The organism is Paenibacillus sp. RRE4, from assembly GCF_031844205.1.
GTDB lineage: Bacteria > Bacillota > Bacilli > Paenibacillales > Paenibacillaceae > Paenibacillus > Paenibacillus xylanexedens_B.
In genome coordinates this window covers 230,687-461,372 of record NZ_JAUZUT010000001.1, presented here as the reverse complement: position 1 = coordinate 461,372, position 230,686 = coordinate 230,687, and the positions used below count along the sequence as shown (strand labels likewise).

At 46.8% G+C, this 230,686-nt stretch carries 205 protein-coding genes, 1 tRNA gene and 1 other annotated feature (2 of these 207 cut by a window edge); of the genes, 60 read left to right on the top strand and 146 right to left on the bottom strand.

What is annotated here, in order from left to right; genetic code table 11:
• From Q9R46_RS02015 to Q9R46_RS01985, 8 genes are all read right to left on the bottom strand, one after another.
• Positions 1-364, bottom strand: the 5' portion of a protein-coding gene (locus tag Q9R46_RS02015; RefSeq protein WP_145333288.1) for a 2-isopropylmalate synthase. 1,196 nt of this gene lie to the left of the window's left edge; only the first 364 of its 1,560 coding nucleotides appear in the window; its start codon is at positions 362-364; its stop codon lies off the left edge, out of view.
• Positions 365-581: 217 nt separating this feature from the next.
• Positions 582-928, bottom strand: a binding site (T-box leader).
• Positions 903-1,091, bottom strand: coding sequence for a hypothetical protein (locus Q9R46_RS28650; protein ID WP_483874818.1), 189 nt, complete (start codon positions 1,089-1,091; stop codon positions 903-905). (Overlaps the previous feature by 26 nt.)
• 333 nt (positions 1,092-1,424) lie before the next feature.
• Positions 1,425-2,492, bottom strand: a complete 1,068-nt coding sequence (gene tsaD / locus Q9R46_RS02010) for a tRNA (adenosine(37)-N6)-threonylcarbamoyltransferase complex transferase subunit TsaD (RefSeq protein WP_311278765.1) — start codon at positions 2,490-2,492, stop codon at positions 1,425-1,427.
• Positions 2,489-3,010, bottom strand: coding sequence for a ribosomal protein S18-alanine N-acetyltransferase (gene rimI, locus Q9R46_RS02005; RefSeq protein ID WP_145333284.1), 522 nt, complete (start codon positions 3,008-3,010; stop codon positions 2,489-2,491). Before rimI ends, tsaD begins: the two co-directional genes overlap by 4 nt.
• Positions 3,011-3,027: 17 nt before the next feature.
• Positions 3,028-3,906 carry a tRNA (adenosine(37)-N6)-threonylcarbamoyltransferase complex dimerization subunit type 1 TsaB gene (gene tsaB / locus Q9R46_RS02000; protein ID WP_397386318.1) on the bottom strand — a complete coding sequence of 293 codons (879 nt, stop codon included), beginning with the start codon at positions 3,904-3,906 and terminating at the stop codon, positions 3,028-3,030.
• Positions 3,903-4,388: a tRNA (adenosine(37)-N6)-threonylcarbamoyltransferase complex ATPase subunit type 1 TsaE gene (gene tsaE, locus Q9R46_RS01995; protein WP_311278764.1), complete on the bottom strand. Its 486-nt coding sequence runs from the start codon at positions 4,386-4,388 to the stop codon at positions 3,903-3,905. Before tsaE ends, tsaB begins: the two co-directional genes overlap by 4 nt.
• A 251-nt stretch (positions 4,389-4,639) precedes the next feature.
• Positions 4,640-4,816: an H-type small acid-soluble spore protein gene (locus tag Q9R46_RS01990; RefSeq protein ID WP_145333503.1), complete on the bottom strand. Its 177-nt coding sequence runs from the start codon at positions 4,814-4,816 to the stop codon at positions 4,640-4,642.
• 4 nt (positions 4,817-4,820) lie between these two features.
• Complete coding sequence (locus tag Q9R46_RS01985) at positions 4,821-5,120, bottom strand: hypothetical protein (RefSeq protein ID WP_090918228.1); 300 nt, start codon at positions 5,118-5,120, stop codon at positions 4,821-4,823.
• 175 nt (positions 5,121-5,295) lie between these two features.
• On the opposite strand from Q9R46_RS01985, the gene ku reads away from it, so the two are divergent.
• The 5 genes from ku to ligD all read left to right on the top strand — a co-directional run bounded on the left by ku (position 5,296) and on the right by ligD (position 10,884).
• Positions 5,296-6,210 (top strand): non-homologous end joining protein Ku, encoded by a 915-nt coding sequence (gene ku, locus Q9R46_RS01980; protein ID WP_311278763.1) that lies wholly within the window; start codon positions 5,296-5,298, stop codon positions 6,208-6,210.
• 530 nt (positions 6,211-6,740) lie between these two features.
• Positions 6,741-7,607 carry a VOC family protein gene (locus Q9R46_RS01975; RefSeq protein ID WP_311278762.1) on the top strand — a complete coding sequence of 289 codons (867 nt, stop codon included), beginning with the start codon at positions 6,741-6,743 and terminating at the stop codon, positions 7,605-7,607.
• Between the two features lie 245 nt (positions 7,608-7,852).
• The gene (locus tag Q9R46_RS01970) at positions 7,853-8,950 is read left to right on the top strand and encodes a GerAB/ArcD/ProY family transporter (protein WP_311278761.1); all 1,098 of its coding nucleotides are present in this window, start codon (positions 7,853-7,855) and stop codon (positions 8,948-8,950) included.
• Between the two features lie 70 nt (positions 8,951-9,020).
• The gene (locus Q9R46_RS01965) at positions 9,021-9,980 is read left to right on the top strand and encodes an ATP-dependent DNA ligase (RefSeq protein WP_311278760.1); all 960 of its coding nucleotides are present in this window, start codon (positions 9,021-9,023) and stop codon (positions 9,978-9,980) included.
• Positions 9,981-9,993: 13 nt separating this feature from the next.
• Positions 9,994-10,884, top strand: coding sequence for a non-homologous end-joining DNA ligase (gene ligD, locus Q9R46_RS01960; protein WP_311278759.1), 891 nt, complete (start codon positions 9,994-9,996; stop codon positions 10,882-10,884).
• A 103-nt stretch (positions 10,885-10,987) separates the two neighbouring features.
• On the opposite strand, the gene Q9R46_RS01955 is transcribed toward ligD, so the two are convergent.
• Positions 10,988-11,899, bottom strand: a complete 912-nt coding sequence (locus tag Q9R46_RS01955) for a YitT family protein (RefSeq protein ID WP_145333276.1) — start codon at positions 11,897-11,899, stop codon at positions 10,988-10,990.
• 352 nt (positions 11,900-12,251) lie between these two features.
• On the bottom strand, positions 12,252-13,691 hold the full coding sequence (gene cls, locus Q9R46_RS01950) for a cardiolipin synthase (protein WP_145333275.1): 1,440 nt from the start codon (positions 13,689-13,691) through the stop codon (positions 12,252-12,254).
• Positions 13,692-14,010: 319 nt separating this feature from the next.
• Between cls and Q9R46_RS01945 the strand changes: the two genes are divergently transcribed.
• Positions 14,011-15,363, top strand: coding sequence for a hemolysin family protein (locus Q9R46_RS01945; RefSeq protein ID WP_311278758.1), 1,353 nt, complete (start codon positions 14,011-14,013; stop codon positions 15,361-15,363).
• A 78-nt stretch (positions 15,364-15,441) separates the two neighbouring features.
• On the opposite strand, the gene Q9R46_RS01940 is transcribed toward Q9R46_RS01945, so the two are convergent.
• From Q9R46_RS01940 to Q9R46_RS01825, 24 genes are all read right to left on the bottom strand, one after another.
• Positions 15,442-16,515, bottom strand: coding sequence for an AI-2E family transporter (locus Q9R46_RS01940; protein WP_311278757.1), 1,074 nt, complete (start codon positions 16,513-16,515; stop codon positions 15,442-15,444).
• A gap of 130 nt (positions 16,516-16,645) precedes the next feature.
• Positions 16,646-17,437, bottom strand: a complete 792-nt coding sequence (locus Q9R46_RS01935; RefSeq protein ID WP_311278756.1) for an ABC transporter permease — start codon at positions 17,435-17,437, stop codon at positions 16,646-16,648.
• Positions 17,430-18,341: an ABC transporter ATP-binding protein gene (locus Q9R46_RS01930; protein WP_311278755.1), complete on the bottom strand. Its 912-nt coding sequence runs from the start codon at positions 18,339-18,341 to the stop codon at positions 17,430-17,432. Before Q9R46_RS01930 ends, Q9R46_RS01935 begins: the two co-directional genes overlap by 8 nt.
• 574 nt (positions 18,342-18,915) lie before the next feature.
• Positions 18,916-19,428, bottom strand: a complete 513-nt coding sequence (locus Q9R46_RS01925; RefSeq protein WP_154982729.1) for a hypothetical protein — start codon at positions 19,426-19,428, stop codon at positions 18,916-18,918.
• A 96-nt stretch (positions 19,429-19,524) separates the two neighbouring features.
• On the bottom strand, positions 19,525-20,079 hold the full coding sequence (locus Q9R46_RS01920; protein WP_154890829.1) for a VanZ family protein: 555 nt from the start codon (positions 20,077-20,079) through the stop codon (positions 19,525-19,527).
• A gap of 31 nt (positions 20,080-20,110) precedes the next feature.
• The gene (locus Q9R46_RS01915; protein ID WP_154958543.1) at positions 20,111-21,028 is read right to left on the bottom strand and encodes an LCP family glycopolymer transferase; all 918 of its coding nucleotides are present in this window, start codon (positions 21,026-21,028) and stop codon (positions 20,111-20,113) included.
• A gap of 41 nt (positions 21,029-21,069) precedes the next feature.
• Positions 21,070-22,401 (bottom strand): UDP-glucose dehydrogenase family protein, encoded by a 1,332-nt coding sequence (locus tag Q9R46_RS01910; protein ID WP_311278754.1) that lies wholly within the window; start codon positions 22,399-22,401, stop codon positions 21,070-21,072.
• The gene (locus tag Q9R46_RS01905; protein WP_311278753.1) at positions 22,398-23,786 is read right to left on the bottom strand and encodes a sugar phosphate nucleotidyltransferase; all 1,389 of its coding nucleotides are present in this window, start codon (positions 23,784-23,786) and stop codon (positions 22,398-22,400) included. Before Q9R46_RS01905 ends, Q9R46_RS01910 begins: the two co-directional genes overlap by 4 nt.
• A gap of 54 nt (positions 23,787-23,840) precedes the next feature.
• On the bottom strand, positions 23,841-24,842 hold the full coding sequence (locus tag Q9R46_RS01900) for a polysaccharide pyruvyl transferase family protein (RefSeq protein ID WP_311278752.1): 1,002 nt from the start codon (positions 24,840-24,842) through the stop codon (positions 23,841-23,843).
• Positions 24,808-26,193, bottom strand: a complete 1,386-nt coding sequence (locus Q9R46_RS01895) for a lipopolysaccharide biosynthesis protein (protein ID WP_311278751.1) — start codon at positions 26,191-26,193, stop codon at positions 24,808-24,810. The genes Q9R46_RS01900 and Q9R46_RS01895 overlap by 35 nt, the downstream gene beginning before the upstream one ends.
• Positions 26,193-27,089 carry a glycosyltransferase gene (locus Q9R46_RS01890; RefSeq protein ID WP_311278750.1) on the bottom strand — a complete coding sequence of 299 codons (897 nt, stop codon included), beginning with the start codon at positions 27,087-27,089 and terminating at the stop codon, positions 26,193-26,195. The genes Q9R46_RS01895 and Q9R46_RS01890 overlap by 1 nt, the downstream gene beginning before the upstream one ends.
• Positions 27,086-28,288, bottom strand: a complete 1,203-nt coding sequence (locus Q9R46_RS01885) for a glycosyltransferase family 4 protein (protein ID WP_311278749.1) — start codon at positions 28,286-28,288, stop codon at positions 27,086-27,088. The genes Q9R46_RS01890 and Q9R46_RS01885 overlap by 4 nt, the downstream gene beginning before the upstream one ends.
• A 45-nt stretch (positions 28,289-28,333) precedes the next feature.
• Positions 28,334-29,479 carry a glycosyltransferase family 4 protein gene (locus tag Q9R46_RS01880; RefSeq protein ID WP_311278748.1) on the bottom strand — a complete coding sequence of 382 codons (1,146 nt, stop codon included), beginning with the start codon at positions 29,477-29,479 and terminating at the stop codon, positions 28,334-28,336.
• Positions 29,480-29,515: 36 nt separating this feature from the next.
• Positions 29,516-30,598 (bottom strand): glycosyltransferase family 4 protein, encoded by a 1,083-nt coding sequence (locus Q9R46_RS01875; protein ID WP_167375686.1) that lies wholly within the window; start codon positions 30,596-30,598, stop codon positions 29,516-29,518.
• Position 30,599: 1 nt separating this feature from the next.
• Entirely contained in the window at positions 30,600-31,778 is a 1,179-nt protein-coding gene (locus Q9R46_RS01870; protein WP_311278747.1) for a glycosyltransferase, read from the bottom strand.
• The gene (locus Q9R46_RS01865; RefSeq protein WP_311278746.1) at positions 31,775-33,088 is read right to left on the bottom strand and encodes an O-antigen ligase family protein; all 1,314 of its coding nucleotides are present in this window, start codon (positions 33,086-33,088) and stop codon (positions 31,775-31,777) included. The genes Q9R46_RS01870 and Q9R46_RS01865 overlap by 4 nt, the downstream gene beginning before the upstream one ends.
• Before the next feature lies 1 nt (position 33,089).
• Positions 33,090-34,283 carry a glycosyltransferase family 4 protein gene (locus Q9R46_RS01860; RefSeq protein WP_311278745.1) on the bottom strand — a complete coding sequence of 398 codons (1,194 nt, stop codon included), beginning with the start codon at positions 34,281-34,283 and terminating at the stop codon, positions 33,090-33,092.
• 49 nt (positions 34,284-34,332) lie between these two features.
• Positions 34,333-35,298 (bottom strand): UDP-glucuronic acid decarboxylase family protein, encoded by a 966-nt coding sequence (locus Q9R46_RS01855; RefSeq protein WP_311278744.1) that lies wholly within the window; start codon positions 35,296-35,298, stop codon positions 34,333-34,335.
• Between the two features lie 32 nt (positions 35,299-35,330).
• Positions 35,331-35,999 carry a sugar transferase gene (locus tag Q9R46_RS01850; RefSeq protein WP_311278743.1) on the bottom strand — a complete coding sequence of 223 codons (669 nt, stop codon included), beginning with the start codon at positions 35,997-35,999 and terminating at the stop codon, positions 35,331-35,333.
• Positions 35,996-36,904 carry a UTP--glucose-1-phosphate uridylyltransferase GalU gene (gene galU, locus Q9R46_RS01845; protein ID WP_145333256.1) on the bottom strand — a complete coding sequence of 303 codons (909 nt, stop codon included), beginning with the start codon at positions 36,902-36,904 and terminating at the stop codon, positions 35,996-35,998. The genes Q9R46_RS01850 and galU overlap by 4 nt, the downstream gene beginning before the upstream one ends.
• 225 nt (positions 36,905-37,129) lie before the next feature.
• Positions 37,130-37,810 carry a CpsD/CapB family tyrosine-protein kinase gene (locus Q9R46_RS01840; protein ID WP_145333255.1) on the bottom strand — a complete coding sequence of 227 codons (681 nt, stop codon included), beginning with the start codon at positions 37,808-37,810 and terminating at the stop codon, positions 37,130-37,132.
• The gene (locus Q9R46_RS01835; RefSeq protein WP_311278742.1) at positions 37,791-38,543 is read right to left on the bottom strand and encodes a YveK family protein; all 753 of its coding nucleotides are present in this window, start codon (positions 38,541-38,543) and stop codon (positions 37,791-37,793) included. The genes Q9R46_RS01840 and Q9R46_RS01835 overlap by 20 nt, the downstream gene beginning before the upstream one ends.
• Before the next feature lie 65 nt (positions 38,544-38,608).
• Positions 38,609-39,367: a tyrosine-protein phosphatase gene (locus Q9R46_RS01830; protein WP_311278741.1), complete on the bottom strand. Its 759-nt coding sequence runs from the start codon at positions 39,365-39,367 to the stop codon at positions 38,609-38,611.
• Between the two features lie 154 nt (positions 39,368-39,521).
• Positions 39,522-39,959 carry a hypothetical protein gene (locus Q9R46_RS01825; RefSeq protein ID WP_311278740.1) on the bottom strand — a complete coding sequence of 146 codons (438 nt, stop codon included), beginning with the start codon at positions 39,957-39,959 and terminating at the stop codon, positions 39,522-39,524.
• Positions 39,960-40,298: 339 nt separating this feature from the next.
• Between Q9R46_RS01825 and Q9R46_RS01820 the strand changes: the two genes are divergently transcribed.
• The gene (locus Q9R46_RS01820) at positions 40,299-40,667 is read left to right on the top strand and encodes a helix-turn-helix domain-containing protein (RefSeq protein ID WP_090918292.1); all 369 of its coding nucleotides are present in this window, start codon (positions 40,299-40,301) and stop codon (positions 40,665-40,667) included.
• Between the two features lie 106 nt (positions 40,668-40,773).
• Here the strand turns inward: Q9R46_RS01820 and Q9R46_RS01815 are convergent, their stop codons facing one another.
• The gene (locus Q9R46_RS01815) at positions 40,774-40,926 is read right to left on the bottom strand and encodes a hypothetical protein (protein ID WP_222591802.1); all 153 of its coding nucleotides are present in this window, start codon (positions 40,924-40,926) and stop codon (positions 40,774-40,776) included.
• Positions 40,927-41,147: 221 nt separating this feature from the next.
• Entirely contained in the window at positions 41,148-45,746 is a 4,599-nt protein-coding gene (gene gltB / locus Q9R46_RS01810; RefSeq protein ID WP_311278739.1) for a glutamate synthase large subunit, read from the bottom strand.
• Between gltB and Q9R46_RS01805 the strand changes: the two genes are divergently transcribed.
• Entirely contained in the window at positions 45,738-45,869 is a 132-nt protein-coding gene (locus tag Q9R46_RS01805) for a hypothetical protein (RefSeq protein ID WP_260989895.1), read from the top strand. The two genes, gltB and Q9R46_RS01805, sit on opposite strands and share 9 nt — an antisense overlap.
• Positions 45,870-46,411: 542 nt before the next feature.
• On the opposite strand, the gene Q9R46_RS01800 is transcribed toward Q9R46_RS01805, so the two are convergent.
• Both Q9R46_RS01800 and Q9R46_RS01795 read right to left on the bottom strand, forming a co-directional pair.
• The gene (locus tag Q9R46_RS01800) at positions 46,412-48,694 is read right to left on the bottom strand and encodes a YhgE/Pip domain-containing protein (protein WP_311278738.1); all 2,283 of its coding nucleotides are present in this window, start codon (positions 48,692-48,694) and stop codon (positions 46,412-46,414) included.
• 158 nt (positions 48,695-48,852) lie between these two features.
• Entirely contained in the window at positions 48,853-49,443 is a 591-nt protein-coding gene (locus Q9R46_RS01795) for a TetR/AcrR family transcriptional regulator (RefSeq protein ID WP_311278737.1), read from the bottom strand.
• Positions 49,444-49,855: 412 nt separating this feature from the next.
• On the opposite strand from Q9R46_RS01795, the gene Q9R46_RS01790 reads away from it, so the two are divergent.
• Entirely contained in the window at positions 49,856-51,073 is a 1,218-nt protein-coding gene (locus Q9R46_RS01790) for an MGDG synthase family glycosyltransferase (protein WP_311278736.1), read from the top strand.
• Positions 51,074-51,361: 288 nt separating this feature from the next.
• On the opposite strand, the gene Q9R46_RS01785 is transcribed toward Q9R46_RS01790, so the two are convergent.
• Both Q9R46_RS01785 and thpR read right to left on the bottom strand, forming a co-directional pair.
• The gene (locus Q9R46_RS01785; RefSeq protein WP_145333249.1) at positions 51,362-52,219 is read right to left on the bottom strand and encodes a cell wall hydrolase; all 858 of its coding nucleotides are present in this window, start codon (positions 52,217-52,219) and stop codon (positions 51,362-51,364) included.
• Positions 52,220-52,349: 130 nt separating this feature from the next.
• Positions 52,350-52,952: an RNA 2',3'-cyclic phosphodiesterase gene (gene thpR, locus Q9R46_RS01780; RefSeq protein WP_311278735.1), complete on the bottom strand. Its 603-nt coding sequence runs from the start codon at positions 52,950-52,952 to the stop codon at positions 52,350-52,352.
• Between the two features lie 199 nt (positions 52,953-53,151).
• On the opposite strand from thpR, the gene Q9R46_RS01775 reads away from it, so the two are divergent.
• The gene (locus Q9R46_RS01775; RefSeq protein WP_311278734.1) at positions 53,152-54,108 is read left to right on the top strand and encodes a D-2-hydroxyacid dehydrogenase; all 957 of its coding nucleotides are present in this window, start codon (positions 53,152-53,154) and stop codon (positions 54,106-54,108) included.
• A gap of 157 nt (positions 54,109-54,265) precedes the next feature.
• Here Q9R46_RS01775 and Q9R46_RS01770 read toward each other — a convergent pair whose 3' ends face one another.
• The 39 genes from Q9R46_RS01770 to Q9R46_RS01580 all read right to left on the bottom strand — a co-directional run bounded on the left by Q9R46_RS01770 (position 54,266) and on the right by Q9R46_RS01580 (position 93,609).
• A complete protein-coding gene (locus tag Q9R46_RS01770; protein WP_311278733.1) occupies positions 54,266-55,216 on the bottom strand; it encodes a TRM11 family SAM-dependent methyltransferase in 951 nt (316 codons plus the stop codon).
• Positions 55,217-55,394: 178 nt separating this feature from the next.
• Positions 55,395-57,107 (bottom strand): HAMP domain-containing methyl-accepting chemotaxis protein, encoded by a 1,713-nt coding sequence (locus Q9R46_RS01765; RefSeq protein ID WP_311278732.1) that lies wholly within the window; start codon positions 57,105-57,107, stop codon positions 55,395-55,397.
• A 259-nt stretch (positions 57,108-57,366) separates the two neighbouring features.
• The gene (locus Q9R46_RS01760) at positions 57,367-58,275 is read right to left on the bottom strand and encodes an MsnO8 family LLM class oxidoreductase (protein WP_311280924.1); all 909 of its coding nucleotides are present in this window, start codon (positions 58,273-58,275) and stop codon (positions 57,367-57,369) included.
• A gap of 121 nt (positions 58,276-58,396) precedes the next feature.
• Positions 58,397-59,812, bottom strand: coding sequence for a deoxyguanosinetriphosphate triphosphohydrolase family protein (locus Q9R46_RS01755; protein WP_311278731.1), 1,416 nt, complete (start codon positions 59,810-59,812; stop codon positions 58,397-58,399).
• A 285-nt stretch (positions 59,813-60,097) separates the two neighbouring features.
• Positions 60,098-61,981, bottom strand: coding sequence for a molecular chaperone HtpG (htpG, locus tag Q9R46_RS01750; protein WP_145333243.1), 1,884 nt, complete (start codon positions 61,979-61,981; stop codon positions 60,098-60,100).
• 813 nt (positions 61,982-62,794) lie between these two features.
• Positions 62,795-63,694 (bottom strand): nickel transporter permease, encoded by a 900-nt coding sequence (gene nikC, locus Q9R46_RS01745; RefSeq protein WP_311278730.1) that lies wholly within the window; start codon positions 63,692-63,694, stop codon positions 62,795-62,797.
• Positions 63,695-63,759: 65 nt separating this feature from the next.
• A complete protein-coding gene (locus Q9R46_RS01740; protein WP_311278729.1) occupies positions 63,760-64,764 on the bottom strand; it encodes an ABC transporter permease in 1,005 nt (334 codons plus the stop codon).
• Positions 64,761-64,889, bottom strand: coding sequence for a hypothetical protein (locus tag Q9R46_RS01735; RefSeq protein WP_311278728.1), 129 nt, complete (start codon positions 64,887-64,889; stop codon positions 64,761-64,763). Before Q9R46_RS01735 ends, Q9R46_RS01740 begins: the two co-directional genes overlap by 4 nt.
• 64 nt (positions 64,890-64,953) lie before the next feature.
• Positions 64,954-66,603, bottom strand: coding sequence for an ABC transporter substrate-binding protein (locus Q9R46_RS01730; RefSeq protein ID WP_311280923.1), 1,650 nt, complete (start codon positions 66,601-66,603; stop codon positions 64,954-64,956).
• Between the two features lie 774 nt (positions 66,604-67,377).
• Positions 67,378-68,367, bottom strand: a complete 990-nt coding sequence (locus Q9R46_RS01725; RefSeq protein ID WP_311278727.1) for a glycoside hydrolase family 25 protein — start codon at positions 68,365-68,367, stop codon at positions 67,378-67,380.
• Positions 68,368-68,685: 318 nt separating this feature from the next.
• Positions 68,686-69,228: a phage holin family protein gene (locus Q9R46_RS01720; RefSeq protein WP_311278726.1), complete on the bottom strand. Its 543-nt coding sequence runs from the start codon at positions 69,226-69,228 to the stop codon at positions 68,686-68,688.
• 220 nt (positions 69,229-69,448) lie between these two features.
• Positions 69,449-69,958, bottom strand: coding sequence for a hypothetical protein (locus Q9R46_RS01715; protein ID WP_311278725.1), 510 nt, complete (start codon positions 69,956-69,958; stop codon positions 69,449-69,451).
• Between the two features lie 12 nt (positions 69,959-69,970).
• Positions 69,971-72,619: a hypothetical protein gene (locus Q9R46_RS01710; protein ID WP_311278724.1), complete on the bottom strand. Its 2,649-nt coding sequence runs from the start codon at positions 72,617-72,619 to the stop codon at positions 69,971-69,973.
• Positions 72,619-73,164 (bottom strand): putative phage tail protein, encoded by a 546-nt coding sequence (locus Q9R46_RS01705; protein ID WP_311278723.1) that lies wholly within the window; start codon positions 73,162-73,164, stop codon positions 72,619-72,621. Before Q9R46_RS01705 ends, Q9R46_RS01710 begins: the two co-directional genes overlap by 1 nt.
• Positions 73,161-74,219, bottom strand: coding sequence for a baseplate J/gp47 family protein (locus Q9R46_RS01700; protein ID WP_311278722.1), 1,059 nt, complete (start codon positions 74,217-74,219; stop codon positions 73,161-73,163). Before Q9R46_RS01700 ends, Q9R46_RS01705 begins: the two co-directional genes overlap by 4 nt.
• Positions 74,212-74,574 (bottom strand): DUF2634 domain-containing protein, encoded by a 363-nt coding sequence (locus Q9R46_RS01695; protein WP_311278721.1) that lies wholly within the window; start codon positions 74,572-74,574, stop codon positions 74,212-74,214. The genes Q9R46_RS01700 and Q9R46_RS01695 overlap by 8 nt, the downstream gene beginning before the upstream one ends.
• Before the next feature lie 47 nt (positions 74,575-74,621).
• Positions 74,622-74,879 (bottom strand): DUF2577 family protein, encoded by a 258-nt coding sequence (locus Q9R46_RS01690; RefSeq protein WP_311278720.1) that lies wholly within the window; start codon positions 74,877-74,879, stop codon positions 74,622-74,624.
• 6 nt (positions 74,880-74,885) lie between these two features.
• Positions 74,886-75,896: an XkdQ/YqbQ family protein gene (locus tag Q9R46_RS01685; RefSeq protein WP_311278719.1), complete on the bottom strand. Its 1,011-nt coding sequence runs from the start codon at positions 75,894-75,896 to the stop codon at positions 74,886-74,888.
• A gap of 13 nt (positions 75,897-75,909) precedes the next feature.
• A complete protein-coding gene (locus tag Q9R46_RS01680; protein WP_311278718.1) occupies positions 75,910-76,608 on the bottom strand; it encodes a LysM peptidoglycan-binding domain-containing protein in 699 nt (232 codons plus the stop codon).
• Positions 76,609-78,687, bottom strand: a complete 2,079-nt coding sequence (locus Q9R46_RS01675; RefSeq protein WP_311278717.1) for a phage tail tape measure protein — start codon at positions 78,685-78,687, stop codon at positions 76,609-76,611. It abuts the gene before it with no gap.
• Positions 78,688-78,886: 199 nt separating this feature from the next.
• On the bottom strand, positions 78,887-79,309 hold the full coding sequence (locus Q9R46_RS01670) for a phage tail assembly chaperone (protein ID WP_145333229.1): 423 nt from the start codon (positions 79,307-79,309) through the stop codon (positions 78,887-78,889).
• Between the two features lie 297 nt (positions 79,310-79,606).
• Entirely contained in the window at positions 79,607-80,065 is a 459-nt protein-coding gene (locus Q9R46_RS01665) for a phage tail tube protein (RefSeq protein ID WP_311278716.1), read from the bottom strand.
• Position 80,066: 1 nt separating this feature from the next.
• Positions 80,067-81,383: a phage tail sheath family protein gene (locus tag Q9R46_RS01660; protein WP_311278715.1), complete on the bottom strand. Its 1,317-nt coding sequence runs from the start codon at positions 81,381-81,383 to the stop codon at positions 80,067-80,069.
• Positions 81,383-81,628: a YqzN/YkzM domain-containing protein gene (locus Q9R46_RS01655; protein ID WP_311278714.1), complete on the bottom strand. Its 246-nt coding sequence runs from the start codon at positions 81,626-81,628 to the stop codon at positions 81,383-81,385. The genes Q9R46_RS01660 and Q9R46_RS01655 overlap by 1 nt, the downstream gene beginning before the upstream one ends.
• 30 nt (positions 81,629-81,658) lie before the next feature.
• Positions 81,659-82,078: a phage tail terminator family protein gene (locus Q9R46_RS01650; protein WP_311278713.1), complete on the bottom strand. Its 420-nt coding sequence runs from the start codon at positions 82,076-82,078 to the stop codon at positions 81,659-81,661.
• Positions 82,079-82,103: 25 nt separating this feature from the next.
• Positions 82,104-83,342 carry a tail fiber protein gene (locus Q9R46_RS01645; protein ID WP_311278712.1) on the bottom strand — a complete coding sequence of 413 codons (1,239 nt, stop codon included), beginning with the start codon at positions 83,340-83,342 and terminating at the stop codon, positions 82,104-82,106.
• Positions 83,342-83,932, bottom strand: coding sequence for a YmfQ family protein (locus Q9R46_RS01640; RefSeq protein WP_311278711.1), 591 nt, complete (start codon positions 83,930-83,932; stop codon positions 83,342-83,344). Before Q9R46_RS01640 ends, Q9R46_RS01645 begins: the two co-directional genes overlap by 1 nt.
• A 101-nt stretch (positions 83,933-84,033) precedes the next feature.
• The gene (locus tag Q9R46_RS01635; RefSeq protein WP_311278710.1) at positions 84,034-85,173 is read right to left on the bottom strand and encodes a baseplate J/gp47 family protein; all 1,140 of its coding nucleotides are present in this window, start codon (positions 85,171-85,173) and stop codon (positions 84,034-84,036) included.
• Between the two features lie 4 nt (positions 85,174-85,177).
• Positions 85,178-85,633 (bottom strand): DUF2634 domain-containing protein, encoded by a 456-nt coding sequence (locus Q9R46_RS01630; protein WP_311278709.1) that lies wholly within the window; start codon positions 85,631-85,633, stop codon positions 85,178-85,180.
• Positions 85,626-86,036, bottom strand: a complete 411-nt coding sequence (locus Q9R46_RS01625) for a hypothetical protein (RefSeq protein WP_311278708.1) — start codon at positions 86,034-86,036, stop codon at positions 85,626-85,628. The genes Q9R46_RS01630 and Q9R46_RS01625 overlap by 8 nt, the downstream gene beginning before the upstream one ends.
• Positions 86,029-87,018, bottom strand: coding sequence for an XkdQ/YqbQ family protein (locus Q9R46_RS01620; RefSeq protein WP_311278707.1), 990 nt, complete (start codon positions 87,016-87,018; stop codon positions 86,029-86,031). The genes Q9R46_RS01625 and Q9R46_RS01620 overlap by 8 nt, the downstream gene beginning before the upstream one ends.
• The gene (locus Q9R46_RS01615; protein WP_311280922.1) at positions 87,015-87,647 is read right to left on the bottom strand and encodes a LysM peptidoglycan-binding domain-containing protein; all 633 of its coding nucleotides are present in this window, start codon (positions 87,645-87,647) and stop codon (positions 87,015-87,017) included. Before Q9R46_RS01615 ends, Q9R46_RS01620 begins: the two co-directional genes overlap by 4 nt.
• A 56-nt stretch (positions 87,648-87,703) precedes the next feature.
• Entirely contained in the window at positions 87,704-89,455 is a 1,752-nt protein-coding gene (locus Q9R46_RS01610) for a hypothetical protein (protein ID WP_311278706.1), read from the bottom strand.
• 25 nt (positions 89,456-89,480) lie between these two features.
• Positions 89,481-89,624, bottom strand: coding sequence for a hypothetical protein (locus tag Q9R46_RS01605; RefSeq protein WP_167433730.1), 144 nt, complete (start codon positions 89,622-89,624; stop codon positions 89,481-89,483).
• A gap of 14 nt (positions 89,625-89,638) precedes the next feature.
• Positions 89,639-90,073 (bottom strand): phage tail assembly chaperone, encoded by a 435-nt coding sequence (locus tag Q9R46_RS01600; protein ID WP_095288941.1) that lies wholly within the window; start codon positions 90,071-90,073, stop codon positions 89,639-89,641.
• Positions 90,074-90,229: 156 nt separating this feature from the next.
• Positions 90,230-90,637: a phage tail tube protein gene (locus Q9R46_RS01595; RefSeq protein WP_145333219.1), complete on the bottom strand. Its 408-nt coding sequence runs from the start codon at positions 90,635-90,637 to the stop codon at positions 90,230-90,232.
• 200 nt (positions 90,638-90,837) lie between these two features.
• Positions 90,838-92,301, bottom strand: coding sequence for a phage tail sheath subtilisin-like domain-containing protein (locus Q9R46_RS01590; RefSeq protein ID WP_311278705.1), 1,464 nt, complete (start codon positions 92,299-92,301; stop codon positions 90,838-90,840).
• Positions 92,301-92,501 (bottom strand): YqzN/YkzM domain-containing protein, encoded by a 201-nt coding sequence (locus Q9R46_RS01585; protein ID WP_090918345.1) that lies wholly within the window; start codon positions 92,499-92,501, stop codon positions 92,301-92,303. The genes Q9R46_RS01590 and Q9R46_RS01585 overlap by 1 nt, the downstream gene beginning before the upstream one ends.
• A 199-nt stretch (positions 92,502-92,700) precedes the next feature.
• Entirely contained in the window at positions 92,701-93,609 is a 909-nt protein-coding gene (locus Q9R46_RS01580) for a hypothetical protein (RefSeq protein ID WP_311278704.1), read from the bottom strand.
• Between the two features lie 405 nt (positions 93,610-94,014).
• Between Q9R46_RS01580 and Q9R46_RS01575 the strand changes: the two genes are divergently transcribed.
• A complete protein-coding gene (locus Q9R46_RS01575; RefSeq protein WP_311278703.1) occupies positions 94,015-94,491 on the top strand; it encodes a hypothetical protein in 477 nt (158 codons plus the stop codon).
• Between the two features lie 95 nt (positions 94,492-94,586).
• Here the strand turns inward: Q9R46_RS01575 and Q9R46_RS01570 are convergent, their stop codons facing one another.
• The 8 genes from Q9R46_RS01570 to Q9R46_RS01535 all read right to left on the bottom strand — a co-directional run bounded on the left by Q9R46_RS01570 (position 94,587) and on the right by Q9R46_RS01535 (position 102,816).
• A complete protein-coding gene (locus tag Q9R46_RS01570) occupies positions 94,587-96,290 on the bottom strand; it encodes a DUF4127 family protein (RefSeq protein WP_311278702.1) in 1,704 nt (567 codons plus the stop codon).
• 305 nt (positions 96,291-96,595) lie between these two features.
• Positions 96,596-97,555: a hypothetical protein gene (locus Q9R46_RS01565; RefSeq protein WP_397386316.1), complete on the bottom strand. Its 960-nt coding sequence runs from the start codon at positions 97,553-97,555 to the stop codon at positions 96,596-96,598.
• Positions 97,556-97,689: 134 nt separating this feature from the next.
• The gene (locus tag Q9R46_RS01560; RefSeq protein WP_311278700.1) at positions 97,690-98,400 is read right to left on the bottom strand and encodes a VOC family protein; all 711 of its coding nucleotides are present in this window, start codon (positions 98,398-98,400) and stop codon (positions 97,690-97,692) included.
• Positions 98,397-98,855: a VOC family protein gene (locus tag Q9R46_RS01555; protein ID WP_145333210.1), complete on the bottom strand. Its 459-nt coding sequence runs from the start codon at positions 98,853-98,855 to the stop codon at positions 98,397-98,399. Before Q9R46_RS01555 ends, Q9R46_RS01560 begins: the two co-directional genes overlap by 4 nt.
• Before the next feature lie 81 nt (positions 98,856-98,936).
• Positions 98,937-99,506 (bottom strand): NADPH-dependent FMN reductase, encoded by a 570-nt coding sequence (locus tag Q9R46_RS01550; protein WP_145411960.1) that lies wholly within the window; start codon positions 99,504-99,506, stop codon positions 98,937-98,939.
• 211 nt (positions 99,507-99,717) lie between these two features.
• Positions 99,718-100,545, bottom strand: a complete 828-nt coding sequence (locus Q9R46_RS01545) for a response regulator (RefSeq protein ID WP_311278699.1) — start codon at positions 100,543-100,545, stop codon at positions 99,718-99,720.
• A 19-nt stretch (positions 100,546-100,564) separates the two neighbouring features.
• The gene (locus tag Q9R46_RS01540; protein ID WP_311278698.1) at positions 100,565-102,238 is read right to left on the bottom strand and encodes a GAF domain-containing sensor histidine kinase; all 1,674 of its coding nucleotides are present in this window, start codon (positions 102,236-102,238) and stop codon (positions 100,565-100,567) included.
• A 95-nt stretch (positions 102,239-102,333) separates the two neighbouring features.
• Entirely contained in the window at positions 102,334-102,816 is a 483-nt protein-coding gene (locus tag Q9R46_RS01535; protein WP_145333495.1) for an ArpU family phage packaging/lysis transcriptional regulator, read from the bottom strand.
• 710 nt (positions 102,817-103,526) lie between these two features.
• On the opposite strand from Q9R46_RS01535, the gene Q9R46_RS01530 reads away from it, so the two are divergent.
• The 3 genes from Q9R46_RS01530 to Q9R46_RS01520 all read left to right on the top strand — a co-directional run bounded on the left by Q9R46_RS01530 (position 103,527) and on the right by Q9R46_RS01520 (position 106,418).
• Positions 103,527-103,943 (top strand): helix-turn-helix domain-containing protein, encoded by a 417-nt coding sequence (locus Q9R46_RS01530; protein WP_145333206.1) that lies wholly within the window; start codon positions 103,527-103,529, stop codon positions 103,941-103,943.
• 46 nt (positions 103,944-103,989) lie between these two features.
• Positions 103,990-104,406 carry an ImmA/IrrE family metallo-endopeptidase gene (locus tag Q9R46_RS01525; RefSeq protein ID WP_311278697.1) on the top strand — a complete coding sequence of 139 codons (417 nt, stop codon included), beginning with the start codon at positions 103,990-103,992 and terminating at the stop codon, positions 104,404-104,406.
• A 188-nt stretch (positions 104,407-104,594) separates the two neighbouring features.
• A complete protein-coding gene (locus Q9R46_RS01520) occupies positions 104,595-106,418 on the top strand; it encodes a 5'-nucleotidase C-terminal domain-containing protein (RefSeq protein WP_311278696.1) in 1,824 nt (607 codons plus the stop codon).
• Positions 106,419-106,919: 501 nt separating this feature from the next.
• On the opposite strand, the gene Q9R46_RS01515 is transcribed toward Q9R46_RS01520, so the two are convergent.
• Positions 106,920-108,656, bottom strand: a complete 1,737-nt coding sequence (locus Q9R46_RS01515; RefSeq protein WP_311278695.1) for a proline--tRNA ligase — start codon at positions 108,654-108,656, stop codon at positions 106,920-106,922.
• A gap of 549 nt (positions 108,657-109,205) precedes the next feature.
• Between Q9R46_RS01515 and Q9R46_RS01510 the strand changes: the two genes are divergently transcribed.
• On the top strand, positions 109,206-109,880 hold the full coding sequence (locus Q9R46_RS01510) for a 3'-5' exonuclease (RefSeq protein ID WP_145333202.1): 675 nt from the start codon (positions 109,206-109,208) through the stop codon (positions 109,878-109,880).
• 2 nt (positions 109,881-109,882) lie between these two features.
• Here Q9R46_RS01510 and Q9R46_RS01505 read toward each other — a convergent pair whose 3' ends face one another.
• From Q9R46_RS01505 to Q9R46_RS01495, 3 genes are all read right to left on the bottom strand, one after another.
• A complete protein-coding gene (locus tag Q9R46_RS01505; protein ID WP_311278694.1) occupies positions 109,883-110,854 on the bottom strand; it encodes a helix-turn-helix transcriptional regulator in 972 nt (323 codons plus the stop codon).
• 164 nt (positions 110,855-111,018) lie between these two features.
• Complete coding sequence (locus tag Q9R46_RS01500) at positions 111,019-111,714, bottom strand: hypothetical protein (RefSeq protein ID WP_145333200.1); 696 nt, start codon at positions 111,712-111,714, stop codon at positions 111,019-111,021.
• Positions 111,715-111,921: 207 nt separating this feature from the next.
• Positions 111,922-112,089 carry a hypothetical protein gene (locus Q9R46_RS01495; protein ID WP_311278693.1) on the bottom strand — a complete coding sequence of 56 codons (168 nt, stop codon included), beginning with the start codon at positions 112,087-112,089 and terminating at the stop codon, positions 111,922-111,924.
• A gap of 333 nt (positions 112,090-112,422) precedes the next feature.
• Between Q9R46_RS01495 and Q9R46_RS01490 the strand changes: the two genes are divergently transcribed.
• From Q9R46_RS01490 to queF, 6 genes are all read left to right on the top strand, one after another.
• Positions 112,423-112,878 (top strand): hypothetical protein, encoded by a 456-nt coding sequence (locus Q9R46_RS01490; RefSeq protein ID WP_145333199.1) that lies wholly within the window; start codon positions 112,423-112,425, stop codon positions 112,876-112,878.
• 18 nt (positions 112,879-112,896) lie between these two features.
• Positions 112,897-113,601, top strand: coding sequence for an AIM24 family protein (locus tag Q9R46_RS01485; RefSeq protein ID WP_311278692.1), 705 nt, complete (start codon positions 112,897-112,899; stop codon positions 113,599-113,601).
• A 337-nt stretch (positions 113,602-113,938) separates the two neighbouring features.
• Positions 113,939-114,628 carry a 7-cyano-7-deazaguanine synthase QueC gene (gene queC, locus Q9R46_RS01480; protein WP_311280921.1) on the top strand — a complete coding sequence of 230 codons (690 nt, stop codon included), beginning with the start codon at positions 113,939-113,941 and terminating at the stop codon, positions 114,626-114,628.
• Positions 114,628-115,119 carry a 6-carboxytetrahydropterin synthase QueD gene (queD, locus tag Q9R46_RS01475; protein WP_090918382.1) on the top strand — a complete coding sequence of 164 codons (492 nt, stop codon included), beginning with the start codon at positions 114,628-114,630 and terminating at the stop codon, positions 115,117-115,119. Before queC ends, queD begins: the two co-directional genes overlap by 1 nt.
• Positions 115,112-115,849 carry a 7-carboxy-7-deazaguanine synthase QueE gene (gene queE / locus Q9R46_RS01470; RefSeq protein ID WP_311278691.1) on the top strand — a complete coding sequence of 246 codons (738 nt, stop codon included), beginning with the start codon at positions 115,112-115,114 and terminating at the stop codon, positions 115,847-115,849. Before queD ends, queE begins: the two co-directional genes overlap by 8 nt.
• A gap of 61 nt (positions 115,850-115,910) precedes the next feature.
• On the top strand, positions 115,911-116,402 hold the full coding sequence (gene queF, locus Q9R46_RS01465; protein WP_397386315.1) for a preQ(1) synthase: 492 nt from the start codon (positions 115,911-115,913) through the stop codon (positions 116,400-116,402).
• Between the two features lie 326 nt (positions 116,403-116,728).
• Here the strand turns inward: queF and Q9R46_RS01460 are convergent, their stop codons facing one another.
• The gene (locus tag Q9R46_RS01460; protein WP_221787759.1) at positions 116,729-116,845 is read right to left on the bottom strand and encodes a putative holin-like toxin; all 117 of its coding nucleotides are present in this window, start codon (positions 116,843-116,845) and stop codon (positions 116,729-116,731) included.
• A gap of 286 nt (positions 116,846-117,131) precedes the next feature.
• On the opposite strand from Q9R46_RS01460, the gene Q9R46_RS01455 reads away from it, so the two are divergent.
• Positions 117,132-118,406, top strand: coding sequence for an MFS transporter (locus Q9R46_RS01455; RefSeq protein WP_311278690.1), 1,275 nt, complete (start codon positions 117,132-117,134; stop codon positions 118,404-118,406).
• Positions 118,407-118,511: 105 nt separating this feature from the next.
• Here Q9R46_RS01455 and Q9R46_RS01450 read toward each other — a convergent pair whose 3' ends face one another.
• The 4 genes from Q9R46_RS01450 to Q9R46_RS01435 form a co-directional block, all read right to left on the bottom strand.
• Positions 118,512-119,912 carry an MFS transporter gene (locus Q9R46_RS01450; protein ID WP_311278689.1) on the bottom strand — a complete coding sequence of 467 codons (1,401 nt, stop codon included), beginning with the start codon at positions 119,910-119,912 and terminating at the stop codon, positions 118,512-118,514.
• Between the two features lie 155 nt (positions 119,913-120,067).
• On the bottom strand, positions 120,068-121,234 hold the full coding sequence (locus tag Q9R46_RS01445; protein WP_311278688.1) for a hypothetical protein: 1,167 nt from the start codon (positions 121,232-121,234) through the stop codon (positions 120,068-120,070).
• Between the two features lie 44 nt (positions 121,235-121,278).
• Complete coding sequence (locus Q9R46_RS01440; protein WP_311278687.1) at positions 121,279-122,499, bottom strand: metal-dependent hydrolase family protein; 1,221 nt, start codon at positions 122,497-122,499, stop codon at positions 121,279-121,281.
• A 15-nt stretch (positions 122,500-122,514) separates the two neighbouring features.
• Positions 122,515-123,573 carry a Glu/Leu/Phe/Val family dehydrogenase gene (locus Q9R46_RS01435; protein ID WP_311278686.1) on the bottom strand — a complete coding sequence of 353 codons (1,059 nt, stop codon included), beginning with the start codon at positions 123,571-123,573 and terminating at the stop codon, positions 122,515-122,517.
• A 196-nt stretch (positions 123,574-123,769) separates the two neighbouring features.
• On the opposite strand from Q9R46_RS01435, the gene Q9R46_RS01430 reads away from it, so the two are divergent.
• Positions 123,770-125,821: a helix-turn-helix domain-containing protein gene (locus Q9R46_RS01430; RefSeq protein WP_311278685.1), complete on the top strand. Its 2,052-nt coding sequence runs from the start codon at positions 123,770-123,772 to the stop codon at positions 125,819-125,821.
• Positions 125,822-126,116: 295 nt separating this feature from the next.
• On the opposite strand, the gene Q9R46_RS01425 is transcribed toward Q9R46_RS01430, so the two are convergent.
• Entirely contained in the window at positions 126,117-126,968 is an 852-nt protein-coding gene (locus Q9R46_RS01425; RefSeq protein WP_311278684.1) for an EcsC family protein, read from the bottom strand.
• Between the two features lie 117 nt (positions 126,969-127,085).
• On the opposite strand from Q9R46_RS01425, the gene Q9R46_RS01420 reads away from it, so the two are divergent.
• On the top strand, positions 127,086-127,217 hold the full coding sequence (locus Q9R46_RS01420) for a hypothetical protein (protein ID WP_311278683.1): 132 nt from the start codon (positions 127,086-127,088) through the stop codon (positions 127,215-127,217).
• 463 nt (positions 127,218-127,680) lie between these two features.
• Here Q9R46_RS01420 and Q9R46_RS01415 read toward each other — a convergent pair whose 3' ends face one another.
• The 7 genes from Q9R46_RS01415 to abnA all read right to left on the bottom strand — a co-directional run bounded on the left by Q9R46_RS01415 (position 127,681) and on the right by abnA (position 135,851).
• Positions 127,681-128,661: a glycoside hydrolase family 43 protein gene (locus Q9R46_RS01415; protein ID WP_311278682.1), complete on the bottom strand. Its 981-nt coding sequence runs from the start codon at positions 128,659-128,661 to the stop codon at positions 127,681-127,683.
• Between the two features lie 229 nt (positions 128,662-128,890).
• The gene (locus Q9R46_RS01410) at positions 128,891-129,031 is read right to left on the bottom strand and encodes a hypothetical protein (protein ID WP_311278681.1); all 141 of its coding nucleotides are present in this window, start codon (positions 129,029-129,031) and stop codon (positions 128,891-128,893) included.
• 657 nt (positions 129,032-129,688) lie between these two features.
• Entirely contained in the window at positions 129,689-131,104 is a 1,416-nt protein-coding gene (locus Q9R46_RS01405; protein WP_311280919.1) for an arabinan endo-1,5-alpha-L-arabinosidase, read from the bottom strand.
• Between the two features lie 182 nt (positions 131,105-131,286).
• Positions 131,287-132,129, bottom strand: coding sequence for a carbohydrate ABC transporter permease (locus tag Q9R46_RS01400; RefSeq protein WP_145333193.1), 843 nt, complete (start codon positions 132,127-132,129; stop codon positions 131,287-131,289).
• Between the two features lie 27 nt (positions 132,130-132,156).
• On the bottom strand, positions 132,157-133,047 hold the full coding sequence (locus tag Q9R46_RS01395; protein WP_090918396.1) for a carbohydrate ABC transporter permease: 891 nt from the start codon (positions 133,045-133,047) through the stop codon (positions 132,157-132,159).
• 406 nt (positions 133,048-133,453) lie between these two features.
• The gene (locus tag Q9R46_RS01390; RefSeq protein ID WP_145411951.1) at positions 133,454-134,800 is read right to left on the bottom strand and encodes an ABC transporter substrate-binding protein; all 1,347 of its coding nucleotides are present in this window, start codon (positions 134,798-134,800) and stop codon (positions 133,454-133,456) included.
• A gap of 139 nt (positions 134,801-134,939) precedes the next feature.
• Positions 134,940-135,851 (bottom strand): arabinan endo-1,5-alpha-L-arabinosidase AbnA, encoded by a 912-nt coding sequence (gene abnA, locus Q9R46_RS01385; protein ID WP_311280918.1) that lies wholly within the window; start codon positions 135,849-135,851, stop codon positions 134,940-134,942.
• A 537-nt stretch (positions 135,852-136,388) separates the two neighbouring features.
• On the opposite strand from abnA, the gene Q9R46_RS01380 reads away from it, so the two are divergent.
• The 4 genes from Q9R46_RS01380 to Q9R46_RS01365 all read left to right on the top strand — a co-directional run bounded on the left by Q9R46_RS01380 (position 136,389) and on the right by Q9R46_RS01365 (position 139,774).
• Complete coding sequence (locus Q9R46_RS01380; RefSeq protein WP_090918400.1) at positions 136,389-137,306, top strand: ArsR/SmtB family transcription factor; 918 nt, start codon at positions 136,389-136,391, stop codon at positions 137,304-137,306.
• A 193-nt stretch (positions 137,307-137,499) separates the two neighbouring features.
• The gene (locus Q9R46_RS01375) at positions 137,500-138,423 is read left to right on the top strand and encodes a helix-turn-helix transcriptional regulator (protein ID WP_311278680.1); all 924 of its coding nucleotides are present in this window, start codon (positions 137,500-137,502) and stop codon (positions 138,421-138,423) included.
• Positions 138,424-138,564: 141 nt separating this feature from the next.
• Positions 138,565-139,077, top strand: coding sequence for a DinB family protein (locus Q9R46_RS01370; RefSeq protein WP_311278679.1), 513 nt, complete (start codon positions 138,565-138,567; stop codon positions 139,075-139,077).
• Between the two features lie 115 nt (positions 139,078-139,192).
• Positions 139,193-139,774, top strand: coding sequence for a YdeI/OmpD-associated family protein (locus tag Q9R46_RS01365; RefSeq protein WP_311278678.1), 582 nt, complete (start codon positions 139,193-139,195; stop codon positions 139,772-139,774).
• An 834-nt stretch (positions 139,775-140,608) separates the two neighbouring features.
• Here the strand turns inward: Q9R46_RS01365 and Q9R46_RS01360 are convergent.
• Positions 140,609-141,532: an S-layer homology domain-containing protein gene (locus tag Q9R46_RS01360; RefSeq protein ID WP_145333190.1), complete on the bottom strand. Its 924-nt coding sequence runs from the start codon at positions 141,530-141,532 to the stop codon at positions 140,609-140,611.
• A 419-nt stretch (positions 141,533-141,951) separates the two neighbouring features.
• Between Q9R46_RS01360 and Q9R46_RS01355 the strand changes: the two genes are divergently transcribed.
• From Q9R46_RS01355 to Q9R46_RS01345, 3 genes are all read left to right on the top strand, one after another.
• Complete coding sequence (locus tag Q9R46_RS01355; protein ID WP_311278677.1) at positions 141,952-143,694, top strand: ABC transporter ATP-binding protein; 1,743 nt, start codon at positions 141,952-141,954, stop codon at positions 143,692-143,694.
• A complete protein-coding gene (locus Q9R46_RS01350; RefSeq protein WP_397386314.1) occupies positions 143,687-145,597 on the top strand; it encodes an ABC transporter ATP-binding protein in 1,911 nt (636 codons plus the stop codon). Before Q9R46_RS01355 ends, Q9R46_RS01350 begins: the two co-directional genes overlap by 8 nt.
• 224 nt (positions 145,598-145,821) lie before the next feature.
• Positions 145,822-146,331: a hypothetical protein gene (locus Q9R46_RS01345; protein WP_311278676.1), complete on the top strand. Its 510-nt coding sequence runs from the start codon at positions 145,822-145,824 to the stop codon at positions 146,329-146,331.
• 70 nt (positions 146,332-146,401) lie between these two features.
• Here the strand turns inward: Q9R46_RS01345 and Q9R46_RS01340 are convergent, their stop codons facing one another.
• Positions 146,402-146,836 (bottom strand): Lrp/AsnC family transcriptional regulator, encoded by a 435-nt coding sequence (locus Q9R46_RS01340; protein ID WP_311278675.1) that lies wholly within the window; start codon positions 146,834-146,836, stop codon positions 146,402-146,404.
• 131 nt (positions 146,837-146,967) lie between these two features.
• Here Q9R46_RS01340 and Q9R46_RS01335 point away from each other — a divergent pair, with 131 nt between their 5' ends.
• Positions 146,968-147,720 carry an MBL fold metallo-hydrolase gene (locus Q9R46_RS01335; RefSeq protein WP_311278674.1) on the top strand — a complete coding sequence of 251 codons (753 nt, stop codon included), beginning with the start codon at positions 146,968-146,970 and terminating at the stop codon, positions 147,718-147,720.
• A 538-nt stretch (positions 147,721-148,258) separates the two neighbouring features.
• Here the strand turns inward: Q9R46_RS01335 and arfA are convergent.
• Positions 148,259-149,764, bottom strand: a complete 1,506-nt coding sequence (gene arfA, locus Q9R46_RS01330; RefSeq protein WP_311278673.1) for an arabinosylfuranosidase ArfA — start codon at positions 149,762-149,764, stop codon at positions 148,259-148,261.
• 181 nt (positions 149,765-149,945) lie between these two features.
• Here arfA and Q9R46_RS01325 point away from each other — a divergent pair, with 181 nt between their 5' ends.
• A complete protein-coding gene (locus Q9R46_RS01325) occupies positions 149,946-150,866 on the top strand; it encodes an ArsR/SmtB family transcription factor (RefSeq protein WP_397386361.1) in 921 nt (306 codons plus the stop codon).
• 218 nt (positions 150,867-151,084) lie between these two features.
• Here Q9R46_RS01325 and Q9R46_RS01320 read toward each other — a convergent pair whose 3' ends face one another.
• From Q9R46_RS01320 to Q9R46_RS01305, 4 genes are all read right to left on the bottom strand, one after another.
• Positions 151,085-151,912 (bottom strand): C40 family peptidase, encoded by an 828-nt coding sequence (locus tag Q9R46_RS01320; RefSeq protein ID WP_311278671.1) that lies wholly within the window; start codon positions 151,910-151,912, stop codon positions 151,085-151,087.
• Between the two features lie 542 nt (positions 151,913-152,454).
• On the bottom strand, positions 152,455-155,730 hold the full coding sequence (locus tag Q9R46_RS01315) for a glycoside hydrolase family 48 protein (protein ID WP_311278670.1): 3,276 nt from the start codon (positions 155,728-155,730) through the stop codon (positions 152,455-152,457).
• A gap of 96 nt (positions 155,731-155,826) precedes the next feature.
• A complete protein-coding gene (locus tag Q9R46_RS01310) occupies positions 155,827-158,748 on the bottom strand; it encodes a glycoside hydrolase family 9 protein (RefSeq protein WP_311278669.1) in 2,922 nt (973 codons plus the stop codon).
• 336 nt (positions 158,749-159,084) lie between these two features.
• Complete coding sequence (locus tag Q9R46_RS01305; protein WP_311278668.1) at positions 159,085-160,821, bottom strand: methyl-accepting chemotaxis protein; 1,737 nt, start codon at positions 160,819-160,821, stop codon at positions 159,085-159,087.
• 367 nt (positions 160,822-161,188) lie between these two features.
• On the opposite strand from Q9R46_RS01305, the gene Q9R46_RS01300 reads away from it, so the two are divergent.
• Together Q9R46_RS01300 and Q9R46_RS01295 are read left to right on the top strand one after the other, a co-directional pair.
• Positions 161,189-162,214 carry an LCP family protein gene (locus tag Q9R46_RS01300; RefSeq protein ID WP_311278667.1) on the top strand — a complete coding sequence of 342 codons (1,026 nt, stop codon included), beginning with the start codon at positions 161,189-161,191 and terminating at the stop codon, positions 162,212-162,214.
• A 116-nt stretch (positions 162,215-162,330) separates the two neighbouring features.
• A complete protein-coding gene (locus tag Q9R46_RS01295) occupies positions 162,331-163,572 on the top strand; it encodes an acyltransferase (protein ID WP_311278666.1) in 1,242 nt (413 codons plus the stop codon).
• 142 nt (positions 163,573-163,714) lie between these two features.
• On the opposite strand, the gene Q9R46_RS01290 is transcribed toward Q9R46_RS01295, so the two are convergent.
• Positions 163,715-164,449 carry a hypothetical protein gene (locus Q9R46_RS01290; protein WP_311278665.1) on the bottom strand — a complete coding sequence of 245 codons (735 nt, stop codon included), beginning with the start codon at positions 164,447-164,449 and terminating at the stop codon, positions 163,715-163,717.
• Between the two features lie 215 nt (positions 164,450-164,664).
• Between Q9R46_RS01290 and Q9R46_RS01285 the strand changes: the two genes are divergently transcribed.
• Together Q9R46_RS01285 and Q9R46_RS01280 are read left to right on the top strand one after the other, a co-directional pair.
• A complete protein-coding gene (locus tag Q9R46_RS01285; protein ID WP_311278664.1) occupies positions 164,665-165,642 on the top strand; it encodes a hypothetical protein in 978 nt (325 codons plus the stop codon).
• A 25-nt stretch (positions 165,643-165,667) separates the two neighbouring features.
• A complete protein-coding gene (locus Q9R46_RS01280) occupies positions 165,668-165,913 on the top strand; it encodes an NHLP leader peptide family RiPP precursor (RefSeq protein ID WP_123063138.1) in 246 nt (81 codons plus the stop codon).
• Positions 165,914-165,973: 60 nt separating this feature from the next.
• Here Q9R46_RS01280 and Q9R46_RS01275 read toward each other — a convergent pair whose 3' ends face one another.
• Together Q9R46_RS01275 and Q9R46_RS01270 are read right to left on the bottom strand one after the other, a co-directional pair.
• Positions 165,974-167,875, bottom strand: coding sequence for an ATP-binding protein (locus Q9R46_RS01275; protein WP_311278663.1), 1,902 nt, complete (start codon positions 167,873-167,875; stop codon positions 165,974-165,976).
• Positions 167,876-168,028: 153 nt separating this feature from the next.
• The gene (locus Q9R46_RS01270; protein WP_311278662.1) at positions 168,029-168,310 is read right to left on the bottom strand and encodes a hypothetical protein; all 282 of its coding nucleotides are present in this window, start codon (positions 168,308-168,310) and stop codon (positions 168,029-168,031) included.
• Positions 168,311-168,454: 144 nt separating this feature from the next.
• Here Q9R46_RS01270 and Q9R46_RS01265 point away from each other — a divergent pair, with 144 nt between their 5' ends.
• The 3 genes from Q9R46_RS01265 to Q9R46_RS01255 all read left to right on the top strand — a co-directional run bounded on the left by Q9R46_RS01265 (position 168,455) and on the right by Q9R46_RS01255 (position 169,347).
• On the top strand, positions 168,455-168,616 hold the full coding sequence (locus Q9R46_RS01265) for a hypothetical protein (RefSeq protein ID WP_017690239.1): 162 nt from the start codon (positions 168,455-168,457) through the stop codon (positions 168,614-168,616).
• Between the two features lie 133 nt (positions 168,617-168,749).
• A complete protein-coding gene (locus Q9R46_RS01260; RefSeq protein ID WP_311278661.1) occupies positions 168,750-169,127 on the top strand; it encodes a hypothetical protein in 378 nt (125 codons plus the stop codon).
• Between the two features lie 43 nt (positions 169,128-169,170).
• On the top strand, positions 169,171-169,347 hold the full coding sequence (locus Q9R46_RS01255; protein WP_311278660.1) for a hypothetical protein: 177 nt from the start codon (positions 169,171-169,173) through the stop codon (positions 169,345-169,347).
• 250 nt (positions 169,348-169,597) lie between these two features.
• On the opposite strand, the gene Q9R46_RS01250 is transcribed toward Q9R46_RS01255, so the two are convergent.
• Complete coding sequence (locus Q9R46_RS01250) at positions 169,598-170,809, bottom strand: MFS transporter (RefSeq protein WP_311278659.1); 1,212 nt, start codon at positions 170,807-170,809, stop codon at positions 169,598-169,600.
• A gap of 257 nt (positions 170,810-171,066) precedes the next feature.
• Between Q9R46_RS01250 and Q9R46_RS01245 the strand changes: the two genes are divergently transcribed.
• The 3 genes from Q9R46_RS01245 (at position 171,067) to Q9R46_RS01235 (ending at position 173,375) form a co-directional block, all read left to right on the top strand.
• Positions 171,067-171,726 carry a peptidylprolyl isomerase gene (locus Q9R46_RS01245; RefSeq protein WP_311278658.1) on the top strand — a complete coding sequence of 220 codons (660 nt, stop codon included), beginning with the start codon at positions 171,067-171,069 and terminating at the stop codon, positions 171,724-171,726.
• A gap of 432 nt (positions 171,727-172,158) precedes the next feature.
• The gene (locus Q9R46_RS01240) at positions 172,159-172,425 is read left to right on the top strand and encodes a YqkE family protein (RefSeq protein WP_311278657.1); all 267 of its coding nucleotides are present in this window, start codon (positions 172,159-172,161) and stop codon (positions 172,423-172,425) included.
• Positions 172,426-172,580: 155 nt separating this feature from the next.
• A complete protein-coding gene (locus Q9R46_RS01235; RefSeq protein ID WP_311278656.1) occupies positions 172,581-173,375 on the top strand; it encodes an SDR family oxidoreductase in 795 nt (264 codons plus the stop codon).
• 112 nt (positions 173,376-173,487) lie between these two features.
• On the opposite strand, the gene Q9R46_RS01230 is transcribed toward Q9R46_RS01235, so the two are convergent.
• A complete protein-coding gene (locus Q9R46_RS01230; protein ID WP_311278655.1) occupies positions 173,488-174,264 on the bottom strand; it encodes a YwaF family protein in 777 nt (258 codons plus the stop codon).
• A gap of 242 nt (positions 174,265-174,506) precedes the next feature.
• Between Q9R46_RS01230 and Q9R46_RS01225 the strand changes: the two genes are divergently transcribed.
• Positions 174,507-175,481 carry a ring-cleaving dioxygenase gene (locus Q9R46_RS01225; RefSeq protein ID WP_311278654.1) on the top strand — a complete coding sequence of 325 codons (975 nt, stop codon included), beginning with the start codon at positions 174,507-174,509 and terminating at the stop codon, positions 175,479-175,481.
• A 175-nt stretch (positions 175,482-175,656) separates the two neighbouring features.
• Here Q9R46_RS01225 and Q9R46_RS01220 read toward each other — a convergent pair whose 3' ends face one another.
• The 3 genes from Q9R46_RS01220 to Q9R46_RS01210 all read right to left on the bottom strand — a co-directional run bounded on the left by Q9R46_RS01220 (position 175,657) and on the right by Q9R46_RS01210 (position 178,995).
• On the bottom strand, positions 175,657-176,364 hold the full coding sequence (locus tag Q9R46_RS01220) for a stalk domain-containing protein (RefSeq protein ID WP_145333167.1): 708 nt from the start codon (positions 176,362-176,364) through the stop codon (positions 175,657-175,659).
• Between the two features lie 244 nt (positions 176,365-176,608).
• A complete protein-coding gene (locus Q9R46_RS01215; protein WP_311278653.1) occupies positions 176,609-177,454 on the bottom strand; it encodes a hypothetical protein in 846 nt (281 codons plus the stop codon).
• Between the two features lie 263 nt (positions 177,455-177,717).
• A complete protein-coding gene (locus tag Q9R46_RS01210) occupies positions 177,718-178,995 on the bottom strand; it encodes a methyl-accepting chemotaxis protein (protein ID WP_311278652.1) in 1,278 nt (425 codons plus the stop codon).
• A gap of 334 nt (positions 178,996-179,329) precedes the next feature.
• Here Q9R46_RS01210 and Q9R46_RS01205 point away from each other — a divergent pair, with 334 nt between their 5' ends.
• Positions 179,330-180,763: an aspartate ammonia-lyase gene (locus tag Q9R46_RS01205; RefSeq protein WP_145333164.1), complete on the top strand. Its 1,434-nt coding sequence runs from the start codon at positions 179,330-179,332 to the stop codon at positions 180,761-180,763.
• Positions 180,764-180,917: 154 nt separating this feature from the next.
• On the opposite strand, the gene rpoN is transcribed toward Q9R46_RS01205, so the two are convergent.
• Both rpoN and pruA read right to left on the bottom strand, forming a co-directional pair.
• Positions 180,918-182,222 (bottom strand): RNA polymerase factor sigma-54, encoded by a 1,305-nt coding sequence (rpoN, locus tag Q9R46_RS01200; protein WP_311278651.1) that lies wholly within the window; start codon positions 182,220-182,222, stop codon positions 180,918-180,920.
• 122 nt (positions 182,223-182,344) lie between these two features.
• On the bottom strand, positions 182,345-183,892 hold the full coding sequence (gene pruA, locus Q9R46_RS01195; RefSeq protein ID WP_311278650.1) for an L-glutamate gamma-semialdehyde dehydrogenase: 1,548 nt from the start codon (positions 183,890-183,892) through the stop codon (positions 182,345-182,347).
• Positions 183,893-184,105: 213 nt separating this feature from the next.
• Here pruA and Q9R46_RS01190 point away from each other — a divergent pair, with 213 nt between their 5' ends.
• On the top strand, positions 184,106-185,029 hold the full coding sequence (locus tag Q9R46_RS01190) for a proline dehydrogenase family protein (protein ID WP_311278649.1): 924 nt from the start codon (positions 184,106-184,108) through the stop codon (positions 185,027-185,029).
• 507 nt (positions 185,030-185,536) lie between these two features.
• Positions 185,537-187,477 carry a sigma-54 interaction domain-containing protein gene (locus Q9R46_RS01185; protein ID WP_311278648.1) on the top strand — a complete coding sequence of 647 codons (1,941 nt, stop codon included), beginning with the start codon at positions 185,537-185,539 and terminating at the stop codon, positions 187,475-187,477.
• A 577-nt stretch (positions 187,478-188,054) separates the two neighbouring features.
• Here Q9R46_RS01185 and Q9R46_RS01180 read toward each other — a convergent pair.
• Positions 188,055-190,127 (bottom strand): nSTAND1 domain-containing NTPase, encoded by a 2,073-nt coding sequence (locus Q9R46_RS01180; protein ID WP_311278647.1) that lies wholly within the window; start codon positions 190,125-190,127, stop codon positions 188,055-188,057.
• Positions 190,128-190,430: 303 nt separating this feature from the next.
• Between Q9R46_RS01180 and Q9R46_RS01175 the strand changes: the two genes are divergently transcribed.
• On the top strand, positions 190,431-190,718 hold the full coding sequence (locus Q9R46_RS01175; protein WP_311278646.1) for a hypothetical protein: 288 nt from the start codon (positions 190,431-190,433) through the stop codon (positions 190,716-190,718).
• 55 nt (positions 190,719-190,773) lie between these two features.
• Here Q9R46_RS01175 and Q9R46_RS01170 read toward each other — a convergent pair whose 3' ends face one another.
• Positions 190,774-192,444, bottom strand: a complete 1,671-nt coding sequence (locus Q9R46_RS01170; RefSeq protein ID WP_311278645.1) for a PucR family transcriptional regulator — start codon at positions 192,442-192,444, stop codon at positions 190,774-190,776.
• A gap of 189 nt (positions 192,445-192,633) precedes the next feature.
• On the opposite strand from Q9R46_RS01170, the gene ald reads away from it, so the two are divergent.
• Complete coding sequence (ald, locus tag Q9R46_RS01165) at positions 192,634-193,767, top strand: alanine dehydrogenase (RefSeq protein ID WP_311278644.1); 1,134 nt, start codon at positions 192,634-192,636, stop codon at positions 193,765-193,767.
• Between the two features lie 163 nt (positions 193,768-193,930).
• On the opposite strand, the gene Q9R46_RS01160 is transcribed toward ald, so the two are convergent.
• On the bottom strand, positions 193,931-194,848 hold the full coding sequence (locus Q9R46_RS01160) for a RecB family exonuclease (RefSeq protein WP_311278643.1): 918 nt from the start codon (positions 194,846-194,848) through the stop codon (positions 193,931-193,933).
• 729 nt (positions 194,849-195,577) lie between these two features.
• On the opposite strand from Q9R46_RS01160, the gene Q9R46_RS01155 reads away from it, so the two are divergent.
• A complete protein-coding gene (locus Q9R46_RS01155) occupies positions 195,578-196,261 on the top strand; it encodes a protein kinase family protein (RefSeq protein ID WP_311278642.1) in 684 nt (227 codons plus the stop codon).
• A gap of 280 nt (positions 196,262-196,541) precedes the next feature.
• On the opposite strand, the gene Q9R46_RS01150 is transcribed toward Q9R46_RS01155, so the two are convergent.
• A complete protein-coding gene (locus Q9R46_RS01150) occupies positions 196,542-197,441 on the bottom strand; it encodes a helix-turn-helix transcriptional regulator (protein WP_311278641.1) in 900 nt (299 codons plus the stop codon).
• A 130-nt stretch (positions 197,442-197,571) separates the two neighbouring features.
• On the opposite strand from Q9R46_RS01150, the gene Q9R46_RS01145 reads away from it, so the two are divergent.
• From Q9R46_RS01145 to Q9R46_RS01135, 3 genes are all read left to right on the top strand, one after another.
• Entirely contained in the window at positions 197,572-198,459 is an 888-nt protein-coding gene (locus Q9R46_RS01145; protein ID WP_311278640.1) for a sugar phosphate isomerase/epimerase family protein, read from the top strand.
• A 168-nt stretch (positions 198,460-198,627) separates the two neighbouring features.
• Positions 198,628-199,695, top strand: coding sequence for a Gfo/Idh/MocA family protein (locus tag Q9R46_RS01140; RefSeq protein WP_311278639.1), 1,068 nt, complete (start codon positions 198,628-198,630; stop codon positions 199,693-199,695).
• A gap of 70 nt (positions 199,696-199,765) precedes the next feature.
• A complete protein-coding gene (locus tag Q9R46_RS01135; protein WP_311278638.1) occupies positions 199,766-200,311 on the top strand; it encodes a GNAT family N-acetyltransferase in 546 nt (181 codons plus the stop codon).
• Between the two features lie 63 nt (positions 200,312-200,374).
• Here Q9R46_RS01135 and Q9R46_RS01130 read toward each other — a convergent pair whose 3' ends face one another.
• On the bottom strand, positions 200,375-201,694 hold the full coding sequence (locus Q9R46_RS01130; RefSeq protein ID WP_311278637.1) for a glycoside hydrolase family 125 protein: 1,320 nt from the start codon (positions 201,692-201,694) through the stop codon (positions 200,375-200,377).
• Between the two features lie 271 nt (positions 201,695-201,965).
• On the opposite strand from Q9R46_RS01130, the gene Q9R46_RS01125 reads away from it, so the two are divergent.
• On the top strand, positions 201,966-203,027 hold the full coding sequence (locus Q9R46_RS01125) for a LacI family DNA-binding transcriptional regulator (RefSeq protein ID WP_311278636.1): 1,062 nt from the start codon (positions 201,966-201,968) through the stop codon (positions 203,025-203,027).
• Between the two features lie 81 nt (positions 203,028-203,108).
• On the opposite strand, the gene Q9R46_RS01120 is transcribed toward Q9R46_RS01125, so the two are convergent.
• From Q9R46_RS01120 to Q9R46_RS01110, 3 genes are all read right to left on the bottom strand, one after another.
• Positions 203,109-204,746: a hypothetical protein gene (locus tag Q9R46_RS01120; protein ID WP_311278635.1), complete on the bottom strand. Its 1,638-nt coding sequence runs from the start codon at positions 204,744-204,746 to the stop codon at positions 203,109-203,111.
• A complete protein-coding gene (locus Q9R46_RS01115) occupies positions 204,727-205,296 on the bottom strand; it encodes an RNA polymerase sigma factor (RefSeq protein WP_145333146.1) in 570 nt (189 codons plus the stop codon). The genes Q9R46_RS01120 and Q9R46_RS01115 overlap by 20 nt, the downstream gene beginning before the upstream one ends.
• Positions 205,297-205,465: 169 nt before the next feature.
• A complete protein-coding gene (locus Q9R46_RS01110; protein WP_311278634.1) occupies positions 205,466-205,981 on the bottom strand; it encodes a mismatch-specific DNA-glycosylase in 516 nt (171 codons plus the stop codon).
• A gap of 120 nt (positions 205,982-206,101) precedes the next feature.
• Here Q9R46_RS01110 and Q9R46_RS01105 point away from each other — a divergent pair, with 120 nt between their 5' ends.
• A complete protein-coding gene (locus Q9R46_RS01105) occupies positions 206,102-207,022 on the top strand; it encodes an AEC family transporter (RefSeq protein ID WP_090917808.1) in 921 nt (306 codons plus the stop codon).
• Positions 207,023-207,204: 182 nt separating this feature from the next.
• Here the strand turns inward: Q9R46_RS01105 and Q9R46_RS01100 are convergent, their stop codons facing one another.
• Positions 207,205-207,456 (bottom strand): RNA-binding protein, encoded by a 252-nt coding sequence (locus Q9R46_RS01100; protein WP_311278633.1) that lies wholly within the window; start codon positions 207,454-207,456, stop codon positions 207,205-207,207.
• A 175-nt stretch (positions 207,457-207,631) separates the two neighbouring features.
• Positions 207,632-207,937 carry a hypothetical protein gene (locus Q9R46_RS01095; RefSeq protein ID WP_311278632.1) on the bottom strand — a complete coding sequence of 102 codons (306 nt, stop codon included), beginning with the start codon at positions 207,935-207,937 and terminating at the stop codon, positions 207,632-207,634.
• A 248-nt stretch (positions 207,938-208,185) separates the two neighbouring features.
• Here Q9R46_RS01095 and Q9R46_RS01090 point away from each other — a divergent pair, with 248 nt between their 5' ends.
• Positions 208,186-208,689, top strand: a complete 504-nt coding sequence (locus Q9R46_RS01090) for an SMI1/KNR4 family protein (RefSeq protein WP_311278631.1) — start codon at positions 208,186-208,188, stop codon at positions 208,687-208,689.
• Between the two features lie 417 nt (positions 208,690-209,106).
• Here Q9R46_RS01090 and Q9R46_RS01085 read toward each other — a convergent pair whose 3' ends face one another.
• The 6 genes from Q9R46_RS01085 to Q9R46_RS01060 all read right to left on the bottom strand — a co-directional run bounded on the left by Q9R46_RS01085 (position 209,107) and on the right by Q9R46_RS01060 (position 216,775).
• A complete protein-coding gene (locus Q9R46_RS01085; RefSeq protein WP_311278630.1) occupies positions 209,107-209,661 on the bottom strand; it encodes a GNAT family N-acetyltransferase in 555 nt (184 codons plus the stop codon).
• Positions 209,662-209,894: 233 nt separating this feature from the next.
• A complete protein-coding gene (locus Q9R46_RS01080; protein WP_311278629.1) occupies positions 209,895-212,591 on the bottom strand; it encodes a polynucleotide kinase-phosphatase in 2,697 nt (898 codons plus the stop codon).
• On the bottom strand, positions 212,588-214,096 hold the full coding sequence (locus Q9R46_RS01075) for a methyltransferase domain-containing protein (RefSeq protein WP_311278628.1): 1,509 nt from the start codon (positions 214,094-214,096) through the stop codon (positions 212,588-212,590). Before Q9R46_RS01075 ends, Q9R46_RS01080 begins: the two co-directional genes overlap by 4 nt.
• Before the next feature lie 77 nt (positions 214,097-214,173).
• Positions 214,174-214,968, bottom strand: coding sequence for a nucleotidyltransferase domain-containing protein (locus Q9R46_RS01070; RefSeq protein WP_311278627.1), 795 nt, complete (start codon positions 214,966-214,968; stop codon positions 214,174-214,176).
• A gap of 28 nt (positions 214,969-214,996) precedes the next feature.
• Entirely contained in the window at positions 214,997-216,490 is a 1,494-nt protein-coding gene (locus tag Q9R46_RS01065) for a TROVE domain-containing protein (protein ID WP_311278626.1), read from the bottom strand.
• A 185-nt stretch (positions 216,491-216,675) separates the two neighbouring features.
• Positions 216,676-216,775 (bottom strand) — tRNA-Asn (locus tag Q9R46_RS01060).
• Positions 216,776-217,001: 226 nt separating this feature from the next.
• Between Q9R46_RS01060 and Q9R46_RS01055 the strand changes: the two genes are divergently transcribed.
• Entirely contained in the window at positions 217,002-218,357 is a 1,356-nt protein-coding gene (locus Q9R46_RS01055; protein WP_311278625.1) for a helix-turn-helix transcriptional regulator, read from the top strand.
• The gene (locus Q9R46_RS01050) at positions 218,305-219,147 is read left to right on the top strand and encodes a WYL domain-containing protein (RefSeq protein ID WP_311278624.1); all 843 of its coding nucleotides are present in this window, start codon (positions 218,305-218,307) and stop codon (positions 219,145-219,147) included. The genes Q9R46_RS01055 and Q9R46_RS01050 overlap by 53 nt, the downstream gene beginning before the upstream one ends.
• 169 nt (positions 219,148-219,316) lie before the next feature.
• Here Q9R46_RS01050 and Q9R46_RS01045 read toward each other — a convergent pair whose 3' ends face one another.
• The 5 genes from Q9R46_RS01045 to Q9R46_RS01025 all read right to left on the bottom strand — a co-directional run bounded on the left by Q9R46_RS01045 (position 219,317) and on the right by Q9R46_RS01025 (position 222,596).
• On the bottom strand, positions 219,317-219,817 hold the full coding sequence (locus tag Q9R46_RS01045; protein WP_311278623.1) for an LURP-one-related/scramblase family protein: 501 nt from the start codon (positions 219,815-219,817) through the stop codon (positions 219,317-219,319).
• Positions 219,818-220,023: 206 nt separating this feature from the next.
• Positions 220,024-220,764 carry a hypothetical protein gene (locus Q9R46_RS01040; protein ID WP_311278622.1) on the bottom strand — a complete coding sequence of 247 codons (741 nt, stop codon included), beginning with the start codon at positions 220,762-220,764 and terminating at the stop codon, positions 220,024-220,026.
• A complete protein-coding gene (locus Q9R46_RS01035) occupies positions 220,761-221,459 on the bottom strand; it encodes an ABC transporter ATP-binding protein (RefSeq protein ID WP_311278621.1) in 699 nt (232 codons plus the stop codon). The genes Q9R46_RS01040 and Q9R46_RS01035 overlap by 4 nt, the downstream gene beginning before the upstream one ends.
• A complete protein-coding gene (locus Q9R46_RS01030) occupies positions 221,452-221,847 on the bottom strand; it encodes a GntR family transcriptional regulator (protein WP_090917783.1) in 396 nt (131 codons plus the stop codon). Before Q9R46_RS01030 ends, Q9R46_RS01035 begins: the two co-directional genes overlap by 8 nt.
• 188 nt (positions 221,848-222,035) lie before the next feature.
• Positions 222,036-222,596, bottom strand: a complete 561-nt coding sequence (locus Q9R46_RS01025) for an STM3941 family protein (RefSeq protein ID WP_311278620.1) — start codon at positions 222,594-222,596, stop codon at positions 222,036-222,038.
• A gap of 232 nt (positions 222,597-222,828) precedes the next feature.
• On the opposite strand from Q9R46_RS01025, the gene Q9R46_RS01020 reads away from it, so the two are divergent.
• Positions 222,829-224,859 (top strand): S9 family peptidase, encoded by a 2,031-nt coding sequence (locus tag Q9R46_RS01020; RefSeq protein WP_311278619.1) that lies wholly within the window; start codon positions 222,829-222,831, stop codon positions 224,857-224,859.
• Positions 224,860-225,087: 228 nt separating this feature from the next.
• Here the strand turns inward: Q9R46_RS01020 and Q9R46_RS01015 are convergent, their stop codons facing one another.
• A complete protein-coding gene (locus Q9R46_RS01015) occupies positions 225,088-225,777 on the bottom strand; it encodes a stalk domain-containing protein (protein WP_186331882.1) in 690 nt (229 codons plus the stop codon).
• Between the two features lie 318 nt (positions 225,778-226,095).
• Here Q9R46_RS01015 and Q9R46_RS01010 point away from each other — a divergent pair, with 318 nt between their 5' ends.
• Positions 226,096-227,274 carry a MalY/PatB family protein gene (locus Q9R46_RS01010; RefSeq protein ID WP_311278618.1) on the top strand — a complete coding sequence of 393 codons (1,179 nt, stop codon included), beginning with the start codon at positions 226,096-226,098 and terminating at the stop codon, positions 227,272-227,274.
• 108 nt (positions 227,275-227,382) lie between these two features.
• Here Q9R46_RS01010 and Q9R46_RS01005 read toward each other — a convergent pair whose 3' ends face one another.
• The 3 genes from Q9R46_RS01005 to Q9R46_RS00995 all read right to left on the bottom strand — a co-directional run.
• On the bottom strand, positions 227,383-228,396 hold the full coding sequence (locus tag Q9R46_RS01005; RefSeq protein ID WP_311278617.1) for an alpha/beta hydrolase: 1,014 nt from the start codon (positions 228,394-228,396) through the stop codon (positions 227,383-227,385).
• A 107-nt stretch (positions 228,397-228,503) separates the two neighbouring features.
• The gene (locus Q9R46_RS01000; RefSeq protein ID WP_311278616.1) at positions 228,504-229,466 is read right to left on the bottom strand and encodes a hypothetical protein; all 963 of its coding nucleotides are present in this window, start codon (positions 229,464-229,466) and stop codon (positions 228,504-228,506) included.
• Between the two features lie 317 nt (positions 229,467-229,783).
• Positions 229,784-230,686, bottom strand: the 3' end of a protein-coding gene (locus Q9R46_RS00995) for a hypothetical protein (protein WP_311278615.1). Its footprint extends 1,137 nt past the window's final position; the window shows 903 of its 2,040 coding nt (coding positions 1,138-2,040); its start codon lies beyond the right edge, outside the window; the stop codon is at positions 229,784-229,786.

Genomic DNA, 230,686 nt, shown 5'->3' with positions numbered 1-230,686 from the left:
CACTGCGTGGACGGCGTAGCTGATGCTCAATATGAATGTCAGACGAGGAAATAAACAAGTGGATTCGTCGCCGGGCCGCATCTGCTGTAGCCTTCACCGCAGCATCGATATCGCCTTTGACCGCACGCGCAAATCCGCAGATTTCCACCTGCTGCAATTGTCTTGAGATCGCCTGAACCGCCTCAAACTCCCCTGGACTGGAGATGGGAAATCCAGGCTCAATGACGTCAATGCCAAGCGCCGCCAGCTGGTGAGCCAGCTCTATTTTTTGCTCAGGATGCAGACTGGCTCCGGGTGCTTGCTCTCCATCTCGCAGCGTTGTATCAAAAATATCAATCATGCGTTTGTTCGGATTGGTTGTCATATTCATTAACCTCCATTAATTTTGGGATATCGGTTCGGTTATGTTTGGTTTGTCAAAAAGTTATGTTCAATGTGATGTGTGATGGTTCAAAGTGTACGTCGACTTACACCCTGAACAACTGTTGTTCCAGATTTCCTGATCAGACCTGCATCCATATGGTTGTTCCCTTTCGCCCACCCTGCTGCCGGCAGCACAAACAAATAACCCGCCATCTCATCAAAGAGACGGCGGGTTATTCTCCCCTCCGCGGTACCACTCTCGCTTGATGGCTCAGCCTGCACTGACACCATCCACCTCGTGTTCTCCAAAAAGTCCATTAGACTTCAACCTAACTACGGCGAAACCGTAACATTTCAGAGAAACACCCTGTAACGGGGGTTAGCCGTTGCTATGTACACATGAGTTGACACCTTCTCGTTTAGCGACGAGTATGCTCAACCTCTGCTCATGTTTCCAAAGCTCTGTTCCCGGGCGAGATTCAAACGATCCCGGCCACTGCGTCGCACCACCCCGCAGCTCTCTGAGCGCCTTTGCCGTTCTACTGCTCCCGTTCATTACGTTTGTTGATATGACATTCATTGTTCATATTAATCAAAAAAAAATCAAAAAAGCCTGCCTTCTCCTGCATAATGCAAGAGACGACAGGCTGCTCACCTTCGCGGTACCACTCTTGTTGACCCCAAGCCTGTTCGAATAACAGCTTGAAAGTCCCCTTAGTATTGTCCATCGATCTCTACACTTCGTATTAGCGTAACGGAAGTTGTCTCCGTTTCGTTCTACTCTGCTTCGACCCGAGCACAATGGCCCTTTCACGGAGGCAACCCGTAACGATATACTGTCTGCTGGCTTCAGCCCTCGGCCTGTTTCGTGGTAGCCGTGTTCCATCGTTCCGCTTCCAGGTGAGTTTCAGGTTTCCTTCGGCTGCGTTGCACCATCCCGCAGCTCTCTAATGACCCGGAGTGACCTTACTGTTCCTGTTCATCGCGTTTTTCAGTTCAGGAGATAATTCCTGTTTAAATTTGTAACTAATATACATTCTTCACAAACCGATGTCAACCATTCATTTCAAAAACGCTTCGGTTTGAACCGACCAGCCTTCCAGAGAAAGTCCCGGGTCCGCCTTCGCGTCAAAATTAGTCCCCTCGCCGCGAATCCATTTCAGATGCGCTGCCGCACCGATCATCGCTGCATTATCCGTACAATATTCCATTGGCGGAATGACCAGCTCCAGCCCTTCTTTCGCACAGCGCTCCTGCAAAGCTGTCCGCAAACCGCGATTCGCTGCAACCCCGCCGCACAGAAGTAACTGACGAGAGCCATATTCACGAACAGCACGTACCGCTTTTTCCACAAGCACTTCAACGACTGCTTCCTGAAAACCGCGTGCCACCGCAGACGGCTCTAATGTTTCGCCGCGCATCTTGGCCTGATTCAGTGCATTGAGGACAGCTGATTTCAATCCGCTGAGACTGAAGTCATATGAGCCTGCTTCAAGCCATACTCGTGGCAATGGAACAACATCCTCCGCTTCGGATGCCATCCGGTCAACATGCGGCCCTCCCGGATAAGGACAACCGAGAGCCCGAGCCACTTTGTCATACGCTTCACCGACGGCATCGTCCCGTGTGCGGCCGATCAGCTTGAATTTCCCCTCGGACTCCAGATGTACAAGCTCGGTATGCCCGCCTGACACCACAAGAGCCATCGCCGGATATTGCAATTCACGCACAAGGCGATTTGCGTAAATATGACCGGCAATATGATGGGTGCCGATCAGCGGTTTGCCCAGAGCCATCGCAAGCGTCTTCGCTGCTACGATACCCACCAGCAGTGCGCCGACCAATCCAGGTCCCTGCGTAACCGCAATCGCACTCAGATCACGCGGGCGAATGCCAGACTGCTCGATCGCTTGCTCCAGCATCAGTGTGATGACTTCAACATGCTTGCGTGAAGCTACCTCGGGTACAACTCCGCCAAACGCTTTATGTGTCTCGATCTGACTAGAGATGAGATTGGATATCACTTCACGTCCATCTTTGACCACAGCTACCGATGTTTCATCACAGCTTGTCTCTACCGCCAGAATATAGGATGGAGTTCCGCCCTGATTATTTATTAGATCATTCATGAATCCACTACGCTTCCTTCCTCTTCGCCGCTCCGGCCTGCAGGCGGAAGCACCGCCCACATGATCATTGCATCCTCTCCGTTATCAGAGTAATACCCTTTGCGCAGACCTGCCGATTCAAACCCTTTTTTCTGATACAAATTCTGAGCCACGACATTCGACACCCGAACCTCCAGTGTCATTCGCTCCATGCCAAGATAGGCCGCTGTCTTCATTAGCTCGTCCAGCAATTTTTCGCCCAGCTTGCGGCCCTGGTATGCTTTTCTCACTGCGATATTAGTTATATGCGCCTCGTCCATAATGGTCCACATGCCCGCATATCCAATGGCAGTCCCGTCTAGCTCCATGACCATATATTTAGCAAAATGATTATGCTTCAATTCGTTGTGAAATGCCTCTTCCGTCCAAGGGAGGGTAAATGCTTCATGCTCAATCTCCATCACGTCAGGGATATCTGCCACCGTCATGAGTCTGAACTGAAACATGGTCTCCTGTCCTTCATTCGCTACGTTGTCCATACGCTCTCCCTCTCCCTTCAGCCTTTGCGCAGCAGGTTGGCTTCGGCTTCGGACAGCTGGGTGTAGTTCGGCACCAGGGCATGTACGTCATCGCGCTGACCTGCAAGCAGCGCTTCGGCGCCGAGGCGCCCAATCCAGCGGCCTTCCAGCTCATACGGTACGAGCTGGAGCGCCGTTCCTGCGGGGCAGCGAAGCTCAGCTGCTGCCGCCGCATGTTGGCCCGTCTCGCCGACGATCCAGACGGCAGCGGGCAGCTCTTCCGGCGCTGCCTCCGCCAGGCGGGCGGCGAGCTCTTCCAGCCATCCGCTCACTTGACGGATGGCATCCGGCGCCAGCCGGCGGGGTGCATCGCCGCCGGCGGAGGCGAACAGCGCGGTATAGGCTTGACCGCGCCGCGCATCCACGAGCGGAACGATCCAGTGGACAGGGGCGGCACCGGTGCCGCCCTGGTCCGCGGATGGCGTTCCGCCAGCCCCGGCTGCGGCATCATCTGCCGCAGCTTGCGCCTTGGCGGCGAGGCCGCTGTGCCAGCCGCCCCAGGCGAGGGCCTGCAGGCTGGACACCCCGGCGACGGGGATGTCCCACGCCCAGGCCAGCGTCTTTGCCGCGGTCACCGCAATGCGGATGCCCGTGTATGAGCCTGGCCCAATGCCGACGGCAATCCCGTCCAGTTGGCCTGGCTTCGTGCCGCTGGCCCCGAGCAATTGCTCCATCACAGGCACGACGTGCACCGAGTGATTACGTTCTGCTCGCTCATTGCGCTCTTCCAGTAGCGAACGCTCCTCCATCACCGCTGCGGCCATCACCGCGGTAGATGTGTCCAACACCAAAAACCGCTGACGCGGCTTTTCCTGCAACTCTTCGTTCATCCCTTCTTTTCCCAAACCCTGTATCATCCTATAACTCCATTCTGTCTGAACTGTCGGCATAGCTCGGCATATCCCTCACCATACCCATCCAGTGTTATCGTTCGATCTTCCATGCCTGTGGTTTCGATCTGCACATGAAGATGCTCTTCGGGTAACAACTCGGGAATAATGCTGGACCATTCCACCAGACTGACTCCCGTACCATAAAAATATTCTTCAAGACCCAGCTCGTCCGCTTCTTCCAACGAAATGCGATACACATCCATATGATATAGCGGCAATCGCCCCTCGTATTCCTTGATCAGCGTGAAGGTTGGACTGCTTACCACATCTCTTACGCCCAAATGCCAGGCAAACTTCTGAGAAAAAGCCGTTTTGCCCGCTCCCAAATCGCCGTCCAGTGCAATGACCATGCCAGCTTGTGCCTGCGCCGCAAGTGCAGCAGCAAGCGTTTCTGTATCTGCAATGCTGTGGGAATGATACACCCACTGTTCATGCGTCTGATTCAATATACGTCCCACCTTTGACGGTCTTCCGTCTGAGTTCACTTTGAACCTTATTATATCGGTCCCTTTCCTTGCCCGCAACATCGAAGGGACATGCTGGAAGGGTTGGGCTTTATAACTATCTTTTTGCGTAATCACATACAGGATTCTAACTAAAAAAACCGATACCTTCCGGTATCGGCCGCACTTTCATTGATTTCAAGAATGTCCTCGCTTCTCTTTTACCATCCGTACTTGTCACAATTTTATAGTTGCTACTCTTCCAGACGATCCACTCGCACCGTTTGGGTGTTTCCTGGTCTGCTTCCCACTTGTACCGTTGCCATACCATTGGCCTCATCCACACTTTCAATCCAGACAGGCTCACCTTCAAGCGTCACCGCGATTGTATCTTTGGAATTATAAATGGCTTTGGCCCGCTTCGTATCCATCATACTATTCGTAGTCTCCTTCCGGGTCATCATTGTGATCCTCTTGCACAATCGTATCTGTCGTACTATCCCCAATATAACCGTTATCCTCTGTAACCTGACCGCCGCCTAAACCTTCATTCACCATACGATCGATATCCAGCATAAAAGATTCCCGATCAAGCGGCAGCTTCTCCGAAGTCACCGCTTCCCAATTCACATCTGCTGCCGGCGTATAAAACTCTTCTGCACTCTCGGCATCCTCCAGAGGATAGGGCGTAAACGTGTGCTTGTGCGCCTCTTCCTCATCTCGCCTGTTCTTCATCTGGCACCTCCCCATCATGTTTCTGTTATCATCCCCGACTCTTGCAGAACCATACAACATGCTGCATCCTCATCCGGAACTCCAATCCACCATAACAATCAAGGGTTTACGACTATCCCTTACAACAGCTGCCCATACTATTAACAAAAAAAGAAATTCGAAAGGAGTCGCTCTTATGCACACGGTCTGGAAAGGCGCGATCAGTTTTGGTCTGGTGCATGTCCCTGTCAAAATGTTCTCGGCTACCGAAGACAAAGATATCTCCATGCGTTACATTCATAACGTTTGCGGAAGCCCGCTCGCTTATGTACGTCAGTGCCCCTCCTGTGAGGTAGAAGTCAAATGGGAAGAGATTACCAAAGGGTATGAATATGAAAAGGGCAAATTTGTTCTCTTCGAAAAAGAAGAACTTGAGGCCTTAAATGAGTCCAGCAGCAAAACCATTACCATTCTGGATTTTGTGGATTTGACTGAAATTGACCCGATCTATTTTCAAAAAACGTATTACCTCTCTCCTGATCAGGCTGGTGGTAATGCCTATCAGCTTCTCATGAACGCCATGCGGGATACGGGGAAAATAGGCATTGCTAAAATCTCCATTCGCTCCAAAAGCAGTCTCGCCGCCATCCGTGTTCTGGAGGACTGTTTGTCGATGGAAACTATTTTTTACCCGGATGAGATCCGTCCCGTGTCACAGGTACCTAACCTCCCTGAAGTTCAAAATGTAAACGAAAAAGAACTCACGATGGCCAAACTGCTAATTGACCAGCTTTCGACTCCGTTTGAACCGGGTAAATATACGGACGATTATCGGGCAAAGCTACTCGACCTCATTCAACACAAGGTTGCTGGGGAGGAGATCAAGATTGCTCCAGCCAAACCGGAAGCTAATGTGATGGATCTTATGGCTGCCCTCCAAGCAAGTATCGAAGCCGTCAAGCCGATTCCTTCAGACCCTGGAACATCCACGGCTAAACCTAAAAAACGCGCTCCGCGCAAAACAACTGCCCAGGCTACTGCCGGAGGAGAAACCGATGCTCTCCCTGCTGCACCGAAACGCAAAAAAGCCCCAGCTAAACCAAAAGCGTAATCGTACTGGTGAAGTAGAATGGGTGTAAGGACTATTCGTTTTTATATCCCTAGCCTTGCATGTCATATGGGCTTGTATGTCCTATCGCGTCGTTTACTCTGTGACATATCTTCCCCCCTCATGGTCGAGGCCCCTGCTTGTGTCTAACGGACCGGACGTAATTGGGTCAACCTGATCCAAAGACTCCCGTATCGGTTCGTTAGCACGTGTTGGAGGCACTATGTATAATCATCCTCTTTATGACCACCATCGGCTTACCACTTTGATCCTTCCAGATCACATAGACCTCTCTGACCATACCGACGAAAGAATTTCGTCTAAGTTATTGACTAAAAACAGTAAACATTTTATATTAACTTATGAAAAGTAACTTATTTATATTTATAAAGTGATTTAATCCATTATCAAGTTAATATTGTTCAAAGCTCTTAGCTCTGCTTCGATATGCACCATGTTCCATTAAATGGTATTCGCACATTATAATTTTTGATTTGTTCACGATGAGAAACCACAATAAGGAGGAAATAACTATGAGTACTACTTATCAAATTCCGGCCACAACCCATCTAGGTGAAGTCAGTCTCAAAATTAGCAATCTGGATCGATCCATCCAGTTTTATACGGACGTTGTTGGCCTCACACTGCTGACACGCCAAGATCATATCGCCACAATGACAGCGGACGGAAAGAACGTCCTTCTTCGTCTTGAAGAAGTGAGCAACAGCATCACTTTGCCTGAGCGTTCCCACGCAGGCTTGTACCACTTTGCCATTCTGCTGCCTGACCGCAAGTCGCTTGGACTTGCCATTCGTAATCTGGTCGCATCCGGGATTGAGATTGGTCAAGGAGATCACCTGGTAAGCGAAGCTTTCTATATTTCAGACCCCGATCTGAACGGAATTGAGATTTACGCGGACCGTCCTCGTGATACTTGGAAACGGGATGCTGACAATAATTATGTCATGGCAAGCGATCCAGTGGATGTACAGAGCTTGTTTGATTTGTCGGCAAATCAGACTTGGGACGGTCTGCCAGCTGGCACTGTTATCGGTCATGTTCACTTCCACGTTCGCAGTCTGGAAGAAGCCCGCAGCTTCTACTCCGGTATTCTCGGATTCGATATTGTAGGCAACTTCGCCAACATGTCAGCACTGTTTGTGTCTGCCGGAGGGTACCATCACCATCTGGGGCTGAATATCTGGGCTGGTGTGAATGCTCCAATTAATCCTGCCAATGCTACGGGAATTGACTATTTCACCATTGTGTATGCCCGTAACCAAGAAGTTGAGCTGGCCGCTGAACGTTTACGCCAGGCAGGCGTTGAAGTACGCCGGGATGGTGATTCATGGTATGCGGCAGACCCTCAGAACATACGCATCCGCCTAATTGCAGAATAATAAAGCTAATTATTGTTTACTTTAGACTTAAGCCGTTGCCCTTCAATTGCTCAGATGTCTTGATTTTCCGCTTCCTTCTTATGACCAAACTTGTAATTGCAAAAAAAAGTCTGTCCCTGGTGCCTCCAAAGCTTCCTTAGGAGAACAAGCGGTCAGGCTTTTTTTAATATGTCACTGATAAAACCGCAAATATTGGTACATCCTAACCAGACTCAAACATTGCCAGACAAAGGAGAATTTATGGAATGATTGAAAAGGGACGTTTAACCGTCAGGCAGCTAGGTTCGCTGATGTTCCTTTGCACAATCGGTGAGCAGATCCTCTTTTTCCCAACGATGATCACCTCCTATGCTCAGCAAGATGCCTGGATTTCTTCCTTACTTGGCTTAGTGGGCGGAATAGTTATACTTCTGATCATGCTTGCTGTACATCGCTTGGATCCGCGTCTAAATTTGATTGAGCATGTGTTGCGTATATTGGGACCTTGGATCGGTGCGGTGATCAGCGTGTTCTATATTTTTTATTTTTTGATCAGTACGTCGACATTCATCCGGGAAATGGGAGATTTTTTGGCAACCGACATTCTAAGAAATTCACCGCTGTGGATACTGCATTTAACATTCATTATTGCGCTTGCTTGGGGACTGCGATCAGGGCTACCTAATATCGGCAGGTCGGCTGAAGTCCTGCTGCCTCTCGTTTTCCTGTTTTTGATTATTCTCACCCTATGCCTACTCCCCAAGGCAGAGCTCGACAATATAAAACCCATTCTTGGTCGGGGATTGCTTGATCCTTTCAAAGGCTTTATCGCTGTACTTACATATCCGTACTGTGAACTATGTATTTTCATGATGTTATTGCCTTACACGGAGCAGCGCTCTCATCTGAAAAGAGATTTTTTGCTCATGGGTATGATTGGCGGATTAATGCTAACGCTAATACTGAGTATGTGTTTGCTTATTATGGGGCCGTTTATGACACAGCATTATTGGTTCACGTCGTTTAATCTGTCCCGTTTGATTAACATCGGCAACTTTTTGCAACGGATTGAAGCGATCATGGCTTCCGTATGGGTTATCGCTGTATTTTTCAAAAGTGTGCTCTTTTTTTACGGCTTTGTGCTTGGGCTTGCTCACCTGTTTCGCTTGTCCAGCTATCGGAATCTAATCTTGCCGGCAGCATTCCTTATTTTATCGTGCTCGATCCTGATCGCTCCAAATGAAACATTTTATCTGAAAGTGGTCATCCCCTACTGGATTGACTGGGATTTAACCTGCGGTATTTTTCTCCCGTTGCTGCTAATTCTGATCCACCATTTAAAGCATAAGCTACAAAAACATTAACGCCTTCCACGCATTCTATATATAATCCTGATATAAGGCTGTGTGGCTGGCTTAAGGAAAGGAGTAACACATGATCAAACCTGTTATTCCGTTTGAACCTGTATCCCGAGATACTTTACCCACAGGCTCCGAGTGGATAGCCCAGATCAAATGGGATGGTGTTCGCATGCTCGCCTATGAGAACGGGCAAGAGTTACGGCTGGTCAATCGCAGGTTACATGACCGGACGACCCAGTATCCAGAACTAGTAGGGCCGCGCAATCTATGCGAGGGCAACTCTTACATTTTGGACGGTGAGATCATCGCGCTCGATCCGGACACAGGACGTCCCTCCTTTTATCATGTCCTTCGCCGGGATCGCATGAGCAAGCCGGATAACATTGCTCAAGCTAAACAGCAGATACCGATAACTTATATGGTTTTTGACATTCTATATTACGATGGAAAGTGGGTCACAGATCTCACACTATCCGCTCGTCAGCAGTTACTTCACCAAGTGTTACATACCAGCAATCATGTTCAGGAAGTAACTAACTCCACGGATGCATCTACTTTGCTAAGCGTTATGAGACAACATCAGATGGAAGGCATCGTCTGCAAGGATCTCACCAGCACCTACGGGATCGGTAGCAAGGACTCACGCTGGCAGAAGGTGAAGATCATGCATGACCTGTACGCCATGATCGGGGGCGTCACGTATCGCGATGGGATCGTCAACGCCGTTGCAATTGGCGTATATGACGGGCCTCATTTTATCTATATTGGTCATGTAGGAACAGGAAAGTTGAACATTAATCGCTGGCGGGAACTCACTTCACAGATGCAACCACTTATCATAAAGGATAGGCCGTTCCATAACATTCCTGAGCGTAGCGCAGAGACAACTTGGGTACAACCAAAGATTGGACTTAAGGTGCAGTATATGGAACTGACGCATCATCGCACACTGAGACATCCTAGCATCCAAACCTTTGCAGAAGTGACACGGGAGGACTGCCCGGCGAGTCAGTTGCGGCATGAATTTCGGTAAAAGGAGGTGCACAATGCCACACAAAATCAAAGGCTCTATCATGATTGAGGGCGTAGAACTTACGGTTACGAATCCAGATAAGCTGTTATGGCCAGAAGCAGGGATAACCAAAGCCATCTATCTGCAAAAGCTGGCTGCCCTGGCCCCATATCTGTTAACCTACACACGTAACCGTTTGTTAACAACCATTCGATACCCTCATGGCGCTGGCGATACGTTCTTTTATCAGAAAAATGCTCCGGAGCCCGTGCCTGATTTCGTTCATACACAGGATCATGAAGGTATACGGTATATTGTCATGAACGGGCTACCTGAACTTCTCTGGTTAGGAAATTTGGCCGCACTTGAATTCCATCCTTCACTTCATGCGATCCACAGTACCCTACCCTGTGAATGGATGATTGATCTCGACCCTTCGATGGAGCACGAGCCGCGGATCATGCAGGCCGCCTTGATTGTTGGTGAAACATTGTCCTCCCTCGGATTGCAATCCGTTCCCAAGACCTCTGGCGCCACAGGTGTTCAAATTATTGTGCCGATTACTCCGGGTGTAACATTCGATGAACTGCGCGATATCGGTCATTTTGTAGGTAAATATGTCACGCAAAAACATCCTGATTTGTTTACACTGGAACGGCTCAAAAAAGATCGGGGCGATCGAATTTACTTTGATTATCTCCAGCATTATGGCGGCAAAACATTGGCTGCTCCCTATACCCCTCGCGCCAAGCCACAGGGAACCGTCTCCACTCCCCTGACTTGGGATGAGGTCCGTCGTGATGTCTCTATTCAGGATTATCACCTCATGAATATTATTGAACGTCTGACAACCGTTGGCGACCTGATTGCAAACGTGCCACCGCAGCCTATGGAGCTGATTCTGAAACATTTGAAGAAAAAATAGCCGATACCCTATAATTCAGGATATCGGCTATTTGCATAGTAGAAAAATATTTCTTCCTCTAGTTGTTTAATAACCCTTGTGTCATATCTAGCAGAAAGTTTCGCTAATGGATGCCTTTTTTCTTGAAGCGTCCGCCCTTCACATCGTGAATGTTACCGATAGCCACAAAAGCTTGCGGATCCCAGTCCTCAACAATGGACTTCAGCTTGGCTTCTTCCAGACGAGTGATGACAACAAAAATGATCTTTTTCTCATCCCCGCTGAATCCGCCTTCTCCGTCCAGATACGTTACACCACGTCCGAGACGATCTGTCAAAGCGGAACCGATATCGCGATACTTCTCACTGATGATCCAGACCGACTTGGACTGATCCAGTCCTTCATTCACGATATCAATCATCTTCATGGCAATATAATAGGCAATCATCGAGTACAAAGCGTTCGGCCAGCCGAATACGAATCCAGCACCCGCGAAAATAAATACGTTAATAATCAATACGATCTGTCCCACAGACAGCGGTGATTTCTCGCTAAACAGAATAGCAACGATCTCTGTACCGTCCAGCGAACCACCTGAACGAATAACGAGACCTACCCCCACACCCAGGATCAATCCGCCGAATACAGCGCCCAGAAGTGGTTCACCGGGTGTTAGTGCCGGAACTTTGTGCAGCAGGGACGTGCCGATAGACATCACGACGATCCCCAGCAAAGTAGATAACGCAAAGGTCTTACCGATCTGCTTGTAACCAAGGATTAGAAAAGGCATATTGAGCAAAGTCAGAAATATCCCCAGCGGCAGATGTGTAAGCTCTGAAACCATAATCGAGATCCCCGTGATACCGCCGTCGATGACGCCGTTTGGCACGAGGAATACTTCAAGCGATACGGCCATGAGCACAGCACCGATCAGGATCATTACAATACGTTGCAGAAATTTCAGCGTAAACACCGAGCTTTTGACGCCGCGGTCGGCTTGCTTGGCCGTTAATTCTTTCACCGTTACATTGGACATGGTATCCCCCCCGTAAAATCAGAATGTGAATCCATTTTATATATCCATTAAATCACTCCACGGGGAAGCTCCATGTAGAAAACGAGCCAAACTGTATTCTTCATGTACTTTAACCCAACATCAAACGGGCATCTAAAGGCGATATAAAATAGATTCAAGATGTACTGCTTGCCGGATCACACTTCCAAAAGAGAGCAAAAGGGAGCCTGTTTCCCCAGACTCCCCTCCTTCGTCACGACATGATTTATATAACTATTATATCATAAAAGATCAAATTGGAGCAAAATACTTAGCAAAAAGAAGATAAATTCAAATAAAGTGAATTTATCTTCAGAAATCTGCCCTAAATCGGCTAAAGAAGCGGAGAAAGCATGCGAGAAAGCATTTCTGCCCCTTTTTGCAGACGTGAGCGGTGTTGGAATTCGAAGGTATCTATCTGGCTGCACTCCTCTAGGTCACGTTCAAAATCATGCATCAGACGATGAATTGCAGAGCTTTCAAACAATACAGCGGTCAATTCAAAATTATAAAAGAAACTGCGCATATCCATGTTGGCCGTCCCTACTGTCGCCAGCAGTTCATCAACAATCATTACTTTGGCATGTACAAAACCTTTGCGGTATTGATAAAATTTCACACCGGCCCGTAGCAACTCTTCAACATAAGAAAGAGATGCCAGATGCACTAACCGTGAATCGGACTGATACGGAATAACAATTCGCACATCTACTCCACTGACCGCAGCAGTCTTGAGAGCCTCGTAAAGAGCTGGATCAGGAATGAAATACGGTGTTGTAATATATATCCGTTCACAGGCTACTGAAATCGCCCCAAAACACATCTCCTGAATGGCGTCCCAATCTTGATCAGGTCCGCTCCCTAGAATCTGAATCCGTTCTCCGCCGCTGCAAATATGAGGTGGAAACAACTCTCCAAGCTGCGGCTCCATAATCCGTTTTCCGGAGGCCAGCTTCCAGTCGTTAAGAAACGTGCTTTGCAGGAAATAGACAGCATCTCCTTCAATCTGCACATGGGTGTCTCGCCAAAATCCGACCTCCGGGTATTGACCCAGATAGTCATCTCCAACGTTAATACCGCCAACAAAACCAACCTTCCCGTCCACAACTACAATTTTACGGTGGTTTCGGTAATTGACTCTGCGATCAATCGTAGCAATAAGCGGTGGCAGAAAAAAGTGAAACTCAACACCCGCATCCTGAAGCTTGCGGATAAAACTCCAGCTCAGGTTATGACTGCCAAGCCCATCGCAGATAAACCTGACTTTAACTCCCTCCTGGGCTTTACGAATCATCATCTGTTGAAAGCGAGTACCGATCACATCATCTCTGAAAATATAGAACTCGACATGCAGATGGTGCTTCGCCTTTTCCATCTCTCTCAGCATAGCCGCAAAAGCCTCTTCCCCATTGGTCAGCACTTTACTCCGGTTACATCCCGTAATCGGGCTCTCGGACAAATGCGATAACAAATTAAATAAACGGTGCTGGTGATTATATCGATCCCCTGGCATTTGGGAAACCTCTTCTATAATGTGCGCCTGTTTCCAGATTGTTTCGCGCATCTCCCTGAAGATGCGCGACCCACCCTTTCGCAGTTTTTTGCGTTTACTATAGTCCTGGGCCACGAAATAATACACAACAAATCCGATTAAGGGCACGCAAAACAAGATGAACAGCCAAGCCACTGCTTTGGCCGGATTGCGAAACTCCAGCACGAGAATCGTAGCCGCTTGAAAGATAAAAACAAGTAAAATAACGACCAGCCAGAACATGCGGCCTCCCCCTTAATACATACGCTCTAATATTTTTATGATCAGTTTTGTAAAATTCCGTTATCTCGCTTACTAGCTTTGCCTTGCTTCATTCTAACCAGCTTTGACGATATTGTTCCCAGTTAATCATAGATACCCAATGTAGACCACATTCGTAACGAATACTTAGATAAAACTTTACATAACCTAACTTCAACACTGTTTTGCATAACTCCCTTTCCAGACTCTTCCTCTTTTCTTCCGGCAAAGGTGGTCTTCTTACGTAAAATTAGATATAATACTCGTTAAAACTTATTACATAAAAGGAGAAGAGTAGTGAATGGACAGTGAGAGGTATGCGTTAAATTTGGTTTTGGTTGCGGTATTGATAGGGTTATCGGCATTTTTTGTGGCAGTGGAATTCGCTCTGGTACGAATTCGTCCGAGCCGAATTGATCAAATGATTGCAGAAGGGAACAAACGTGCACTCGCTGTAAAACAGGCTGTTGCAAATCTGGACGGATACCTGTCTGCTTGTCAGCTCGGGATTACGATTACGTCTCTCGGTCTGGGCTGGCTCGGTGAACCTACAGTAGAGAAAATCCTGCACCCGGTGTTTGAGAGCATGAGCATTCCAGACGCACTCGCTTCATTCTTGTCATTTGTCATTGCCTTTGTCGCGATCACGTATTTACACGTTGTTGTGGGTGAGCTTGCACCCAAAACGATAGCGATCCGTAAAGCCGAGACTGTCGCCCTGCTGACGTCCGGTCCTATCATCTGGTTTAACCGAGTGATGTATCCTTTTATCTGGCTGTTAAACGGCTCTGCGAACCAACTGGTCAAATTGTTTGGCATCAAGCCTGCTTCAGAACATGAGGAAGCGCACTCCGAAGAAGAGCTCCAGATCATTATTAATGAGAGCTTTGAGAGCGGGAAAATCAATCAGGCGGAATTTGGGTATGTTAGCCGAATTTTTGCATTTGATGAGATGTTAGCCAAAGAGATCATGGTTCCCCGGACTGATATGGTCTGCCTTTATCTAAATAAAACGAACGAGGAAAATCTCGAAATTATTCGTGAAGAGCAATACACCCGTTTTCCAGTCGTTAATGAGAGCAAAGACGATATTATCGGTATCATTAATACGAAACAATTTTTCTTGGAACTGTATGGTAATGATGAACCTGTCGACCTGTCTTCCCTCATTCAGCCCGTTTCGGCTGTTCATGAGACAACTCCGGTTAAAGATTTGCTCAAAAAAATGCAGAAGGATGGCGTGCATATTGCTGTTCTCGTCGATGAGTATGGGGGTACTTCGGGTATAGTAACGATCGAAGACGTACTCGAGCAGATTGTTGGTGAGATTCGCGATGAGTTCGATGCAGACGAAGAAGAAGAAATTCAGATTGTGAATGAGCATTATATCATCATGGATGGTAAGGTTTCGCTGTCCAAGGTCAACGATATGTTCACGGCTTCGCTTGATGCGGACGAGTGGGATACGGTTGGTGGATGGCTATACAGCCACCGTCCGGAGATGAACGAACAGGAAGAGTATGAATATGAGAACCTGACCTTTGTCCTGCTGGAAAAAGATAAAAATCGCTTCTACAAGGTCGCGATCGTCCCGAAAGAACCACTGAACATGTCAGACTACACCGATGAAGATGAGAAAGAAACAAACGTTTGATTAAAAGGTCTGTCCTCCGTCACTTCTGACGAGGACAGACCTTTTCTCTATACTGACAGGTGAAGCATCCCAAACTCATCAGGAATCTGCTCGATCTTCAACAATCCGGTTCTGGATTTTCCTAAATATAATCTTAAGTATCATGTATAGCGGAATGATAATAATCATTCCTAGAATGTTACCCAGGTCGGCTCCAACGAGCAGCAGGATCACCGTAGTCAACGGATGGATATCGAGCTGCTTGCCATAGACATACGGGGAGATCAGATTATCCTGAATTTGCTGTGCAACAACGATAATGATCAGAGACCAGAGCGCCATGGAAGGCGAGTCGATAAAAGCAACGATCACAACAGGAATTGCAGCCAGCAATGCTCCCACATAAGGGATGAAGTTAAGAATAATGGATACAACTGTCAACAACAATGCATAAGGCAAGCCAATGATAAGGAAGCCAATAAACATAAGAATACCTAGCGCAACATTAACGATAACCCGGCCCACAATATAATTGCTCAGAGCTTCATCAATTTCATGAACCGTTTCTTCGCCGTCTTTCCGATAATGTCTCGGCAATAACAGCGTCAAGTTGGTTCCAAATTTGTTGCCTTCCTTGAGCATGTAATAGAGCATAATCGGAAATGTTGCCAAAATAATGACCAGGTTGGACACGACGGAAAACAGACCAGAGACATAATCCGTAACCTGCGTAATCCCCTGACTTAAATACTCGGACAATCTGGTAAACAAGTCCGAATTCTCAGGCAGGTAACGGGCAAGAAAACGATTGTTTTCCAGTGCTTTAATCTGCTCTACAAGAGATGAAACAAGCTTAGGTGTATTTTCAATAAAATTCCATAACTGCTCCCGCAGGGAAGGCCACACGAGAACGCTGAATCCTGCAATGAGGAGTCCCACAGCCACATAAATAATCAGGACAGACAGTGCCCTTTTTATTTTGTGCCGTTCCATGAAGTCCACGAGCGGACGCAACAGATAGTAGAAAAAACCTGCGATCAGGAGCGGGATAATAATGATATGAACCAGCGAAGTAAGAGGGCGGAAAATAAAGTTGACTTTATCCCCCAAATACACGATCAGCAACAGTAAAATAATTGCCGTGCATATGCGGTAAAATTTGTTGTTAATCAAGAAACATGATCCCTCCATGCGCTGCCCTGCCAAAGTGACTGCGACGATAATATGATTCTAACATTACAATACCAGTATGTACCCTGAATAGACAGCTATGCCTCACGATAACACAAAAAAGAGGCAGGAATTAACCTGCCACATCTCTTTTGTTGAACACAACCCATGATATCGTCATAAAGATGACGTAGTATACAGCGAGAACGGCCAAGGAGAACCCCAGAGTCATCCCATCACTCGGACCATTGATTAAACCCATATCGGATGAAGCGTTCATATATTTGCTCAGATCCATATTGTTGAACAAAACGTATTTGGCCCATTCATATCGATCCGGATTGAAGATTAGCGAAAAAATGTTTTGTGTGAACATAATGAACAGAGACAGACCAATCGCAAGCGCACCCGAACGAAATACAGACGATACCATAAATGCAATTGCGAGTGTAATAAACAGATCGATATACAGATATCCCCATCTCGTAAACGCATTGGCTGCCATTATACTGCTCTCTACCGGAGCATCATGAGAGAACAGAACATACGAGCTGAGCATCGCCATACCAATGACCAGTAAAGTGCTCAATATACTGAAGCCGACTACAGTCAGATATTTGGAAGCTAGAATCTTGCTGCGTGACCACGGACGGATCAACAGCAGTTTAATGGTTCCCCATGTAAACTCACCCGCGACCGATTCCGCCGCAATGACCACACAAAAAATCGTATTCAGGAAAAATGCGATCTGAACCGTTGTAACCGCTGGCTGCCAATAAAAAGCGTCACTCGACCCCATACCTTCCCTCATTAACACGGGCATTAACAACGAGATTAGGGCAAGAATAGCTAACATAACCCAGGTACGCACACGTCGGAATACCTTCATATTTTCATTCAGCAACAGATTGCCGAAACTACCCAATGCCGCCACCTCCAGTCACTTGCAAGAATTGATCTTCCAGCGTCCGAGTCACGTTGCGAATGCCGTAAACCTGTACGCCTTCACGAACCAGTTTGGCATTAATTTCAGGAATCTGTTCCCTTGAGAGAGACAGCACGATAACATTCCCCTGAATGGCTACCTCGCCCTCCAGCAGCTGAATAGCACGTTCCGCATCATTCACTTCAAATGCAACTTCGATTAAAGCATCTGAACCTTGCTCATCTCGCAAATTGCGAACATCAATCAGTTTACCGTTCTGAATGATAGCCACGGTGTCACACATCAATTCCATCTCGGACAAGAGGTGACTTGATACGAAAACTGTAATTCCCTCTTCACGGGTGAGAAGACGCAGATAGTCTCTAAGCTCCCTTATGCCTTGTGGGTCGAGACCATTCGTTGGCTCATCCAGAACTAACAGCTTAGGTCTATGTAATATAGCCTGCGCGACACCAAGGCGCTGACGCATACCCAAAGAATAGGTTTTAACTTTGTCGTGAATACGAGCTGTCAGGCCTACACGTTCAATGGTCTCCGCAATACGTTCCTTGGTAACACCAGGTGACATGCGGGCAAAATGCACCAGATTCTGATACCCGGTCAGAAACTTGTACATTTCCGGATTTTCTACGATCGCTCCCACCTGGGCTATTGCCTGTTCAAACTCATTCTTCACACTGTGTCCGGAGATCAAGATATCTCCTTTACTAATGGACATCAAACCTACCATCATTCGAATGGTTGTTGTTTTCCCCGCGCCATTCGGTCCTAAAAAACCAAAAACCTGCCCCGGAGAAATATCCAGGGTCAGGTCGCTGACCAATGATCGGGAGGAAATGATTTTACTGACGCCTTGAAGTCGGACGACCGGCTCCTGCTGCATTCAATCCTCTCCTTCATGGACGGACTTATTTCATGCCCGTTTCTCATATGAGCATAGTGTATCATAATCTTTAGTATATTGTCCTGCAAACTGGGACTTACCTTCTCGTTTTGACTCAACTATACACGCCTCACAGCATCCAAGTGGCATTTCACTCCGGTAAAACCCAGTACGAAACACGTGATTGCCTCCATTGCCCTCTGGCTTCTGGGCGGCGTCTCTAGCGACCGACACAATCATCCCACAACTGACACAGTAAAAGCGGCCCGTTTCATTCAATGGAATACCTTCCCCTCACAGGGAGTCTCTAGTCCCTGTTATTTGTCGTTAGACGCTGAAAATTGATACATTTTGTATCCTAATTCGTAATTTACTTGACACCGGGACTATTGTCAAGCTTTTTAAGCATGGATTTAGGTTGAAAATTCAAAAAAACGCTATAAATGCGACAAAAGTCTCGCATTTATAGCGCTTGATCAAGGACTAATGATACAAAACGGTATACTCAACCTCCATTTACATTACATCATATGTAATATTTATTTCTCATCCTGATATTGTATCCTATCATGCATCACGATGAAGTTTCAGTGTTGTGTTTCCTATCATCCGGATAGTACCATAACAGCGTCCACTGCTTACCATCCTGTACAAGGTAACAGATCTGCACAAGATCAAACTTCCCAAAGGTTCCGGAATACGTTTGTATAACTTTGATTTTGTATGCTTCGGGAAAGGGCTTCACGCCCTGAATGATCTCCACATCAAACTCCCGCTCTGGCGGCTCCATCTCCAGTTCAAACGTCTGCACACCAAAATGCTGCATAAAAATGTGAGCTCTATTCTGCACATAGGCACTCTTCGGAAATCGCTCTTTCATTAAAGGATGAAAAAGCTCCCAGGAGCTTCCGAAGTCACCCGTTTGCTCGTATTTGTAAAACTCTTCTGCCACAGCAGCAGCCTCTGTAGGCGCATCTGCACGAAACAGTGCAGGTACACTCCTAATAATCAGCCACAGCAAAAGCACTACAAATAAAATAAGCCCACTTTTTTTGAACAGTGCATTACGGTTTCTTCTTCTTAGCATCATTCAGCCCCCTTGTCCTGCCTACCCCACATATGTATGATGGTTTGCAAACAAGTAGAAGCTATGCCTGGACTACACACTGCATTTCCTGGGAAATCAATGATGTCTCCTACCCAGCAAAGCTCGAATTCCTGTATAAACCGCGATGCCACAACTTCCGCCAATCAAGTCTACACCGACATCCCAGATTGAACTCGTACGATTGGGGCTGAACTGTTGGATATACTCGTCAATGGACGCAATTACTGCCACGAACATCAGTGCCACCGTAATACAAGTTATGACTCTCACCCGTTTGTAACGCAGACTGCCATAGATTAATACTGCGAGTACAGCGTAGATTAATAGATGTGCAGTCTTGCGAAAGAGGAATTCTACAAAAGCATAAGGTCTTTCTCTTAGTGAATACTCGTGCCCATTATAAAACAGGTGCACATCGGGCAGTGTAACCCCGATGTGCACCTGTTTGGTCAAACGTTGAAGCCATGGCTGAATATTTTGCTGTTGATAGGATTGGGAAGACATCAGCCAGATTATCGCAATCCAGACCCCTGCCAGCATTAGCCAAAACAACATTTTATACGAACGATTCTTGCGTTGATATTTCTGTTTTCTTGTTTCTCTTCCCTCCGCATTCAGCAATGTTTTCACCACTTTCCTTGCTGTTTCACGGACGTTGCCCTTACTGTTCTAGGTGCTGCGTCAGTAATCCGTGAATGCGCTCCTTTTCCTCTTGACCTACAATAAAATAATAAATACCGTTGATCTTCTCGCCTTTTCCCTTGATCTCAACTGTATCGATTTCTTCCAGGTCGCTACGATAATCCAGAAGCAGTTCTTTCATCTCATCAAATGTCAGATCTGTTCTGACATGTGTACCCAGCTCATCTAACATATTCTGAAGGTGTAGCACACTGGAGAATTGCATCGTATTTTTGAGCATCTGCTTCAGGACCTCTCGCTGACGATCATTCCTTCCCAAGTCGCCCTTCGGATCATCATAACGCATTCTGGAGAATCCGAGAGCAGCAACACCATCCAGATGAATATTGCCCTGCTCATAACGTTTACCCTCATAGTCAAAGGCAAACGGGTTGTTTACATCCACACCACCAACAAGATCAATGATTTTGGAGAACCCCTCCATATCTACTTTCATATAATAGTGAATGGGAATTCCTAAAAATTGTTCAACTGTTGCAAGAGACATATCCACGCCCCCAAAAGCATAAGCGTGATTGATTTTGTCTTCGGTGTTGCGTCCTACAATTTCCGTTCGTGTATCTCGCGGAATATTAAACATCAGCACTTTCTTTTTCCCTGGATTCACACTTAGAACAATCATCGTATCTGAACGTCCTCGATCATTCTGGCGTTCATCCACCCCCAGGATCAAGGCATTAAAGGGCTCTTTGCGATTGAGTTCAACCTGGAGTCCGCCCTTCGCATCGGTTACCGAAACAGGCTTTACGGGGTTACGAGGCTCATAAATCTGATCAGCGGTTGATTTAACCGATTGATAGAGATAGATCGCATAACCAAATACAACGATGATCAAAAGGGAAACGATCCAAGCCGTCCATTTCATCCACTTTTTCATGGGGATCTTCCTCACTCATATTGTTGATATTCACTGGCAGATTAGATAATTGCTGTTGCTTTCCCTTCCACCTTCACGAGACCTGGACGTCCGACAGAATAATAGTGGAAGGTAGATGCTTGAATCTGCTCCGCACTATACACATTACGACCATCGATCATCACAGGCTCCTTCATCGTTTGGGCTAAGGTGGTCAGATCAACCTGGGCAAATTCTTTCCATTCTGTCAGCACACATAGCGCATCCGCGTCTTGAGCAGCATGAAGCGGGCTATCCTCCCACGAAATCGAGGCAATGTCGATCTCTTTACGGAAGTTAGCCGTTGCAATCGGATCGTAGGCTCTGACCGATGCTCCAGCATCAATAAGATGTTGAACAATATCAATGGCTGGTGCGTCTCGCACATCATCGGTATCCGGTTTAAACGCCAGTCCCCAGATAGCAATTGTTTTGCCCGCGAGTGACCCCAGCGCTTCCTCCAGCTTGTAGATCACTTGCATGCGTTGGTCCTGATTGACCTGCACTACAGATTTCAACAGTCTGAAATCATAATCTACCATACCTGCAATCTGGATCAGCGCCTGTGTATCTTTAGGAAAACAAGAGCCGCCATAACCGATCCCTGCCTTCAAAAAAGCAGACCCGATGCGTTTATCGTACCCCATGCCTTCTGCAACACGTGTAACATCCGCCCCAACTTTCTCACAAATATTCGAAATTTCATTAATAAATGATATTTTGGTTGCCAGAAATGCATTGGATGCGTATTTAATCATCTCCGCTGAGCGGATATCTGTAATAATCAGATTACTTGTTAAGGGCCGATGAAGTTTCTTTAACGTCTGGATGGCCCGATCACTGCTCGTGCCGATGACAATCCGGTCGGGGTTAAGCGTATCCTTGATAGCGGAGCCTTCTCGCAAAAACTCGGGAACAGAGGCCACGTCAAATGGCTGGGAGGATATGCTGCGAATCAGATCGCGGATGCGGTCATTGGTGCCTACAGGAACCGTGCTTTTGGTCACGATGATTTTGTAGCTCTCGAGATGGGTGCCGATCTCCATAGCCACTTGCTCTACATAACTTAAATTCGCCTCACCGTTTGGTAGAGAAGGTGTGCCTACGGCTATAAAGACAATATCTGACTGGTGTATCGCTTCACCGATATTTGAAGTAAAAGAAAGTTTGCCTGCTTGCATATTGGAAATCATCAACTCTTTAAGACCAGGTTCGTAGATCGGAACGATGCCCTCATTCAGCATTTGTACCTTTTCCTCATTGTTGTCTACACAGATCACCTGGTTGCCAATCTCCGAAAAACAAACCCCTGATACCAGTCCCACATAACCTGTTCCAATCACCGCAATATTCATCTTGTTTTCCCCCAATTCACGCAATTTTGGATTATATCTTCCCATTCCATCTCAACGCGAACGATGTCCTCTTCCACCAGTTCACTGCCCATCTGCACCTCAATAATTTCAAGTTCGGTCAACGCTTTGACACTGTGCTTCCCCCCTGCCGGAATCACAATGACATCTCCTTGCTGAAGCGGTCTGAGCTCGCCGTCCATAATGAACTCACCTTGTCCTGAGACAACGGTCCATACCTCATTTCGTTTGAGATGGTACTGGTACGAAAAGTTTTTATGGGGCTCGATGATAATGCGTTTGGTTAATACTTCTTCGCCTTTTTTATTGCGTGTGTAGTCAAGAACTCGGTAACAGCCCCAACGACGTTCTTCATACATAGGGCGCTCTGCGCTGTCTTTCAACACTTCTTTGATCTGAGGACTCGCCTCTTTTTCACTGACCAGAATGCCATCAGGACTTGTTGCCACGATCAGGTTGGATACGCCCAGCACACAGACCGGAATGTTTAATTCATTAATCAGATGTGTGTTCACCGTGCTGTTCGTCATGACACCTTTGCCGACAATATTGGTACTCATCTCGTCTGTCAGCGTGTTCCATGTGCCCAGGTCTTTCCAATACCCCTCGTAAGGTGTAACCACAATATGCCGAGCCTTCTCCACCACCTGATAATCAAAGCTGATTTTCTGCAATCTTCCGTATTGTTTCAGCATTTCTTCATACTGGATAGGCAGTTCAAGCGAGATGAGCAGATTGATCAAATAATTGAGTTTGAATGCAAAAACCCCGCAATTCCAAAGGGCAGATTGTTCGATCATCTCTGCCGCTTCAGCTTCACGGGGTTTCTCTTGAAAACGGGATACTTTGGCGTAACGTTGTTCTTCTTTAGTTTCGGACCGTTCTGGAATGATGTAACCATACTTTTCCGAAGGATACGTGGGTTTCACGCCAATTAACGCAAGCTCTGCACCGGAGTCATCCAGCACGTCCTCCAGCTCTGTTACTTTATAAAAGAAGGACTCCTCCACATAGGGATCAACCGGAAGCATGGCTACCGTTTCATTTAAGCTGGCTCCCTGCACCGAGTACAAATATACGGCTGCCAAGGCGATTGCGGGAAAGGTGTCTCTTCGTTCAGGCTCCACCACCAGATCGACTTCATACCCCAACTGACTTCGCAAAATCTCCACCTGCGGTTTACTTGTTGCAATCGTGGCTTGCCCGCTCAGCCCCGTATGCTGCAATTGCCTCCATACGCGCTGTACCATCGATTCCGTCTGTCCGTCCTCACCTTCAAGCACCTTCAGGAATTGCTTGGATCTCGTGTCGTTGGACAAAGGCCATAACCGCTTACCTGATCCACCGGAGAGAAGTACGATTCTCAATGCAACCACTCCACTCTATATATTTTAAGATGATGCGGGACGACTTTTCGTCCGTTACACCGTTGCCGTTGATTCCATATACTTGGGCACGGGTGGAGCACTCGCCTTGGAAGAGGAGTCCATATTGGCAGTGTTCACTTCATGTGTCCATATCCGGTAATATCCCGAATTCTTCCCATAAGAGTTATCAATCAATAGGTTAGGCTTCGCCATCAGACAAGACAGGATGTGACCATGTAATCTGGATGTGTGAATCATGCGATAATCCGAAAAGCAGCGTACCGCCTTATTTACAAGGTAGTCACTATATTTCATCCATATGAATTGGGAGATCGTTCGTGAAGCGGGTTTCTTCAACCCTTTACTGATATAGTAGATTAGCTTTCGCTCGTATTTGTTATACAAGGTGGGCCAATCCAGGTAATCTCCGTGCTGCTCTATGGAATTCAAAGATTGTTGAGTTGCTGTCTGTTCGATATCTGTTCTAAAAAAATTCAATCTCTCTTTACGAGGGTTACGCTGGACCTCCATCGGCCATAATTGGTGCGCCATATCAGGAACTAAGTTCACCTTACAGTTGGTGAAATGATCCGAGGCAATTTGAAACGATATCTCATCGCGAACATAGATATGCAGATCTGTATGCTGAGCAAAAACAGATGCAGTTCTTTGAAGAATAGCTTGATCCTTATAAAATATCGTCTGAGGAAGAATCACGATTCGATGATGCGGGTAATGCTGAACGATACGTTCCCTTAAAGATTGATGGGCTTCGTATAAATCACCGAAATTCCCGCCGCCATGAAGAACAATAATATGATCGCGCGGAATTTCGACTTGGCCATGAAAGTCATGGACACTGTATCGTTGAGACACATGAATCTGATGGTCTTTGAAAAAAGCCTCTGTTCCTTTCATAATAAGGAGATCACCACAATTGCTGTGAACGGGATAATCAATGTAATAGATCTTGGAACGCGGGGGCACAACTTCAAGGATCGATTCAAGTCGTTTTTTCAACTCATCCATCGGATGAATCTTTTGCACGTTTGACATCTCTTCCGGCTCCTTTAAATACATTTTTTTCTCTCCATTTTTGCTTGAGGAAGGCCATATCTTCCTTGTTATATAACATCTTGTGCATCGGCATTTTGAATATAATCGAAACGGATATTAAGGACATCAGCATACGGACGAAGGAACCAAGCAACAACGCCAGCCCTAAACCGTATAATCCGAACATCGGCGTAAGCACAAAAAACAACGTAATCGTCACAGCAAGTGCAATGACCTGCCGAAGCACGATAACGCCTGGTCTCCCGAGCGCATTAAAAGCCGAAGCCAGAATCCATGATCCACCGCCAACAATACACTCCAGAGATAACAGATAGAACACACCGCTGGCCTCAAGAAATTCCGGGCCAAACAACAAGCCAATAAAAAAACGACCAATCAGCATACTCGGTATGATGATGATCGTCATAAGTACCATACTAATGCGAAAAGCTCTGCCAACAAGAGACAACACCTGTTGCTGCTCCATGCCGGCGACCTTCGGAAAAATCACATTGGTGATTGCCGTCTGCACAACATTAAACATGCGTGACAGGGCAAACACAACGGAATATAACCCGAAATCTTTGGGCGTCAGTAGAGCCAAAATAATAATTTTATCAAACTGGCTATACAACGTGCCCAGCAACTCTACCCCATATACACGAAGGCCATAGCTGAATAGATGAATCCCTGTTCGAATCTGAGCCACCAGCTTGCTGACGGAGCTGAATATTTGCTGACGCATCGCAATCATGTAACAGGTCAACACTAGTACAGTGCTGGCAAAACTGATAATAATGGCTCTTTCCACGGTTAATACCTGCGCTACCCACAGTAGTACCAACCCTGCAAGATTTAATAAAGGAGCCAGCAAGCGCGACAGATTGTAAATATGGAACTTGTCGGTTCCTTGTGCTGCTGCTGCAAGCACACCCATGAACAGCATCACTGGAACCATGGATACGGTATACCACCGTGCAATGGTAATGACGGATTCGGAATATCCGGATAGCCAGACAGGGATACCAAACCAACTGATCACCCCGGCGATGATACTGATCGGAATCTGAACGGCAAAACTCATGCTGATATAGACAGCGAGTTGCTGACTGCTTTTTTTGACGTTGTAAATTAACGAGGTCGGCAGACCAAATGCGGCCAGACCCGAAATAAATGCAGGCCAGAATAAAACGGCAGCGAGCTCCCCCTTCCCCGTCGCTCCGAACATACGGGCTGTAATAATCGAGGTTAGCGTGGTCACAGCCATAATGAGAATATTCGCCATGCTTGTCATGACGATGGTCTGAATAATGCTTCGCTGCCTTGGTTTTCGGGCAATCGCCATGTTCATCAGGTGTTCAGCCCTCTGCCATTTCGGAAAGATCCCACAATCGTGCCGTTCCGATAAGATATTTTGACTAATTGGCTCATGACCTTCTGTACATTATTCATACATAACAACATCATCAGACCTGCTTGTGCAATTCGAACAATATGTTTGAACACACCCCAGCCGCTCTTGTTGTAACGTGTTGCATCACTGATTCCCTGCCAATACATTCGTCGCAAGAGCCAGCGTTTATTTAACCTGCTTTTGGAGATTTTATGCTGCACTGATCCATATGGCGTATAAAATATGTCGTATTTCTCTCGAATTCTGCTAATGAGTTCGCTCTCTTCGCTCGAAAGCAGATTATTTCCTACGCGTCCCAAGTCTTCGCGAAACGGCTCAATGGAATCAAACACGCTTTTTCGAAAAGACACATTTGCGCCAAAGGGGAAATAAGGCGGTTTCATCTCGGTAACCTGGTCTGAAAAGTCCATCAACGTATACAGGCCAATAATCTCATCCGGAATCCATTCCGGCTTGCCACCTTCCCAGATCGGATCAATCCTCCCGCCCACACAGCCAATACGCTCATCCCGTTCGAACACATGAATGACTTCACGAATCCATGAAGAAGAGGCTAACGCATCATCGTCCAGAAACATGATAAATTCTCCTTGCGCTTCTCGTATGCCACGGTTCCTGGCATAAGATAGACCAAGCTTACTCTCAAAGATGTAGCGGACGTGATTAGGCCAATCGGCATTCTGAAATAATTCCCTGGTGTTATCTTTGGAGTTATTATCGATAACCAGTACTTCAAATTCAATATCTTGATCCTCTTGAGCCAGAACACTATGGACAGCTTCAACGGTGTCCTCGGCTCTGTTATGTGTACAAATGACTACCGATGCTCTCATAATTCCACCTCAATGCTTTGTTTTCGTTTCATTCTTCCGGCATGGATTCCACTGTGTTTCAAGTAGTCTTCATAGCTTTCCAAATAAGTAAGAGACATCTTCTTCCAATCATTTCGAAGAGCAACCTCTCTGGATGCCTTGCCCATCTCGTTCAGATGGGATTTATCCTGCATTAACGTGTTAAGAATGACTGCCAGCCCATCTACATTATTAGCATCTTGCAAAATAACACCGGGAGGGATGCTTTCATGATCGTTCTTGATCATTTCAGTTACGCCTGACTCCTCCGTGATCACAACAGGAAGTCCTGAGGCAAGGGCCTCCAACACGACCAAACTGCAAGCTTCATAACGCGAGGGGAAAATAAATAGATCCACATTGCGCATGAGATACCCCATATCTTTCCGATAGCCCAGAAAATGGACCCGATCTTCTATGTTTAAGTCTTTAGCCATTTGAGGATAAATACTTCGATCTGTAGCTCCCGCTACAACAAGTTCTAATCCGGGTACAGACACCATCGACTTCAATACCGTATCCAGATTTTTTCTCGGGCTGCTAATATCACCTGCAAATAAACCTACGACTCGGCCGGAGTTAATATCCATTCTGCTCTTCTCTCCAACATTACTGGGGTAAAATTCATGCACATCCACTCCATTATGAATGACCTGAACCTTATCCGGATTCGTCCCTAATTGAATCAATTCACGCTTTACTTTCTCGGAAACCGCAATGATTCTACCACTTTTGCGAAAGGCGAATCGTTCCAGATACGCATTCACCAGCGTGTACAGACCGAAATACCATCGTTTCCAGGAACGGTGTACACGGAAGCTATGTACGGGGGATTTTATCCATGTACTGTGCACAAAGTGAACCGCATTGATGTCCCCTCTAGCCCAGGTGATAAAACCATTGACCATGACAAGATCAACTTGCTTTGTTTTTCTTAATTTGCGAATATGAGTGGCACTGTTCCAGGCAAACATCTGGTATCGTAACAACTGGGGTAACCTCAGCGAAGGAAAAACTTTAATCCATGTAGCTCCCTCATATTCAAGAAGTTCCGGCTCCACCTCATTGGAAATCATAACAACTTCATGACCTTGTCTTAGGGTTTCAATTGCAATCTCATAATTAACTCTGCCCTGACCCTCTCCTTTGACTACCCTGTGAGTAACGATACATATTTTCATCCTTAATCCTCCCCGTTAGGACATGAAGATTGTGGAACCCGTCCATTAGGCCAATTGCTTCAACAACTGTCCGCGATGCGACCACAGACAATAGTTGACCACCCAGTCGTATCCGTTATCCCCCATCGCTCTGGCTAGCCTATCGTCGGTCATTAATTGTTCGATACGTGTAGCAATCTCCTGATCATTAACCGGATCTACGAGATAACCGGTGATATTGTCCTTCACGGCATCGGGAATACCGCCGCTGTTGCCTGCAATGACAGGCAATCGATAATAGTTGGCTTCCAGGAATACAATCCCGAACCCTTCCACATCACCCTTCTCTTTAATATCCCGACTTGGCATAATGAAGAGATCCGCACATTCATATAATTGCTGAAGCTCATAGTCTGTAGTACGCCCTGTAAATACAACAACAGATTCGAGTCCGTATTGAGTTACCAGTCGTTCGAGTTCTCCCTTATACGGCCCATCTCCGCAGATAACATACTTCAGATCAGGAATATGCCTAATAACCTGACTCATGGCTTTCAGTGTGACATCATGACCTTTGCGTTCCACAAGTCGCGAGACGGTAATCATCACTTTTTTTCCATGCAGACCATACTTATTCCGTAACTCTTCCTGGCTCCCTGTATCCGCGTTTAGCTTGCTCACGTTAAGTCCCGGTGGAATAATGACAATCTGAGACTCCGAAATCCCCAGTTCAACCAGCTTCGACTTCGTATACTGGCTATTGGCAATCACCTTGTCCGCACGCTTCAGAATGAACAACAGCAGTGGGAATAATCGGCTATTAACCATCCCCATCACATCCAGGCCGTGAACATAAGGAAAGTATTTTACTCGAAAAAGGAATTTCATGAATGGACCGGCTAAGCCAACCGGGAATATGTTCACAAAATGAATCTCATCTGTTTTTTTGCGCCATTTCAACAGAATCAGCTGCATGACCAGAACAAGTTGCGAGAGAATCATCAGCCATTTATTAGAATCCGAAAAAATACGTTTCCGAATGATCTCAAAATCACTCTTCCGGTCAAACTGCTCGGACTCTGTGGTATTATTTATTTTATTGGTCAGCACCGTTGTCTCTTCTGCTGGAATCTGTGAGATCAGCCCGTAGGCATAATCATGAATCCCTCCCTTTTCAGGCGGGAAATCAATCGCAACAAACACTTTGTTCATGGCTTTATCTCCCTCACAACAATACATTTGGCATGCTTACACCGTGCTCATAATAATGTTGACTGTATCCTTGGCACATTTATTCCAGGAGAAGAAGGCTGAGTGCTCCTTGCCCTGAATGGACATTCGCTGCCCAAGCTCCGGATCAGACATCATCTCTACTAGACGTGAAGCTGCTTCCTGTGGATGATGAGGATCAAAGTACAGTCCTGCTTCTCCGCATACTTCCGGGATCGAACCGCGGGAAGACACGATAACCGGACAACCAAGCGCCATCGCCTCCAGTGGCGGCAAGCCAAACCCTTCGTACAAGGAGGGGAAAATAAAACCGGTGGCATGTTCGTAGAGCGCTTTTAACTCCTCATCCGTCACATACCCTACCCAATTCACACCCTCCGAATCGTTGACGGCATGATTGCTGAACACTTTACTATTCTTGGAACCCACGATGACAACACTCAAATTCTGTGCTTTCACCTGAGGTAAAATCTCCAAGATCAGCTTGAAGTTTTTGTAAGGGTTCATCGTGCTGACGGCCAGTACATAGGGGGAGTTAATCCCATATTTCTCAAGCGTGCCTTGAGCCGCCTGTCTATGATGGATATGATCGATGCCCAGATGTGTGACGGATACTTTCTGCGCGGCAATTTTGCAATGTTGAATCAGCTCGCCTTTGGAGAAGTTAGACACGGTAATGACCTTTTTCGATATCTTGCCTAAGCGAACCGTTAAAAACTGATACCATGACCGAAACGCGAAGGAAAATGCCTTCGGATAACTGAATACAGAAGCGTCATGAATCGTCACGACCTGATTGCGTTTGAATGCCGGGCCTGTGTTACACAGGTTAATCAGCAATCCTTTTTTCGCGTAAAATGGTAACTCAAGCTGCTCCCACACATGTCCCTTCAGTCTGCCAACAATCCGGTGACGGATATGTTTCAGTTCAAGATGAGTAACCACATTCGCGGGTGAGAGCAGGCAAAACTCTACTTTCGTACCGTCCACTTCTCCAGCGTCAATCAAATTATCGATTTCCTTCACGAGTTCAATGGCATATCGCTGAACCCCGGTAACGGTCTGTGTCAGGAAACGGGCATTGATATAGATTGTATTCATGCTAATCTCCATTTCTCTTAGAAATTTCCAAACGGGAAGCTGGCTGAGCGGTTTGGAAGCTAACTTCTACATTTCTCGCTTCGTAATAGAGACTCACGAACTCCTCATTCATTCGATCCGAGCTGAACTTCTCTTTATACACCTGATGTCCCGCTTCGCCCATGGTTGCCAGCGTTTCTTTATCGAGCTGCATTAGAATCTCTCTCAACCCTTCGAGTCGTTCGAGTTCAAAGATGTAGCCATTAACGCCATGCGTCACCAGCTCTGGCAATGAGGCCCGATTGCTAGCAATGACGGGTTTGTGGTTTTTCATCGCTTCCAGCGCGACCAAGGGTAACCCTTCCCACCTGGAAGGCATAATAATCGCATCACATTGCTCGTAATAGTGATCAATCTCTGCATTGTTGACCCATCCTAACCGGATCATATTGTCGGTAAAGGTCCATTCATTTTTTTCCAATACGCTGTCTCCGATGATGTATAACTGAATGCGCTGCTGCAGCTCGGGATACTGCCTGAATGCATCCAGCAACAGATCCAATCCTTTCTGCCGATCATATCTGCCCACAAACAAGAGCCGGATCATGCTGTCGTCCTCTTGCTCCTGATCTTTTTGCACAATTACTTGCGGCTGCTCTTCATGATTTTGAGGCTTGTGAGACTTGCGATCACGCAGGCCACTGTAAACGAATCGGGATTTGGCTGGGGACATACCCATGCGAATCGATTGCTGCATCTCATATTTTGAAATGTTCACGATATAGTCTGTTTTGAATTCCAGTATTTTCTCGATCATGAAATAAGCCTTTTTATGCAGGGGTTTGGTATCCATCAAAAAAGACCAGCCATGTGAGCAGTAAAAGATACTCGCTTTGCGCGGTGTGAAAAAAAACAAGCCCCTTGCGAGCATACCCGCAAATGAGCTGTGTACATGAATAATATCCGGTTCGATCCGCCGAATAGCTTGGTGAATCTGTCTCATCGCTGAGAAAAAGTGTTTTGGGTGGCGTTTGTAACTGTAACGAAAGATATGTTCTGGCTCCAGATCAAAATCCTTTGCCGAGTTATAATCACTCATCAATACATAAACCTCAAACCGGTTACGCTGGTAGGACACCAGCTCGTTTAAATACGTGGCGACACCGCCCACCACATATTCTCCGATGTGCAAAACCTTCATTTTCGCTCACCCGCTTTATATGGTATATCACCTGCATTACGATGCTGATACAGAGCTATGCCTATGAACATCCAGAAAAAAACGTTCGCAGGAAACAACTCAAGAACGTTGGTCGTCATACATGCCGCAGCCACTCCTGCGCCGAGGGCTATAGCCACCTGAGGAAGTCTGGAACCTGCCGAGTAAGGTGAGGCATTCATTCGTCTAACCAGTGTGATGAGCAGCCACATGAATAACACCAAAAAATAGGCGAGCCCGATCCAACCTGTCTGTTCGTACAAGGAAAAGTATTGGTTATCCACTGCAAAATTACTGGAGTTCAGACCCATCATATGTGTGCGCCGGCTGGCTGCACCAACCGAACCAATTCCGTTGCCGATCATGCCATTCATGGTGAATGGCGAGGTCAGGCTGCTTCCCCATATCTGTAATCGATCAAGCAGGGATGAACTGGAGAGCAGGTTTTTGGATTGTAGGAACCTGCCTCCGAAAAACACAACCGCGGGCAGTGTCAGAAAAACAACCGCCAGAACTAACATATTCTTTTTGCTGTACTTGCGAATCCGAAGTAAAAAAAGAACCACTTGATATACAAACCAGAGCAATAAAGCCGATCGAATCGTGGATAAAAGCAAAAAGCCGATCGTCAGCAACTGGATCATCAGGCGAAAGCTACGGTGTTTCACTGCCATCCTGGTTTGTTCTGCAATGATGCCTGTCATTAACAGTGCATACGCATAACCATCCGGGGAGTACGTAATGGAGGATAGGCGCGGCACACCCTCAAGATAGTTTTTGATGTTTACGCCGTATACGAATCCCATAGTGATTAACTTTTCTATACCCAGCGCATATTGGGCGCACCATCCTGCAATGAGCATAATAAAAATAACCAGATTGGTTCTGGCAAATGCGTACATTCCACCCTGCTCGGCCATAAACATGCCTGCAAACAACATCACCAGCGGTAAAAGCGTAATTTTGATTCCATAGACTAACGTGACCACGCTGGAACCGACAAGTACATTTAACGATCCGAGCACGATGAGGGAGGCCAGTATAAACAGGAATAGATTCAGAAAATGAATCTGCTGGCGATACACCCGGGCAAGCGTGTATACCGCAAGCAGCAACATGCCCGCATCCTTTAATGAACGAATCACAATGTTATCAACGTAGATCGAGATCAGACCATAAATGGACAGATAGAGCAGTAAGAAATGAATCAACATCATGATGACAGAGGAGGGCGCATCAGACTTCGCTTGAATTAATGATGGCGATTTGACGTTCAGAGAAGTCATGTACATCTTAACCTTCACCCCCAATTAACTTCTCGTAGATGATCTCATGTCTGGCGAGAAGATAATCTTCATTAAAGGATAAGCTGTGTTCGCAGCATTGTAGCATTAAATCATTTTTTTCAGCTTCGGATAATGCAAAGTAATGGAGGATTGCGTCACGGATCGCATCGGCACGATGAGCGGTAAAAGAGAAGGTGTCCGCATCCAGCAAAATCTCGGGCATGCCCCCAACCTTCGAAGCGTAAACAGGCGTACCTGCTTGATACGATTCGATGACCACTCTGCCAAAAGGTTCATCCCAGGTGGACGGTACAATCGTGAGATCCATCTTTTTCATCTGGGAAGTGATCTCCTTTTTATCGATTTTGCCCACGAACACGATCCGGGGATCATCCCCTGCAAGTTCTTGTAACGTCTGGAACAGAGGGCCATCCCCATGGATGAACAGCTTTCCTACGATCTGCTGATCGAGCTTTTGCACCGCTTCAATCAGATACTGAACTCCTTTGACCTCGGTTAGTTGTCCAAAATATCCAACGTGCAGGGGTTGCTGGTGACGAACCGTTTTGCCCGCATTAACATGCTGAACCTGATCATCACGCTCAACAATGTTATGAATGACATGTTTGGACGCGTGCGCGAAAAAACCCAGTTCGGTATGCTTGTTAAGCACATGCTCGGATATGCCAATAACAGAAGAAACCCTGCGGCTATAGTGTTTGGAGATCTGTCTGTAAAATCTGGAATATGCCGAGATCGCAATGGGTTCAATTAACGAAAAATCGCGCAGGGTATGCACAACCGGGATGTTCAGTTCAAACGCCGCTTTCCAGATCGCAAGGCTTAGTCCCGGAATATTCTGAGTATGGATCAGGGCAGGACGTTTCATCATCAAATATTGTTTAATATGCTGGTACTGCTTCACATTAAAAATATCCCGGATACGCCATAACACTTTGTCAGAAGTGCTGGCCTGCCTTGCCGTATCACCGATCCAGTACCGATTATGAAATGGTAGCCGCGAGATTTCAATCCCGTTCACTGTATCCGTCTGCACCCCACCCTCCTTATGTCCACCAACCGTAATGACTTTAACGTCATAACTGGACTCCAGCGTCTGGGCCAAAATTTGTGTGGATATCTCGGCTCCCCCAATAATATGGGGTGGATATAAACTGTGAGCAATCAATATAGTTTGCACGGTTCTCAACTCGCTTTTATTCAGCTTCATTGTTATCAGTTCAGTGTTATCAAGTTTCCTGTACCTGCAACATGGATCGATAATGTTCTATCGTACGTTTCAATCCCTCTTCCAGACCGATCTCCGGTTCCCAGTTTAACAGTTCGCGAGCCTTATCAATTACTGGACGTCTAACCTTGGGATCATCTTCAGGTAAAGGCAAGAATACAACCTTACTGTCCGATTGTGTGAGCTGTTTCACCAGATGGGCAACCTCAAGGATTGTGTATTCCATAGGATTGCCGATATTGATAATCTCCCCATCAGCACGATCTTCCGCCATGAAAGCTTGTAATCCCCGGATGTTATCATCCACATAACAGAAGGATCGGGTCTGTGAACCATCTCCATACACCGTAATATCCTGACCCGTCAGCGCCTGTGTTACAAAATTAGATATCACCCTGCCGTCATCATTGCGAAGCCCTGAAGAATACGTGTTGAAAATACGCGCAACCTTCACGGAAATCCGTTGTTTTGTGTAGTATTCATAACAAAAAACTTCGCCTAACCGTTTGGCTTCATCATAGCAGGCTCGTGGCCCCCACGTATTTACATTGCCTCGATAACTCTCCGGCTGCGGATGAATCTCGGGATCGCCATAGGCTTCACTTGTACTGGAATACAGAAACTTGGCTCCTTTGACCCGGGCCAGTTCCAGCATATGATAGGTTCCTCGCGTGTTCACCCAGATCGTGCCGATCGCATCCGCTTGATAGAACTTCGGTGAAGCAGGCGAAGCCAGATGATAGATTTCGTGTACCTGCTGATCAAAGAAAATATCCAGCGCATCGGGATGTGTAACATCTGCTTCATGGAATACAAAATGAGGATTCTCCATGACCTCCGCCAGATTACGGATCACACCTGTTGAAAGATTATCAATCCCTGTAACCTGATGACCCTGGCCAATTAAGGATTGCACGAGATGAGAGCCCAGAAATCCGGCAGCACCTGTCACTACAATATGTTTCATTACATCACACTCCAAATTATGATCCAAAATGGTCAAAAGGTGTTGCTTTTAATCATTACGCCGATCGTTTTAAAAATGATCGTAATGTCCATTTTCATGGATACATTCGAGATATAGTGGAAGTCATACTGGAGATTATGGTGAATAGGCTCCTTCCGAGCCTCGCTCACCTGCCACAATCCCGTAATTCCCGGTTTCACCAGAAAACGCCTGCGTTCCAGATCGGTATAACATTCCTCCACAATACGTTTCATCTCAGGTCTTGGGCCGATAAAACTCATATCGCCTTTGATAATATTGAGCAGCTGCGGTAGTTCATCGAGACTCGTTTTGCGCAGAATTCTGCCCAGTCGCGTAATCCTCGGATCATGGCTAGTCGTTGGCGATAGGCCATATTTCGGTGCGTCTGTACGCATCGTTCTGAATTTATAAATGTTAAATTTGACTCCGTTTTTCCCGTACCGCTCCTGCTTGAAAATCACGGGCCCTTTGGAATCCAGTTTAATCAAAATAGCTGAAAGTAGCATGACCGGTAATGTGATCAGCAGTAACAGAATAGCGGTAACAAAATCGGCCAATGGCTTCATCACATCCGCATACCCGCCAACACGTTGTGAGTATGGCTGCTCAAGTACAGCGGCATTCCCCTCTTTAACCAAGGTTTCCCCGCTCCCAAAGTATTCCGGTCCTGATAGCTTCACAGACTATCCCCTCCAGCGACAAGGATTTGATTCATTTGTTCCTTCATTAGAATCTCTTCAATCGCCATCAGCACCGGTGCACGCAATTCTTTATTTTTGAGTGCAAAATCTAAAGTTGTAAGGATATACCCTAGCTTCTCCCCTACATCAAAGCGGGAACCTTCAAAGTCATAGGCACTGATTCCTTGATCATTATTCAACTTTTGCAACGCATCTGTAAGCTGAATCTCGCCTCCTGCGCCTACATTTTGCTCTTCCAAATATTCAAAAATTTTCGGAGTCAAAATGTATCGTCCCATAATCGCCAGGTTGGACGGTGCCGAACCTAGTGGCGGCTTTTCAACCATACTCTTCACAGAAGACAAGCGACCTTCTGTATGCAGTGGATCAATAATCCCGTAGCGATATGTTTCACTTGGACTTACCGTTTTCACACCAAGTACTGACTGCTCTACCTTTTCATACTGCTGGATAAGCTGTTTCAGGCACGGCACTTCTGAAACGACGATATCATCACCAAGCAGTACAGCAAAAGGTTCATTGCCTATGAAATTCCGGGCACACCAGACAGCATGCCCGAGTCCAAGGGCTTCCTTCTGTCTTATGTAATGAATATCCACGTTGGAGGACTTCCGAACTTCTTCCAGTAAACTGAGTTTTCCTTTCTCAAGGAGGTTATGCTCCAGTTCAAACGCACTGTCAAAATGATCTTCAATCGCACGTTTTCCCTTACCCGTCACGATGATAATATCTTCGATCCCGGAAGCAACCGCCTCTTCAACGATGTACTGGATAGTCGGTTTATCCACAATAGGCAGCATTTCTTTAGGCATTGCCTTTGTAGCAGGTAAAAAACGGGTTCCCAATCCAGCAGCAGGGATAATTGCTTTTCTCACCTTTGTCATAGATATCACCCTATCCATTTAGTTTTTTTTATTTAAACTCAAAACCATGAAAACATGAAAAAAATCATTCATAATAGGGCATTGAACCCCTCCTCACATCACACCCCTGACGATAAACGTCTAAGGTACACTACCCACAGTGTGACCGAGTGCCTACCTTGATAGAGGTATAGTAGACATGACCTTTTAAGATGATTTGAAAATAAAACTCAAATGTCTTGCCTGTTATTTTTCCCCGTAACTGTTATTGCGGCTTTTCGGTATCTGCACATTGTTCAGCACAGCGCCCAGAATACGTGCGTTCACATGTTCAAGATGAGCCTTCGCCTTTTTGACCAGATCCTTTTTTACCTTGCCTGCATTCACCACAAGAATGACACCATCACACAATGAACTGATAATCAATGCATCTGTCACGGTTAGAACCGGCGGTGTATCGAACAGAATAACGTCATACTCTTCCTTCAGGCCCTCAAGGAGTGCTGTCATCTTACGTGAACCGATCATCTCCGAAGGATTAGGAGGAATCGGCCCGGAAGACAAGACATGCAGACCTTCCACCCCGGTTTCCCGAAGCACTTCCGTCACTTTGTATTGACTCGATAACACACTGGTTAGGCCTACATGGTTGGGCACATTAAACATCAGATGTACTGCTGGCTTACGCAAATCCGTATCCATCACTAGAACCTTTTTCCCTTCTTGGGCATAGGTGACTGCCAGATTGCCAATCGTCGTTGTTTTCCCTTCACCTGAGGATGCCGAGGCAATCATGATCGTTTGAATCTGACTGTCTATGGATGAAAACTGAATATTGGTTCGTAGCTTTCGATAGGCTTCTGATGAAGTGGATCTGGGATTAGCCATCGTGACCAGGCCTACTCGTTCATTGGTTAATCGTGACATACTGTCCATCACCTACCTGTTTTTGAGATATGGATGATTGTTTTGACATGCGGCTCTCTTCTTTTCTTATCTTGGAGATGACAGCAAGTGCAGGGAGATTTAATTCTTTCTCCAATTCATCTTCCGTTTTCAAGGTGTCATCCAAATATTCCAGCAGGAATATAAAGCCTACTGCCAGCAATAGTCCAACAATAAAGCTGATCATAATATTGATGATGGGGTTGACGTTAATAGGATTGGAGGAATCCGTAGGTTTCGCTTCACTTAGGATCGTGACATTGTCTACTTTCATAATTACGGGGATTTGAGATTTAAACACTTTCGCAACTGCGTTTACGGTTTTTGCGGCTTTTTCGGATGATAGTCCCGTGGCCGTTAGACTCATAACCTGGGACTCATTGGCGGTGGAAACTCGGATGTTCTGCCCGATTTGATTACCAGTCATACCAAGATCGGGGTATGTAGATGCCACTTTATCGAGGATTGCAGAAGATTTGATAATCTCCATATAAGAGTTGATCACTTTGATGTTTGTCTGAATAGTGCCAATATCCAAACTTGGAACACCTTGGGCATTGTACGCCTGGTTGACAATTAATTTGGCGCCTGCTTCATAGATCGGTACAGTAAAAAAGTAGTTTTTGACACCTGCACCAATACAAGCCACAGCTACGAAGGCAACAATAATCCAGATGCGTTTACGTAAAATGTGTAAATACTCTTTGAGTTCCATTCGATTTTCCTCCCATATAAGTCAACCATGATAAGTGACTATGTATTTGGTACATTAGTAGCTGCTCACCAGAATAAAAAGCTGCGCTTTTTATTGGCTGGTAATACAGCTGAAATACGTTGATTATTCCATAGGGATTGTGCATTATCTTGAAAATGTTGAATGTAGCAACGTCCCAAACGTCTTTCGAGCAACGGATATACGACATCCAGTTTGAACGTCCGATGTTTCGTATCATGTGCATCTGATGAAATGAAATGAAACCCGTTTTCTTTGCAAAAATGAAAACACCACTTCTGAACTTTTCGCCCGAAAAGTCCAGTGAATGATTCCGCCGTTAGCTGGCATAGTCCACCTTGAAGCAAGTAGTCGGACAACAGCAATGGCTTTTTCAAAATGACAAGGTTACGTTCCGGATGAGCGATAATAGGGGTAATTCCCGCGATTCGCAGTTCGTGCAGTATTCCGGGGAACTGTGAGGGAATATGACCAAAGGGCAACTCCAGCAACATATAACGGCTACCGGCGAGTGTGCAGCACTTTCCTGCATACAAGTCTCCAATCAGCCCATCGTGCACTCTGATCTCCTGACCGGGACCAATCTGCAAACGGATATTTCGTTTGGCTAGCTCGGCACGAAACATATGAACAGCCTGATTGACTACCTTTGGTTCATTGTTGTACTGTCCGTTCAGGTGATGCGGAGTTGCAATAATGGAGGTAATTCCTGAAGCTACTGCCTTCTCAGCCATCGCAACGGACTGCTCCATTTGAACAGGACCATCATCCAGACCGAATAGAATGTGGCAGTGCATTTCAACCATATCCAAACTTCCTGAAATAGTATGCTCCCCCTCGCCCCTTTATTCATTGCGCAAATGCTTTTGGTGTTAAAGAACTAATGCATAACGCTACGAAATATAGTAAAATGGCGTTAAGTACATGCTTGTTCAGAAAATGTTCAGAGTCCACCTCATCCTATATGATAAAATCAATGTAACGATAAGGCTTTAGCTGAGGAGATGGATCTGTTGCATTCCCATATCTTGAACGGGAAACCGCCTCAAATTCAACTTCAGTAAGCATTCTGTTTAACTGTCCAGTTATATATAGTGTTTGGTCTTTCTGAATATGCAAGTTTGAATGATACAATATCAGTTCTCCAAAAGGCTGTTTCCATTGCAGCTTGGCATGAAGCCTGACGCATATACGGCTGTCTTCTACATCTAAACCTAGTACCATTTCTGATATTACGGGTAAGTTCAGGTCGCTCAGGAAAGTGATCGCTTGTGTATTCATACCAAGTAACAGGACGGGTCGTCTTTTGCGGTCTACCATTTTCCCATGAAACTCCTGAATGTACATATGGACATTTGGTTTCAGATCGGCCCATTCCTGAAGAATTTTTAAATTCATGATTTCATTCCTTTAGAATGGATTGACCAACATGGACGAGAACGTTTGCTTTTGACAGGTATAACGCTCTAACCATGAGGAAATACTTAAAATACTAACAATGATACATTTTGTAACTCCATACGTTCAATTTACGATACAATACGTATCATGTCAAGCGGTATTTGGACATGGTTCTTTTGATTTACGACAATATGAGATGTCCTTAGACAGACCTATTTATTAAGTGGTATATGAGACGAATGAGGCGTAGTACATTTGCAGGTACGTTTACCCTGATCAAAAACTTGGCTCAGGATTGTTTCAATATATATGATGGTGTTCAGGGGGAAATAGCTTATGAGCTACGGAAATCGCATTGCCGAATTACGAGAACAGCGGGGACTTACTCAAGAAGAACTTGCGAACTCCATTCATATTACCAGAGCAGCTCTTTCCCACTACGAGAAAAACCGGCGCAAACCGGATTTCGAGGTGTTAACGCGGCTGGCTGACATTTTCGATGTGTCCATTGATTATTTGATTGGACGTACGAAGCAAAGTGATGTGGTTATGGATGAAGACGTGCGTGAATTCGTGGATGCGCTTGAATTGTCAGATAAGGAAGTGTTAGAGCGCTTTGATCTGATGATTGATGGTAAACCTTTAACAGAGGAAGAAGCTCGTCGTTTTATCGCTTTTGTACGAATGGAACGCAGTATGGATTAATCATGCTACACCCGAAAAGAAAACCCAGTTTCCGAGTACTTCCTGCTTCGGTTTCTGGGCCTTTTTGTGCATCATGATTTCCCTCCATTCCTTGGTGTGCAACGGCTCATGTACGCTTGCTGTCGGAGGATACGAAATGTTTCAAACGCTCCGGGTCGATTCCACATTGCAGTAAAACTTTCATGATGTCCACTCGGGTTGCTTCGACTTTGTTACTTGTCGGCTTAGAATCGCCCATGTTTGGATGCTTCATCTTCATTCCGCTAACCTCTCTTATCTTTATACTTTCTCTGCACGCCAAAAACTAAACCTAATTATACGTTAGAACGTTCCTTGATGTTGTCGTCTCATGGCGATAACGTTTTTTAAGCGGGTTCTAATTTTGTCGAAAGCAAAAAGGAGCCTTATAACGCCGTTCTGGCGGCTATAAGACTCCTTTTGTTTTAAATCTTTTCTTTTATTAGGAAAATAAACGAAACATTACCCTCCGGTGCGCGCAAGCTCACGCATATTTGCTTCAAACGCGGCCAGCAAAGCGGCTTCACCTGTCAGACCTGTTGCCTGTACACGCTCGATCTGTTCCGTCATACGTTTGAAGTCCTTCGGAATGACACGAACAAATTGATTCAGGGAATCCTGCCATGTATCCAGGATACGCTGACCTGCATCACTTCCAGTGAGTGCTACGTGCCGTTGAATCATGCCACGTAGATCTGCACTTTCGGCAGTATCTTCTACACGCTCCAAAAGAACCATTTCCAGATTGCAGCGTTGCAGGAAGGTGCCTTTTGGATCATACACGTAAGCAATACCTCCGGACATCCCTGCTGCAAAGTTACGACCTGTATCGCCGAGTACGACGACACGCCCACCTGTCATGTATTCACAGCCATGATCGCCTACACCTTCAACAACAACTTTAGCTCCGGAGTTACGTACAGCGAAACGTTCACCAGCAATACCGCGGATATACGCTTCCCCACTAGTCGCCCCATATAGAGCCGTGTTTCCGATAATAATGTTATTCTCGGCTTCAAATGTCGCTTTTGGTGAAGGCATAACAATCAGCTTGCCTCCTGACAATCCTTTACCCACGTAGTCGTTGGAGTCTCCTTCAACCGTGAGCGTCATACCTTTTGGTACAAAAGCACCAAAGCTTTGTCCAGCGGAGCCGACAAATTTAAATTTAACCGTATCCTCAGGCAAACCAGCAAGACCATACTTACGTGTAATCTCACTACCCAGGATGGTACCCACTGCACGGTTCACGTTGGTGATTGGCAGAACCGCTTCAACAGGTTGACCGGATTCAATAGCTGGCTGTGCGAGTGGCACGAGTTGTTGCATATCCAGCGTTTCTTCCAGTTGGTGATTCTGATGCTGTGTACGGTAACGTGCAGCGCCTTCTGGCAGTTCAGGCACATGTAGCAATACCGACAGATCCACACCTTTTTTCTTCCAGTGATCCACAGCTTCTACCGTTTCGAGACAATCTGTACGTCCAACCATCTCCTGAATGGTACGGAATCCAAGATCAGCCATAATCTCACGCATGTCTTCAGCAACGAAACGCATAAAGTTCACGACATGTTCAGGGTCTCCCATGTAGTTTTTACGCAGTTCCGGATTTTGTGTTGCCACACCAACTGGACAAGTATCCATTTGGCAGACACGCATCATGATACAGCCCAGTGCAACGAGTGGTGCAGTAGAGAAACCATATTCTTCCGCTCCAAGCAACGCTGCAATTGCCAGGTCACGCCCGTTCAGCATTTTACCATCCGTTTCAAGAACAACACGATCACGCAGATTGTTCAGCATCAACGTTTGATGTGTCTCTGCAAGTCCAAGTTCCCACGGCATACCGGCATGACGGATGGAACCTTGAGGAGATGCCCCTGTACCGCCGTCGTAACCGCTGACCAGGATAATGTCCGCACGACCTTTAGCTACACCTGCAGCAATCGTTCCGACACCCACTTCAGATACCAGCTTCACGTTAATTTCGGCACGCGGATTAGCATTTTTCAAGTCATAGATCAACTCAGCCAAGTCCTCAATCGAATAGATATCGTGATGCGGAGGCGGTGAGATCAGACCTACACCTGGTGTAGAACCACGAACTTCTGCTACCCAAGGATATACCTTACGACCTGGCAACTGTCCGCCTTCACCTGGTTTAGCCCCTTGTGCCATTTTGATCTGAATCTCGTCAGCGTTGACCAGATAGTTGGAAGTTACACCAAAACGTCCGGATGCCACTTGTTTGATCGCACTGCGACGGGAATCCCCATTGCTGTCTTTCACGAAACGAGCTGGATCTTCTCCGCCTTCACCTGTGTTGGATTTACCGCCTACACGGTTCATGGCGATTGCCAAATCTTCGTGAGCTTCTTTACTGATCGAACCGAAGGACATTGCACCCGTTTTGAAACGACGCATGATGTTTTCCACCGATTCCACTTCTTCGAGCGGAATGGATGCTCCGACCGGTTTCAGCTTCAGCATGGAGCGAATCGTAAGCAATTGATCATTCTCACCCTGTACGAGTTTGGAATACTTTTTGTACAGTTTGTAATCGCCCGTACGTACAGCGTGTTGCAACGTATGGATCGTTTGCGGGTTGAACAAATGCTCTTCCCCGTCATTACGCCATTGGTATTCACCGCCGGAATCCAGCACTTTATCATTGCCGTCCTTATCCGTGAAGGCACGGTTGTGATGTGTCAGCGCCTCTGCTGCTACTTCCTCCAGACCGATGCCACCGATTCGCGAAGGTGTCCAAGTGAAGTAACGGTCAACGAAATCTGATTTCAGACCAACGGCTTCGAAAATTTGAGCACCGCGATACGATTGGATCGTGGAGATTCCCATTTTGGACAATATTTTAATAACGCCTTTGGTTGCGGCTTTAATGTAGTTTTTAACGGCTTTCTCATGGGAAATGCCGCGCAGCAAACCTTGCTGAATCATATCATCCAGCGTTTCAAATGCCAGATAAGGGTTAACCGCACTTACGCCATAGCCCAGAAGCAATGCGTAGTGGTGAATATCACGCGGTTCTCCCGATTCGAGCAAAATGCTGACTTTCGTTCTTGTACCCTGACGAATCAGATGGTGATGCAGACCTGCAACAGCCAGCAACGCCGGGATTGCTGCATTCTCGGCATCCACACCGCGGTCAGACAAGATCAGAATATTATGTCCTTTGTCGATGACACGGTCTGCTGCTTCAAAGAGCAAATCCATCGCTTTACGCAACCCTTCTGCTCCTTCTGCAGCGGTGAAGAAGATCGGGATCGTCATGGAACGGAAGCCTGGACGACGAACGTGGCGGATCTTCGCAAAATCTTCATTAGACAATACCGGTGTATCCAGACGAATCTGGCGACAGCTCTCCGGTTCAGGGTTAAGCAGGTTACGCTCCGGACCAATCGTTGTCGCTGTAGAGGTAACGATCTCTTCACGAATCGCGTCAATCGGCGGATTGGTTACCTGTGCAAACATCTGTTTAAAGTAGTTATACAGGCGTTGCGGACGATCTGACAGAACAGCCAGCGGTGCATCATAACCCATGGAACCTGTAGCTTCCATTCCTGTGGATGCCATTGGCTCCAGCACTTTGCGCAGTTCTTCAAATGTATATCCGTAAGCCAGTTGAAGTTGCGTAACATTGTCATGTTTAGGGTCTGGAAGCTCCGGTGCTTCCGGCAACTCGTTCAGATCCATCAAGTGCTCTTCAAGCCATTCCTCGTAAGGATTCTCTGCAGCGATGAGCGCTTTGACTTCTTCATCAGAGATAATACGGCCCTCTTGAGTATCGACAAGCAACATCCGTCCCGGACGCAGACGATCTTTGTACAGAATGTCTTCCGGTGCGATATCCAGAACACCGACTTCGGAAGAAAGAATGATTCGGTCATCCTTCGTTACATAATAACGGGCAGGACGCAAACCGTTACGGTCAAGCGTAGCACCGATCTGCAAACCGTCTGTAAATGCCATAGCCGCAGGGCCATCCCATGGCTCCATCATCGTGCTGTGGTATTCATAGAATGCCTTTTTCGCAGGATCCATCCCTTCATCGGTGCTCCACGGTTCAGGAACCATCATCATTGCCACGTGCGGTAGGGAGCGTCCGCTTAGGTACAGGAATTCCAGCGTGTTGTCAAACATCGCTGTATCTGAACCGTCCGGATTAATGACCGGTTTTACTTTCGCAATGTCATCGCCGAACAGTTCACTTTCGAACAAGGACTGACGCGCATGCATCCAGTTCACGTTACCACGCATCGTGTTGATCTCACCGTTGTGGATCATGAAACGGTACGGGTGGGCACGTTCCCAGCTCGGGAAGGTGTTCGTACTGAAACGGGAGTGTACGAGTGCAATCGCTGATTCAACCAGTTCTTCCTGTAAATCCAGATAGAACTTGCCCACCTGCTCGGTTGTCAGCATGCCTTTGTAGACCACTTTACGGCAAGACAAACTCGGCAAGTAGAATGATTCTCCTTCCGCCTCGTCTGCGGAATAACGGATAGCCAGTTCAGCACGTCTGCGAATGACATACAATTTGCGCTCAAATGCAAGCTCATCCTTCACTTCATCCGATCTTCCGATAAACACCTGGCGCACATAAGGCTTCGCTGCCAGTGCAGAACGACCCAGCATCTCATCATACGTAGGTACATCCCGGAAGCCCAGGAAGGTCTGCCCTTCTTCTTCAATAATCTTCTTCAGGCTCTCTTCATGAGCAGTACGAACAACCGGATCATGAGACAGGAACAGCATACCTACGCCATAGAATCCCTGTTCAGGCAAAGCAAAACCGAGTCGTTCTGCTTCCTTTGCGAAATAACGATGTGGAATCTGAATCAGGATGCCTGCTCCGTCACCGGAATTCGGTTCACTTCCCTGACCCCCACGGTGCTCCATGTTACTGAGCATGGTCAGTGCTTGACTAACGATATCGTGTGAAGGTACTCCTTTGATGTTGGCAACAAAACCCATACCACATGCATCTTTTTCAAATTGTGGGTCATACAGACCTTGTTTTGGAGGTAATCCGATGTGTCTCATGGAACGCAACCTTTCTATAATGAAGTATTTCGGAAAGATCAAGACATAACAACAGGCAACAATGAAACGGGAGGAGCTGGCATTTCGCTTGCGATAAGCCTGCCTGCTGAGATGGAGGGGTGATAGCTTGGGCTATCTGTTGTAAGCCTGGTATTGCGGTAAAGACCGCCATTATTGCGAAGGACTGACGCCGGTAATCCGGTAACAGCATATATACAACAATACGTAGCCGCTAGCACGACTACTCAAGATGAAGCGACGTTTTTTGATATAGTTCTATTATTTTAACACCGACCTAACATCAGCGCAATTTAAACTTTTTAATACCTCTGATAAGAATTGTTTTGCAGTACAGCTTTAGTGTGCTGACGTTTAAAAACATCTCTTTTTCGAATAATTATACACATTTTATAGCAGAGCACAACTGATTTTAATTGCTGATAAAAGAAAATCGTTCCATATCCAGCCTGCGTTTGACCATATTTTCGCAATTTTCATGCTTCAGATTCCAATATAACTTTCTATTTTCATACTATTGAATACAAAATGGCCTGCGGCTTATTTTCACGCCGCAGGCCATTTGTACTATTTGACTACTATATTGCATAATTTCGATACATATGCTTTGACTTTTTTTTGCAATTATCGTCTTGCTTCATTCATTATTATACAGTCAAAGGCTGACCGCTTTCGGCTACTTCGGCTTCTCTCTTCGTACGTCGGCCGTTCAGGAGGAAGTACGTTAGCGTAAGCAACACAGATATAGCTGCATAGACGCTCAATATTTCAGCCTGATGCCACATCACATTGAAATTACCGCTGGAGACAACAGCTCTGAGACCCATAATGCTGTGTGTCATTGGTAGCCACTGACTGATGGACTGCAGCCATGAAGGAATCAGTTCTACCGGGAATGTACCCGCACTTCCTGCAAGCTGGAAGACCAATAGCAAGATGATCACATAACGTCCAGGCAGATCGAGCCAAGTAACCAGCGCCTGAACGATCAGCATGAAGGTTAGACCCGTTATAATCGTAAACAGATAAAACAGTCCTGTACTATGTGTCTCTAGTCCGAGACCGTAAAGCATAAAGCTTGCTACAATAACCGACTGGAAGATGCTCACCGAACCAAATATCAATGTGCGGCTTACGAAACGATTCCAGCCTGTTGCTCCAGGTACAGACGTTTCACGCATTTTCAGAACGATCGTAGAGATCAGTGATCCTACAAACAGACCGATGGACAGGAAAAATGGTGTCATACCTGTTCCATAATTACTTACGTTCTCTGCCTTGTTCTCGGAAGAGCTAACCGGTTCTGCAAACATATTCACAACTTCATCTGTTTTCTTCACTTCGGACGTTTTCTGAGCAGCATCTTTTAGCTTCGTTGCCAGTTCACCTGAACCGTCTTTCAGTTCTGTAAGGCCATTAGCCAGTTTACCGGCTCCGTCACCCAGCTGTTTGGAACCGTCAGCGAGAGATGAAACACCGCCGCTAAGTTTCCCAACACCTGACTGCAATGCAGCCGTACCTGTACCTAGCTGTTTCGCACCAGCTGCCAGTTGTGTACCGCCAGTGGCTGCTTCACCCAATTTACTACTGAATTGTTGCAAGCCGCCCGATAGTTTTGCTCCACCCTGACTGAGCTGTCCAGCACCTGCGAGCAGTTGCTTCTGTCCATCTACCAATTGAGTGGCACCTGCAAGCAGTTGCTGTTGACCTCCATGCAGTTCAGTTGCACCCGTAGCCAGTTGCTGATTACCTTGGTGGAGTTGATCCGCGCCTTGAGCCAGCTTCTGCTCGCTTTCACGCAACTGTGCACTGCCGTCAGCAACAGCCTGACTCGCTGCAATCAGCTTTTGAACATCAGCGCTTGCCGCCAGTTCCGGGTTGCTTGCTGCCAGTTGCTTCAATCCGGCTGCCACTCCCTGTGCGCCATCGGCAACTTTACTGCTACCATCCACAGCGGATTGCAGGCCGGTTGCCAATGTTCCACTGCCCTGAACTGCTGATTGCAGACCGTCAGACAGCTTCGCACTGCCTTGTTCGGATGATTGCAGTCCTGCTTGCAGCTTGTTTGCGCCATCCAATGAAGATTGCAAGCCGGAGGCCAGCTTGTCGCTTCCTTCTTTCAACTGGTCAGCCCCACTTTGAAGCTGCCCCGTAGCTGCTTCATGAAGTTGCTTTAACCCTGAAACTAGACTTGTCGTTCCATTTTCAAGCTTCGAAGCTCCATTATGCAGTGCAGTAACTCCGTTACTTAACGGAGCTAATCCATCCTGAAGTTTCAATGTGCCGGATGCAAGCTTAGCCAGATTATCCTTCAGTTTCACGGCCCCGTCGTCGAGCTTTCCAGCACCAGTCTTCAAATCTCCGGCACCGTTGCCTGCTTCAGCCAAGCCATCCGACACTTCGGAGAATTTATCTAACAACGTTTCTGCATAAGACTCAGTAACTTTGGCTGAAACTTTAGCCTTCAAATCTTTAATTGCCGTTTTACCGATTTGCGCACCTACGAAGTTATAATTGCCGTTCGGCTCATAGATCAGTTCTGCTGGTGCTGGCTTATCATTAAGCAATGTTGTGGCTTGGGACGAAAAGTTCTCAGGAATGGTGATCTGCATGTAATACTTGTCGTTTTGCATGCCATCCTTGGCCTGAGTGGCACTGACAAAGTCCCATTTGAAATCTTCATTTTTCTTCAGTTCATCGATAAGGTCCTTACCGACATGAAGTGATTTTCCTTCCAGTTCGGCGCCTTTATCCAGATTAACTACGGCTACCGGCAGTTTATCCACATTACCATAAGGATCCCAGTAAGCCGCCAAATAAATGCCGCTGTACAGGATCGGTATAAATAATATCGCAATTACAGGGATCAACACCTTCGGGTTTCTCACGGCTGATCCCAAATCCTTGAAAAACACGTTTAATGATTTCATGTCATTTTCTCCCCTTAATCTCTCTGCTAGACAGCAGGAATAACCAATATGAAAACAGAATGAAAAACTCTGGTATTTTTACCGAAATACGTGATGACCAATTCTCTCAAACGGTCAGTCCAGAGCAAAAAACAAACTTGTCTTTCGACAAGCGAGTTTCAATCAACCGGACTGATCGCAGCTATGCCTTCCATTAAGAAAAGACGAAAGTAGTTCTTGATTTCCTCTTTGCTAAGCGGATCATGATGTTTACTCCAATCCGAGGTTAATGCGATATACAATCGAATCATCATAAAAGCGACAACTTGCGGATCGCAATCACGTATTTCTCCACTAATTCTTGCTTTCTCCAGTTCGCGGGCTAGAAAATCGGAAATAACCTTCTCCACTTTTTCCAGACCTTCTTTGGCCTGCAACGTTCCGAAATCCTTCAATTCCTGTGACAGTTTCACGAGCAGCTCGTGATCACGGCGGAATTCCAACAGCGCATCCAGCACGCGAAACAAGTTATCAAAAAAAGTACTTTCCTGATGCACTTCACGCTGCGCAATATTTTTCATTTCCTGTATGACTTCCACGAGGATCTGATCAAACAGCTGTTCTTTATTCGTGAAAAAGGTGTAGATCGTGCCTTTGCCTACATTGGCGATCTTGGCCACTTGATCCATCGTAGTCGCTTTGTATCCAAACATGGCAAACGACTGGGCGGCTGCATGAATCACCTGCTGTCTCCTGTCGATCGGAGCCATCTTATCCCCTCCTTGCTTCATATATATTGTGACGAGTGATTTCATCGCTCTCTATAAAATGACCAAAAATACAAAATGGTCATTCGGTCAAAAACTACAATATCACCTTGAAAATAAGATTGCAAGCCTAACAATAAAAAAATGTGTTAATATTTTTTAACCGAAATGCAGTGGAAACTGTCAGCGCCGTCGTCTATAGTGTAAGATGACTCAAACAATCCGCATATAACTGAAGTTTGCTGTCTCAAATCAGGTTATACGGTGTAAATATTTTTGGATGAAACATGATTCCTTGTTTTGCTGTATATTCATTAAGTAACAAACCTAGCATAACTGTCCTTACTTAAAACGTACGAAACTGTTCTCATTCAAATATTAATTTTAACTCAAACTTATGAATAAAGGTGAACTCATGCGAAAACCAAGAGTGCTCTTATTATCAGAAGGATTCGGTACTGGTCATACACAGGCGGCTCATGCTCTGGCACATGGCATCAAAAAAGTAAGTCCTCATGTTCACAGTCGCGTTATCGAACTAGGGAAATTTTTGAATCCGACCGTCGCTCCACTGATCTTTTCTGCATATCGAAAGACACTATCGGTTCAACCCAAACTTGTCAGCCTGTTGTACCGAACACAGTACAACAAATCTTTAAACGGCTTAACCAAACTGGCGTTGCACCGTATCTTCTATACCCAGACGGCGCAGGTCGTATCCCAGTTGAAGCCGGATATTGTAATCTGTACCCATCCATTTCCTAATGCGGTTATTTCCAGACTTAAACGTCAAGGACTGAATATTCCGCTTTATACGTTGATCACGGATTATGACGTGCATGGAACATGGATCAACCCGGAGGTAAACAAATATCTGGTTTCTACTCCTCAAGTTAAAGCCTTGCTAGAGATTCGAGGGGTCCCTTCCTCACAGATCCAGATTACAGGCATTCCTGTACACCCTGATTTTTGGGAGTCTGGGGATAAGGTCAAGCTCAGAGAAGAGATGGGACTGCAGAATATGCCAACAGCGCTGCTTATGGGGGGCGGTTGGGGGCTTTCTTTTGACGAGGAACATATGAAAACTCTCGCATCCTGGGCAGACCGGGTTCAATTAATCTTCTGCCTGGGAAGCAACCAGAAGATGATTGATAAAATAAAAGAAATCCCTTGCTTCCAGCATCCCAACATCCGTATTCTGGGATACACGAAGGAAGTCAGCAGACTCATGGATGTTTCGGACGTCCTGATCACCAAGCCAGGAGGCATGACATGTACGGAAGCGATGGCTAAAGGCCTTCCGATGCTCTTTATCCCTCCACTGCCAGGACAGGAAGAGGAGAACTGCGAATATTTTGTACAAGCTGGATATGGAGAGGTCATTCACTCAAAGGATGTCATAACAAATCGATTCCGGGAGTTGTCTGAAAATCAGCATAAGCAAGGTAATCTGCCTAAGAAGAACAAAAGGTATATAACAGGACATTCACCAGCTTATGATCCAACCTGTTGTGCTCAAGCTGTTCACGATTTACTCTTCCCTGCAACAACAGAGGTTACAACTACGTCTCTAGAGCGTTTCTCAGCAGGCATTACAAACAGACCTTTGTCTGGTACCAGACTCCCTTTATAATCTCTCTAAGGGGCCTTAGCATCGGCCTGAGGACGCAATATTCAATACACAATCAATCAAGTGCTTAAACGAATACGAAAAAGCAAAAAGGTTCCCCTTCAGAGAATGAAGGGGAACCTTTTTTATTTCTATTGCATTTCATCGTATGATCTACCAAAAAAATGGGTAAATTACAATCAAAGATACTTACAAAAATGACGAAATAAAACTGCATTTTTACAAGATTCAGGGCTGATGTGACACTCACATTGTTAACTACCCTGCCTGTTTGCAGAATTTTTAGGTACTTTACTTGTAAAAAGTATGATGCCCAATCGTTTTTACTTCTTTCTTCGTACGAGCCACTGTCAGATCATCAGCAAGCGTCAAAGATAAAAAATAATACGTATCATCTGACACTTCCTTCTGGCCGTTAAGTGCAGCATTTACAGCTTTGATGCTATCTTCATTCGGGGTTACCCGTTTTAATCGTCCATTTGCCACAGGGCTGAACTGTGATTTTTGATGGATGACCTTGTAAATGGTATCGGGAAAATTGGCTGACCGCAGCCGGTTTAAGACAACGTTGGCAACTGCCACTTTGCCTTTGTACGGTTCGCCTTCCGCTTCTGCCATGACAATTTTTTGTAGCAGATGCAGCTCTTTATCGGACACACTGTAAGACCAGGTTGCGAGTTTCGCATCATCCTGATTCAAAAGTTTGGTCCGCGTAAAGTAAAGTTGTTGGGGGGGAGTTGACATCGCAGCCGCCGCTTTGGCATGTTCCATTTTAGCCAATTTCAGAGCAGCTTCTTTTTTGGCTTTGGCCGTAGCGATAGCTTGGGCTTTTTGTTTAGCCGCAGCTTCCTGTTGCTCGCGCTCTTCCTGAGCAGTCAAAAGCCAGTTTTTTGCTGGCAAAGCATTCGTCCATGTTACGGATTGTCCAGACGTGTCAGAAGATAGACTTGTCCCATCTTCCATCATTCGCCTCTGTTCTTGCGGAAATGATGGGTTGTTATGCGCCGAAGACGCAAGCTCCGTCATCTGTTTACTATCACTCGCTTCATTCCATTTCCCCGTCGCCTGAACGACATTTACCCCCACTATACATACAAGCAGCACTGATAACATCGGTGCTACCCAACGATTCTTGCTTATAATTTCCATTCGAAGATTCCTCCTATCGAAACAATTCCCTAATCTTAGTAACCCAAAAAAAAGAATTTGAATAACGATGGCTAATATTACATAGGGATAAACACAATGTCAATGTGAGTTTATGGCATTAAAAAGTTTTTCAGGAAAATGAAAACGTATCCACTGTCTCATACATTGGCGTTTGTCCAAGCCTTGTCACATAAAGTACAAAACCGTCTACTGACCATGAATTTCCATGAGAAGCATGTTCTGTAACGATTTCGAAAACTCCATCATGATCTATACCAGGAAGCGATCCAAGATATTTTCTGGCTACAGTAACATGTGGACGATAAGGTCTTAACTCGGCTTCAAAACCCAACCTTTTTGTGGACTTTACAATTTCTTGCTGTAACTGATGTAATCGCTCTACTTCTCCGTTAACACCTCTCCAGAGAACATTCGGTGTTTTCTCCAGACCAAACGTTCCCCATTCCGATAGCTGCAGGTCAAATGTATGAAAATCAGCGGCTACGTTGTGCAAAGCTGCCCGAATATGACCGACATCACTCATCAACGTATCCCCTAGGAATTGCAAGGTAATATGATAATCTCTTTGGTCTGTCCACTTACGAAAATCAAGCTTGTTCCGTATTAACTTGGCCTGCATATGAAGAAACTGCTGAACAGATTCAGGCAGACGCACAGCAATAAACAGACGTTCCCGTCTGGATGCATGTTCTTGAAGTTTTGGGGCATTCATTGCATACACCTCTCTAAAGTTCGCTCTATTATTCCATAACTATGCATATCATTTCAAGCTGGGTAAATATAGAGTGGCACACAATATAGATTTTGCATATCAGACTTCGTTCCTGAATTTTCCATTTTCATGCACAGGATACACTGAATCTGATACACTTGACAAGACTAATTCATCGATCTCAGGAGGCACACACATTATGGGTAAAATCGTATGTTTTCCATCTCTGTCCGAAGAACAACAGCAACAGATCCAGCAGGCTGCGCCAGGATACACGATCAAAGTGGGTAAAGCCAAGGATCTGGATCCGAGCGAATTAAAAGAAGCCGAAATTATACTGGGCTGGTCTCCTCTTGTAACTGAACACGCTCTGCATCAGGACAGCCCTTTGAAATGGATTCAGGTCTGGTCAGCCGGTGTAGATAATCTCCCATTCGCCGAGCTACAACAAAATAATATTCAGGTGACCAGCGCCAACGGCGTTCATGCCATTCCTATTACAGAAATCATTTTGGGTATGATGTTATCCCACAGTCGCTGGTTAAGACAAGCTATGCTGTATCAGCAACAGGCTGAATGGAAGAATCCTGGCAAAGCACTGCCTGAGTTACATGGTAAGACAGCTGTTATTGTCGGAGTCGGCGAGATTGGTACCGAAACAGCCCGTGTATTACAAGCTCTGGGGATGCGCACAATTGGAGTACGACGCTCAGGAAAAGACGTGCCCCATGTTGACCGTATGTATGATATGTCCGGACTGCATGAAGCTCTCAGCCAAGGTGACTATGTGATTAACATTCTGCCATTGACCGATGAAACCCGGCATATTTACGATCAGAATACCTTTAACCATTTCAAGAATGATGCGTGTTTTGTCAATGTAGGTCGAGGCCCCAGTGTAAACACAGAAGCGTTGCTGGCTGCCCTGCAAAGCGGCAAAATTGCCTTCGCTGCTCTGGACGTGTTCGAAGAGGAACCCCTTCCATCAAGCCACCCGTTATGGGGGATGGAGAATGTGTTAATTACACCTCACATTGCAGGAAGTACAGAACAATATACGCATCGCGCTCTCGATATTTTCATCAAAAATCTGGAAGCCTACGTTGCTGGTAAAACTCTTCCGCTCAACCTTGTCGATTATAGTCATAAATATTAACACAAACACCCGTTCCCATGCAACTTGTTTAACGTGATGCTTATTCACTATGGATCAATTTGGAACGACAAAACACTCCACGAAGGATTCTTTCTCTCTTCCTTCGTGGAGTGTTTATTATGCACTCTAACGTATAATTACATGCACAACCAGATCATCACATACACACCCAGACATGACGTACAAACGTGCCTTTACGCACCGTTATGTACTTTTCTATCGTCCATCCTGATTCCAGCAAGTGAGCCTGTACCCACTCTGTGGAAACGACGACAGCTCGTTTGCATAACTTGCGCAATTTCTGGATCATCTCTTGCTGTTCTTGATCGGGAAGAACCGAACAAAGATTATAAGGCATGTCGAAAATTGCCGAATCATACTCACCTTCCAGATCCCTCATGTCTCCCAAAGTAATTCGATTGGCATCATACCCGAAATGAGGTAGATTAACTTTTGCTCCGCGCACAGCAAGTGCATTAAGATCATTGCCTACGGTATCAATTCCCATGGATAAAGCTTCAATGACAACCGTTCCCATTCCACAGCATGGATCCAGCAAACGATGATTTTCTGCCTCTGGAACAGCAACGTTTACCAGCGCCCTTGCTAAGGTGACACCGAAGCCTGTCGAGTAGTTTTGCGGCTTCTGCTGATGGATATGCCACGATTTCTCCGCTTCTGTCCACTGACCCAAGATCCATTTTAGACCTATTTTGATTAGTCCGAAAGTCACTTTAGGTTGCTTCATCTGAGCCTTTCCATGGATGCTCATCCCGATTTCTTTTTCAATCTTCCGTGCCTGAGCATAGTCAGGTGGAGCATCTCCTGCCTTCAGACAAACGACCTTAAATGTCTCATCCTGCCGTAAACGAATGTTTCCAGCTATAGGGAGTAGCTCCGTAATGGAGTTTCCTTCACCCAATACATTCAGCCGTCCATGAATAAATGGACTTCTTCCCGGCGGGATACATCGCTCAGACCTAATATAAGAACTATTGGCAATGCGCATTTCTGAATCCGGCCTAAGCAATGTACTCAATTCAAGATGGCATAACTCACGTTCATTTTCATGACATGCAAAGATGTATATATATGTAGCTGCCATCATAATCACCCTCGTTTCTTGGTTATACTTTTCAAGTTTAATTCAAAAAAATAAGGGATCCCATTGCTGGATATCCCTTTCAACTTCAATTTTAGGACCTGATCTTAAACTTAAAATTCAACCACAAACCCACCTGTTCAAACAATCGTTTTATCCTGTTTCTTCTATTATAAAGAACGACTTATACTTTTAATTTTTCAATGGATGTGAGCAGATCGTCAGACAGTTCCTTCAACGTTTGGATATTACTGCTGATGGTCTCCATAGAACCGACTTGCTCTTCAGCCGATGCAGAGACTTCCTCCACACTGGCCGCAGATTGTTGAGACACTGCGGAAATCTGCTGACTGAAGTCATTCATCAGGCCACTGCTCTGTTCCATACCTGAAAGTCCTTCCGACATCGTGCCAATTACCTCTACCATGCCTTCTACGGATGTGTTGATGGTTCTGAACAACTTACCTGACGTAAGCATACGCTCCTGCCCTAATTCCGTTTCTTGAACGCCAACACGTAGCTCGTTCACTACACCCTGTGAATCTTGCTGGATATCCTGAGTGATGGTCGTAATTTCTTCAACGGAAGCTTGGACTGCTTCTGACAATTTCCGGACCTCCGATGCTACAACAGCAAAACCGCGTCCACTCTCTCCAGCCCGTGCAGCTTCAATCGATGCATTCAACGCGAGTAAGTTGGTTTGGCGAGCAATGTCGTGAATCACCAAAACCAGCTTGGAAATGTCTTCATTTTTACGGTTTAGCTGCTCCATCTTGCTCATCGAGGACGATACCGAGCTGGCAATCTGTTGCATCTGTTGTACGGATTCTTCCATGGATTTGCGGCCGCTCTGTCCCTGCTCCAACACTTGATTGGACATCATACGAAGCTGATTCCCCTGTTCCGCATGTTGCTGAATATGATTATTCAAATCTTCCACCGTGCGAGCCGACTCCACAGCGGTCTGAGCCTGACTCTCCGCCGCCTTAGCCGATTCCTCCATTGTGATCGCAATTTGCTGACTGCCGATCTTCACTTCTTCCGAAGCAATGGCCAATTCGCTACTCTGACGATTTACCGATTCAGCTACACGCCTTACATTAAGCACCATCGAGGTCAGGTTACCTTTCATCTCATTGACTGCTTTCGCCAGGGCACCCACTTCATCTTCATGTTTAGTATGGATGTCCTGCACGTTCAACTGACCTTCCGCGATCAATTTAACAGCACTGATGACACGAAGTAGCGGTTTGACGACCTGAGTACGGATGATCGGAACAAAAATGGCAGTTATGATAATCATTGCAAGCACGCCTATAATAACGGACAATCTGCCGTCTTGCACAGATCGAATGGTTTGGGATGCCGATAGATCTGATTGCTGCTGATTGTAATTGACGAGATAATCCAGATCAACCTGCATCAAATCAAAGGAATCAGATCCTTTGTCAGCGACTTCTTTGGCAAGCTGAGCCTGTCCTTCGTCACTAACCCGAATGGCTTGTGCATTGATTTTAAGATAGTCTTCCCATTTGCTCTTAAACGATGCCCAGTGCTCCTCCACTTCCGCTGACTTTGCCTGTTTATCGTAGATAGCAATCGTCTGCGCCGTTTCACGAATAAATTTAGTGCGCTCTTCATTAATTTTAGACTTGTCCGCTGCCTCAGCGTCAAAGTAACGATAGCTCAGAGACAACACATGTTCTGTTGAATAATTTAATTGGTTAATCTTCTGGATCGCAGGCATCCAATTCCCTGTAATATCGTTTGTGTTGGTCTCAATTGAATTCATCCGGCCAATGATGGTAACACTCAGAATAATTAAACAGAGGATTAACAGGTAAAATGCGATGCTGATACGCAGACCGATGCTCTTGATTTTAAATCGGCTAAACATATAATTTCCCCCTCATGACAACTTTCGCCACATTTCAATTTAGTGCTTTTCTCGCAAATAAACCCATCTATTGGCCCCTTGCAAATTACACTCTTCTATATTATATCTGCATGATAGCGATAAAGTATTATAGCATTCTTTTGTCGGTAAACGCTGTAATCCATGAAATTTTGTTGAACTTTTTCGAATTAAAAATGAGCTGCAACATCTGTATGATTCAGATCTGCAGCTCATCGCCATTCTTAACATCACCTAATAATTAGTTAGGAATGTTAGATTCACTTTGTAACCGAAGCCCAGCTAACAAACGATAGGATTCCAACCTGCGTTCATAATCAGGACCAGCCGTTACCATGAGGATCTGGTTGGTATCCAGCCTCTGCCCTGCTTGCCGAATATACTGCCATATTTGTTCCGGTGTGCCGGCAACATGCCGCTTCACTCCCTTATCTTCTTTGTTGAAAGAGCTCCAATCTAAAGCGTCATTCTCATTTGCCGCACACATTGCACTGACGGCCACCATGACTTCCGGTTCCTTCAGCCCGGCACTAGGCACGAATTCCTCACGATAGCGACGAACAGCCTCCACCCCATCCGAGTCACTCATGAATTGTCCAAAAACATAGCCCATACCAAACTGTGCAGCATATGTTGCGCTTTTGACATTGGTCCCTAGCATCCATATCGATAATGGAATTTCTGGAATTGGACGCGCTGTAACCGGAACATCTTCATACTCAAAACGTCCTTCGAGCAATTCGGTAAGCGAAGCCAGTTTGGCGGGAAGATTCGAGACATGTTGCAAATAATTGCCACTAAGCGCCATCGTTGCATGAGGCCCTCCGCCAGGAGCACGTCCCAAGCCGAGCTCGATTCGTCCGGGATAGAGTGAAGCCAGCAGATGGAACGACTCCGCTACCTTGAGCGGACTGTAATGGGGAAGCAAAACAGCTCCCGACCCAAGCAGAATGGTATCTGTCTTTGCACCAATATGAGAGAGCAACACCTCAGGAGAAGCAGAAGCAAGGTCGGCCATATCATGATGCTCAGACGTCCAGTATCGTTTATATCCCCACGCTTCTGCTTGTTGAGCCAACAGTACTGCTTGTTGAAGAGCATGCTCAGCGGATGCACCATTCAGTCTAGGAACGAGATCCAGCACGCCCAGACTGAACTTTTCTCCAGAGCGATCTTGGGTGTCGTCACCTGAGCTTTCGCTAAAGGTTTCACTTAAATTTGCAACCAAACCGTACAACTCCTTTGATCTCTAGCCCCTCTTGAATTCGCGCCTAGTCCAGATCGTAGATCGAACCAACCTTCAGGCCATAAAGTTCATTATAGATTTTCTCGGCAAATGCATCGGTCATCCCCGCAATGTAATCAATCACCATATGCTCCCAAGTCCAGATCGGTTGCGCTTTGGCTTGATCCTTCTCATATCGTTGCAACCAATCGGAAGGAATGATGGATTTTGACGTTTCCGGATCGAGAAATGCGTCCCAGAGCCGTTTAATCATCCACTCACTGCGCTTCTGCAAACGCTGAACACGCAGATCCCGAATCATCGTCACCCAGGCGAAGCTCTTGAGTACACTCACCGTGCGTAGCATGTCGAGGTCTTCTACGCCTTGGCGGACAAAGGTTACCTTTTTCCAATCCCCATCATCAATGACTCCTAGACTGCCCACGAAAAGACTGACCCAATAGGCCTTGACCTCACGACGAGTACGCGAGTAATCATGCTCGCAGAAAGGCATCTTCTCATTCCAGATGCGCAGGAACGACGCGAGGACTTCTTCCACTTTTTCCGCGATGGCCTCTCTTGTCCAGCCCTTCCAGAACAGATCTTCAAGTGTAGTGACTTTGTCTACGATGAGCCGGTTAATATGCTGGTCTTGCAGAAAATGCTCATGCACCTCGATTTTGCCTGCCTTGATGCCATCCTCCAGATCATGTGCGGAGTACGCAATATCATCGCATAGATCCATCAGTTGTGCTTCAAGCGTTTTCTTGCCTGCCGGAATGTTCCAGCGCTCCCGAATCTCACGAATGTACTGCCACTCGTGGTGATACATGCCTTTTTTGCTCTCTGTTCCAGGATACGGATACTTGTTAATCCCAAGTAGCACAGCATCCGACAAGTTCAATCCGTCGATGTCTTCTCGTTTCTCCAAATACATGATCAGGCGGAAGTTATGTGCGTTACCTTCAAAATGCTCATATTTCCGTTTGAGCTCCGCTCGCACGTCAGACTCAGCCTTAGGGGCTTTCGCAGCCCGACTTTTTTTCATAATCTTCTTCGTCTCACTGTTAATCAGATCATCCAAAATGCCATCAAGCACTTCTTCCCCTTTATGTCCAAAAGGTGGATGACCAAAGTCATGTGCAATCGCCGCACATTCTACGACTTCCGAATCAATAATCAGACCGGGGTTCTCCGCCCGGCCCCAATCTACCTCCGGGTAATGCCGCAGCAGGCTTCTCGCCGCTTCTCGTGCAATCTGTGCCACCTCAAGGGAATGGGTCAGACGTGTCCGGTAATAATCGCCTGTACCTGCACCAAACACTTGCGATTTGCCCTGCAACCTCCGGAACGTTGGGGAATGAATCAATCGGGAATAGTCTCGCTCATACGCTGCACGAGAACCCTCCAGTTTCGTAAGTTCAGGGTATTGTCTATGTTCTCTCAGATCATGCCATTGCATGTAGATCACTCCTAGCCGACTGTCTCTATTTTGAGTGATTATACACAACATCTGCGGTTTCGAAAAGTAAAATCCGTCTGTCATGTCACTTCTTCTTACATCAATTAATGATGTACCACACTCTCTCTATATATTATACCCTGCAAGACTATTGTCTGTGCATAGAATTAGAACTGTACATCGATAGTTGAGCCAGTAAGTGGTACCTCGATATAAAAGAAAACCCGACAAACGAATAACGTCTTGTCGGGTTAAATTCCAAATGAAATTTTAAATCTAGAAGGCTTACACCATCACCTTGCAGATATCGTTCGTAAACTCTACCGGGTCTTGAATCGGCAATCCTTCAATCAGTAACGCTTGGTGATACAAAAGGCTGGTATACAGGCTGAGCTTCTCTTTATCCTGTGCAAAAGCGTCTTTCAACGATTTGAACACATCATGGTTCACGTTGATCTCCAGCACTTTGTCCGCTTGAACATCGCCGCTGTTTGGCATAGCTTTCAATACTTTCTCCATCTCAATCGTCAAATCGCCCTCGGTGGACAAGCAAACCGGATGGCTACGAAGGCGTTTAGACGCTTTCACCGCTTTAACTTTACCTTCCAGCTGTGCCTGCATCGCTTCGAACAATTCCTTGTTGTCATTGTCCTGCGCTTCAGTCTCTTCTTTCTCCGCACTGTCTTCAATACCGAGATCGCCACTGGAGATCGATTTGAACTCTTTTTCCTTGTAATTCGTGATCATCTTGATCGCGAATTCATCGATATCGTCGGTGAAGTAGAGCACTTCGTACCCTTTTTCCAATACACCCTCGATCTGAGGCAGTTTCTCGATTCGGCTAATAGACTCACCAGCAGCATAGTAGATGTACTTCTGATCTTCCGGCATTCTGGAGACGTATTCGTCCAGGCTCACCAGCTTGCTCTCTTTAGAAGACGTGAACAGCAACAGATCCTGCAATGTGTCTTTGTTTGCGCCATAATCGCTGTATACGCCGTACTTCAGCTGACGACCAAACGCTTGATAGAACTTCTCGTAGTTCTCGCGCTCGTCTTTGAGCAGGCTTTGCAATTGGCCTTTGATTTTGTTCTTGATGTTCTTCGCAATCAGGCTCAGCTGACGGTCGTGCTGAAGCATCTCACGTGAGATGTTCAGAGACAGATCCTCGGAATCCACCATCCCTTTGACAAAACCAAAGTAATCTGGCAACAGGTCGCCGCACTTATCCATGATCAATACGCCGTTGGAGTAAAGTTCGAGCCCTTTTTCATACTCTTTTGTATAGTAGTCAAACGGTGTATTCTCCGGAATAAACAGGATCGCATTGTACACTACCGCGCCGTCTGCGCTAATGTGCAGATGTTTCAGCGGTTTGTCAAAACCGTACCGTTTCTCCATATAGAAGTTGGTGTAGTCTTCTTCGGTTAGTTCGCTTTTATTTTTACGCCAGATCGGCACCATGCTGTTGACCGTTTGTTCTTCCTTGTAATCCTCGAACTCGTTCTCAGTGCCTTCCTTCGGACGATGATTGGTCACATCCATTTTGATCGGATAACGAATGAAGTCAGAGTATTTCTTGATGATGGATCTCAAACGGTATTCTTCCAAAAACTCGTCATACGAGTCTTCTTCGGTGTTTTGTTTAATCGTCAAAACGATCTCTGTACCTACGCTGTCTTTCTCAGCAGGCGTAATCGTGTACCCGTCGGCACCTTCGGATTCCCATTTCCAAGCTTCGTTGCTACCCAGCGTTTTACTCGTTACCGTCAGCTTGTCCGCCACCATGAACGCCGAGTAGAAACCGACCCCGAATTGACCGATAATGTTATGGCCGTCTTTGGCTTCGTTCTCTTTTTTGAAGGCCAGGGAACCACTCTTCGCAATGACACCCAGGTTGTTCTCCAGCTCTTCCTGTGTCATACCAATTCCGGTATCGGTAAGGGTAAGTGTGCGGTTTTCCTTGTCAATGGTAAGCTTGATATAGTAGTCCTCTTTGTTGAAAACGAGCGTGTCGTCCGTCAATGCTCTGTAATATATTTTGTCGATGGCATCACTGGAGTTGGAGATCAGTTCTCTGAGGAAAATTTCTTTCTGTGTGTAAATGGAGTTGATCATCATATCCAGCAAACGTTTGGATTCTGCCTGAAATTCTTTTTTAATCGCCATGAATGAAGTGCTCCTTTCGAATTTGGGTATTGAATGATTCGATAGAAAATAAAGGCAAGCGGCTCTGCAAGATAAACGTTCCGTTTACAAATGGTGCACAGCATAGCCATATTCTCGATAAAACCATTCCATATGTAGTGGTTTGTATTCTTCACTCTATTAGCACTCATACATAAAGAGTGCTAAGCCCTCCTTTTTATATAACATATGGGAAAATTGGGTGTCAATACGAAGACGGTTATTTTAACAAAATCATGGATTTCAACTTAAAAAATGATGCTCCAGCTGCGTCCGGACTTCCCTTTGTCCACGCCGAGTTCCCGGTGCGCTGTGCTACAATGTTTGATGGCAGTCAGTCAAGATACATGCTCTATATCAGTTTAACGTACTTACTTCAGCAATACAAAAACCGCCACGAATTCAACTTCGGGACGGCAGGGGTAAAACGAGACGTATGGATGTTAAGCCAGACCGCTGATGCCGCAAGGAGTAAATGTACCAGTGTGATGTCAACAAAATCGCGAGCACCACTCTCCATTTTCGTATGTCGACTTCAACCACCCGGCGCTAACGATCATGAGAGACGTTAATGAAGCCTTTTTGAGGTATTTCCCATTCTAACGATCCTCAGGAACGTTATTTAACTACATTCGGCAATATTTTGGGTAAATCCTTAAAGTTTTCGGTAAATAAGCTCTGTGGTGATCGTTAGCCTGGGAAATATCCGGGAAATCATAAAATAAGGTTCCTCAGGATCGTTAGGTTTCCCAACGAACACCTAGAGAGGTGACTAATAAATCGTGGCGCCCTGCTTTATTTCTTCGCCATCTTTGGATCAAGAGTGTCACGCAGACCATCGCCCATTAGATTGAAACCAAGTACCGTCAGCATAATGGAAAGACCGGGAAAGATTAGCGTCCACGGAGCCTTTTGGATGTACTGACGTGAATCCGAAAGCATCTTGCCCCACTCCGGGTCCGGTGGCTGCGCCCCCATACCTAGAAATCCGAGTGCTGCTGCCTCGATAATCGCCGTACCGATCCCAAGTGTTCCTTGCACAATTAGGGGCGTAAGACTGTTTGGTAAAATGTGCCGAAACAAGATTCGTCCGTTCCCCGCTCCCAATGTCCTTGCCGATGTAATAAACTCTTCCTGCCGCAAGCTAAGTACACGCGACCTCACCAACCGTCCATATGTTGGAATATTCACAATGGCAATGGCGAGCAACGCATTCTGCAAAGAGGGTCCCAGAATCGCGACAATTGCTATTGCCAGCAAAATGCCCGGAAATGCCAGCAAAATATCAAACAGACGCGAGATCAGCATATCCGCCCATTTTCCATAGAACCCCGCAACCAGTCCGAGCAGTGCTCCAGCAATAATGGACCCAATGACAGAGAAAAATCCAACCCACAACGATATTCTTGCACCATGAATTACACGGGAGAACACATCTCGTCCCAGATCATCCGTTCCGAACCAGTGCTCAGCCGAAGGGGCTTGAAGCCTGTCCTGCAGCACCTGCTCTTTGTAATCATAGGGCGCTATATAGGGGGCAAGGAAGGCTAATACGATGAAAAAAACAATAATGATCAAGCCTGCCAGCGCAAGCTGATTTCGCCGAAACGTCCTCCATGCCTCACGCCAGGGACCCGATCTACTTGCGCTGACTGTGTCAACGGTTTGTCCGGTATTGGTCGACAATTTGGCCATACAGGTTCTCCTTTGCTGAACTTAGATATGTTGAACGGGAATTCGGTGATTCTCGTAAATCTCCCCTACTTGTAACTGATCCTCGGATCAAACACCGCATAGAGTAAATCTACAATCAAATTGATCAACACAAAAAAGAAAGCCACGATCAGGATTCCACTCTGAATCACAGGATAATCCCGTGAACTAATCGCTTCATATATATAACGCCCTACACCCGGCCAAGCAAAAATCGTTTCCGTCAGCACCGCGCCACCCAGCAGAGACCCGGTCTGGATACCAATGACGGTCAGCACAGGGATAAATGCATTTTTCAGCGCATGTCCGTATACGACAAAAAACGGCCCCAATCCTTTCGCCTTGGCGGTACGAATATAATCGGAACTCATCACTTCCAGCATGCTGGAACGTGTCATACGTGCAATCACAGCCATCGGGATGGTGCCCAGCGCCACACTTGGCAGAATCAGATGTTTGGTCACTATCCACAGCTGATCCCAGCGTCCGGCAAGCATTGTGTCCAGCACATACAAACCTGTAATCGCCTCTACCGGATCACGTGCATTTATTCGTCCAATGGACGGTAGCCATTGCAGTTTGTTGGCAAACAGCCATTGCTCCATCAATCCGAGCCAAAAAATCGGCATCGATACACCTACAAGCGCAATCACCATGCAGCAATAATCAAACCAGGAGTTGTGCTTCCATGCACTAACAATCCCTGCATTCACACCAATAATGACAGCAAACAACATACTTGCCATCGTAAGTTCAAGTGTCGCTGTCAGATAAGGCACGATTTCCTGGGCAATAGGCACCTTGGTGCGAATCGACGTGCCCAGATCTCCTTTCAGCAAGTCGCCCAGATAGGCGAAATATTGCTGGAACCAAGGTTTGTCCAGTCCGAGCTGATCCCGGAGAGCCTGCTTGGATTGTTCCGTTGCTTTTTGCCCCAGAATCGTCTCGGCCGGATCACCGGGTATTGCATGAATGATGGAAAAAACGATCAACGTCATGCCCAGCAAAACGGGCAGCAGTACCAGCACACGTTTGACAATATAGCTGTTCACTTCCAGATCACCTGCCCTAAAGGGTTCATCTGCATGATTTCAACTTTGGCAAAATTAAAGAAATAGCGCTGGCGAACACGTATGCTTTGGCTCGTCACGACCCGGATGTAGAATCTAATAAGCATTGCATGTCCGCCAGCGCATAACTTGGTTTAACACTTGCGTTTCATTTATTTTTACTCGAAAGTTTTATTCAAAATAAGCCCCCACGTACGATTCCGTTCCCAGCGGAGAGGTTACAAAACCTTTCAGGCTGGCTTTCCCGGCAAGAATCGGTGTGGTATGCACAAGTGGAATCCACGGTGCGTCTTCCTTGATGATGACCTGAGCCTGTTTGTAAAGCTCGGCACGTTTATCCTGATCCGTCTCCGTTTGTGCTTTGGTGAGTAAGGCATGCAACTCTTCATTTACATAGTAGCTACGGTTGTTGCCTGGAATGGCGTCTTTATCCAAAAGGGTATACAAGAAGTTGTCCGGGTCCCCGTTGTCCCCTGTCCAGCCGAGCATGTATATGTCGTCCTTCTCCCCGGCTTTGGAATCTTCCAGATAGGTTGCCCACTCCGGAGATTCGATCGTTGTTTTGACACCGATTTTCTCAAAATCAGCCTGAATCGCTTCTGCTACCTTCTTACCATCAGGCATGTACGGACGGGATACCGGCATGGCATAAAATGTTACCGGATCAGGCAATCCGTCAGGGAAGCCGGCTTCGGCCAGTAACGCTTTTGCTTTTTCCAGATCATACGCGTAATCTTCGATCTCATCGTTATACCCCCACAGCGTAGGTGGCATTGGGTTCACGGCAGGCTTCGCCTGTCCAGCAAAGAACGCGTCAATAATGGCCTGTTTGTTCACGGCATGGTTCAGGGCTTGTCTGACTTTGACGTTATCAAACGGTTTTTTCTTAAAATTAAAGCCGATATATGCCACATTAAATGGCGGACGTTCAATCTTCTGCAGCTCGCTATTGCCTTCCAGAATGCTCAGATCATCCGGATTCAGGTCTTCCATAATATCGATCTCGCCATTTTGCAATGCATTGAAACGAGCCGTGTTATCCGGAATGGAGCGCACGATCACCTTGTTTAGCTTCGGGAAACCTTCCCTCCAGTAATCTGCGTTTTTCTCCAGTGTAATCGAGTCGTTCCGCTTCCACTCTTTGAATACAAACGGGCCGGTACCGACAGGCTCACTCTTGAAGTTTTCTTTCTTCTCCTGGATGGCGGCCGGACTGCCAATGCCAAACGGAGTCATCGCAATATTTTGCAGGAAAGGAGCTTGTGGCTGGTTTAGGGTAAACTCCACTGTCGATTCATCGAGTGCCTTCACTTCCTTGATCACACGCGCGCCATCTGGACCAAACATGGAATCATAATAGTCGAAGGAATCACCTTCGAATTTATATTCACTTGCCGGATCGCTCCAGCGATTAAAATTAAACACTACGGCATCTGCGTTAAAGTCAGTTCCATCATGGAACTTCACCCCGGATTTCAGCTTAAATACATACTTCAGCCCGTCCGCGGAAATTTCCCAGCTCTCAGCCAGCGCCGGAACCACTTCGGTTCCACCCTCTTTGTAATCGAGGAGCGAATCAAACACCTGATGCCCGATCTTGAGGGATTCTCCATCCGTCACAATCGAAGGATCGAGCGCAACCGAGTCCCCGCCCCGTCCCATAATCATCGTATCCTGGGCAGCCGCTTCTGTAGGAGGATCATTACCTTCCGCAGGTGCAGGCGTACCTTCCCCACCTTCCTTGCTGCTGGAGCAGCCAGATAACACTAGTACGGTACTCAGTGCCAAAGTCAGAAAACCGGACATCCATTTTTTTCTCATTCGCATACGTACAACACCCTTCCCTGTCTCATAATGTGTGTGATGATTGCGCTCGAAAAACGGTACCTCTGGCCGTGCGTGCGATGATGTGGTGGCGATGCTAGCCAGTCATCAGATAATCCCTAGTTGTAACTCTTTAAATTCTTGTATCAATCATTAAAGGCTTTATATGCCTGTGATACCTGTGTTAGAGTGCTGAGAATTTGGACACAAGTTAATTAGACTAATGAGATAGTAAGACAAATGTAGAACCGTTGAAAAACACAGATCAACGGGTCAGCAGCGTTAGAGTATAAAACTTCTAGCATTCTGAGATATGGCGATGCATCTATTTGAACCAAGGTCAATTCGAAACAGTAAATCTGCCCTTGAATGGGTACAAAAATAGAGCACAAATGTTGGCCTTCGGACTTTGTACCGTGAGTTTGTCTTCATGAGGTGTGAATTGGATTTAATTCGATTTATGGGTAGAAAAGAGAACAGAACAGATCGACACTACAATAACTTTTCATGTTATGGTTTTGTCATGATGAGGAGGTTTGTGTATTAAATCGTGGTGAAAAACATTTTCGTGTAACTTACTTTACATCACATTTACCAAATAGACAAGAGATTTACAGACATACGTTTTCAACTTTGTTACACGCGTCAGAATTAGTGACATTATGTACAAAAAAGGAACATAGCTCGACAAAATAGCTCATGTTCCCTGCTTTTCCTCCACAGTCAAATCTGTTCTATTCTAGTAAAACTATAGAGGCTTACATCGAGCATTTACTTTTTAAACAAACCTCTACGGTGCATCACGGTAATAAAACGATAAAAATCGTAGCTTGCGCCGTTATCAATGCTAAACAACGGATTTTTGGCATCATAGGCCAGCGCTGCATCTACAGCAGCCTTCGCCCAGACAGGGACTTCCATCTGCTGACGTGCTTGCAAACGATCAACCTGCGCTTTCAGTGCATCAAACGCGGCTTTTTCTTCGGCTGTCATCGGTTCGCCCCCCTTCGGTGGTACAGTTGGTGGATTCGGATTCGATGGTGTGGTCGGGTTCGACGGGTTGCCGGGATTAGTCGGATTGGTGGGCTCTGTTGGATTCGTAGGATTTGGGTTTGGATTAGCCATTGCATATCTCGCTCTAAGCTGTGCCGCCGTTCCTTCGAATTCATTCATATCCACGTTGCCGCTAATGCCATTTACCTTGCCCGAATCCGTATACTGCCAGAACGTCCAGCGCTTCCATGCCGGCTGATCATCAGGCACACGTGTCGTGCTGTAGCGCGCAATCCACAGATCGTAAGAGCCCAACGAAGTATCGAAATTGCCGGCAAATGAATTGCCTGTATATATGATCGGTTTAACACCTGTGAGACGTTGCAATTCTGTTAAAAAGGCTTTGGCTACCGTATTCATCTGGGCTTTGCTCAGATTGCCAGGATTGTTCTCGTAATCCATAACCGGTGGTAACTGTAGGGCTTTGGCTCCTCCAATTTGGCTCAATGTATTGGCATAGTGTGCCGCTTCCGCCTTCGCAATCTCCACAGTCGTTCCGCGGAAGAAATGATAGGTTCCCACCATCATGCCCACCGCCAGCGCACCCGCTACATTTTTCTGAAAATTCGGATCGATATACGTTCGCCCTTCGGTTGCCTTGATAAACACAAACGTCATGCCGCTTGCCTTCACCTTGGCCCAGTCAATATTCCCCTGGTACCTGGAGACATCAATGCCCTGCGTGTTGCCCGGGGTTCTATTTTGCAAATTTCTCACACCCTTTATTCGGCTAGTTGCCGTTTGTATATAGTTAATGCGGACGGGTTAAGGATTGCTTGTGTGCGTGTCCATTGTTGTACGATGTATGACCCAGAATACCGAGCTAGCCTTATGAAAGAGATTCCTATTTGGGACAGCTCAAATACTACTACGATCTTATTATTAAGCTGAATCAATAATCTATAGGCAAGTATGTAGCCTTAATGGTATGAGATCACTACGTATCAAGAATTAACAAGATAATTACAGAGTGACGATTGAAAGTAAAGAAAGCGAAAGCACCCGTATTGGGTGCTTCTCTTATTGTTACGCTGTGCTTTTCTTATGATCTGAATTCTCTTGATCCGCGGCTTTTTCTTTGGGTTGCTCATTTTCTGGAGGATGATTATTTTCGCCTTCGGAATGATCCAACGACGGAGGGATATGTGGCAATGAAGAAGATAACATATCTTCCCCCGCCTTTCCTTTGAGCACTTGAATCGCCTGCCGAATGACAGGCGGGATCGGAGCGCCCAGCTTACCCCCGTTCTCAATAATGGACAACAATTCATTCGCGATATAAAAAAAGGCCACCGCATCCCTGAACAAATGTCCGTCTCCCAGAACACCGTCCACCAGATGAGCCACCGATACCATTGCAAATATAAATACCTTTCGTGCGATGCCAAACAGTCCAATATTACTCTCAAGCTTGCCTGTCATTCCCGCCGCCGCGATACCTGTCAGGTAATCGAAGATGACAAAGACAAGCAATACGCCGAGCACTCCTGACCAGCCTCCAAAGAAGTAGGATGCCGAGCTGCTCATCAGCGCAATCCCCCATTTCCATAGGGTGTCCCATCGTTCCATAGCTTCACCTCCTTTCGTTGTGTATTCATTAAAACAACTTATCTTATCCTTAATCGTCTATATTTGCTGATTCCAGTAGTACAGCCACCTGACTTCGACTACTCTCTGGAACTTGTTGTAGCTCAATCAATTTTTTATTAATCATCATTACGTATACAGCTAGCATAGTCTCACCTCTCCTTATAAACATCACAGGCTAGTGGATCGCAAACCTTTAAATTTATCCCTGATTTGGCGGTACCACACTGAGCACAAGCTTGTGTAATTCCATTAAGGCCAGTTGATTGGCGTTACTTTCCTCAGCTAAACGTTTGTTCTCCGCTTCTGATTCTGCAAGACGCTGTTTTAAAAGGTCTAGTTCGGACGGTTCTTCTGGTTGCCGCTTAGTCAATTCTTCAATTACTTCCTGACTCAGCCCTTCAATCCAAAGGTCAGGAAAAGTTTCCTGTGCTCCGTCCTGTACTGTATCCTGGTATGCTTCCCATGCTTCTAGATCGAAACGGGGGTGAAACAGACCAGCAGGAACAGGCACTCCGACTAGATACCCGGCAATCTCTTGTTCCGCGTCTTCCTTATCCTCATCTGGCATTGTCACCTGTTCGGCCTGATCGGGATCAAACATCACAGGCTCAGGCTCGGCATAAAAAGGGACGACACCACTAAAGGCATCGTCCACTAATTCGTCCTCCAGATAGAGGCCTTCTGTATTTACTTTAGGTACGGCTTTCATGGTAAACCTCCTTTATTGTTCGGCTAGAAACGAGATATTCTCTAAATTAAGCCACGTGTTTCCTCCAGCGAATCCCAAGTACACAACTCCATCAGGTGCGATTTCTACTGAGGCTGACACAAGCGCAGTACTATTTGATGTAAAAACATTAAATATCATCGCCTTTTTAGGTCGATATGCCACAGGCAGCCTTGTTATACTAGTCCCACTTGTGTTTACTCCGCCGCGAATCACACCACTTAAATGGACTTCTCCTATGCTATCCTTGTAATACCTAATAGGCTGATACAGATCAGAGTAATTCGCCCACCCATTTACTAACGTTGGCGTTATCCATGCAGGGTTATCCTTCTCGGCTTTCTTACTTTCGAGCACTGAAATCCGAGTCGTGTTGTCTTCCAACGTTTTGACGGTATCCAGTAGCAGAGCCTTTTCATTCTTTGCGTATGTGCCAGTAATATCAGTAGCCGGATACTTGTCCAACATCAGGTATGTGACGCTGTAGGCTGCTGACGGATCAAAGTTGGGCCAGTCAAGACGCGCTTTCTCCAAACCATAAGGGCCGAGGTTACTGGCGTACCACATAGGATCATATAGTCCATTTTTGTATCCTCTAATAAACTTTTTAACCTTGAATTTTGATGGCAGTGCTGCATCAGCCATTGCCACGGCTACTGGCGGATTTTTGATTACGGGCGCATTCTCACGCAGTACAATCCCAGTACCTACCTCAACCTGATTATCTCCGTCAATAAACGTCAATTGCCCCTCAGACGTGATCGGCTCAACGATTGGTTTAGCTAGTTGGTATAGAAGTTGATATGAGGTCCAGTTTGGCGCTGGAACTGTTGGCACTGTCGTAAAAAAAATTTGTGAATTCTTGGACAGTAATGGTGTCCATACCTTAGTTCCAGACCCATTATACCCGGCTCCATTGTTATTCGGGTCTTGTCCAGCTGTATACATAAAATATCCCATGAAATAAGCCTTAATTTCATCAGAGGTCAGGTTAGTATAGCTGTCTCCCCACCCACTATCCGCGCTTGAAATAGAAATCTGAAAATTATCGAATACCCCGTTAGCACCAGATGAACCGATATTTAAATTATCCGTTGCGCTGTTTACAGTAACGTAATCTGTCTCTTTAATCACTTTACCTTGATACTTCGTCAGCGTACCTGATCCGTCAACGGCTGGGGGTCCCGGAAGCATTGCATTAACAACCTTAAAACCATTCTGCCCCCCCCACAATGAAAAATTGATGTCAGCACCCAACCTAACCTTACGCCACTTCGCCAATTTATAATACTGACCATCACGCTCAAAAACGCTATCAGGGTTTTCTCCCGTATCTGGATTGGCGTATAGTTCAGTTTGTAGTGCGAGAAAAGAGTCTTCACGTGGTTTAAAGGTCATTGCTGACGTACCTAAGTTTAAACACGGATTTTTAAAAATTGCAGTTCCTGTTGTCTCGCTATCAAAACCGATAACAATACGTACACTCTTCGCGTTATCAGGGGTTTTAAAGCTATTCCCTAATGTGAACTTCCCGTTTGCCTTTGCATAGGGAGGCTTATTAAATGACGTTATGGCATTATTATCTTCATCGTAGTACCATCCATTCCAATAAACTCCAGCTACTCCATTGCCACCAAAGTTAGTCACGTCTACAGTAGTTGAAAACGTATATTCCGTAGCGGGAGCCACGTTTACAGTACAAATGAAATTACTAAAACCTACCGTACCGCTTGCCTTTGTCATTTTCAGTTGGTAGGGTGCCTCGATCTCACTTGGACCTGCTATTGCTGTCTCACTCCACTCATAAAATGGCGGTAATAAGTTTTGTCCAGATCGAATGGCATACGGATTCAAAACTGGTTGAACACTATCAACGTAAGGGTATTTACGTTCAATCTGCTCCTCCGTCATATTTTCGAGTGCAACATACTCCGAGGCACTAATCTCATAAAGTCGAATCGCATCAATGTACCCGGAACTTCCAGAAGCTCCAACAACTTGACTAACAAAAAAAGTGCTAATATCGGTCGAAATGCTATATGCTCCCCATAAAGTGCTGAATCTTTTACTATTACTTGATGTAACCATCCCTTTGTTCGGGTTAAGCTCATTTAAGTACATACCTATCAATTCTCCAGATATCAGCTTTGCTGAGGAAAGAACAATATAGTACTTCCCTGATTTTAAATTAATAGGAGATATCGATAATGCTCCTGCTGGCGTTGCCGTTGTCGTAATTTTCAAAGATTGATTTCCTTGTACTTTGTTAGATGTATCAGCTGTTATTGTAGATTGATAGGAGTTTACTAAGCTTGCTTGTTCACAACCTCCAGCACGCCCCAGCAAATTAACCAATGTTCTCCCCTTAATGCTCGAGAGATTAAACGCTGCCTCCTGATTAGCACTTACTACATTTACGCCTGTCTGTAATGTAATAGTTTCTCGTTTATCTGTATCCAACCTCTCTTGCAAACTACTTACCTTCGTTGCTGTTTCTTCAGTCTTTTCCCCCACCTGATCGGCAAAATCATCAATCTTCTCCCAGTTCTGATCCAGATATTTGTCCAGATCAAAGTAGGTTGTTGACGGTGAGGAACGATCGATTTTATTCAACCCTAGATTGGGTGTCTTTGGTTCACTCATTACGCTCCACCTCCTGCTAATTTATCCTGCCGGGTTTGTTCCATCTCACTAAGGGTCATGCTCTCGACCTCGGCAATGGTCAGATACCGCAGACGGTACTCGACGGTCATGTGAGCCGGTTTGATATCTTCAATTGCTGCTTTCAGATCGTCCAGGTTGGGCGGCAGTCCCAATGTATCGATAAATCGAATCAAGATGCGATACTCGCCTGGATTAACGGATACATCAATGCCCCCGTTTTCGTACGCTTGAGCTACATTTTTGAGCATGGACCCTGAAACTTTACCGCTGCCACGCATTTTGGAGATGATGACAGACCTTCGTTGATCGTCCGGTTTGGCACGATTGGTCGGAATCTGCAGATCCTGTTCATATCTCTCCAACGCCCACGTTGCGGATTCCGGGTAAAACTGTTGCAATACATCCTCCACACCAGCTACGATCTGATCTAGCTCAGCCCCTTCTGTCTGTGTCAGCAACTGCATCTCCAGCACAGTTTCGTAGAGCGGGGGCAAAAGATTCATCAGTATATCTGCTTTACTCACGTCACCTTCACCGTCCCAAGCACAGCGACAGCTCCCGGTGTAATCTCCAGATTGGACATGCCGCCGTTAACCAGCAGATTGCTATAATCGATCACGGGCGGAATATCCAGTATGACATTGGCAATCCGTGTCCAGCGAACGAGCGGATCAGCAAACGCCAACTCTTTCAGATACGCAGTAACCCCTGTCTCAATCAAGGATTTCACACCCTCGTATGTTGATCCTGATGCGAGCGTAACCTGCACCTCGATATGAATTGGAACTTCTTCCGCCCCTACGACGGTGACAACCGGACCGATGGGTGCTGCCCCTTCCCCCATGCCATCCTGCGAAGGATCGATGTATTGCTGCACGGCCTCGATCACTCCCTCCGCAGGAGAGTGCATCTCATTATTTAACAATGCCACCTTGACGGTACCGGGACCATTCCAGAGCGGAAAGGCCTTCGCTTTGCCAACTCCCGAATTCTCCCGCGCCCACAGCTCATACTGATACTTGTTGGCACTTGTGATCGGACGGGAAACTTTGTCCTGATAACGATCATACAGGGCTTGATCCGTCTCCTCGTCTTCCCCTGGAACAAGCAGTTTGGAGAATTTCGCAATGGTCAGGCCTGCAATGTAATCAATGGGTAACAGTGTCCCGGTATACTCGTTACCTTCCGCACCGGCAATCTCACATTCGAGCACATATTGCCCTGCGGCGATTCGCTCTACCGCTCTATACACCCGTTCTCCTGTCGAAAAACGACTCTCCGCTGGAGCCTCTACAGGTTTGCCCTCTTGATCCTGAAAGCTGGCAGACCAGTGTGCCTTCGTAGGCCGTTTGCGAGTAATACCTGACCATGCTACCGCACGATCCAGATATTCACCTGAAGCGGTATCGGCAAACTTCAGATTGGCGTTAATATCTAACTCAATATACATCTGGGCCATCTCCACGGCTGCTGGAGCGAGAGCATCGTATATAATGCTTCCTTCACGTTTATCCACACCATCCGGAATTTTATCCAACATCCGGCTCAAAATAACCTCAAAAGTCTCCTGTTCATACATTTATGTTCACCTCCGTCTCTTGCCTGAAGTTGCCAAAATCTGTTGCCACCGTAAAAGAAACCTTGACGCCATCCGGCTCATGAACAAACTCAAATTCAGTGACTTCCGAAATCCGGTCGTCCGGAAGCAATGCTTCTTGAATCCAGCGTTCTAATTCAGATTCAACCATGGCTCTCCCGGAAATGCCTCCCCAAGACCATTCCATGCCATAATCTGATGAATAGATCAGATGTTCATAACGACGTGTGGATAACGCTTTGTACACCGCTTGCTTAACCGCTTCTTTTCCGTCCAACTGAAGCCTGCCAATCCGTTGTCCAGAAGCCTGCAACACATAGGTCAGGCTAGGAAGCACCGAAACCTCCTCCTGATTGTCTTCTCCAATTTGAGAACCTTGTGGAATCATGGTTTCACCAGCCGATCCAAGACCACGTAACTGTCCCCGCCCTGCACACGTAGCAATAAGGCCGATTCACCGAACATCCAGTTTTTTTGTGCCACCGATTCCGTGAGCACAAGAAAAGGGTCGCTCAGCGCAAGCCGCTGTTCCACGGTAATCTCCAAAGGGTGCGTGTTCGTCACAGTTCCGTACATAATCTGTACGGGAGATTTGGCATCTACGGCGGCTACTGCCGCCTTTTTAATTAAATCAAGCATCATAAATGGCTACACCACCTTCAAATCCAGGGACATGGTGTGCACACCCCCCTGTATCTTGTGCGTACACTCGTCCACCAGAAAATATTGATTGATCTTCAATTCATCGATCTGAATATTGACAAAACTTCCGGCTTTCACCTTGAAATCGCCCAGGGCATCCACCTTTAACTTCTGTGTTTCCCGGTTACGCAAGGTCATTAGCGTTTTCAACATGTCATCGATCTGGCCTTTATTCAAACCGTCATCTGCCTTTTGGTACAAAAAAAGCAGCCCCCATTGACGGATGCTGCTTGAATCCTGATGCACAAACGTGTCACGTTTGCCCGTATCCTTGTTATCCCGGTATAACTTGATTTTGTTATATGTCTGATCGTCAATCGACCGTGTATAACTATAATCCGTCAGCAGACTATGATCCCCAATAACAAAACCATAGGGCATCTCTTCTACATCACGAAGGGCAAGCTTGCCGAAATCATCGTAGAAAATATAGTTTTTCCCGCCATAAATCAGCGTTCTGTCCAGAGCTTCGCAGATCATATCAATCAGCTTTTTATTATCAAAAACCATTCGCGGAATAGCGTAAATGGGTTGCTTCAAATCTCCTATTTTTAACTGGAAATCCGTTGCAATCCGCTTAATGACATCCGCTACAGTTGCGTTAACAAACTTATACGTCTGATTTGCGGTTAGATATCTTGTCTGGTCATAGGCTTTGATCTTTACTTTTTCGTCCTTGCCACTGTCGACAGAAAAGATATATCCGTAAAATATTCCCTGTTTTCCATGGGTGTACCTCACTACATAACCATTCTCATAGCTAAACTTTCGATGCTGAAACAAGCTACCCTTAATCAACGTGAATTCGAGAGAGGATGGCTTGCCGATACGTGAAGTCTTATACGTAATTTCGCCAGCAATGTCGCTGATGTCCCAGATGTTTCCCTGTTTGTCATCCAGCAATAGCTGTTCCTTCTCAAGGATCTGCCTGTTGTCCAGATGGATTTCCTGTTGCATATCGTCTCTCCTTTCACGGAAGCTTGATGACAAGTCCAACGGGCAGCTTCTTGAGCTGTGCATCCTTGATGCCATTCAGCTTCTGCAACTCTTTCCAGCGTGCTCCATCACCTAGATGAGCTTTGGCAACAGACCATAAAGAGTCTCCGGCTTTCAAGGTGACGGTTTTCGGTTTTACTTTTTCATCCGGCCGGGAGGCTTTGGTTTTCGTTTTTGAAGCATCAGCCTTGTTCTGACTGTTCTTCAGGGGTACTACTTTTTTGGCGGCATAAAAAACGTACTGCTTTAGCTTGATATCATATTGCACGTCGCCCACCGTACCCGCTGTCTCCTTCCAATCGAAGCTCTCAATGGAGACGGCCATGTTGACCGTGTATCTTGCACTGGAAAAGATTAGCCTGACGGGGCGCCCTGTCTGCATCCAGCGGATGATATCTTTCACGTACTCGTAGGGATCACGGTAAAACTCATTCTTTACATTCAGGTCTGTTGCGTCATATTTGTAATGGTATGGACTGTAATCTGCCGGAAAAATGCCGCTGAAGCTGACTTCGCGTAGTTTGGGGGATTTAATCACATTGACCTCCCCTAGACGACTAACGTTAAACGTGCTCCCGTCCCCTGCATCTGAAAACTCAATACTCTCCGGTATAACAGGGAAAAAAATATATTCCGCGCGATTGTTGAAGCTAAGCTGTATCGAATAACTCACTTATCCATACACCCCCTGGGCACCGGAGACGATCTGACTGTTCATTTCTTCGGTAATTTTGCTAATGATACTGTCCACGTCATGTCCGCTATTGATATCCCCTGTCGTCACCTGCACCGTTGGCGTCAGACTGACGAAACGCTGAATAGCCTGCATCTCGGCAAGCTCACGCATCAGTTTCAGATCCTCACTCGTTACGTCCACCGTGCCATCTACATCACCGATTTTGTCCACCTGTCCGATATTGTTAATCTTGTTGAGGTTACTCATATTGTTCATGTTGGTGGGGGTAGGTGCTGTCGGCATCGGTGGCATAGGAGGTGTTTTGGGTTTAAAGTCCTTGCCAAAGCCCCCGGGCAATTCATCAGAAGTTTGGGAAAATGGATTTTTAGTGTTATCCATCAAGTCATGGCCTTTCTTAAACCCTAGGTCAAACGAATTCTTATAATCTGCTGATGCATCCATTCTCCATAATTTAACAACATCTTCTTTATTCTCAGGAACACTATCTTCAAGATCATTCATTAGTCCTTTGATCTTCTCACTCATCGAGTGAATATTGTTATCTGATACAAGTTCAATTCCACCCCAGTCTGTACCAAAAATTTTATTCAGATAAGGTATAACTGTATTAATACCCTCAATTATCCAATTAATTTGATCCTTGAATCCTATTGCGAAATCTTCTACCCCTTTTGTTATGTTGTATAAGATTTGTAAAACAATAAGCCCCATGTCAGCAAACAACTTTTTAAAAGCATAAGTCGGTTCTTTGAAAACATTAATGACGAACTCGGCCCAAGATATAAAATAATTCAGAATGGATGCGAAAATTGATTTCATATGCTCATAGACCATATAAAAGTAACCAATTATCGTTCCAACCATATCTCCAGCGGTGAATCCACACGCTTGCAAAATATAGATAAGTACTGCAATAGCACCAATTATAAGTAAAATAGGCCAATTAGCTACTGCCAACATCAAAAACTGAGCTATAACAACACCAAGTTTAATAATAAGATTACCTAGCAGAACTACAGCGATTGCAGTCAAAATAGGCGCAATAATATCCCAGTTTTCTTGCACAGCTGTAGCGAAATTGATGAATCCATCAACAATAAAGGCGATGACCTGAGCGATGATCGCAAATGCTCCACCAATCCATTCAATAAAACTGCTGAACTGTCCTGAGCTCATCGCTTCATTCAGTCGGTCAAGTACTGGAGAAAGTACCTCCAACGCTTTTGTACCGATCTCAGATAGGATGCCATTGAACTGGTTCACAAGAGCAGTCCATTTCTGCAATGGGGAATCCAGCATCGTATCAAATGCTTCTTGAGTATAACCTTGCATTTCAAGAACCGACTGCAAGCCCTGGATAAAGCCATCCAAATCTTTCGTTTGAATAAATCCCTCCAAACCTGCACCACTCAATGCGCTCTCGGAGATACCAAACTGACTTGTCAAATCACCGTTATCTCCGTTCATAGCGCTTTGGATGGCTCCAGAAGCATCCGACAGACTTTTGCCATCGGGTGACAACATACTTAAACGTGCAGTAAGGTCATTTAGCTGCTCTACTTGTCCTGTATTTTGTGCCATTGGCAAATAACCAAGGGAAGCCTTAAGTGAATCATTCACATCTTGGCCTTTTTTAGAAGCCTGATCTCGGAATTTACGATAAACACCTTCACCAACTACCGGATCTTGAGCAGCCACCATATAACGATATTTAAAGTCTTCTTCTTCAGCGGCCGCTTTTAACACGATGCTTCCAGCCGACTTTATCATCTGTAGCCACTTGGAGAGCTTACTTAAGTTATCTCCGAGTTTATCCGTTGTATCATCAGCTGTATCCTCCAACTTTTCCATCAAGTTAATGGTTACATTCATCTGTTGATTCACTTGATTAAAGTGATTGGCAATATTGGTTTGATTAAACTGATTCAAGTTAATTTGATTCATCTGGTTGAAATTATTGATAATTTCTGTCGTTTTCACCTGGACGAGATTCAAATTATTGATCAGATTATTAATTGTCGGAGGATTGATTACCGTTATGCTTGTGTCCGACATTGATTTCCCTCCTTTCTCCATTATTTCTTCCGAATGCGGCTTCTCGCCCGCTCTTTCTTCTCTTCCTCCACCCGGACCTGAATCATCGCATAGATGGCTGCTCGTTCTCGCATGGAGAAGGCCATAAGCTCATGCGGCAAAATCTTTAATTCATGGAGAGCGTAATAAGCCAGATTGGCTTCGGAATCGCCCTCTTTGATTAGTTTTTTACGTCATCCACCAGTTCGTTCATGTCTTGATTAAAACCGTTCAGCTTCTGTACCTGTTCACCAAGCGAAGCAAATTCCCCAGGCAACAGCATTTTTCGCAAAAGTGACTCTGCCCCCATTACGCCGTAGGAACGCTGCAGTTCGGTATTCTTCAGATCCGGGTATACCACGCTTGCCGTCATCAAACGAGCCATGTAATCATTGGCATCAATGTCGGGTGTGTATACGCCGTTTTTACCTTTGATCTTGCGGGTAGCCGCCTTGCGGCATTCCTGGTTCTCGTCCTCGGTCATGCTGCGCAGTTTCCAGGCAACCGGTGCACCTTTGTCATCTTTGAAACGAGGGGAGACGATAAATTCCTCTGTTGTATCCGCTACCGCATTTTGTGCAAAAAACATACTCAATCCACTCATGTTTAGTTCCTCCTCTTAAGTTAAGGCTCCCCGCCGCAAAGAAGCGGCGAAGAGCAGTTATATTAGGTTATTAAGTTAACTAAAGATTTTTACACGTCCACTCGGAAGACAGAATAACCTTCCAATCGCTGTTATCCCCGGATTTTTTGATCCCTTTTTTGAAGGGGAAAATCCGGTGAAGAATATGAAAATGCCAAATAGCCCGTAACACAGGCAAGTTGAACTGGTTCCTTTTACAAAACCAATGCTCCATTATTTATTATTTATCTTGGTGTACGCGTGAACCGCATATATTGCCTACTTCGGTAGATTAAAGGATGCTGACATTTCTACATCTTCAAACGTAAAGCTCACTTCTTCCTCCAACGCCTCCGCCTCGGTATCCAGAGATGCCATAATCACACTGTCAAGATTGACACCCTTGAGAGTCACCGTCTGCTTGCCAATAGTGGACGAAGGATCTTCATTGGTCACTTGAATGTCGAAGTAGGTGTCCACGCCATTTTGCATGTACTGAAGCATCAGCGCACGGAAACGGGAAGTTGTATAGAAAATCGTCATGGAGCCCGACCCTGACCAGCCTGTTGCTTTGTGCTGCACGCCACGGCGACCCAGAGTTTTAACCTCTGCTTTTTGTTTCTCCACCGTTGCTTCGAGTGTCTTCACATAGAACATTTCTTCCGTCTGTCCGTTAATGGTTGCATATGCACGGCCCTCTTGGCCGGAAATCGTGTCGCTTGCTTTCAAAAATGCCATCTTAAACCACCTTCACTTTCATGTATACTTTTTCAACGGAATCCACAGGTTGTACCTGTACTTCGATCAAAATACTGTCGGTTTCATTGCCCGGAAGCACGGTAATATCGGTTTTGGAGTCAAAATTCTGAATCGCACCAATATCCTGAAGCTGCTTCAGATAGGTGACACATTGGGAGCGGAACAGGCTACGTCCGTCCTCGTTGTTGTTTACTTTGCCGATGTAATAGGATTCAAAAATACGTTTCATATCGTTTGCGATGCCATCCAGAACACGAACTACACGGTTTTTGGCAAAATGACGCGCCTTATCCGGTGTTACGGAACGGAAGGTGTTCACATCCTGCTCAACCAGCGCTCGGTTGCTGCTCGCTGTGAATACAAACTCACCGTTTCGCAGTGCCGCCTCTGTCTCAGTGTGTGTCAACCGTCCGTTTACGTCTACCGCATCGTCATACGCACGGAAGGTTAGAGATTCGTTTAGGTTAGCCCCTGCCGTTGCACCCGCAGTCCAAGCTACCGTTTGTTTCGGTGTAAGCGCGGTACCGTCCGCAAGCACAACGCCGTTTTTCACACTAATGACACCTTCATGATCCGCGGCTGGATAGTTGGAAAGCACAAGTTGTACCTTCTTGCCCTCGATATCGCGCAAACGCTTGATATATGCGGTGTAAACAGACTTCAGTGTTGCATCATCCGAGATCAGGCCAACCGTATTGAAATCAAGTACTTCCAGTTTGCTCAGGAAATCGGCATGCTCCTGGTTGGTAGATGTACCATCATTTCCACCTGTTAGCGGAAGAGCAGCCGTATTCGTGAGCGTGCCTTCGCCAGTGAAGGTGATAAATGCATTAGATTGCAGTTGCCCAATGTTCGACACCGTCTGTTTGTGTACTTCTTTGCCTGCCAGCAAAGTAGATACATCAAAGTGTTCCGGCTCATTCATATTTGCTGAAATGACAATGGCCAGATCATTTCCTCGAACACCGCCATGCTGAGCAGTTACTGTAAGAGTGTCCAATGTGGCTTTGGCTTTCGTTCCTGCATTAAGACGATATAAAAGTAGAGTCTGTGCACGTTTCAACGCTTCACGAATCAGCAAGAGTTGTGGTGCTGTCCAGTCATAACCAAGCTTCGAAGTTACATCATCACCTGCCTGTACCGTCAAGATTGTACCTGCTTGTCCCCAAGACAGCGGAAGTGCCAAAGCCACCGTTCCCCTCTCTCCCACTGTACCGGGCAAAGTACCCTCTGATGCAAAATTCATATATACGCCGGGGCGTACCTTATTTTGAGTTGTCCATGTTCCTCCAGCCATTATTGTGCCTCCCCATTCATAAATTGTTGGATGTGTTGCTGTGCTGCTTGCACGGTGTACGTTTTCTCTTTCGATAGAACAGCTGCCAAAATATCTTTTTCCAACCGGCTAAACTGCCGGGCTTCGGCAAACTGCTCTTTCTTATATTCGGTATCGTTATGCTGCTGTTCTGTTTCTTCCAGGTTCTTCTTTTGATCAGTTTCTTTCTTGGTAAACATCGCGAGCGCGCCTCCTATTCCTTTCATAATAAGTCCCCCTAAAATAAGTTCATCCTGCTATGATGATTTCAAAGCAGTTGGTCGTTGTTCCAGCTGCTTCATTGGGCCGGAGGACTCCGACACTTTGGTGGTTCGCATCGTGTAATACACCCACAGTTTGGGTGTCTCTCCCCAAGCCTTCCATCGCAGCTCCGTTGCTCGATAGGGCGTACCTTCCACTTCAATCGTCTCCAGTGCTTCAAAGAGCTTGTCTGGCAAGTCCTCCGGAATGTTACTCCCATCCAGCCACCGAATCTCGTAGATGTGAGATTGCACGAATCGATCACTGCGCTCACGAGTGAGTTTGGCAGCAAGTAAGCGGTAAGTTAGCCCTTGGGTGTCTGGAGCTATTGCTCCTGTTGCAGGCTGGATTGGGATATTAGGGAGATGATGTGATAGTGTTGCCGCGATGGCGTTGGTAAGTTGGGTTGTGGTCATGGTTCACCTCCTTTTTAATTTAAAACTATAGACCAAAGACAAAACACTCTAAAGAATTTTGGTTAGATCGAGCATAGTATTGAACTCCGAAATTCACACTTCTTTCTCCAAACTCAACATAGGAAAAATCGAAGTTTGATGATTCCGGAGTGCTAATACCAGCAATTGCACTTACGGGGGCACTCCTCTTTAAAGTATTACTTTCGTCTAACCAAGCAAAAATATTACCATTGGATCTAACACTTCCAATCATACCGCCAACTTCACGATATGATGAACTTTGCACTAGTAAGAATAAGGGCTTAAAAGATAAAGGTGAGATGGTTCCTCCTGAAGCAGGAAATGTAGCACTTTTAAATTTTATACTAGTTCTAAGTGAGCTTATATTGTTGGACATCGTGAGGAATGAAGCATCCGCTGCCGTTGGAATACCTTTGCCAGTAATGGCGGCAGCAATGCTCGCTTTCCCACTACTGACAGATGACTTTAAATCCGAAAGAGTTGTAGGACCATTCTTATCTCTAAAAATCAGTTCTCCGCCATATTCATTCGCAATTGACAAATCAATTCCACCGGGAGTGCCAAAGCCAATGTAGCCCTTCCTCCCTGCATTAACACCTGCTGGCAAAAAACTTTGGTAAACATGAGTTGATCCAACAAGATTTAACACTCCCGCATCCCCTACCAATGAGCCTCCTGACTTTGGTAGACTCGCATTTTTCGCATTTGTTTCAGCTGCAACCCTCGCATCCCTAATCGCCTTCTCCGTAGCAGCCAGATCTTCACGGGTACCATCAACTGCATTGGACAGTTGGACGATTCCCTTATTTTTTAAGGATGCATCATCAATAACGATTTCACCGACTTTCTGATCGGTGTACTCTTTTACTTCTTCAATATCGTCCCTTGTAGGTACTTTTTTCCACGGACCCCAGCCCACATAGTAGTTCCTTTGAAAAACTTGCAGGTTACTGGGTTCAAAGGTTGTTAGAGTCTGGACCACACCAGCATGTTTTTCTATCGTCAAATGAAAAGCTACGCCTACTGGGGAATTAGCTAAAGTTCCTGCTGTGGCATTCGTTGGGCAATAATACTCTCCTTCTGTAATATAGCTATTAAGATCAGAGCCCGCAGATATAAGGATGGATTCACGTGTTGCAACGCCTGCATCAATCTTTTCAAAAATCCTGTTAATACTCTCTCTCGTTACTGTCTCGTTCCCCAAGGGAAGAGGTAGCTTCAATCGATCGGTTTCCTGTGGCATTATGCCCACACCTCCAGTTCATTCCACGTCAGGGACGCGGCATCAAGTTCATCCCAAGTTTTCTGCTTCTTGTCCAGATCGTCCCAGACCAGATAACGGTACTTATATTCCACGGCCATGTGGGCCGGTTTCAGTTCATCAATGGCACGTTTCAGATCATCGATATTGGGTGGAATGCCCATCGTATCCACAAAACTCACCGTAAAACTCCATGCTTCCGGCTGGAATGTAACGTCCACCTTGCCCCCGGCATACGCTTCGGCCACATTTGCGACCTGCCTGCCCGAAAACTTACCTGCTCCGCGCAGCTTAGACTCTACCACAGCACGCCGCTGCTCTACAGGTTTGAGACGATCCGTCTCAATACCAAGCTCCTGCTCCCAGAAGTCCAGCCCCCATGTCGCCGTGCGGACAAAAAACTGCTCCAGCGTCTCGTCCAGAGCCTGGTACAGCAAATCCATCTCACTGCCCTTGGCCTGCATATCGGCCTGCATCACACGCGAAGTCTCATAATATCGGGGCAGATACGAAAACATTTCCCGCCCCTTTTCACTCGTCAGTCCAGCATGTACAACAGAAGGAGCACTCATGTCCTGTGTCCTCCTTTCTTTTCACATCTGTGGGAAGCCACTCACTCGGCTGTTCTTCTCCATTCACTTTCTGAATCGCATCCGTTAACTCTCCCCCTACATTACTCATGCACATCCACCGTCCCCAGCACAGCCACTTGGCTGGTGGTCATCTCGATATTCTGGTCACTTACGCCGTTTACGGTCAGCTCCGAATAATCGATAATCGGTGGGATGTCTAGCAGAATCGCAGCAATACGAGTGTAACGTACGAGTGGATCGGCAAATGCAAGTTGCTTCAAATACGCGGTAACCCCGCGCTCGATTAATGCCCGGACATCCGCCAGCGTGGCATCACTTGCCAGCGTCAGCTTCACCTGAATGTTCATCGGCACTTCCTCTGCCGGCATCACCGTCACCACAGGTCCAGCCGGGGCAACGCCCTCACCTTGTCCATCTTGCGTGGGGTCCACGTACTTTTGCACCGCTGCCACCAGATCGGTGCCCGCAGCACGCTTGTCCGTATCGAGCAGATACAGTCCAACTGTGCCCGGCCCCTGCCATAGCGGGATCACCCGTGTTGCCCCGACGCCCGGCACTTCACTGGCCCATTGCACATACTGTGCCTTGTTGCCGCTTGTACCCTGGTTGCGGACTTTGGCATAAAAGCGCTCCAGCAGCGCGGTATCCGCCTCAATGTCCGCACCGCCCTTGATGACGTCCATGTTCACCACAGACGTCACGCCGCTTACCGGTGTAGACAGCACGATTAACGTGCCTGCGGGTACATTGCTCTCTTTTCCAGCAACAAGCGCACGTACACCTACATTCCCCAGACCATCCTCATCCAGCTCCACACGGCCCACCGTTTCATATTCCAGCGACGCTTCACCGGACACCTCATCCGCGAGCGTAGCTACAACCGTCCCTGCTGGCACGACTTTCCCCGGCACACCCGTAAATTTCACGGTGCCTTGTGCCGCAACCGCCGCCCGGCGCGTAATGCCATGTTCCCCCGCCCGCAAATCCAGCTCCTCCGAACGAAAATTCGGATCACTACTCGCCGCCGTACTGGCAAATCCGCGCCGCAGTAACTCCTGCGCCCAAAGCGCCGCCTCGGACAGCATAAAAGCTACCGGAGCCTCCGCATCCCACAAAAACGAACCTTCCGACTTGTCCAGATCCGCGGGCAGACGATCCAGCATGCGCTGCATAATCTGTTCCTCCGTCTGGTCCTCCAAATAACGCGGAATCTCAGCCATCCCGTCAGATCACCTCACTTTCCAGAATAAACATCTCATCCTGCACACTCATCACCCGGCACGTAAATACACACTGCTCCCGGTCCCAATCAAACGTAAACTGGTCCACCGCATCCGTACGTGGATCGGCCAGCAGCGTTTCCGTCACCATCCGGGCAATCTCACTTTCCATCACACCGCGGCTATCCCCCTGACCGACCAGATCCTCCAGCTCCGAACCGTAGTCCCGAGAATAGATCACATGTCTGTACCGCGGAGTTTTCACTGCCTTAATACACCACTGTACCCACGCTTCATGTGCGTCTGCCGCAGCCACCTTGCCACTTGGAGTCAGCACAAAATCACCAGCATCATAGTCATAGCGCCAGCTTCGCCCAAAACGCACTTCTTCCGAGGCCGCACCCGACAGGTCCTCTTCATCTCCCCAGACCATACCCGTTTCCGGAAACAAACTAGGCATTCGCACTCACCACCTTACACAGCACCACAATATCGTTCCCGCCGTTCACCCGCATCGCCAGCACGCGATCCCCGGCTTTCAAACCTCTGCCCAAAGACCAGACTGCTTCTTCCACTTCCTCTTTTTGCAAAAGAAACCGTCCCGTGCCCGTCGTACCGCCGCCCGCCACGTCAGATATCCCGGAAATCGCGCCAGCCTGCTCGCGCTCCGGTAACCCTAGCGTGCCCGGTAGCTCGGCCACGAGATAATCTTGCACTTCGTGCTTGAAATCGTCCAGCTTCACACCGGACGCCGTGATCGTACCCAGCACTGCGCCCATACCACTCACGGCCTGACGGGAATGTGTGCTCATCGCTCCCCGCATCACGTCGGCAAACTGCCCGTACGGATCTTCTTTATTCAAGGTAAAACCTCCTTTTCACCAGCTCCGCCGTGCCCAGTTCAAGCGTCATCGTGCCCGGTCCGGCTGAAAGATCCCGGCTGACAGACATGACGATCAGCTTCAAACCTTTCAACATGACCGCATCTCCTGCGCGAATCGTGTTGATATCTGGAGCCGAGATCGTAAACGTCTCCTGTATGCCTGTCAGCTTGCTTTTCGCCAGTTTTTTTGCGGCGGCGGCTGTTTTTACCTGATCGTCCTCGACCAGTTTTTGCAATTTACCCAGTTGCTCTGTATCACTCTGCTCAATCGCCAGCACTTTGGAAGGCACCTCTTTACCGCTACCGCCGGACTCAGACGCTGCCATCACCTTGACTTTCGTGACTGCGCCTTCGAGTGTGCGCATCTGCGTCAAATCGATTAGCCGATCCAGCGCGTGCACCTTCGTGTTGCTACCTACCTTGAATAACTGTAACCCGCCTGGCGTCATCCGTGGGTGGTACATGTCTCCCCCAGACTTGGCTGTTTCTTTCAGGTCAGCAAATATCATCGAAAAAATCGTCTGCGACCGATACACCGCCTTACCCAGCTTGGTCTTGATCTCTGGCAGAGCAATCAGCGGGATTTTCCATTCCTTGGCGTATGCTTTGAGCCGTTGCACTGCCGTCTGATCCTTGGGAAACAGGAATTCGTCCTCCGATTTCTCAAGATAAATCATTCGGTCGTAGACCGTGAGGGACAATCGCTTGGTGCCACTGTTCGAGCTTTCCGCTTCCCAAATGACCGCTGGATGGAGAAGATAGACCATTGATTTTTCGCCAAAAGGAACCCCGCTGATCCGCACCGCCATGCCCGGTGAAATCGCAGGAAGACCTGAAGAAGCAGACACGGCCAGCCGGATGTTCGCTTGATAGGCGATTTGGTCGAGCGAGTCCTTCAACGTAATCGTCTCCACCAGCTTGGTGATATCATATTTGTCATCGACAATGACCTTGTAGGTCATGGCATCACCAGCTTTTGCCCCGGCTTGATCCGGTTCGGATCACTGCCGATGATTTTCGAGTTGAGCTTGTAAATCTCGTTCCATTTGGAACTATTTCCGAGCTCAAGCTTGGCTATTTTAGACAGAGAATCCCCGGCTTTGACGGTATACGTCTTGCTACTTTTTTTCAGATCGGTACGTGAACCAGACTTGCTACCAGCAGCACCCGAACCCACCTTCTCCACTTTGGAATCTCTCCAGATTCGCAGGGTCAGGTCGAAATATATATCTCCCGTCTCCCCGCCGCGAAAACTCGAATTGAGTGAAATCAGAAACACCGGTACATTCACTCCGGTTCCTGCTATGATAAAACGCATCGGTTTTTTGGAGATGAGAAACGTGTTAAGCACATTCAGCGCTACGCGTGGATCAGGAAAATCCTTTTCGTCCATGCAATAGGACGGGTCATATTGTTTCGGAAAAAAAGAAGAGAAGGTGATTTCCTTCACCTTCTCCCCTTGCGCAAAATCAAACTCGCCATGCTCCAGCATATTAATCGTTTCGTACCCCTTGGATCTGGAAATGTTGACTTCTTCCGGGTTCACCGGGAATAGAAACGAAGTGCTACCATCCTTCAACGTGAACGACATTTTGTTAGGACCCACTTTATCCTCAAGTACAGACATATCAGCGGCCTCCTTTCTGCTTAGGCCATAATCGTTTTGCGGTTTTGCATTGCCCGGCGGAACTCGTTCGAGATCCGTTGCCCCACCTGTTGAGTCACAGCGTCATAATCAATTGCGTTCTCCCGAACGGTCACTTGTACCGTACCCGGTGCAATATTCACCGAAATCTGGTTGGTCGTTTCCGTTTTAAAATCCTTAAGGTAACCTGCCAGACTGCTCATCTGTTCTTCGGAAATACGCACGGTGAGCGGCGAAGCTTTCTCATTCGGTTGACCTGCGTTATTCATAGCTTTCGCTTGGGATTGCATCACACTTGTTCCCATAAGACCCGCAGCCGTCGGTGAGCCCAATCGATTGTTCATATAGGCTTCGGGTCCGGTGATCGATAGAAATTCTGGCCTGTACGCTGGCGGCATTTGAGGTGCTGTCGGTACGGAAGGGTTTGAAGCAACGGTTACAGGTGGAGTAGTCTGTTCTTCTTTGTTCGATCCAAAACCGAAGAAATTAGAAAATCCCTCAGTGAGACTCTTTGTTTTCTCAGAGACGAAGTCAGCAGCACCAGATAACGCGTTGCCTAAACCTTCCGATGCATTGGATACAAAGCTACCGATATCCTTCGCCTTATCTCCAATCCAGCCCCCCACTTCACCACCAGCCCAACCTCCAACAGCACCACCAATGTAAGTACCGATTCCTGGCAAAATAAAACTACCAATTGCGCTACCAATCGCAGTACCCGCCGTTCCGCCAATCATGTTCCCCACAGCACGGCCTCTTTCCTCAGCTGGTGCATTGGCGATATTAGCCACATCTGCCAGCATGCTGATTGGACCAAGCAATTTCTTTGCACCTTTGGCAAAGCCACCACTTAAATTGTCCATCAACCCGTTACCAGACAACATGTCAGTTAAAGACCCCAATGAACTATCCATAAAACCTAAACGACCGCCCCCGCGGATTCTTCTTCTCCCTCCTCCTCTATTACGATTGCGATCGGCTGGAGGAGTTGGGGTATCAGGTACTGGACTTGGTATTGGTGATGGGCCCCGGTTCGTACGACTACTTGATCTTCGTCCACTTCGGTAATTTCGCCTACCCCGATCTGAACTACCACCATCCGTATTCGAAGAACGGACTCTGCGATTTTTACTTATCTTTCCACCTGTACAACAGCAACATTTAGCTGCAGGACTCGTCGTTGGATCTGAAGCAGGAGGTTCTTCTTTTTTCTTTTTGAAATTGTCAAAAATTCCTTTAACATTATTAAATACATCAAACAAACTGTTCACCTTTTCAGCAGGTTCAATGAGATACGTATCGAACCAACTCTTAGGATCTTCTTCCTTCGCCACATTTTTTACTGTATTATTGTTGTTCCCAATGTTCAACGCCAACGAAGGTCCACTTGCCGGCGTCATTTTCCCTATCGCAACTTCAACCTTTTGCTTTACCTCGACCGATACTGTTCCCGAAGCCTTCACTAGCTGATTACGGAAGCTGTTCAGTTTGATCAACGCACGATCCAAAGCCGGGCTTAACTGATCATCCAATCCAATTCTCGGAGTAATTCGCAAGCGGCTCAAGCGGACAGCGGTACTATAGATGCTCTCTAGTCTGCGTCCGGTAGTTCTCAGCTCATTGTTCACTTTGATCAACCCTTGATAACGCACCCGGTTTAAACGATCCGTAGAGCGTTGAATCTGATCAAGGTAACGAAGCATCGTCTTCATTTGTGTGTTGGATTGGGATAACCCGATAATCATTTCTGCCATTTGTTTCACCTCCTGGCCTTTTCAATTAACGATTCATTTGAGCACTTAGCGCTGCCATCTCTTCTTCCGAGAAAGCAAGCAAAAGCGAGCGCTCCCCGCGTGGCAAAGACCAGAACTCTCCGGGACGGAGATGATGACGCACCCACATGTGATATAAGAACGTGGTCATCCCGCCGGAGTGAATCAGTTTTTTAGGTCTTCAATCTCCACGCCGAAGCCGGATAGTTCGAGCACTTTGTCCCCAACCGCATCCAGTTCACCAGCCAGCAACATACGGCGCACCGCCTGCTCTCCACCTGACAACTTCATACGTCCCGTGATTCGGTTGTCTCCCCAGCCGGACAGTTCCAGTCCGCGGACATTCATTTTCACCGTAGCCTCGGAGATCAGCAGGGCATTAAACGTTTCGGTATCCACCTTTTCCTCGGTGCGCCCCTTTGTCGTTTTGCGAATTGTACAGCGCTCGCGAATCTGATCCACTTTGGAAGACGTCAATCCGCGCAAGGTGAGTAGCAGATCCAGACGCTGGATACGTACATTTTCTTCTGGCAGACGTTCTGCCGCCTCAAACAACTGATCCAAAATCTGCTCTTCGGACATATTTTCGTTCATACTCATCGGTTAAAATCTCCTTTTTCTCATCTATTCTCTGAATTTGATGTGCTTCCGTGTGTATTTCATAATCATCTCCAGACACCAAACAGACCGAGAGGTTCCCGGTCTGTTTCAATGTCCTTGCCTGCTGTTAACAAGTTCAGTAACATTTCATAAAAATCAGTTCGCTACAATCGGATTCAGCAATTCGAACCCTTCAAAGGTAAAGCCCGTTTCTTCCGGCACTTCCTCGCCTGCCGTCCAATTCGCCAGCTGAATTTTATCCACCATGCAATTTCTCAACAGTACACTTTCATGTCCGTACGACTCGGGATCGTCCAGTTTGGAGATAATCTGAAATTTGGTAAAGCCGCGCTTGATCATATCGGACGTAACCTTGTAACCTGTCATCGTACCTGTGCCTTTTTTAGCACCGTTTTTGTGAACCTTCCACTCGTTGCCGACCAGATTCAGCTCACGTTTCTCAATCTCTACGCTGGCCTCCAGCTTGTTAATATTGGTCTGCCACACACCATCCATATGCAATTGACCGTGGGTACCGAGAATCACTCTTGATGCATCCAACATGGTTATTTCCTCCTTATTATGGTTGAGTGGTTATTGTTCACACATCATAACGATGCCATCAGAAGTCCTCCGAATCACTGTATCCCTGGAATTTCGCTGTCCTCTCCGTTATTTGTGTAAACCAACCACTCAACATATCCTTCTACTTTTTTTTACAAAACGATCTACTAGCCTGTTAGCCTGCTTTCAAGCCTGTTACCTTATTGCACGTAAAACGTACCAAACAGTTGCTCCATCACATCCGTTAGCTTCACATTCCATTGCAAGAATACCTGATCGGCTTCCGGTTTCAGCGCAGGTGCATCACCGTAATATGCCGGGTCGAGGACAACATCATACCCTTCGGCTTCGATAACATTACTTTGTGCGAGCAACGCCAAATAAGCCTTCATCGCACCAATCAGTGCCTGACGACCTTCTTCGGTATTGTTCACTTTACCGATATACGTATCTTCTGCGGAGCGCTGCAAATCCGTATTGATCGCATCCATGACCCGGATGGACCGGATTTTTTTCCACGCATTATTCTGTCCGGCAGCAGGGGTGACCAGAGTATTCACGCCACGAAGAGCTTTAACCCGGCGTCCATCGTGGAAGAAAATAAATACGCCATTCTGTACAGCCTGCTCCTGTTCGGCGCGTGTCCAGCGACGTGTAACATCATCAAACGGTGTTGCCGCATATGTCGTGGATTCGTTCAGACGTTGTCCGGCGATAAGACCCGCAACATAAGCCGAGGTCTGTGCGGAGCTATAGAAAGCATCACCCAAACGCACGCCCGTGCCCACATTAATCACACCTTCATGGTTCAGCGTAAGGGAGCGCGTTGCAGCCTTCTGAGCTGCCGAAGCGGACGTATCGTCTGCCGTAGAGCCACCGAATACAGCCATGACTGGCTTGCCTTCACTGCGTACCCGTTTGACCCACGCCGCAAAGCTCGCAAGGAGCGCTGCATCCGCCGCATGATCGAGGGCAAGCACATCAAATTGTTCGCCTTCCAGCGAGCCCTGCAAAGCAATGTACTCCGCATTCGTCAGTGCATCATTGCCACTTACGCCGCCTTTGAAAGCCGCACCCGATACGTTCGCAACCTCCCCAGTCCCTTCTCCAATCGCCTGAGCCGTGATCCATAGATTTTGCTCATCAGCGTTAATTTCTTTAGCAAGGGCTTCCGCTGTAACATTCGCAGTCAAAAGAGCGTACAGCATGCGGTTGCCTTCAAATAGGCGCACTTCAAACTTCGTATTGTCGATAACACCCGGCTGAATCGTTACATAGAAGCTATTCGCACGGTCGCCCGGGTACTTTGCATCGAGCTGAAGCACATCCACACCACCGCCGTCCTTCAACGTCAGCGTAGCCACTTTCGCTACCGAACTTGCCACCCGATAAGCGAGCAGTTTCTTCGGTCCGCCAAGTAAAGCCAGCTTCAAAGACGCATAGGCCGTACCGTTATCCAGTGCATTTGCCGCAAATGTACGTTCAATTGCTGTTTCACTGCCCACTTCCACAAACGTGCCCACCGGACCCCAGTTAGCCTTGACCGGCACAACGACCGTTCCACGACTGCCTGCCTGAATTGTCGAAGACGCCGCCGCCTGAAAATTCATATACAATCCCGGAAGGACCGGACGATTTGTTTGTTCCCAAGTTCCACCTGCCATTATTCATTCACCTTCGCTTTCAAAAATTGGTTGATTCTTGCCTGTGCTTCTTCAATGGAAAACGTCTGGTGCGCCGCTTCGTGTAGCGCACCAGCCAGCACCTCAGCCTTCACGGCAAAGAGAGCTTCCGAATGATTCATCAGTTCAGCCCGCGTATACTGCGGGAGAACCGGTAACTTTTTTTTCAAAAAGCTTGCCATGTATTTCTCACCTCGTTGGTTTAACAAAGTTCAAATGATATCGTCTCACCTATGAACGTTTGATCTATAAGCTATAAATCTATGAAATATTTACTTTGAAGCAGTCTTTCTGAAACTAATCAGTCTACAAAAGCTACGATAGTTACGACATAAAACGATCTGAACCTACCCATTAGTGATAGCTTCTCTGGACTTACTTTTACTCTATTCCTTTGTTATGGTGGATCTCACGCATAAGCGGTGCACTTGTAACCGGACGACGGATTCGCTGTGTTAATGTCAGACGAATCTGTCCATTCAGATACGCATCGGCTTGCAAATCCGCTGTTACCTCATCTACTGTCACATAACGTGTATGACTCTCGCCCATCGTGTTAGCTCCAGCTTCTTCGCTATCCAATGGAGTCATTGGAATCCGCGATTGAAGTGCCAATTGCTGGACCAGATGACTTGCCGCCTGATCCGTCAGACTCGTATCATCGGTGAGAACATGCCCGATCCACTGTTTGCGCACTTCAAGCGCCGATGTTCCGGCCAATGCGGTACTGTTCCCGTTTAATCGCCACAGTACAGACGGCATCCTATACCCACCTGGCCAACTATTGGCATACACAGACCAGTTCGATCCTAGCTTGTTCGCTGTCCAAAGCTGCAATGCAGCAAGCCAAGGATCACCCATGACAGGGCTATTCCGGGCGGCACCTTGCGGTTCAGGAACGTACACACCAAAGCGCAAACTACGTGTGACCAAACCTGAGGCAACATCTGCACGGTCGCTATCCGTAGAACCCAGATAGAGGCATGTAAAAGCTCCACCTTCCTCATCCTCCAGCCGCACCTGATGCAAGCCTGCGATTAACGCTGCTGACCAGACCTCCACCAGCTCTGCACCCCCGTCTTCCGATCGGGCATACGGTGAAATCTTGATGATTCGCCTGTATCCTGCCCAAGCTGACTTCGGTACTTCTTCGGCAAAAGCAACAACTGCGCATGGACCTGACAATACTTCACCCGAAGCAGGAATATTCTGCACTCGGCCTTCCCAAGCAGGTATAAGAGCCGCAAGCTTCTGCTTTAACGTCTTTTTAATACGTGTGCTAATAGACACATTCATTTCGCCCCCTTCCGCCGTAAAAATGAATACTGCCCGCATGTTACAGCAACCACGTGGCAGTTCGGGACTCCCCCTTTTCCACACTCCATGTAGAAACCGGATCAAAATGCAGGGACAATCTTACCGCATCAAAAAGACCAGCCGTATTGGCTGGTCTGTACATTAGCGTATGTGCTTTCGGTGTGTCCCTCGGCAATTGATCCGATAATACAATCTTACAGCCTTTTTCCCCTAGCGCGGATGGTGATTGGGTTGACTTGTGCGCGAATAAGGGCGGAGCTTGGGAGGTAAAAAGACGACACTTCTTATGTGATTTTTTTCTCATAAAGATAGACATTTACATGATAAAAACATACCCTTAATAAAGTAATCGTGTTCTATTAGAGTGGAGGCGATTAAATGAAGAAATCTGACCTATTCTACATCTGGGTGTTTATCTCAAGTTATCTAGCAGGCGTAGTAACTTATAGCTTGAGTTTATTTCTACTTTATAATGAAAAAACGAGTGGCTGGGGACAACTTCTGATGTGGACCGCCCCCTCTTTTTTCACCGTAACCTTATTATTATTTCTCTTATCCATTCTTCTATTGAAATGCATGAAGAAGTACTTTCTTTGGACACAAACGCTGTTATTCGCACTGGTTGCCATTGTCCCCGTATATTCTATCCCTGTTCTTTCTGGATTTTGGAACCTTACAAATATTGCTTTTCTATTTTCTCCAGAAGGAACGTTGTTTTACCTCTGTTTCTTTATATCATCACTCATGTCTTCTTATGGGGTATGGATCGCACATAAGCGTTACAATAATAAATCATTTCTCATACTTTCTTTTGTTGCAGCTATGATATTCGTCATTATAATTGCTTGGAATTGAGAATAGGAAAGCGAGCTACCGTTCATGAGTAGCTCGCTTTATTCGTTCTCAACTTGAATTACAGCCCATTTCCTCTGTCATGCTAAAACATGATTTTAATTCATCCTCACCTGCGGGCTCAGTGTAATTTCGAACGCACGTCCCCAGATGAAATCAGGGTTATTGTATTCCAAAAGCGCACCGTTATAAGTGGCATACGTTAGTTGGCCGTCACAGATTTGGCGGATGGCCGGATTACCTTGCCCGAAAGCCGGTTTGCTTGCCAGTTCAGCGGTGTGTGTCTGCATGAGATCGCGTAACAAGCTCTGCAGATGAGCGTAATCCTCTTCCGAGTTAAACAGCACCATATTCTGATCCGCCAGTGTTGCCACATTGGTATACAGGGCATGCGCACGCGAATAGGTGCGAACATCGGCAATCGCTACCGCTTTGTAGCTGTAGTCCTTCAGGAAACGTTTGAACAACAGCGATCCGTGGGCATTCATTGCATCCCGCAACTTATGTTCATGCTTTTCCGTAGTGATCAGCGCAAATCTCGATTGTGCCATGCCAACCGCAAGTCCAATTTTGTTCCCCGGCGTATTCCAGGCACTGTATCCAAGTACGCGTCCGGTATATGGACTATTCAGCAACGCTTCAGCCACATCGACATTTGCAGGTCCTTTACCCACAAAATCAATCAGGATCGAAGGCAACCCCTGCTCCCCATTCGTTGCCAAACGCTCCACCGCCGCCTGCACCTGATCGAGCGCTGTAATGGCGATGATCTCCATATCCACCGCAGCATCTGCTTCATCCTCCACCAATGTACCGCCGACGATATCGACGTGGTGCACCACATTTTGGTGTACGTCCATATATTCATAGGTGTTGATGATCGTCGAGCCGTGTGGCCCGTAATACTTCACGCCATATTTCGTTTTAGCCCCACCTCTGAATAACTGGTTGGCCATCCGTGCGACCAAAGCATGTCCCAGTCCATCGGCATCCGGCAAAATAATCGCACGATCCGGGTTCTGTCCATCCGTACCGCCAAGCCATTCGTCAATCCGCGCTTCGACATACTTGATCTCGTTGATCTGAACCCCTTGGGTATTCGCATCGTCCACACCAACGGCAAGGAAATCAATATATCCTGTACGAGCCAGTTGATCCAGAATGTAACGATTCGTTTTGAACTTGTGCTGTCTTGTATTGTAGTATTTGGGTTTATCGAAATATGTGGTTTCCCCATACTCTACTCCATCTGGAGAAACGTTGTATCCTTGAATAATATCTTCAAACTCCGTAAAGGTTTGGCGTGGTTGTTGCATCAGAGAGCGAGATTCATTATACGCATCCAGTGCCAATCCATCTGCAAACGAAGTCGTTGCCAGCCGCATAATCGTATCCATCACAAACAGCGGTTTGCGAGGGTACTTCGTTTTAATGATTCGAATGACGTCCAGCAAATGAGTGGTTTGCTCGTCATATGACGGATACGTTCCCCCGCCGTTTTCGCGAAGCTGACGACTGCCGATCAATCCACCGTAAGCAAGCATATCCGCTGAAATGATGAAACCCTCTGCCTTCGCTGCATGTTTGACAATGAAATCATAGATGTTGGGCGGATTCCCGTAGATGGGTGTCGAAGTGCCAAGCAGCGTTGTGCCGTCGGTCGTCTTCTTCGTATCCAAACGGTTCTTGATATCTTTCAGGTTGGGTGTAACGATGTGAAGACCGGCTGCTTTTCCTTGTACAATGACGTCATCCAGATTCGCCGGACGATCATCGAGTGGTACATACAATACTGTTTTCATATCATGTAGCCTCCTGTTTTTTGATATTCTTCAATACCCGATCAGGGTAAGGGGGCAATCACCGAAATGAAAAAAAACCAGCATTTGCTGGCCTGATCTTTTCGTGTGTGAGCTACTGTTCTGTCTCTTGCACATCGTCTAGACTTTGTACACTGTATGCTACACGTTGCTCCCCTTGCTTCTGATCCGATAATATCATCTTACCTTCTTTTCTCCCTCATGCAGACGGTATTGCGGATGAATTACGCCGATTTGTCGTCGGTTTTATGAGAAATGGGGTGCGGCTTATTCAGACTGATCCATGTTCACGCAATAATATAACGGAATTTCTCCCAAATTTCAGGCATAGGTTCCTCATGTTTGGCATGGTGATAGAAGCTGAACGGAAATTTGAATATATGCCCGCCATACCAGTCACGACAGCGCCGATCCGTCAACCAGTATTCCAACTCATGCGGAAGTGCACGTGATCGCTCAGCTTGGGCTAATGGCAGCACGTCCACAGGCGATTGCAGCGTAGCTGCCTCTTGCGTCATATCCATATGACGGCTCTGGCGCAGGGCCTTGACCATTTTGAGAAAAGGTGGAATGCCTTTATAAAATAGAGCCTGATAACCTAGCTCATAAAGCATGTTCAGCGCATGTCCGTAGGTAAGCATATGACCGATCAGGTCATGGTGAGCTTCCGCCTGATAAATTGTACGAAACGCCCCAAGTTCCTCCAGAATGAACTGAGACAGCTGAATCGGATGCAACATCTCAGGAAAATTGTCATTCTCATCCAGTTGCATATGGCGAATCTCTTTCACCGTTGTATTCACCCAGGATCTGCCTGGGATCGTACGTTCAAACGACTCAATTAATCGAGCAATCTGCTCTATTTCTTCTACGGTGCCCCATCCTTCCAGTTCACGAATGGCTTTGAGACTAATCGCTCCATAGATCACTTGGTGTCCTACCCAGTGCAACTCGCCAATCGTGTGCTCCAGCGCATCTGTAATACGCGCTTCGGCTTCTTCTAACGGCATGCCCGCACTTGGTGAAGCGGTATGACTGATATGTGTCCCATGCTGGCGAAGCATCGCTTTTGCTTCGGCGGTAATGCTGCCAGCCGCAAGGGCTGTGAGACGATTTTCCCGCACCCAAAAGTAAGCAGCAATTGCCCCTGCCCCATAATGGGCATGCCACAGATCACCTGTGCGTTCCCGACTGGACGCCATTGTCGCTAGTCCCTCTTCCAACAAACGTCGATCCAAGTCTGCCATCCCCCTTCAACTTATGGAAGCCTCGCTACAAGCCGGACCGCCTGATCTCTAACCAAAATAAAAGCGTTTACTTCTATAACATGACGGAGTTCAGATACTTATTCCATTTGCACTATATCTGATCTAAAGATATTTTATATGGACACTTCAGTGGCAGAATATGCTGCAAAGTTGCTGTCGTTCCCCTTGAAACGAAGCTTGCCCACTTGATGTATCGTTGCTTCGAGCGGGAAAATCTGCGCCTTACGTTTCGAGAAAAACCAGACACGTTCCTTCTTCACCACAATAAACAAACCGTTTCGGTCACCCACCGGAGAGAAAGTATCGCTCCCCTCGCCCCAGCGGGATAGTCCCGCTTTCTCCAATTCGTGCACGGCTGCCGGAACATCCTCCGAAACCAGCCCGATCTCGCACACCTGCAGGATATCTGCCACCGAGAATGCACGCTCCTGCTCGTTGTTTTCCCTATGATGAGCAATCAGCTCCACGATATTCCCGGCCGGGTCTTCAAAATATAACGAATGCGAATCCCAATTGTTTGAGTAAGTCTGGTCCCGCTCTCCATCTGTACTTAGCGTTACCCGCAACGCTGCCCACTGCTTCGCTTGCTGAAACTGATTCGTCGGAATCATCCAGGCAAAATGATAGAACGGTTTGATACCCTTTTTCTCTGCTTCGGATGCGGTGTTCCACTGTTTGAATATCATTTTGGTGCTCCCGGCCCACAAAGTAAATGCTTCCTCCAATGGATTAATCGCGGACACCTTCATGCCCAGCGTATCCCCGTAGAACTGGCGCAGTTCCTCCAGCTTTACGGTGTAAAACAATACTTGTTCAATGATCATATACTTCTCCCATGCATTTTCTCCCATTCACTCCACGGCACCAAGCCAAGCTCAGGCTTCGCTTCGTCTGGCAGCAAAGCAATGAATTCTAACGAGTGACCATCCGGATCGGCAAAATAAACAGCAACCGCGGGCATCCAGCCGAAGACATATAACTCCCCAATATCGTCATCCAGAAAATTACGGGTGGCGATACCCTTGTTTTCCAGGTATTCAACGGCATGTTGCATATCTTCCAGAGATACTTGAAAAGCAAAGTGCTGACGCTGCACCTGCGCCGGCTCCTTCTCCCACAGCCCGAGCATGGCATGGCGTTCACCGCCAATCCAATAAAATAAGTATTTGCGTTCCGGGTTTTCACTAGCAAGAGGTAATCCAAGTACCTTCTCGTAGAAATGATGTGATCTTTGTAGATCTGTAACGTTCAAATGGGTTTCAAATAATCCTTTAATCATGCTGTGTCCCCTCCTTCTATTTCGTTAAAATGATGAATTTATTAGACTGAACTGATGCCCCACTTGTCAGCCTGGATTACTCTACAGTGCGCTCCTTGCCGCCGTTAACGTCTGAGCCAAATTCAGAAAAGAGCCCAGTACACGCTGTACCCGTTCCTCGATATCCTGACTTCCTTCGTATTCCTCGTAGCCGTCAAACGTCGCTTCAAACCGTCTGCGTTGTGCACCACCAATGGAAATCCATTCCGGAGCGTTAATCCCATGCAGATTACGCACCATCGTTTGCATCTGGGTAAGCGAGCTTACACCAACCGCCCCTCCAGCGGAGCTGATCGACAGAACGGGTTTACCACTGAAATGAGCCTGACTTAAATGATCCAGTGCATTTTTCAACACACCGCTTATACTGCCGTGGTACTCTGGTGTGGACAGGATGATGGCATCCGCTGCAAGCATTGCAGCGCTTAATGCAGCCAGATTCTCGTCGTTCTCTTGCTTTTCATCCGGAGCATAGAATGGAAGTGGTTTTTCATACAGATTGAATACGCTCGCTTCATGTCCTTGTCCTTGAATGATCTCTGCGGCATATTCACCCAAACGTGTGCTCGTTGCATTTCTCCGGTTGCTTCCTGCCAATATCACAATATTCATTACGTTCACTCTCCTGATCGCTGTTATTATCGTTTTACGTGCTATTGCCTCTCGACTTCGGTTATCCTTATTTTACCTTGATACGGGGTAGCAAGCGTCAGCTAATGGACTTAACTTCAGCACAAAAAAACTCAACCTTTCGGTTGAGTTCATACGACTTTAGTCTGAATTTTGTCTGAATATGGCGACTCCAATGATAGCCTTCAACTCATCACAGTTCCCAGCCGTTCCGAACAGCATGAAGTGCTGCCTGAGTACGGTCTGCAAGCCCCAGTTTATCCAGTAGATGACTGACATGTGTTTTGACTGTCTTCTCCGTAATTACGAGCCGAACCGCAATCTCTTTGTTGCTTAACCCTTGAGCGATCAGCCCTAGCACCTCGCGTTCACGGCGAGTGAGCGTATGAAGACCTCCATCGGACGGAGAGTCCGATTTAGTTGAACTCCACGAAGGACTTGTGTGACTTGAATGACTCGGCTCAGTTAACTGACTCGGTTTACGCCATTCACTGGCTTCACTCGCTTGCATTACTTGCTGTACAGTCTGATTTGCACCCTGGAAAGACGTTTCCCCTTGAACGTTGCGCTCCTCCTGCGGTGTATCTGGAACCATATCCATCGAAGCCATGACATGCATCAATTGACTTGCTGCCGCCGGATGTAATTCGACCTGACCGGAATGCACGTTACGGATCGCAACGGCTAAATCCTCAGGCTCGATATCTTTGAGCAAATATCCCTTCACGCCTGCGCGAACGGCAGGAACGACATGATCCTGATCCGAGAACGAAGTTAGCACGATAATCCGTGTGTGTGGTAGCAGATTACGCAAACGTCTGGCTGTTTCAATGCCGTCCATGACAGGCATATGAAGATCCATCAGAATAATATCCGGCTCCAGCTCCTGCGCTTGCTCCAAGGCTTCTTGCCCGTTCGATGCTTCACCGATAACCTTCATATCCTCCTGCGTTTTCAGAAAAACATGTAGTCCCCGTCTGACCATGACATGATCGTCGGCAAGTAAAATTGTAATCGGCATCTTTGCCTGCCTCCTGACTCTATTCCGCTTCAAGCGGAAGTGGTATAACTGCCGTCACGGTTGTTCCTTTACGCGAAGAACTCCATATATTGAGCTTGCCTCCGAGCGATTGCGCACGCTCCCTCATAATCGACAATCCGAGTGAATTTTCCGATAATGGCTTCCGCCGCTTGGCACCGCCCTTCCCCCGATCCGAGATCGTGAGCTTTGCTTCACGTTCATTGAATTCAAGCTGTATGCATGCCGAGGATACCCCTGCATGCTTCCGAATATTGTTCAGCGCCTCCTGACCGATACGCCACAAAACTTCTTCAATAAAGCGCGGTATGGAGCGCATTCCCTTACGGTCAGCGATAACTTGAAGCCCCTGTTTTGCACCGTAATCCTGTAGCGCGCTTACCAATCCGGCCTCCAAACCTGATGGACGAAGTTGCATAATCAACGCTCGCATCTCCTTGAGTGCTTCCTGGGACAAAGCTCGTATATCTCTCATCACTTCTGCTGCCGGATGCAACGGTTCCGAACCGGAGAGCATACTCTCTGCACCTTTCGCCGTCAACGATAGGGAGAACAAAATCTGATTTACCGAATCATGCAAATCCCGAGCAAGCCGATTCCGTTCTTCAAGCCTTGCCAGTTCGCGCCGATGATCTGCCAGCTTCAGGCTCTCCCGTGAAGCAATGATATGCTCTGCCAGAGCCTCAAGCACTTCCCTGTCCGCCCGGATCAGATCCAGGGATCGTGATTCAGTACCAATGATCAGCACTCCCGGTTCCTCTGGTGCATGATATGAAAGAGGTACACCAACCCCTGAAGCAAATTCACCCCATTGAAATTCAAGCCTGAATTGGCCGAATATTTCAGCAAGTTCATCTGCGGATAGGATGGCTGCACGATAGTGATCCACGATCCGATCCATAAGGCGTGTCCCTTCCAAGGAAAAGGTCTCTGACGAGTTCGTCCACACCTGACCATGAGCATACATTGCCTGGTTATGAAACGTGCTATTCGTTTGTTGTACAAGCGCAGCGAACGGCCAATCAAAATGCTTGCCAAGTAACCTTAGCACGGTATCAGGCAATGCATTCACCTCGGTACACTCGTTCACAGCAAGACTTAATGCTGTACCGAAATCTCCTAGCCGGGCATAGAGTTCTGCCCGCCGTTGCTCTGCTCGATACAATCGCATTCGCTCCATTGCACTGCCAATCTGGTAGGCTACCGCCTGCAAAAGTGCGAGTTCACTATCGCTGAAAACCTCTTTGCCCGGCGCTGCCACATTGAGTAGTCCCAACATTCGTTCACCCGAGCGCAGTGGGACTGTAGCGTGGTGTGTAATATCCTGTGTGTCTCCCCACTTGAACTCCACAGCATCTTCAAGACGTTTGCAGTTAATGATATTAACCGCATGCTGCAACCTTCCATCCCTGAAACGGTTGATACACCAGCACGTTCCCGTTCGCATAGGCTCTTTATCGTTTCGAATCAAAGCTGGCGGCAGGTTATAGTCTGATACACAGGCATATTCTCCGCGTTCATCGATGAGAAAAAGCCATCCCGCCGTGAGTCCGGTTAGCTCAAGTAATTTGCCAACCACTGTATCCAGCATCGGACTAAGGTCATTGGAGGTGTTTAACGTTTCCGCAATGGTTTTCAGTGTCACCATTTCCTGCATTCCGGCCTCTTCCGGCATTGGCACTCCCCCTCAGATGCTCCGTCTCTGAATTTGTCCAAACCATTGTAACCAATCCTTCGGGGATATGAAAGCTTCAACTTTTTTCCTAGTGCTCAGCCCAGCTTCTTCCGTTCTTTTCTTGTGCATGACAGAGGCTCCATGTTAATAAGCCCACGGTCGGACAACGCCAGCGCCAATTTGTAAAAAGCACGGGTACGAATCTTAGTATACGTATCCTTGCTCACAGGCGGATCAAAAACATGGTTGTATATTTTATAGTCAAAGACATCATCGTCCTTCATATAGCGCTCGTGTACTAATACTCGTTCTTTCTCACTGAGCCGAGAGACGATGTGATCAATGGTATCGCAGTAAGCCTGACGCGCACGCTGGACATCCACATTAAAGATTGCTGTTCTTGCGGTAGAATCTCCTGTGACATTGGTAGCTCCATGAAAACGTTCCGTATAACTTGCAGTCACCTGGACCTCACGTTCTTCAAAAGCAATCGTTTTATAAATCCGATACTTCTCCAATACAGCCTCCACAGCTGCCTGCGTTTTCCGACGATCCAATTCCGGTAATATCAATTCCATATTTGTCATCGTTGCCATAGTCATTCTCCTCCTAATTTTAATTCCCTCTATATTTCATTCCATTTTGACAACTCATACGGATACTTCTGCTCATCCCCATCTTATAGCGAAGAAAGTCTCACCCATAGAATTGTTCCGATTCTTCAAAACGTAACGTTTTAGTTTTCTCTTCCGTTGCCTTTTGGAAACGACTCCCTGTTTACATCGTGTTCGTATATTGTTCGTATTTCTATTAGAGGATACCACTTTCTGGAGAATGTAGTAAACCTTCATTTTGGGTCATTTAGACGATAAAATAAATCCTTCGCTCTCATTTTCTATACCTTTTGGCATAATTGTTTCATATCTCTTTACCTAATGGTATATATACGATATAGTACAGATAATTACTGAACTCGTATAAGTCATTTGTTTTTATGAAGAAGTCTATGGCTCTGGGAATGATTCCACGTTGGCAGGCGCACAGACGAAGTGCAGGAGGCGGAATCAATTCTGGAGAAGCGGAGCGCTCGCCTTTATCACCGGATTTCTCCCTTTAAGGAGAAATGATAGGAAATCCGGGGATAACAGCGATCGAAAGAATGATCCGCTTTCGGAACGGGCAAGTTTGCAGAACGTCACATGAGCAGAAAGAACTTCTTTATAATCACAAGCACTTATGACGAGTCGAAGGAGATGCATGAGTTGTGGAGCACGCTTTTGGTCCTTATATGAAACAACTGCGAGAGCAGCAGGGATTCAGCATCAACCAGCTCGCCGAAGCGGCTGGAATAAGCAATTCACAGATTTCACGGATTGAAAATGGCGTGCGCGGGGTTCCTAAACCAGCAACGATCCGAAAAATTGCCGACGCACTCGGCGTACCTTACTCAGACATGATGAAAAAGGCAGGTTATATTGAAACAGGCCTTGAGGTGAACCACCAGGAAGTACCGGAATGGGCGACGTACAAGGATCGCCGGGACTTTAAAAAAATGCTGGAGGATGACGACGATCTGATGTTCGACGGTATTCCATTGGATGAAGAGGACAAGAAACGGATCAAAGACGTGCTGACTGGTTTGTTCTGGGAAGCCAAACAGATGAATAAACGGAAAAAGCCAGGCGAATCGGATCAACGCCCATGAGAACAGGACACGAGTTCAAACTTATTGAAACTGCAGGTGAGATCATATGGATGACATCGTAACCAAGCTGATTCGCAAACACCGAACCAACTGTCCTTTCAGCATTGCCCGTGCTGTAGGAATACAGATTCGTTTTACGAATCTGGGCAAGTCTACGAAAGGGCTGTATTTCCGTAAACTTCGTCGCAGATTTATTGTGATTCACAATGACTTGCCCCCTGAATGGCAGCGCTTTGTATGTGCACATGAACTGGGACACGACAGACTGCACAAAGGGATTAACCGTTTCTTCCTTGAGGAGCATTCCTACTTCGCTCCAGGCAAACTGGAGAGACAAGCCAATCTTTTCGCCATTCAACTATTGACGGCCGGAATCACACCGGAACCGGATGAATCTCTTGAGAAATTTTGCCTGCGTACCGGACTGCCACGTGAAGCGCAGCATTTTTTTTGCAACATTTAAGAACATACGTTCCTTTCGTGCATTCCTTTCAATGGGTATGAAACTAGCTTTCCTAACAGATTTACATGTTACTTTCAGGTTACTTATTTTTACGCAAATCACGAGATTTCCTCAACATAGTTTGTTAAAATACTATATGAGCTGTACAAACGCTCTAATAGATTACTATTTTGGGAGGTTTCGGATTCATGAAAAACTGGAAAAACGTTGTTTCACTTCTGCTAACGGTTTGTTTACTGTTCGGCAGCGTAGGCATTGCGGCAGCAGCAACGGATTCTGCTCCAGGCACAGGTAAGCACATCACTATCCTACATACCAATGACATGCATGCTCGGGCAGTTGAACAATCACCTGCTATGGGTTTTGCAAAAGTCGCAGGCATCGTTGACAAATATCGTAACGAAAATCCTAACACCCTTTTGCTGGATGCAGGCGATGCGGTACACGGTACCACATTTGCTACTCTTGTCCGAGGCGAGAGCATTGTGCAGGTCATGAACGAAATAGGCTATCAGGCGATGGTACCTGGTAACCATGAGTTCAACTATGGCTCGGAACGTCTCATGGAGCTGGCGAAGATGATGAAATTCCCTATGCTCAGTGCAAACGTAAAGAAAAAAGACGGAACTCGTATCTTCGAACCGTACCTTATCCAAGAAGTTGATGGTGTGAAGATCGGGATTATCGCCTTGACTACGCCAGAAACCATGTACAAAACGAACCCGAAAAACGTAGAAGGTTTGCAAATTACAGATCCTTCTGCAGAAGCTAAAGTTCTCGTGAATGAAATTCGTAGCAAAGTCGATGTTGTCGTTGTTCTCGGACACCTTGGACAAGATGTTTCCAGTACGGATACAAGCTTCAAAGTCGTTAAAGAGGTTCCCGGCATTGATGTGTTCATCGATGGACATAGCCATACCGTATTGAAAAACGGACTTGTATCTGATCATGGAACTTTAATTGCAAGTGCAGGTGAATACACCAATTATGTAGGTGTCATTGACCTATGGGTCGACGGCGGCAAAGTCTCAAAGAAAACAGCAACACTAATTGATGAAACTGGGGCCAAAGATATTAAGCCAAACGAGAATGTTGCAGCACTCGTAAGTTCCATCCAGAAAGAACAAGAACCGATCCTGAAGGAAGAAGTAGCAAATACTGCTGTTCTCCTTGACGGCAAACGTGAACAAGTACGTGCTGGCGAGACCAATCTGGGAGACTTGCTGGCTGATGCAATCCGTGATGTCAGCAAAGCCGATATCGCATTGACTAACGGCGGAGGTATTCGTTCTTCTATTGAAAAGGGCATCGTAACTAAAGGTGATGTCATTACCGTTCTTCCCTTTGGCAACCAAGTCGTTACCCTTGATGTAAAAGGCTCTGATGTACTCGCAGCCCTTGAGAACGGTGTAGGTTCCTACCCGGAACCAAGTGGTGGATTCCCGCAAGTATCCGGAATCACATTCAAAATTGACGCTGCTGCTGCAAAAGGTAGCCGTGTTCATTCCGTAATGGTTGGTGATAAAGCTCTTGATCCAGCCGCGACCTATACCCTTGCAACCAATGACTTCACAGCTGTCGGCGGTGATGAGTACACAATGTTCGCCAAGTATCCAACAATCGGTATGTACGGTGCATTGGATGAGGCGTTAATCAACTACATGCATAAACTCGGCGCAGTCGACATTAAAACCGACGGCCGCATAAGTGAAGGCAAGAAATCCGCTGTAGAACCAGAAGCACCGGGTACTGAGGCTCCGGTCCCTGTTCCAGCACCAACACCAACCAAACCTCAACCAGAAAAACCGAAGCCGGAAAAACCGGTCAAACCAGCCCCGGGAAAACCAGCTCCAGCCCCTGCTAAATTGCATATTGTAAAATCAGGCGAGTCTCTGTACTCGATCTCCAAACAATATGGTACAACTTGGAAGACACTGCAACAGCTCAACAAAATCAAAAACCCACACTGGATTTATCCTGGTCAAACACTAAAGTTGCCTGCTGCTTCTTAATTGCAACCATTTCGAATAAACGACAAAAGGGAGTCCTTAGCCAGATCACTGGCTAAGGACTCCCTTTTGTTTTCTATTTCAAAAATAAATCTCTTGCATGCCGCTTTCGGCTCCAAAGTTGATGTATACCCCCTGCTGAACTAGAACATTTATGCCTGTAAAATCCGTATTTATGCGATTTACGGGGCAGACGGGGGACAACCATGCTTACGCTAGTTTTGCATACTTATACCCTTATCACTTCGAATAGCCAAGCCTAACGCGTCTTTATGAGCAAAAGTATAATTTACCTGATCTTTATTTTCCAGCTGTAGTCACTTGGTATGATTATTTTCTGTGATTAGACATTCTTTCTACTTCTAGAGTCCCGTTTTCCAAGGAACCTCTAGCTTATTAAGCTAAAAATAAATATCGACATAATATTCAGTCCTATTATATAGGCAAATGTTATCTATCACATATTACATGTATTTTTCATCGCTACTTATGCTACATCCATGCTTAATCTCGGCGAATTTGCTCTGTCACGTAATTCACAGCTTCTTGCGCCGTCATACTGATTCGCTTCGTTTCGCCTGAACCAGCATGCATATGAGAGCCCAGTTCCACCTGTGCTTCGGCTGCTCCTCTGCCTACAACAATGTGTACAGGCAGCCCGATTAACTCGGCATCTTTGAATTTTACACCGGGCCGTTCATCCCGATCATCCACGAGCACACGGAATCCACAATCCGTTAGATGTTGCTCCAACTCAAGAGCCAGCTTCTGTTGTTGCTCGTCTTTCCAGCTTACCGGGATAAGATGCACATCATAAGGCGCTACAGATACAGGCCACTGGATGCCCTCTTCCGTCGCGTACTGTTCAGCAATAGCTGCCATCAAGCGAGATACCCCGATACCGTAACATCCCATTACAGGTGCACACTGACGGCCATTGCGATCCAGGAAAGAAGCTCCCATGGCATCGCTGTACTTGGTACCCAGCTTGAATATATGTCCGACTTCAATGCCTTTGGTGAACACAAGTGGTTCGCCACATGATACGCAACAATCTCCTTCGGCGGCAAAGCGAATATTCTCGACGTGTTCCAGCGCAAAATCCACGCCTGGACGAACACCTGATAGATGCATGCCAGCCTCATTCGCTCCGGTCACTGCCTGTTTCATGGTAGCCACATCAGCGTCCACCACCATACGCAGTCCAAGCCCCACAGGTCCGAGATAACCGACGGCGAGATTGGAATACGCGGCGATAGATGCATCGTCAGCCAGCTCCAGTTCCTCTGCACCAAGCACCTGTTTCAAGGCAATATCGTTCAGTTCATGATCTCCACGGACTAGTGCTGCAACAAGCTGACCATCCGCCAGATAAAGCAATGTTTTGATCATCTCTTCAGCCTGCTTACCAAGGAAAGAACATAATTCAGCGATAGTACGAACGCCTGGTGTCTCAATCCGTAATACTCCCGTGTGCTCAGCAGCCTTTTCTTCATGCGTAAGGATCGCAGGTTCTGCGGATTGAAACGCCGCCTTCTCCAGGTTCGCTGCATAACCACATGGTTTACACGTCACAATGGTATCCTCTCCTACATCGGCCAAAGCCATGAACTCATGTGTCTCCCCTTGTCCACCAATCGTTCCTGCATCTGCCTCAACCCGAAGAAACTCCAGGCCACAGCGATCCATAATGCGGCAATATGCTGTATTCATGGCCTGATAGGTTCGATCCAGTTCCTCCCAATCCGATGCAAAAGAATAGGCATCCTTCATAATGAATTCTCGGCCGCGCAACAAGCCAAAACGCGGACGGCGCTCATCCCGGAACTTGGTTCCGATCTGATACAAGGTAAATGGCAACTTACGGTAAGAGTTGACCTCGTCACGAGCCAATGCCGTAACGACCTCCTCATGGGTCGGTCCAAGCGCAAACTCTCTCATGTGCCGGTCCTTCAGACGCATCAACTCTGGACCATATTGCGTGTATCTGCCAGACTCCTCCCACAACTCTGCTGGTTGCATAATTGGTAACAAGACTTCCTGGCACCCGGCACGATCCATCTCTTCCCGGACGATTCGCTCGACGTTCAGAAGCACACGTCGCCCAAGTGGTAAATAACTGTATATTCCCGCGGCCACTTGACGAATCATACCCGAGCGCAGTAGCAGGCGGTGTCCCGTCGCATCAGCCTCTGCTGGTGCTTCACGTAATGTTGGAACAAGCATCTCACTTTGACGCATCTTGAATACACTCCTTTTATGATCAGATAGGTAAGCACTACGCACATGAAGTCTTGAACAGCAAAAAGACGCATTCGTCAAGGGACGAATGCGTCGTGGTACCACCCTTATTTAACTGTATACAGTCGTTTCATATCTCGCGCCCTTACATACAGTCCTTTTGGGCATAACGGACCCTTCCGGCGAAAGTTGCAGCCTGTTATGAAACAGACATTCCCCTTTGCAGCTAACGAGGGAGGAATTGCGCAGCAGCAACAGGAATGTTACAGCAATCCATTCCCTCTCTGTTGAAGCGGGCTTACGTAATTATGTCCTCGGTAAACGCTATTTTTCATTTTTGATCACATTAGAACATTTAAACGAACTTGTCAATCAATACAATTAAACGAACGGGTCCTCGAAACCATTATGCCAAGCTCTTTCAGGCAAAATCCATAACAATGGCTGACACAGCCCTAGGTTCACTGTAGAATAGAGATTAACATTTTACGGATCTAACGTACCGATCCCTGAATGGAAATTTGCATCCTTCATAAAGGAGTTCATCTTATGTCCTATATTATATACGATCTTGAATTCACAGTAAGCCGAAATACGCGCTACTCCTCTGAAATTATCGATATCGGTGCCGTCAAAGTGAGTGAGAACCCGGATACAGGCCTTACCGTCACGGACACCTTTCATACGTATGTTCGTCCATCTAACAAATCCGTCCTGTCTACCGACACGGTTCAGTTCACAGGAATCACACAGAAAGACATCGATGCAGCCCCTCTTTTCCCGGCAGCGCTGCGTCAATTCATCGATTGGATGGGCAATGAGCCTTATTATATGTGCTCCTGGGGACCAGATGACCGCAACAAATTCATCTCCCATTGCCGAACACATCACTTGGATGTGGCCTGGATTACCAATCATAATGATTTACAACAACAATGGTCGCGGGCCATGCACAAAGAAGGAAAGTTTCGGCAACTCGGACTTGCCCAGGCTCTTGAACTCTGTGGAATTGAATTTGACGGTACACAACACCGCGCTTTGGATGATGCTATTAATACGGCTAAAGTGTTTATGCACCAGTTTGATAAGTTCAAACTGGAAAAAAATTGCGCAGCGGATGATGAAGGCGTAGCTTCAAAAGTGGTTTACTCCAGTGCTCTGGATGATGAGGAAAAGGAATCGCCGTTTGGCAATCTTGCCAATTTGTTCAAAGGCAAGAATTAAAATTATCTCTGGTTGTATACCTGCTGCCAGCGCTCTAAATGTTCTTTCATCAGAGACCGGTAATGTTCCGGTTCGATAATCTCAGCCTCCGGTCCGTACTTGGATAACCATGCAAATAATTCCTCCGCATTCACGAGTACCGTTTCAAACAATAGAGTGCCTTCAGGCTCTATGGTCATCACGGGGTGCACACAAAAACGTTCTTGCATCACACGTTCCACGACTGAGGAAGAAAATCGGATTTTGATTGCATCTCCTACCGTACTTCCTCTTGTTGTCCAGGGAACACGCAGATAAGATTGAATCAAATAATCGTTTTTGCGGAAAGTACGTGGAATAATGCGTAAGTCATGCAACCGATTCACCTGAAATTTTTTCAGTCTCTCTGAGAAATGGCAATAAGCTAACAGATCAAATTGATATTCCCGGGGAATCAGACAATATGGATCAAAGCGAATGTGTTCCATTTCTCCTTGAGACATATATTTTCCTTCAATGCTGTTTTGTGAGATTCCGGCTTGAAGTAAAGTAAGGAAAGAATGACTCGCCTCGTCTCCTTCAATGTTTTGCCAGACCTTTGTTCCCTCTCTAAACATTCCTCTGATTTTCTCAGCCCATTCCACACGCTCGCTTCTGTTTTTCTGACTTGAAGCGACCACTTTTTCATAGGCACTCTCAAAGGCAGGTCTTAGCAGGGGACGAATATCTTCCATGACGTCTGCAAGCTGTATGAAAGCTTGCGCTTCCTCGTCAGACCAATTTAGCGGATACATGGCAAAGTGGCTGATAAACATGTACCCTCTTCCATGTCCCATATTGGCGATCGGAATATGCATTGCGCTGAGGGCCTCCATGTCACGGTATATCGTCCTTTCCGTTGTCTCGCACCTCTCCGCAAGCTCCCGAGCCAGTATGCCTGGCTTGGCTTGTACCAGCGTGATAATGCGCATTAATCGGATTAGTCGGTCTGTCATTTGGCCAGGCCCTCCATGATGTTGTTTCAAATAGTATGATACAGCTCCATCCTTGACTGATATAGTATGGATATATACATTCGACTTGTTGTTTAACTTCACCTTCAAAACTTATGTAAACTGGTTCTCTCTGTACGTCATTACTTGACTACGTTTTCATTGATCTAACACTGTTCTTTCACATTTTGGCGATTGGCAGTAAACGTAATACCATAATGATAACGAAGCTTCTCAACAATCTCGGCTTCTGTTAAATAATCCAGATCCTGTTTGCGCGCAGCTTCAATTAGCAGTGCATCGGCATGACGGCGTAACAAGTCGCTGCCTTCCTGGGTACGGCCTCGTTCATAAGCACGCAGAGCCTGTTTAAGTAAGGGTACGGTTTCGTTCAATTTAATCGTTTTCTCTACTTTTGGATCTTCAGGCTGTCTTAACATCCCGAGGTGACTTGTATACTGAATATAGAGTTGTTCCCGACGAAGAAGCACACGCTGACTCTGTTTTAACTTGCGGGTACTCCAATATGCAGAACATATCGCTGCTTTTCCTGAAAGATGCGGTCCTACGGCAAATTCCAGCAGAATCTGTTTGCTTTCTCCTTTGAGTACATCACCAAGTCGTAGTACCCAGCCAATATCTGTTTCTTTGGATCGGCATCCATAGATGCCTTTAAGCTGGACACCATATTCCGGTTTGAGCAAAAGCTCTAAATCTCTCGACATAATTTTGGGTGCTATTTTCCTAAGTCTTTTGGCAGGGGATCCGTAACGCCACTCTACCATCATATATACGGGATCGGCTCCCCCTGTCGGTATGGCCTCTTTATTCCACGAATAAGATACTTCAAAGACTGAGTTCACTGGTAGTCTCTCCCCCGATTTATGTGTATTATCTTCTAAGTTAGCAGGGTGAATGGACACTATATTGTCACGGAACATATGTTCCCGTTACTTTTTTCCATTATATTAGTTTTATTCCCCTTGATCCGCCTAGAAGCGACAATAAACGACGAAAAAGCCTGGCTAATAGCCAAGCTTTTTACACCCTTCTCTATGACAAGTCCCAACTTAAACAGCTGGATGGTTATGCTCCATTTTTTGCAAGTACTGTGCACTGTCCGTTTGATCAACCGGTGCATAAGTTACACTGTCAATAATCAGTTTGCGTCCGACTGGCTCGCCATTTAAAGTAATCATGATTGTTTTCGTTGACGCGTTCTGGTTTGATGCGTACATATTATTCTACTCCTTCATTATTAACGATCTTATTCAAAATCGAAATATATTAATTTTAGGCATTATATTGCATATTTGTGAACAGGATATACCCGGAGCGGAAGTAAGCCTCTGTGTTTGCTCTGTCCGGGGTACTGCTATTCTTGTATTACCCGCTGATTTTTAAAATAAAACATTTGTTTTTAGCAATTCTTTGCGAAACATTCGGGTAATAAAACGTAATCCTCTTGAACCCAATATCGGGTTTTTGACGTATAATGAAAGAGTAAGGATTCAACAAATGACGACGAATTCGGCTCTGAATCGATCTTATCCAAGAGAGAGGTGTTATACATGCCAAAATCCATTCAGGGATATTTCATTCGGGTGTTTGTCTCCACATGTATTCTATATACAGTCATACTCGGTTCTACTGCAAATGCAGCGAGTGCGAATATATTCTCGGATATTTATAATGGTTGGGAACGCGTGTCGGAACTACCCGGGGAAGTGAACGCATTACAAGAGAGTTACAAGCAAACGCTGGAGCAACTAAATCAAACCTCCGCCCAGCTCGGACAAGCCCAAGCTAATGTCGAAGCATTCAAAGCACAAAATGATCAGCTTCTGGCTCAGAACCAGAAACTGACCGAAATGGTCAGCAAACTTCAAACTGAACAGGATGCCAGAACAGCCACCGCACAGCGAATTCAAACGATGGTGATCACCATTGTTGCTCTCATATTGGGTTACTTCCTTCTGATTCGCGTGATGCGCTGGGGAATGCGCCGGCGATCTGGCCGACTATAAAAGAACAGGAGCTACTGCATGCATATACATCTGAATCATGCTGAAACTGGCGGAGTCGGACAAGTGGTCACATTTTCACTGATCCAGGATGATCGCCTTCATATTTTGCATCCGCAGCAAATCGTTGCTTTTCGCGGCTCCAGTAACAGCAGACAAGATAAATTCATGAATATCTCGGGTATGTATCGCAAAAAAAAGCTGATCAAATCGGAAATTACGGGACCATGCCAATTTGTAGCCGCCCTTCCGCCGGGATTCACCATGAAAGAAGTACAGCTTACCGAACACAGTGATTTGCTTTATGATTTTCGCCACTTGTTTTTCTATTCCGAAGGTGTCACGATGCAGACCAAAATTCAGAAGATCAAAAACATGCTGATTACCCGGGATGCGGTGAAAATGAAATTTTCGGGTAAAGGAACCATTGGTTTGCTCACACAGGGTCAGGTATGCCAACAAGAACTTCACCCCACCGCCCCACTCTATGTAGATGCTGGAAGCGTCATTGCTTACCCTGAAAATGCCCATCTGGAACTAACTGTATATGGAAACAACCTGGCCAGTCAGCATATGAACTATCATTGGAAAATGACAGGACACGGCCCGGTGCTCTTTCAAGCCGGACGCGAAAACTACAGACTGCAGCAGGACGTCAATGATGAAGGTTTGTTCAAACGTATATTAAAAGAAGTCATCCCCTTCGGTAACGTTATTATTAAGTAATTCTTGGATTTTAAAAAACGTGCCGATCCGGTAAATGATATGGTATACTGTACCCGGACAATTAAAGAAGAAAATCCATGCCGATGGCATGGGAGAGGTTCGCGAACTCCCTCTACAAGACTTGACCTGTGTAAGGTCGCTACAGTCTTGCGTACTGCTTTCCGTGATTACACGGTGTGCGTAAAAAACTAAGGACACTTGCTTATAGCAGCTTTTTTGAAGCGGTTATTAAGAAGGTGTGTTTTTTGATGGATGCCAGTTCATGAACTTCTCTGTTCTTCCGACATTCCTAGCTTATGCTGGAGTGATCTCAAGAAGATGGAGAGGTTTTTTTATGTTGAACAAAGAAAAAGCGGTCGTTGTATTCAGCGGCGGTCAGGACAGCACAACGTGTCTGTTCTGGGCAAAACAACAATTTGCCGAAGTTGAAGTAGTTACGTTTGATTACGGGCAGCGCCACAAGCTGGAGATTGAATGTGCGGCAGCGATTGCCAAAGATCTGGGCGTGCAGCAAACCGTACTGGATATGAGCCTGCTTAACCAGCTCGCACCGAATGCACTCACACGAGATGATGTAGAGATCATTCACGAAGAAGGCGAGTTGCCCAGCACATTTGTGGACGGAAGGAACTTACTGTTCCTCAGCTTTGCCGCCATTTTGGCAAAACAAAAAGGCGCTCGCCACTTGGTCACAGGTGTCTGCGAGACTGACTTTAGCGGGTATCCCGATTGCCGGGATTCATTTGTGAAGTCGATGAATGTAACTCTTAATCTGTCGATGGACTACCCATTTGTTATTCATACTCCGTTGATGTGGCTGGACAAAGCAGCAACGTGGAAAATGGCCGATGAACTGGGCGCTTTCGATTATGTACGTGAACGTACGCTGACTTGTTATAACGGTGTCATCGGTGACGGGTGCGGCGAATGCCCCGCTTGCAAACTACGCAAAGCGGGACTCGATCGTTATGTAGAGGAACGTGCCATTGCTCCTACAGCTCCCTCTTCAACTGGAGTGGATGCATGATGAGAGAACCCGGAACGTTTCGTATTGTTGAACGCTTGCAGCGGATTGATCAGGATATTCTGCCCACGCAGTTGAGATATCACCGCAAACGTGTGCTGGTCAGCAAAGAATTTACTTTTGATGCGGCGCATCATCTGCACTGTTATGAAGGCAAATGCAAAAATCTGCACGGGCATACGTATAAAGTGGTTTTTGGTATCAGCGGTTATCCGGGTGAAACCGGGCTGACGGTTGATTTTGGACATATTAAGGACATCTGGAAAAGCCGGATTGAAGGTTATTTGGATCATCAATATTTGAATGAAACATTACCTCTGATGAATACGACGGCTGAAAATATGGTGGTCTGGTTGTTCGAGCAGATGGAACATGCTCTACAAACGGAGCCTTATGCCGGACTTACAGACGGCGCACGCACGGAATTCGTTCGACTCTTCGAGACTCCAACCAGTTATGCTGAAGCAAGACGGGAGTGGATGATCGATGAGTAAGGAAGCACGTATCCCCGTCATGGAGGTTTTTGGTCCGACGGTTCAAGGCGAAGGCATGGTGATCGGGCAAAAAACGATGTTTGTACGCACCGCGGGCTGCGATTATCGCTGCTCCTGGTGCGACTCGGCCTTTACCTGGGACGGCAGCGGCAAGGACCAGATTCGCATGCTGACGCCGGAGGCGGTATGGGATGAACTGCGCCGCCTGGGCGGCTCGCGTTTCTCCCATGTGACCCTCTCCGGCGGTAACCCCGCCCTGCTGGCTTCGCTGGGCGGGCTGGTTGCCCTGCTGCGGGAGAACGGCGTCCGCACCGCGGTTGAGACGCAGGGCTCGCGCTGGCAGTCGTGGCTGGCGGACATTGACGAAGTCACCGTCTCGCCCAAGCCACCCAGCTCAGGCATGGACACTGACTGGGCTGTGCTGGACGATGTGATCGGCCGCCTGGCTACTGGCCCGGCGGATCGAAGCCATAGTCTGAAGATCGTGATCTTCGATCAGACAGACCTGGACTATGCCCGCCGCGTGCATGCACGGTATCCGGGCACGGCTTTATTTTTACAAACGGGGAACCCGGATGTTTCTTCGGCGGATACGCCGGATCTGGCAGCTTCGTTGCTGGAGCGTTACGAGTGGCTGATTGATCAGGTAAGTGCCTCGGACAATCTGAACGATGTGCGCGTGCTTCCGCAGCTTCATACGCTGGTATGGGGGAATAAACGCGAGGTTTAACTATATACGAGATATAAATACGAGGCCTACGGCTTCATTTGAATACGAGGAGTTTATTTTAATGAGACAACCTGACGAGATGCAAGATGTAACATTGCTGGGCAACCAGAATGTGAAATATACGTTTGAGTATGATCCTGGTATTCTGGAGAGCTTTGATAACAAGCATCCGTACCGTGATTATTTTGTAAAATTCAACTGCCCGGAGTTCACTAGTCTGTGTCCGATTACGGGTCAACCGGACTTTGCAACGATCTACATCAGCTATATTCCAGATATCAAAATGGTTGAGAGCAAATCGCTCAAACTATACCTGTTCAGCTTCCGCAACCACGGTGATTTCCACGAGGACTGTGTGAACATCATCATGAACGACCTGATCAAGCTGATGGACCCACGCTTCATTGAAGTCTGGGGCAAATTCACCCCGCGTGGCGGCATCTCTATCGATCCGTATACCAACTACGGCAAAGCGGGAACGAAATACGAGCAAATGGCCGAACACCGCATGATGAACCACGATATGAATCCGGAGACGATTGATAATCGTTAATTGGAAATGATAGGATAGATAAAATTGGGACTTTTCCAAACTTGAAGTAGCCCCATTTTCTCACAATTGAAATAATAGAAATGATAGACCTTACCTGCTCTACCCAAATTTTCATTCAAACCAAATTGACAATGGTACGTGAATGGTCAAAAGCCAGAATTAGGAATGTGGAGTTTTGGGAAATGTTGTGATAAACTGTAGTCAACAAGGATAATATAAAAAAGAGTAAGGATGCGTCAACATCCTCACTCTTTTACAACAGCCGCTTTCAAGGGCGGTGGCTGTAACCGGTAACTGAAATAGACCATTACCTTAGTCGGGGCGGTCTATTTCTTTTTGTTTTGATTATTCAATGCAATGACGATCGTTACAATCAGTCCAATCAAGGTTACTGTAAACCCCGCAAAACTGATCATCAGCGTCAGTACATCTTTTATCTCCACAGGCATCACCTCCTTCCACAGGAGACTAGCCGACCGCCCATTCAAGCCATTCTGTTGTTGTAACACATTATACCATATAACCCAATAGGTAGATATTCATTTGGTATAAGCATAAGCGTATGCGTATGCTATCACCCGAATATAATTCATGAGCTTCGCTCATCTTTCTCCTCTGTTCCCCTTGTCGGTCGCTCCAATCTGCCCTATTATGTAACAATATGCTTAATTGCATAGAATCTAACATAGGCGCTGATCCCTCGTGACCGCGACCAAAGGAGAACTGAACATGTCTACACAAACTACATTAGCCAAGGACGCCGCAGCGCGTTCGAAAGCCACACCCGGATTGGATGCCCAAGGCACCGTATACCGGATACTTATTGCCATCAGTCTAGTGCATCTCTTCAACGATTCCATCCAGTCTGTCATTCCGGCAATATTTCCTATCTTAAAAGACTCCATGCATCTAACGTACACTCAGATCGGCTGGATCGCTTTTGCGATCAACTTTACCGCATCGATTATGCAGCCTGTTGTCGGCTGGTTTGCTGATAAAAAACCTACTCCGTCGATCCTGCCGATTGGCATGGGTTTCACGTTCACGGGCATGTTGTTACTCGCTTTTGCCGACAGTTATATGATGGTGCTCATCTCTGTCATTTTTGTCGGACTCGGCTCCGCTGCTTTTCATCCGGAAGGCTCCCGGGTATCCCATATGGCTGCGGGCCAGCGCCGAGGACTGGCACAGTCTATTTTTCAGGTAGGAGGTAATGCTGGACAATCCCTTGCACCGCTACTGACACGCTGGATTTTCATCCCGTTTGGGCTGTTTGGTGCCATCGGCTTTACGGGTATTGCCGCAATGGGAATTGCTGTACAGCTCTACGTCGCACGTTGGTATGGTCAGATGTTGCAATCCGGCGCATATTTGCGTAAACAAGCAGCTGCCCGTCGTACCCCCAATCCAGCTTTACGTCAAAAAATTGCTGCCGCGATTACGATCCTGATTCTGCTTGTATTTGTCCGTTCGTGGTACGTAGCTTCGATCGGCAGCTTTTATGCCTTTAATCTGAAAGATACATTTGGTTTATCTACAGAAGACGCACAAATTTATATTTTTCTCTTCCTGGCTGCTGGTGCACTGGGTACCTTCTTTGGTGGCCCGCTCGCAGACCGATTCGGTAAACGCAACATGATCTTTCTATCCATGGCCGGAGCTGCACCGCTCGCGCTGTTGTTACCTTATGCCAACTTGTTCTGGACGGGCGTACTGCTGACGATTATCGGCTTTATTATGTTATCCAGCTTCTCCGTTACTGTGGTATACGCTCAAATGCTCATTCCGGGCAAAATCGGAACGGTTTCCGGTCTGATTACGGGTCTTGCCTTTGGTATGGGTGGCCTTGGGGCACTCGTGCTCGGCAACTGGATCGACGCCTTCGGCGTTTCACCCGTCATGCAAATATGCAGCTTCTTGCCACTGATCGGTATCTTTACGTTCCTGCTACCATCTGACAAGTTGCTCAATCGTTGGGCACAAGAAAACGGAAGCGAGGATTAGACCTAAACAATCCATTTGCATGAAATAAACCGACAGAAGGTTCCTGCTTGTTCTGTTTAACCAGACGAGCAGAAACCTTCTTCTTTTTTGTCCTATTCGCACAGTCTAACCTGTTTTTTGTTGGCTCCAGCCTTGTAGCCCTGCCAGGATGAGCACGATAAACAGTACGGCAAAACAATCAAATGCTCTTTGCAAGCCGAACCACTGAGTCAACAAACCCAGACCAATCGCAGGTAAAACAACACCAAGATAGGTTCCCACATAAAACAAAGAAAGGACATCTGCACGCCACTCATCCGAGGTCGTTTCATTCACAAGAGCCAAGCTTCCTGCATAGAGCGGTCCATATCCCATACCTACACAAACAATAGACGCGCACAAACTAATGATCGATCCAGTGTGTATCGTAACTAGCAGTAGCAGAAGCCCTGCTCCAAGCAGCAGTGTCCCGAATATCCCCATGCTACGAAGCTTCCAGCGTGCGCTTCTGAACTGAGCCAGTGCAGCAATAATTAATACGATAGCCACAATAAGTCCGGACAGAACATAGCTTGTTTCTCCAATCCATTCATTTAAATACATCGGAATCGTCGAGCCATAAAGGCTCGTAATCCCCCATGCTACAAATGAGGACAGCACGGCAATGCTGAATGCCTTGGTTCCAGATTGTGGAAGTGTCGGCAGATGAAGCTTGTATCCTCTAGCCTTGCCGGGTAATTCAGCACGGGAACTTATAAGGCACAGGAGGCCCGGGATCATAAACAGTAAATGAATGACATAAGGAAGCTGTGCCGGATGCGGCGCATACTGCGCCAATATGCCGCCCATCATTGGCCCCAGAGCATTGCCTGCAGTTACGGCGATAGCACCAACCATGGCGGCCTGCCTTCGATCCTGTCTTGGATGCAACCGGGTCAGAGCAGCAACCGTAACTCCGTTGAATATGCCTACGGATACCCCCTGTAGGACTCTAGCCAATACTAGCATTGGATAACTCGTAGCCAATAGCAAACAGAGTGTACCCGTCATAGCAATGAGTAACCCGGGTACAAGAAATCTGCGAAAGCCCCCACCGGATAACAGCTGCCCAGTGATTATGATTGACGGAATTAGAGCAATTGCATAAGCAGCAAAAGCAAAGGACAGCATCCCGGGTGAAAGATGCCACTGTTGCTTGTATATCGCATAGATGGGTGAAACCAGATTTAGGCCCATCACTGCGATAAACAAACCGTATGCGGCAGTCCAATAGGAGAAACGCTTCAAACGTGTGCGCACCTGGTTGAGCCGGATGACATCTGGCAGCTGCTGTAAGGAATGCGAGATTCTCTCCATGCCTTCTTCGTCCAATTCAACTTGGATCCTAACGCGAGACACATGCCGATCTCGCGAGCGTACCGTGGCAATATTGTCAATGTTAATCCCCAAACCTGCAAACAAATTGGATATGCGCGCCAACACGCCAGGATGATTGCTCACCGTCACTGACAAGACACATTCCCTCATGACATCCCCTCCTTATAAAGGCCCGCCTGCTTACGAGCAGGCGGGCTTGATTTTCGGTATGAAGTTCGATGATAACGTATCATCGTATTTTGTTTTGAACAGCTTTACTGCATTTAAACACCCTAAAGCAGAATATGGATCGCTTATTTGTCGATCTATAACGTATTCACTAGGATGGAGGCTACAACGATAGAAGCCGTGGTTACGGTAGTAAAGCCGCCAACAAGCATCGGCGTGAGTATTTCATCCATAATGACTTTACGCTCTTGCTCATCTTCTGTAACCGAGCGGCTAACTTCCTCACAAATGATATAGTCGCCAGGAAAACCAAACATAGCTGTCAACGCCACAGGAATGCCTTTGAGTGGGTCCCACTTGAGCATCTTGGAAGCCGCAAAGCCACCAATAATAATACCCACAGCCGCAATCACAATGATTAGCAGTACCGGCCCCAGGGACTGGACTAGTGCATCATACGTCACTCCATCTGTACTGGACATAACCACAACGATCAAGCCTACCATAGCTGCACCTGTCGTGCCTGCCTTGTCCATGATACGAGCCGGGAATATGCCTGCCATATGTCCCAGAATACCCAACAGCAATGCCCAGATGCTGTAGTTGATTGAAGTCAGACTGTTCAAAAGCACAGCCAGGCTTCCTGTCAGGAAAAGCAGAAATAGCAAAATGGGCGGCGTCTGAAAACGACTCGGAAGCAAAGATTTGGATGTGTTTACTGTATGAGGATCAGCACTTCCAACCGATGATTTATTTTCAAAAAAGCCCTGTCCCTTCATTTTCACCACATAGCGGCGCAGCAGATTCGTTGCAATGGGCATACCAAATAGAGAGTGAATTGCCATAATGACGGCTGGAATTGTAATCAGATATGCAAGATTTAACTCCTGAAGCTTCTGCGTAGTAATCAGGTAAGACAGTATTCCGCCTACAACCGGGCTTGCTCCCGATACCGCAACAGTATATCCATAGATCGGCGAAACAATTAACAAAATGAGCACTGTTCCCGTTATCGTCGCAATCAGCGAGATCAGTATGGCTTTGTACTGTGATCGAATCAGCTTAATCGGGATCAGTGTTCCCATATGAACGAGTAGCGGTGCAACCATCAGACTGCCGAATGCGGTCAGTGCAGAGGTTTTGACAATACCCTCCGGGAAAAATCCAGCCCAGCTAAGCAGCAGGAATCCGACCAGAATGATGAGCAGCGAAGGAATACGTGCTCTGGACCATACGGAAACGATCTCACCTACGGCCAGAAGAAGCAATAAAATGGCGGCTATAAAAATCGGCTGACTAAACATGTGAATTCCCCCGTTCTCATGATGACGCATTTGCTCATTTTAAATCATTTCAAGCGCTCACCTTCAAGATATACTTGCTCAATATTACTTTTTGTCTGTAATAGTGCGATATCAGACAACGGATTCGCTCCCAGCACCAGGATATCTGCCAGCTTGCCTGCTTCAATCGTGCCAATCTGCTCGCTCATCTGCATTGCGGCTGCGGCAGAACGAGTTGCAGCTACGATCGCTTCCATCGGTGTGAAGCCGACATCTTTTACAAGCAATTCAAGCTCCAGTGCATTCCCTCCATGCTCTACAGGAGCGCATGAACAGAAATCCGTACCAGAAGCAATGACCACCCCGGCCTTATGAGCTGTGATCATATGCTCGATATGCTCCTGATAGACAAGCTGTGCCTTGCGAATACCGAATTCAGGAACCCCGAATTTGTGCCCTTCCTGAATGATACGATGAACAATGGATAAGGTGGGTACAAGCACAGCCTTTTGCTCCAACATGAGTTCAATGCCACGTTCATCGATGTAAATCCCGTGTTCAATCGTTTTAACTCCGGCCATTAATGCGTTAATAATTCCCTGTGTCCCTTGGGCATGAGCAGCCACATAAGATTGAACGGACTCTGCTTCATACACAATCGCTTTAAGTTCATCCAGGCGAAATTGGGACCATCGGGGATCATCCTTCTCTGACAGCACTCCACCCGTAGAGCATACCTTTAGAAAATCTGCCCCTTCACGAAACTGTGTACGCGCCGTCTTGATGCATTCATCAACTCCGTCACAGGTTGTAAAAATATTCATTTCACTCGGGAGCATGTGAATGTCTGCATGTCCGCCTGTCTGACTCAGCATGTGACGGGAGGTTTTAATTCGCGGACCTTTCATTACACCTTCCTTCATCAGATCACGTACATATACAGCAACATGGCTTCCGACATCCCGAACAGTTGTAAAACCCGCCTCAATGAGTTTGGGCAGATCTTGCATCGCACGCCCCATCTGCATCTCGCTTGGCTCCAGAGCGACTTGTGCCATATTCAGTGATTTAGGGCCATGAATATGGACGTGGGCATCAATCATGCCGGGCATGATCGTTTTGCCACGCAGCTCAATCACTTCTGTCCCTTCAGGTACAACGAAATTGTTGGCTGGGCCCGCATAAGTTATTTTTTTTCCCTCAATTAAGACCCCACTATTCTCCAGTGGCTCGCCACCATAGCCATCAATCAGTGTTGCCCCAGTCAACCAGATTCGTTTCTCCATTTCACAACATCCTTTCTATGCTATACTCATTTGTTTTTTATATTGTTCAATTCGATGAATCGCAAGCATGTCTGCCGCCCGGAACGCAGGAATACTATGCTGTCTGGCCAGTTCAAAAATGGTACCTAGCTGCTCATAAATTTTCGCTACATTGTTAAGCGCCCGTTCTCGTTGATATCCCTGTAGTTCATCAGATACATTGATTAGTCCACCTGAATTAACAACGTAGTCAGGTGCATATAAAATTCCGCGTTCATGCAGCAGATCACCATGGCGTTCTTCCCGAAGCTGATTATTGGCTGCACCGGCAACGATCCGAGCCTTCAATAATGAGAGTGTATCGTCATTAAGAATACCGCCCATCGCACAAGGTGCAAAAATATCACATGGCACTGTATAAATCTCGTTAACCCCAACTGCTGTGGCATTGTACTCTCGCACAGCCCGGTCTACATGCTCCTGAACCACATCGGTGACGATGAGTTCAGCGCCCGCCTCTTTCAGAAAACCGCATAAATGATAGGCTACACTGCCAACTCCCTGTACAGTCACCACTTTGCCGGATAAATCAGGAGAACCGTAGACTTCCTTCGCTGCCGCACGAATTCCCTGAAACACACCAAACGCGGTTACTGGTGAAGGATTGCCACTGCTTCCGAATTCAGGAGAAACCCCTGTCACGTATGGAGTCTCCTGATGAATATAATCCATGTCCGTTACGGTTGTGCCAACATCCTCGGCAGTAATATACCGTCCCTGTAGTGTATTCACATATTTGCCAAACGCACGAAACAAGGCCTCACTCTTGTCTTTTTTGGGATCACCTATAATTACAGCCTTCCCACCGCCAAGCTGAAGACCAGCCGCTGCCGCTTTGTAAGTCATACCGCGAGCCAGACGAACCACATCCTCTAAAGCTTCATCCTCAGAGGCGTAAGGGTACATGCGAGTTCCCCCCAATGCAGGTCCCAACGTAGTATCATGTATCGCGATGATAGCCTTCAAGCCCGACTGCTTGTCTTGACAGTACACCAGCTGTTCTACGCCATAATGATCAAGTAATGTAAATGTCAATTTGGTTCCCCCCTAATTAATTGCGTTAGATATATTGACATTATAGAAATCATCCCTACCCAAAGTCATTGGAGAATCCATCAGAATTCTTCATAAAAATATGTGGCAATCCACAATTGACAACAGTTTTCTATTTCCATAGACCGTTCAATATGTTAACTTATATAACAAATTCATCAGATGAGAGTTGATCATTATGAAAGCATTGGCGGACTGGATGAGAACGACTTGGGGGACTGCAGATATTCATATCTGGAGACGGGATATGTATGATCAGCACTGGAGATGCTGGTATCCATCAGCAGAGACAGAGTCTGATTATCCTGCCCCGGCCTGGCTGGAGGATGAACTGTTGAAATCGTCAGAGTTGCCGTCAAATAACATACAAACGTTATCTTTCTCCATAGAATTGCTGGACCATTGCGAAATCAGAGCAGTATTGCCAGAAGGAATTACCGCTTTGCCTGATCAATGTCTGCTGCTGGAGTACTTGATTCGGGATACGCTCATGAAAGAACAGATCGCTATTGAACGTGCGCATCATGAGCACTGGCTGGGGGGACTTAGAGAATTGACCAGTTCTCTTGATCTGAACAATCTATTGTTTAAAATATTGGAGAATTCACTTAAGGTCATTCCTGCTGCTTCCAGTGCGTTATTTATGATGATTGACCCGAATACCCGGAAATGGGTGTCCAAAGCCCAGATTGGATTCAAGGACTCCATCTATCAAATCACCTCAGATATTGAAGAAGGCATTACCGGTACCGTATACCGTGAAGGCAAGGGCAAAATCTATGAAGTCAACACTCCGCCATTTGAGGAAACCGTTCGTACTCTGAGTCTTGAAAATGCTCGCATCTTCGCAGAATCCAGCCACTATAGCGGGTTTGCCAAAAGAACCATTGCTGTGCCCGTTACGATGAAAGAAGATCGTATCGGTGTGCTGCTTGTTTATCAATATAAGGATGCCAAGCTGTTGAATGAGAGCGATCTGATCAAGCTTCAAGGCTTCGCCGACCAAGCTGCTATCGCTATCTCCAATGCACGTATGGTTAGTGAACTTATTGAAACGAATGGATATCTGGTTATTCGAAACGAAATTCATAATCTATTCACTCAGCTGTCCATGGATAATCGTTCTTTGCCAGAAATGATTCAGGCTGTTGAAAAAAATATAGGGCTACCTACCCGCTTTGTTGATCTCACCAAGCAAGAGTGGTACCCTGTGCAGCACAACGTGCCCTTTACCGCTTCAGAACTGGACCAGACTTTGGGGAAAAATCTGGAGCCTGTCATACTCGATTCAGATGGACCCTTTCCGTATTATATTTTCCCTGTTCATAACGGCCCACTGCTTGCCGGATGCTTTGTTGTACAGCTAAAACGCACGCTACGCCCACTGGATCATGATATTCTGGAGCAGGGAAGCGCCGTGGTCATGCTGCAGTTGATGAACACCTACTCCATGACAGAGATGGTATACCGACGGAGAAGAGATTTTTTCGAAGAGCTCATTCAATATCGGGAGCCTGCCGAACTTTCGGATAAGATACAGCGCTTTGGTCTGTCAGGTCAAAAATCAATGTTTGTCTGCCTCTTACATCTGGCGGAAAATGTTCAGGATCTCAAGGAAAGTAACGTTTTTATGCAGCGTTTGATCGCTCTTATTGAGAAGGAGCTTTCCGGGGAGAGCATGCTATTATTCAGTTCACATGACAAAGTTACAATCCTGCTTCAGGCGCAGCAATTGCGCAGCCAACAACAGCTTGTCCGCAAGTTGAAAAGCTTAGTAAAACAAGGCGCTACAACGGGACTCCCCCCTCTATATGGAGGAATCGGGGAGTTGTATTCCGGCTTGGAGCAAGTAGCCAAAAGTCATGAGGAAGCATCACGCACACTGCTCTTTCTTCGAAAGAGCCAGCGCGCAGGCATCATGCAATATGAGGAGATGGGCATTAATCGGTTGTTTCTGCAACAGGATATGAAAGAAATTGAGAGTTACATTTATGATGTGCTTTCCCCTTTGCGCAGCTATAAATATCAGGCAGAGGAGCTCGAGCTAACGCTGCGTGTATATATGGAAAATAACCGTTCCATGTCTCTCACAGCAGAACAGCTTCATATTCATCCCAACACGCTATATACACGGTTGCGTAAATTGGAGGAAATTCTGGACCTGGATTTCAATGATAGTGAGGACTGGATGAAAGTATATCTTGCATGCCATTTAAGCAAAATTTACTAAGGGGGGGCTGAAAACGCTGAAGAAGGAAGATTTTGCTTGCTGAATTTTCATTCCATGCAAGAAAGTTTTCTGCAGGGCGTGCCGGAGCACGTCAAGGGAAACTGATGCAGCAGGAGGCGATAAAGCGGTAAAAGCTGCACTTCAGTAAGATTTCAATACACGCCCTAGGAAGTAATCTTTATATACAGGATACACTTGTGCTATCTGAAACCAAAGAACAGGCCGTCTGACGAAACTAACTTTCGCAAGACCACCTGTTCTTTTCTTATATCAACTGTGAACCTGACTCATCTGATTATGCCCGCTTCCGCTGGAGAATCAGACGTTTCTTGTACAGCATTTTGCCTGTCTCGGCCACGTCCTCAATGGTATTTTTGTTGCTGACCGAACCAAAGATCATGCCTGCAATAGGCACCAACTGGAACAGCTTTTTCCAGCCAAAAGACTCACTATATGAGTTGAACACCTCGCGCCAACCCTGCATTTGAGATATAACCTCAACTTGCTTATCCGGGTTATCGTAATCCGCAAGCTCTTCAAGGATGGCTTTTTTGCCTACAATATCGGCGGAAGAGAATTGCAGACATTTCACGATGAAGACACGCTCCAGTGGATCATCGGGATCATACCCGTAACATAGCGCCATCTCTTGCAATACTTTCAGTGAAAGTCCCATCACGAGCGGAATGTCCGCAGCAATGGTGACAATGCCTCCAAATCCTGTCGCGGCTCCTTGTGCCGCAGCAAATTTGCTTCGACTCTCGGTGATGCTGTCTGCCACGCGGTCCAGCACCTCAAGAGGTATTTTTTCCACACTATGAATCTGGGCCGTATTCTCTGTATCTGCTTCCTGCTCTAAACGGTACATATAATCCGTTGTTATGGGGTGACCCGAGCGCTCGGCTTCCTCTCGCAGGAGCTTGGCTACTTTTTTCTTCTGAACAAGGAACTTGCCACCCGTTTGCAAATACTGACCCACTTCGTTCAGGGAGTCGCCGATCTTCTGTTTGATCGCCTTCGGCATCACTTTATCCAGCATGGCAAATGGTAACCGCCCGATCTTGTCCCAGATGAACAGATCCTTCTGTTCCTTCTCCCATTTTAAAATCTGCTCAAGCTCCCTATCTAATGTCTCACGTGATTCCATATGTTATCCTCCTGAAGATTGTAGTGTGTTCCTAAAATTTCAAACCTGACCTATCTCAATCTCGGCTTATAAACGCTTTATAACGAAACACCCGGAATATGTTTAGAACAGTTTAAAATGAGCGATTTTGGTTTTGGTTTTGGTTTCGGTTTCGGTTTTGGTTTTGGTTTTGGTTTTGGTTTCGGTTTTGGTTTCGGTTTTGGTTTTGGTTTCGGTTTTAGCGTTTCTCCCACACCTTGTTTAGTCTAACGATCTCAGATGAGCTTATTTAATCGATATCGGGCTTTCTCCAATTCTAACGATCACCACAAACCTTATTTCGCTGAAAACGCATGATAAATACTCATTTTCACATCAAATCCCGCAAATAAGCTCTCCTGAGATCGTTAGAATTTCAACCAGACGAAAAACGGCTAAATAGCGTCTCCTGTGATCGTTAGAATTCTGCACACCATGTTCAAGGCATTAAAACTAAAGGTAATAAGTCATTCCGTTTAAATTGTTTTGAGTTTTTCGATGTAGTGCTATACGTTTCTACTTCTCTTCGGTTGCTTTCTCGGTCGAAATTTCTTAATTCAGCCTTCCAGCTCCTAATCCTTATTAACCTTTCTTGAATCGATTGTCTTAAATCATACATATCAAAAAAGAGCCTTTTATTAGCATACTCTGCTAACCAAAGACTCTCATCACTTATACTTTATCCAATACGTTATTACTTCACCTCTGCGACAACTTGCCCATCGGGAACAGGAATTCCGAAATTCGGTGTTCCATCTTCATTCCAATGAATCACCTGAGCGCGGGCGTGGCGGTTTGGATCGTACAACGGATCTCCCTCAATCTCTTTGTAGTTGCGCGCATGATAGATCAGAATGTCGGTTTTGCCATCTGGTGAAACGGTAAAGCTGTTATGTCCCGGACCATATTGTCCATTCTTTTCACAAGTCTGGAATACCGGTTCCGGTGATTTCTCCCAGCTTGCCGGATCAAGCAGATCAGCATCTTCATCGGCCGTAAGTAGCCCCATGCAGTAGTGATGATTGGTTGCACTGGCTGAGTAGCTGATAAACAGACGACCATTCCGATGCAACACGGCTGCGCCTTCGTTTACTTTAAAGCCGATAATCTCCCAGTCATATTCAGGTGTCGTGATCATGACCTGTTCTCCGCGTAGCGTCCATGGATTTTCCATTTCACAAATATAGAGGTTTGAATTGCCGTCAATGCCCGGATCTTTCTGGGCCCATACCAGATAACGAATGCCTCTGTGTTTAAAGGTCGTGGCATCTAGCGCAAAACTCTCCCATTTGGTTCGAATTTGCCCTTTCTCCTCCCACGTTCCTTCAAGCGGATTAGCGGAATCGTTCTCAAGTACATACATGCGGTGATCGAATAGTCCCTCGTTCGTTTCACTCGTATGTGCCGCCGCATAGTATATGTACCATTTGCCATCAATAAAATGAATCTCCGGTGCCCAGATGTTTGCGCTCATTGGCCCAGTCTCACGCTTCGTCCAAGCGGTTACGGGTTCGGCATCTCTCAAGCTTTCCAGCGTCGTTGCTCGCCGAATTTCAATTCGGTCAAAGGCTGGTACGGAAGCAGAAAAATAATAGTACCCGTCTGTATGACGGTACACCCAAGGATCAGCGCGCTGCTCCAGCATGGGATTGGTAAATGTAATGGAATTGGTCATGGGAATGAACCCCTTTCATATATGTGGTTATGGCTCGAATCTATGACGTGCTCAGTGTGCTTGCAAAAACATGGAGAGCAGGGTTGGAGGGGTACAGCGGACGTTCGCGGGCGGCAGGGCCTTGGTGCTCTCCTTGCCCTCCGATTTCTTCCATTCACCGCTCCGGCGGTGGAAATCGGATGGCAAACTCGCACTCGCGGCTCCTTCCTCCCTCTCACTGCTGGTGCCCCTATCCCGCTTCAGGCACGGCGGACGTTCGTGGGCGGCAGGGCCTTGGTGGCTCTCCTTGCCCTCCGATTTCTTCCTTCACCGCTCCGGCGGTGGAAATCGGATGGCAAACTCGCACTCGCGGCTCCTTCCTCCCTCTCACTGCTGGTGCCCCTATCCCGCTTCAGACACAGCGGGCGTTCGCGGGCGGCAGGGCCTTGCTGTTCTCCTTGCCCTCCGATTTCTTCCATTCACCGCTCTCGGCGGTGGAAATCGGATGGCAAACTCGCACTCGCGGCTCCTTCCTCCCTCTCACTGCTGGTGCCCCTCTGCACTGCTTGCTCGCGATGTTTTCGCTCGCTGACACACATCGAGCTTCGAGCCGTTAGGCTGGCTCGATGGTTGGTGGCGTTGACCGCTTGGCTGGGTCAACTCTCCCTGACGAATGCTGTACTTGCCCTAGTCGGGCACGATGTAAGGTGGCGGTTAACACTAGGACATCCTGATGGACGGCACAGCGAGCGTTCGCGGGCGGCAGGGCCTTGGTGGCTCTCCTTGCCCTCCGATTTCTTCCATTCACCGCTCTCGGCGGTGGAAATCGGATGGCAAACTCGCACTCGCGGCTCCTTCCTCCCTCTCACTGCTGGTGCCCTTGGCGCCAAGCGCTCGTGCGGCACTCTCGCTCGCTGGCTCGCCGCCTCACTGCTTGCGCCACATGTGATGTGCTTGCGCTGTTCTCGCCAGCGCACGATGCCTAAGTCTAAGCACGGACGACATCATGTCCGCGCCCCTCCGCTGACCACCACTCAGGGTCAGCGGTCTACTTCTCAGTTGCGCTGATTTGTTTGCCCCAGACCGCGATGCCGCGGTCGCTAAGGCCGGTCACCACCAGCGCAGGCTGGCTTCGCTCCCAATCCCAGGATGGGAGCAGCTTCAGCTCTTCCGTGGAAGCACCGCCCCATGGGCTTTCCTTCCACGTCAGCGTTAACGTTTGTTTGCCATCAAACGTCCAGGTTCCGGAACCGTTCTCGCTTTCGATTTTGCCTTTGCTCGTGAGCGTATATGGCACAGCCTGCACCTGTCCATTTACAGACGGATCAAGCTCCATGCCTTCCCACGTTCCGGCAATCATCGATTTCGGAATGTCTTGTGCCGTCTCTCCGGCATAACGTTCTGGCGACACGACAGGCCAGCCATCCTTGGTCCACAGCATTTTGCGAACATGCAGATACGGCCAGTTTTTATCGGTCTCGCCCCTTGCATGATGCACGATGTAATAATCGTCGCCATCCTTCAGCACGGAATTATGTCCGGGAGCAACCCAACCCTCTCCCTCGGAGAATCGGTATCCTCCCAAAATTTTGGTGCCAATCTCATACTGCGGCAGCTGCTCCGTATCCAACATTTTATTGCCGTTCATATCTGTATAAGGCCCTGTGATGAAGTCGGCGCGAGCTACCCGCACGTTATAGTCTTCGAACAGAGAATCATAAGACACGAACAGGTAATATTTTTGAAACTCGGGATTATACACAATATATGGCCCCTCGACTGCGCCCTCTTCGGTGGCACGATCTCTTGCGGCGATGCGCGTACCATATCCTTCTTCCTTGAACTTGCCCGTGTCCGGGTCAAGCGGTGCAATATAGATCCCGTCGAAAAATGAACCATATACCATCCACGGGTTGCCTACGGCATCGAGCACCGGATTGGCATCAATGGCATTCAGTCCGTCTTTTTCCTGACCAGCCGTCTTCACAACCAGTCCTTCATCCTTCCACGGCCCTTCGGGAGACTTGGAGGTTTGCAGCCCGATGGCGGACTGCGTGCTGCCAAAGCTCGAAGCCGAATAATACAGTCGGTACGTGTCCCCTGCTTTAATAATATCCGGTGCCCACAGGTTCGTCGCTCCTGTCCAATCGAGTGCTTCCTTGGGGATACCTGTCAAAGCCTGCCCGACCCATTTCCAGTTGATCAAATCATCTGATTTACGGACCATTACGCCTGGTTTCGGCTCCCCCGCTACTCGAACGTCTGTGGAATAGACATAGTAGCCCTGGTCTGTTTTGAGAATCGCAGGATCGTGTGCATTGTTAACCGTCCATTTGGATTCATCATCCAGAATCGTAAGATCATACATTTTGGTATCCTGCGGAGCTTCCGGAAAAACCGGAGGTTTCGCCGTGTCCCCGCCATCTGCGCAGCCTACCGTACCTAGAAGCATCAGTAACATCAATACCACAACTCCCTTCCTTGCCCTATGTCGCCACTTTAGCCCCGTCCAATATTTATCGTATTTCCGCTCTTTGCATTCTTTCATTTCATTCAACTCTTCTTTTCGTCCTTTTTTCCCCTCCGCTTCCTTCCACTCTTCCCGTCTCTCCGGTTTTTTCCATACTCTCCATCCTCTCATGCCGATCACCCCTTGACCCCTGAGATCGCAACCGACTCGATAATCTGCTTCTGGAAGATCAGGAAGATGATCAGAACCGGTAGCAGAGCTACAATCGACGCCGCCATAATGAGCGGATAATCTGTTTGAATGGCATAGGTCGCGTTAAAGTTGGCTATGACAAGTTGTAGCGTTTGCTTTTCAGGTGAATTCAGATAAATAATCGGTGCCAGATAATCGTTCCAGATGCCCATAAACCAGAGGATCAGCTGCGCAGCCACGGCCGGTTTGATCAGTGGAAACGTAATGCTGGAATACAACCGGAAGTAGGAGCTTCCGTCGATCTTCGCCGCTTCGATGATTGCATCCGGTACACTAAGCAGATATTGCCGCAGGAAAAAGATCATAATCACATTCCCGAATAGTCCCGGTACAATCAACGGTAGCAAAGTGTCCACCCAGCCCAGTTTGGAGAACATAATAAATTGCGGAATCATCACCGTCGGATATGGAATCATCATCGAAGCCAGCAAGGCGAGAAATAGTTTGTTTTTATGTGGAAATCTTAACTTGGCAAAAGCAAATGCCGCAAGACTCGACGTAAATGTCCCAACTACTGTCACACTAAGAGCTACAATGAGACTGTTTTTAATCCCGCTGAGCAGTGGTCCTGCCTCCCAGATCTCTTGATATTTATCGAACCGAAACACTTCCGGAATCCACACCGGAGGAAGCGCGAATACATCCTGTTTCTCCTTGAGCGAGGTGGACAGCATCCAAAGCAAAGGCGCAATCATCGCAATTGCGCCGATGGACAGAACGATAAATATAATAGAATTGGTTACTTTCCTTCTTTGACTATAAGACATCTTCCGTTCCACTCCTCTCCTCGCCCATTAATCCCCGTCGTAGGCTGATCTTTCGTTAAGTTTGAATTGGATAAGCGTAATCACAAAGATGAAGATACCCAGAATCATCGCCATCGCAGAAGCGTAACCCATCTGCAGGTTGCTAAAGGCCTTCTGCCAGATATAAAAGACGATTGAAGCCGATGCATATTCCGGCCCACCTGTCGGTGTCATGATATTCATCTCGGTAAAAATTTGAGAACCACCGATGATATTTGTCACCACGAGGAAAAAAGTTACGGGCTTCACCATCGGCCAGGTGATATTGCGGAAAATCTGAAATCCATTCGCTCCGTCCAGCTCGGCGGCTTCGTAATAAGTACGGGATACACTTTGCAGTGCAGCCAAATACAACAGCATCGTATAACCCAGACCTTTCCATACCGTCATGATAATCAGTGCGGGTTTTACGGTATCTTTGTTTGCCAGCCAGTTCGGGCCTTTGATACCAAACAGATCGAGGAACTGGTTCACCAGACCATAGTCTCCGTTGTACGCCCAGTTCCACATGATGGATACCGCCGCCAAGGAAGAGATAACCGGTATGTAGTAGATCACGCGAAAGGTGGTTGTACCCGGGATTTTACGATTCAATCCCATCGCCAGCAAGAGCGCCAGCAACAGACCAATCGGGATGCCGAGCATCAGGTAAAACGTATTAAACATCGCCTTGTAAAATAGATCATCGGTCAACAAATCCTTGAAATTGGCAAGCCCGATAAAGTTCATCTGCCCCAGTCCGTCCCAATCGGTGAACGAACCATAGAGGGAATAGAGGAACGGAAACAATACAAAAATCACAAGCCCCAAAACGGGGGGCAAAATAAACAAGTATCCATACATCATCTCTTTGCGATACAAACTCGATTTCGTATTCACGTGTTCACCCCTGTTTCTAAGATCAGCATGTGGCATACATCGATTGGCCTTTTTGAATCATGGCTTCTGCTCTGTTCCGGTCAATACATGCCACATGCTCGTATGGAATCTGGCGATAAAATTAAACAAACCGTTTACATCGTTCACTCCAATGACAGAATAACCTTCCAATCGCTGTTATCCCCAGATTTTTTGAATTCCCTTTTCCAAAGGGGAAAATCCGGTGATAAGCGTATGCTTCCGATGTAGCTTTCTTTCAGAAAGCTTTTAGGCGAACGCTTCGCTTTTTCAGGTTTTTTCTGTCCTCTACGTTACAACATGTAAAAAATAGTTCGATTTTTATCTTCTACCAAACAAATGATGCCAGCAACATCGGTTCAGGCTGCTGGCATCCTCTCTTTCCTATCTATTTATTCTGGGATTTTTTCTCCTGCTCCACCGCTTTATCCAGCAGTTTCTGCATCTTCGGTTGTTGTTGCTTCACATAGTCAGCGGCAGTCATCTTGCCATCAAGTACCGGCTGAATGTCGGTGAAGAACATGTCGTACCACTCCGCGTTGTACGTATAGTTACCTGGCAACGCACGTCCATAGTCTTTTACGATATCGATGAATTCCTGTTTGTTTTCCGGTTTGGTAGAGGTGTCTTTCGCCCACTCATCTGCCATATCAAGCAAGTTCGGAATTTGCACCTTCGCGTCTACCAGTTGTTTCATGCCATCTTTTGACGCAGTAAGGTAGTTTACCAATGCAGCAGCTTCTTCCGGGTGTTTGGTTTTGGCAGATACTCCGATCCCGAGGGAGCCGATCCATGTCGCTGGTTTGCCTGTGGATCCAGCCGGGAAAGGCAGCAGATCATAATCGAATGGAAGCTTTTCGAATGTACTCATATCCCACGGACCTACAGGGAAGAACGCCATCTCGCCCTTCATCCAGCGCTGATACGTATCAAGCGTTTGTGCCTCCTCAATGGAAGGAGTGATCTTGTACTTGTTCTGCATATCCGCGAAGAATTGCAGCGCTTCAGCAAATTTCGGATCATCGATGGTGACTTTCGTTTTGCTCTCGTCCAGCCAGTCAGCCCCGTTGCTCCATACAAAAGCTTGCAGTGCCCACTGTACGTTAAAACCTGTGCCGAATACGTCCGGTTTACCATCTCCGTTCGTATCCTTCGTTGCTTGCTGGTTTACCTTAATGAACTCTTCCCAAGTATACGGCTTGTCCTTGTCAGGGAACGGGATACCTTCTTTTTCAAAAAGGGTCTTGTTATAACCCAGTGCAAACGGCCCGACATCCTTAGGCATACCGTAAAGGTCTCCTTGCCCTGCCATCTTGCCATCGTAACGATATAAGTCAACGCCATACTTCCAGATATTATCCAGATTAATCTCTTTGTTTTTCTCAATATACGGAGTCAGATTCATGAGCACATTGCTGTTTACATAGGCCTTCATATCACCCGGTGTGAAATAAAATACGTCTGGCAAGCTATTGCCTGTAATCGCCGCTCGAAGCTTTGTCGCATATTGATCCGCAGCGGTAACGATAATTTTCACTTTGACGCCGGGATGTTCTTCTTCAAACTTCTTCACGACAGCCTGATACGCCTTCTGCTCATCCGTGCCGCCGCGGAACATAAACGTCAGTTCTTTATCTCCGCTCGAACTTCCGCTTCCCCCTCCACAACCTGCAAGCACCAGTGCACTGACCAGCACTAGCAGCATAAACGTGACCCAACTCTTTCTCTTGACCATATGAACCCCTCCTGATCTGGACTTGTAAACGTATTCAATACCATGAATCAGCATTTCTGTTGTTAAATTTATCAAATCCAGATCCTTTTAGTCAATACTTTATTAAAACATTTTATATTTTTATAAAATAAAAATCATACTAATACGTCGGCCATCCGTTTCCGTCCCATAACAAATCATTAATCAGCAATTTCGGATTGCCATTATCCGTTGCGTCATAAGCATGGCGTACGATGAGATTGCCGTTAACCACGTCCTGCCCACCCGGTCCTTTCCATCTCACATTACCTGTATCCAAAATCGTGCCGCCACCGTTCATCATATTGACTCCGTTTTTATCGACGTAAGGGCCCGTAATGCTGGTGGAACGACCATAGACCATTTTGTAGGTACTGTTCACACCTTTACAGCAGGAATCAATAGAGGCAAACAAATAATAATATCCGTTGCGATACGTGATACTCGGTGCTTCGATTGCGCCCCCGTTATTCGGACGTGCTGCAATCGAGGATATGTTACCTGTCGGTTTCATCGTGTTTTTGTCCAATTTTACAATTTTCAGACCGCTCCAGAACGATCCAAAGGCCAGCCATGGATTGCCTGAAGCATCAATAACCAGTTCCGGATCAATGGCGTTGTAGTTATTCGATGTATTGGATTGCAACACAAGCCCTTCATCTTTCCATTGCCCTGCGCCAACGCTATTTGCAGATGCCAAACCAATAGCCGATTTATTGGAACCAAAGGTCGAAATGGAATAATACAGCCATACTTTGCCGTTATAACGTTGTACATCCGGTGCCCATACATCCAGCTCTTTCTGTGCAGGAACAGCCGAATTCCACCAGGAGGGTTCACTCAGAAAAATCTGCGGCACACGATACCACGACGTTCCGTTATCGGATTTCAGCACCTGAATACCCGGACCCGTGGAAAAGGTGTACCAGGAATTGCCCTCTTTGATGATCGTCGGATCATGAACGGCGATATCTCCCGATAGATTCCAAAACGCGGCTAAAGCCCGAGACTGTCCTGCAAGCACTAGCACCATCACCAACAATGCAGGTAAAACCCAACGCCTTCTGGATGAAAACTTCGAGCTGTTCAAGCCACGCGAATGAACTGAATCCCTTGATTCGCCTGAGCCTGATGCCACTTTCACCGTTTTAGAATTCTTCCATGTCTGCCACTCCAGCCGCTTCAACTTCTTCCACTCCAAACTCCTCAACTTCTTCCATGAACTGAACTTTTCCATACCGGAACGCCGCCTCTCCTGAATAAATGGTTGCTTTGGTTCATGAAGTATTAAATCAATTTAAGTATAATAGGATTATAAAAGCGGTTACATTACAATTCAATGGTATATTTCAAATATTTATGAATTAATTTAAGTTTTTATTTTAAGTATGTGGAGATAAAATCTCGTATGAGCTTTAATTATTTTACTGTATATATAGGGTATATCTCACTTTTCTCCGCTCTTTCTTTCGAGCATGTAATGATTTATAATTATCTGAAATAAAACAGTCAAATGTGCAAGAGTCTGTGTAAATAGGCTTTGTTCAGAACGGGGAAAGGACATCCACCTATGATTTATATTAAAGATCTGATGTCAGGTGTGAACATTTTCAAAGCACTCAGCTCCGAAATTCGCATTCAGATTATTGAGTTGCTGGCCAGAAACCAAAGTCTTAATCTCAACGACCTCGCAACCAAGCTCGGACTTAGTAACGGCGCGATCACAATGCATATCAAAAAACTGGAGGAAAGCGGATTAATTGAGATTAACACGGCGGTCGGCAAACACGGCATTCAGAAGATCTGTTATCTTAACGAGGAAAAGTTGATGGTTGACCTGCGTTCACAGGAGATCCACAACCGCTACGAGGTAGAAATCCAGGTTGGGCATTACAGTGATTATCAGGCAGCACCCACATGCGGCATTGCTACGAAAGACAGCATTATCGGGGAGTTTGATGACCCTCGCTATTTTGCCGACCCGCTTCGGATCGATGCCGAGATGATTTGGCTAGCTGAAGGATATCTGGAATACCGAATTCCCAACTACCTGAAGCCCAACCAGACGTTTAGCGAGATTCAGCTCTCCATGGAGCTCGGTTCAGAAGCCCCTGGATTCTGTGACAACTATCCGTCAGATATTTACTTCTACATCAATGGCAAAAAGATCGGACTCTGGACGAGTCCAGGAGATTTCGGCGATACACGCGGTACGTTTAATCCAGACTGGTGGCCTCCTCACCTGAATCAGTACGGCATGCTAAAGCTGATTCGCATTACGAAGGAAGGCAGTTACATCGACGGATGCAAAATCTCGGACGTTACCCTGGATGATATCGGGCTCGATTACAAAAGTGATATTCACTTCCGCATCGCTGTCACAGATGGACCGGTCAACAAACGCGGCCTGACGATTTTCGGCAAAAACTTCGGCAATTATGGTCAAGGTCTGCTCGCACGGGTGCTTTATAACGTGCAGGAGGACTAGACAGGATCTGGCTGGAGAGTTTGGTTGAAGAAGCTCCTAATATAAGAAGAGTGCGAATCTGCACTCTTTTTTCAGTGATATACGCATTGCATTTCCGTTGAACTGATTAGTGAAGATGCATGCTAGTCCCTGCCTTGGCTGTGATATACTTATGGCCTGTATTGGAAAAGAAGTGATGACGGGTGGGGTTCTATTGAAACTGGAACGGTTAGTCTCGATCATATACAAGTTACTCAATCATGAGGTGTTGTCTGCCTCTACCCTTGCCGAGGAATATCAAGTATCGCCCAGAACGATCTATCGGGATATTGATGTCATCTGCGCAGCCGGATTTCCGGTTGTCTCGCATCAGGGAATGAATGGCGGATATGGCATTATGGATGGATATAAAATGGATAAAAGCTTGCTCGGCTCCTATGATGTGGATGCATTGATTACAGTGCTTACCAGCCTCTCTACCGTATTTAACGATGTGCGTGCACAGGGTACAATCGAACGTTTGCAGACAATCGGAGACCAGCATGAGAGAGCAAGCTTAACCGTAGACCTGAATACGTACCGAACTGAGCCTGACTCGCTTTCGCATCTTCGTGCAGGAATCATGCAACATCATGTCGTTCAGTTTGATTACATTAATTCCAAAAATGAGCACACGACCCGAGAAATCGAACCTGTTCGATTGCAGTTTAAATACCGTAGCTGGTATGTTTATGGATATTGTCGCAGCCGGCGGGATTATCGGGAATTCAGACTTTCACGGATGTTAAACGTGCATCTGACCAACCGTCATTTCGAACCGCATGCTCTCCCTACGGAAGAGCCGTCCGCTATTTTCCCTGTCGCACAGGAAAACATGACAGATGTGGTATTTCGCGTATACCCGGATGCACTCGCGGAAGCGCTCGATCATTTTCAGCAGGCAGACAAACAATTTCATGAGGACGGCAGTATGACGATGCGCGTTCAGGTTCACAAACCGCTCCAAGCCCCGTGGTTATGGTCGTTTTTGCTGAGTTTGGGAAGTGGCGCAGAGGTTTTGGAACCTCTAGCACTGAGGGATGTTCTGGAGACGCAACTACGAAATGCACTGAGACGTTACGACAAACTCAATCATTGAAGCCACATAATGGGAGTCTTGTGAAGTGAAAGAAGAAGTATGACACGCTGTTGTCATACTTCTTTTTTTATACTTATTTCAGTAACAAGGGATCTACTATGACCATCCCACCATTCGCCAAAATAAAGGAGACGATATTTCATGAATCACCTAGAAGAAATGTATCATTATCATGTTTGGGCTTCGCAGATCATTATGCAACGCATTCAGGAGTTGCCAGCTTCTGTGCTGCATCAGGAAGTGAACAGTTCTTTTCCTACCCTCGCCCATGCGCTCAGTCATATGTATGCTGTGGATCAGATGTGGTACCTGGTGCTAACCGGAACCAGCATGCCTGAAGCTTTACAAATCTGCATGCCGCGTAACGGGGAAACGTTTGCCACAATAGAAGAATATTTCGAACGTTATGCCGAACTATCCAATCAATACCTGGATTGGTTCAGTCAGCATAAGGATCTGGAGCAGGCGCTTCTGCTCGACAATCCCTTTGCTGGCGTGCGTCAAACCCGTTTCGCGGAAATCGTCTTACATCTGGTGAATCACGGAACCTATCACCGGGGCAATATATCCACCATGTTGCGTCAGCTCGGACATGCTTCTGTCATGAATGACTATTCCAGATTCTGGTACGAAAACTCCAACACTGTCGAGTAATTATCTAATACTTGAAGTCCATTGTGCCTGATAAAAACTTTTGGATACGATGTAGTATGAAGCTTTTAGATATACTGTAAGGTGTTAGATAAATGCAACATGAAAGGTCTTGGATATGATGCCACCTGCTCCACTCGAAAAAACACTCACCTTTACATCCAGAGAAGAGTTAAGACAATGGTTACAGGAACACGGAACTACAGAGCCCTGCTGCTGGGTTCCCGTGAGTATAAAGCCGCGCCCGGATACCCTTCTATATCTGGATGCTGTTGAAGAAGCATTGTGCTTTGGCTGGATTGATGGCCTCAAAAAGAAAACTTCCGATGGCCTGTTATTACAAAGGTTATCTCCCCGTAGTCGCAAAAGCTCATGGACAGAGCTCAATAAGGAGCGTGTGCGCCGATTAGAAAGGCTAGGTCTGATGCAAGATGCGGGTAGAAAGGTTCTGCCCGACATGAATCCTGGAGCTTTTGTTGTGGATGCCGAGATTGAAGAGAGGCTAACTGCGGACAGACAAGTGTATGATCATTTCACAGCTTTCCCTCTCCTCTATCAACGCGTACGCATCGACACAATCCAGAGCGTGAAACGGCAACCAGATCTCTTTCAAAGCCGACTTGATAAGTTCATCCAACATACGAAGGCAAATCAACTGTATGGTCAGTGGCATGATAATGGAAGGTTGTTACAGGATTAAAACGTGTGTATGACTTGTTAGACAGTTGGTTGGATAACACCGTGCACAATCTAGACTCAAACCCACTGGCCTATAAAGCATACTGTCACTGGTATACTAAACAGGATCTTCCGCTAGGGAAGATCTTGTTTCTCTGTTTCTCTGTCCCTGTTCTTTGATGTATTCGCTCTACTTTTTCTGCTTTTATGAAACTTCCTCCTTCAGAATATTAGTGTCCTACTTATTCTATATCTGTTATGCTCTGTTTCCTTTCTTAGCAGTCATGCTTCTATTCATTCACCGTGCTGTGCTACTTCGGCTAACGATCACAGGAGACGCTATTTAGCCGTTTTTCGCCTGAATGAAATTCTAACGATCACCAGAAAGCTTATTTTTCGATTTCCGGCCTGTTTCCCGGCATATTCGGCCAGATCCACTAAAATAGCGTCTCTGAGGATCGTTAGATTTTAAAACACCTCATTTTCGCCAAAATAAGCCCTGTGGTGATCGTTAGCGCTTCAAGCTTACTTAACACTCAGGCTCTCCACGCACAAAAAAAGGCCAGCCAGTAACTACTGGCTAACCTGATCATACGAAAACCACCTGCCCAAGCTTTTCCCCGCAGTTGGATAACTAACCAGATCACTTGACTGGTAACTGGCTAGCACCCCTCTATAGAGAATATGGTTAGTTAGAGGTTTTCTGGTTTTCTGGTTTTCTGGTTTTCTGGTTCTCTGGTTCTCTGGTTCTCTGGTTTTCTCGGTGTCTGGTTTTCTTGGTTCTGGGTTCACTTCAAGTTGGCTCAATCATCCCTAGCAGGCAGCAGGTGAGGTGATCTCCCTTCCTCACGCGGATTTACTTGCCGGAAGGCTGCGCTTCAGCAGTGTACCCTGTCGGAATTTCGGCTTCTGCCGTTACTTTGGTAATCACCATTGGATACATCATATCCGGATCAGGTTGCACGATGGAGTATTTGACAATAGCGTGTTTATCCTTCTCCAGCTTCACTTCATCAATTTTCAATCCGTAACCCGGATGCGGCATTTCAGCAGTCAGGGTTACTTTACTTGTTTTGTCATCCACTTTGCTGATCGTTACCGCAGGTACGATGGCTTGCTGACCTTCACCGGGATTCGTTGGAGCCGGTTCGGTTGAACCGTCATCACTATGCTGAGCCACAAACTCAAGGGCATTGAAAATCATGCTTGCTGCCTCCATACGGGTAAGTGACTGATCCGGGCGGAAGTTTCCATCCTTGTCCAGTTCAATGATGTTCATGTTCAGCAAGTTCTGGACCGCAGATATGGCGTCCTTACTTAATTTTTTTTCATCCTTCACTTCATTATACTTCATGATTACCGGATAATTACCGGTCGTGTTAATTCCCTCATGCAGCAAAACAACAAATTGTTCACGCGTCATCTTGCCTTGCGGATTCACTTCTACCGGAACGGAAAGGCCATTCTGAGTTGCCGCTTGCACAGCATCTGCATACCAGGTATCTGGGCTGATTTTGTTCTGCGCGGAAGCTTCCGCATATGCATTTTTCAAACCAAATGCTTTAACAATTAACTGAATTCCCTGCGGTTCGGACAAAGCAACATCCGGTCGGAACAGATCCGCCGTTACTCCATTTACAATCCCCTTCGATTTCAAGGTATCTACAACCGTCTTCTGGCCCTCATCCTTAATGTCGGAAAATGCAAATACCGAAGCACCTCCTGCTGTCAGAGAAACGCATAGCGCAAGTGTTGCAGCCAATCCTTTTTTATGTTTCATTTCCTGGCACCTCCATTATGATTAGTAAATCCTGTTTTTCATCTTTTCATCCCTACAGACGGGACAGCTTCGTAAAATGTTTCAGTTCTTTTCGCATTTGGTGAATAATACTTCATAACCATGCATATGATTTGCGGTGTAACGACAACGTATTTTAGACTGTCATCTCACCCTGGGAAACCTCATTTGCACGGTTCTGACAGGGGAAATACATTAAACATTCAAGGGTTTACTTCCCTCTCTTCATACCAGGCAGCGTGCATTGACAACGACTCATATTAGCGCGAAAATATAAATAGAACGATTCATCGGTTGACGGATAAATAACAAACAAGTTCGCATAAAGTAAGAGGGCATGACACGCTACGATAAGGTGTCTGCCCTTTTCTTGACTTCGTAACAAAGGAGAACCCACACCTATGTCCAAAAAAGGTTTGCTGCGCGGTTATGTGTTATCCAACTGGCCTATCTATCTCCTGGCTGTTCTTTTGATTATTGCGTCCAATGTCGGTCAGGCCTCCCTGCCCCGTATTCTGGGCAACTTTACGGATCAACTCCTACAAAACACACTCCAGATGCAGACGGTGATCCGTTACAGCTTATCGCTACTTGCGATTGCAATTGCATACAACCTGCTGTTTGGTACCGGCCAGTTCATGATTATGAAGCTGGGCCGGCGATTTGAATTTATAACGCGCGAGCGGATATTCCGCAAGTTTTCCGAGCTTAGCGAGCACTATTTTTCCAAACAGGGCAACGGCAAGCTGCTCAGCTATTTTATGAATGATGTCACCTCCGTCCGGGAAGCCATATCCAACGGGGTTACGATGATGACCAATGCTGCCTTTCTATTATTGTCCTGTGTAGTAATGATGTTGCTTAGCGGAATTCCGCTGACACTGATCCTGATCAGCATTGTACCTCTGCTCGCCATTCCATTCCTGGTTGTGTTCTTCGGCCCACGGATTCGAAAGCGCTCCCGTGATGTGCAAGAGGCGCTCGCCACCATGACGGAGTCTGCGGAGGAGCTGCTTGGCGGGATTCGCGTGATCAAAACATTTGCCATCGAGGATAACGCTCGTTCACGTTTTGGCGCAACCGTGGATGATATCAAACATAAACAGCTACGGTTAGTTCGCCTATCTTCCCTTTTTCAGGCCACACTTCCATTGCTCGGTGCAACGTCTCTCGTAATTTCGCTGCTAGTTGGCGGCATTCTGACAATGCAAAACTCCATTACGTTAGGTAGCTTTGTCGCTCTGACCTTGTATCTGCGAATCATCATGGGTCCACTTCAGCAGATTGGTAACGTGATTAATACGATGCAACGTTCAGGAGCCTCGCTCGAAAGAGTGAATGATCTTCTCCGTGAAGAACCCGATGTACAGGAAATCCCTGAGGCAGAAACACTGGAGAACATGCAGGAAATTAAGATCAACGATTTGACGTTCCATTATCCAGGCAGCTCATCGCCCGCGCTAAAACATATCCAGCTCCAGATTCATGCGGGGCGTACGGTTGGCATTGTCGGTAAAACAGGTTCAGGCAAAAGCACACTGGTCAAGTTGCTACTCCGTACATACGAGCCCCCAGAAGGCAGCATTTTCATCAATGGCACAGACATTCGGGAACTGTCACTGGACAGTCTCAGGTCTCAAATTGCTTACGTCCCACAGGACGGCTTTCTATTCAGCACCACCATACGGGACAACATTGCATTCAGCAACCGTGAAGCACCTATGGGAGACGTAGAAGACAGCGCCAAACAAGCGATGATCTATGAAAATATTGTGCGTTTCCCTGATCGTTTCGATACCTTGCTGGGTGAGCGTGGACTTACGCTGTCTGGTGGACAGCGGCAACGTACCAGTCTCGCTCGCGGATTGATCAAACAGGCTCAAATCCTGATTTTGGATGACAGTATGAGTGCAGTAGATGCCGTTACCGAAACAGGCATCCTCCGCAGTCTGCGTAAGATCGGCAAAGGCAAAACCACCTTGATCATCTCTCACCGTATCAGTGCAGTCCGTCATGCGGATGTCATTCTTGTGCTGGATGAAGGGCAGATTGTTGAACAAGGAACGCATACGGAGTTGATGGCTGCCAGAGGGCTATATGCGGCGACCTATCGCTTGCAGGAGGAGGGATTACATCATGTCTGATGCGGATGAAAATCCTAAACACACTAACCATAATTCTAAGAACCATAATTCTAAACGTACCGATCATTTGGACAATAGCAGTCATTCCGACAACTCAGCCGTAAAATCGGAGGCCTCCACCAACGATCATCACAGCAAACGAGCTTCCTTTAAAGAAATGATGGGCTATGCCAAACCGCATCGTTGGGCATTTGCCGGCATATTCCTCTGCTCCCTGCTCGGCATATCCGCCGACTTGTTGCAGCCATATCTCGTGAAAATCGCTATCGATGACCATCTGGCCGTAGGTCAAACCAGCACCTTGTTTCTCGTTAAACTCGCCGCCGTTTTTCTGGGGCTGGCTGTAATCAGTTTTATTTTCACCTATATACAAAATAATCTGTTGCAACATGTCGGTCAGAGCATCGTCTCCCGCATTCGCAAGGATTTGTTCAGACATATCTCCAAAATGTCCATGTCCTTCTTCGACCGCTTCCATATCGGTAGTCTGGTGACCAATGTGTCCAGTGATACGGAGACGATCAGCAGCTTCTTCACCCAGGTATTGCTCAGTCTGATCCGGGATGGCATGATGCTGGTGCTCATTATCTTTTTCATGTTTCAGCTCGATCCCATGCTCGCCAGTTATTCACTCATCATACTTCCGGTCATCGCTGTCGTGGCTGCCTTGTTCCGCCGCAGACTGCGGAGCGCCTATCAAAATGCGCGCACACGCCTTTCCCGTCTAATCGCGTTTACGGCGGAAAATCTGTCGGGCATGTTCCTGATTCAGGCGTTCCACCAGGAAGAAGAGCAGAAGAAACGCTTCAAAGAACAGAACGCCCTTCATCTGGAGGCAAACATTACACAGGCTCGTTCCAATGTTATTTTTAACCGGACGTTTGACATCCTTGGTAACGCGGCGCTGGTGATGATGGTGTGGCTGGGTGGTCGCGCCGTGCTTGGAGAGTCTTTGCAAGTCGGGGTGCTGTATGCGTTTATCAGCTACATTCGTCAGTTTTTTCAACCGATCAACCAGATTACAATGCAGTGGAATACCTTTCAATCGACCACGGTTTCGATGGATCGGATCTGGAATATTTTGAACACAAGGCCTGAAGTACATGCCCCGTCCCCTGATCAAGCTTCTCCTCTGGAGTCACAACATGTGATGGGTCAGATTGACTTTAATGATGTATCCTTCGGTTACAAGGCGGATCGCCCTATTATTCAACATATGAATCTGCACATGTACCCTGGGGAGATGGTCGGTATTGTGGGTACAACCGGAGCGGGCAAAAGCACACTGATCTCCCTGCTCAATCGGTTCTATGACGTCAATCAGGGCAGTATCCAAATCGATGGCACCGACATTCGCCACATTCCGCAAGCCGCGCTCCACCGGATTGTGGGGCTGATTCAACAGGAACCTTTCCTGTTCTCCGGTACCATTATTGATAACGTGAGAATGTTCAGGGAGGATATTACACGAGAGCAAGCAATAGAAGCATGCCGATTTGTTGGGGCAGATGCGATGATAAGTCGTTTGCCGCAAGGCTATGACACCCGTCTGTCCGAGCGCGGAAGCGGGTTATCCGCCGGGGAACGACAACTGATCTCGTTTGCACGAATCGTTGTATTTCAGCCACGCATTCTAATTCTGGATGAAGCTACGGCCAATCTGGACTCACATACCGAACAACTTGTACAACATGCGCTGGAGTCCGTATCTCAAGGCAGAACAACCATAGTGATTGCACATCGCCTGTCCACAGTCATGCATGCTGACCGGATTCTGGTCATGGAACAAGGGTCTATCGTCGAGGAAGGATCACATCAGGAGCTGGTTGCGAGCCAAGGCGTTTATGCGGATCTGTACCAGCACGCACGGGAAGCAGGGCAGCAACCCAGCAAGTCGGGGTAATATTTTATACGTTAGTTTCAATTACCTCGTGCATCGAACATGCATCTGGACAGGACATGTGCAACGAGAAGTACTAAGATTTAAATTCGATAATTGTTCAAAACTGCCCTACCTAAATACCGCATGAACTCGTAAACTTGATATAGGAGTGACAGGTCAAACCGGCCGCTCTGCTCGTGCAGGCGGCATTTTTACATATAAATCGGTAAGAAAAGGAGATGACGATGATGTTGCCTGCAACTTCGGAGGAACACCATCAGGGGGAAATTCGCTATCGTCGCATCACAGCGATCTGGAAAGGAAGCCTATGTTTCCTGTTTCTCGCCTTATGTGTACTGCTCTTATGGGTTATCGTTGCCGGGCAGACCGAGAGTGTGGAAAAAATCTATTACCCTATGGCTGCCATACTCGGCATGTGGATGGTGGGGCCGTTTTTCTTTATGTTTTGGACCCGTTCCATGCAGCGCGTGGCGATCCTCGTCTCATGGGATGAACACTCTCTCCATGCGGGTCAGCGCGATATTCCATGGAACCAGATTCGCAAGATTGAGCTCGCTACCCCAGCACGAAGCAAATGGCAATTATCCGCCTCCCCCATGTACGCCTTGTATCTGAAGGACGGCACTCGAGTTCACATTCATACAGACCATTTGTTTGGAAAAAAAGAGCTACAGTCCTCCTTGGCTACTCTCCAAAAGACGTTACGTGAACACCAAGGGCCTGATCTGGATTGAACTTGTCCAAGTCAGGCTCATGTAGCCACCCTTGTCATGCAGCAGGGCCTATGTGCCGGGAGTCGCACGCCTAGGACGGTGATTTCTCCACTCCAATGGATAAACTCACCCTATAATTACCTAGCGGCAGCAGCGCTTCCAGCAGTTCACCGAGTTGCTCTGTTGTCCCTGTCTGCACCTGCATCAGGTAACATCCCTCCCCGCTTACCCGGTGGACTTCAATAATGTCCTCGCGCCCTGCCACAAACGCACGGAAGGCAGCATGCTTATCGCCAGAGTTCAGAAATACCGTGACAAATGCCTTCAAACCAAGGCCAAGGCGGTCCGGGTTCCATTTTACCGTATATCCTTCAATAACCCCCAGGTCCTGCAACTTGCGCACTCTCGCCCCAACCGCTTGTCCTGTCAGATGCACTTCCTCTCCAATCTCCTTGTTCGAACGCTTGGCATCCCGGATCAGAATCTGTAAAATGCGTACATCCGTGGCGTCTATCATTTCGTTCATAGGTACTCAGCATTCCTTTCACCTTGAAAATAGTCGGACCGATATGCATTCAGCAGGTTATGTACGACGTGAATCGGGTTGTATAACATATAGGATAATACTAAGAGAGAACCCGAAGGAGTGCAAATAAAATGAAAATTCAATTGATACGGCATGCTACCCTGTGGCTGGAATACGGTGGTTTAAAGATTCTGGTCGATCCCATGCTAATGGATGCCGAGAGCATGCCCGCTTTTCCAAACACACCGAATGAGCTGCGTAATCCTGGAGTCGATCTCCCCGAAACCGAAACAGATTATCTCAAGCCTGATCTGCTGATTGTCACGCATACCCATCCCGACCATTGGGATGAAGCAGCCGCAAATCAACTGCAAAAAGATATCCCATTGCTGTGTCAACCGGGGGACGAGCCTATTTTCCTAAAAGCGGGATTTACGGATGTAACGCCTGTTGACGTGAAGCATGAGCATCATTCGGTGCGATTTTCGCGTACATCCGGTCAGCACGGTACAGGGGAGATTGGCAAACGTATGGGTAAGGTATCCGGTTTTGTGCTTGAAGCGGATGAAGAACCGATCACCTATATTGCCGGAGATACGATCTGGTGTGATGAGCCCGCGGCAGCGATCAAGCAATATCAACCAGAGGTCATTGTACTCAATGCCGGGGGTGCACGCTTCTTGCAGGGTGATCCCATCACGATGGACGGACCCGACGTTGTTGCCGTGAAACACGCCGCACCTTCCGCTCACCTCATCGCCGTTCACATGGATGTCATCAACCACTGTATGACAACACGTGCTGATCTAGCCGCTTATCTGGCAAAAGAGCAGTTGGAAGATAGTGTACTCCTTCCGTTGGACGGGGAAAGCTTCGAGTTTTGAATCATAGGTGTAAGCGAACGTTCTTGGTGGGGTATATAAGCGGGAAATTACACCAGATTTCCATGCCAATCATCATTCGTATGATGTAACTTGCTCGCGTACCTTTCTAACGATCACAGCAGACCCTATTGGGGCCGATTTTGCCACTTTGGAATTCTAACGATCACAGCGGAGCCTATTTAAGCGAAATGCCCACTTTCCTCTGGAATTCCAACCCTTTTTAGTGAAATAACGTCTCTCATGATCGTTAGAATTAAAATGTGGCGTTAAATGCCTAAATAAGGTTTCCTGTGATCGTTAGCGCAATTGGATGGCGAAAAAGGAATATACTGGGGAACTCTTCTGAAAAAAAACGGTATGCGAATATTCGCATACCGTTTTTTAATGCACGTCGGCCTTACTTACCCACTTCAAACTTACTCTATTTCAGGTAGAGCCTACTTAAACACTAAACACTCGTATTGCCTCAACCTTATCTTACGTCAACCTTGATGCAATTCAGTAACCTGCACGCCACCCATAAAACACTGCCAGCCTCTTATTGCACCTTCAAACGAATTACGTTCCAGGATGCTTTCGCCAGACTCGCGGTGATCAGCGTATCGGATACTACTGCTCCTCCGCGATTGTGTGGAACAACATTGTTAGGCTGTGCCGCGGTATTAGCCGCTTTGAGGTCATCGGCTTCCAGAACGATATGCTCGATCAGACTGCATTTGCCAAAACTGCGCAGATCCACTTCAAGCGGCAGAGACTCTTGCAAGTGACGATTGACCGCAAACACCGTTACTTCTCCCTGCTCCTTGTTATGCACTGCAATGCCTTCAAGATAAGGAACATCCGTAATTTCTTTCGTATCATATTTAGGTGACTGAATCAAAGGTACAAGTGCCGTGCCACGGCCGTATACAGACGCATGCATAAATGGATAGAAGATGGTCTGTCTCCATGATGCTCCGCCCGTTTCCGTCATAATCGGAGCAATTACGTTGACGAGTTGCGCCAGACAAGCCATTTTGACCCGATCCGCATGTTTGAGCATACTAATCAGCATACAACCCACCAATAGTGCATCTTCGTGATTATAAATATCCTCCAACTGTGGTGGAGCAATCTGCCACGGGTCCATCTTTGAATCATTCTCATGGGAGTGATACCAGACATTCCACTCATCAAAGGACAGATACATCGTCTTTTTGCTGCGTTTCTTCGCTTTGATATAGTCACATGTCGCTTTCACTGTATCAATGAAACGATCCATCTCCAACGAGCGTGCAAGGAAGGTTGGCGTATCATTATCCGGATTACCATAATACTGGTGCAGAGACAGATATTCTACATCATCATACGTATGATCCAAGACCGTTGCTTCCCAGTCCGGGAATGACGGCATGCCGAGGTTTGAGCTTCCGCAAGCGACGAGTTCAATCGTTGGGTCCGTCCACTTCATCACTTTGGCAGCCTCAACGGCTGTACGTCCATATTCTTCAGCGGTCTTATGCCCAATCTGCCAAGGTCCGTCCATCTCGTTGCCAAGACACCATGTTTTGATACCGTGTGGCTGCTTATATCCATGTTTAATCCGAAGATCACTGTAATATGAACCTTCCGGATGGTTGCTGTATTCCACGATATTACGGGCAGCATCCGCACCGCGTGTTCCAAGGTTAACCGCCATCATTACTTCGGAGTTCGCCTGTTTAGCCCAATCCACAAATTCGTTAAAACCAAATTCATTGGTTTCAATCGTTCTCCATGCCAGATCCAGCCTGCGCTTACGCTCAGATACCGGTCCAACGCTGTCCTCCCAATTGTAACCGGATACAAAATTACCACCAGGATAACGTACAATCGGCACATGAAGCTCCTTCACCATTTCCAGTACATCTGTACGGAAACCCTGCTCATTGGATGAAGCATGGCCCGGCTCATAAATTCCGCCATATACGGCACGCCCCAGATGCTCAATAAACGACCCATACAAACGCTTATCCACTTCACCAATTGTAAAATCTTTATCCACCGTCATTTTCGCTTTTTCCATGAATGATCTCATCTCCCCAAGATTAATATAAAAATTAATTGATATTCTATGGATCAACGTTCATATTTATATTAAAATCGATAACAACACATATTTCAACCCGAAATTCGAAAAATATTATTCTTTTCACTGAATTTATGTTTAACTTAATTCTATACATGAAATTGGAGGAACAACTGTGATCAGAGCAAATACTGACGCCGAATGGCTCCCTTTATATGAAGCACTTGCCAGTGAAGTTCGGCTACAGATTATCCGCCTTGTGGCTGAGACACCCATGAATGTGAAAGATATTGCCGCTTCGCTTGGCCTGAGTAGTGCGATCGTCACCATGCACGTCCGCAAGCTTCAAGATGTCGGCATCATTCAGTCCAAAATGGTACGCAAGGATGGCGGCACACATAAAATGAACAGCCTGGCTGTCGACTGGATCGGCATCTCCATGCCTCAAGAGAACGGAACATCCCGCAAGTTTCACGAGGTGTCCATCCCTGTCGGGCACTACACGCATTTTGACGTATATCCTACTTGCGGTTTAGCGACATCTGATCATGTCATTGGGCAGTATGATGATCCTCGTTATTTTTTGGACCCGGACCGAATGCATGCTCATATCTTGTGGATGGGACGCGGATTTGTCGAGTATAAAATCCCCAACTACATGTTGACCGGGCAGCACATTGACGCCATTGAGTTGTCTCTGGAGATCGGATCAGAGGCCCCTTCCGTTAACCCAAACTGGCCTTCAGATATTACGTTCACACTGAACGGCATTTGTTTAGGGGAATGGACCAGCCCGGGTGACTCCGGCAATGGTCGCGGCATATTTACGCCTGACTGGTGGAGTGATATCGTGAATCAATATGGCATGCTTAAAGTGTTGCGTATAACGAATGAAGGAACGTTTATCGATGGCCAGCATCTGTCGAGCATTACACTCTCAGACATTCCAGTGGAGCGTAATCAGTGGACGTTGCGCCTTTCTGTGGAGGAAGATGCACGTCACGTGGGCGGAATGACGCTATATGGTGAGGGGTTCGGCAACTATAACCAAGACATTTTGTTCCGATTGTTCTATCACGATGGAATAGCGCCTTTGTAAAACAAGTAAAACAAAGCACAAAAAAACACCTTTCATTTGCCAAAAATAACGGTTAAATGAAAGGTGTTTGATTTATGTGCCACTTGCACCAGTTGGCGCAGCCTGGCTGTTGCACACATATCATACTCGAACTTGGCTATTCTAATGTGATCAGCCTTACCAGGTGCTTTGCTCCATCTCTGACTAGCCGTCAGCCAGCGGATAAACCAGTGCTTGTCCTACAACGCACTGCCTCCGAACAGGAAGCGGGATTCCCAGTGCTTGCCGGCAATATCACTAACCGTCACACCGCCGCCAGCGTTGGAGTATGTATGCAGTATTTTACCGTTACCCAAATAAATACCCGTATGTGTAATCGTCGCCCGAGATTTGTTCACGCCACTGTAGGCTGATGCAGAAGTGCCTTTGTAGGACATAAAGTACATCAGATCACCACGTTTCAGGTTTTTCCAATTCGTAGTGACTGTACCTCTCTCCTTCACATAGTCTCCTTGTTGGCGTGAGTCCGCCGGAAGTGTAATGCCAAGTCCGTCAATAAAAGCTCGCCGTACAAAGCTGGAGCAGTCAAACGCTGCCGTACTGTCGCGATCCGCAGCATATTTATAAGGTGTCCCCAAGTATTTCATTCCGGCCGCAATAACCTTCTCTACTGCAACACTTCCCTGACTTGTTGAACCCTGATTAGACCCCGAGCCGCTTGAACCGTTAGTCGTGCCCGTATTGCCTGTTGTTGATCCACCGCTTATTGCTTGTGTGTATTTGGATGAAGACGAGATATAACCTGTCCGATTAGAAGCATCTTTGATTCTATACCAATCCGATCCGGATTGCTCAAGCACAGTTAATGTTTCTCCTTTGGAAACCATACGAATGACTTTACCAGATGACGTTGGTGAGGTTCGAAGGTTTACACCCCAGATGACTTCTACTTTCGATTGATCTGCCGCTGCCGCGGATACCTGTCCTGTGAGCGTTGCTGTTGTCAGACTTCCCATCAGCATTGCTGCTGTTACACTTGCCGTAACAATGGTATTCTTCCAGTTCATGATGTCGTGTCCCTCCGGATATTACAAAATTTTAACCAAGAAGCCACCTTCCCGGCTCGCCTTATTGTAAACGGGCATTCCCTAACGTTCATCAGCCCAAAGTCCTGCTAGCGTTTAGACAAGTATGAGCACTAAGGATCAGGGAAAACGTTCTTCGACTGGAAAAATAGAGCATACCCTACACGGAATGAATGGTTAAATTTTTGTAACTAATTGATATACCTTAGATTTCCACGTTTTGGTCAAGCAGACCTTGGCTACACACACATGCAACCTATGCACTAGATTTTAATTTTTCTCGTCACCCAACTGGAAAACATTACTACGTTTCATTGCAGTTTAATCTGGAATCCCTCTTTCACAAATGAAAATAAATGGATTTAACTATGTAAGCACAAGAAAAAAACCGGGGATTTCTCCCCGGCCTTTCATCGGAAGTATAATTAGCAGCAAGTTTGAATAAAGATCAGGCGTTCCGTTCCCGGCCCCAATTCCTGAAACTAACCCTTTCCCTTCATTCCATGCTCCGCTTGCTGATTCAATTATGGCTCCATTCCCCATACCTTCACGCCATCCTGGTATGCCGTTACTTTTGTCCAGGCACCAAATGCGGTTTGTGTAGCGTCGAAGGAATAATCATTCGATTGATCAAAATTCGTCCAGTTGTTTTTGGACGAGCGTGTCTGAATGATTCCTGTCTCAGCACCAGCCGCCAGACTACCTGCACCGGCAGTAAAGCTGATCTCCAGGTACGTATCTGCGGTTCCTTTTGCCGGCTCCACAGCTACGAATTTGCCCTGCACGTTGGCACTGCCAACCTGTGCATAGTCACACCAGAAGCTCAGATCAGCGGCACTATCTTTCGTAAAGTAATAACGAAGCTTCACTTTGCTCAAATCAATGGCCGTCGTACCTGTATTCTTCACATTGAATTGTGGTGTAAGAGAGTTGCCTGAAGCACCCGAGCCTCCATTGCGATACTGCACTTCAAGTGTTCCGGTTGAGATCGGAGCAGCCATTGGTGTCAGCACAATTACATTCGAGTTCGTCTGTCCATCGGCATTGATGGCAACCACTCTGTAGTTGTATGCCGTACCATTCACTGCTGTTGCATCGGTATACGTCAGTGCCGTCAGCCCTGTAGCAAGATTGGCATACGCACCTGTACCTGTCGAACGCTGCACGTTATAGGTTGCCGCTCCGGTTGAAGCCGTCCAGTTCAGCACGGCTTTTGCATCCCCTGCTGTTCCACTCAGGGTAAAGGCTCCTGGTATAGCGACTCCGGCCTGCGGTGTTGCTGTCACCTGCACAGATGGCGCGGACTCACCAGCACTATTTACAGCGGTAATGACATAATAGTATGCTTTTCCATTCGTCAGTCCGGTGTCTGTAAACGTAATACCGCTAACGCCAGTTGCTACAGAAGTATACGGGCCGCCGTTCACTTCGGCACGTTTTACCGTATAGGAAGTTGCTCTCGCCGCAGCATTCCAGTTCAATACCACTTGTTTGTCACCGCCGGCAGCAGTTACACCTGCAGGAGCGGCAGGTGCTTCCACGCCTGGTGTTTCGCTGTCACCAAGGAGACGGTCGAACTCTCCATAAGCGGTAGCCATATCAACCTGTGACCAGAAACGGTGATACGTAAAGGTCGGTGCACCATTTTCCCACTGCTTCGTGGTCGGATTGTAAGATGTTTTGTACTTGTTCTCCAGATAAGCCCAAGCCGGATCTTGCTTGATTGCAGGACGCAGATCGGAATATCCGATGTACACGCCATTTCCGCCTTTTGCCGGATCGGAAGGTACACCTGCGGTGCCTGGAATCGTATTACCTTGACCGAACGTCCCCGTCCAGTTCGCCGGGAGATAGATCTCTTTCGCGAAGTAACGGAAGTAATCCTTACGCTCTTCCTCTGTAACGATACCTACACCGTCATTGTAATCCCAAGCTGTATCGAGCAACGTCTGAGCCAAGTCTTTGGCTTCCTGACCTTTCACACTGAGCGTACCATTCTCTGCCTCAGTTCCGGCTGCGAAGAACGTCAATGCTTTGATATAACTTCCCAGTACCCCTGTATCCTGTACTGGATCTTTGGTAATGGCATGGAAGTTTGGATTATTCGTATAGGTGCTGAATCCATTCCATTTATCCGGCTGTCCCTGCCATTCCTGACCACCTGGAATCCAGAACTCGCCTGGAGCCGGAGTCGTTGCTACCTGTACATTCGTTCCGCCGAGAATGCGCTGTCCAGCAGCATTCAAATAGTAGCCTTGAGCATCCGTTACAGGGCGCTCACCAGCAAACACATAATCTTTGGTCCAGTCCACCCATTTTGTAATGACCTGTTTAGCCATTTTGAAGTTTTCAGAAGTCAGGTCACCGCTCTCTGCCAAGATGTAATACATCTCCGCCACACGCTCCAGCGGCCATGCCTGGAATCCGAACCACGTGTTGGAATCCGGGTCACGATATACTGGTGCTTCCTGATAAGCCATGTCATAGAACGTGCTCACACCTGCCGGATAAGCCGCGTAGGAACCACCAATGCTATTGGTTGCCCCGCCGCCGACTGCTCCTTCATGGGATTGCAGCCAGGTATAGAATTCGAGCTGACGTTTTAACGTCGCATTCCAGTCCGCTTTGGCTGTAGGTGACTCTGGAATCAAGCCGCCTGCCGGATCGGACAGGGCATATGCTGCAACCGGGTTCTGATAGGCCTGGTGCGTGTGACTTGCCCCAATACGCCATGCCCAATCCCCGCCTTGACCCAATCCACCGCCCCATGACGTATACCAAGCCATGAGATACATGTTGGAGTCTTTACCTGTACCTGGGGTTGGTGTACCGTTCTTCGCACTTCCAACCTTCTGGAAGTACTTGTCGTACATGCCATACCGCAGATAGTCGCCCATCTTCTTCGCTTTATCAAGATACTCCGTATTGTTATAGCCCATCTCTTTCGCCCAGTACAGTACCTGTACTGCACGCGCATCCGCATCCGTTGCATTGGTATAACGCCACTGTGCCGATGGTGCCTGATTTTCCTTTGTAAACAGACTCATGAACCCTTCGCCTGCTTTACCGAATGATTTATCATCCTGGGATGGATGAGGAACAGCTTCCCACACGGACTCTTGCTCCCCACGCTGGAACGTATTCACATACGTTGACGTATGGGAAGGATTCAACAGATTTCCGTATCCATACCAGTCATCCACGTCGATCAGCCAGTGCATCAGATACGTCTGGTTGTTACCATAGGTTGCCTTGAGCTCGGCATCCAATGGGTCTTTACCTGCCGCATACTGACCATTCAGGTTGGAAGGATACTGGTCTGGGAATGGTTTTTCCGCTGCATATGTTGCCGGACTGTTCGGATTGTACTTGCTCATCGTTGGTTGCTCTTCCTTGCCGTCCCCTTCGTTCACCGGAATAATGTACTTCTCCATGTTATCCCAGGCCGCTTCCAGTTTGCTCCAATCGCCCGTGTAGTGACCATACATCGTCTCTAGCCACAACCAGTAACTGTACGCCTCCGACGTAGACATATGTCCATAATCCGGTGCCTCACTCAGCAGCGTTTCAATGGAGTGATACGGAATGCCTTCTGGAGAAAAGTATCCGTTCGCCGGGTCTTTTAATTGACCGTATAATTGCAAAAAGCGAGCTTCATTCACGCCATCAGCCTGAATTTCAATCGCCTGATCGGCAGCATGTGCCGTTTCAGGTCCTGCCCAGAGCCCCGTGTATCCCGTCAGCATGACGGTTCCTGCCAGCATGGCAGTTAAACTCTTTTTTGCAGCTGTTTTCAACATGAATATATACCTCCCTGGAATAGTGGAAATTCAATATCAATGCTGCTGGTCTGCCCATGCTGTTCTTTGGCCTCTTGCCTGTCAAAGTTCTTTGCTTTACGGCTCCAGTCCCCATACTTGGGTACTGCCTTGATACGCGGTCACTTTGTTCCATGCAACAAAAGCAGTCTTGGAACCATCATAGGAGTAATCATTGCTCTGATCGAAGTTACTCCAGTTATTTTTTGAAAAACGTCCCTGAATCACACCCGTTTCTGCTCCGGCTGCCAAACTTCCCGCTCCAGAGGTAAAACTGATCTCCAGATACGTATCCGCCGTTCCTTTCGCCGGGTTCACGTTCACAAACTTTCCTTGCACATTGGCTGTGCCCACCACGGCGTAATCACACCAGAAGGTCAGATCCTCTGTGCCATCTTTGGTAAAGTAGTACCGGATTTTCACCGTGCTTAGATCGATAGGCTGTGTGCCGGTGTTTTTCACATTAAACTGAGGGGTTACCGCATTGCTCGAATTCCCGGACCCTCCGCTTCGATACTGCACTTCCAGCGCACCTGTGGACACAGGCGGTCCGGATGGTGTCAGTACAACCACGTTAGATAACGATTGCCCACTTGCGTTTACGGCAACAATCCGGTAATTGTACGAAGTTCCATTAAGGGCTGTCGTGTCCGTGTAGGTCAACACCGTTAGCCCGGTCGCTACATCCGCATACGTACCATTGGCAGCAGCACGTTGTACCTTGTAACTGGCAGCTCCAGATGCCGCTGTCCATGACAGCACGTTCTGATTATTGCCTGCTGTTCCACTTAAGGTAAGCGTACCTGGCACAGTTGAAGTTGCCTGCGGTGTCCCGACCACTTGAACGGAAGCTGGTGATTCCCCGGCGGCATTGACGGCGGTCACCACGTAATAATACGTTTGGCCATTCGTCAATCCTGTGTTGGTGTAAGTCAATCCATTTACACCTGTCGCAACGGTTGTGTACGGGCCTCCGCTAACCTCGGCACGCTTTACCGCGTACGATACAGCCCCTGCAGAGGCAACCCAGTTCAGCGTCACCTGATTGTTGCCAGGCGAAGCTTGCACTCCAGAGGGTGCGGCTGGAACAGTCACAGGTGTAACGCCCGGCTCCTGTCCAAACACCTTCACTCCGGCATCATAGACAGGAATATAGTTGCTTTTTACCGGACTGCCTGTCGTCAGGTTTTGGTATGAAGGATCATTTGCTGGATTCCATGCCCCTTGCGGTCCCGTAATCCGGAACTGAACTTCCTTGCGGTAATTCCCCTCTCCTCCCGGATAAATTTTGGTATTACTGAAGTCCGCTGTAATCGCATAAATCCGTTTGGCGGCATCCACGACGACAGGTTGAGAAACGGTTGCACCTTCAGTAGAGGATACCGTGACCTGAACATCGGATACGGTGCGTCCTGCAGCATACACTTCACTCAAATCGAGGAAATATTTGAAGGAAAGCTGATCTCCCATTCGTGCAGGCCAGCCTGAGCGATTGTTAAGCAATGCTCGGATTTCCGTATAATTGGAGCCTGATGACCGAACAGCAGCTTCTACAAAATACTCGTCACCTTTGACTTCAGGAGCAGGGAAATTCGCCAGAGGTTGATGATTCTGTCCATAGAGCAGATTCATCTTGGCAAGTGCACCCGTGAAGCCAGCATTATAATCCGTCGCCACCTCATTGCTCACATAGTCCGAGATATCGTCCGTATATTGATCTGACGCATTGGGTCCTCCCACCATGGCGCCGTATAAAATATGACGGTGATTTGCCGGAATATCTTCATTGTTCATCCATGAACTATGAGCGGTACGATGATGCGGATGCTGTGGCGGATTTTTTCCGTATCCCACAACATAACTGCTCTGACGAGGATTATCTCCTAAAATGTAATTCATCTGTGAAGTCGCAAAATTTTGATATCTGGATTTTTTCACAGGGTCACTAACCCAATCGGAGTACACGAATGCAATGAATGCTGCGTTCGCCGTATATCGGAGTGAACCCCACTGATCCAACCACGCCAATCCGCCCGGGGTGTAGGTCACACGCCCTCCGTTCGTGCCAACCGTCCAGTAATCGAGATTGCGCTCGGTTGATTGGATGAACTTTGTTGCCTCTGGCATGTTCAAACCGGAGGTGATTCGGGCAAGCAGAATCTGGGCACCGTAATGTTTACTGTCCCAGCCCTGTGTCCAGGTATAAGGCCAGTTCGCGGAACCTCCGGTTGTAGACCACCGATCTGCAGCTGCCATCGCCTTGGACAAGTAAGCGTTATCATTAGTGGCTAAATAAAGCCATGCTCCGCCCCATGCAAGCTCATCCTCATATCCCGTCCACGAATTATAAAATGCAGCAGCGTCGGTAATACAATCGGTGTATTTTCCCCGATATGTATCTGCAAAGTTGTACAGTTCTTTCGCATGCTGAAGCATCTTCGCCGAGTAGGTTGGATCATCATCCGCAAATACGATAGACGCCGCAGCAAGTGCAGCAGCCGTTTCTGCCGCCAGATCACTTCCCGGACAGGAAGCATCGATCTTGAACGAAGGCCGGTTCATCTGCATCACCTCTGCAGGTCCCCACCAAGCATGATCCGTGTTGCCACCTCCGACTTGTCCCCACAATTCGTTTGGCTTCGTATGCGCTTTCATAAAATAGTCGGTTGCCCACCGGATATTGTCCTTGATTTCCTCCAGTTGTCCAGCTTGCTCATAGCCATCTGCATACTCGACGACAGACCAGGCCAGCATCGTTGCCGAAGCTGCCATCGGAAAACCGAATTTCACATGATCTCCAGCATCATACCAGCCTCCAGTCAGATCCACACCGACATCGGCTCCGTCCTGCATTCCCGAGTCTCCTCGCCATTCAACCCGGTTGTTGGCAGGCAACGGGCCTGAACGTTGCGCTTCATAGAAATAAATGGCCTTCTGAAGTGCTTCGGCATAGTTATGATCTCCGGCGGCCGCATCCGCCTGACGTAATCCTGTATTCATAGAAAAGCTCCCTGCGAGAAGTCCTGCCGATAACGTTACCATAGCAACGCGTCTCCACCAGCGCCCTTTCATAAATCACGTTCATCTCCTTTTCTCGAAAGTTCCAGATGAATGCTTCCCAATATTCTGAGTGACCGCTCTCCTCTCCATGGTGGTAACTCAATGTAATTTCCACCATTAATTACCATTATAGCCGTTTGTTTGACTTGAAATATCAACATTGGTGACTTCTGGAATAACATTGTTGTGACTTGATCAGCGTGATATGACAAAAAAGCTGTTTCTGCACCGGATATGCCGGGGAGAAACAGCCTTTTTGACGATCTGCTTTTCAATCTATACTTTGAATTTGTTCACTTGTCCCTGCAATTCCTCCGCCATTTTGGATAACAATCCAGCTGAGGAAGCAATCTCTTCCATCGAAGCCAGTTGCTCTTCGGTTGCAGCAGATACGTTGTGTACAGAACCCGCGGCTTCCGAAGCAATATTGGAGATTTGACCCACGTAACTTACAACCTCATTGGTGCTAGCTGACATCTCCTCCGAACCGGCGGATACCTCTTGAATTTCCCCGGCTACCTTGTTGACAGCGTCGGAAATCTGTTCGAATGCCTGTCCAGCTGCAGCAACCAATTCAATGCCCTCTTCTGTTTCATTACTGTTTACCTTCACAGCCTCTACAGCATGATTCGTATCCTGCTGAATCAGCTGAACAATCTCTGAGATCTGTTGGGCAGAAGCGGAGGATTCTTCCGCAAGCTTGCGCACCTCTCCCGCAACGACAGCAAAACCTCTACCGTGCTCCCCTGCTCTTGCGGCTTCAATCGCTGCATTCAGAGCCAGCAAATTCGTTTGCCGGGCGATGTTATTGATCACTTCGGTGATCGTACCAATCTCGGCAGAACGTTCGCCGAGTCCTGTGACCAATTCTCTCAAGGAAGCGATGGAGTTACGAACCGATCCCATCTGTTCAACCGCTTGCTGAATGATTTTGTTCCCTTCCGACGATTGATTCGCCGCGTCCACAGCAGATACGGATACGCTTTGAGCCAGTTCAGCAATCTGTTCTGAACCCAAAGCCATCTCATTCATCGCCTGCGAAGAACGCTTCACGATATCAACCTGATTCGATGTTCCCACAGACAATTCTTCCACCGTTTCGGTAATTTGCTCCGAAGCTTTTGCATTTTGCTCTGCACTTGCGAGAAGCTCTTCGGATGAAGCCGCAACTTGCTCCGATGTTTCCGATACGGATTGAATCATCGAACGCAGATTTTGACTCATGGTATTGAAGGAGGTTGCCAAGACACCCAGCTCATCTCTGTTCTTCAATGTGATTGCCTCACCTGTCAGATCACCGCCAGCAATCGCTGCCGCAGCTTCACTCATCTTTTTAACCGGACGAGAGATCATACTCGCGATAAAGAGGGCTATGAATAAGGATAACAATGTTGCAACGATAGCTACAACTAGAATGATTTTAAAAGCATTGTCAGCCAGCTTAACAGATTCAGCAGAAAGTTCTTTTGCTGCGCTATTGCCAAGATTAATTAATTGAGTAATCAGGTCGTTGGCTGTATACCACATTGGATAAGCTGCTGTATGTAGCATGCTGGATGTAGCATAATCATTTTTCAGACCATATTCGATGAATTCGGGCATTTTTTGCAAATAAGAATCATAATTCGTAGAAAACTGTTCGTATAGTTGCTCTGCTTGAGGATCACCCTTAATTAAGTTAAGTAGTTGCTTACGCTCATCTTCAATTTTAGCGAGCAATACTTTTAAAGCTTCATTCAGTTTCTCCGTTTCACTTGGGTTCTGTTCTACAATGACCGCAAGTCCCAGTCTTTCGACATCCGATATATCACCGTTCATAATCCCAAGCAAGGTTACACTTGGCATCGCACTCTGGTCGATCTGCCTGGATTTGTCAGCCATTGTAAACACTTGTGTTAGTGTATACACGCTAACAAAGATAAGCAAAGCCAGAACAATCGAAAAGCCTGTTAATAATTTGCCACGAATCGAAAATTTCACTTTCCCCGAAGCGTTACCTCGCATTTTTCCCATGTTTCCACTCCTCCAACTTCCCCCAATAAACTAGTACATCTAAATAATATATCGACATAGATATTCTTTGAGTGAATATGTGAAATCTTAATCTCAAGAAAATTTCTCTTAACAATGAAATAAGTATATTCAACAGACGGTAATTTCAATTGGCTAACAGAAGTAGAAATGCACAGCCTGCGGAAGGTCGGACATTTTTCAAAAAAGTTATAAAACTCCTTAGTGAGTGTTTCAACCACAATTAACAGACCATTTGTAAAACAATATTGATTTCAAACGTATTTTCGGAATCAAAGAGGACATTTTACTTTCTTTTTGTTAAACTAGTTTGGGGTGTCTATCAGTTCTACATAAGAAAGGTGAGATTATGATTAAAAAATGGTTATGGGGTACAGCCCTGACCTTGGCACTTGTTGTAACAGGTGTCATTGTCTACTACGGATATTCAATCGTTCATTTTGCCAATAGCATTTCGACCGCCGCATCTAGCGATTCGCCTAATTCTAGTAATGCCTCGAACAGTACGGAAAGCTCCGATACACCCAAAGTGGTCATTCCAAAATGGGACGGCAAAGAGAGAGTAAATATCTTATTGATTGGTGGTGACTCGAGAGGGGATGACGCAGGGCGTTCAGACTCGGTGATGGTCGCTTCAATTGATCCAGTTTCCAAAAAGGCCCACCTGTTCTCCGTACTTCGCGACACCTACGTTGACATCCCGGGCCATGGCAAAAGCCGCCTTAACGCTGCCTTCTCCTACGGCGGAGCAGAATTAACCAAACAGACGGTCAGCAACCTGCTCGGTATACCGATTCAACATTATGTCTACACGGACTTTACAGGCTTCATGGCTCTCGTTGATGCGCTGGATGGTATTGATATTGATGTGGAAAAAGATATGTACTACACGAGCAAAGCGGATAAACACATGTATGATATTGATTTGAAAAAAGGGCTGCAACATATGGACGGCAAGACCGCCCTCCAGTATGTTCGTTTCCGGCATGATGCAACCTCCGATTTCACACGCACGCAGCGGCAGCGCATCTTCATGACCGAACTTGCCAAGAAGATGCAGAGCACCACTTCGCTCTTTAAAATCCCTGAGATGCTGGAAGCCATTGCTCCTTATATCAAAACCGATCTAAGCCCAACCCAAATGTTGAAGCTCGCTTCACTTGGCTTTGATATTCGTGTGAACGAGATCGACCAGCAACAGATTCCACCGAACAAGTTACTTACCAATGAGCGGGCTGGATCTGCTCAGGTATTAGGTGTGAATGTGCTCAAGCTTCAAGCTTATATTCAAAAGTTATTTGAAGAAGATAACCATTCTCCTTCCGATGGCTCAGCAACTGGAGAATCACAGGAGGGAGTCTCACATCATAATTAGTAAAAGGACGGCTTAGGCCGTCCTTTTTTAGTTCCTTTTTTCGGCATTTAATGCAGCCTTAATGTTTGGAGGGTAGTCTTATATGATGACCCTGGCTACATAAGGGAGGAATGTAAATGAAAAAGCCGAAAATAGCCGAATGGACCGAACTTCGCGGATTAGCTTTTCTGGCTATCGTCATGCAACATAACATTGCTGAATACATCTATCGACCAGACATTGAGCAACCTGATTCCGTGATGCTGACCATGATTTATCATCTGACAAGGTTTGGCACACCTACTTTTGTATTTCTGTCTGGTGTGTTGCTGTTCTATCACCACCGCCATACGAAGCCGGATTATCCCCGCTTCATCCGGAAGCGATTTGGTGATATATATATGCCTTTCTTCATATGGACGCTCATCTACTGGTTAGCTGTACGTGTGTTTACTCCTACGTTCTGGACTTCCGGTATGCCGGATCTGGGAAGCTTTGTACATGAGTTATTTATACCTCAGACGGGATATCACCTGTGGTTTGTGCTGATGGTGTTCCAGTTTTATATCCTGTTTCCTTTATTTCTCGCGGGGGCTCATGCTGTTCGTAAAAGGCTCGATAAGCTCAAACGTTTGACGCCTAAACAGGTAACGTTAACCATCATACTCGTGGCAGCCCTATTTTATCTCTGGCTTATGAAATGGTCTTATTATGATATGGCTGACTGGACACAATGGTGGCCAGAGCCCTGGTCTAGCATGCTGGAATATCGTTCATATTCATGGCTCATGTATTGGTTCTACTTTTTCCTTGGCGCGGTATGTGCCTGGACGGTGGAAAGCTGGAGGAATTGGACGATAAGGGCGCTCCCTTGCATGATTGCAGTCTTTGTCGCGATGTATATCTGGATGGGGTACGCTGTACTGCGCGGGTCGGAAGATACGATGAACCTCAATATCTCTACGTATCTAAAACCCAGTACATTCATCAGTATTATGGCTCAGATGCTTATGCTCTACGGTTTTCTTGTTCTGCTACATGGTAAAAACCTATGGTTTCAGCGTCTGCTCACCTGGATTGGGCGCTATTCCTTCGGCGGTTATTTAGTCCATGCATTAGTGATTTATGCCATCGCATATGTAACCAGACCCTTACATCTTAGCGGTTGGCATCTGCCTGTAACAATAATCTCATTCATAGTCACCGTTGTGACCGCTCTTGGCATTAGCTACACATTATCCAAATTGCCAGGCTCTCGTTTCATGGTTGGCTTGACACGTAGCAAGGCTAGGCAAGCTTCTTCTTTTAGTGATCCATTAGCGGGTACTGGAAGACGCCCGAATCAAAATCCGCCCCTTGGATCGGTTTCCAAAAATTAAAACGAAAAGACAAACGGATAGACCTAACACCATAGGGTGGTTTTTACAAAGCAAACAAAGAGCGTTCTCCCCTGCGGAGGACGCTCTTGCATTTCTTTCTCATCTTGCTCAGTAGGTCAGTCATCTTCTTCTATGAAGTCGATCATTTCACTCCGGTTGAGGTGGATCGACCAGGCACGTGTCCCGGATGAACTGGCATGGAATGACCGTGCCGTTTTTGATGAACAAACCTTTGCAGATCACCTGTTAATTGTTCTTTTAACTGATTCACGAGCTGTGTTTCACTGATGCCCTTCGCTTGCGCAATTTCAACCAAAGACTTGCCCGCATGCAGTTGTTCTTGCAATTGTTCAGGTGTAATCCCGATGTATTTCGCTATTGCCCCTTTATCTACCATGGAATGATTCCCATGGTGCGTAAATTCACGTCGTAATTCGGCAAGCGGGGTATTCACTACCTTTTTTAGCTTCACATCCATATTGGCTTTCGCTGCTGCAGCTTGTTCCTTGGTGAGACAGCCTTCTTTCACGGCCAGATCCAAGCGCTCTGACAGCGTGGGCTTTAGTTTTTGCAGTAACTGTTCCTCACTGAAACCTTTGCGTTCCTTCGCGATCTGGGTTAAGGTCTTCCCAAGTTGCATCTGCTGCTTCAAATCACGGAGTCCAATTCCCAGCAAATCGGCTGTTTCTCCGATCATAAACAAACCATGGCCCGCCTGCATACAAGGCTTATGGTTTCCACCGGCAGATTCAGCCAGGTTTTCATCTTGCTGCTCCGCAGGAGAAGCGGGATCAGCTAAAGCTATCTGGCCCGAAGCAACAGTGAAAATGATAACAGCAGCGCTGGCGGCCAGCCATGATTTCCAATTTATCTTCATTCTTTATCCACCTTTCTTGTCTCGATATCCTCTGCCCTCTTAGTCTGAACCCAAATTACAACTTTTTATGCTATAAAATCCAAAATGTCATCAAATTTTTCACAAATGATCACAAAAAATCCTATTTTTTTCAACTGACTTAAGCTATACTGTATTTAACTTCTTGATCTTACTGCATATTCCAACATTTAATGCAGGAGGGACGTTTTCATATCATGCATCGAGAATGGCTAGATCCGTATATGCTTGACGTGAAGGCCGTGTTTGATTCCGTTGAAGAGCGTCTTCGGCAATACCCTGATTCACTGGCAGGGCATGCGCTTGAACAACTCCGTTTGCTCAACCCCTTCAGGGGAGATCCGGGACACAGTTGCATCGGTTACATCACTCCACTATGGATGCAATACACAGAGGGACTCCCGTCCGATCAAGCTCATCAGCTTAGCACAGCTTGCCTGTTACACATGATGTATTTTCTTAATCTGGATGATGTCATGGATGAGCCAACTGAGGATGCCGTGCTGAAGTTATCTTTGGGGAACCTTTGCTATGTGGATGCTCTTCAAGTCTATAATGCATTATTTGAACCCTCTTCTGTCTTCTGGAACCATTTCAGACAGGTTCTTCAGGACTGGGCAGTAAGCGTTAACGGTGAATTACACGTGGATTATTTTCAGCATAACCCGCTTCTCATCGCCCAGAAGGCTTCACCAACACAATTAGGAGTCATCGGTTCCCTGATTTTACTAGAGCAACCAGAACGAATCTCTTCGGTCTGCGGTGCACTGAATATCGTTCTCATGACCCTGCAGATGACAGATGACTTTACAGACACGAAAATGGATGCTGTACACGGCAACTACAATAGCTACCTCTCTCACTTATCCACAGCTCTCCGACAGGAATATCCGACGAGTCATGTACTTCACGAATCTATACACAACAATGTATCTAACTCACAGCTGATGAACAGTTATGCAGACTTAGCTCGACAATTCAATGACATCATAGCATCCTCTAACTTAGCGTTGTCACAACTAATTGCCCTGAATTCTTATCTGTGCAACTCATTGGTACAAGCTATTCAGGAAATAGAACAACGTAAAAAAAGACTTTACCGAGGTGGGTTTCACTACTGGATCAGCGAACCACAATCCGGACCTTCTAATACGGAACAAGCCGATTCAGTTTAATTTAAATACGAAGGGAATGTTGACGATGATGGTGTCAGAAAAAACGTTGCATGAGGATATTATTGAGAAAGCTTGGACAGATGAGCACTTCAGACAACAACTCCATTCTAATCCTAAGCAGGCACTTCGCGAGGCGTTTGGTATTACGATTCCTGATCATATCAAGATTCGCACAGTTGAGGAGCAACAAAATGATTATGTTCTGGTCATTCCACCTAACCCTTCCAAAGTCAATTATGACGTCAATTGTGGACCGTGGAGATCATTTTAATCTTGGCTAAATAAAAAAATCAGGGGTAGAACATTAAACTGGGTATCTTCTCCAAGTCCGTCATTTAACGAACTCGGGAAAAGATACAACAGCTTCTGTTCCTACCCCTTTTGTGCTTGTAAAACTAATCTGTCCATTCATCGCTTCCACGATGCGGAAGGTAACCATCATACCTAGCCCAGTGCCTTTGATTTTATTGGAGAAGTACGGTTCTCCCAGTCGCGACAACGCTTCCTCACTCATCCCTTCACCATTATCTCTTACATGCACTTTAACTTTGCCATCCTGTGAGTATGCCCAGATATCAATCTGACCTTGTCCTCCCTGAAACGCTTCAATACTATTTTTAATAATGTTGATAAAGGCCTGCTTGAACTTCGAAGAATTGCCACGAATATAAATATTAGGCGGGATATCCGTTGTAATTTTTCCACCTTCCAGATTGGCCATCGGTACCAGTATACCTTCAATATGATCAAATTCATCCGAAATATTCAATGAAATAATGTGGTCAAATTCCGGTTTTGCAAAAGTCAGAAAATCCGTAATAATGCCGGAAGCCCGGTCGAGTTCTTCCAATGCAATACGTACATACCCCTTATTCTTGTTATCCTCCTGCTCTGTCATAAGCTGAAGAAATCCTCTCGTCACCTGAAGCGGGTTACGTACCTCATGAGCAACCGAAGCAGCAAGCTCGCTAATGATCTCCATCTTTTCGGATCGCTGTAACTCGTTGTTGAATAGTTCCAGTTCCTTGGAGTACTCTAGCACTTTGTTATGTTTTTCCGCAAACCGGCTACCAAGAATAGCAATCAATGAGATGACAAATGCAACCATCGACCACTTCCACCAGAGGAGGTGATATGCCCCGCTTCGCTGATAGTACCAAAGAAGTTCCATGACACTAATCAACGAAAAGGTGCCGAAACCAACTGCTAACAGGATCGCTTCACGGTTACGTTGTAGCGCCCGGGCTATCGTACCAACCAACAGGATGGTCAGCACAATAACCAGTATAATGCCCACCACATGCTGTACAAGAAGACTGTACAATAGATCCCATTGCCCGCCCGATGTCACGTATACAAACAATGAAAACACAGAAACGATGGAATAGGCCCACTGAGCCTTCCTTAATTTGGTGAATATCCCGTGTACACCGGGGCCAATAACTTGTTCAAAGAAATAACAAAGTGCAGGCATGCCGAGTAACATGGCCAAATCAAACAGAATAGAATACAGGTCACCATACACTTGATAGAAGGTGTACAGGAATTGAGAATAAGTGATCACCATTGTCCCGATGGAACCCATCACGACACACAGTGATATCCATAGTCCTTTATGAAACTGACCCAGAAAAAATGTGCAACTCAGCATAATAAGCGAGGTAAATACAAAAGTTGAACCCAAAATGATATCCATTAACCCATTATGGAGATACTTCTCCTGCAGCATGGCATATGGTCCGACCTGGACATCGCCTTGAATGCCCAACCACCCTCTCTCATTTTGCGCCCAAACATAGAGTGTTTTTCCCGAATTTTCTGCAGATAGCGGTAAAAAAACGGCATTATTGTCGTAATTATAATGGTAATTCTCATATACTTTCCGATCTTCAAGATAGATCACAATATGAGTACCTTTAATATTTTCGAAGCGAATCGCTGAACTTCCGTCATGTAAACGGGGAATTGTCAAACGTGTCCACAAAGAACTTGATGATTCTTTAGTACTGTCTACAATTCGCTCAGTACTCCGTTTCTCCCATATTTCATCCTGGCCCATAACCTCACTAATGAAGCCCTGATCTCCAGCGTTCCCCCATTTCACTTCCCATCCTGTAATGGCTACAGGCTGCTGAATCTCTTCTGGTGCGGCAAGCACAAGTCCATGCGGCATACACAGAATCGTGCATATCGTCATCCACAAGATGATAATAGCTTTGGGCACATTTCTCATTCACAGCACCTCAAAGTTTTTATTTTCGCTTCTTCATTTCTCCCTCACCATATCAATTCGCCACCGTTTATGATGTCACCTTCTTACACAAATTTAAAATTCACATATAAGTAGATTTATAGTCCTTTTTCCATTTTATTGTTATAAAAACCGTTAACTTCGCAGGTCCTCAAACTGATTTTCGATCATTTCACGTTCCTTCTGTTCCACTTTTGTACGAAACTCCAACCACTGCTCCGTTTCTTCATCATCGTAAATGGTCCATATATCAGAAAACAAAAAATCGCGTAACTGAACGACTTGTCCAGACCATATACCGCCAACCCAGAACAATCCATCCGGACGACGGATGACTGTACGAGAAAACCCGGGTGTGGACGCTTTCTGTCCAATCCGAATACGTGTAATCATATTGCCTAATGTGTACCAGTCCACGCTACACCCCTCCTTGAGTAGTCATGCTTCATCATAACATAGGCAAAACAAGAAATGCTGTAAAAACAGCTGACACGATTCAATCCTGTGGATCATGTGTAATGGTTTTTCAAAGCAAACTCACTAAACAAGGAGATGATTATCATGAATGAGCCTCATCGCACGGTAGAAGTTGAACATAAGGATGTACAGCACAAATCGGATTCAAGTATGGTCGCCTCTACATTTATTAAATATGCCGCATATATCATTATCTTTTTTGGATTTCTCTACTTCCTTGTGAAATATGTATTTCCGAAATTTTAACGAAATCCTGACATAACCTAGTCTGTTTAGGGGGACAATATCATGCTTGGAATGACGATAAAATGCTGAAATGATGGCATTACAATGTTTGTATTCGTTGTACTTAAACAAGTTATGAAAGGAAGTGCTGATGATGTCTGATAAACCTATTAGCAACGCGGAAAGCGATCGCTATTATGACCGTTACCAGAGGTCACGTGATATCCCACCTGAAACCGAAGTGCCCGAAGGAGACATGGATACCTTTGATGAAGTTTCTGGGCGTCGCATTGAAATTGAAATGGAAGAATCGGAGCTTCCACCCGTTGCTGCATCGGCTGTAGACGAAGAAGGTTTGGAATCCCGCTTGGCGGAAACTCCACTGGAATCTGTACCTGATGCAGATCTGGTGCAACCGGGTAGCCCGGTTGATCCTGCCGCACCCGACCCCGATGCCCTGCATGGTACAGATCTGCTAAACGGGGCTGGAGCTGACGCCAAACCCCAGCAGAATATCCTGCCACCGCGTTAGTAGACGCCTTGTTTTGCGTATTTTGATACGAGGAGGTGCTGACATGACCAAAAACAATGAGGAAGAACAGGTTAAAGAACACAAGAACCTTGTTACCGAGCGGGATATCGATCCTGATTTTGGCCTCTTTACAGAAGATTCTTTCCCCGATGCACTGGAAGATGAAGATCAGCGCGATGCGATCAAACATGCCATTCCCGATGAACAGACCTCCGAGTAAATCTCATGAACTGATTTCCAAAAGATATGTATGCGTAAACGTTACGTTGCATGTGATAAAGTGATGCTGGAGGCCCCCTTAAGAAGGGGGTTCTTTTATTTTCACTTCAAAGCTATATAAAAAAGAAGATGACAATTGCATTTCCAGCGTCATCTTCTTCCCATAATTATAACGATTACTTCACAAAATCTGATTTCAAAATCTATAGCTAAACCAAGTGCTCTCCGGTTCACCATTGCCATTGCAACGGTCACTTCTCCACTGGTTTAGCCACTCCCGGGAGCTTGTGCTCCAGTCTGGACCACTTGACCACTATAGCAGTAGCCAGAAGTGCAAGACCGTTAATGATAAATATCCAGCGGATCGGTAGCCAGCCGCCAAGGACACCGCCGATAATCGGTCCTGCCATCGTTCCGATCTGGGCCGCGGACTGGTTCAGACTAAATGCACGTCCCCGAAATGCCGGTTCAGTCACCTGTACAATCATCGCATTGATTGCAGGAAACACAGCCGCAAAAAAGAGTCCGTAGACAAATCTCAAGATGCCAAATGCAACGTAACCTGTAGTGAAAAACTGCAACAAATTGCCTACTGCGCCGCCAATGAGTCCGATCACTAACACTTTTCCAAAACCGATCCTTGACCCAAGCTTGCCCCAGCGGGGAGCCATGATAACCGTCGCCACCCCTACCGCCGAGAAAATAATCCCCGAGCTTAAGGAAGCCCGATCTGTCTGAACGCCCATCTCCATGACATATACCGTCAATAACGGCTCCAGAATCATAACGGAGAAGGTACATATGCCCATCATACCCAGTACAGTCACAAACACACGATTTGCTCTCGCTTCACGGATATCATCCATGACATACGAACGAGCCTTATTCCGATTAAAATTCTCTTCCTTGACCCAGAAGGTTGCAATGATCGCAGACACCAGTACGACGATCGCAGAAAATAGAAACGCACTCCGGTTGCCATAATAGTGGCTGACAAGACCGCCAATCAGTGGACCGATAATCCCCCCTGTTGCTCCAGCAGTGGACATGATGCCCAAAGCATATCCAGTCTTCTCCTCGGGTGTGTTCGTGCCCACAAGAGCAATCGCTGCAGGAACAAATCCGGCAAGTAACCCCTGGAACAGTCGGACAACAATAAGTGAATACGGATCTTGTACAAAAAAATTAATCAGATACAGGACAGCCAAGCTGTACCCTGAACGAATTAACATCGGCTTGCGCCCATATTTATCTGCCAATGATCCCCAGAAGGGCGATACAAGTGCACTTGCAAGAAACGTAATACCAAACGAAAGTCCGGCCCAGAACTCCAAATGATTGCGAACGCCCAGATCACTGCTTAGAAATAAGGGCAAAAACGGAATAGAAATCGAATACGCCGTACTGCAAAAAAAGACACCGACCCATAAAATGATCAGATTACGCTTCCACGAGAAGTTCATATACCCGCCCGTCCTTTCCGTAACTGACGCCGGGACTGCCGTATTTGGAGCGGACGGAACAGACCCGTACGTCCCCCTGATGCGGAAGCATTTTCCTTATTTTACACCCATGCTCTTATGATGACCATCCCCAGTTCACCGAATTAACACGGCTTGCATTGCCATTCTAAGCCTGGAAACGGTATGATAGTTGAAGAATTAACCAAACTATATTGGATGAAATTCGTTATAACAACGAACCAAGGAGGAACCTATTCATGTCTTTACGGTGGAAAAAAACAACCGCAGTCTCGCTTGTCTTTGCGATGCTGTTGATCGTTATGAGCGGATGCGTCCGCCCGGCAAGCAATGCTGCGCAAACCCCGGTTCCAGCTCCGCCAGAGGGTCCTAACCCTGTGGCAACGATTGAAATGCAGGACGGACAGAAGATCGTCATTGAACTGTATCCAGAAATCGCGCCAAATACGGTGTACAATTTCATCTCCCTGGCGAACAAAGGCTTTTATGATGGTCTGATCTTCCATCGAGTTATTCCGGGCTTCATGATTCAAGGCGGTGATCCTGATGGCAGAGGTACAGGTGGACCAGGCTATGCGATCAAAGGTGAATTCACTTCTAACGGTCACAAAAATCATCTGAAGCATACGCGCGGAGTGATCTCGATGGCTCGAGGAGACAATCTGGATTCAGCCGGTTCCCAATTCTTTATTATGCTGGCTGATGCAGACCATCTGGATAACGCCTATGCTTCTTTTGGTAAAGTGACCGAAGGAATGGACGTAGTTGATGGTATAGCGGCGCAACAAATCGGCGAAGGAGACAAGCCGGTTACGGACCAAGTCATGAAAAAAGTAACCGTTGATACCCACGGACTCGAATATCCAGAACCTGTGAAGATTACAGAGGAGACGAAATAACCTCTCTTCTAGGAACAAACATAAGCTCTGTTCTGTGCATGTGGCGCAGAGCAGAGCTTATTTAATGATAACGTTTACATAAATCACTGGATCAAACCTCTTTTTCGGCCGCGGGAACACCTCAATGAATCCATCCCAATAAATTCAGCCACCCGATAACCGCAATCCACAGTGGGAAACTAAATGCCATTCCCCATGCAAGCCCTTTCAACAAACTACGGTTTGCTTCCACGAACAACGACTCCTTTCTTCAGGGAATAGTCGTAGTATCGGTACCATTATATGGTTTTATACCTGTCTTCATTCGCCGTGACATGCCCTTTTTCCTGCATCTTCTCAGCAACTTCATGGAATGCACAATACGAACCTGATATACTATGACTACCATAACGATATGGATGATGATTCATGTTTCGAAAGGAGATTTTCCAAGTGGCAAAATCCAAAAGACATACTCCAGCACCCAAGGCTCGGGCTCAGAATCAAGACCAACCGACCACGCTGAAAGATTTGCTGAGCAGTGATGTGCTCGAAAAGCTAAAAGCTCAGGCTGACGAAGCCAAAGCTGTCGAAGCACAGCGCAAAGAGCAGGAGCGTTTACAGGCAGAGGAAGCTCGCAAGGCGGAGCAGAAGCGCCGGGACAATGACTTTGAATATCTGCTGAACAACAGCTCCATGGACTGGAAGAAGCATAAGTAATCAGGGGAGCAATGAGAGAGCCCCAATGCTACCTCTGGAACAGGGTCCGAACAGGGCTCTGTTTTTTTATATGTATACATATGATTCACCCCCCTCATGTCGGGTATTTAGAAATAGAGTGTTCAAGGACAATTCATACATGGAGGGATCAATGAATGGCTGAACAACGTTTGGAAGGCAAAGTAGCAATTGTTACTGGAGGCGGTTCAGGTATTGGTCAAGCTTCTGCAATTCGATTCGCCGAGCACGGAGCCAAAGTATATATGCTGGATCGCACACCCGAGAACGCAGAGGAAACAAAACAGATTATTGAAAAAGCTGGTGGCGAAGCTTATGTGATTGAATGTGATATCTCCAAGCCAGAACATGTAGAGAAAGCGATAAACCAGGCGGCAACCGAAGCAGGCAAGCTGGATATCGTTTTTGCTAATGCAGGAATTAATGGCGCCATGGCTCCAATTGAAACGATGAACATCGAAGATTGGGATCAGACGATGGAGATTAACATGCGTGGCACGTTTGCAACCGTGAAATATGCCATCCCTCATCTGAAAGAGCGCGGCGGCAGTATTATCATTACGAGTTCCATTAATGGCAACCGGGTATTCTCCGGCATCGGATTTTCTGCATACGCTTCCAGCAAAGCAGGTCAAACGGCTTTCACCAAAATGGCGGCACTGGAGCTGGCTCGTTACAAGATTCGTGTCAACGCCGTTTGTCCAGGCGCGATTGATACCAATATTGATGACAATACGTATCCATCGGATGATCTGAAAGATGTTCAGATTCCAGTGGAGTTTCCCGAAGGGCATGAGCACCCACTCAAGGGTGAACCAGGAACATCGGAGCAAGTCGCCAATCTGGTACTGTTCCTCGCTTCAGATGAAGCCTCTCATGTAACAGGCACACGAATCTATGTGGATGGTGCCGAATCCCTTCTGCGTGGATGAGCTATTTATTTACACGCCCACTCCGGGTGACAGAAATCTAACAAACCCGCAAATTTTCTGGATGATCAGAATGTTTGCGGGTTATCTTAATTAAAACTCAGATTCAGGAAACTTAGTTTTTGGAATACGTCTGCGGCTGCTTTTCCTTTTTGCCAATAGCACGCTTCAGCCACTCGGGAATGGCAAAGAGCATAAGGTACAACAAGGAGAATAACACCAGAGCCAGAATCTCTTCTCCAAGAATGTAGACCGGATAAGGCCCAAGCATATCTAACACAGACGGTGTGCCCGGTTTATGTCTCAGGAACATATAATTCGCATCGAGTAACACATCCAAACCGTATACCATGAGCGCAGCAATGTTTACAAATATCATGGAGCCTGCAACAGATCGCCATCCAGGACGAAGTTGTTCCACCCAAGTCATATAGAGAAGAGCAAGAATGATCATCGCATGTGCAACAAAGAATTGAATGAAGCGGAAATGAGCAAAAGCATAACCGAGATTCGGCGTAACTATAGCCATCAAAGCACCTGCAATACCTGAAAAAAGCAAGGCAGAAAATAACCATTTTTGGCGTGTCAGTAATAACAACGCTGATAATAATAACGACAGACTGCACAGCTCCAGCGGTAGCGATGTCTGCAGACTCCAAATTCCTCCATACACATACCAGATTTGCAGAACAATCTCACAACCGATCATAAACCCTGCCAGACCGATGCGCATGAGCCTGCTTGAGCGTTCAGACATGAAACGAAGACGATGCCTAAAAAGAAATAACAGGATAACAAGTGCAAAAATAATGATCATCGCTACAATATGTGAAGTCGAGAATGCTGCAAAAGGCTCTGCGTCATACGGGTCAAGCCAAGGTGGATAGGCCATGCCTTTCTTCTCTCCTTTTATTCTGGTTAATAGAGGTGACTTCTTCTATTGTGATTGGTAACTTTTTCATTTTGCCACTGATCTTTACACCTGTCCAGCTTCATTCAAATAAGTATTGTATTTTAAATATCTTTATGTTAAGATAAAACCAAGAACAAAACATACAAAAAGTTAGTAACTTTAAATAACGCATCAATTTTAGCCGAAATTAAATCCTTATCTCTAACTAGGAGGAATATATTATGTTAATCAAAGGACTTCACCACGTATCCGCGCTTACCGCACATGCCGATCAAAACTACCGTTTCTATACGGACATCATGGGCCTTCGTCTGATCAAAAAAACGGTCAATCAGGATGACGTTTCGGTCTATCACCTTTTCTATGGAGACGAAAAAGGAAATCCCGGCACAGAGCTCACCTTCTTCGAAATTCCGATGGCTGGACGCACACGCGAAGGCGTAAACAGCATCTCTGCCACCTCACTTCGTGTGCCAAGTGATGCAGCCCTTGCGTATTGGGCACAGCGCTTCGATGAATATGAAGTACCTCACGGCGAGATTGTACAACGCGGAGGTCGTGCGACGCTGGCATTCACAGACTTTGAAGGTATGCGGCTGATTCTCGTATCCGATGAACATAACTCGGGTGTCGCCGGGGGCAAACCTTGGGATCGAAGCCCTGTGCCGGCGGAGTATGGCATCATTGGACTGGGCCCAATTCATCTGACTGTGCGGGATGCTTCACTCACTACACCTGTGCTCACCGAACTGCTTGGATTTAGAGCGAAAGGTAGCTATCCTGCATTTACTCCAGGTCAGCCTGATGTGCTTATTTTCGAATCTGGCGAAGGCGGTAGCGGTTCAGAAGTTCATTTGGAGGAACGCAATGATTTGGAGCAAGAACGGCCAGGACGCGGAAGTGTGCACCATGTCGCTTTCCGTGTAGACAATGAGGAAGAATTAAGACAATGGGTTGACCGAGTTCATCAGTTCCAATTCCCAAGCTCCGGTTTTGTAGACCGCTTCTACTTCCGCTCCCTGTACTTCCGTGAAGCTAACGGTATTCTGTTTGAGCTTGCGACAGATGGACCCGGATTCGATACGGACGAGGACTTCGCCACACTTGGAGAATCACTCGCGTTACCTCCGTTCCTGGAAGGACGCCGCGCTGAGATCGAAGCAAACCTGAAACCGCTGGATACCATGATCCGCTAATATTCATGGTTGTGGGGTAAGTCCACAAATACTCAATTCAAAACGAAAAACGATGCTAACCAGGCAGCTCTGAAAACCGGATTCGCTTCAGGGCTTGCCTAGCGGAGCATCGTTTTTTTATGCTTATGCTTGCCTTCCCCTTATGATGCAAGGTGGCAAACTTATTCATTCTGTTTTACTTGGTCAGATATGACGTTGTAAGCGGTACAAATAGGGCTGAACCCGGATCTTCAGATACGATCTCGACATAGACAGCGTCTGTACCTTTCACATCTACATCTAAGCTCATCATACCGTTTTCCGGAGTGATATTGAACTTTTTAAGTGTCGCGAGATCCTGATCGTAGATATGAATCTCCTGATTTCCCGTCAGCGCGGCAAGTTCCAAGTGAAGAGAAGAATACTTTTTCCCCGTATTAATCTGGATATCATCGCCCTGTTTTGTAGGGTCATTATGCAGATATACATCTTTGTAATCTTTGCCTTTGTATGTGGTATCCTTAGGATCTTTGGTGTGCCAAGCGGTAGATCCCAGTACGGAAGTTCCAAGTGCACTCAGCGTTACTTTTGTGTTTGTTACTGGCGCAGACCCATTCGTTCCACCGATGAGGACGGATGAAGTTGCACCGTCATAATTGATCTCTGTTCCGAGCAACGTACCTACTGCCCGAACCGGCAGATATGTGGTTCCGTTATATGTGATTGGCAGTACCGTCTTACCATTCGCATCCTTGGCTGTCACTGTCTCGCCATTTAGTTTCAACGTAATTTTGCTGTTTAGATATGCCTTAATTTGTTCCAAGCCTGTAGCTGCCAGTGCACCTGTTCCAATACCGAGTGTCAATGTTCCCACCATTAAACCAAGTACGACTTTTTTCTTCATCAAATTCCCTCCCAGACGTTTAAAATGAGTTGTCCTTTATACATTTAAACGACTAAAGCATGAATGTCAATTGTTTTCAGCATTTTTTCGCAACTTTTTTTGTTTCAAGACAGCACAAAATGAGGCTGTAGTCACTCCTTTTTTTTCAGCCCCATTCAATGGTCACGCTTGCCATGGCATGTCCTATATTTTATTAGGTATTTACATCTAAGACCTCTTGCTACAACACCATTCCAGCCTTTACTCAATCAAATGATTCGTAGTATTCCTCTTCATATACTTCCATACTATATTTCAAGTCGTTCGCCTTCCATTCCCCATTTCGAAACACATAGCCAAACGTTAAATCGCCAGCATACAACCCTTCGCCATATGCACCCGATGAAGAAACAACAAGCTTGCCATTCTCGACACTATAATAAGTCACACGACCAAATTGCAGCTCATCATTGTAGAGGCCACCACCTGCCCCCTTCTCCACATTGGAGGACTCGGCCGGAACCCCATCCACGGTAATATCGATCTTAATCTGATCAGAGGTTTCAGTCACTTTGGATTGTACATGTTCTTTCACAATGTCATCCAGAGACTGCATCTTCATTACTTCCAGTGAAGCCGGATCAAGAATGTATGCCTGACCTAGATAAATTCCGGTGCCGTGTCCCTCTGAATACAACACCACAATCTCTTTTTTACCGTCATCGTTCAAATCCAGTTCATGTACTTCAGGTTTGTACGATCCCCCCTCTGCTCTCCAATCACTAAATTCACGTTTTTTGCCGTTTGCCTCAACCACAAGGCCATTATATATATATCCCGAGCCCCCAATACTCATTGGGTACACTCGAACATCGTTATTTTCCGGTGCCACCGAAACATCATCTGCTTTAACTGGCATCATTTCTTTGTTGCTGTTCACTGCATCATTCATTCGATCTATATGGGAAGCCTCGACCGTTGCGGCCTGGCTGGATGATTCATCTATATTAAGCTGTTGTTGCGACTCATTTGTCGTTTTGGCAGTTGAAGTTACCGAAAGTGTAGCCACCGCCAAAATAATCATCAGCAGGATACCTGTCCAAGTTTTCAATATACTGGGCTCCTTCTTCTGTTGTGATAATCCTATTATATCTTCATTTATCGCCCGCGCGTTGCAATTTTGTTAATCTTTCTTAAAAAATCTTTACAAACCTTCAATCACACGAAAAAACGTTCGTCTTTATCCATAATAAACTAGGGCGTGACTGCAATCGCTGAAGAAAGCGGATTTTGCCGAATTTTCGTTCCAAGCAAGAAAGTTTCCCGCAGGCATGCCCTGATTTCCCGGAAAATAAAAAACACTCCGGAAGCAGCTCAAGGCTGCATCCGGAATGCTTTAGTTTTATCGAGTAATCGATCTGTTAACTGTCTCAACTCTTCTGCAGAAGAGGATATCTCCTCCATGATTGCGGTCTCCTCATGCGCGGCATCCATGATGCGCTTCGCTTCATCAGAGAAAGACCCGGCTTTCCCCTGGATCTTCTTCACATGACCATGCGTTTGCTCCACACGCCCTGTCTGCTCAGCGATTTTGGAACCAATATCATGGGCGCCTTGCATAAACACTTCCACCGTGCCTGTCAATTCAAGCAACGTCTGATCAACGGAAACCGTTCGTTCTGATTCGTTCACAACCAGTCCATGCTGTTCATGGCTCAGCTCCACGGTTTCCCGAATTCGTTGTTGAACGCGACTGATCAGTTCATTAATACGATGCACGGAATCTTTACTCTCATCAGCAAGTTTGCGAATCTGCTGCGCTACAACGGCAAATCCTGCGCCCTCTTCTCCTGCACGCGCCGCTTCAATTGAGGCATTCAATGCGAGTAACCCTGTTTCTTCAGCAATATTTTTGACCGATTGCGTGATCACTTCAATATCGGAAGCTTCCTTCTCCAAGAGTAGCATAATATCACGGGAACGATTGTGAGACTCGGCCAGTTCATCCATGCCCTTCATCAATGATGAGAAGGTTTCTTTTGTATGACCCACCGAACGTTCCATCTTACCAGACAGTTCCGTCATACCTATAGACTGATGTTGCATTTTTTGAAAATCATTCAACATCTCATCCGCAGTAATCAGGGAATGCTGGGAAGTCACTTTCTGATCCTCTACGCCAACCGCAATATGATCCACAGCCTCAGACATCATCTCGATCTGTTCTGCTGCCTGCGTAATGGCTTCACTCAATGACTGTGCGTTCTGAGAGGTCGTTCGTGTACTTTCCGCAATATCGTTCACGATACTTCTCAGATTAGAAACCATTACGTTGAACGCATCATATAATACGGTAAGCTCATCTTGTGTACGGCGCTGCGGAATCTCCGTCGTAAGATCACCGGAAGATACCTGCTGCGCTGCACGAGACAGCTGAACAATCGGACGAGTCAGATAGCGGGAAGCAATCCAGCCGAGAATCCCGTTCCAACATACTCCCATAAGCAAAATGATAGATATGTACAGCCAGTTTGGCATATCAAGCAAAATCCAATCTTTTACAAAGAAAATAAAAAAGCCGCTAGTTCCGTACGTAATAATTGAAATTAGTACCAAACCTGCGACAGTCTTTGCCCCTAAAGTCCATTTCATGTTCGCACCCCGTAGTCCTTTTTTCCTATTTTACCAATCTTGTACCAAATTTCATGTGACAAACATCACTGAAAACGCTCTATTTACCTTTCACAAGCCGTTCATGCATGACTTTCATACCATAAAGCTCATAATGAATAAGACAAGCTTAGGTATCCCTCCCCTGTTACTGTAATTCATGATATGAAATTTAAAATTCCCCAATTTAAATTATTATCGGTTTCAACGAAAGAATCATTTAGCTTGGCATCTATTTTGCTTAAATGATATACTGAGTGCGCTTCAGCAACGCTGGAGCCGAACTATTTTTATGATGCCACTGGAGGCGAACGAGATGTCTACTATGTCCACACGGACGGAGAAAGATTTTATCGGCGAAAAAGAAATTCCAGCTTATGCGTATTATGGAATTCAGACGGTGCGGGCTGTAGAGAACTTCCCGATTACCGGTGTTCCGGTTCACCGCGAACTGATCACGGCACTGGCTGCTGTTAAAAAAGCGGCGGCGATGGCGAACATGGAACTGAAAATGCTCCCAAACAAGATTGGGGAAGTCATCATCATGGCAGCGGATGAAATGATGAAAGGCCATCATCTCGATCATTTTATTGTAGACTCCATTCAGGGCGGTGCAGGCACCTCCATGAATATGAATATCAACGAAATTTTGGCCAATCGCGGACTTGAACTGTTAACCAAAAACAAGGGAGACTACTTCCACTGTAATCCGAACAATCATGTAAACATGTCTCAGTCTACCAATGACGTTGTGCCAACGGCGCTGCGCATTGCGGCTTATCAGCTCTCGGAGACCCTGCTGGGTACGATGAAAAAACTGCAGGAAGCCTTCCACAAAAAAGAGATTGAGTTCAACGATGTTGTCAAAGTAGGACGTACCCACCTTCAGGATGCCGTGCCTATCCGACTTGGACAAGAGTTCGGCGCATATGCGCGCGTGATTGGACGGGATATTGAACGTCTTCAATATGCCAATAAACGTATGCTTATGATTAATATGGGTGCAACAGCTGTAGGTACAGGACTCAATGCCAAACCGGAATATATCGTCAAAGTTACCGAGTATTTGTCGGAGGTGACCGGCCTGCCGCTACAGACCGCAGATGATTTGGTTGACGCGACACAGAATACAGACGCGTACCTGGAACTCTCAGCCGCACTGAAAGTATGTGCCGTCAGCCTGTCCAAAATCTGTAATGACATCCGTATGATGGCTTCAGGCCCGCGTGCCGGATTTAACGAATTGTTGTTGCCGCCTCGTCAACCGGGATCTTCCATTATGCCTGGTAAAGTCAATCCGGTCATGGCAGAGGTGATCAATCAAGTCTCCTTCCAGGTCATGGGAAATGATCACACGATTTGCATGGCTTGTGAAGCCGGACAATTCGAGCTGAATGTAATGGGACCGGTTATTGCATTTAACCTGCTGCAATCGCTGAAGATTATGAATAACGGAATTGATGTGTTTACACGTTACGCCGTGGAAGAGATGGAAGCCAATCGGGAGCGTTGCGAGCTAATCATGAAACAAAGTTTTAGTGTCGTGACTGCTTTGAACCCGCATCTTGGTTATAACGTAGCTGCTTCCATTGTAAAAGAAGCATTGAAAACCGGCATGACCCTGCAAGAAATTATTCTGGAGCGAGGTTTGCTGACTCCTGAAGAATTGGAAGAGATTTTACATCCAGAACAGATGACCACGCCGGGGATTGCCGGAGAACATTTCCTGCGTAACATGGAGCGCATGTAAACACACTGATTTTATGGATTCGGATTGAAAATTCTAAAGAAGCCCTGTTATCCGTTTATCAACGGGTAACAGGGCTATTTGAAGTATAATTTCATAGGATAAATTTCAGATCATAAAGAATCGTTCGGATTTTACATGAGAAGACGTGTAAACTTCATGCCCAGCGTTTTCGTTCCAGGGATGACAGAATTCGAAGCTCCTCCCTGTATTTCGCAACGGTTCTTCGGGAAATGATGATTCCCTCGCCTTCAAGGAGAGCTGATAATTGACTGTCTGAGTAAGGTTTGTTTAGTTGCTCGGTTCGAATGATTTCCTTCAGCCGCCGTTTGACAGCCGATGCAGACGTCTGTTCTCCAGAAACAGTCGTAATACCGGAATCGAAAAAAGCCTTAACCTCGTAAACCCCATAAGGAGTGTGTATATATTTTCCGTTCACGGCCCGGCTAACTGTTGATTCATGCATCTGTACCTTCTCAGCAATCGCTACCAGATTAAGCGGCGCAAGTGCATCGGGACCCTCACTTAAAAAGCGCTTTTGCTCTTCCATGATAGCCATCAGTACACGTAACAATGTCCTGCGTCGTTGCTGCACACTGCGCATAATGGCTCTCGCCTCCGCTGCCCGAGTCACCCAGATTTCGCCGGGAGACGACTCCTGTATCCAGTTGTTGCAAGCTTCGTTTAAGGATACCCGCGGATTGCCTGTTACAAGCAGCTTGAGCACCATTTCCCCATGAACCATATCCACGGTAGCATCGGGGACGATATAATGCGCACGTTCATTACAGCCTATCGACCGACAAGGCTTGGGGTCCAGACGAGTAATATACTCGTACGCTGCTTGTGCTTCCCGCGAATTTATACTATGTTTGCCTGCTGTCCGTCCGGGATGAAAAGGAACCAAGGCCTCCAGCCCTGCCCGAACGATACGCTCGGCATAAGGAACCGCTGCTGGGTCACGCTGAATCTGCAACAGCAAACACTCTTGCAGATTTCGCGCCCCTACACCCGGAGGGTCCAGGGACTGCAGTAAATCAATTCCTGCCTTCAGTTCGCTCACGGACAATCCGAGTTCAACCTGTACCTCAGATAGCTCAACCTTCAAGTAACCATCAGCATTCACACACCCAGCCAAATAGACCGCCACTTTCTCCAGCCTATGCGGAATTTTCATCGTGCGAATTTGCGAAGCAAGGATTTGTTCCAGCGTAGGCGCTGTTCCTTTGGCCTGAAGCAGAGGGTCATAGGAAGGATACACCTGCTGATTGTTTCGTCTTGATGGCTTAAAAGAATAAACGGACTGCTCTTCCAGTTCAAGTAGCGGATTATCCGCTGCGGCATCCTGCAAATAACGAATCAGTTCCTGACCGGACAAGGTCAGCAAATGAAAGGACTGCTTCATTTCCGGCGTGATGGACAGCCGGAAGCGTTGCTCCTGCACCAACTGAACACCTAACATCCGATGCCCTCCTTAAGTCAAGCTGGACATTATTCATTGTAACACTGGGATTTGCAGGCATAATACCATACAATCCAACCCTTGTCAGCATGTCAATACATACATTCATTGTCAAAAGTCATTTAATATTTTTCAGACACCAGCTTCGCTTGGGTAAACAGCAACAGATAATCCCTGCCTCCTGCTTTGGAATCTGTACCCGACATATTAAATCCACCAAATGGATGTGTCCCCACCAAAGCCCCCGTACACTTGCGGTTGAAATACAGATTACCTGCGAAATACTCCCGTCTCGCCTGCTCCAGATGTGCCCGATTGCGCGAGATCACCGCACCTGTCAGGCCATAATCTGTATTGTTGGCAATCTCCAGCGCATCCTGGAACGAATCGGCTTTGATGAAGGCCAGCACCGGACCAAAAATCTCTTCCTGCGCAATTCTAGCCTGCGGATCTACGTCCGCAATAATGGTTGGTTCGATGAAATAACCTGCGGAATCACCTGTCTTCCCGCCATGAACCAGACGTCCTTCCCCTTTGCCAATCTCGATATATTCGGTGATCTTAGCATACGCCTTATCGTCAATAACAGGACCCATGTCATTTCCCACTTCAAGCGGGCTGCCCATCGTCAGCTTCTTCGTACGCTCCAGCACCTTTTGTAATACTTCATCATATACATCCTTATGGATAATGGCACGGGAGCACGCCGAACATTTTTGTCCCGAGAAACCAAAAGCCGAAGCTGTAATCGACTCTGCGGCCAGTTCCAGATCACTGTCACTGTCAACCACAATGGAATCCTTCCCGCCCATCTCGGCGATTACACGTTTGATCCATTTCTGACCGGGAGCGGTGCGTGCAGCACGTTCATTGATTCGCAGACCGACATCGCGGGAACCTGTGAAACTGATAAAACGTGTCTGTGCATGATCGACGAGATAATCACCCACCTCACTGCCTGGCCCTGGCAAGAAGTTGACTACCCCATCTGGCAGACCCACTTCTTCCAGCAGTTCCACGAACTTGGCAGCGATCACCGGTGTAGTGCTTGCCGGTTTTAGCACCACCGTGTTGCCCGATACTAAAGCAGCCGAGGTCATGCCTGCCATAATCGCGAGCGGGAAATTCCACGGCGGAATCACCACGCCAACACCAAGCGGAATGTAAGTCAGTTCATTATCTTCACCAGCAATCCGTACAAGCGGCTGCGGTTCACTGAGACGCTGCATTTCCCTTGCGTAAAACTCCATAAAATCAATCGCTTCAGCAGTATCTGCATCTGCTTCAGGCCAGGTTTTGCCCGCCTCATAGACCATCCAGGCGGAGAACTCATGCTTGCGGCGGCGCATGATTGCTGCCGCTTTGTAGAGATAACGGGCCCGTTCATTCGGGTCCGTATGTTTCCAGGTATGGAACGTTTCCGCAGCCGTTTGCATGGCCTTCTCGGCCAGCTCCTGATCCGCTTGATGAATCGTTCCAATCACCTGATCCTTAGCTGCCGGATTAACGGAGGTTAACGTGCGGTTGCCGGTTATTTTTTGCCCACCGATAATCATCGGATATTCCTGTCCCAGTTCGGATTTCACCTTATGGAGCGCTTCCTCAAAGGCTTCCCGGTTCGCTTGCACCGAAAAAGCTGTAAATGGTTCGTTAACAAAAGGGATATTCATCAATGATTCCTCCTTCAGGATGTGGGTCGTCTCATTCAAATATATGAAGCAAGAAGCGTGCCAACTCCGCTTGAGAATGAATTTTTTTTGATTCACGGAAATAAAATTCTCACAAAAATAATTAGGACATCAGCAATCGCATTCAGCAGATTTTGGCACGATTTTTGCTAGATATGTAAATACAAAATGATGAATGTTTAGGGAGGAACCACGATGAGTGTCGGAACGGAACTATACCGCAAAACGTTGTTAACCGTAGCTGGCAATAAAGCTGTAGAGAACCTGTCTCTCAAATACGGCAAAAAGCTGGCTGGCAAGTTCATAGCCGGTAATACGCTGGAAGAGGCGCTGGAGGAAATTCGCATTTTAAATAGCAAAGGCATTATGGCAACACTGGATCATCTGGGAGAGGGCATCACCCATCTGCGCGAGGCGGCACTTTACAGAGATGAATACGTGAAATTAGTTGAAGGTATAGCGCATAGCGGTGTGAACTCCAATGTTTCACTGAAACCAACCCAGATGGGGCTGGCACTTGACCCTGAAGAAGGGTACCGGAATATTCGCGCGGTTGCCGCCCGGGCGAAGGAGCATGAACTGTTCGTTCGGATTGATATGGAGGACAGTCCGTTCACCCAAGCAACCATTGATATCGTGCGTAGACTGCATTCGGAAGGGCTGGATAACTCAGGTACCGTATTGCAGGCTTATCTGCATCGAACGGAAGAAGATACCCGCGATATGATTCGGGAAGGTATTAGGCTGCGTTTGGTCAAAGGAGCGTATAAAGAACCTGCAAGTGTCGCATATCAAAATACGTCCGAGGTCATTCATCAGTTCAAAACGATGATTCGTCATCATCTGGATCAGGGTGTTTATACCGCTGTGGCCTCCCATGATGATCACATCATTAACTGGACGAAACAATACGCGAAGGATCGGGATATCTCCCCTGAGGCCTTTGAATTCCAGATGTTATATGGTCTTCGCATGAGTGAACAGGAGCGTCTGGCACAAGAGGGTTATCGTATTCGTTGTTATGTCCCCTATGGCACGATGTGGTATCCGTACTATACCCGCCGTCTGGCAGAGAAACCTGCGAATCTCTGGATGGTTGTGAAGAACATGTTTCGCTAGTTTCTATGTAAGAGATAGCCTGTCATACCATGCAACCCAGCCATTCTGGAGTGCATGGTTTTTCCTTTTCCCTTTATTACGGCACCACCAATTTCAACGTTCACGCTCAACAGAGTATATGTCTAAAAAATAAGAATACACAAAATTTAATGTCCAAAATTTTAGACAAATTATACACTAATAATCTTGTATCTTACCCTCACATCGGTCTCTCTCCTTACACATTTTCTTATATTTATACAGTTTTACAAGAAAATGAGCGTTATATAAATTGACACAAGAATAAAATAAAAAACCTGAAATAAGTTAAAATCTGTAGTTAAATCAACACATTTCATATTTTCACCATAAGAGAGCGTTTACATAAAAAACAAATTTGGTGAGCGTTATTAAAATAAAACAAGCGAACAATTCATGTCAAAAAATATATACACAACTATCCTGTAGCGATATAATAGTACTCATTCCAATCACTTTAATCCGTATGTTGTAATCGAGGTGATCCTGATGAGACATTTACTACCTACTCTGAAAGAACTGACACGAACCGACATGCACATTTACGATGAATCCTCCGTTCAGGAACAGCTTCTTCCACGCCCGTATATGGATTCAGATATCAACGTAGCTCGACCTGCTTTTGTACGTTCTGGTACAGGAAGCGCTTATCTCCATTGTTCCTTTCTGGATCAACCAAACTTGCCTGATGAGAAAGGTCTGCCTTCCACATCTTCTGCTAAATCAACAGAACCCGACCCTTTTCCAGTTCCCCCATCGTTCTTTGTCCCTGTGCCTTTGATCGCACATACTATGGAACTGGCACAATTGATTCCTTTGTTTGCCAGAAGTTCTGTTCTCATCATCAAAAATGATCGTGACGAATGGACCGGCTATATTACGGCATCCGATGTCATGAATTCACTTCATCAAGCCTACCGACTGATGGAAGCCTATCTGGAAACCACGCTTGAGACTGCCGGCTCCGCACTATCTTTAATAGATGAAGAAGCCAAAGTGGCGTACTGGACATCCGGTGCGGAGAATATATTTTCTATTCGCAAAACCGATATCATCGGTCAGCCTGCTGCCAACTTTTTCCCACCCGAAAGACTTCAATCTCTCAAAACGTTATATACGGGTGAAACGGTCTACCGCAAACAGCATCAACCCAGATCTGATCTGTTCGCTCTAATCAATGCCCGCCCTGTCAGGCTGGATGGTCGCATTGTTGGTGCAGTGGCTGCGGAGGTCGACATCACAACTGAAATTCGTCTACATCAGGAATTATTGCATATGTCCTCCAAAATTCAGCATTTGGAAAAAGCCGTTGCACGGCTTCGTCCCGAGACCGATCCTTTTGCCCGTATTAAAGGCAGCAGTCCCATTATCCGGCAATGTCTGGAGACCATTCGCAAAATCAGCACCACCCCTGCTACGGTGCTCATTATGGGGGAAAGTGGCACAGGCAAGGAGCTCTTCGCCAAAGCCATCCATGATCTTCGTGAACCAGAGAGCGCTCCTTTTATCGCGATTAACTGCGGAGCCATACCAGCTTCATTGTTTGAAAGCGAGTTGTTTGGCTACGAGAAAGGCGCTTTCTCCGGGGCAGACCCTAAAGGGAAAAAGGGGAAAATTGAGCTGGCGGAGGGCGGCACTCTTTTTCTGGATGAGATTGGAGAGATGCCTTCTGAACTGCAAGTCAAGCTGCTTCGTGTGTTGCAGGAACGAAGTTATTTTCCGGTTGGGGGCACCCGTACCAAACAAGCTAACTGCAGAATCATTGCTGCAACCAATCAAGATCTTCCAGCCATGATTACGCGTAATCAATTCCGGGAGGATCTCTACTATCGATTGAATGTCATCAATCTGATTATTCCGCCGCTCCGGCTACGCAAAGAAGATATCTATGAGCTCACCCAGACTTTCCTGCAAGAGTTCTCATTGCTCTATAATCGTCATATTGAAGTGATTCCTCCAGAAGTGTTCAAACATTTGTTTGAGTACGATTGGCCGGGTAATGTCCGCGAACTGCGCAACGTGATTGAACGTCTGACCATTCTAACGATGGATGGTGAGATCAAGCCGGAATACTTGCCTGATTCGCTGACATCAGCGAAAGTAAACGTACCGTCGGAGTCGGAACAGGCGGCAGATAACCTCAAGTTTCCAGCAAGAGAAGTAGCCCATGACCCACATGCGGCAGACTCTCAACAAGAGAGTCACAGACCTGATCATCCTGCAACGGTTACTCGGGAGGGGACTAACCCAAGCGTTACACTCCCTCGCCAAAGTTCGGGCTCCACTTATCAGCAACAGATGGATGCGTACGAGGCTCGGCTTTTGCTTCAATATTTAGAGGCCGCAGGCGGCAACAAACGAACATTAGCCAAGCAACTTGGCATCTCCAGAGCTACCCTCTACAACCGTATGAATCGGCTTGGTATATAGACCTATAGCTTTCGTGTAACCTATAATCCTCGCGGTGATTACCGCTTGCTTTCACATTTGAACATAATGCACGGCTAAAACAAGGAAAAAGTATTCTCCCCCATTGCCGTTGCGGCAATAGAATACCGAGTATTTGACGCTAACATTAGAGGAAGCGAATCATCGAAGGCGTAAATAGCAATCCTGCTCTCTGGCGGCTCTAACGATCACCACAGACCTTATTTGCCCATTTAGACGGGGGTTTAAAATCTAACGATCACCAGTGACGCTATTTAGCTGGATTTCAGCTGAAAACAGGATAAAACAGACGAACTATGCAAAATAGCGTCCCTACGGATCGTTAGAATTTCAACATGGCTATCTGGAATGAAATAAGGTTTCTCCTGATCGTTAGAATTTGTGTGGTGGGGTCACCTATAAATCATGTGCTAGAAAAACCCGCAGTTACGGATAATTGCCGTTTAACTGTGGGTTTGAGTTTGGGTTTGGGTTTGAGTTTGATTTCGAAACAAGGTCTGCTATTCTATTAGATTTTTGTAATCTATCAGATCAGTTTTTCCGAATTCACCTTCACACTTTACAATATTCTCGCTAAACGAATCAATGCAGTTCTAATATGACGGTAAAAGGTAGCCCTACTCATCGAACACATCTGCGCAGCGGCAGTCGGATTGCCAGCATGGGTCCAGTAAGCCGCATGTAACAGCTTCTGATCCTGAGGAGACACCCCATGTATTCTGCCTTCCAGCAGATCCAGAACGTATAATTGTAACTGAATGCCATCCCTCACACCTGTAATTCTGTCTGCATACTCTTGTAACTCTCCCGGTGAGCGAAGGTGCCCGAGCATTTTACGCACTTCTTGTTCAGACCAAACCTTGCTATTGGTTCCCGCTGTCCGGGGCTGTATTGCATTAGCCGGGAGGTCGGGATGCAAAAGGGACATCACCCATGCACCGAATTGTCCGCTACGCAGATCGAGTTCCAGCACATCCGCCTGATCTTCATATCGATCACACGCACGCGTGGACGTTCTCCGCATCTGAAAGCCGATACTCCGCAGAAACAGCTTCAGATGAGGATTGGTCGCAACAAGAATCGCTCTCGCTCCATCTCCCAGGAGCGACAAGCGATCCAGTGTCATATATCCCACAAGTTCCTCGCGTGTATATCCAGGCACATCATCTCTCGCCGCAGCCAGTAATGCGAAGTGTGTATCACTCTCATCCGGATCATTCTGTAATTCCTCCGGCGTAAAGCATTCTTTCATCTCATTCGGGAAATATTTTAAAAGTAAATCACTGATCTCTCGGTGCACCAGCACGGTGATAAACATCGCAATCGTTTCGCCTTTCATGTCGCGCTTTATTACGATGCCTTCCGGATATCGGAGAGCCAGTTCATCCAGGAAGGGGCCATAGTTCACGGCTTGCCAGGGCTCAACGCTGTATTCACACCATTGCTCAAGCAGCTTGTGAAGAGAAGGTAGGTCAGCTTGCTTCATTGGTTCAAGCGGCGTAAACAAAGAGTCGCGCGAGACATCAGCATACTTGCGAAACTGGAGCATAGATTCCTGACAGAGTAACAGCATCTTTCTCGCAATTTGACGCTTCCCAAGTGCACATGCCTGTTCATGGAGTGGTTTCAGCAGCTCCGCAATCCGAATCCGCATGGACTGCATACGATGCGGCTCACGTTGCCGGAAATCCCGCATCAAATGCACCCGGGCCATATCGTGCAAGGCCAGCCCGTCCGGCGCGGAGCGAATGAAAGACATTCGTCTCAACATGTGATATTCTTCCTGTTTAACGGGTACATTCAGCACCGTGGATAAGAGTTCCTGGTTTGCTGTCTCCAGCAAGGTTAACACCTCCACCATCGGATGCAGACGTGGCGTGGTGAGTTCAAGCAACAGCCGGGCACTGATCATATGGGACAGTTCAGCCCACTCGGCATGAGTAAGATTTCGCTCCTGATCAGCCGCCTCCACCGCAAGAGCAAGTCCAAGCGGATGTCCGTCCGTCATTCTCGTGATAATACCAGCCATATTCGGCTTTAACGAAGCAGCCGTTACAATATACTCCGTAATCTCGTCCGCAGTAAAATGTTGCAGCTGCAATGGAACCAGATGCTGATACAGCCGGGGATGCGTTCGCCATGCTGCTGAAAGCTCTGAACGAGAGGCAAGTATAACGAGTATCCCACTTAGATGAAGTTTCGCTATGAAAACTTCCATAAACCAGCTCTCGAGCAATGCAAGTTCCTCGTAATTATCTACCGCAATAACGAGCCGTTTCTCTCTGGGCATGCTTTTCAACAACGATAGCAGATGGGCGTTTTGGCTATTCAACAGTCCAAGTTCCAGTCCCAGTGTTGAACTAAAATAATCCATAAACACGGAGGGCGTTGTGCCACATGCCCGTCCATCCATCCATATAGCGGTTGCTTCCTGCTCTCTAGCGATGGACAGCATTTCTGAAAGTAACGAAGACTTCCCAATACCACCCATACCCGTAACCGAAAATATAGTCATAGGCGCTTCATCATTTTCAAACCACTGCTCTAGGATCATCAGCTCTCTGGCTCGACCAACGAAACGCTTTTCGTCCCTGACAACTTTCTGCTTTTGAGATCCACTTCCGTTTCCCATATATATCCTCCGTACTAGATACTGGTACTTTTACTGTAGCTTACTTTTATATAAAAATGAGACTATATTGAGACGCGCAATCGCTTCCGAAATGTTAGAATCTTGATAAAAGCCAATTTATAGAAAAAGGCAAATCTGTGGCCTCTTCTACATCAATCGAATCATGCCGTTTATGGATATCACAAAACGCAACACTCCGCCAATCACCCTGAGTAAGCCTGTACACACGATTTTACCGACTTGGTTTCATGCTTTCCTTTCGTATCCTACTCCAGCCCGATAATTATGGAAAGGCGGATTTGTGTGAAAAAACATCTCGACATTTCTCATTTGAGCGGACAACTCGGCATTCATTCCAGCAAGCTTCAGGCATGGTTAAACCTTGCCGGTTTAACTATTGCAGATCCACAAGACAGACGGGAACGAAGGTCTGAGCGTATGACATTTCCATATCGCCTTATAACACCCACCTCACCACTTCAGGCTCCCTCTACCCGTGCATACGAACGCTATCGGAGCCGTTTCTCCAATACAGGGTCCCGTCGCCGGTCTCGTGCCTTACGAGGTATAAGACGGATCAACAAGCTGTAGACGAGCAAAAAAAAACTATTATTCAAGCAAAGCCCATATCTCAAAAACGTTACTGTCATGACGTTTGTCCATCTCCACCTTCAATCATGGCATTAGCTAACAATGCCATCTCCAAGCACACCCGTTTTCCCTGTTGCATATAATCCGGTCCCAGCAGTTCTTCCAGTTTCTCCAGTCGGTTATACAGAGTCTGCCGATGAACGAACAGCTGGGCAGCCGCATCCCTTTTGCACCCGAAGTTCGCCAGATAGGCATCCAATGTCTCGACCAATCGCGACTGATGGCTTCGATCATGCTCTATAAGCACACCCAGATGATCGTTCGCAAAGGATTGCAGGAAAGAAAGCGGCATGGCTTTTAACATTTGATATATACCCATACGATCGTAAAAGTGAACATGTTTCATCCATTTGACAGACCTCGCCACTTCAATAACCTGGACCGATTCCTGAAGGCTTTCCTTCAGAAGGGTTAGCTGATTTCGAAGTTTGCCGAAGCCCGCATGAATTTCGACTTGTTTCAGATTCGAGCGAGCGAACCGTTTCATATCCTGAGTGATGCTCTCTAACATCTGGATCAGTGGCTGTTCAGAGGCAGTTTGTGTTTCTTCCTTGGCACAACAGAGGTAGATTTGATTATTTTTCAGCATGATCAGGCTGGTGAGATGATTTTTCTTCAGAAGCGAGCGAAGCAATACGAGAATGTCCTGATGATTCGCCTCCATTCGCTCCCGGCCCGTTCCCTTCATGCGATGTTCAATCTGCAATAGACCTCCCGCGAACCAGTATTGTCCTTTTACTAGCAAGCGAAGCCCCATTCTTGTTCTAGCCTGCTCCTCCTGCTGAATATCGCCATTCATCAAATCCTGAATCAATTCATTCTGGTTGCGTACCATCTTCTCTTCAAGAAATTGTGAACGAAGCGTAAGCGTAGCTGCAGCTTTGGCTGTGTAATCAAGCAACAGCTTGAGATATTCTACCGTTGCCGACGGGTGCACAATCATACCTATGGCTGAAAATACTTGGCCAAAACAAACCACCGGATAACAGAGCAAAGCCCTCTCCTCATCCATATGAAACCACAGCTCCGTATCGGAGTCGTTCAGATTTAGCCTTTCCACTTCCTGGCTGTACCAGCTATAGATGGCCTGCTCCATGTCTGGAGCGAGTTCTGGTACAAAACTCCCGGCCTCCATCGACGAAATGTATACCACAGGTTTTGCCGCATAAGCATGTAGCAGGTCGAGAACCGCTGACATATCCGTACTCTGCAACGTGCGTTGCTGAAGCTCACGGGAATACGTCTCCAGACTCTTTAATAGCTGGTGTTGGTGGTTAATAAGCAGAGAATGGATATCTTGCGTAATCTCGACAAAACGCACGGGTTGTTCAAATACGATGAGCGGAAACTGATACTGGTTTGCCAGTTCGATCAATGACTCTGGTATCGCATGTATGCTGGTGCCAAACTCGACACATAATCCAGCTACATCACGGTTGATCAGCTGCATCAGATAAGCTTCACGCCCTTCTTCCGACTGAAGCCATAGACCCGTGGATAAAATAAGATCATGTGGGCTTACAAAAGGCGACACATTGGTAATTTCCAGCACATGAACCCAGCCTACCTGGCGCTCCAACCCTTCGCGCCCTGCCGCAAGCCTTGCTTGACTAAACACCGGACGTTGCAGGATATCTCTGACAGTAAACACGCGGTCATTTCGCAAAGTCGATCCCTCTTAGTGTTATTTTTTCTTACATTATAATCCAAAGACATGTGTCCTGAACAGTCTATTTCGACGAATTGTTGAGTGTTAATCCTAAAAATTAGACATTGTGTAAGGTGCAAAACGACGCATGGAGTCATAAACTTGTAGTATAAGCTAACAACCAAAAAATGGACGAGGTGCATGGCTATGAGAATCGGGATTCCCAAAGAAATCAAAAACAATGAAAATCGTGTAGCGATGACTCCTGCCGGGACAGCTGATTTTGTGACAGCCGGGCATCAGGTCTTTATCGAACAAGGTGCAGGACTTGGCAGTGGATTTACGGATCAAGAGTATGTTAAAGCTGGCGCCCTGATTGTTGAAGAAGCCGCTCAGGTATGGCAAGATGCAGAGCTCATCCTTAAAGTGAAAGAACCTCTTGCCAGTGAATATGGTTATTTTCGCCCCGGGCTGATTTTGTTCACCTACCTGCACCTCGCCGCAGAGCCGGCTCTCGCCAAAGCACTGGTCGACAAACAGGTGACTGCCCTTGCGTATGAAACCTTGGAAGTCGGCGGCTCTCTCCCGCTGCTCACACCTATGAGTGAAGTCGCAGGTCGGATGGCTGCGCAGATCGGTGCGCAGCTTCTGGAGAAAACAGAAGGCGGCAAAGGCATTCTGTTATCCGGCGTGCCTGGCGTAAGCCGCGGCAAGGTTGTCATTATTGGCGGCGGTACGGTAGGTACCAACGCGGCCAAAATTGCACTTGGTCTGGGGGCGGATGTCACGATTCTGGATCTGAATCTGAATCGGCTGCGCCAGCTGGACGATATTTTTGGCAATCAGATCCAGACGCTGGTATCCAGCCCTTCCAATATTGCGTCCGCTGTCACCGGGGCGGACCTGCTGATCTGTGCGGTGCTGATTCCGGGCGCCAAAGCGCCAACACTTGTCAGCGAGCAGGTTGTGACGACCATGGCACCAGGGTCGGTCATTGTGGATGTGGCGATTGATCAAGGCGGGATCGTCGAGACCATTGATCATATCACCACCCACGACGAACCCACCTATGTGAAACATGGTGTTGTGCATTACGCGGTAGCGAACATGCCTGGCGCCGTGCCGCGCACGTCCACGGTGGCGCTGACCAATGCCACCATGCCTTATGCGCTGCAACTGGCGAACCATGGTGTAGCCACCGCGATTCGCGGCAGTTCGTCCATTCGCAGCGCGGTGAATGCGCTGAATGGACATATTACGTACGAGGCGGTTGCCCGTGACCTCGGGCACGCCTACGTACCTGCAGGACAGGCGCTGGAAGATGCCGCCGCTGTCCAGTAAATCTTCTGACCGTTCCACCTGGAATCAACTGTATCCAGCCTGTGGAACGCACCAAAGCGCAGTGCCCATGAAGGATTCCTCCTCCGGGCACTGCGCTTCTCTTTTTGACATATAAGAATACACATCTAGGATGGATTATAGGACCGGCTACGAGCCAAGTTCATTAAACCACTCGTTCACTGCAAACTTCGCGAAAGTTGCAATCACGGCACGCCCGGTACGAAGGCATTGGGGTGAAGTAGGACATTTCTTTTGGACGGTTGTAATACTCATCTGCCACACAGGAGCGCATCTCCTCGATGTAACGCCCTACGTTCTCCTCCACTTTGCGAATGTCCTCTTCGGTAGCTTTAAACTCTTTGTGTTTGCCAGTCAACAGATACTCCACCCGAATCTCAATCTGCTCCAGCGGAACCCGGTAATGCTCTCTGACATAGGAGGCGTACAAAATTAACTGATCGGAGAAATCATCCTCCTTGCCCGTCTTCCAGTCCACAATGACAATATTTCCGTTGTTGCGCCGATATAACAAGTCCATTTTCACATACACACGCGTATCATGCAGTATCATCGTATCCCATTTCTCAATCTCCAGAATCGTTGTACTTGCACGGGACAAATCTTCCCACGTCAGCGTCTGATACAAGTTGCCTACACAGGCTCCTGCGCGTTCTTTAATGGTTGCGATTCGGTCATTCAGGGTATCATCGCCATAATAAATTTCGGACAACATCGTATGATTCTTCGGATTAAGCCGCCACTGCTCGGGGTTCATGGACTCCTTATATGCCTGGTTCAGCAGATCACGTATCGTCTTCTCCAAAAAAACTTCCCGTGGCTTCGGTTTTCCCTCTTCTCTGCTTCGTACTGCCGACTCACACATCCGGTGTGCCAGATCACCAAATACCAGATAAAGATTACTCAGTTGCTTCAGACGATACAAGCGTACCTGCATCTCATCCGCCGATTCTGTTTTCCAGCCGTTGTGGGCACCATAATAATGATAATAATATTTGCGCAGGCACTCATCGAACATACTCGCCCGCGACTGCGAATAAGACCACTGCGGGTATTGTGCCATATGATAATCTGCCTTTCTGTATATCGGATCTACTCATGCCAAAGGTACATACCATATTGGAGACGTACTGTAATGACGTACTGTAGAGTCATAACCTAAGGGCATACCGTAGGGACGTATTGAGGACTAATCTGTGTAACATAACATCCGAACTTACTCTACATATCCGCCTTCGCATCACATTGGGCTGGAAGATCCTTTTATTGCTCACAGTATAAAGCCCTGGCCGTCATGCCGCAACCCGGCTTCCGTTATTTTCTTGAGCACGCAACCGTTTGAGGAACGATACGTATCGTTTATATAGTTACATCAGGATGAAGGAAGTGCCGCTCATCTTCATATAAGTGAGAGCATCCCACCCCTGTGAGACGTTAAATACCGTGGATTATCTCGTGTCGAGGCAAGAGGTTATGACGCATGGGGTTGGAATGTTGAGGTGAGATTTCGTTGGAAAACTCTCTGTCGACGCTAACGATCATCACAGATCTTATTTGCCCATTTTGACGGAGTTTCAAAATCTAACGATCACCAGAGACGCTATTTAGCCGGATTTCAGTTGAAAACGGGATAACACGGACGAATTACGCAAAATAGCGTCTATACGGATCGTTAGAATTTCAACATGGCTATTTTGGGCGAAATAAGGTTTCTCCTGATCGTTAGAATTGGCGGGAGCGTTGAAAGGCTATTGAAAATATGTACAGGCATATCCAAAAGGAGGCGCCACCCATGAAGCAGCCGGATTGGTTCCAGGCAGAAGCAGCATTACAACAAATTCAAGTCATCGGAAGCGATCGGAATGAGCTGGTCAATATTATCGGCGAGGCAGCAGGAATCAACTGCATTGGCATCGGTACGGATGCGGCTGTATTTACGTATGACCAGCTGCCGCAGTATGCCTTCAAAATGTATTCGGATCATGCTCTAGATAAATTAAATAACGAAAAACAGGTCTACGCTCAGCTTCAAGGGCTGTCATACTTCCCGACGTATTACGGCAGCGGCAGAAATATACTTGTTATCAGTTACGAACCTGGAGACACCTTGCTGGAATGTTTGGAAAAAGGAATCCCCGTCCCCGAGCAGGTCATGCTCGATGTAGACGCAGCGCGAGAAGCGGTTCGCCGCCTTGGACTGAATCCGCGCGACATCCATCTCAAAAATGTGCTTCTCCAGAATGGACGCGGCAAAGTGCTGGACGTATCTGAGTATATTCAGGAGGGAGACGATCATCGCTGGGAGCATCTCGTGTGGGCCTACCACAACATCTATCCACGCATCAAAGGTACGCCCATATCCCCCCGTATGCTACAAACGATTAAATGGGCATATAACCAGCTCGATCAGGCTAATTTCAAAATGGAAGACCTCTCCAAGAAAGCCAATCGACTGTTCTCCAGATTTCTGAAGTAAAACCGCGAGATCCCGAAAGCCGACTTTATGATGCATATGCTGTTAATGCTACATATGCTTTTTGCGCCATCAGCACTGTATAATCAGTTATTCTGTTTATGCTTTTTTGACATCTACACCGTATAGGCAGTTACATCTTAAAGGTTTGCACACAGGTTTATTTTCCTCACCCATCCACCCGGGTTTAACCGAGCCGAAAATCGATTAAACCCGGGGAACTTTACCCTTTTCCTCTATACACCTTCACCATCCAGCTTGATCTGCACCATCTTTCCAACGGTCACTTTTCACCCTTCATTCCCCGTGCCTGCGATGGCGTCATGCCTTTGTACTGCTTGAATAATTTTGTAAAATAGTTCGCATTGTCGCATCCCACCTGGGCGGCAATTTCCGTGACCGTGAGACTGCTGCCCTGTAGCAAACGCTCAGCCTCACTCATTCTGCATCCGTTTACGTATTCTACGAGCGTACGTCCGGTCAGCTTTTTGAACATTTTGCAGAAATGATATACGTTTAACCCCACTTGGCTTGCCGCTTCACCAACCGACAATTTCTCCTGAGGATCCGCCTCAATCTGTGCAATCAACTGCTTGAACCGCTCGCGGTTAGGAAAATACACTGCACCCGATCGATCCCGCAACTGATGCGGCATAAACGTCCGGGCCATCAACGTAAACAACGCGTGCAGTTTAGACTTCACCACAAGCTGGTACGCCGGAGGCTGCGTCGCCATCTCTTCCACAGCTTCATTTAATAAGGAATAATACCCGGCACAGGCTGCATTCTCTGCGGCCGGTTTGACCGGGAACCGTACACTGCCTTCAAGATAGGGCGCGACATACTGCTCATGCACAGGATCGCTCGCAAAATCCTGAAACAAGGCACGATTAACTACAACCGAGTCATAATGTACATCTCCCTCATCCAGGGCGTAACCGACATGCAGTGCACCGCCCGGAATGATGATGATTTCTCCTGCCTCAGCTTCATAAGGTCGGCTATCAATATGAAATACCGCTCTCCCCTTACGCATAATGATCCATTCAAAGTGCTCATGCCAGTGCAGATATAATATACATTCTTCCGTTTTTTTCGCAGAACAGCGATTTTGGAACAACTGAAACGGATGGGATTTATGATCAATTCGCGTGTCTTCATGAAGCGCTTTCAAGTCTAACATGGCTTTCTTCCCCCTCACCACAAAATCCGACTAATAAAGCACAAAATTGTTTAGAGCCTTCCCATAGATCCAAGGCTATAATGAGTGTGTCACGAAGTACTATAAGCCAATATTGGAGTGAATGACAACCATGAATCCATCCATTCGTATCGGAACCCTTGTAGGCGGCCATGATGCCGTTCGGGTCATTCCGCAGATGTTGCAACACGGCTTCGAATCCTTTAACCTGACGTTCTGGCAAAGCACGGGCAATCTTGATCTGGCAGAAACCGCCAAACGTGTCCGCGACATCGTTGACGAACAAGGCATCACCATTTCGGCTGTAAGTGTATTTGGTAATCCGCTCACCGGCACAGGGGATAATGCTGACACCTTGGCAAGCTGGGAGCGAGTCATTGACCACGCACAGCTTTTTGGGGCAGATATCGTCTCCGGCTTTACCGGACGTCTGACCAATCAGCCAATAGACGAATCGATTCCACGGTTCAAGGAGGTGTTCGGTGAACTGGCACGACGGGCAGCAGACCGGGGTGTACGCATTGCTTTTGAAAATTGCGATATGGGTGGAACGTGGCAGACCGGCGACTGGAATATCGCTCACAACCCCACCGCTTGGGAAATGATGTTTAATGCCGTTCCTGATGAAAATGTGGGGCTGGAATGGGAACCCTGTCACCAGATGGTCAGCTTGATTGACCCGATTCCACAGCTTCGCAAATGGGCTCCGAAAGTGTTCCACGTCCATGGCAAAGACGCAACCATCGCCTGGGATATTGTCAAAGAACACGGCGTACATGGCCCGCATGAATTTGTATGGCATCGCACCCCCGGCTTTGGAGACAGCAATTGGGCAGATATCATCACCATTTTGCGCCAGAACGGTTACCAGGGCACCATCGACATTGAAGGCTGGCATGATCCGGTGTACCGGGACGAACTTGAGATGACCGGGCAAGTACATGCGTTGAATTATTTAAAACATTGCCGCGGGGGTAGCTTTGTGCCGAACCCGGTATAATTATCTAAAGACATAAAGACCTAGAGGCATGGAAGGCATGAAGACCGGGTAACAGATATGCCCAGAAAATACAAAATCACGTCACAATCACAAGTACTATTTATATGCTGCAATAACTTATAGCTTGGATCAATAACATCTATGCATCTATATGAGGGAGTTGAGCACATGACCTACCCTTATCGGGTTATCATCGCAGGTTGCGGGGCAATGGCAAACACTTGGGCGGACTATGCCAAAGAGCGACCAGATACGGAAATCGTGGGACTCGTTGATCTCTACGAGGAAGCTGCGTCATCTTTTGCCAAGCGACACAATATATCCTGTCCAATCTTTACTAATATTGATGATGCCCTTGAAGCCGTCGATGCCAACATCGTATTTGATGTGACCATCCCTTCCAGCCATTATCATATTGCGATGACCGCGCTACAGGCAGGTTGTCACGTCTTTGGCGAAAAACCGCTGGCAGAATCCTTCTCGGACTGTACGGACATTGTGCAAACCGCCCGCAGTACGGGACGTATTCAAGCGGTGATGCAGAACCGCAGGTTCGATCCTCGAATCCGTGCCTATCGGCAACTCATTTCCAGCGGAACGATTGGGAAGCCGGGATATGCAGGAGCAGACTTCTTTATCGGGGCACACTTTGGCGGTTTCCGCGACCTCATGGACAGCCCGCTTTTGCTGGATATGGCGATACATACCTTTGATCAAGCGCGTTATATCCTCGGTGCAGATCCGGTGTCGGTGTACTGTCACGAATTCAATCCTCCAGGTTCCTGGTATAAGGGCAATGCGATGGCGATATGTATTTTCGAGATGTCCGACGGGTCTGTGTTCGATTACCGGGGGTCTTGGTGTGCCGAGGGCGTGCCGACATCCTGGGAAGCAAGCTGGCGTGTGACGGGTGAAAAAGGAACCGCCATCTGGGATGGTCATGAAGACATCTATGCTGAAGTGGTCAACACACTCGCGCTGGAGGCTGATGGCAAACCGTCTTTCCTCCAGCGTCCGGAACGAATCGAAGCCGAACTGCCTGTGATGGACAAAACCGGACACCACGGGTGTCTTGAAGAGATGTTCGCTGCACTTGAAGAAGATCGGCTACCCGAAACGGATTGCAGTGACAACCAGTTCAGCATGGCTATGGTGCTCGCCTCACTCGAAAGCGCACGTACCGGACAAAAAGTGCTGATTGCCGATTTATTGAAAACAACAGGTCCGTCATCCTGAGCTTGAGCAAGATTAGAGTTAATGTTGTTTCAATAAATATTTTCAAGCGCATAAAAGGAAGTGATTCTTATTGGATAGTGAAAGTGAAATTATGATTTCTCCATTAGATGCGGACTTAATAGAGGATATCCATACGACAAACGATTACTTTACGTTATTCGGTAAAATCATCCCCCGTTTACAATCTGGACAATGGACCTATGTAGAAGTTCTTTTTGATGAACCGAAAGAAACGCGTTTCCCGGATGACAAACTGGATTGGAACGAATATATCAACCAGGAAGATAAAATGCTGTTTTTAGCGTATATGAATCAAGTTTGTATAGGACAGATTAGAATCATTAAGGATTGGAATCGCTTCTGTTATATTGAAAACATTGCTACGAAACAAGAGTATAGGGGCAGTGGAGTCGGAACGTTGCTCCTCCATAAAGCAGAAGAATGGGCAAAACGAAAAAATCTTATCGGAATGTCCCTCGAAGCACAAGACGATAATCTGGGTGCATGCCGATTCTATGTGAAACAGGGCTTCATACTAGGCGGAGCCGACACACTCAAACAATCCTATACTCCTAATATCGATACCACTTTATACTGGTATAAATTATTCAAGTAACGAAGGTTCCAGTAGTATAAGGAAAACAGCCGTTCCAACGTTGGAACGGCTGTTTGTATTCACCTACAAAATCCGCTTCTTCATCGCCTTGTACACCAATTGCGCAAACAAACTGTTGGACCATGCGAACCATGGACGCGTATACGTATGCGGATCATCGGCATGAAAACCCTCGTGCATATACCCCGTTCCCGCGTCGGTATTCTCCAGCATATCAATCATGGCGAGCATCTCCGCGTCATTGTCTGCCGTCAGTCCCTGCATGGATAATGCCATATGCCAGATGTACCCTGGAGGAGTGTGCGGGCTGCCAATGCCCTTGGCCGCTGTGCCTTCATAATAATACGGATTTTCTTTACTCAAAATAAAACGCCGTGTATTCTGATACACCGCATCATCCACGGACACATATCCGATATAAGGGATCGACATGAGTCCCGGTGTGCCCGCATCATCCATTAGACAAACGTTGCCATAACCGTCCGTTTCATAGGCGTAAATCTGTCCATACACCGGATGACGATAGGTACCATACAGGGCAATGCCGTGCCGGATTTCCTCCTCCAGGCGCGCCATACGGCTCACTAGCTGTTCGTCACGGAACACCCATTTCGCAATCTCCCCCATCTGGCTCAGCGTCACTGCGGCGAACATATTGGACGGAATATTGTAGTGAAAATCACAGGCATCGTCGCTTGGGCGAAAGCCCGACCAGATCATGCCCGTATAGTTTACTGGCATCCCCATTCCCTCGTTACGAAGTGTATCGTGCGCCGGGCAGTTACGCCGCATGAATCGATACGGGGATTGCTCTGCATGACGCTGTTCCGTTTCCCACAGGTGCAAGATCTGCTCCATAACCTTTTTAAAACGTTCATCAAAGATGTCTGTAAGCTCAGTCTCACGCCAGTATGTATAGGCCAGCTTCATGGAGAAACACAACGAATCCAGTTCAAACTTCCGTTCCCATACCCAAGGTGACATTTCTGTCTCATCATTCGCGTCCCAGTGCCAGCCATTGGCCGTTTCGTTAAATGCGTTCGCATAGATGTCTATATCTGCATAGAACGTATGCCGTTTAATCAGCCCTCCGATAATCCGTTGCAACTGCGCGTCATGCTTCGCCAGCGGAACATAATGCATCACTTGCTCCACCGAATCCCGGAGCCACATGGCGGGGATATCTCCCGTAATCACAAAGGTTGTACCGTCATCTAACAGCTTGGTGGTCGTTTCGAGCGTATTCGGAAAACAATTGCGAAACTGAGTCAGCAGCTTCGGTCTGTGCTTCAAGCGCTCGTCTGCTTCAGCCAAAACACCGCCAACAGCTTGGGGCAATTCTAGCTCAGGCATCGGGATTGTAGGTAATCTGAACTGATCCATGGGAGTCCTCTCCTTTTTAATTTATAAATTAGCCCAGCTAAAGAGTTTACATCTGCACTCCAATGACAGAATAACCATCCAATCGAACTATTGTTATTTTTGTTATTATAAATTATAATAACGTTATTATCCTGTAAGTTTACCTGTTCCATGCAGGCACGTCAATTCACAATTAAACAGTTTCCTATTCAATCAGCTACCCATATGACACAAGTCATTTACCTACTGATAAAATCAGGTTTATCCATCTGTACATAAAAGGAGTAATCATATGTCTCGAAAAGTATCGATCCAGACGCTGGCTGACCAGCTGGGGTTATCCAAATATGCCGTGTCCCGCGCGCTCAGCGGTAAAACCGGCGTCAGCGAATCTACGCGTGCACGTGTTCTGGAACTTGCCCGTGCACTCGGGTATCGCCAGAATACACCGGGCTCGGCGGGTCATACTGCGAATACCAATAAGGCTCATGCAGCCGAACCTCCATTTGCCCTAATATGTATGAATCAGCTTAACCGCGGTGAGCCGCACTATTGGCAGCGTGTGCTGTCAGGCATCATCTCTGGCTGTAACGAGCAAGGCTGGCATCACGTCATTGTGTCACCTTCACTGGACTTACCGGGCAAGAAGATTTCACCTGAAAAAGCCATCGCACCTCATCTCGACTGGACACGTTGTGCCGGAATTATCGTTATGGGATCTTTTCCGCATACCGTGCTGCAAACGCTGGTACAGACAGGCCACCCCATGATTTTGGTCGATCACCAAGAGCCTTTGCTGAACTGTGATACGATCAGTCATGATAATCTGGAAGCTGGCATTACTGCGGCCAGATATCTCCTGTCGAAGCAATGCAGACGCATCGGTCTGATTACCGATGACGGACGTGCCGCAAGTTTTGCACAGCGCAAGATTGGAATTGAGCTCGCTTTGAATCATTTTCATACCGAGGCAAGGGAAGAAGTGGGCTTTCAAGCTTGGAATATAGCCTATGAAAACGGGGAATGGATGAACAAGCTCGCTGATACCATCGAGCGACTTCCTGCTGAAGAACGACCCGATGCGTGGATTGGGGCGAATGACGATATTGCCTTACAATGGATGCAGAAGCTTGGGCAGATGAGCGTCTCGGTACCACAGGATTGTCTGGTCATCGGAATTGACAATGTGTACACCGCTGCCACCTCATCTCCACCGTTGACAACGGTACATTTGTGCAAAGAGGAACTTGGGCAACGAGCCGTCGAGGCTTTGAAGCGTCGAATCGAACGCCCGGGTACGCCGAAAGAGACGGTCATGTTATCCACCACCTTGATTCCAAGAGATTCGGCTTAATTGTTTATCTACGTCAAAAAAAGAGCCTCGCACTATTAATGGTGCAAGGCTCTTTTCTTTATAATTAATAATTGAAGATATTTATTGATCCCAAGGTGTACTTGAATCACTCGCAAGGTTTACTTTCCAATTCACATCCCGGAAATCACGATGCACAACGGTTCGTTTTAACGTCAATTTCGTCCCCTTGTCCTTGTTAAAACCATGAACAATCAGCTTCACATCATCGATAACATACTGTTCATTCAGATTGGCCGGGTTTCTAATCCCCATGATCTCAACGGGATACTCTTTCCCTGTAGAATCTGTTGCCAGCCAATGATCACCATAAAACTCATTTTGGAACAAACCGCTCCCTTCCAGCACAAGAGAAGTTTCATTTTCCGATCCACCTTTTGTTTGGTCATTCGCTGACTGTCCACGCTGATAATTGAAACTGCGTATATCCATCTGATCTCCAAGAGAATTAAATGAGGCAAACGTATAGAACTTAGATTCCTCACTAGCCTTATCCAGATCAACTTCCATCGTCTGTCCCTCTTTCACAGGTATCGTGTAACCGTCCAGCACAAAGCGAATATTGTCCGCATTTAGTGTTACCAAAGACGGGTCCCATGTCTCCGACAGCTTAAGTGGACCTCCCACACTCACTTGACCCAAATCACGATAACGGAATTTGGCCTGACGTGCATTAGGTCTACCCCCGTTGAAAATGCGATACTCTCCCGTGTCTTTAATTTCGATATGATACAAAATATCCATGTCCCTTGCCCAATCTTCTCCTGCTTTAGCGCGAAGCTCGTCGTTCAGATTCACTTCCAGATCAAGCCGGGTTCCATTTGGCGTCTGCACCAATTGTGTCATAGCCAGTTCCAACCCTTCCGGTGTTGTATAGGACGCATTCATCGGGGTTTCTTTGGACATCACTTTGGCTTGGGTCATATCCAGTTTGAACTGGAAGCTCCAGTCTACGGAAACCTTTTTGTCCGTATAGGTTTTGGTATTCACATCATAGCCATAGCCGTCTCCTACATCTAAATGCCCGAAATCTCCACGAACAGTGATTTCATCAGGAATGTCTCGATGTAACTGAAACACCAGCTTATTCAGAGAGCCGCTCCCTTGCCGTGTATCCATCGCAGGCTCAGCAACGTCTTTGCCGTTTTCATCCGTGATGTGGATATCCTCCACTTTGGAATTCAAAAGATACAATCCAGTGCCATCAGGTGCCGTTTGCTGTAACATAAGTATAAGTTGGGAACCGTCTACAAGCACATCTGCAATCTTGAGTTTGTACCCCTGATCATCGATATCAATGTTCGGGTTCACGACAAGTCCAAGCGGTTGAAGCCGTTTGTAGTCGTCTGACAAGTTGGCATATCTCAGAACTTCCGGGACAGGAATATTAGGCAAAGGAGGAATATTTATGGCGTTTACAGGCGGCTGAACTGGCCTTTCCCTTGTCCCATCCCAAGCAGCCCAAGCTCCTCCTGCAATCAGTACCGCAACCGCTGCGGCGATTCCCGTTCGATAAATCCATGTCCTCTTATGCGACTTTTTGGTTTCCCATGGTACCTGCGCATAAGAGTCCTCCATAGGCACATGATCCAGCTTCTGCATCACTTGTAATGTGAAATCCGCATCTGGCCCCTCGCGGAACAACTCCTCTTCCCACTTGCGATCCAGCGTCTTGTCCTGCTCACTTGAAATGGGCTTCATAGGTCGATAAACCTCCTTTACGTTCCATTTGCTTTCTCAGCATTTTCTTCCCTCGATACAGTGCATTACGCACTTGTGCGTCACTCATATCTGTAATTGTGGCGATCTCTTCATAGGTCAACTCATTGGTGTATTTCAAGAGCAGTACAAGCCGGTACGTTTCCGGCAACTGTTCAAGATGACGATGGATTTCCCGCTTCATTTCCTTGTGCATCAACCGTTTCTCAGGTGTGTCTTCACTGACGGATTCGATCTCCTGATCGGCGGTCATCATCGGTTTCTTTTTCCGCATATGATCCCTCATGATGTTCACCGCAATGGTATACACCCAAGCCGAGAAACTACTCCCCTCTCTCCGGGTCGGCATATATCGATAGATCCGAATAAATGTGTCCTGTGCGAGATCCTGCGCATCCGGGTGACTTGCGCCCATTCCGCGTATGATGCCGTAGACTTTATTTTTATATCGATCCACGAGCACGCTGAACAGCTGTTTATCCCCATCGATAATGCGCTGAATCAGTTCCTCCTCTGGTATCAGATGTGTCATGTAATCCCCCTTCTCTACAGCGTCCATGCATGGTTCTGTACTATATAGACGGAAGCTGTTCCCTAAATATCTCACTTTATCGTCAAAAAAAAGAATCCACCCTCTCCGGCCATCGCCGAACGGGTGAACTCAAATCTACGAATGATATCGTGAAGTACGCCGATTTTTCCTATTCTCCGCCGTTCTTCTCGGCCACAAAATCCCCAAGCTGGGCATAGATTGCCACAATTTCATCCATCGACATGCGTACAAGTCCACTGGACGAAGGCGCAACGAACTCCTGAATTTCTTTCACAACCGGGTCGTCTTGAAATCCCCATTCTACTTTGGAGCGTTTGCTGTACTGGGTATATACGCCTTTGCCGACAAAACAAGCGATATCCGGCCTGAATGTCTTCAGCTTTTCCCGCAAAATCTCGCGCCCCTCCGCATACTCTTCCTTCGTAATATCCTCAATGCCTTTCGTTGGACGGGCTACGATATTGGTGAACCCATATCCCAGCTTCAATAGTTCACCATCCTCTGTTGCATCATATAAACGCGGCGTCAGCCCGGAACGCTCCAGAATGCGCCAGAAGCGATTGCCTTTATACGCATAATGATGACCCGTCTCTCCTGAGGTAATGCTGGGATTGAAGCCAATAAACAAAATCGATAAGCCAATATCCAGATGATCCGGGATCATAGGGTGGCACCTCCTGAACTTTTTTGATCAAATGCCATTGCAGCTGTGTATAAAATGATATAATGATCGAAGTGTTTTCCGTAAAGAACTGAAATTTTCATGAAAAAGGAAGCTGAACCAATGATTGCAGACATCATGTTAGAAGTCGTCCTGCCCGTCTTTCTCCTGATTGCTGTCGGGTCCTGGATGCAAAAGGTGTTCAAGCTGGACTTGTACACCCTCGCCAAAATCAATTTCTATTGTATTACCCCCGCAGCCGTCTTTATGAGCATGTATCACTCAAATATGTCCGGTGAGCTGCTTGGTACGGTTACGCTTTTTTACGCGATCTATGTACTCATTCTCTATATTATAGGCTCTGTGGTATCCCGCTCGTTCCGCATGAACAAAGGCATGAAAGCCGCTTTTAACAATAGTATCATGCTGGATAACGCAGGCAACTACGGTCTGCCGATTAACGCACTGGTATTCCGGGGTGACCCGCTTGCCTCATCCATTCAGGCACTGGTCATGTCCTTGCAGTCTCTGCTCACCTTCACTTATGGTGTTTTGTCGATCCAAGGCGCGAAGCTAAAGGGCAACTACCGTGCGGTAATTATCGGCTTTCTGAAAATGCCAGTACCTTATGCGCTACTATTAGGCATTTTGTTTCAGGCGTGGAAGCTGCCTTTACCTACATTTCTGTCCATGCCACTCACCTACGCACAGCAAAGTATGGTTGCCGTTGCACTGCTGACACTCGGGGCACAAATCGTGAAATACCCGATTCGTTTATATCGTCTTGATGTGTATATTAGCACATTTTTACGCCTGCTGATTGGCCCGGCAATCGGGATCAGCATTGTGCTACTACTCGGGCTTGAAGGCATAGCGGCTCAGGCCCTCATTATCGCATCAGGCATGCCTACCGGGGTCAACTCTTCCATTCTCGCCGAGGAATATGACAACGAACCCGATTTTGCGGCTCAGACGGTGCTGATCTCCACGCTACTTAACATTATTACGATTACGGCACTGATTTCATATGCCAAAACATTCTAAATCATTAACGTAATCTCACATCCCTAATCAAACGTATATCTAATACAAAGAAGTCCAAGTGCAACGAATCACCGCTGTACCTGGACTTCTTCTATAATTTACCTAAATGCACCTATTCAGGTGTTGCCTGATGCTCTCCCCATGGTATGTTCAGTCTTCTTCATTAGAAGGCCTACGTTAGACTAAGATTCAACCGTGGTTCGGTCTGGAAACTTGCCGCCTTCTCTAAATAAACATCGTACCAGCCACTGAGCTGCCCGATTGAAAAAAAAGCTGGGACTGACTCCATCCACTTGCACAGGCTCTAGTTCCTTCACACTTTCCTTGATCTTGTTCATCTCAATAAGTCCCATCTTCCGCTCATTCGGTCCGAATCGATAAATAACCTTTTCATCGTCCTCCGTCTGTTTCACCAGCAAAATCAATGACGCCATGCAGGTTACCCCCTCGTTACGTAGTGAGATTCCAATGCTATTCACTCCTCTTATAATTATTACCTAGAATAATAAGATTAGATATAGGGCTTTGGTTTATTCGGCTGATTCAAACATCCCATCTTTCCTACAAAAAAAGAGGCCCTTAGGCCTCCATTTTCATCATACCATGCAACTAATTTGATTCCAGGCTACTGAAAAATCGTTCAACAAAAACATCACCATATATTTTCTTCATATGTGCCGTGTTAAAAATATATTGTTCCATATGCTCAAGCTTGCGCAGACTGCGTACCAGTATTTTCCGCCCATCGTCAGATAGATTAGGGTCATCGTCTAGCTTCGCCAAAGCATTTTTTACACGTACGGATACCTGTTCCATATACAGATGATTTTTGGACTTCGGCGGAATACATTGCGTCAGGTCACAGCCTGCAAGAGCGGACTGGGCAAGAACAGCCTCTGTGAGTTGGGATTCCAATGATCGCTATGAATATATAAAGAAATACAGCGAATTATATCCTAACAATGGGTGGAACTGGTCTGGAAATGTGACACATACTCATCATGTTAGACCTCGTAACCTTGGTGGTACTAATATACCTATCCCAGCAAGAGTACACGAGTCCATTGTAAGTCCTTGGTTCACTGGTTACTAGTATGTTATAATAAACCAACTTTACTATATTTCACTGTAGAGTAAGTTTATTCTGAGGAGTGCTGCTCTAAATGAAGTTGTTTAGTGATTTTAAAAAGGTATCTGATCAAAATGAAGGTCACATTACGATCTTAAATCGTACAGGGATAGAAACCGCAGTCAACAAATTTAAACCAGGTGCGCCTGAAGATAAAATAAATGATCTTAACACTTTCTTTTCGACCACATTGCCCCCAGACTATATAAACTTTCTTCAGTTTTGTAATGGTGCATCTTTGTTTGAACATCCTGAATATGGTGGAGAGATTACTTTATTTTCGGTCCAAGATATTATACATTACAACGAACCGGCGGATCGTAAGATCGTAGTAGCCAACATTCAAGATGATCGAATTATAATTGACTTAGACCTGTATCAATCTGGAAACCAAAATTATCTATTGCTTTGCGAGAGTATGAATCCTGTTGAGTATTCAGGCTCATTTAATACTGATTTTGAAACTTGGCTGGAACGCTTCATAGTCTCTCAAGGATCAAAGTTTTGGTATTGGAAGACAGATCGATATATATTTTAAACTTCTGAGCATTACTAAGGCGACAAGCATTATATTGCAGCCTCAGTAATGCCCTTTTTATTTTACTTATGTGTAGATTAAGTTAGCTTAATAGCCTGATTTTCACGCAAGTTTTTTAGTGTTCATGAATCATCCTGAACTCCTGATCATACTTCTGCACTTGTATTTTACAATATAAGCATCCAAGATATAGTCTTTTTTCTCATTGAGAACTCATATTCCCCTTTTACTCATTCTTTTTCTAACCTATCATAAAGTTATATATTAGATAAGCACTTAGGTCTTAAACAACTGATCCGGCCAGTTCAATTAATTACATGGAAAAAATGTCCAATACCGAAAAAAGTCGCTGAAATAGCGACTCCAATGAGATTATACATTAGTTATAAATTGTCGAATTAATGTTGTTATATGAAGTTATTTGTATTTTTTTATCACATTATGTCTTGGGTCAATGAGCCATGTAAACCGTTCCTTATTCATATATACTTCCCGAGCGTTCACAATAGACGGAATCACATCCTCTCCCTTATAAAATACTCTTCCCCCGACTTTCTGGATCGGCACATGGTAAGAGATACGCAAGGCTCTCATCAGCACCGGCTCTAGTAACATGGCATAATAACTAATCTGGTGTTTCTCTGCATAATGAACGATCGCAGATAATAAATCAGCAACATATCGCCCCCGAAAGGTGGACAAAATAGCCAGTTTATCGATCTCTGCAATGTGCCCCATTTCTGCCTGAATCACTGGGTGCCCCAGAAAGGGGCCAATTTCGTTCATGGAACTCTCTTTGGCATAAGGTTTGATTTCAATTGAACCTACATAATGACCTTCCTCCGTAACGACCACATATCTTTCCAGAAACACCTCTGAGAACTCAAACTCAAAACCTTTCTCGTTCCAAACTGTTGTCCATATTCCGTTGAACATGGCAAACTCCAATTCATTTTCTACGCGTTTAAACATTTTCTTCGCTTCCTTTCTGAGTCCTTTTATTGGAAAACTCACCATTACTATCGGTGCATGCAAAGGTGCTATTTATACAAAAACATCAACACCAGGCTTCACCAAACAAAGAAAGAAAGCGAAGAACAAACGGTATGTACCGTTAAAACGGAACAACGCAAAAAAGGAATGTAACAGGATGGTAAATCATCCAATTACATTCCTTTTCAAGCTCGTCTATGAGCCATGTTACTCTATAAACGCGGGTCTACGCGTTCCGATTCCAGCGATAAAGAGGCAAGCACACACTCATGAATCCGCTCTATGGATTCTCCCCGCACGAAACGTTCAACCCCTTCCATGCCTAGAGCACTTTCAAACAGTGCATGCCGCTCCTTTTTGGACGTTTTACGTTTGCGAAGACGGGACACATGCTCGGGAGTCAAATAATCCATGCCGTAAATGATATGCAAATAGGCACGTCCTCTGACTTTGAGCGCAGGCTGCATCATTTTGTTCCCATTCCAGCTCCGGAATGTCTCCGGTTTGATGACGATCCCCTCATGTCCCTCGGCCGTCAGTTCCTCCCACCAGCCAATGACCTCTTCCTCATCCGTCTCATCCGTTATGATCCGATATTCCGTCTCCATCATCAGCGGCGACAACTGAGCCAGCTCACGGTTTTGTTGCATATGCCACTCATGTGTATGCTCCCAGAAGGTTCCCGTACTGTGAGCCAGCGTATGAAACGGTGCAATGCGAATGTCTGCAATATCCTGCACGTCCCAGCAATAATATTGGAACACATTCCGGAATGTCTGCGCGTTCGCCAGTTTAATCTCTGTTTCCTGTAACCAGTCCGCGACGTGGCGGCCTGCGCTCATAGCCTCGCGAATTTTGTCCATCACAATGCTGCGATCCATTTGCGCTGCCTCGGCGACATGCGCATATTGAGATGCAATAAGCTCCCGCGCTTTCAGGTTCCAAGGTACAATCTCTGCATCCAGCAACACAAATTCGGTGGAATACCGTTCGAAATAACCACTTGCGGTCAAGTCCGCATGTAATCTGATGAGCACCTTCTGTTCTGTCTCGGGGTCAAAAAAGGATCGGCCTGTACGGGTCACGATGCTCCCCAACATCGGTCTGCCTACTCGCTGCGATGCAGCCTGTTCGTCGCGGAACAGAAGCAGTATCGCTCGGCTACCCATATGTTTTTTCTCTGCTACCATGCGGGTCACGCCCTGAGAACGATAATAACGGAACGCATCTCTCGGATGCTCCATATAACCTTCTACCGAACATTCACCCGGCGGCGGACTCATCGTTGGCGGGATATAGACGAGTTCCTCCAGTGGCACCGTAAAATGAGAAAAGGTATCCAGTGCCGTCTGCGCCACTTCTCCCTGCACAGCGACATTCAGCCGCGAACCCGTCTGAACAGTAAAACCGTCCTTGAACTTGCGGATGTTGGGCGGTGCAAACCGTTGCTGATTCCAGCGTTTCAACGGACTGTCTGCATCTTGGGCATAGTCTTGCTTCGCCGGTACGCTAACACTCTCCCGTTCCGGCATTCTCCACGCCGTGAGCATACCACCAAACACAACCCCCTGATCGATATTCACCGTATCATTGACAATTGTAGGATATGGCCTTGGATCATGCCCCCAGACAATGCATTCACCGGACGTATGATCCACGTACCAGTCTTTACGTACGGGCCGACCCTTCTCATCCGTTCCTTCCACATCTCCATAGCGGCAGTAATCCTGAATGCGTTTCGACTGCTTGCCGATAAAATGATCCCGTATCCCCGCATGGGCGACGACCACTTGTCTTACCTCATTCCGTTTAAACACCAGATGAGCAGGTGCATTCAGCAGAAAATGCTTCAACGATTCCCGTACCCTTGCGGCTTCTTCACTACCTCGCTCCTGTTCAAGCTGAAGCAATTCAGCTTCCACCCGTTCATCCCCGTGACTTAAGGTGACATCACGGCCGTCCAGATAACGTGCAATTTTCCAGCCATGGTTACTGTCAACCATATAAGCAAGACCGGAGGCACAGTGTTGTTGCCAGAAAAGCAAACATTTTAACGATTCCGGTCCACGGCTGCTTACATCCCCGACAGAAACGAGCTTCCGTCCTTCGGGATGGTGCATCAGGCCATCTTCCTGTTCAGCGACGTATCCCAGACGTTGAATAACTTCCATCATTTCATCATAGCAACCGTGGATATCACCAATGATATCAATTCCCGTTCCCATGTCTAACATCAACGGATTCGTTGTGCGTACAAAGGTCACAGGATATGGATGCTTCAGCACATAACTGGCATCGAACCCTTCATCACGGATCGCACGTAGCGTACGCTTGAATTGCTGTGCCTGTTGTTTTACGCGTTGACGACCGCGCGGATGCTTACGCTGTTCATCACGTTCAACTAATACATGCTCTGGTACATCCAGCACTACCGCGATAACGGGGACATGGGATTTGCGTGCCAACTCCACTAATCGTCCGCGATCTTCGGGATACAGATGAGTCGCATCCACCCAGGTCAGCTTGTTCAGACGGCAACGTGTGGCGAGCATCACTTCCATCGCTTCAAATGCTTTGGCGGATACTTGCTGATACGCTGCATACAGCACATCCGCTTCACTACGAGGCCGATGCCTCCATTCCACATACTCGTCGTCCCCAACCAGCATGCGGAACTGATCGGACGAGACGACCTCGGTAGCGCGGATGATATCCTTTTCCACAAGTTCTGCAAGCAGCGTACTCTTTCCACTGTTTGAAGGGCCAATCAGCACTACGATGCCTGCATGCGGCAGTCGGATCTCTCGCTGTCTATCCTGCGTATCGCTTTCGATTTGCCGTTGCACTCCATCTGTTCCGTAGCGCGAACGATGGTGATCACCCGCACCTTTCTGCCTTTCGTTTCTCATACATGCTCCTCCTTTCCCCGTGTGAACATCGCCAGTTGTGTCGGCTGTCCGTAGCCTTCCTTTTCCTCACCAATGCCCCTGATCTCGTAATCATAATTGCCTTTCTCTGCCCACTCCGCACATCGGCCATTGAATTCCTCCCGTGTCCATTCGAAACGGTGATCATGGTGACGGAACTGTTCTTGCTCCATCGCATACACTTCGTTATATTCCTTATTCGGAGTAGTAACCAGTAGCACTTGCGGCCGATACTCCTTCAGAATCGTTTCCATAATGCCATTCAGACGATATGCCTCAATATGCTCAATCACTTCACATAGGATCATGACATCCTGATGCTGTAACTGCTCGTCAAAATAAAACAGAGAACCAAGCATCGGCTCCGGCATAGCCTGAACCCCTGCCCGATCCTGCATTTTGGCGAAACGTTCCATCGCCCGCAAACGTGATTGACCCGATGGCTCAACAGCAAGAATTGATTCCACTCCCAAGATATAAGCGAGACGTGCAGACAGCTTTCCCTCACCTGCCCCCATGTCCACAATACGGCGTTTTTCAGGTAACGAAGCCACAATGTCTGTGATCGCTCGGTAACGTAAATCATTTAATCGTACAGGTATTTCGGACGAGTCATCAGCTCGATCTGCACTTGTGGCCTGAACTTTGTCTGCATTCGGATTCTTATCCTCATGCCTGGATATTGCCGACTCCGATTTTAATGTTTTTTTCAGATCACCTTCTGCTTCCTCAGCTTGTTGTTCTAATCGTGAAGGCCGATCATCCAACGCGCCATGCTGACGTTCATACGTCCGAATCAGTTCGGCAAAATGAAGCGTACGCCTAACGATAAGTCCCTTAAGCGGATGGACATCTAACCAGCCCTCACCGTAACGGTTGATTTTATCAATCTCATCCTCACTGATGAAATAATGCTTGTAGTTATCCAGCACGGGAATCAGCAGAAATAGCTGACGTAAAGCCTGTTGTACCGTTTGTTTACCTCGCAGGGTGATGTGACGAACCGTACTTCTATTTTTCAGGTCAAACGAATACGCCGACTCTCCCCGTTCCACCGTAATGTCATATCCCAAACAGGAGAACAGCTCCTCCACCACACGGTCAGGCAGATCAGAGGCAACCGGGCCAAACTTCAGTTCCAATTCAAAAGCATGATCCACCCACTGCACATAGTCTTCCTTCGGTTTGCCATTTAGAGCTGTGCCCAGCGCATTCCGTATGTAAGAGCAGAATAAACTGCTGGTCACAAACTCCCGGTCATTGATGTATTGTGTGATATCATATCCATCCGGCGTGCCTCTAACGAGATCGACCGGATCAGGCTCGGCATGAATCAACACCTCCGTCTCTTCCTCACTCGCTTTGGTGTAAACCATCCGAACACGCACACCTTTATCTGTCCGGTCATACACATTATTCGGATTTTTGGCGAGCAGGTGGGATACGACCCCTGCGTTCACTCCACTTGCTTTTAGAATCAAATGCATATCTTCTCCTCCTTTCATTGATCTTCAACCCATTTTGTGAGTTCTAATCCCATTCATTCATTCATTTATTTATTTATTTATTGCCAAACTTCCTGTACAGCTGATTGAAATATCCGATTTAAGACCTCAATCTCCACAGTCGCTTGTCCTTGAATCTCCGTAGCCAGTTGCTCTACATGTGCAATTTGAGCCGTAATGTACGCTTGAATGGCCGGAAGTTGCGGCTCCATATCCAGTTCGTCTCCGGCTTTCTTCCGGCGTAGCAGATCATGAATTTCCGTATACAGGGATGTGTCCGCTGGGACCAAGGTCTCAACGAGTTTGTCAAAAGCCATCGGCGGCATGGTTTCATAACGTTCAATCCAGCCACAGGCCAGCAACGGGCGCAACACATAAAAGTATTTTTTGATCTTCACCTGCTCGCCCTGCAAGTAATCACGGAAGTTTCCCCTAGCCATGTTCAGGTAATGGTACATACATGACTTCGGTGAAAACGTCAGCGGTGACAGACTCCGAATCTGCTCAGCTACGCTATACTGCTCATCATATTGAATCGGGGACTGTAACCACTCCAGCAGCGGCGGGTTAGACTTGCGAAACAGCTTCAACGCTTTGCGTATATCCCATCCGTTAATATCCAGCTGGTCGCTGATCGGACGTTCAATCACATCACGTTGGTCTTCAATCGACAGATACCACTCCAAAGGTCTGACATAAATAAAACGCACATCGTAGTCACTGTCTTGCGAAGGAAATCCCCATGCCCGACTGCCTGACTCACAGGCATAGATAATGCGAACTTGCTCCTCCTGCTCGATCTGCGCGAGTTGCCTCGCGATGATGTCTCTCATCGCCTGATCTACATCAGTCATATCTGCGATCCCCTCTCTCTGCCTTGATTTAAAGTGTTATTTTTCGCACACGCTCCGCAATCGTCTCATATCCGGTTGCGGTTTCTGCAATATATGTCAATACTGCCTCACTCCAGCCATAGATGTAAAAAGTCTGACCATCCCGCGGCGGAACCATGGCCTGCCGGTAAGGGGTAATATCTACAATGAATGCCTGCAGCCCCGGATTCATGGCGCGTCGATATCGTTCTAACTCGGCATAAAATGGACTTCCTTCATTCTGCTGCTCATCCGTAATCATAATGATGCGATCCACCATCTCTTGAGATTCTCTTAGCTCTCGGACAGGTCTTCCCGTATCGGTTCCGCCTTGTGCACGAATCCGATTAGCCTGCGCCAGAATACCCTCGTCCAGCTTGGGGCGGGCATCTTCGACCTGTTGATCGAACAACCAGAACAAGGAGTTGCCCTGCGTTTGTTTGTATAGCGCCAGTGCAAGCACGGAACCGATACGTAAGTAGTCTCCCTGCATAGAGCCTGAGCGATCGAGAAAAATAGCTGTTCTTCCCGGCAATCGTGGCAGATTGTGCACGGACAGCTCTACGGCCTGTTGCAACGCCTCCCGGAATTCTGGCCGCTCCACCATCTCATACGCTTTGACGAAGCGAAAAGGCAAAATCCGCGATTGACGCAGTGCCTCGACATCCGTCAGACGACGTGTGACGTAAACGATATTTTTCTTTTTGGCAAAAACTCCGGCACGATCCATCGCATTTAAGTGACGCAGGAGCGCAAACATCGGCATCTGGAGCATCAAAGCTTCCCAAATCGGACGCGTTGGCTGAAGGATCGAGGTCACGACCGAATACGGCAGTTTCCCTTTTTCAATCTGGTGGAGCTGACTGGCAGGGTTACGTGTCGTTTTCAGTTTCTCCAGTGCCTGCAGTTGCGGAAGGTCCACCAGACTGGTCTCATGTCCCCGCAAATAACGGAATAAGGCTTGTTGCCTCTCATCCTTCGGCTTGGGATGTGCGGTGACGATCATATCGCCCAGACTGTACCCACGCCCTCGTCCATTATATTTGATCGCCCAGTATTCGCTGATTTCGTTCAGAAACTGATTGACTTGACGCTTCACTGCACGTCCTCCCTCTCCCCGCCCGCTTCCTCTAAGGATCGTCAGAAAATCGGCCAGATCCGCTGGCGTCTTCACCACATGAGAGAAAACCTGTGCGAACTGTTCCGGATTAATCTTGGACAATACTGCCAGCCCATACAAAGGCTGTAGCCGCATGAAGCCTTCATTCCGAGCATATACCAAAGCCTTCGCCATGAAGTTTGCATCCAGTTCCGCCATCTCCTGATGGCTGCTCCCCGCTTCTTGCATCAGCTGTTGCTCATCCGCATAAAACGTATTGTTCAGCGTATTCGTCGTCAACATCTGTATATATTGTTCCTCGACCAATCGCTCATAAGCTACATATCCATCATGATTATGTACTACAGATTGAGGTGTATTAAATAATGATTTGGCTCTACTCATCACACGTAACCTCCCTTCGGGTAAAATGCTGTGCTTCATCTATGCGATACATTTGATTATCTTCATAAACGCTTTGGGTAATAGCTTCTGAATCTAACGTTGTTGGTTAACGTTTCTTATAGAACTTTCCGAGGAAAAAGGGGGAAGGTTTTACCTGCTCTACCGCTGAGCTACACCGCCATAACCGGCGGCGATTGGATTCGAACCAACGACCTGGTCGATTAACAGTCGAAGTAACCCTCCCAGGCGCCTCGGAAATCAGATCAGCCGGGCTTCTTCACCGCCCCGCTTCACATCCTTATTATGCATGGAAACCCTCAACCACGAACATGGTGAAAGTATGGCGACTTGCCGTGAATTAGAGTGAGTTGCAGTAACTTGGAGGGAAGTGAATGGTAGTAAGTTGAATTGAAATGATATGGATTTAAGCGAGATATAGCAACTTTGCCATGAAAGCAGACGTTTATCTTGATACAATACAAAGATCACAGTCCAATCAGGAGTGAGAGCTATGGCTAAAGAAAGCTTTGATAAAGAGATTCAGTTTCTGCGGATGCTGTCTCTGACCCGTGGCGCATATAACCGTCAGCAGTATGCCAAACGACTTGGCATTTCTGTACATACCTTTGATAAAACACAGCGCAAGCTGCGTGACATTCGCCAGAGCCTGACCGATCAGCACACAGACAGTGAAATGGGCTCAGAGATGGCCGACCTTGCCCGTTTCCAGTACGGCGAGTCTGCCGAGCCGCTGCTACTATTTCTTTTTCGCGCCAAATCCATGAAAGAAACCGAAGTGGAGCGCTTGTCCGTCATTTTACATACCCTTCAAGACTCCGCGCTGACCGCGATGGAATTACTGGATGCCTGCTGCGCCGATTTGCCGGAAGAACTGGCCCTGCCGGATGAGAAAACAATCCGTTCGGATCTGAAGTATTTGGAGGAAGTGGGTGTCGTTCGTAAAGAGCCGGGCGGACGTCCTTATCGTTATTCGTTACAGCAGGATGTGCTGACACGGCTCACCCCGGAAGAACAGCTGGAGTTATACGACTTCGTTGATATGATGGCGAACACACAGGTTCCATCGGTGCAAGGATATCTATTGCGGGATAGTATGAAAAAAGTAATTAAAGCCAGTTATCCGCAAGAAGAAGCGACGGAGCCATATATTTATAAGTATCATTATTATTCACGCATTCTGGACGAGGCTCATCTGTACCCCCTGCTTGGGGCAATTCGGCAACGCAAACGAGTGCAGTTCCAGTATTTTTCGCCGAAGAAACCGTCCAGCTATAGCTCGCAAAATACGAACCCGAAATTCGAACGCGAAGCTGGCGGAAGCTCCAATCGGATCATCCCGATTGAAGTCGTTTACGATCACCAGTACGGGCGCTGGTATGTCATCGGTTATCAGAGTCGGCGGAGATTCATGAAGTTTCGGATGGAGGGCATTACCCAGCTGGAGGAGCTTCAACCTATTGAAGAAGAGCATATGCTGGCTTTGAAAAGAGAATGGGCCGACATCAGCCGGTACAGCTGGCTTGTTGATACTGGCCGCACCGTGACGGTGCAAGCACGCTTTTTCCACCCGGGAGATGGTCAGCGCAACTTTATTCTGGATCGCGTCCGGCTACAGGGACAATGGGGAACCATTACACCCGAAACGGATCATAGCTTTTTGTATGAGATTCAGGTCAACGGTACAACAGAGATCAAACCTTGGCTACGCAGTTTTGGCTCAAGCTGTGAGATTCTGGCTCCGCGTAAGCTGCGTGAGGAAATGATCGAAGAATGGAAGGAGATTGCGGCGTATTATGAACCTGTTCGAGAAGATGTTCAACTACCAGATCATGACGAGACTGAATGAAACCGGACTGTTCACCTGGACTTCGCAGGAACGAGCCTGGCTCCGTATGATGATCGAACATCCGGCTGCACAAGAAGCGCTAAACCCGGCGACGTTGACCAAATTAAACCATATGCTGGACGGGGAAAAGCACTTGAATCTGCAAGATTACCTCACGGAAAAAGCAAAAAGTGAAGAGAGCAGTGTCTCTCATCCCCTGCTGAGGCCGTTACGGCAGATGATCCTGAACGGTGAGGGGTTTCAAATGACTGGTCGTATCCGTAACGGACGCACAAGCCAGGAGCAGTTCGGGTTCCCGTATAAGCTGGAATATTCCATGGTCAAAAAGGAATGGTATGTGCTCTGGTATGCCCCGCACTTTGCCAGACTAATGTCCACCAAACTGCATAGCATTACGAAGCTGGAGCCCAGATCCATTAAACCGGAGGCCGCATCACGCTACAAAGCGAGCATCGCCCTGATCACGGAGAAACGTAAAACGACGATCACGATCGAGGTTTTACCTGAGTTCAATGCGGAGTTGTCCCGTATTCTCTATGCCTTCTCTTGCTTTGAGAGAGAGGTTAAATATAACGAAGCGAACCATGTATACCGTATTCTGCTGACGGTTCCGCGAAACGAGGTCGATTACGTGTTGTCCAAGATGCGTTTTCTCGGTAAACGTGTTCGCATCATCGATCATTCGGCTCTGCAGGAGCGCATGTCCGAGACTGCTGCCAAGGTACTGGCACGATATGCGGACTCCGAGTCCAAACAGCTGGGCCATGAAACGGCTGCCCAAGGTGATTAGCGTAGAAAGTAGCTCTAGAACAATTGGCTCAACAACTAGGCAATTTCATCCGATATGACGAAAGATATACAGCAAAAAGGACGAAATGCGATTAGGATGCGATTGACCTGACCGTTACTCCTTCGGTCTGGAACAGATCAATCACTTCATTTCGTCCTTAATTTCCGATCTACGTAGCACTGCTACTACTGGCTGCTCTTCGTCTTTTGTTAATGGCGTGCACGCCCATGACCACAGCAACCAACTCATACGTGTCTAGATGCTCTGACTGATTATCCAGCACAAATGCCCCTGAGCTAAACCAACCACTGGTACGGCGGAAGCTTACTACGACACGGCCCACCCCGTCAGTTACATCATATTCCTGCGAAAATGCCGGGGCAGATACATCATAGATGCCACGTGAGCCCGCATCGTACTCATACTTTTTGCTAAAAAAGCTGAATCTTGCTCTCAGCAACCCCAGATGTGTGCCATCTGATGCGGTCACGTCCCAGCGATTGGTCAACATGCGGAATTTGCCGCTGCAGACCAGACCATTTTCATCCGATACATCAAGTGATGATCCAAATACACTTTTCAAATCCAGGTGTCCTGCCCGCTCCTGATCGGCATTCAAAATTTCGGTATATCCGGCGTTGAAAAAGTTATCTCTGAAGTACAATTGCATATCGCTCTCCCCTTCCCGATGTTGTAATGTCTAAAGAGGCTCATCAGGCGAATCTATCTTCAATTACCCATTCGCAGTTATTATACATAAATTTACGTATTCAAACTGGAATAGGGTGCATATATCCCATCATTTCTGCCAAAAGAAAAAACGAGCAGCTCCGCCACCCGTTATATCCATCTTGTTTTCTTTTGCTAAAGAAGGGATCAGACTTCCACTTTTTTTGTGTTCATATAGATTATCCCCCATACGAGGAGCGCGGCCAGTGCCATTTCAAACACCGTGGTCCCCCACCGTCCATCCGCCCATATGACACCGTTAGCTGAAAATGAGATGCCCGTGCTTTCTTCGGTGAACTGAAACAGATCATTCGGACTGAACTTTCCTGAAAAAATAACATTTTCCAACCAGCTAAGCAGGTTAATCAGAACAATGAACGTTACAATCCCGATCCATGGGCCTGTTTTCCAGCGGAACGTTCCAGCCACGCTGATGGAGAAAAAGATCATGATCGTCATAAACAGAACAATCCAACCTGCAAAAAACAAAGTACTCCATATCTCAGCTACACTTATGTTGACACCGATATATTCAGACAGATCAAGCCCCAGCTTCATCGTAATGTAAAGGTAAGCGTGGAGGAGGCCTATCAGCAGCAAGCCCAGGCCGCAAATTGTACCAAAAATGATAGGTGATAACACATGAGACAGACCCGTGACCGGGATCAGACGACGATTGTAGGAGCGGATGTTGGCAGCGTAGGTTTTTATCGTCTTCACATAGATGGCTACTCCCGCTCCGACGTATGCCATGATGCCTAACACATTTGCAGTAACACCGGACGACACAAATACCATCAGACCCAGTTGAACAATAATCAGGATGACCAGTCCTGCCAGCAGGGTGTTCCAGCTTCTTCTAAAATCATACTTCAACAATGTCATCATTCTGCATAGACCTCCTTGAACATCTCATCCACACTTTTTCCATGCTTCAGCCTGATTGTCTCGACTTCCTCATGCATAACTACCTTGCCTTCACGAATAAAGACCACTTCATCAAAAATGCGTTCAATATCATTTACCAGATGTGTGGAAATAATCAGGCTGCTGTCTTCGTCGTAAAATTTAACGATCGCATCCAGAATTTTGCCTCTGGCTACCGGGTCAACGCCGCCGATCGGCTCATCCAGCAAATATAACCGAGCCTTGCGAGACAGTGCCATTGTTAACTGCAGCCGTTCATTCATACCTTTAGATAGATGACTGACACGCTCATCCTCGGCAAGATTCATAAACTCCAGCATCTCTCGTGCCTTTTCTTCATCAAAATCAGCATAAAAATCGCGGTAGTACGCGATCGCATCCCGCACTTTCATCCACTTCTCGGTTAACGGACGATCCGGCATGAATGAAACGAGTGATTTTGTCTCCAGACCGATTGGCTTGCCAGTAACCTGAATGCTACCGCTAGCGGGATGTAGCAAACCTGCGACCAGTTTCATCAGTGTACTCTTTCCACTGCCGTTGCTACCAAGAAGACCTACAATTCGTCCTGGAGCAATATTCAGGGAGACATTGTGTAACGCCTGTTTACGCCCATATGTCTTGTTGACCTGATTAAGTTCAAGAATGTTACTCATGTGTCTTCTCCCCTTTCCCCTGACTACCTTCTGCCAAAGCATCCGTCACGATGGACACAATATCCTGTTCTTCGATTCCAAGCTCTTGCATTCCGGTCAGGAAACGATCCAGCAATTCGCCGGCCATTTCTTTCTTGATCATCATGATTTTCCTCTCCTCACTTGTCACATATCTGCCCAAACCCCGCTTCGTCTCAACCACTTCTTCACGCTCCAGCTCCTGGAACGTACGCTGTACTGTATTTGGATTAATCTGCAGTTCGGCAGCCAGTTCACGAACCGAAGGAATTTTATCCCCTGCCTTGAGGGCTCCGGTTACAATCTGTCGTTTGATATATTGCATGATCTGCAGATAGATCGGTAAATTATTATCAAATTCGATAGGCACGATGTTTTCGCTCCTTTCTGTATTGGTGTGTTGGTTACATAGTACACTAGTGATTTAGTATTGTAAAGCCCGTTTTGAAGCATCATCCGAGCGCAATAAAAAAAACAGGTCTCAAAGACCTGCCCTCTAAGCTTATATGTTAATTGAAAAAGGCTATTACGGATTAGGAGGCCTATTTCCCCAACTCTTTATTGCTTCCTCCTGTTCAAAACATGTATTCTGCCTCCCTTACCATGCTGCCAATGATTCATCATCATAAGGTACAGTTCGTCGATCGGCAAAGTGATACTGCTTTGCGCAATACTGATGGTTGCATCCACCATATGGCTATTTGCCGTCATCAGCTTGCGCTTCATCCCGTTATGACGCTCCATAAATGCTTTCTCATCCTGCAGTTTAACCCCAATCATTTTTTGCCCCATCAGCTCGTACATAAACATATGTTCAATTTCCCTCCAGGCTACTGCCCCGCCTGAGGTATAAGAAGAAGAATCGACAAACCCCTGTTCATTGATGACAAAGGAAGGTTCTTTTCGGATCATCTTTACCAGGCTGTAGAAGAAACATATGCCAAAGAAGAGGACAGATAACAGACCAAGAACACTGGATATGATGGAAGCACCTGCACCTGAAGATCGGTCAAACATCAGAAAGAATCCGGCACTCACAAAAAGCGCTGCCCCTGCCGTAATCCAGGCCATTCGTTTCCTGCTCGGATATTCCACATGCTGTTCATAAGATGTATTCAAGCGTAACTTCCTCCTCCTTGTGACTAAATCATGTGCAGTTCAAAACAGGAATAGCATTGTACATTAAACCATTCGGCCTAATCCTAAACATTCCCTCTGCGTTTATTCCTTCCTTGTAAAAAAAACTTAACGTCTTTCCATTCGGGAGGTTGTTGTCCTGTACTTGTCTTTCCGTTAATATAAATGGAAAGCTTAGGAAATTATCCAATCAGAATATGTGGGAGGACAAGCGATGAACGAGCAACGTGGCATGACATCGGAAGATTTGTACCAGCTTACATGGGTTAATGATCCAGTCCCGTCTCCCCAAGGCGGACATCTGGTGTATGTTAGTCGGCAAGTGAATGAAAAACATGATGGTTACCACTCACACCTAAGACTACTTCATCTGCATAGCCGGAAGGACAGACCTTTCACTTCCGGAGAAAATGATCATTCCCCAGCTTGGTCACCGGATGGGACACAGCTCGCTTTTATACGCGAAGTGCATGGAAACTCCCAGATATGGCTCATGGCTTCGGATGGCGGAGAAGCGCAGCAGATCAGCCACCTGCAACATGGCGTCAGTTCCTTCTTATGGGCACCGGATGGCGGGACTCTGCTTGTAAAGTCTTCTGTGGAAATGAATGCAAATATAGATGAGAAACCGGATTCAGCGTCCGCGGAAGGTAGCGGCGAAGATAACAAAGAAAGTTCACTGCCTCAAGAAATCATCGTGGACCGAATTCGCATGAAATCTGATGGCGGCGGAATATGGAATGGAAGACGTTCCCATCTCTATATTATCGCGCCAATCAGCGCAGAGGCTATACCTGTAACGACAGGTCACTATGATATCGGGGATTATGCCTGGTCTCCGGATGGAAAACGTATCGCCTGGATCACCGAAATGCCCGAAGAAGATGCGAATCATAGCGACTTTACGTTGACCAATCATGTGTATACAGCGAGCCCTGATGGGTCAGACATACAGCAATTAACCCCGGAAGGATATACCTTCTATCGGCTTAATTATGCACCTGACGCGCAATCAATCGCCCTGCTCGCCAGTGACCGCTCTTACGGCAATGCTACCCTAGTGAAGCTGTATACACTCCCGATATCGGGTGGAACACCTGAATGCCTGAGTGCAGATTGGGATGTACAGTTGAACCACAGCCTTGTTGGTGATATGCGCTCCCACCTCGTCACGACAGGTCCGCTATATTCACAGGATGGCTCTTCCATTCTGTGTCTAGCTACGATACATGGCAGCGTGCGTATCGCTAGATTTGCATTAGATGGAAGTGGTGCCGATTACCTTTTGCGAGATGAGTGCGAGATCTATCAGTTTGCGGAGCTGGCGCAGGGCCAGATCGTCGCGGCTGTTGCGAATACGCAACAGCCCGGTGACTTGTATCTGTACGAACAACCGGGAGACCCCGGAACCCGGCCTATCCGTCTCACGAACAGTAACCCGCAGCTAGAACAGGATATTTGGCTTAGTACGCCGGAGACTTTCTGGTTTGACTCGTCGGATGGGCTACAGCTACAAGGTTGGATCATGAAACCTCATGGTGTCGCTCAGGGGGTCAAGGTTCCGACGATTCTTGAAATTCATGGCGGCCCGCATATGATGTATGGTTATACTTTTATGCATGAGTTCCAGTTCCTTGTCGCTCAAGGATATGCTGTTATGTATATCAATCCGCGTGGAGGGCTAGGTTACGGTCAACAATTCGTGAATGCCTGTCGGGAAGATTACGGCGGAGGGGATTACCGAGACCTGATGGAGTCTGTAGATTATGCTTTGTCCCACTATGCCTTTATTGACCCATCCAGACTGGGCGTAACTGGCGGTAGCTATGGCGGGTTCATGACGAACTGGATCGTGGGACATACGAACCGCTTCAAAGCCGCTGTTACCCAGCGTTCCATCTGCAACTGGTTGTCATTCTACGGCGTCAGTGATATCGGATATTTCTTTACAGAAGATCAGATTGGCGGTAATGCATGGGAGGACACGGAAAAACTGTGGAAACATTCTCCGCTTGCTTATGTCGGCAATGTGCAAACACCACTGCTTATTCTTCACGGCGAACAGGATCTCCGCTGTCCCATTGAGCAAGCTGAACAATTATATGTTGCGTTGAAACGACGCAAGCAGACCACCCGGCTCGTTCGTTTCCCTGGGGCAAACCATGAACTATCTCGCTCCGGTAATCCACATCTAAGGGTACGACGTTTAGAGCATATCGCCCAGTGGTTCAACGAATATCTGTAAACTCCCATGGAAGTTGAACGAAAGGCTTTTACATGGATCATTTAATTCATTTGGATCTTTTGGATCAATTCAGTGATTACAAAAATTCGGATAGCCGCAGGTTATACTCCAATTTCGCAACCGGATACCTTGTGCATCGAACAAAAACAGCCGATATGCCTGTAATCACGAATCATTACAGGCATATCGGCTTGCTTTTTTTAAGAATCAGACAGCATACGAATTTGCTTATTCTTCTCCCCAGATGACCGTCACTTCATTCAAATCCTTATCGCTTGAAGATGCGTTACCTGTAATCGTTACAGCGTACTTGCCTTCCTCACGACCTAAAATGCTGAATTCGTCAGCTTGAATATCCTCACTGTTTTGAGTCAGGTTTTTATTCTGATAATAGTTTTTGTAGGATGAAGCGAGAGTACTCAGGCTCTCCTTGGATGTATAAATCAGCACTACCTTTTTGTTTCCATCTACAACATTCTCAATCAGGCTGGTCGCTTTTGCATCTTTAGGCAATGGGAAATCTGCTGGCAAGTACTTGGATTTCACGCCTGAAGCTTGTGTGTTCGTACCTGTCGATGGAGATGAGGATTGACCGCCGCCAGTAGATGCAGACCCTCCTGATGAGCTTGAAGCACCTATGCTTACCTTATTATTTTTGGCGTCATATTTCACTTCTGTATTTAAAGCTTCCGCAATGGAGCGAGCCGGAAGGTATGTACTGCCTTGATACGTAATGGGCGCCAGTTTTTTGCCCTGATCACCTGTCGGTGTAAATTTTTGTCCGTTTACTTCGATGGCAAGTCCGTGATTCAGATAAGCTTTGATCGTTTCCAGTTGCGTGCCTGCGTAAACACCTGCTGATCCCGTTAACACCATACCAAATACGCCTGCTGCAATCAGCCACTTTTTATTTTTCATGTTCCTTCGCCTCCAAAGTTCAGTATAATTAAGTTTGAGTAATACATATTGAGTTGAATAACCGGGTGATAAAAGATATCGTTCGGATGAATTCAGTTCATATAACAATGAGTTGTATAAATAAACCTTCAACTCCCCATTCATGTTAGCCATATCATAAGTACTTGATGGCAGGTTGTAAACGATATCTCGATAAATCAGGACTTGGGTCATATAAAAATGGTTTAGAAGTTGCGAAAATACAAGATGTATTAGATAATGATGTCTTGTTTATAGGACCTAACAACGAATGAATGAACCAGGGAGGACTTCTTTGAGATGACAAATCAACATTTGTTTGATACACGGATTGACCGATTATCTACCGGTTCCGAGAAATGGGACGGGCTTGAACCGTTATTTGGTGTAGCGGATGCACTTCCCATGTGGGTAGCCGACATGGATTTTGCCGCTCCCCCTGCTGTTATTGAAGCATTACAGGCCCGGGTAGAGCATGGCATCTTTGGTTACACCCTGCGAACCGAGACCTATCATGCAGCCGTCACAGACTGGATGCAACGCCGTCACAACTGGAAAATCAATGCAGATTGGATCGTATTCACGCCAGGCATCGTACCTGCGCTCAGTATAGCGGTACAACAATTTACTTCACCAGGAGATGCAGTAGTCATCCAGACCCCCGTATACCCTCCCTTCTATGATGTCGTGAGAGATCAAGGGCGGGAACTCATTACGAATCCACTGATCGTAGAACATGGAAAATACAGCATGGATCTGAATCATTTGGAGAGAAGTTTCCAGAATGGAAAGGTCAAAATGCTGATTCTGTGCAGTCCTCACAATCCGGTTGGACGAGTATGGTGTCGTGAGGAACTGGAGGCTCTTGCATCCCTGTGTCTGAAATATAATGTGCTCGTCGTATCGGATGAGATCCATGCTGATCTGGTGTATGAACGTGGAACGCATACGCCGCTAAGTCTGATCTCAGAAGCAATCGCAGATCGTAGCATCATCTGCACAGCACCGAGCAAAACGTTTAATATCCCCGGATTAAGTTCATCAAACATTATCATTCCTGATGCCGAATTGCGGGAACAGTTCGCCAAAGGCGTGCGTACCATGGGGTTGTCCAGTATCAGCACACTGGGAGCCGTAGCAACCGAGGCGGCGTATAACGGTGGCGAAGACTGGCTTGATCAGTGTCTTGCCTACATTCGGGGCAATATGGAGTACGTGCAGCAATTCGTTGCATCGCATCTGCCAGGTATACGTGTATACCTTCCTGAAGCCACCTATTTGTTATGGGTTGATTTCCGGGAATTAGGGTTGACTCATGCGCAATTAAGCAAGAAACTTCTTCATGAGGCAGGACTCGCATTCAATAGCGGGGTTGTATTCGGCAAAGAATATGCCGGATTCATGCGCATCAACGTAGCCTGTCCACGTGCAACAGTTGAAGAAGCTATGCGCAGATTATTAGTTCTGGCAAATAGATAAATAAATAGAGGGTGTCCCAGTCGTCATGTCATGGTTCTTTTTTCATGGTGAAGCGCTGTGACATCCTCTTTTTCTACAATGGCTATTTCAACTTGAATTTTTGTATCTTCAGTTTTCTTTTTTATGAGCCTGAATAAATTGCACGGATGCCTGTAGCGCCTGCTGTGCTGCTTCACTTCCCAGATCGAACTGGTAATCATGTCCCAGCTTCTCCGGAGATGATTGAAAAAATAACGTTTCTGTCGTGACCCCCTGCCGCTTCAGCACTTCCGCGAGTTCAATTGATTGTACGGTCAAAGGATCATCATTACCAGAAGTAATAAATGATGGTGGAAACGCGGCTGTAGCCTGAAGTACCGTTGACATTTCGTCCAGATGTGGATCATTTTCGTATGCTTTGTTTCCCGTATATGACCAGAGGAACGTTCGCATAAATGGAAAGCCTGTGCTCTCGACAGTATGCAAATGATAAGGCCCACAGAACAAAAGTGTTCCTCTTAGCTGTTCAGACTCCACTGATGGCGTTATATTCATTTGTTTTGCCAGATTGGGATTCGTAAGCAGTGCCGCAGTCTGACTAGCAATCTGGGCACCAGCCGAATTACCGGCAAGAAACAGGTTGCTCGGATCACCCTGATATTCACTTACATGATCTCTGATAAATGTTAGAGCTTGAATGGTTTGCACCACGGGCACAGGGTATGTCGTATTCGGCGCAAGTGCATAATTCATGCTGACCACCACATGACCACGTTTGCTTAACTGCACCGCATAATCGGCTATGTCTTTTTTATCACCCATAACCCAACCGCCGCCATGAACCCACAAAATGACTGGCAAGGGTTCGGTTGTTGCAGAAGGATAATAAATGTCCAGCTTACTGTTGCTTCGCCCTCCATCTGCATAGGCCACATCGGTAACACGAGTTATCCCTTCCGAAATAAACGATTCCTTGTCGCTTTCCTTTGTAGTAAACACCCCAATCCCTGTCTTTAGCAAAAAGACTGTTATTCTGGGTGTGAATTGTGAGCCCATCCCTACAACACCGATAATCAGAAGCAATAAACTGATGGGAATCCAGTAACGCTTTCGTTTCAAACCCGTTTTGGTCTCTGTCTGCACCGCCCTGCACCTCGCTTCATGTTCGATGAATGGTTCTGTTATAGAGGTGTACGCGCCAGAAAAAATCAAGTTTCTCTTATGCAATTTTCTTGCAGGATCAGGCTCCTTCATTGGGGTCTGTTGTGAATCTCTTTGCTTACTTTAACGTAGATCGCAGACACCTTTTGCTCTAATGTATGAACATGTTCGCTCGCAACCGTCCATCTCTCAGCCGAAGAAACCAAAGCATTCAGAGTACTTAATACACGTACAGGTTCACCTTTTTTCAGAGATTGTTTGAAGTTCCGAAGCGCATCCGAATACCGTTCTCTGGACAAACTGACTTGTTTCTTGGCCGTTTGAATCTGCTTTTTTACAGCATTTGTGCCATTCAACATCGTTCGCAGCCGCTTCACCTCATTATTTTTCCGCTTCCGTGCTTCAGCAAGGCTCAATTTCTTTGTACGAATATCCTCACGTGCCAATTGCACCAAGGGTTTTAGCGTGTCAGCCTGTGTACGAATGGCCGAACTCCACTCTTTGCTCTGGAGAGCTTTGGCAGCAGACAATTGTTTGTTCAGTGAGCTATACAGTTTGAATAAGGGTTCGTATCGTGCCTGCGTAAGTTCCACTGCCTTCTGAAGAGCCGCCAGTTTCGCTCCATCGGTATTACTGATCGCCTTTCGAAGTTGCACCAACTCAGCAGCGCTCGCTGTATGTAGTTGCTTGGCCTTTTGTTCCCACGTCTCTTTCTGGGAAATCCATTTCCCGGCACTTTCGTACGACTGCTGTAAAGAACGTTTGGTTGATGCATCCGCCTTATTCAATACCGTGTTCCAGGCTTTCTGCGCGGTGACATTCAGCTCAATCCCCTCGCCATGAGCCGTTGCTGTACTCCACATCATTCCAATGCTGAATGTTATAACAAACATCATGCTCAATCGTGATAAAAGGGAATGTCCAACCAGCATCTTTAACCAAAATTGAATATACAGCACCCATTTTGAATGTCCCATCCACATGTCCATTGGTTGCTTCGGCAACGTAAGTTGCTCTACCAATCCTCTCTTCTCCGGTCTTAAATACCTCATCCTCCTGCACCCCTTTTTCTCCAAATTAGTATGGAATCCCGCGCCACGTTTCGATCTGCATTTAACGCTCAATTCGGCGAACGACAAAAAAAGCACCCGCAAGTCAGGCCTATGCCTGCTCTTACGGGTGCTTCCCTCATGAGCCGTTCCATATAAGATTCGATGAATTAAAGCGTAGCTTGAATCTTCGCTTTTTCTAATATATTCCATAAGAATCTTCTGGTCAAGCTAAATGTTGAAACACTAAGAGTTCGTAACACATATCTATCTTCGATTGTTTCTGGATTCAGACTACAAATGCAAAGAACAACAACACGTTATAGCTCGCTTAAGATGGTTTTCATATCCTCGGTGAGATCTTCCTCTTTTAACATCATATAGACATTCTGACCTTTGTTAAAATTAAGCTTGATCTGATAGAAGATACCCTGATCGGTATAGTAACCTGATCTTTGGCGCTGAAGCAACTGGCTGATAATTTCTTTGTTTTTGGTCGCGACTTTCTTCTTCCCTGTTAGACTTTGATCTATTAATTGTGGGTCAGGATAGACTAGTGTAGCTTTACCTCGGCTATCGATCTCTTGTTTAATAAACTGGGCGGAAGCAATTTCGTCTACAGACACCTGCAACTGGTCATACAACTTGTTCTCTTTAAGCCAAGCAATCAAACGGGTGTAGGTTGGTTTAATCTCATATGTGGAGCTCAGATTAGGATTATCTAATATCTGCTTATGCGATTCATCCCGGTAATTCTGATAAACCTCAGCTGATGCATATGACTCCCAATGAGATTTTTGATCTTCATACGTTTGATTTAAAATTTCTGTTTTCAAGAGTGCCTTGAATTCACGAATGAGCTGAGGGTCACTGATGTATACAGCGCGATCACTAGTTAATCTTGACCGGATACCAACGCTGTGAACGTCATTGTCGAGTGCATAGGTTCCATAACTGACTACTTTATAATCCTCGAAGTTTTTCATATTCTGAAATTCTTGTTGAAAATTGGTCTCTTGAACGGTATATTGTCGCGATATCGTCTTTCCATTCTTTAACTTATAATCAATCCTGACACTCTCTTGATCGGGTATAATCTGATTCTGCCCCCTGTCATTCAAGCTCTGTCTGGTGTCGACAATCTTATGATGAAGTGTTAGGACAGCATCAATATATCCCACAGAGCTGGAGTAGAACTGTTCGTCATTCAGCTTTACAATCTG

Bases quoted from the DNA above. Each gene is read 5' to 3' on its own strand.
- Q9R46_RS28650 (WP_483874818.1), bottom strand. From the start codon at position 1,091: ATGGACAATACTAAGGGGACTTTCAAGCTGTTATTCGAACAGGCTTGG.
- tsaD (WP_311278765.1), bottom strand. From the start codon at position 2,492: ATGAATGATCTAATAAATAATCAGGGCGGAACTCCATCCTATATTCTG.
- rimI (WP_145333284.1), bottom strand. From the start codon at position 3,010: ATGGACAACGTAGCGAATGAAGGACAGGAGACCATGTTTCAGTTCAGA.
- tsaB (WP_397386318.1), bottom strand. From the start codon at position 3,906: ATGATACAGGGTTTGGGAAAAGAAGGGATGAACGAAGAGTTGCAGGAA.
- Q9R46_RS01990 (WP_145333503.1), bottom strand. From the start codon at position 4,816: ATGGATACGAAGCGGGCCAAAGCCATTTATAATTCCAAAGATACAATC.
- Q9R46_RS01985 (WP_090918228.1), bottom strand. From the start codon at position 5,120: ATGAAGAACAGGCGAGATGAGGAAGAGGCGCACAAGCACACGTTTACG.
- ku (WP_311278763.1), top strand. From the start codon at position 5,296: ATGCACACGGTCTGGAAAGGCGCGATCAGTTTTGGTCTGGTGCATGTC.
- Q9R46_RS01975 (WP_311278762.1), top strand. From the start codon at position 6,741: ATGAGTACTACTTATCAAATTCCGGCCACAACCCATCTAGGTGAAGTC.
- Q9R46_RS01970 (WP_311278761.1), top strand. From the start codon at position 7,853: ATGATTGAAAAGGGACGTTTAACCGTCAGGCAGCTAGGTTCGCTGATG.
- Q9R46_RS01965 (WP_311278760.1), top strand. From the start codon at position 9,021: ATGATCAAACCTGTTATTCCGTTTGAACCTGTATCCCGAGATACTTTA.
- ligD (WP_311278759.1), top strand. From the start codon at position 9,994: ATGCCACACAAAATCAAAGGCTCTATCATGATTGAGGGCGTAGAACTT.
- Q9R46_RS01955 (WP_145333276.1), bottom strand. From the start codon at position 11,899: ATGTCCAATGTAACGGTGAAAGAATTAACGGCCAAGCAAGCCGACCGC.
- cls (WP_145333275.1), bottom strand. From the start codon at position 13,691: ATGTTCTGGCTGGTCGTTATTTTACTTGTTTTTATCTTTCAAGCGGCT.
- Q9R46_RS01945 (WP_311278758.1), top strand. From the start codon at position 14,011: ATGGACAGTGAGAGGTATGCGTTAAATTTGGTTTTGGTTGCGGTATTG.
- Q9R46_RS01930 (WP_311278755.1), bottom strand. From the start codon at position 18,341: ATGCAGCAGGAGCCGGTCGTCCGACTTCAAGGCGTCAGTAAAATCATT.
- Q9R46_RS01925 (WP_154982729.1), bottom strand. From the start codon at position 19,428: ATGCTAAGAAGAAGAAACCGTAATGCACTGTTCAAAAAAAGTGGGCTT.
- Q9R46_RS01915 (WP_154958543.1), bottom strand. From the start codon at position 21,028: ATGAAAAAGTGGATGAAATGGACGGCTTGGATCGTTTCCCTTTTGATC.
- Q9R46_RS01910 (WP_311278754.1), bottom strand. From the start codon at position 22,401: ATGAATATTGCGGTGATTGGAACAGGTTATGTGGGACTGGTATCAGGG.
- Q9R46_RS01900 (WP_311278752.1), bottom strand. From the start codon at position 24,842: ATGTCAAACGTGCAAAAGATTCATCCGATGGATGAGTTGAAAAAACGA.
- Q9R46_RS01895 (WP_311278751.1), bottom strand. From the start codon at position 26,193: ATGAACATGGCGATTGCCCGAAAACCAAGGCAGCGAAGCATTATTCAG.
- Q9R46_RS01890 (WP_311278750.1), bottom strand. From the start codon at position 27,089: ATGAGAGCATCGGTAGTCATTTGTACACATAACAGAGCCGAGGACACC.
- Q9R46_RS01885 (WP_311278749.1), bottom strand. From the start codon at position 28,288: ATGAAAATATGTATCGTTACTCACAGGGTAGTCAAAGGAGAGGGTCAG.
- Q9R46_RS01880 (WP_311278748.1), bottom strand. From the start codon at position 29,479: ATGAACAAAGTGTTTGTTGCGATTGATTTCCCGCCTGAAAAGGGAGGG.
- Q9R46_RS01875 (WP_167375686.1), bottom strand. From the start codon at position 30,598: ATGAATACAATCTATATCAATGCCCGTTTCCTGACACAGACCGTTACC.
- Q9R46_RS01870 (WP_311278747.1), bottom strand. From the start codon at position 31,778: ATGAAGGTTTTGCACATCGGAGAATATGTGGTGGGCGGTGTCGCCACG.
- Q9R46_RS01865 (WP_311278746.1), bottom strand. From the start codon at position 33,088: ATGTACATGACTTCTCTGAACGTCAAATCGCCATCATTAATTCAAGCG.
- Q9R46_RS01855 (WP_311278744.1), bottom strand. From the start codon at position 35,298: ATGAAACATATTGTAGTGACAGGTGCTGCCGGATTTCTGGGCTCTCAT.
- galU (WP_145333256.1), bottom strand. From the start codon at position 36,904: ATGACAAAGGTGAGAAAAGCAATTATCCCTGCTGCTGGATTGGGAACC.
- Q9R46_RS01840 (WP_145333255.1), bottom strand. From the start codon at position 37,810: ATGTCACGATTAACCAATGAACGAGTAGGCCTGGTCACGATGGCTAAT.
- Q9R46_RS01835 (WP_311278742.1), bottom strand. From the start codon at position 38,543: ATGGAACTCAAAGAGTATTTACACATTTTACGTAAACGCATCTGGATT.
- Q9R46_RS01830 (WP_311278741.1), bottom strand. From the start codon at position 39,367: ATGGTTGAAATGCACTGCCACATTCTATTCGGTCTGGATGATGGTCCT.
- Q9R46_RS01825 (WP_311278740.1), bottom strand. From the start codon at position 39,959: ATGAATTTAAAAATTCTTCAGGAATGGGCCGATCTGAAACCAAATGTC.
- Q9R46_RS01820 (WP_090918292.1), top strand. From the start codon at position 40,299: ATGAGCTACGGAAATCGCATTGCCGAATTACGAGAACAGCGGGGACTT.
- Q9R46_RS01815 (WP_222591802.1), bottom strand. From the start codon at position 40,926: ATGAAGATGAAGCATCCAAACATGGGCGATTCTAAGCCGACAAGTAAC.
- gltB (WP_311278739.1), bottom strand. From the start codon at position 45,746: ATGAGACACATCGGATTACCTCCAAAACAAGGTCTGTATGACCCACAA.
- Q9R46_RS01800 (WP_311278738.1), bottom strand. From the start codon at position 48,694: ATGAAATCATTAAACGTGTTTTTCAAGGATTTGGGATCAGCCGTGAGA.
- Q9R46_RS01795 (WP_311278737.1), bottom strand. From the start codon at position 49,443: ATGGCTCCGATCGACAGGAGACAGCAGGTGATTCATGCAGCCGCCCAG.
- Q9R46_RS01790 (WP_311278736.1), top strand. From the start codon at position 49,856: ATGCGAAAACCAAGAGTGCTCTTATTATCAGAAGGATTCGGTACTGGT.
- Q9R46_RS01785 (WP_145333249.1), bottom strand. From the start codon at position 52,219: ATGGAAATTATAAGCAAGAATCGTTGGGTAGCACCGATGTTATCAGTG.
- thpR (WP_311278735.1), bottom strand. From the start codon at position 52,952: ATGAATGCCCCAAAACTTCAAGAACATGCATCCAGACGGGAACGTCTG.
- Q9R46_RS01775 (WP_311278734.1), top strand. From the start codon at position 53,152: ATGGGTAAAATCGTATGTTTTCCATCTCTGTCCGAAGAACAACAGCAA.
- Q9R46_RS01770 (WP_311278733.1), bottom strand. From the start codon at position 55,216: ATGATGGCAGCTACATATATATACATCTTTGCATGTCATGAAAATGAA.
- Q9R46_RS01765 (WP_311278732.1), bottom strand. From the start codon at position 57,107: ATGTTTAGCCGATTTAAAATCAAGAGCATCGGTCTGCGTATCAGCATC.
- Q9R46_RS01755 (WP_311278731.1), bottom strand. From the start codon at position 59,812: ATGCAATGGCATGATCTGAGAGAACATAGACAATACCCTGAACTTACG.
- htpG (WP_145333243.1), bottom strand. From the start codon at position 61,981: ATGGCGATTAAAAAAGAATTTCAGGCAGAATCCAAACGTTTGCTGGAT.
- nikC (WP_311278730.1), bottom strand. From the start codon at position 63,694: ATGGCCAAATTGTCGACCAATACCGGACAAACCGTTGACACAGTCAGC.
- Q9R46_RS01735 (WP_311278728.1), bottom strand. From the start codon at position 64,889: ATGCTTATTAGATTCTACATCCGGGTCGTGACGAGCCAAAGCATACGT.
- Q9R46_RS01730 (WP_311280923.1), bottom strand. From the start codon at position 66,603: ATGAGAAAAAAATGGATGTCCGGTTTTCTGACTTTGGCACTGAGTACC.
- Q9R46_RS01720 (WP_311278726.1), bottom strand. From the start codon at position 69,228: ATGGAACGATGGGACACCCTATGGAAATGGGGGATTGCGCTGATGAGC.
- Q9R46_RS01715 (WP_311278725.1), bottom strand. From the start codon at position 69,958: ATGAAAGCCGTACCTAAAGTAAATACAGAAGGCCTCTATCTGGAGGAC.
- Q9R46_RS01710 (WP_311278724.1), bottom strand. From the start codon at position 72,619: ATGAGTGAACCAAAGACACCCAATCTAGGGTTGAATAAAATCGATCGT.
- Q9R46_RS01700 (WP_311278722.1), bottom strand. From the start codon at position 74,219: ATGTATGAACAGGAGACTTTTGAGGTTATTTTGAGCCGGATGTTGGAT.
- Q9R46_RS01690 (WP_311278720.1), bottom strand. From the start codon at position 74,879: ATGATGCTTGATTTAATTAAAAAGGCGGCAGTAGCCGCCGTAGATGCC.
- Q9R46_RS01685 (WP_311278719.1), bottom strand. From the start codon at position 75,896: ATGCAACAGGAAATCCATCTGGACAACAGGCAGATCCTTGAGAAGGAA.
- Q9R46_RS01675 (WP_311278717.1), bottom strand. From the start codon at position 78,687: ATGTCGGACACAAGCATAACGGTAATCAATCCTCCGACAATTAATAAT.
- Q9R46_RS01670 (WP_145333229.1), bottom strand. From the start codon at position 79,309: ATGAGTGGATTGAGTATGTTTTTTGCACAAAATGCGGTAGCGGATACA.
- Q9R46_RS01665 (WP_311278716.1), bottom strand. From the start codon at position 80,065: ATGGCATTTTTGAAAGCAAGCGACACGATTTCCGGCCAAGAGGGCCGT.
- Q9R46_RS01660 (WP_311278715.1), bottom strand. From the start codon at position 81,383: ATGGCTGGAGGAACATGGACAACTCAAAATAAGGTACGCCCCGGCGTA.
- Q9R46_RS01655 (WP_311278714.1), bottom strand. From the start codon at position 81,628: ATGAAAGGAATAGGAGGCGCGCTCGCGATGTTTACCAAGAAAGAAACT.
- Q9R46_RS01650 (WP_311278713.1), bottom strand. From the start codon at position 82,078: ATGACCACAACCCAACTTACCAACGCCATCGCGGCAACACTATCACAT.
- Q9R46_RS01645 (WP_311278712.1), bottom strand. From the start codon at position 83,342: ATGCCACAGGAAACCGATCGATTGAAGCTACCTCTTCCCTTGGGGAAC.
- Q9R46_RS01640 (WP_311278711.1), bottom strand. From the start codon at position 83,932: ATGAGTGCTCCTTCTGTTGTACATGCTGGACTGACGAGTGAAAAGGGG.
- Q9R46_RS01635 (WP_311278710.1), bottom strand. From the start codon at position 85,173: ATGGCTGAGATTCCGCGTTATTTGGAGGACCAGACGGAGGAACAGATT.
- Q9R46_RS01630 (WP_311278709.1), bottom strand. From the start codon at position 85,633: ATGCCTAGTTTGTTTCCGGAAACGGGTATGGTCTGGGGAGATGAAGAG.
- Q9R46_RS01620 (WP_311278707.1), bottom strand. From the start codon at position 87,018: ATGACCTACAAGGTCATTGTCGATGACAAATATGATATCACCAAGCTG.
- Q9R46_RS01615 (WP_311280922.1), bottom strand. From the start codon at position 87,647: ATGTCGTTCACGTTGAAGGATGGTAGCACTTCGTTTCTATTCCCGGTG.
- Q9R46_RS01610 (WP_311278706.1), bottom strand. From the start codon at position 89,455: ATGGCAGAAATGATTATCGGGTTATCCCAATCCAACACACAAATGAAG.
- Q9R46_RS01605 (WP_167433730.1), bottom strand. From the start codon at position 89,624: ATGACCACGTTCTTATATCACATGTGGGTGCGTCATCATCTCCGTCCC.
- Q9R46_RS01600 (WP_095288941.1), bottom strand. From the start codon at position 90,073: ATGAGTATGAACGAAAATATGTCCGAAGAGCAGATTTTGGATCAGTTG.
- Q9R46_RS01595 (WP_145333219.1), bottom strand. From the start codon at position 90,637: ATGTTGGATGCATCAAGAGTGATTCTCGGTACCCACGGTCAATTGCAT.
- Q9R46_RS01590 (WP_311278705.1), bottom strand. From the start codon at position 92,301: ATGGCAGGTGGAACTTGGGAACAAACAAATCGTCCGGTCCTTCCGGGA.
- Q9R46_RS01585 (WP_090918345.1), bottom strand. From the start codon at position 92,501: ATGGCAAGCTTTTTGAAAAAAAAGTTACCGGTTCTCCCGCAGTATACG.
- Q9R46_RS01575 (WP_311278703.1), top strand. From the start codon at position 94,015: ATGAAGAAATCTGACCTATTCTACATCTGGGTGTTTATCTCAAGTTAT.
- Q9R46_RS01570 (WP_311278702.1), bottom strand. From the start codon at position 96,290: ATGAAAACAGTATTGTATGTACCACTCGATGATCGTCCGGCGAATCTG.
- Q9R46_RS01565 (WP_397386316.1), bottom strand. From the start codon at position 97,555: ATGGCAGACTTGGATCGACGTTTGTTGGAAGAGGGACTAGCGACAATG.
- Q9R46_RS01560 (WP_311278700.1), bottom strand. From the start codon at position 98,400: ATGATCATTGAACAAGTATTGTTTTACACCGTAAAGCTGGAGGAACTG.
- Q9R46_RS01555 (WP_145333210.1), bottom strand. From the start codon at position 98,855: ATGATTAAAGGATTATTTGAAACCCATTTGAACGTTACAGATCTACAA.
- Q9R46_RS01550 (WP_145411960.1), bottom strand. From the start codon at position 99,506: ATGAATATTGTGATATTGGCAGGAAGCAACCGGAGAAATGCAACGAGC.
- Q9R46_RS01545 (WP_311278699.1), bottom strand. From the start codon at position 100,545: ATGCCGATTACAATTTTACTTGCCGACGATCATGTCATGGTCAGACGG.
- Q9R46_RS01540 (WP_311278698.1), bottom strand. From the start codon at position 102,238: ATGCCGGAAGAGGCCGGAATGCAGGAAATGGTGACACTGAAAACCATT.
- Q9R46_RS01535 (WP_145333495.1), bottom strand. From the start codon at position 102,816: ATGGAATTGATATTACCGGAATTGGATCGTCGGAAAACGCAGGCAGCT.
- Q9R46_RS01530 (WP_145333206.1), top strand. From the start codon at position 103,527: ATGAAACAACTGCGAGAGCAGCAGGGATTCAGCATCAACCAGCTCGCC.
- Q9R46_RS01525 (WP_311278697.1), top strand. From the start codon at position 103,990: ATGGATGACATCGTAACCAAGCTGATTCGCAAACACCGAACCAACTGT.
- Q9R46_RS01520 (WP_311278696.1), top strand. From the start codon at position 104,595: ATGAAAAACTGGAAAAACGTTGTTTCACTTCTGCTAACGGTTTGTTTA.
- Q9R46_RS01515 (WP_311278695.1), bottom strand. From the start codon at position 108,656: ATGCGTCAAAGTGAGATGCTTGTTCCAACATTACGTGAAGCACCAGCA.
- Q9R46_RS01510 (WP_145333202.1), top strand. From the start codon at position 109,206: ATGTCCTATATTATATACGATCTTGAATTCACAGTAAGCCGAAATACG.
- Q9R46_RS01505 (WP_311278694.1), bottom strand. From the start codon at position 110,854: ATGACAGACCGACTAATCCGATTAATGCGCATTATCACGCTGGTACAA.
- Q9R46_RS01495 (WP_311278693.1), bottom strand. From the start codon at position 112,089: ATGTACGCATCAAACCAGAACGCGTCAACGAAAACAATCATGATTACT.
- Q9R46_RS01490 (WP_145333199.1), top strand. From the start codon at position 112,423: ATGCCAAAATCCATTCAGGGATATTTCATTCGGGTGTTTGTCTCCACA.
- Q9R46_RS01485 (WP_311278692.1), top strand. From the start codon at position 112,897: ATGCATATACATCTGAATCATGCTGAAACTGGCGGAGTCGGACAAGTG.
- queD (WP_090918382.1), top strand. From the start codon at position 114,628: ATGAGAGAACCCGGAACGTTTCGTATTGTTGAACGCTTGCAGCGGATT.
- queE (WP_311278691.1), top strand. From the start codon at position 115,112: ATGAGTAAGGAAGCACGTATCCCCGTCATGGAGGTTTTTGGTCCGACG.
- queF (WP_397386315.1), top strand. From the start codon at position 115,911: ATGAGACAACCTGACGAGATGCAAGATGTAACATTGCTGGGCAACCAG.
- Q9R46_RS01455 (WP_311278690.1), top strand. From the start codon at position 117,132: ATGTCTACACAAACTACATTAGCCAAGGACGCCGCAGCGCGTTCGAAA.
- Q9R46_RS01450 (WP_311278689.1), bottom strand. From the start codon at position 119,912: ATGAGGGAATGTGTCTTGTCAGTGACGGTGAGCAATCATCCTGGCGTG.
- Q9R46_RS01445 (WP_311278688.1), bottom strand. From the start codon at position 121,234: ATGTTTAGTCAGCCGATTTTTATAGCCGCCATTTTATTGCTTCTTCTG.
- Q9R46_RS01440 (WP_311278687.1), bottom strand. From the start codon at position 122,499: ATGGAGAAACGAATCTGGTTGACTGGGGCAACACTGATTGATGGCTAT.
- Q9R46_RS01430 (WP_311278685.1), top strand. From the start codon at position 123,770: ATGAAAGCATTGGCGGACTGGATGAGAACGACTTGGGGGACTGCAGAT.
- Q9R46_RS01425 (WP_311278684.1), bottom strand. From the start codon at position 126,968: ATGGAATCACGTGAGACATTAGATAGGGAGCTTGAGCAGATTTTAAAA.
- Q9R46_RS01420 (WP_311278683.1), top strand. From the start codon at position 127,086: ATGAGCGATTTTGGTTTTGGTTTTGGTTTCGGTTTCGGTTTTGGTTTT.
- Q9R46_RS01415 (WP_311278682.1), bottom strand. From the start codon at position 128,661: ATGACCAATTCCATTACATTTACCAATCCCATGCTGGAGCAGCGCGCT.
- Q9R46_RS01400 (WP_145333193.1), bottom strand. From the start codon at position 132,129: ATGTCTTATAGTCAAAGAAGGAAAGTAACCAATTCTATTATATTTATC.
- Q9R46_RS01390 (WP_145411951.1), bottom strand. From the start codon at position 134,800: ATGGTCAAGAGAAAGAGTTGGGTCACGTTTATGCTGCTAGTGCTGGTC.
- abnA (WP_311280918.1), bottom strand. From the start codon at position 135,851: ATGGTGCTAGTGCTTGCAGGACAGTCTCGGGCTTTAGCCGCGTTTTGG.
- Q9R46_RS01380 (WP_090918400.1), top strand. From the start codon at position 136,389: ATGATTTATATTAAAGATCTGATGTCAGGTGTGAACATTTTCAAAGCA.
- Q9R46_RS01370 (WP_311278679.1), top strand. From the start codon at position 138,565: ATGAATCACCTAGAAGAAATGTATCATTATCATGTTTGGGCTTCGCAG.
- Q9R46_RS01365 (WP_311278678.1), top strand. From the start codon at position 139,193: ATGATGCCACCTGCTCCACTCGAAAAAACACTCACCTTTACATCCAGA.
- Q9R46_RS01360 (WP_145333190.1), bottom strand. From the start codon at position 141,532: ATGAAACATAAAAAAGGATTGGCTGCAACACTTGCGCTATGCGTTTCT.
- Q9R46_RS01355 (WP_311278677.1), top strand. From the start codon at position 141,952: ATGTCCAAAAAAGGTTTGCTGCGCGGTTATGTGTTATCCAACTGGCCT.
- Q9R46_RS01350 (WP_397386314.1), top strand. From the start codon at position 143,687: ATGTCTGATGCGGATGAAAATCCTAAACACACTAACCATAATTCTAAG.
- Q9R46_RS01345 (WP_311278676.1), top strand. From the start codon at position 145,822: ATGATGTTGCCTGCAACTTCGGAGGAACACCATCAGGGGGAAATTCGC.
- Q9R46_RS01340 (WP_311278675.1), bottom strand. From the start codon at position 146,836: ATGAACGAAATGATAGACGCCACGGATGTACGCATTTTACAGATTCTG.
- Q9R46_RS01335 (WP_311278674.1), top strand. From the start codon at position 146,968: ATGAAAATTCAATTGATACGGCATGCTACCCTGTGGCTGGAATACGGT.
- arfA (WP_311278673.1), bottom strand. From the start codon at position 149,764: ATGGAAAAAGCGAAAATGACGGTGGATAAAGATTTTACAATTGGTGAA.
- Q9R46_RS01320 (WP_311278671.1), bottom strand. From the start codon at position 151,912: ATGAACTGGAAGAATACCATTGTTACGGCAAGTGTAACAGCAGCAATG.
- Q9R46_RS01315 (WP_311278670.1), bottom strand. From the start codon at position 155,730: ATGTTGAAAACAGCTGCAAAAAAGAGTTTAACTGCCATGCTGGCAGGA.
- Q9R46_RS01310 (WP_311278669.1), bottom strand. From the start codon at position 158,748: ATGAATACAGGATTACGTCAGGCGGATGCGGCCGCCGGAGATCATAAC.
- Q9R46_RS01305 (WP_311278668.1), bottom strand. From the start codon at position 160,821: ATGGGAAAAATGCGAGGTAACGCTTCGGGGAAAGTGAAATTTTCGATT.
- Q9R46_RS01300 (WP_311278667.1), top strand. From the start codon at position 161,189: ATGATTAAAAAATGGTTATGGGGTACAGCCCTGACCTTGGCACTTGTT.
- Q9R46_RS01295 (WP_311278666.1), top strand. From the start codon at position 162,331: ATGAAAAAGCCGAAAATAGCCGAATGGACCGAACTTCGCGGATTAGCT.
- Q9R46_RS01290 (WP_311278665.1), bottom strand. From the start codon at position 164,449: ATGAAGATAAATTGGAAATCATGGCTGGCCGCCAGCGCTGCTGTTATC.
- Q9R46_RS01285 (WP_311278664.1), top strand. From the start codon at position 164,665: ATGCATCGAGAATGGCTAGATCCGTATATGCTTGACGTGAAGGCCGTG.
- Q9R46_RS01280 (WP_123063138.1), top strand. From the start codon at position 165,668: ATGATGGTGTCAGAAAAAACGTTGCATGAGGATATTATTGAGAAAGCT.
- Q9R46_RS01275 (WP_311278663.1), bottom strand. From the start codon at position 167,875: ATGAGAAATGTGCCCAAAGCTATTATCATCTTGTGGATGACGATATGC.
- Q9R46_RS01265 (WP_017690239.1), top strand. From the start codon at position 168,455: ATGAATGAGCCTCATCGCACGGTAGAAGTTGAACATAAGGATGTACAG.
- Q9R46_RS01260 (WP_311278661.1), top strand. From the start codon at position 168,750: ATGTCTGATAAACCTATTAGCAACGCGGAAAGCGATCGCTATTATGAC.
- Q9R46_RS01255 (WP_311278660.1), top strand. From the start codon at position 169,171: ATGACCAAAAACAATGAGGAAGAACAGGTTAAAGAACACAAGAACCTT.
- Q9R46_RS01250 (WP_311278659.1), bottom strand. From the start codon at position 170,809: ATGAACTTCTCGTGGAAGCGTAATCTGATCATTTTATGGGTCGGTGTC.
- Q9R46_RS01245 (WP_311278658.1), top strand. From the start codon at position 171,067: ATGTCTTTACGGTGGAAAAAAACAACCGCAGTCTCGCTTGTCTTTGCG.
- Q9R46_RS01235 (WP_311278656.1), top strand. From the start codon at position 172,581: ATGGCTGAACAACGTTTGGAAGGCAAAGTAGCAATTGTTACTGGAGGC.
- Q9R46_RS01230 (WP_311278655.1), bottom strand. From the start codon at position 174,264: ATGGCCTATCCACCTTGGCTTGACCCGTATGACGCAGAGCCTTTTGCA.
- Q9R46_RS01225 (WP_311278654.1), top strand. From the start codon at position 174,507: ATGTTAATCAAAGGACTTCACCACGTATCCGCGCTTACCGCACATGCC.
- Q9R46_RS01220 (WP_145333167.1), bottom strand. From the start codon at position 176,364: ATGAAGAAAAAAGTCGTACTTGGTTTAATGGTGGGAACATTGACACTC.
- Q9R46_RS01210 (WP_311278652.1), bottom strand. From the start codon at position 178,995: ATGAAATGGACTTTAGGGGCAAAGACTGTCGCAGGTTTGGTACTAATT.
- Q9R46_RS01205 (WP_145333164.1), top strand. From the start codon at position 179,330: ATGTCTACTATGTCCACACGGACGGAGAAAGATTTTATCGGCGAAAAA.
- rpoN (WP_311278651.1), bottom strand. From the start codon at position 182,222: ATGTTAGGTGTTCAGTTGGTGCAGGAGCAACGCTTCCGGCTGTCCATC.
- pruA (WP_311278650.1), bottom strand. From the start codon at position 183,892: ATGAATATCCCTTTTGTTAACGAACCATTTACAGCTTTTTCGGTGCAA.
- Q9R46_RS01190 (WP_311278649.1), top strand. From the start codon at position 184,106: ATGAGTGTCGGAACGGAACTATACCGCAAAACGTTGTTAACCGTAGCT.
- Q9R46_RS01185 (WP_311278648.1), top strand. From the start codon at position 185,537: ATGAGACATTTACTACCTACTCTGAAAGAACTGACACGAACCGACATG.
- Q9R46_RS01180 (WP_311278647.1), bottom strand. From the start codon at position 190,127: ATGGGAAACGGAAGTGGATCTCAAAAGCAGAAAGTTGTCAGGGACGAA.
- ald (WP_311278644.1), top strand. From the start codon at position 192,634: ATGAGAATCGGGATTCCCAAAGAAATCAAAAACAATGAAAATCGTGTA.
- Q9R46_RS01160 (WP_311278643.1), bottom strand. From the start codon at position 194,848: ATGGCACAATACCCGCAGTGGTCTTATTCGCAGTCGCGGGCGAGTATG.
- Q9R46_RS01155 (WP_311278642.1), top strand. From the start codon at position 195,578: ATGAAGCAGCCGGATTGGTTCCAGGCAGAAGCAGCATTACAACAAATT.
- Q9R46_RS01150 (WP_311278641.1), bottom strand. From the start codon at position 197,441: ATGTTAGACTTGAAAGCGCTTCATGAAGACACGCGAATTGATCATAAA.
- Q9R46_RS01145 (WP_311278640.1), top strand. From the start codon at position 197,572: ATGAATCCATCCATTCGTATCGGAACCCTTGTAGGCGGCCATGATGCC.
- Q9R46_RS01140 (WP_311278639.1), top strand. From the start codon at position 198,628: ATGACCTACCCTTATCGGGTTATCATCGCAGGTTGCGGGGCAATGGCA.
- Q9R46_RS01130 (WP_311278637.1), bottom strand. From the start codon at position 201,694: ATGGATCAGTTCAGATTACCTACAATCCCGATGCCTGAGCTAGAATTG.
- Q9R46_RS01125 (WP_311278636.1), top strand. From the start codon at position 201,966: ATGTCTCGAAAAGTATCGATCCAGACGCTGGCTGACCAGCTGGGGTTA.
- Q9R46_RS01120 (WP_311278635.1), bottom strand. From the start codon at position 204,746: ATGAAGCCCATTTCAAGTGAGCAGGACAAGACGCTGGATCGCAAGTGG.
- Q9R46_RS01115 (WP_145333146.1), bottom strand. From the start codon at position 205,296: ATGACACATCTGATACCAGAGGAGGAACTGATTCAGCGCATTATCGAT.
- Q9R46_RS01110 (WP_311278634.1), bottom strand. From the start codon at position 205,981: ATGATCCCGGATCATCTGGATATTGGCTTATCGATTTTGTTTATTGGC.
- Q9R46_RS01105 (WP_090917808.1), top strand. From the start codon at position 206,102: ATGATTGCAGACATCATGTTAGAAGTCGTCCTGCCCGTCTTTCTCCTG.
- Q9R46_RS01100 (WP_311278633.1), bottom strand. From the start codon at position 207,456: ATGGCGTCATTGATTTTGCTGGTGAAACAGACGGAGGACGATGAAAAG.
- Q9R46_RS01090 (WP_311278631.1), top strand. From the start codon at position 208,186: ATGAAGTTGTTTAGTGATTTTAAAAAGGTATCTGATCAAAATGAAGGT.
- Q9R46_RS01085 (WP_311278630.1), bottom strand. From the start codon at position 209,661: ATGTTTAAACGCGTAGAAAATGAATTGGAGTTTGCCATGTTCAACGGA.
- Q9R46_RS01080 (WP_311278629.1), bottom strand. From the start codon at position 212,591: ATGAGAAACGAAAGGCAGAAAGGTGCGGGTGATCACCATCGTTCGCGC.
- Q9R46_RS01075 (WP_311278628.1), bottom strand. From the start codon at position 214,096: ATGCATTTGATTCTAAAAGCAAGTGGAGTGAACGCAGGGGTCGTATCC.
- Q9R46_RS01070 (WP_311278627.1), bottom strand. From the start codon at position 214,968: ATGACTGATGTAGATCAGGCGATGAGAGACATCATCGCGAGGCAACTC.
- Q9R46_RS01065 (WP_311278626.1), bottom strand. From the start codon at position 216,490: ATGAGTAGAGCCAAATCATTATTTAATACACCTCAATCTGTAGTACAT.
- Q9R46_RS01055 (WP_311278625.1), top strand. From the start codon at position 217,002: ATGGCTAAAGAAAGCTTTGATAAAGAGATTCAGTTTCTGCGGATGCTG.
- Q9R46_RS01050 (WP_311278624.1), top strand. From the start codon at position 218,305: ATGAACCTGTTCGAGAAGATGTTCAACTACCAGATCATGACGAGACTG.
- Q9R46_RS01045 (WP_311278623.1), bottom strand. From the start codon at position 219,817: ATGCAATTGTACTTCAGAGATAACTTTTTCAACGCCGGATATACCGAA.
- Q9R46_RS01040 (WP_311278622.1), bottom strand. From the start codon at position 220,764: ATGATGACATTGTTGAAGTATGATTTTAGAAGAAGCTGGAACACCCTG.
- Q9R46_RS01035 (WP_311278621.1), bottom strand. From the start codon at position 221,459: ATGAGTAACATTCTTGAACTTAATCAGGTCAACAAGACATATGGGCGT.
- Q9R46_RS01020 (WP_311278619.1), top strand. From the start codon at position 222,829: ATGAACGAGCAACGTGGCATGACATCGGAAGATTTGTACCAGCTTACA.
- Q9R46_RS01015 (WP_186331882.1), bottom strand. From the start codon at position 225,777: ATGAAAAATAAAAAGTGGCTGATTGCAGCAGGCGTATTTGGTATGGTG.
- Q9R46_RS01010 (WP_311278618.1), top strand. From the start codon at position 226,096: ATGACAAATCAACATTTGTTTGATACACGGATTGACCGATTATCTACC.
- Q9R46_RS01000 (WP_311278616.1), bottom strand. From the start codon at position 229,466: ATGAGGTATTTAAGACCGGAGAAGAGAGGATTGGTAGAGCAACTTACG.